Consider the following 225388-nt stretch of genomic DNA (forward strand, 5'->3'; position numbering starts at 1 on the left):
TGTGCCCCTTGAGCCCCGCCTGCACCAGCAGCCAGCCCAGCAGCGCCGCGGTGCGGCGCTCGTCCCCGGGACCGGCTTCGGGGCCCAGCAGGGCCCGGGCGAAGCCGTCCGCCTGGCTCGGGCGCACCGCGGGCACGGCCAGGAGCCGCCAGGGGTCCTCGGTCAGCTCCTGCGCCGCGTCGTCGCCCAAGGCCGCCGCGACCGGGGCCGCGAGGTCCTCCGGGGCACTGCCGCGGACCAGGACCGCCCGTACGGCGTCCACGGCCCGGGCGGACGCCTGCGGGGCCGCCGCGGGGGCGGCCGCGGGCACCGGCGTGCGCGGCGCCGGGGGAGCGGGGGCCGCCTTCCGCGGCGCCGCGGGGGCCTCGTCGAAGTACACGGCGGGCGCCTCGGCCCCGCTCTCCACGGCCCGTACGGCCGCCAGCAGGTCGGCGGCCCGGCCGCTGAGCTTCGCCCCGGCGTCGACGGGGGCCTCCCGTTCGGCCTTGCGGCGCGCGATGCGCTCCCGCTCGACCTTCTGCGCGGCCAGCTCGGCCTGCGCCTCGCTCAGCCCGGGAGCGGCGGCCGCGTCCGGCGCGGGTTCCGTGCCCGCCGCGTCCGCCGCGGGCTCCGCAGGGGCCTCGACGTCGGCGTCGGTGTCCGCGTCGCCGTCGGCGGAACCCTCGGCGTCGGTGTCCGCGGCGGCGGAACCCCCGCCGTCCGCGGCCTCCTCCGGTTCCGCGGCCGCCTCCCCGGAGGCTCCGCCGGGGTCCGGCGGGGCGGGCTCGGATGCCGTGGGACCCTCCGGGCCGACGGTGCCGTCGGCGGGCTCCTCGGGGGTTTCCGTGGCGGGGTCCGTGCTCACAGCGTGCTCCAGTCCTGGTCGGGATAGCGGTGCACGGGCGCCGAAACGTCGTCCAGCGCCCGGCAGATCTCCACCGGAAGACTAAGGGCCTCCACCGACAGCGCCGCCGCGAGCTGCTCCGCGGTCCGCGCGCCGACGATCGGCGCGACCACCCCGGGCCGGTCCCGGAGCCAGGCCAGCGCGACCTGGAGCGGTGTCACTCCGAGCCCCTGGGCGGCGGTGACGACCGCGTCCACGATCCGGCCCGCCGCGTCGTCCAGGTACGGCTCCACCAGCGCGGCCAGGGCCTCCGACGCGCCCCGGGAGTCCGCGGGGGTGCCGGCGCGGTACTTGGCCGTCAGGACGCCGCGCCCCAGCGGGGAGGAGGGCAGCAGGCCGATGCCGAGGTCGAGCGCGGCCGGCAGCACCTCCCGCTCCACGCCGCGCTGGAGCAGGGAGTACTCCATCTGGGCGGAGGCGAGCCGGGTCCGGGTGCCCGGGGCCGCGAGCTGCCAGGTCGCCGCCTTCGCGAGCTGCCAGCCGCAGAATCCCGCCACGCCCGCGTACCGGGCCCGGCCGCTGCTCACGGCCAGGTCCAGGGCCTGCAGGGTCTCCTCCAGCGGGGTCGCCGGGTCGAAGGCGTGGATCTGCCAGAGGTCCACGTAGTCGGTGCCGAGCCGGTCCAGGGAGGCGTCGAGGGCGGCCAGCAGGTGCCCGCGCGAGCCGTCGAACCGCCGGTCCGGATGCGGCACGCTGCCGGCCTTCGTGGCGATCACCAGGTCCCGGCGGGGGACGAGCCCCCCGACGAGCTGTCCGAGGAGGTACTCCGCCTCCCCGTCCCCGTACACGTCGGCGGTGTCGACGAGGGTGCCGCCCGCGTCCCAGAAGGTCTTCACCTGCTCGGCGGCGGCTTCCCCGCCGGTGTCGCGGCCCCAGGTCAGGGTGCCGAGGCCGATCCGGGAGACGCGCAGTCCGGTGCGGCCGAGATGCCTCTGCTCCATGAGCGCTGAGACTACTGGGGCACTGCCGCCGCGGAGCCGGGCGCGCTACAGTCCCCGCAGACCCACGTTACTCATGGGTACACCGGTACTGCGTAAGGGGACGACATGCGGCTCGGCATCAATCTCGGCTACTGGGGTGCGGGCATGGACGCCGACAACCTCGCCGTCGCCCAGGAGGCCGACCGGCTCGGCTACGACGTCTGCTGGGCCGCGGAGGCCTACGGCTCCGACGCCCCCACCGTGCTCGCCTGGGTCGCCGCCCAGACCGAGCGCATCGACGTCGGCTCGGCGATCCTCCAGATCCCGGCCCGCCAGCCGGCGATGACCGCCATGACGGCGGCCACCCTCGACTCCCTCACCGGGGGCCGCTTCCGCCTCGGCCTCGGCGTCTCCGGGCCGCAGGTCTCCGAGGGGTGGTACGGCGTCAAGTTCGACAAGCCCCTCGCCCGGACCCGGGAGTACGTGGAGATCGTCCGCAAGGCGATGACCCGCGAGCGCCTCTCCTACGAGGGCGAGCACTGGACCCTGCCGCTGCCCGGCGGCCCCGGCAAGCCGCTCAAGCTGACCGTGCACCCCGAGCGCGAGCACATCCCGCTCTACATCGCCGCCATCGGGCCGAAGAACCTGGAGCAGACCGGCGAGATCGCCGACGGCGCGCTGCTGATCTTCCCGGCCGCCGAGCACCTGGAGTCCACCGCGCTCACCCACATCCGGGCGGGCCGCGAGAAGGCCGGGCTCACCATGGACGGATTCGACGTCTGCCCGACCGTGCCGCTGGCCCTCGGCGACGACGTGCACGCCCTCGCCGACGTGTTCCGCCCGTACACCGCCCTGTACGTCGGCGGCATGGGCAGCCGGAAGCAGAACTTCTACAACCAGCTGGCCCAGCGCATGGGCTACGAGAAGGAAGCCGCGGAGATCCAGGACAAGTACCTGGCCGGCGACAAGACGGGCGCGGCCGCGGCCGTCCCGCACTCGCTGATCGACTCGACCGCCCTGCTCGGTCCGGTGGAGCGGATCGCGGACGGGATGCGGGCCTACGCGGAGGCCGGGGTCACCACCCTCACGCTCGCGCCGGCCGGCTTCACCCGCGAGGAGCGCCTGGCCGCCCTGCGCGCCGGTACCGAGGCCATGGAGCTCGCCGGACTGGCGTAGGGCCCGGGACGCGGCCCCGGGCGGGCGGGGGCGGCGTCCGGGAGGAGAGGTCTGCGGCCGTGGTGGGGGCTCGGGGGGTCTTCCCCGCCACGGCCGACACCGCCAACAACGCGCCGGGAGCCCGCGGGGTTACGCGTCGGGACCCGACGTCCCGGTTCGTTCATTCGGACGAGTAGTGCGACCTATCGGTTGCCCGCCCCGGGCAGCGGCGTTTGACTCGGTGCATGCTCTCTGCCCGCAGCCTGTTCCAGGAGATCGTCGACCACGACGACGCCTTCCAGCTGTTCTGCTCCATCGCCGCCAGCGGGGAGTCCCAGGGAGGCTGGGAGAACGCCCGCATCGCCGCGCTGGTGCCCGACGGCATGCGCGACCTCGTGCCCAAGATCACCCGGCACGGCGCCGACGAGGACAAGCACGGGCGGATCTTCAACGCCCTGCTCCGCAAGCGCGGACTTGCGCCGGTGCCCGTCCCGCCCGAGACCGACTACACGATGCTGCTGGAGCGGCGCGGCATCGGCCTGGCCCACGACAAGCTCCGCCGCGAGGAGCCGCTGACCGAGGAGGACGTCCTCGTCTACCTCGCGCACAGCCGCGTCACCGAGCAGCGCGCCGCCGACCAGATGGTCATGCTCGTGCGGTACTTCGGCGACGACCCCGAGGTCGGCCGGGCCATCCGCATGATCAGCGCCGACGAGGACAACCACCTCGCCTACTGCCACGAGGAACTGCTGCGCCTGGCCCGCGCGGGCCACGGCCGGACCATCCACCGGGTGCTCCGCGAGAGCGCGCTCGCCGAGATCGGCGTCTACCGGGACGTGAGCCTGGCGGTCATGGACCACATGGGACGGCTGCTGGGCTGGTCCGCGCCCAAGGGGGCCGCCCTCGCCGCCGGGATCCGCGGGGTGCACGCGTACGAGCGGTTCAGCGGCTGGCACCGCATGGTGCGGCTGCGCATGCCCGAGCGGCGCGACGCCCTGGGCGGCGCCCCGACCCCGGCGCCCGAGTTCGCGTAACGGCGCCCCGCGCCCGCCGCGCCCGTACCGCGGGACCGGCGGGTTACGGAGCGGCGGGCTACAGCCAGCCGCGGCGCTTGAACGTCCGGTGCAGGCCCAGGCACAGGACCGCCATCAGCACGAGCACCGCCGGATAGCCCCAGGTGTGCCGGAGCTCCGGCATGTGGTCGAAGTTCATCCCGTAGATCCCGGCCACCATCGTCGGAACCGCCGCCATCGCCGCCCAGGCCGAGATCTTGCGCATGTCGTCGTTCTGCCGGACGCCCATCTGGGCCAGGTGCGCCGCGAGCGCGTCCGACAGCAGCCGGTCCAGCCCCTCGATGTACTCGTTCGCCTTGGTCAGGTGGTCGGCCACGTCCCGGAAGAACGGCTGCGCGTGCTCGTGGACGAACGGCACGCCCCCGAAGGCGAGCCGGTCCATCGGCTGGAGCAGCGGGCTCGTCGCCCGGCGGAACTCCAGCACCTGCCGCTTGAACCCGTAGATCCGGGCGGCGGTGTTCTTGGTGTCCGAGGCGTTCGGGGCGAAGACCTCCGCCTCCAGCTCCTCCAGGTCCGCCTGGAGCTCGGCCGCCACCTCGATGTAGTGGTCCACCACGGCGTCGGACACCGCGTACAGCACCGCCGTCGGGCCGTGCCGCAGTACCTGCGGCTCCTGCTCCAGCCGGTGCCGCACGGCGGCCAGCGGGGCGCCCTCGCCGTGCCGGACGGTGACGACGAAGCAGTCGCCGATGAACACCATCAGCTCGTCCGCGGTGACGGTGTCGGAGGCCTCGTCGTACTGCACCGGCTTGAGGACCACGAACAGCGAGTCGTCGTAGACCTCCAGCTTCGGCCGCTGGTGGGCGGTCAGCGCGTCCTCCACCGCGAGCGGGTGCAGCCCGAACTCCTTGCGGACGTGGTCGAACTCCTTCTCCGACGGCTCGTGCATCCCGACCCAGAGGAAGGAGTCGCCGCTCGCCCGCGCCTCGTCGAGGGCGTCGGAGAAGTCCTGGGGAGCCTCGGACCGACGGCCGTTCCGGTACATCGCGCAGTCCACAATCACCCGGGCATTGTTCCCTGCCGGCGGCCCGCCCGCACACCGGCGGCACCGCTTACCCTTGCGCCATGGCCACGCTGATCCTCGTACGACACGGGCGGTCCACCGCCAACACCGCCGGACTGCTCGCCGGATGGACCCCGGGAGTGGCGCTCGACGAGCGCGGCGCCGAGCAGGCCGCCGCGCTGCCCGGGCGGCTGGAGGGGGTGCCGCTCGCCGCCGTCGTCACCAGCCCGCTGCAACGCTGCCGGGAGACGCTCGCCCCGCTGCTGGCCGCCCGGCCGGGGCTGGAGCCGCACACCGACGAGCGGATCGGCGAGTGCCACTACGGGGACTGGTCCGGCCGCAAGCTCTCCGAGCTGTCCGACGAACCGCTGATGAAGATCGTCCAGCAGCATCCCTCGGCCGCCTCCTTCCCCGGAGGGGAGTCCATGCGCGCCATGCAGGCCCGCGCGGTGGACGCCGTACGGGAGTGGAACGCGCGGATCGAGGAGGAGCACGGGAGCGACGCCGTCTTCCTGATGTGCTCGCACGGCGACATCATCAAGTCCCTCGTGGCCGACGCCCTGGGCATGCACCTGGACCTCTTCCAGCGCATCCACGTCGACCCCTGCTCGGTGACCGCGATCCGGTACACCCCGATCCGGCCGTACGTGTTCCGGCTCGGGGACACCGGGGACCTCGGCGCGCTCGTGCCGCGCCCGGCCTCCGACGAGGCCGAGGAGCCCGGGGCCGCGGACCGGCGCACCGCGCACGGCGACGACGCCGTCGTGGGGGGCGGTGCGGGCGCCGTGTGATCGAACGGCGCAGTAGGGTGGTCGGGCCCACACTGGGGCGCAGGACTGCCCCCGCCGCCGAGACTTGGAGACTGGACGTGCCCCGTCAGGTGTTCCTCTACGACCCCCCGGACCGCTTCGTGGCCGGCACGGTCGGCCTCCCGGGACGCCGTACGTTCTTCCTGCAGGCCTCCTCCGGCCCCCGCGTCACCAGCGTCTCCCTGGAGAAGACCCAGGTCGCGGCGCTGGCCGAGCGGATGGACGAGCTGCTGGACGAGGTCGTGCGGCGCACCGGGGGCAACGCCCCGGTCCCGGCCGTGGCCCCCGCCGAGGCCTCCGACACCGCGCCCCTGGACGTCCCCGTCGACGAGGAGTTCCGCGTCGGCACCATGGCCCTGGCCTGGGACGGCGAGGAGCAGCGGATGATCGTCGAGGCGCAGGCCCTGGTGGAGGTGGAGGCGGACTCCGACGAGGACCTCGCCGAGGCCGAGGAGCGGCTGCTCCAGGACGAGGAGAACGGCCCGCCCATGCTGCGGGTCCGCCTCAGCGGCGCCCAGGCCCGGGCCTTCGCCAAGCGGGCCCTGGACGTGGTCAACGCCGGGCGCCCGCCCTGCCCGCTGTGCAGCCTGCCGCTGGACCCGGAGGGGCACGTGTGCCCGCGCCAGAACGGCTACCGGCGCCAGGCGTGAGCACCACGGGGGAACACGAGGACCTGCTCGCCCTGGGCGAGCTGACCGTCGTCGGCCGCATCCGGGAGGCGTCCAACGCCGTCCTGCTGTGCACGGTCGCGTACGAGGGCGCCGCCGCCGACTGCGTGTACAAACCGGTCAAGGGGGAGCGGCCGCTCTGGGACTTCCCCGACGGGAACCTCGCCCGCCGCGAGGTCGCCGCCTACCTGGTCTCCGAGGCCACCGGATGGGGCCTCGTACCGGAGACCGTCCTGCGCGACGGGCCGTACGGCGAGGGCATGGTCCAGCGCTGGATCGAATCGCCCGATCCCGACCCCGACCCCGACCCCGACCCCGACCCGGACGCTGACCCGGACGCGAAGGGCGACGGTGACGGGATCGCGGACGGCGGCCCGGGCAGCGGGCTCCTTGCGCTCGTCGAGGGCGAGGAGGCGGCGGAGGGCTGGAAGCCCGTCGCCCTGGCCGAGGTCGGCGAGGGCCGCACCGCCCTGCTCGTGCACGCCGACGACCCGCGGCTGCGCCGCATGGCCGTCCTCGACGCCGTCATCAACAACGGCGACCGCAAGGGCGGCCACCTGCTGCCCACGTCCGACGGACGCCTCTACGGCATCGACCACGGCGTGACCTTCCACACCGAGGACAAGCTGCGCACCCTCCTGTGGGGGTGGGCGGGGGAGCCGCTGACGGACGAGGCCCGCGAGGTCCTCGGTTCGCTCCGCGCGCAACTGGCCGACGGGGCGCCGCTCGCCACCCGGCTGGCGGAACTGGTCACGGAGGCCGAGCTGGCCGCCGTACGGGACCGGGTGGAGCAGCTGCTGCGCACCGGCACCCACCCGAAACCGTCGGGGCAGTGGCCGGCGATCCCCTGGCCACCGGTCTGATCCGGCCAGTCTCGATACGCACAGAATCGGCCAGACCGCAAGAGAGTCGATCAAGACAACCGTGCTGGTCCGGTTCGTTTCGGGAACATCCGTCCGGTTACGCTCGTGCCATGCATGCCTGGCCCGCTTCTGAGGTCCCCGCCCTGCCTGGCAAGGGCCGCGACCTCCAGATCCACGACACCGCGACCCAGGGGACGATCACCCTCGCCCCCGGTCCCGTCGCCCGAATCTACGTCTGCGGCATCACGCCGTACGACGCGACCCACATCGGTCACGCGGCGACCTACAACGCGTTCGACCTCGTGCAGCGCGTGTGGCTCGACACCAAGAGGCAGGTCCACTACGTCCAGAACGTCACGGACGTGGACGACCCGCTCCTGGAGCGGGCCCAGCGCGACGGCCACGACTGGACCGAGCTGGCCGAGCGCGAGACCGCGCTCTTCCGCGAGGACATGACCGCCCTGCGCATGCTGCCGCCGCAGCACTACATCGGAGCCGTCGAGGCCATACCCGGCATCGTGCCGCTGGTCGAGCGGCTGCGCGACGCGGGCGCCGCCTACGACCTGGACGGCGACGTCTACTTCTCCGTGGAGTCCGACCCCCACTTCGGCGGGGTCTCGCACCTCGACGCCGAGGCGATGCGGCTGCTGTCCGCCGAGCGCGGCGGCGACCCGGAGCGGCCGGGGAAGAAGAACCCGCTCGACCCGATGCTGTGGATGGCCGCCCGCCCGGGCGAGCCCAGCTGGGACGGCGGCTCGCTGGGCCGCGGCCGTCCGGGCTGGCACATCGAGTGCGTCGCCATCGCCCTGGACCACCTGGGCATGGGCTTCGACATCCAGGGCGGCGGTTCCGACCTGGTGTTCCCGCACCACGAGATGGGCGCCTCGCACGCGCAGGTGCTGACGGGCGAGTTCCCGATGGCCAAGGCGTACGTCCACGCCGGCATGGTCGCCCTGCACGGCGAGAAGATGTCGAAGTCCCGGGGCAACCTGGTCTTCGTCTCCGCGCTGCGGCGGTCCGGCGTCGACCCGGCGGCGATCCGCCTCGCGCTCCTGTCGCACCACTACCGGGCCGACTGGGAGTGGACGGACGCGGTGCTCGCCGAGGCGGTGGCCCGCCTGGAGCGCTGGCGCGCGGCCGTGTCCCGGCCGGACGGGCTTGCCGCGGACGCCCTGGTGGAAGAGGTCCGTGCGGCCCTCTCCGCCGATCTGGACGCCCCGGCGGCGCTGGCCGCCGTAGACCGCTGGGTGGAGCTCCAGCTGGCCGCGGGCGGCGACGACGAGTCCGCCCCGGGCCTGGTCTCCCGTACCGTCGACGCCCTGCTCGGCGTGGCCCTGTAACCGTCCGGAGCCGTGTGCCCGGGGGCCCCGCCCTCGGGTGACGCGCCCTCGGGTGACGCGCCCTCGGGCGAGGCGACCCGACACGCCGGCGGGGGGGGGGGGCCCCGCCCCCGCGCCGCCGCGCGCCCCCCCGCCGGGCGGGGCGGTCGGGCCGGTGGGCGCGCCGGGGCCCGGCCCGGCCCGCCGGGGCGCGGCCCCCCCCGGGGGGGGGGCCCCCCCCCCCGCCGGGGGGGGCGGCCCCCCCCCCCGCCCCGGGCCCCCCCCCGCCGGCGTTCTGCGTCCTGCCGCACGGAGCCGCACGCGGCCCCGGCGCGCCCTCGGCTAGGGCTCCGGGGGCGGCTCCTCCTCCGGGGCTGCGGCGGGCGGCGGGGGCTCCTCCCCGGTCACCTCCGGCTTGCGCTTCGGCGCCCGGGGGAGCCCGCTGGACGGGTCCCGCAGGTACGTCGCGTCCCCCGGCTCCGCGGCCGCGGACGGGTCACGCCGCCTCAGGTAGCGCTCGAACTCCCGGGCGATGGCGTCACCGGACGCCTCGGGCAGGTCGGCGGTGTCCCGCGCCTCCTCCAGCGTCTGGACGTACTCCGCCACCTCGCTGTCCTCGGCCGCCAGTTGGTCCACGCCCAGCTGCCACGCCCGGGCGTCCTCCGGCAGTTCGCCCAGCGGGATCCGGATGTCGATCAGGTCCTCCAGCCGGTTCAGCAGGGCCAGTGTCGCCTTCGGGTTGGGCGGCTGCGACACGTAGTGCGGCACCGCCGCCCACAGCGACACCGCCGGGACCCCCGCGTGCGTGCACGCCTCCTGGAGGATGCCCACGATGCCCGTCGGGCCCTCGTACTTCGTCTCCTCCAGGTCCATCGTCCGGGCCAGGTCCGCGTCCGAGGTGACCCCGCTCACCGGCACCGGCCGCGTGTGCGGCGTGTCTCCGAGCAGCGCCCCCAGGATGACCACCATCTCCACGCCCAGTTCGTGGGCGAAGCCGAGGATCTCGTTGCAGAACGAGCGCCACCGCATGGACGGTTCGATGCCCCGTACGAGCACCAGGTCGCGCGGCTTCGCGCCGCCGATGCGGACCACCGACAGCCGTGTCGTCGGCCAGGTGATCTTCCGTACCCCGTTGTCCAGCCAGACCGTCGGCCGGTTGACCTGGAAGTCGTAGTAGTCCTCGGCGTCGAGCGCCGCGAACACCTCGCCCTTCCACTCCCGGTCCAGGTGTGCGACCGCGCCGGAGGCGGCGTCACCCGCGTCGTTCCAGCCCTCGAACGCGGCCACCATGACCGGGTCGATCAGCTCGGGCACGCCCTCAAGCTCGATCACCCAGGTCTCCTTCCGAAGTTCCCTTGCGTACGTGGGTCAGCCTAAGCCTTGAAGGGACATCGGCCACAGCCCACGACGGAGGGGCGGTTCCCCTCGGAACCGCCCCTCTTCCCCACCTGGACGAGAGCTATGCCTTGTGGCCCAGCATCGCCTCGACCCGGGCGCGCACGGAGGCGTCGTCCAGACCGCGGACCGTCACCGTCGTGCGCCGACGCAGCACGTCGTCGACCGTCTCCGCCCACTCGTTGTCGCGGGCGTAGGCGACCTGGGCCCAGATCTCCGGGCCGTCCGGGTGGATGCGCTCGGCCAGCGCCGGGTCCTCGTTGGCGATGCGCGCGATGTCGAACGCCAGCGAGCCGTAGTGGGAGGCCAGGTGGCGCGCGGTCAGCGGGTCCATCCGGGAGCCGGGCTCGCGGTCCACCAGCAGCCGGTGCGCGACCGCGTTGGGGTTGGCGACACCGGGCAGCGGGATCCGGCGCACCAGCGACTTCGCCGGCTCCATGTCCTCGGTCAGCGGGCTGCCCGGGAGCTTCGCCAGCTTGTCCATGACCACGCGGCCGATGTGGCGGTACGTGGTCCACTTGCCGCCGGCCACGGACAGCATGCCGCCGGCGCCCTCGGAGACGACCGTCTCGCGCTTGGCCTTCTCGACGCCGCCGGGGCCGCCGGGCAGCACCCGCAGGCCGGCGAAGGCGTACGTCATCAGCGAGCGGTCCAGGTCCGCGTCCTTCACGGAGAAGGCCGCCTCGTCCAGGATCTGCTGGATGTCGGACTCGGTGGCGCGCACGTCCGCCGGGTCGCCCTCGTAGACCTCGTCGGTGGTGCCGAGCAGCAGCTGGTCCTCCCAGGGGAGGGCGAACGTGATGCGGTACTTGTCGATCGGGGTGGCCATGGCGGCCTTCCACGGCGACTTGCGCTTCATGACGATGTGCGCGCCCTTGGAGAGGCGGATCGACGGCATCGAGTGCTTGTCTTCCATGCGCCGCAGGTGGTCCACCCACGGGCCGGTGGCGTTGAGCACGACCCGCGCGTCGACCCCGAACTCGGTGCCGTCCAGACGGTCCTTGAGCTCGGCGCCGGAGACCCGGCCGCGCGTGGTGCGCAGTCCGGTGACCTCGGCGTGGTTGAGGACGACGGCGCCCGACTCGACGGCCGCGCGGACCGTCATGACGGCGACCCGGGAGTCGTTCATCTGGTGGTCGTAGTAGACCGCGACGGCCTTGAGGTTGTCCGTCTTCAGGCCCGGGTTGTCGGCGACGGCGCGGGCGGGCGAGATGACCTTGCCGATGCCGTCGCCGAAGGCCGAGAGCGCGGAGTAGGCGAAGACGCCCGCACCCAGCTTGGCCGCGCCCACCGGACCGCCCTTGTACACGGGGAGGTAGAAGGTGAGCGGGTTGACCAGGTGCGGGGCCACGTCCTTCGCGAGGACCCGGCGCTCGTGGTGGTTCTCGGCCACCAGCTTGACCGCGCCGGTCTGGAGGTAGCGCAGGCCTCCGTGGACGAGCTTGGAGGAGGCGGAGGACGTGGCGCCGGCGAAGTCGCCGGCGTCCACCATGGCGACCCGCAGACCCGACTGCGCGGCGTGCCAGGCCACCGAGGTGCCCAGGATCCCACCGCCGATGACCAGCAGGTCGTACGTGGCCTTGGCCAACTGCTCACGGGTCTCGGCGCGGCTCGCGTTCGAGCCGGCGGTCGGGTGCGTGCCCAGGGTGGGAACGCTCTGCAGGGTGCTCATATCCGTTGACTCCTACTTACTCGTCGATTGCGCCGGCCGGACGGTCAGCTGGCGTCTTCGTCGTCGACCCAGCCCATGGACCGCTCGACGGCCTTGAGCCAGCTCTTGTACTCGCGGTCCCGCTGCTCGGCGGACATGCGCGGGGTCCACTCGGCCGCGCGGCGCCAGTTGGCGCGCAGGGCGTCGGTGTCGGGCCAGAAGCCGACGGCCAGGCCGGCGGCGTAGGCGGCGCCGAGGCAGGTGGTCTCGGCGACCATCGGGCGCACCACGGGGGCGTCCAGGAAGTCCGAGAGCGTCTGCATCAGCAGGTTGTTGGAGGTCATGCCGCCGTCGACCTTGAGGGCGGCGAGCTCGACGCCCGAGTCCTTGGTCATGGCGTCGGTGATCTCGCGGGTCTGCCAGGCGGTGGCCTCCAGGACGGCACGGGCGATGTGCGCCTTGGTGACGTACCGGGTGAGGCCGGTGATCACGCCGCGGGCGTCGGAGCGCCAGTACGGGGCGAACAGGCCGGAGAAGGCCGGCACGAAGTACGCGCCGCCGTTGTCCTCGACGGAGGAGGCCAGGGTCTCGATCTCGGCCGCGGACTTGATCAGGCCCATCTGGTCGCGCATCCACTGGACGAGCGAGCCGGTGACGGCGATGGAGCCCTCCAGCGCGTAGACCGGCTTCTCGTCGCCGATCTGGTAGCCGACCGTGGTCAGCAGGCCGCTGTAGGAGTTGATGATCTTGTCGCCGGTGTTCATCAGCATGAACGTGCCGGTGCCGTACGTGGACTTCGCCTCGCCCTCGGCGAAACAGGTCTGGCCGAACAGGGCGGCCTGCTGGTCACCGAGCGCCGAGGCGACGGGGACGCCCGCGAGGACGCCCTCCTTGACCTCGCCGTAGACCTCGGCGGAGGACCGGATCTCCGGGAGGACGTTGAGCGGGACGCCCATGGACTCGGCGATGCGCTCGTCCCAGGTCAGGTTGTGCAGGTTCATCAGCATGGTGCGCGAGGCGTTGGTGACGTCGGTGACGTGCACGCCGCCCTGGGCGCCGCCGGTCAGGTTCCAGATGACCCACGAGTCCATGGTGCCGAAGAGGATGTCGCCCGCCTCGGCGCGCTCGCGCAGGCCCTCGACGTTGTCGAGCAGCCAGCGGGCCTTCGGGCCGGCGAAGTAGCTCGCCAGCGGCAGGCCGGTCTCGCGGCGGAAGCGGTCCTGGCCGACGTTGCGGCCGAGCTCCTTGCACAGCGCGTCGGTGCGGGTGTCCTGCCAGACGAGCGCGTTGTGCACGGGCTCGCCGGTGTGGCGGTCCCACATGAGCGTGGTCTCGCGCTGGTTGGTGATGCCCACGGCCTTGACGTCGGCGGCGGTGAAGCCGGGGACGTCCTGTGCGGCCTTGGCGATGGCCCCGGCGACGACCTCCTGGACGTTGGTCCAGATCTCGGTGGCGTCGTGCTCGACCCAGCCCGGCTTCGGGAAGATCTGCTCGTGCTCCTTCTGGTCGACGGCGACGATGCGGCCGTCGCGGTCGAACACGATGCAGCGGGAGGAGGTGGTGCCCTGGTCGATCGCGGCGATGAAGGGGCCGGTGCTGCTGGTCATGTGGCTGCTCCTGGCAGGTCGTGAGTAGGCGGAATCAGGGTGCGGTGCGGATCTTGCGATCGCTGCCGATGCTGATCAGGCGAACGCGATGTTGTACAGACCACCGGCTATGACGGCACCGACGAGCGGGCCGACCACCGGGATCCAGGAGTATCCCCAGTCGGAGCCGCCCTTGTGGGGAAGCGGCAGCAGGGAGTGGACGATGCGCGGGCCGAGGTCGCGGACCGGGTTGATCGCGTAGCCGGTCGGACCGCCGAGCGAGAGGCCGATGCCGACGACCACGAAGGAGGTGATCAGGACGCCGATGACGCCGAGGCCCTTGCCGTCGTCCTGGAGGCCCTGGGTCAGGATGGCCAGGATCAGGACGGCGGTACCGATGATCTCGGTGGCGAGGTTCTGGACGGTGTTGCGGATCTCGGGGCCCGTGGAGAAGACGCCGAGCACCGGACCGGCCTGGTCGTGCGGGTGCGGGTCCTCGGGGCCGAGCTTCGCGTCGCGGATGTGCTCCGGGTCCGACAGGTGGGCGCGGAACTGGCCGTAGTACGTGATCCACATCAGGACCGCGCCGATCATCGCGCCGAGGAGCTGGCCGGCGAGGTAGACCGGAACGTCGCCCCAGACGCCGTCCTTGACGGCGATGCCGACGGTGACCGCCGGGTTGAGGTGCGCGCCGGAGAGCGGTGCGGACACGTATGCGCCGATCAGGACGGCGAAACCCCAGCCGAACGTGATGGCGAGCCAGCCCGCGTTGCGGGCCTTGGAGCTCTTGAGGGTGACGGCGGCGCAGACGCCGCCACCGAGCAGAGTGAGCAGGGCGGTACCGATGGTCTCGCCGATGAAGATGTCGGAGCTGGACACCCGCGACTCCTTTGTCATACGTCCAGGGGTGGGCGGACACCGGGTCCCACCGGTGGTTCCGCGCACTCGGTGAGTGCTGCACCGGCCCTTGGCCTTGCCCCACCCTAACGCGTATTGCCGTTAGGTGTTCGACAATGCCGACCGGTGAACGGCAGTTTTCCGCCCGGATGAAGATTGCGTCAAGGGTCGGCCAGGCCAAAGTGTCGGATCGTTACCGCTCGGTGGGATCAACCAAATCCGGCCATCGGATGGTCGGGATATGGCGAAAAGAGGGCATGGCGGAGCCAGGGTGTGGCCGAGAGCGACCCCGGAGGGGCTGGAGGGGCCCTAGAACCGGCCTGCGCCGAGATCGCGTGAAACCGCGCGCGCACAGTCCCGTACGGACGCGATGAGGGCCGCACGGGGCTCCCCGCCGTCCCCGCAGACCCGCTCCACGGCCCCCGCCACCGCCACCGCGCCCACCGGCATGCGGCGCCGGTTGTGGATGGGGGCCGCGACGGAGGCGATGCCGTCCCAGGTCTCCTCGACGTCCGCGGCCCACCCGCGGGCCCGGGTCAGGTCGAGGATCTCCTCGAAGCCCGCGCCGTCCGTGACGGTCCGGGGGGTGAACGCCTCGCGCTCCACCTCCACGGCCTGGGTGTGCGCGACCGGGTCGTACGCCGACAGCACCTTGCCCAGCGCGGTCGAGTGCAGCGGCTGCATGGCCCCGACCTCCAGCACCTGACGGCTGTCGTCGGGCCGGAACACGTGGTGCATGATCAGCACCCCGCTCTTGTGCAGCACGCCCACGTACACGCTCTCGCCGCTCGCGCGGGCCAGGTCGTCGGTCCAGACCAGGGCGCGGGCGCGCAGCTCGTGCACGTCGAGGTAGCTGTTGCCCAGGCGCAGCAGCTCCGCGCCCAGCTGGTAACGGCCGGAGGCCTCGTCCTGCTCCACGAAGCCCTCGGCCTGCAGGGTGCGCAGGATGCCGTGCGCCGTCCCCTTGGCGAGGCCGAGGGACGAGGCCACGTCCGAGAGTCCCAGCCGGCGCTCGCCGCCGGCCAGCAGCCGCAGCATCGCAGCGGCTCGTTCGAGCGACTGGATGTTCCGTGCCATCGCGCTGCCTCCTGCTGACGTTCCTGGTCGGTGCTGACTGTGGTGATGTGGTTCGACAATGCTGAACAGTATCGGTCGATGCCGACCTCGCGCAGGGGCGGCCGGTACATCGCGGCGCCGCACACCCGTGCGCGCGCCGTCCGCCCCCGCCACAGAATGCAGTCCGCCACGTGGGACAACCTCACCGGGGCCGGGAGGGCACGGTTACCCTGACCGCGTGCACCCTGGACGCAGAGGGGGTGCAAAGCCGACAGCCGTCGCATCCCAGGGAGCTCAGCCATGGCCTCGTTGCCGAACCCGCCCGCCGACACCCAGACCCGGGCCGACGCCCTTCGTGAGGCGCTCGCGACCCGTGTGGTCGTGGCCGACGGGGCGATGGGGACGATGCTGCAGGAGCAGGATCCCTCGCTGGAGGACTTCCAGCAGCTGGAGGGCTGCAACGAGGTGCTGAACGCGACGCGGCCGGACATCGTGCGCACGGTCCACGAGGCGTACTTCTCGGTGGGCGTGGACTGTGTGGAGACGAACACGTTCGGTGCGAACTTCGCGGCGCTGGCGGAGTACGACATTCCGGAGCGGAACTTCGAGCTGTCGCAGTCGGGTGCGCGGATCGCGCGGGAGGTCGCGGACGAGTTCACGGCCTCGACGGGGCAGCAGCGGTGGGTGCTGGGCTCGATGGGTCCGGGCACGAAGCTGCCGACGCTGGGCCACATCGGTTACGCGCAGATCCGCGATGCCTACCAGACCAACGCGGAGGGCCTGATCTCCGGCGGCGCGGACGCGCTGCTGGTGGAGACGACCCAGGACCTGCTGCAGACGAAGTCCTCGATCGTCGGCGCGCACCGGGCGATGGCGGCGCTGGGCGTGTCGGTGCCGCTGATCTGCTCGGTGACGGTGGAGACGACCGGCACGATGCTGCTGGGCTCGGAGATCGGCGCGGCGCTGACGGCGCTGGAGCCGCTGGGCATCGACATGATCGGCCTGAACTGCGCCACCGGCCCCGCCGAGATGAGCGAGCACCTGCGCTACCTGGCGCGCAACGCCCGCATCCCGATCTCCTGCATGCCCAACGCGGGCCTGCCGGTCCTGACCAAGGACGGCGCGCACTACCCGCTGTCGGCCTCCGAGCTGGCGGACGCGCAGGAGACGTTCGTGCGCGAGTACGGGCTGTCGCTGGTCGGCGGCTGCTGTGGCACCACGCCGGAACACCTGCGCCAGGTCGTCGAACGCGTCCGGGGCACGGAGATCACCGGGCGCAGCCCCCAGCCGGAGCCCGGCGCGGCGTCGCTCTACCAGACGGTGCCGTTCCGGCAGGACACGGCGTACATGGCGATCGGCGAGCGCACCAACGCCAACGGGTCGAAGAAGTTCCGCGACGCGATGCTGGAGGCCCGCTGGGACGACTGCGTGGAGATGGCCCGCGACCAGATCCGCGAAGGCGCCCACATGCTCGACCTCTGCGTCGACTACGTCGGCCGCGACGGCGTCGCCGACATGCAGGAGCTGGCCGGTCGGTTCGCCACGGCCTCGACCCTGCCGATCGTCCTGGACTCCACCGAGGTCCCCGTCCTCCAGGCCGGCCTGGAGAAGCTCGGCGGCCGCGCGGTGATCAACTCGGTGAACTACGAGGACGGCGACGGCCCGGAGTCCCGCTTCGCGAAGGTCACCCAGCTGGCGCAGGAGCACGGCGCCGCACTGATCGCGCTGACCATCGACGAGGAGGGCCAGGCCCGCACCGTCGAGCACAAAGTGGCGATCGCCCAGCGCCTCATCGGCGATCTGACGGGGAACTGGGGCATCCGCGAGTCGGACATCCTCATCGACACCCTGACCTTCACGATCTGCACCGGCCAGGAGGAGTCCCGCAAGGACGGCATCGCGACGATCGAGGCGATCCGGGAGCTGAAGCGTCGCCACCCGGACGTGCAGACGACGCTGGGTCTGTCGAACATCTCCTTCGGCCTGAACCCGGCCGCCCGCGTCCTGCTGAACTCGGTGTTCCTCGACGAGTGTGTCAAGGCCGGCCTGGACTCGGCGATCGTGCACGCCTCGAAGATCCTGCCGATCGCCCGGTTCGACGAGGAGCAGGTCACCACCGCCCTCGACCTGATCTACGACCGGCGGGCCGAGGGCTACGACCCGCTGCAGAAGCTGATGGCGCTCTTCGAGGGCGTCAACACCAAGTCCCTCAAGGCCGGCCGCGCCGAGGAACTCCTCGCCCTGCCCCTCGACGAGCGCCTCCAGCGCCGCATCATCGACGGCGAGAAGAACGGCCTGGACGCCGACCTCGCCGAGGCGCTGGAGACCCGCCCCGCGCTGGACATCGTCAACGACACCCTGCTGGAGGGCATGAAGGTCGTCGGCGAGCTCTTCGGCTCCGGCCAGATGCAGCTGCCGTTCGTCCTGCAGTCCGCCGAGGTGATGAAGACGGCGGTGGCCTACCTGGAACCGCACATGGAGAAGACCGACGCCGACGGCAAGGGCACCATCGTCCTGGCCACCGTCCGCGGCGACGTCCACGACATCGGCAAGAACCTCGTCGACATCATCCTGACCAACAACGGCTACAACGTCGTGAACATCGGCATCAAGCAGCCGGTCTCCGCGATCCTGGAAGCCGCGGCGGAGCACCGCGCCGACGTGATCGGCATGTCCGGCCTCCTCGTGAAGTCGACCGTGATCATGAAGGAGAACCTCCAGGAGCTCAACCAGCGCAAGCTGGCCGCGGACTACCCGGTCATCCTCGGCGGCGCCGCCCTGACCCGCGCCTACGTCGAGCAGGACCTCCACGAGATCTACGAGGGCGAAGTCCGCTACGCCCGCGACGCCTTCGAGGGCCTGCGCCTCATGGACGCCCTGATCGCCGTCAAGCGCGGCGTCCCCGGCGCGTCCCTGCCCGAGCTCAAGCAGCGCCGCGTCGCCAAGCGGGCCACCCCCGTCCTGGAGGTGGAGGAGCCGGAGGAGCCCGGCGGCCGCTCCGACGTGTCCGTCGACAACCCGATCCCCGCCCCGCCGTTCTGGGGCACCCGCGTCGTCAAGGGCATCCCGCTCAAGGACTACGCCTCCTGGCTCGACGAAGGCGCCCTCTTCAAGGGCCAGTGGGGCCTCAAGCAGGCCCGCGCCGGCGGTGCCACGTACGAGGAGCTCGTCGAGACCGAGGGCCGTCCGCGGCTGCGCGGCCTCCTGGACAAGCTGCACACCGAGAACCTCCTCGAAGCGGCCGTCGTCTACGGCTACTTCCCGTGCGTCTCCAAGGGCGAGGACCTGATCCTGCTCGACGAGCAGGGCAACGAGCGCACCCGCTTCACCTTCCCCCGCCAGCGCCGCGGCCGCCGCCTGTGCCTCGCGGACTTCTTCCGCCCCGAGGAATCCGGCGAGATCGACGTGGTGGGCCTCCAGGTCGTCACCGTCGGCTCCCGGATCGGCGAGGCCACCGCGAAGCTGTTCGAGGCCGACGCCTACCGCGAGTACCTGGAGCTGCACGGCCTGTCCGTCCAGCTCGCCGAGGCCATGGCCGAGTACTGGCACGCCCGGGTCCGCTCCGAGCTCGGGTTCGGCGGCGAGGACCCCTCCAAGGTCGAGGACATGTTCGACCTGAAGTACCGCGGCGCCCGCTTCTCGCTGGGCTACGGCGCCTGCCCCGACCTGGAGGACCGGGCGAAGATCGCCGAGCTCCTCCAGCCGGAGCGGATCGGGGTCCACCTCTCCGAGGAGTTCCAGCTCCATCCGGAGCAGTCCACCGACGCCATCGTGATCCACCACCCCGAAGCGAAGTATTTCAACGCACGCTGACGCGGGCCGACGTACACTTGTCGGTCCCATACAGGCCGGTCGCCTGTTCCCCCGGGGATGCCCCGCGGGAAGAGGTGACCGGCCTTCTCGTCCCTACTGAGAGGTGTGCGCATGACGAGTACGGTTCCCGCCCCCGTCGCCCGTACGGCCGACGGCTCGGCCCTCCAGGCGGTGCTCCTCGACATGGACGGCACGCTCGTCGACACCGAGGGCTTCTGGTGGGAGATCGAAGCCGAGATCTTCCGCGAGCTCGGACACCGGCTCGACGACGCCTGGCGGGACGTCGTCGTCGGCGGCCCCATGAGCCGCAGCGGCGCGTTCCTGATCGAGGCCACCGGCGCGGCCATCGAGCTCGCCGAGCTGAGCATCCTGCTCAACGAGCGCTTCGAGGCCCGCATCGCCGACCAGGTGCCGATCATGCCGGGCGCCGAGCGGCTGCTGGCCGAGCTGGCCCAGCACAACGTGCCCACCGCCCTCGTCTCCGCCTCCCACCGCCGGGTCATCGACCAGGTGCTGCTCACCCTCGGCCGCGACCGCTTCACGATGACCGTCGCCGGCGACGAGGTCGCGCGGACCAAGCCCCACCCGGACCCCTACCTGCACGCCGCGGCCGCTCTCGGCGCGCACCCTTCGCGCTGCGCCGTCATCGAGGACACCGCCACCGGGGTGGCCGCCGCGGAGGCCGCCGGCTGCCGGGTCGTCGCCATCCCCTCGGTCGGGATGATCGCCCCGGCCCCGGGGCGCACGGTCGTCCACTCGCTGGAGGACGTGAACCTGGCCTTCCTGCGCTCCCTGATCGTCCCGATGAACTGAACGCACACGGCACCGCACGCTCCGTACCGAATGGAACACCCGCAAGACCCAGGTCCGACGGAAGGATCTTCCGTCGAAGGCCCCGGAGGCTGAAATTCCACGCGCCCCGGGGCGGTCGCCCGGGTGACCTTGGTCACCCGCCCGACCCCCCGCAGAACTGCCCGAGGGCTCCTGCGCCTTCCCTTGTGTCCGGATTGATCAGCTCCTGACCGAATCTGCGCGGACTTCCACATGAACAGCCAGTCCGCTCCCATCACCGTGCGATTACGCCCCAAGTCCGGCCAGTTCAAGCCATCCCGCCCCAGCCCACTAGTGTCAGCGAGGGCACTGCGCCGCACCTCAGCCGTCCCGGACACACACCCCTGTGCCGGTACCGCGTGGACCGATCGTCATACCACCGGCCCGATCGTTCCGCCCTGAACGGGCGACGCCGCGAAGTGCCCTTTACGCCGCTTTGAGCAAGTGCCGGTTACAGGGAGTTCTTCCAGCATGAACCGCAAGACCATGGTGCTGACGGCCGCGGCCGGACTGCTCACGCCCACGCTCGCCGCCTGCGGCAGCGCCAGCGGCGGAGGAGCGGGATCCGGAGCGATCGTCGTCGGGACCACCGACCGGTTCGAGGCCGCCGAGTTCGCCCCCGCCCCGTTCGACCCGGCGTACGCCTACGACGCCGGCGCCTGGAACGTCCTGCGCCAGACCGTCCAGACGCTGATGCACACCCCGCGCGGCGGCGGCCAGCCCGTCCCCGAAGCCGCCTCCGACTGCCGCTTCACCGACACCGGCAACGAGAGCTACCGCTGCACCCTGCGCCCCGGCCTGAAGTTCGCCGGTGGAGACCCGCTCACCGCGAAGGACGTCAAGTTCTCCATCGAGCGCGTCCTCGCCATCAAGGACGAGAACGGCCCCTCCTCGCTGCTCTCCACCATCGACACCGTCGAGGCCAAGGGCGCCGACACCGTCGTCTTCCACCTGAAGACCCCGGACGCGACCTTCCCGTACAAGCTCTCCACCCCCGCCGCGGGCATCGTCAGCGCCAAGGACTACGACCCGAAGAAGCTCCGCGAGGGCTTCTCCGTGGACGGCTCCGGCCCCTACACGATGAAGCCCGAGGTCAAGGACAACCGGCTCGTCCGCGCCGTCTTCACCAAGAACCCGAACTACAAGGGCGACCTGAAGGTCCAGAACGACAAGGTCGAGCTCCGTACCTTCGCCGACTCCGCCGGCATGGGCAGGGCCCTCACCGACGGCTCCGTCCACGTCGTCTCCCGCACCCTGGCGCCCGCCCAGATCACCGAGCTCTCCAACAAGCCCCCCAAGGGCGTCCGGCTCGTCCCCCTGCCCGGCCTGGAGATCCGCTACCTCGGCTTCAACACCGAGGCGCCGGTCGTCAAGGAGAAGGCCGTACGCCAGGCCCTCGCCGCCGCCGTCGACCGCAACGCCGTCATCACCAAGGTCTACGGCAAGGCCGCCCAGCCGCTCTACTCGCTGGTCCCCACCACCGTGCCCGGCCACGTCAACTCCTTCTTCACCAAGTACGGCGAGACCAACACCGCCAAGGCCGCAGGCCTGCTGAAGGACGCCGGGATCAAGACCCCGGTGAAGCTGACGCTGAACTACACCACCGACCACTACGGTGACGGCACCGCGGCCGAGTTCGAGGCCCTCAAGGCCCAGCTGAACTCCACCCAGCTGTTCGACATCACCGTCCAGGGCAGCGACTGGGCCGACTTCCGGCCCGCGCAGAAGAAGGGCGACCACGCCGCCTACGGGCTCGGCTGGTTCCCCGACTACCCGGACGCCGACAACTTCCTCGCCCCGTTCCTGGAGCAGGACAACTTCCTGGGCACGCCGTACGCCAACGCCGCGGTGCGCACCAAGCTCATCCCCGAATCCCGCCGGGCGGTCGACCGCAGCGTCGCCCTCCCCGCGATCACGGAGATGCAGGACATCGTCGCCGAGGACGTGCCCGTCCTGCCCCTGTGGCAGGGCAAGCAGTACGTCGCCGCACGCGACGGGATCACCGGAGTGGAGTGGTCGGTCAACGCCATCTCCGACCTCCAGCTGTGGGAACTCGGCCGCGGTGTCAGCGGCTGACACCCGAAGGAAACCGGCAGCGGGTGTCGCAGGCCGGCGCAACGATTCGTCAAGACTGTGAAGGATTCGCGTGATGAGACGTAACCAGTGGTTGGCGGCCCCGCTCGGCGCAGCCACCGCCGCCGCGCTGCTCAGCGGTTGCGGTTCGACCGACGGCTCCAATGCCGGAAGCGGCAAGGGCGTCGTGATGGGCATATCCGACAAGGTGAAGTCCACCGACCCCGCGTCCGGCTACGACCCCGGCTCCTGGCTGCTCTTCAACAACGTCTTCCAGTCGCTGCTGAGCTTCCCCAAGGGCGGCACCACGCCGGAACCCGACGCCGCGCAGGCCTGCGCGTTCGAGGGCGGCGAGAGCAAGGTGTACAAGTGCACCCTGCGCGGCGGCCTGAAGTTCAGCAACGGCAACAGCCTCACCGCCAAGGACGTCAAGTACTCCTTCGAGCGCACGCTGAAGATCAACGACGACAACGGCCCCGCCGTGATGCTCGCGTCGATCGACGGCATCGACGCCCCCGACGACAAGACCGTCGTCTTCCGGCTGAAGACGTCCGACGCGACCTTCCCGAGCAAGATCGCATCGGGCGCGGGCGCCATCGTCGACCGCACCGAGTACCCCGCCGACAAGATCCGCACCGACGGCAAGGCCTTCGGCTCCGGGGTCTACAAGCTGGACTCGATCAACGACAAGAGCGCCAGCTTCTCCGTCAACGAGTCCTACAGCGGCAAGGCCAAGCCGAAGAACTCCGGCGTGACCATGAAGTTCTTCAACGAGGACCAGGCCGCCCTCCGCAAGGTCCTGGAGAGCGGCGACGTCGACTTCGCCTTCCGCGGCCTCGCCGCCAAGGACATCGCCGGCCTCGCCAACAAGACCGGCGACCAGAAGGTCGAGGTCGTCCAGGGCGCCGGCGCCGAGGTCGAGCACCTCGTCTTCAACATGAACGACCCGGTCGCCGGCAAGCTCCCCGTCCGCAAGGCCGTCGCCTACCTCATCGACCGCGAAGCGCTCGTCAAGGACGTCTACGACGGCACCGCGACCGCGCTCTACTCGATCGTCCCGGCCGGCATCGCCTCGCACAACACGGCCTTCTTCGACCGCTACGGCGGCAGCCCCCAGCCCGACAAGGCCAAGGCCGTCCTGCGCGCCGCGAACATCAAGGACAAGGTGAAGATCACCCTGTACTCGACGCCGTCGCGCTACGGACCCTCCACGGACGAGGAGTTCGCGCTCATCGCCAAGCAGCTCAACGACAGCGGACTCTTCGAGGCCGACGTCAAGTCCGTCGAGTACGAGCAGTACGAGAAGGACATCCAGGCCGGCAAGTACGGCGTCTACGTCAAGGGCTGGGTACCGGACTACCCCGACGCCGACAACTTCACGCAGCCGTTCTTCGGGCCGGACAACGTCCTGCAGAACAACTACGACAACAAGGAGATCACCGGGACCATCATCCCGTCGACCTCCGCGAAGTCCGACCGCGCCGCCGCGAGCACCGACTTCAACCGCCTCCAGGACATCGTCGCCGAGGAGATCCCCCTCCTGCCCCTGTGGCAGGGCAAGCAGTACGCGGTGACCCGCCCCAACGTCACCGGCCTGCAGTGGTCGCTCGACGCCTCCACCGTCTTCCGCTTCTGGGAGATCAGCAAGGGCTGAGCGGCACCGCCGCCACCCGCGCCGGCCGGCCCCACCGGGCCGGCCGGGAGCACCCGCGCAGAACGGGCCGGGCCCGGGACCCCCACAGGTCCCGGGCCCGTCCGGCAGCTCATGCGAAAAAGGGGTCGCCGGCCGCCTACTGGGCGCCGGGCCGCACCAGACCGCTCTCGTACGCGTAGACGGCGGCCTGCACCCGGTCGCGCAGGCCCAGCTTCGTCAGCACGTGACCCACGTGCGTCTTGACCGTCGTCTCGCTCACGAACAGGTCCGCCGCGATCTCCGCGTTCGACAGCCCGCGGGCCACGAGCTTCAACACCTCGACCTCGCGCTCGGTCAGCGTCCCCAGCGTGTCCGGCACGCTGTCCTCGCCCGACGGCAGGTGCCCCGCGTACTTGTCCAGCAGCCGCCGCGTGATGCTCGGCGCGAGCATCGCCTCGCCCGCCGCGACCACCCGGATCGCCTGCACCAGCTCGTTCGCCGGCGCGTCCTTCAACAGGAACCCGCTCGCCCCCGCCCGCAGCGCCTCCACCACGTACTCGTCCAGGTCGAACGTCGTCAGCACCAGCACCTTCGCCGGACCGTCCCGCCCCGGACCCGTGATCTGCCGCGTCGCCTCCACCCCGTCCATCCGCGGCATCCGGATGTCCATCAGCACCACGTCGGGCTGCAACGCCCGCACCTGGTCCAGCGCCTGGAGACCGTCCCCGGCCTCACCCACCACCGCCAGCCCCGGCTCGGCCTCCAGGATCATCCGGAAGCCGGTGCGCAGCAGTGGCTGGTCGTCGACCAGCAGGACGCGGATCGCCACGGGGTCTCCCTCGTATTCGTCGGACGGCTCGGCGGACGCCGCCCATTCTGCCCTGACCGCCCGATCAGCCCTCCGCCGGGCGTACCGCCGCCTGCACGGCCGGCTCCGCGACCCCGTCCACGGCCGGCTCCGCGACCACCTCCGCGGCCGGCTCCGCCCGCGCCGCCGGAACCTCCCCGCGACGGCCCGGCGACACCTCCAGCGGATACACCGGGGGAGTCCCCCCGAACTCCGGACACACCGCCTGATGATCACACCAGCCGCACAGCTTCGTCGGCCGCGGACGCCAGTCGCCCGTCTCCGTCGCCTCCCGGATCGCCTCCCACAGCGCGAGCAGCTTGCGCTCCACCCGCTCCAGATCCGCCACCACCGGGTCGTACGTCAGCACGTCCCCACTGCCCAGGTACACCAGCTGGAGCCGCCGCGGCACCACCCGCTTCAGCCGCCACACCACCAGCGCGTAGAACTTCATCTGGAACAGCGCGCCCTCGGAGTACTCCGGCCGCGGCGCCTTCCCCGTCTTGTAGTCGACGATCCGCACCTCGCCCGACGGCGCGACGTCCACCCGGTCGATGATCCCGCGCAGCCGCAGCCCCGAATCCAGCTCCGTCTCCACGAAGAACTCCCGCTCCACCGGCTCCAGCCGCGTCGGGTCCTCCAGCGTGAACCACCGCTCCACCAGCGCCTCGGCCTCCGTCAGCCACCGCGCCAGCCCCGCGCCCGCGTCGTCCCGCGGGAACAGCTCCGCCAGCTCCGGCTTCGCCTCCAGCAACCGGTCCCACTGCCCCGGGACCAACGCCTTCGCCCGCGGCACCGTCCGCTCCGTCGCCGGATGATCGAACAACCGCTCCAGCACCGCGTGCACCAGCGTCCCCCGGGTGGCCGCCGCACTGGGCTTCTCCGGAAGCCGGTCGATCACCCGGAACCGGTAGAGCAGCGGACACTGCATGAAATCGCCGGCCCGCGAAGGGGACAGCGACGTGGGCGCCACAGCGCGCCGCGCCGCGGCGGCATCGGCTGCGCCTGGCACGGCACCGGAGCTCGTCGTCATGGACAAAACCCTACGACCCGCGACCGACAGCACGCGCATACCATCGACTCCGGGGCCCCGCGCACTGCATGATCGGAGCACCACACCCCACCGAAACGCGACACCAGCCCCACCCGCACCACCGGAAACACGATCCCCCGGGCTACGTCCGAGGGAACCCCCAGAACGAAGGACAGCCGTGGCAGACACCGACGAAACCGGCGAGCGCGGAGGACGGCGCTCCGGACCGGGCGGCGGACTCCTCATGGGCCGCCCCTTCGGCGTACCCGTCTACGTCTCGCCCAGCTGGTTCCTCGTCGCCGCCCTCATCACCTGGGTCTTCGGCGACCAGCTCGACCGCATCCTCCCCGACCTCGGACCCGTCCGCTACCTCGTCTCCCTCTTCTTCGCCGTCGCCTTCTACGCCTCGGTCCTCGTCCACGAACTCGCCCACACCGTCGCCGCCCTGCGCTTCAAGCTCCCCGTGCGCCGCATCCGGCTCCAGTTCTTCGGCGGAGTCTCCGAGATCGAGAAGGAATCCGAGACCCCCGGCCGCGAATTCGTCCTCGCCTTCGTCGGCCCCCTCCTCTCCCTCCTCCTCACCGGAGCCTTCTACCTCGGCATGAAGGCCGTCGACCCCGCCACCGTCCCCGGCGTCCTCCTCGCCGGCCTCATGATCTCCAACCTCCTCGTCGCCGCCTTCAACCTCCTCCCCGGCCTCCCCCTCGACGGCGGCCGCATGCTCCGCGCCGTGATCTGGGGCATCACCGGCAAACCCATGGCCGGCACCGTCGCCGCCGCCTGGATCGGCCGCGCCCTCGCCGTCGCCGTCCTCCTCGGCCTCCCCCTCCTCACCCACACCGGCGCCCTCGGCACCCGCACCGAGCCCATCGGCGGCATGGACACCGTCATGGACGCACTGCTCGCCGCGATCCTCGCCGCCATCATCTGGACCGGAGCCGGCAACAGCCTCCGCATGGCCCGCCTGCGCGAACACCTCCCCGGCCTGCGCGCCCGCACCCTCACCCGCCGCGCCATCCCCGTCGAGAACGCCACCCCGCTCTCCGAAGCCCTCCGCCGGGCCAACGAAGCCGGCGCCCGCGCCCTCGTCGTCGTCGACGGACAGGGCGACCCCACCGCCATCGTCCGCGAGAGCGCCATCGCCTCCGTCCCCGAACACCGCCGCCCCTGGATCGCCGTCAGCACCCTCGCCCAGGACCTCACCGACGGCATGCGGGTCTCCGCCGACCTCAACGGCGAAGAACTCCTCGACCACCTCCGCGCCACCCCCGCCACCGAGTACCTCGTCCTCGAACCCGGCGGCGAGATCTACGGCGTCCTGTCCACCCTGGACGTCGAGAAGGCCTTCGTGAAGGCCATGGCGCGGCCCCAGTCCTGAAGCCAATACACTGGTCACATGTCCGAACCGACCGGTGCCGCCCGCCGACGCGGGCCCTTCGAGGTCGGGGACCAGGTTCAGCTCACCGACCCCAAGGGCCGCCACTACACGTTCACGCTCGAAGCCGGGAAGAATTTCCACACCCACAAGGGTTCCTTCCCGCACGACGAGCTGATCGGTGCTCCCGAGGGCAGTGTTGTCCGTACCACGGGCAACGTCGCGTACCTCGCGCTGCGTCCCCTGCTCCCCGACTATGTCCTGTCCATGCCCCGCGGTGCCGCCGTGGTCTACCCCAAGGACGCGGGCCAGATCCTGGCCTTCGCCGACATCTTCCCCGGCGCACGTGTCGTCGAGGCGGGCGTCGGATCCGGCTCCCTGAGCAGCTTCCTGCTGCGCGCCATCGGCGACCAGGGCATGCTCCACAGCTACGAGCGCCGCGCGGACTTCGCCGAGATCGCGACCGCCAACGTCGAGCGGTACTTCGGCGGGCCGCACCCCGCGTGGCAGCTGACCGTCGGCGACCTCCAGGACAACCTGTCCGACACGGACGTCGACCGCGTCATCCTCGACATGCTCGCCCCCTGGGAGTGCCTGGAGGCCGTCTCCAAGGCCCTGGTACCCGGCGGCATCCTGTGCTGCTACGTCGCCACCACCACCCAGCTCTCGCGCACCGTCGAGTCCATCCGCGAGTTCGGCTGCTACGCCGAGCCGCAGCCGTGGGAATCGATGATCCGCAACTGGCACGTGGAAGGCCTCGCGGTCCGCCCCGACCACCGCATGATCGGCCACACCGGCTTCCTCGTCACCGCCCGCCGCCTCGCCGACGGCGTCGAGCCGCCCATGCGCCGCCGCCGCCCCTCCAAGGGCGCGTACGGCGAGGACTACGACGGCCCCGGCAGCGACCGGTCCGCCTGACCCCTGCCGCGGCCCGGCCGCCGCGGACGACGACCGACCGGCCGCACCGCACGCCCAACACGAAGGCGCTGTGGCGCAGTTCCCCCGACGAACCGGGAACTGCGCCACAGCGCCTTTTCGTTGTCATGTACGTGGGGCCGTCCTGCCCGGACCCAGCCGTTCCGCCGCCGTGTGAGGTGTGGCACGATGCTGGCTCCCCGTCACCCGCCCCGTCACCCGTCACCCGTCGCACAGGAGACACCCCGCGTGCTGCACAGCCCCGCCGAGCCGGCGCCGACCTCGGAAACCCTCGCGCACAGCGGCACCAAGCCCGTCCACTGGCTCGCCACGGCCACCGCCGTCGCCGCCGTCATAGCCGCCGCGGGACTCGTCCAGCCCGCCGCCGGCGCATCCACCACCACCGCGACCGCACCCGCCGCGAACGGTCCGCAGGCCGCCGCCCCCGCCCTCACCGCGGACGCCCCCGACGCCGCGGCCGTCACCTACCCGCTCGACTGCAAGGGCGCCCCCCAGGCCGTCACCGCCACCGCCCGGGGCGACCTCGACGGCGACGGCCGCCAGGAGACCGTCGCGGCCGTCCGCTGCGACGCGGGCTCGGGCACCCCGCCCCACGCCCTCTACGTCCTCACCCGGGACCGCACCGAAGGCGCACCACCCCGGGTCGTGGCCACCCTCCTCGGCGCAGACCGGCGCCAGACGGTCACCGACCTCACCGTGAGCGACGGCGCCGTCACCGCGACCCTCCTCGGCTACTCCTCGCCGGAGGTCCCGCGCTACAGCCCGGACGTCAAGAAGCTCGCCAAGTGGCGCTGGACCGGCGGAAAATTCCGCCAGGAGCTGACGGACCCGTCCGCCAAGAGTGTTTGAACCGTCACTCGGCGTCGGGACCGAAGACTTCCACCCTGTCCGAAACGCGCCTTACGTGAATGCAGTCACCCGGACATTCCTTCGCCGAGTCCACCACGTCCTGGAGCAGCGTCAGCGGAACCGGAGTCGTCGCCCCCGCGTCCTGCAGGAGCTCGTCCTCCCCGCTCTTCACATACGCCAGACCGTCGATGTCCAGCTCGAACACCTCCGGCGCGTACTGCGCGCAGATGCCGTCCCCGGTGCAGAGGTCCTGATCGATCCAGACCTCAAGGGGCTCTCCGGCCTCACCGACGCCGCCCGTCGGAGCCTCCTGCTGCACGGTCATATCTCCTGCCGTTTCCTGCGCTGAGTGATCCACCCCGGTCACAACGCCGCGGCAAGTCGCGCGGGCTCTGACGGGTGTTGAACACTTCGACCTTACAACCGGGCGCATCCCGAGTTTGATGGGTGGGTATTTCCTTGGCGTGAGGGAGTACGCAAGGGTGAAGATCGGACACACCCCTACCGTCTTTGTGATCTAGGGGTTTCAATCACCACCAGCCCAGGTAGGGTCAGGAAGCGTCCAGCTCCCCTTGGAGGAGGTGAGGACCGTGGCAGCCCACGACGACGACATCAACCGCGGCATCCGGCCCGGGCGAGGGTCTGAGGACCCCGCCGGCCAGGTTGCCTTTCTCGAGCAGGAAATCGCCGTCCTGCGACGTAAGCTCGCCGACTCTCCGCGACACACGAGGATTCTCGAAGAGCGGATCGTCGAGCTACAGACAAATCTGGCCGGCGTCTCCGCTCAGAACGAACGACTCGCGAACACGCTCCGCGAGGCCCGCGACCAGATCGTGGCCCTCAAGGAGGAAGTCGACCGGCTCGCACAGCCGCCGGCCGGCTTCGGTGTCTTCCTGCAGGCCAACGAGGACGGCACCGTCGACATCTTCACCGGCGGCCGAAAGCTCCGCGTGAACGTCAGCCCCAGCGTCGAACCGGAAGAGCTCCGGCGCGGCCAGGAGGTCATGCTCAACGAGGCCCTCAACGTGGTCGAGGCCATGGCGTACGAGCGGGCCGGGGACATCGTCACCCTCAAGGAGATCCTCGAGGACGGCGAGCGCGCCCTGGTAGTCGGGCACACCGACGAGGAAAGGGTGGTGAGGCTCGCCGAGCCGCTCCTGGACATCACCATCCGCCCCGGCGACGCCCTCCTGCTCGAACCCCGCTCCGGCTACGTCTACGAGGTCGTCCCCAAGAGCGAGGTCGAGGAACTCGTCCTCGAAGAGGTCCCGGACATCGACTACGACAAGATCGGCGGCCTGGGCGACCAGATCGAGCTGATCCGCGACGCCGTCGAGCTCCCGTACCTCTACCCGGACCTGTTCAAGGAACACGAACTGCGGCCGCCCAAGGGCATCCTGCTCTACGGCCCGCCCGGCTGCGGCAAGACGCTCATCGCCAAGGCCGTCGCCAACTCCCTTGCCAAGAAGGTCGCCGAGGTCACCGGCCAGCCCGCCGGGAAGTCCTACTTCCTGAACATCAAGGGCCCCGAGCTCCTCAACAAGTACGTCGGCGAGACCGAGCGGCACATCCGCCTCGTCTTCCAGCGTGCACGGGAGAAGGCGAGCGAGGGCACCCCCGTCATCGTCTTCTTCGACGAGATGGAATCCCTCTTCCGCACCCGCGGATCCGGAGTCAGCTCGGACGTGGAGAACACCATCGTCCCCCAGCTGCTCGCCGAGATCGACGGCGTGGAGGGCCTGGAGAACGTCATCGTCATCGGCGCCTCCAACCGCGAGGACATGATCGACCCGGCCATCCTGCGCCCCGGCCGCCTCGACGTGAAGATCAAGATCGAGCGTCCGGACGCCCAGGCGGCCAAGGACATCTTCGCGAAGTACCTCAAGGCCTCGCTGCCCCTCCACCCGGACGACCTGTCCGAGCACCAGGGCTCGACCGCCGGCACCGTCCACAGCATGATCCAGACCGTCGTCGAGCAGATGTACGCCGAAACCGAGGAGAACCGCTTCCTCGAGGTCACGTACGCCAACGGCGACAAGGAAGTCCTCTACTTCAAGGACTTCAACTCGGGCGCGATGATCCAGAACATCGTCGACCGTGCGAAGAAGATGGCCATCAAGGACTTCCTCGAGCACAACCAGAAGGGCCTCCGCGTCGCCCACCTCCTCCAGGCTTGCGTGGACGAGTTCAAGGAGAACGAGGACCTGCCCAACACCACCAACCCGGACGACTGGGCCCGGATCTCCGGAAAGAAGGGCGAGCGGATCGTATTCATCCGCACGCTCGTCACCGGAAAGCAAGGAGCGGACACCGGACGCTCCATCGACACGGTGGCCAACACCGGTCAGTACCTCTGACGAAGCGGAGCGGCTGCGGATGCCCTCCCGGGCATCCGCAGCCGACTGCTTTACCGACTGCTTTTCAGCCGGTGACCACGCACATTCAATGACGGAAACGATCTCCCCACGAGCGCTCAGTGGTCATAGGCTCTTCCGTACCGCCGGACGCGCAGTGCGGGGACGGGCACCGCACAGACACACGCACCGGAGCACCAGCGGTACTTGAGCGCCGCCCCCGAAGGGGGGCGCCGCCGGGCAAGGAGGGCCGCATGACCGTACGGCGAGTAATGGGGATCGAGACGGAGTACGGGATCTCCGTCCCGGGGCACCCGAACGCCAATGCCATGCTCACCTCGTCCCAGATCGTCAACGCCTACGCGGCGGCGATGCACCGGGCGCGACGCGCCCGCTGGGACTTCGAGGAGGAGAATCCGCTGCGGGACGCCCGCGGCTTCGACCTCGCCCGCGAGGCCGCCGACAACAGCCAGCTGACCGACGAGGACATCGGCCTCGCCAACGTCATCCTCACCAACGGCGCACGGCTCTACGTCGACCACGCGCACCCCGAGTACAGCTCGCCCGAGATCACCAACCCGCTCGACGCCGTGCTCTGGGACAAGGCCGGCGAGCGGATCATGGCCGAGGCCGCCGTACGGGCGGCCCAGCTGCCCGGAGCGCAGCCCATCCACCTCTACAAGAACAACACCGACAACAAGGGCGCCTCCTACGGCACGCACGAGAACTACCTGATGAAGCGGGAGACCCCCTTCTCGGACATCGTGCGCCACCTGACCCCCTTCTTCGTCTCCCGCCAGGTCGTCACCGGCGCGGGACGCGTCGGCATCGGCCAGGACGGCCGCGAACACGGCTTCCAGATCAGCCAGCGCGCGGACTACTTCGAAGTCGAGGTGGGCCTGGAAACCACCCTCAAGCGCCCCATCATCAACACGCGCGACGAACCCCACTCGGACGCCGAGAAGTACCGCCGGCTCCACGTGATCATCGGCGACGCCAACCTGTCCGAGATCTCCACCTACCTCAAGCTCGGCACGACGGCCCTGGTCCTGTCCATGATCGAGGACGGGTTCATCAACGTCGACCTCGCCGTGGACCAGCCGGTGCGCACCCTGCACCAGGTCTCCCACGATCCGGACCTGGGGCACCTGATCACGCTGCGCAGCGGACGGACCCTCACCGCCGTGCAGCTCCAGATGGAGTACTTCGAGCTGGCCAGGAAGTACGTGGACGAGCGCTTCGGCTCCGACGCGGACGACCAGACCCGGGACGTGCTGGCCCGCTGGGAGGACGTACTGGGCCGGCTGGAGACCGACCCGATGAGCCTGTCGGGCGAGCTGGACTGGATCGCCAAGCGGGAGATCCTGGAGGGCTACCGGCGCCGGGACGGGCTGGAGTGGGACGCGGCCCGGCTGCACCTGGTGGACCTCCAGTACGCGGACGTACGACCGGAGAAGGGCCTGTACAACCGCCTGGTCGCCCGCGGCAAGATGCAGCGGCTCCTGGAGGAGCCGGCGGTCGACCGGGCGCAGAGCAAGCCCCCGGAGGACACCCGGGCGTACTTCCGCGGCCGCTGCCTGGAGCAGTACGCGGACGACGTGGCGGCGGCCTCCTGGGACTCGGTGATCTTCGACCTGCCGGGCCACGACTCGCTCCAGCGGGTCCCCACGCTGGAGCCGCTGCGGGGCACCAGGGCCCACGTGAAGGAGCTCCTGGACCGGTGCCGCACGGCGGAGGATCTGGTGCGGGTGCTTTCGGGCCGCTGAATGCGGCTGAAAGGCCCCGGGTCCGGGAATCATGAAGACAGCCGGACGTTATGCCGGGACCTTTTGAACAACTGCGGGGACGAATGTCGGACCCTCCTTGTAGGGTCCGACGTAAGGTCTGATCTTGAGGGAGCCCCGAATCCCGGGGTCCCTCGACGTGAGCGTGCGAACCGAGCGGGGTGAGGTAGACATGGCGACCAAGGACACCGGCGGCGGACAGCAGAAGGCGCAGCGCTCGACCGAGGAGGTCGAGGAGGCGGCGGTCGAGGAGACCACCGATCTCAAGGAGCGCCAGGAGAAGCTCTCCGACGACGTCGACTCCGTACTTGACGAGATTGACGATGTACTCGAAGAGAACGCCGAGGACTTCGTGCGCTCATTTGTGCAGAAAGGCGGCGAATAGGCGCAATGTCCGATTCGCCGAGCGGGAGGCAGTGCCGACGCTGTCTTGAGGTGCTTGAGCCTGACTCGTTCGCGATGGATCGGAATCGCCCCGACGGGCTCCAGACGCGGTGCCGCAGATGCCTCTCGGAGTACTGCGCAGAGCGCTACCGGGCTCGTCGGGCCGCTGAGGGCAAGATCGTCCGCGAGAAGTTTCAGGTGCCCGACGGGCACAAGCTGTGCCGGACGTGCGGAGAGGTCAAGCCGCACAGTGAATGGCACCGCCGGACGAGTGCACCTGATGGTCTTGCCACGCGGTGCAAGGAATGTCGGAAGCCCGTGGACCGGGCTGGGCATCTGAAGCGCAAGTACGGCATCACCGAGGCCGAACGTGACCTGATGATCGCCGCTCAGGGTGGGCTCTGCTGTCTCTGCCAACGGGCTCCTGCCGCACATGTGGATCACTGCCACAAGACGGGTAGGGTCCGTGGCGTACTTTGCTTCAACTGCAACGTGGGCCTCGGCCTATTGAAGGAAAGTCCCGACCGTATTCGTCGGGCAGCCGAATATCTGGAGGGAACGCGTGGAAGCCAACACTCGTAGTACTGGGCGTCTACCGGCTGCCTTCCTGACGCCGGGCTCGTCCTCCTTCATGGATTTCCTGGGCGCGCACTCGCCCGAGATGCTGCCCGGCAACCGCAGGCTGCCGGACGGTGTGATCGAGGCGCCGCACGGGACGACCATCGTGGCCGCCACCTTCCCCGGCGGGGTCGTGCTCGCCGGTGACCGGCGGGCGACCATGGGGCACATGATCGCCCAGCGGGACATCGAGAAGGTGTTCCCGGCGGACGAGTACTCCGCGGTCGGCATCGCCGGTACCGCCGGCCTGGCCGTGGAGATGGTCAAGCTGTTCCAGCTGGAGCTGGAGCACTTCGAGAAGGTGGAGGGGGCGACCCTTTCGCTGGAGGGCAAGGCGAACCGCCTGTCCACCATGATCCGGAGCAATCTGGGCATGGCGATGCAGGGGCTGGCCGTCGTGCCGCTCTTCGCGGGGTACGACGAGGCCAAGGAGAAGGGCCGGATCTTCTCCTACGACGTGACCGGCGGCCGCTCCGAGGAGCACGGCTACGCCGCGACCGGTTCGGGCTCGATCTTCGCCCGCGGTTCGATGAAGAAGCTCTACCGTCCCGACCTGACGGAGGAGCAGGCCACCACGCTGGTCGTCCAGGCGCTCTACGACGCCGCCGACGACGATTCGGCGACCGGCGGGCCGGACCTGTACCGCCACATCTACCCGATCGTCACCGTGATCACGGACGAGGGGTTCCGCAGGCTGACCGACGACCAGTCGCAGGAACTGGCCCGTACGGTCACCAACCGTCGGCTGGAGCAGCCCGACGGCCCGCGCGCCGCCCTGCTCTGACCATCCGCCGCCCCGTAGGAGCCCAGAAGAAAGGGACGGACAGCCGGTGTCGACTCCGTTCTATGTGTCACCCCAGCAGGCCATGGCGGACCGGGCGGAATACGCCCGCAAGGGCATCGCCCGCGGTCGCAGCCTCGTCGTGCTCCAGTACGCCGACGGCATCGTGTTCGTCGGCGAGAACCCCTCTCGCGCGCTGCACAAGTTCAGCGAGATCTACGACCGGATCGGCTTCGCGGCCGCCGGCAAGTACAACGAGTACGAGAACCTGCGGATCGGTGGTGTGCGCTACGCGGACCTGCGTGGATACACCTACGACCGCGACGACGTGACGGCCCGTGGGCTGGCGAACGTCTACGCCCAGACGCTCGGCACCATCTTCTCCTCGGCCGGCGAGAAGCCGTACGAGGTGGAGCTGGTGGTGGCCGAGGTCGGGGCGACCGCGGCGGGCGACCAGATCTACCGGCTGCCGCACGACGGGTCGATCGTGGACGAGCACGGCTCGGTCGCGGTCGGCGGGAACGCCGAGCAGATCAGCACCTTCCTGGACCAGAGGCACCAGGACGGGATGACCCTGGCCGAGGCGTTGAAGCTGGCGGTGCAGGCGCTGTCCAGCCAGGCGAACGGTGCCGACAAGGCGATTCCGGTGGAGCGGCTGGAGGTCGCGGTGCTGGACCGGACGCGGTCGCAGCAGCGCAAGTTCAAGCGGATCCGGGGCCGGCAGCTGGCGCGGCTGCTGGAGGCGGACGTTCCGGCGGCCGCGCAGGCGGATGCCGTGTCGAACGACGAGGCGCCGGAGGACGACGCCGAGTAGCAGTGGTCCGGGGAGCCCCGGTCCGCCCCGCGTGGGGTGGGCCGGGGCTTTCGCGCGTGCGGGGCCGGTGCGGGGTCAGCTGGTCGGGGCGGGGCCGGTGGAGCCGCGGACGACGAGGTGGACGGGGAGGTCGGGGGCGGTCCACGGGGTGCCGTCGAGGACGGCGAGGAGGGCGGCCATGCCGTGTTCGCCGACGCGTTCGGCGGGGAGGTGGACGGTGGTGAGCTCGGGTTCGACGGCGGTGGCCAGGGCGAGGTCGTCGAAGCCGGTGACGGAGAGGTCGTCGGGGACGCGCAGGCCGAGGCGGCGGGCGGCCTTGCAGGCGCCGGCGGCGAGGATGTCGTCGTCGCAGACGACGGCGGTGGGGCGTCCGCCCGGGGCCGTCAGGGCGCTCTCCACGGCCGTACGGGCGCCGTGCACGGTGAGGGGGGCCCGTGCGGTGCGCAGCTCGGCGGAGGGGCTCAGGAGGGCGCTGAGGGCTTCGGCGCGGATGTCGAAGGTCCAGGAGTCGACGGCGGAGGCGAGGTGGAGGATGCGCCGGTGGCCGAGGGCGAGGAGGTGTTCGGTGACCTGGCGCATGCCGTCGGCCATGGCGAGGTTGACGTGGGCGGCGGCTCCGGGGGCGGCGGGGTCGCTGTCGAGCATGACGAGGGGGAGGCCGGTGCCGCCGGCGCCGCCGAGGGCGGTGAGGGTGTCGGTGGCCATGGAGGAGGCGATGACGCCGTCAAGGGCGGCTCGGGCGGAGGCGAAGGGGTCGCGGGCGGGGCCGGTGCCGTCGGGGGAGGGGTAGAGGACGACGCCGAAGCCGTGTTCGGCGGCGACGCGGGCGGCGCCGGTGTAGACGCGGGCGAAGAACTCGTTGGTGAGGGCGGGGACGACGAGGAGGGCGGTGCGGGTGGAGCCGAGGCGGAGGTTGCGGGCGGCGAGGTTGGGGCGGTAGCCGAGGTGTGCGGCGGCTTCGCGGACGAGGCCGGCGGTGCGTTCGGAGACGCGGCCGCGCCATTTGTCGCCGAGGACCAGGGAGACGGTGGCCTGGGAGACCCCGGCGGCGGCGGCCACGTCGCGGCTGGTGGGTCTCGTCACAGGGGGTCTCCCGGAGTGCTGGTGGGGCGGGGGTGGGGGTGGGGTGGTGCGGTGCGCGGGGTGGACCGGCGGACTGCGGCCATGGTACGTATGACGCGTCAAGTTATACGTATTACCCCGGCTGGGGCCGGGCGGAGAGGGGCGGACATGGCCGCGGGATACGCGGAGCTGCTCAGGACCCGGCATGCCGCGAGGCTGCTGGTGGGCACGCTCGTGGGGCGGCTGCCGAACGCCGTCGCGCCGATCGCGATCGTGTTGTTCACGCGCGCCGAGGGGGGCTCCTACAGCCTGGCGGGCGCGCTGGCCGCGGCGTACGGCGTGGCGAACGCGGTGGGTCAGCCGTTGCTGGGGCGGGCCGTGGACCTCTTCGGGCAGCCGCGGGTCCAGCTGCCCGCGGCGGTGGTGTCGGCGCTGGGCATGGTGTGGCTGACGGTGGCCGGAACGGGGTCGGTGGCGGTGGCGTACGCCGCGGTGGTGGTGGCGGGACTGCTCACGCCGCCGCTGGAGGGCGGGCTGCGGGCGCTGTGGCCGGGGGTGCTGGGCGGCAAGGAGGAGCGGGTGCACGCCGCGTATGCGATGGACGCGGTGGCGCAGGAGATCATGTTCACCGTCGGCCCGCTGCTGGTGACGCTGTGCGTGGCGCTGTGGAGTCCGGGGGCGGCGCTGCTCGTGCTGAACGCGGTGGGCGTGCTGGGCGCGCTCTCGGTGGTGGTGAGCGAGCCGTCGCGCACGTGGCGTTCGGAGCCGCGGGAGGCGCACTGGCTGGGCGCGCTGCGCTCGCGGGGGCTGCTGGCGCTGCTGGGGGCGTTCTTCTTCGTGGGGACCGCGCTGGGCTCCATCACGGTGGCGGGCGTGGCGTACGCGGACGGCCACGGGGGTCAGGCCGTGTACGGGTGGATGATGGCGGCGCTGGGTCTGGGCGCGCTGGTCGGCGGGGTGTTCTACGGGTCGCGGCAGTGGCCGGGTGCGCCGGAGACGCGGCTGCGGCTGCTGATCGCGCTGCTGGCGGTCTGCTACCTGCCGCTGATGCTGACTCCGGGGCCGGTGGCGATGTCGGCGCTGGCGGCGCTGGCGGGGGTGTTCCTGGCGCCGGCGCTGGCGTGTGCGTTCATCGTGGTGGACCGGCACGCTCCGGTGGGCACGGTGACGGAGGCGTTCTCGTGGCTGGTGACGTTCTTCGGGGTGGGTGCGGCGATCGGTACGGGCGCCGCGGGGCCGGCCGTGGAGCTGGGTGGTACGGCGACGGGCTTCGGTGTGGCGGGCGTGGCGGGTGCGGCGGCACTGCTGGTGCTGACGGTCACTCAGCGGGCGCTGGCAACTCCGGGTCCGGGCCGGGCGGTGGCGGATGCGCCGGAGGGGTCGTCAGGGGCGCCGTCCGGGGCGGTCTCCGAGGTGTCCTCGGGGGGCTGAACGGCGGGCGGGCGGGGGGTCCGGCGGGGGTCTCATCGGAAAATGATCGAAACGGCGCTCTCGAACTCGGTTTCAGAACAGGGCCAGAGGCGTAATGTTCAGTCATGGACCGCCGCATTTTCGGGCTGGAGAACGAGTACGGCGTCACGTGCACGTTCAGGGGACAGCGCCGACTGTCTCCTGACGAAGTGGCGCGCTACCTCTTCCGCCGTGTTGTGTCATGGGGCCGCAGCAGCAATGTCTTCCTGCGGAACGGCGCCCGCCTGTACCTCGACGTGGGGTCGCATCCGGAATATGCAACACCGGAATGCGACAACCTGACCGAACTGGTCACCCACGACAAGGCCGGCGAGCGCATTCTCGAAGGACTGCTCGTCGATGCCGAGCGCCGCCTGCACGAGGAGGGAATCGCGGGCGACGTCTATCTCTTCAAGAACAACACCGACTCGGCGGGCAATTCGTACGGTTGCCACGAGAACTACCTGGTGGCCCGGCACGGGGAATTCTCCCGCCTGGCGGACATCCTCATTCCGTTCCTGGTCACGCGGCAGCTGATCTGCGGTGCGGGCAAGGTGCTGCAGACGCCGCGGGGTGCGGTGTACTGCGTGAGCCAGCGGGCCGAGCACATCTGGGAGGGCGTGAGCTCCGCGACGACCCGTTCCCGGCCGATCATCAACACCCGGGACGAGCCGCACGCGGACGCCGAGCGGTACCGCCGGCTGCACGTGATCGTCGGGGACTCGAACATGTCCGAGACGACCATGCTGCTCAAGGTCGGCGCGACCGACCTGGTGCTGCGCATGATCGAGGCGGGCACGGTGATGCGGGACCTGACCCTGGAGAACCCGATCCGGGCCATCCGCGAGGTCAGCCACGACATCACGGGCCAGCGCAAGGTGCGCCTGGCGAGCGGCCGGGAGGCCTCGGCGCTGGAGATCCAGCGCGAGTACTACGACAAGGCCGTGGACTTCGCCGAGCGCCGGGGCATCCGCACCGGTGTGGTGGACCAGGTGCTGGAGCTGTGGGGCCGGACCCTCGACGCGATCGACGCCGAGGACCTGGACCGGATCGGGACCGAGATCGACTGGGTCATGAAGTACCAGCTGATCGAGCGGTACCGGGCCAAGCACAACATGACCATGTCGAACCCGCGGGTGGCTCAGATAGACCTCGCCTACCACGACATCCACCGCCGGCGCGGGCTGTACTACCTGCTGGAGCGCAAGGGGCAGGCGGCGCGGATCTGCAACGACCTCAAGATCTTCGAGGGCAAGTCGGTGCCCCCGCAGACGACGAGGGCGCGGCTGCGCGGCGACTTCATCCGCCGGGCGCAGGAGCAGCGGCGGGACTTCACGGTCGACTGGGTGCACCTGAAGCTCAATGACCAGGCGCAGCGGACGGTGCTGTGCAAGGACCCGTTCCGGTCGGTGGACGACCGGGTGGAGAAGCTGATCGCCGGTATGTAGGACCGCGGTGTGACATCGCGCTGATCTTCCCCAGGGCCCCGTACGCGTCTCGTACGGGGCCCTGCGCACGGCTTAGAGTGGCGGCGACCGCCTTGTCGTCTGAGATCTGAGGAACACGTGCGCCGACTTGCCGGCCTGCTGGTCGTACCCCTTCTGCTGCTGTCGACAGCGGCGTGTGGTGATGACAGCGGCTCCGACTCCAGCCAGATGAAGAACGGGGTGCCCGCGATCACGAAGGGCGCCAAGTTCGGGGAGGAGCCCACCCTGTCGCAGGGCAAGGGCGAGCCGCCGAAGGAACTGAAGGTGGAGGTCATCAGCGAGGGCAAGGGCCCGGCGCTGAAGAAGGGCGACATCGCCCAGGTGAACTACCTCGGCCAGGTGTGGGACGGCAAGGAGCCGTTCGACGCCAGCTTCGGCAAGGGCAAGCCGTTCGACGTCACCATCGGTGCGGGCATGGTCATCAAGGGCTGGGACCAGGGCCTGGAGGGCCAGAAGGTCGGCAGCCGCGTCGAGCTCGTGATCCCGCCGGCGCTGGGCTACGGCGAGCAGGGTTCGGGCGACAAGATCAAGCCGAACGCGACGCTGGTCTTCGTCGTGGACATCGTCAAGGGCACGACCGTCCCGGTCTCGGCGACGGGCAAGGAAGTCGCCCAGGAGAACAAGGACCTGCCCAAGGTCGGTACGAACACGGACGGCAAGGAAGTCGCCGTGACCGTTCCGAAGGACGTGACACCGCCGGCGAAGCTGGTGTCGAACTACGTCCTGGAGGGTGACGGCGAGGCGGTGAAGGACTCCGGCAGCGTCGTCGTGAAGTTCCACGGCAAGACGTGGAAGGACGACAAGACCTTCGAAAGCACGTACGCCAACGACACCACGGTCACCTGGCCGATGGAGCAGCTGTCGGTCAAGGGTCTGAAGGAAGGCCTCATCGGCAAGAAGGTCGGCAGCCGCGTCCTGCTGGTCATCCCGCCGGACATGGCCTTCGGTGACAAGGAGCAGGGGACGATCCCGGCGAATTCGACGCTGGTCTTCAGCCTCGACATCCTCGCGGTGATGTAAGACTGTTCCGGTTGTCCTCCCGGCCACCGCCGGGCGGGGCCCCTGTCCGCAGCTATGAGGAGCAGTTCCGTGAGCATCGAGAAGCCCGAGATCGACTTCCCCGAGGGCGACGTCCCCACCGACCTCGTCATCGAGGACATCTGGGAGGGCGACGGCGCCGAGGCCAAGGCCGGATCCAGGGTCTCCGTCCACTACGTGGGCGTGGCCTTCTCCACCGGTGAGGAGTTCGACGCGTCCTGGGGCCGCGGCGCGCCGCTGCAGTTCCAGCTCGGTGTCGGCCAGGTCATCTCCGGATGGGACCAGGGCGTCCAGGGCATGAAGGTCGGCGGCCGCCGCAAGCTGACGATCCCGGCGCACCTCGCGTACGGCGACCGCGGCGCGGGCGGTGCCATCAAGCCGGGCGAGACGCTGATCTTCGTCTGCGACCTGATGGGCGCCTGATCCGCCCGCAGTGAAGCAGTGGGGCCCCCGCCGGTCGGCGGGGGCCCTCGCTTTTGTCCGGGCGCGCCGGGGCGGTACGGTCAACGGTCACGAGGGTGTGTCGAGAGGCGGGGGAACGGCGTCGATGGCGATTGCCAAGGCCGAGAGGCTGATGAATCTGGCGCTGTGCCTGCTGGGGACCCGTCGACCCCTCAGCAAGCGCGAGCTGCGCGGTTCCATCGAGGCCTACATGGAGGCCGGCAACGACGAGTCCTTCAACCGCATGTTCGAGCGGGACAAGGACGACCTCCGGGAACTCGGCCTGGTCATCGAGACCGTGGAGAACCTGGACGGCGACACCGGCTACCTGGCCCGCCGGGACAGCAACCGGCTACCGCCTGTCTGCCTGGACGCCGAGGAGGCCGCCGCCCTGGGTCTCGCCGCGAAGGTCTGGCAGCAGGCGCGCCTGGCGGGTGCCGCCAGCGGCGCCCTGCAGAAGCTGCGCGCCGGCGGGATGCCGGAGGCGGGGGACCCTTACGAGGGCCAGCACAGTGCCATCGAGCCGCGCATCCCGGTCCACGAGGCGGCCTTCGAGCCGCTGATGCTGGCCTGCCGGGACCGTCGGCCGGTGTCCTTCGACTACCGCAAGTCCAACGCGGCGCGGCCCGAGGCCCGGCAGGTCGAGCCCTGGGCGCTGGAGTGCTGGCGGGGGCACTGGTACCTGGCGGGCTACGACCGCGACCGCGGGGCGGAGCGGGTGTTCCGGCTCTCCCGGATCACCGGGAAGGTCCGTTCCCGGGCGGCGAAGTACACCGCCGAGGTGCCCGACGTGGTGACCGTGCGGGAGACCGTGGCGAGCTGGGCCGGGGAGGGGGCGGAGCGGTCCGCGCTGATCCGGCTGCGCGCCGGGGCGGGGTACCCGCTGCGGGCCAAGGCCACCGCCGTGCGCGAGGGCGCCGCGGGCTGGGACGAGCTGGAGATCCCGTACGGGCACGGCCTCGACGCCTGGCTGGTGGAGTTCGGGCCCGACGTGGTGGTCGTGGAGCCCGCCGATCTCCGGGCCGACGTGGTGGACCGGCTCCGCGCCGTGGCCAAGGGCTGACCGGCCCGCCGGGCCGGACCCGAGGGTCCGGCGCCGCACTCCGCGCAACCGCGCCATCCGCAAGCACGCCCTGAGGGGGAGACGTACCAGCATGGCTGCCAACGCCATCGACCAGACCCGCCGGATGCTGTCCCTGGTGACCTACCTGCGCGAGCGCCCCGGGGCGCACGTCGCCGACGTCGCGCGCGCCTTCGGGATCACCGAGGACGAGCTGATCTCGGACCTCGACGTGCTGCCCATGTGCGGGACCAGCTTCCGCGGCGGCGACCTGCTCGACATCGACACCGACGGGGAGCGCATCTGGTGGCGCAACCCCGACGCCTCGGGGGAGTCCACGGCCGAGCCGCTGCGCCTGGCGGCCGACGAGGCGACCGCGCTGCTGGTCGCCGCCCGCGCGGTGGCCACCCTGCCGGGCCTGCGCGAGAGCGACCGGGACGCCCTGCTGCGGGCCACCGCCAAGCTGGAGGCGGCCGCGGGGGAGGTCGCGGGGGCCAGTTCGCGGCTGTCGGTGACCTTCGAGTCCGAGGGCGGGGTCTTCGCCGACGTCGACCGGGCCATCGCGGAGCGCCGACGGGTGTGGCTGCGGTACTACTCGCCCGCGCGCGACGAGCTGACCGAGCGCAAGGTCGACCCGATCCGGCTCTTCGCGGTGGGGCACACGTACATGGAGGGCTGGTGCCACCTCTCGGAGGCCCGGCGCACCTTCCGCCTCGACCGGGTCGCGGAGATCCGGATCCTGGACGAGCGCGCCGACCCGCCCGCGATCGAGCCGCGCGACCTGTCCGAGGGGCTCGTGCAGCCGGCCGCCGAGGACCCGGAGGTCGTGGTCGAGGTCGGTCCCGGCGGCCGCTGGGTCGCCGAGTACTACCCGCACGACAGTGCCGAGGAGCTGCCCGACGGCGGCCTGCGGATCACCCTGCGCAGCCCGGATCCGGGGTCGCTGCGCCGGCTCGCGCTGCGGCTGGGCCGCGAGGGCCGGATCGTCGTTCCCGCAGAGCTGGCGGAGAGCGCGCGGAGCGCCGCTCGAGAAGCGCTCGCGGGGTACGGGGAACAGGTCTGAGGGGAGCGTCGGTCGATGTCGCGCACGTCCGGGCCCGTCGCCTTCAAGGCGGCCTGTCCCGATTGCCGGTCCCGGTTCGAGCTGGACGCGGGCGCCCTGCGCCTGGCGATCGGCGTCAGCCGGCGGACCACGTTCTACTCGTTCACCTGTCCCGAGTGCGGCGCCGCCGTCCGCAAACCGGCCGGTGAGCGCATCGTGGAGCTGCTGACCGGGGGCGGCGTGAGCACCCTGCGCAGCGTCTGACGCGCCCGGTGCCCTAGGCTCGTCCCCATGCTGTGGCCGATGATCGCAATTGCCCTGGGCTTCCTCGGGGTCGCCGTCCTCGCCGTCCTGGCGCTGCGGGTCCACCTGGAGGTGCGCAGGCTGTCCGGCCAGGTCGCGCGGGCGAGCCGGCGGATCTCCGACGCCTCGGGGGACCTGGAGCGGGCGGCGGCCGACCTGGCCCGCGCGGGACGCACCGTACGCCCGTAGAACCGGGACGAAACCGTGTGAACGGGGCGTGAAGAAGGGCGTCCGGGGTGAGCGCGACGTCGCCGGGGGATTGCCGGGCGTTAACCCCCTGGGGTTACGATCCTCGGTAGAGACAGTCCTAGGCGCCCGTCGGGTGTGCTGTGAACCTCGGAGAAAAGGAAGAACCTATGTTCGGCAACCTCAGGGGTTGGGAAATCTTCGTCATTCTCGGGGTCATCATCCTCCTGTTCGGTGCGAAGAAGCTCCCGGACATGGCCCGCTCCCTCGGCAAGTCGGCCCGCATCCTCAAGAGCGAGGCCAAGGCCATGAAGAAGGAGGGCGAGGCCGACGACGCGGCCGCCCCCGCCCCCACCGTCGCGGACGCCGCCCCGCAGCAGCCGGTCGTGCCCCGCACCATCCAGGCCGCGCCCGGTGACGTGACCAGCTCGCGGCCCGTCAGCGAGCCGAACCGCACCACCCAGGGCTGACCCAAGCCGCACACGCCAGCCAACTGCAACGAGCCAAGGGACGTGGGTTGCTCAAGTCTGCCCGCAAGCAGGGGAAAGCGGACAAGGACGCCGAAGGGCGGATGCCTCTTGTCGAGCACCTGCGTGAGCTGAGAAACCGTCTGCTGAAGTCGGTCCTGGCGATCCTCCTGATCACCATCGTGTCGGCCTTCTTCTACAAGGAACTCATCGACTTCATGCTGAAGCCGATGCTGGATTCCGTCGGCTGCACCGGCGGGGTGGTCTCGCAGCGCAACGGCCGCCCCTGCGCCGACATGACGGTGAACGGCCTCATCGCGCCGTTCTCGATCGCCCTGAAGGTCTCCCTCACCGCCGGTGTGGTGCTGTCCGCGCCGGTGTGGCTCTACCAGCTGTGGGCGTTCACCGCCCCCGGCCTGCACAGCCACGAGAAGAAGTACGCGATGAGCTTCGTCGCGGTCGGCGCGCCGCTGTTCGGCGCCGGCGCGGTGCTCGCGTACAAGGTCCTCCCGCAGACCGCGACGGTCCTGCTGGAATTCACCCCCGACAACGCGCGCAACCTGCTGCCGGTCGACGACTACCTCGACCTGGTCACGCGCATGGTCGTCGTCTTCGGCCTGGCCTTCGAGCTGCCGCTGCTGCTGATCCTGCTGAACATCACCGGAGTGCTCACCGCGAAGCGGCTGGCGAGCTGGTGGCGGGCCATGGTCCTCGGGATCACGGTGTTCGCCGCGTTCGCCACGCCCACCGGCGACCCGCTCACGATGCTGTCCCTCGCCGTCCCCATCGTGGCCCTCTACTTCCTCGCGCTCGGCATCTGCCTGGTCAACGACCGCCGCCGCCGGCGGAGCAACCCCGACGCGGAACTGAGCGATGACGAGGCCTCCCGGCTCGACCTCACCCCCGAGCCCGTCGGGCGGATCGAACCGGCCCCGGCCCCCGCGGCCCTGCCCGGCCAGGCCGACGGCGGACGCCAGCGGATCAACGGGTACGACGACGCGACCTGACAGGTACATTCCGGAGCGTGAGCTCTGAGATCACCCTCTTCGTCAATCCCACCGCCGGACGCGGCCGGGGCGCGCACGCCGCGCAGCCGGCCGCTTCCGCGTTGCGGGAGGCCGGCTTCCGCGTGCGGACCGTCCTGGGTGCCGACGGACCGGACGCGCTGGCCCGGCTGCGGGCCGCCGTCGCCGCCGGCACGGGCGCGGTGGTCGCGGTCGGCGGCGACGGCATGGTCTCCCTGGCGCTCCAGGCCCTGGCACGGACGCGGGTGCCGCTCGGCGTGGTCGCGGTGGGCACCGGAAACGACTTCGCGCGCTCGATGGGGCTGCCCGTACGGTCGCCCGCGCAGGCGGGCCGGCTCGCCGCCGAGGCCCTCAAGGAGGGCCGGATCCGCGAGATCGACCTGGGACTCGCCGCCGGCACCTGGTACGGGACGGCGCTGTGCTCCGGCTTCGACTCGCGGGTCAACGACCGGGGCAACCGGATGCGGCTTCCGGCGGGCCGCTTCACGTACGACCTGGCGATGGTCGCGGAACTGGCCCGCTTCCGGCCCTTCCCCTACCGGATCACCCTGGACGACGGCCCGGTCATCGAGACCGAGGCCACGCTGGTCGCCGTCGGCAACGGAACCTCCTACGGGGGCGGGATGCGGATCTGCGCGGACGCCGTACCCGACGACGGGCTCTTCGACGTGACGGTCGTCGGCGACTGCGGCCGGGCCACGCTGCTGAAGGTGTTCCCGCAGGTCTACCGGGGCACCCACCTCGCCCACCCGAAGGTGACCGTGCACCGCGCGGCCCAGGTGACCCTGGAGGCGGCGGGGATCACCGCGTACGCGGACGGCGAGCCGCTGGGGCCGCTGCCGGTGACCGCGCGGTGCGTGCCGGGGGCCCTGCGGCTCCTCGTGTAGCGGCCGCCGCGGGCCCTGCCGCGAGCCCCCTCGGGAACCCCGCCGGGAGCCCCCTCGGGAACCCCGTCGTGCTCCGCTTAAATGATCGCGACTGTTGTCAGGGGTGGCGGGTAGGCTCGATCCCAAGATGACCGAAGAACTCTCACCCGCCGACCGGTACGCCGCGTTCCGGCGCCGCGCCGCCGAAGAGGCCACCGCGCTGCACCCCTTCCGCGAGATGTACGCGTTCGAGCTGGACCCGTTCCAGATCGAGGCGTGCAAGGCCCTGGAGGCCGGCAAGGGCGTCCTGGTGGCCGCCCCGACCGGCTCGGGGAAGACGATCGTCGGCGAGTTCGCCGTGCACCTGGCCCTCCAGCAGGGCCGCAAGTGCTTCTACACGACGCCGATCAAGGCACTGTCGAACCAGAAGTTCGCCGACCTCGTCAAGCGCTACGGCGCCGACAAGGTGGGCCTGCTGACCGGCGACAACAGCGTCAACGCCGACGCGCCGGTGGTCGTGATGACCACCGAGGTCCTCCGCAACATGCTGTACGCGGGCTCACAGGCGCTGCGTGGCCTCGGCTACGTCGTGATGGACGAGGTGCACTACCTCTCCGACCGGTTCCGCGGGGCCGTCTGGGAAGAGGTGATCATCCACCTCCCCGAGTCGGTGACCCTGGTCTCCCTGTCGGCCACGGTGTCCAACGCCGAGGAGTTCGGCGACTGGCTGGACACCGTGCGCGGCGACACCGAGGTCATCGTCTCCGAGGAGCGGCCCGTACCGCTCTGGCAGCACGTCATGGCCGGGCGCCGCATCTTCGACCTGTTCGAGGAGGAGTCCGACCACGGCGGCCGCGGCTCCGCGCGCCGGGAGGTCAACCCCGACCTGCTGCGCATGGCGCGCGAGGAGAACAGCCGCTCGTACAGCCCCAAGGACCGGCGGCGCGGGAAGATGGTCCGCGAGGCCGACCGGGAGCGCGAGCGGCGCTCGCGCGGCCGGATCTGGACCCCGTCGCGGCCGGAGGTCATCGCCCGCCTCGACAACGACGGGCTGCTGCCCGCCATCAACTTCATCTTCAGCCGGGCCGGCTGCCAGGCCGCCGTCCAGCAGTGCCTGTACGCGGGCCTGCGGCTCAACGACGACTCCGCTCGCCTCAAGGTCCGCGAGATCGTCGAGGCGCGCACCTCCTCCATCCCCACCGAGGACCTGCACGTCCTGGGGTACTACGAGTGGCTGGAAGGCCTGGAGCGGGGCATCGCCTCGCACCACGCGGGCATGCTGCCCACCTTCAAGGAGGTCGTGGAGGAGCTGTTCGTCCGCGGCCTGGTCAAGGCCGTCTTCGCCACCGAGACCCTGGCGCTGGGCATCAACATGCCCGCGCGCACGGTGATCCTGGAGAAGCTGGTCAAGTGGAACGGCGAGCAGCACGCCGACATCACCCCCGGCGAGTACACGCAGCTGACCGGCCGGGCCGGCCGCCGCGGGATCGACGTCGAGGGCCACGCCGTCGTGCTCTGGCAGCGCGGCATGGACCCGGTGGGCCTCGCCGGACTCGCGGGCACCCGTACGTATCCGCTGCGCTCCAGCTTCAAGCCCTCGTACAACATGGCCGTGAACCTCGTCAGCCAGTTCGGGCGGCACCGCTCGCGCGAACTGCTGGAGACCTCCTTCGCGCAGTTCCAGGCCGACCGCTCGGTCGTCGGGATCTCCCGGCAGGTGCAGCGCAACGAGGAGGGCCTGGAGGGCTACCAGGAGGGCATGACCTGCCACCTGGGGGACTTCGAGGAGTACGCGCGGCTGCGCCGCGACCTCAAGGACCGCGAGACCGACCTGGCCAAGCAGGGCGCGGCCCAGCGGCGGGCGCAGGCGGCCAGTTCGCTGGAGAAGCTCAAGCCGGGCGACATCATCCACGTGCCGAGCGGCAAGTTCGCCGGGCTGGCGCTCGTCCTGGACCCGGGCGTGCCGGCCGGGCGGGTCAACGGGCACCGCGGACACGAGTACACCGAGGGGCCGCGGCCGCTGGTGCTCACCTCCGAGCGGCAGGTCAAGCGGCTCGCCGCGATCGACTTCCCGGTACCGGTGGAGCCCCTCGACCGGATGCGGATCCCCAAGACCTTCAACGCCCGTTCCCCGCAGTCCCGTCGGGACCTGGCCTCGCAACTGCGGACCAAGGCCGGCGACTTCAGGCCCGGGCGGGCGCCCCGCGGGCGGGCCGCGGCGGCCGACGACCGCGAGATCGCGCGGCTGCGCGCGGCGCTGCGGGCGCACCCCTGCCACGGGTGCGACGAGCGCGAGGACCACGCCCGCTGGGCGGAGCGCTACCACCGGCTCCAGCGCGACACCCGGCAGCTGGAGCAGCGCATCGAGGGCCGGACGAACACCATCGCCCGCACCTTCGACCGCATCCACGCGCTGCTCACCGATCTGGACTACCTGCGCGAGGACGAGGTCACCGCGCACGGCAAGCGGCTCGCCCGGCTGTACGGGGAGCTCGACCTGCTGGCGTCCGAATGCCTGCGCGAGAAGGTCTGGGAGGGCCTGAGCCCGGCCGAACTGGCCGCCTGCGTCTCCGCGCTGGTCTTCGAGGCCCGGCAGTCCGACGACGCGGTCGCGCCGAAGGTGCCCGGGGGCGCGGCGAAGGCGGCGCTGGGCGAGATGATCCGCATCTGGGGCCGGCTCGACGCGCTGGAGGAGGAGCACGGCATCAGCCAGACGGAGGGCGTGGGCCAGCGCGAGCCGGACCTCGGCTTCGCGTGGGCGGCCTACCAGTGGGCCTCCGACAAGAGCCTGGACGAGGTGCTGCGCGAGGCGGAGATGCCGGCCGGTGACTTCGTGCGCTGGTGCAAGCAGGTCATCGACGTGCTCGGCCAGGTGGCCGCGGCGGCGCCCTCGGCGTCCGGCGACAGCGGGAGCACGGTGGCGCGCAACGCCCGCAAGGCCGTGGAAGGCCTCCTGCGGGGTGTAGTGGCCTACAGCTCGGTCGGCTAGGCGCTTTTGGGGCTTCCTCCGAGAGGGGGACTGGCCCGATCTGATCTCTTGCCATGATCGAATCGGCGTGCGCTGTGCGACGATCGGCGCATGAGTGCGGGAGCAGACGAAGGTCCGAGACGGGTCGGTCGGCCGCGCGCCGACCGGCTGAGGCCGCAGAGCGGCCGGCCGCCGCGCGAGGAACTCCTCTGCGCGGCGGCCGAACTGTTCACGGCCCGGGGGTACGCGGCCACCACCACGCGGGCAGTCGCGGAACGGGCCGGGATGCGCCAGGCCACGATGTACCACTACTTCGCCGGCAAGGAGGACCTCCTCGCCGAACTCCTCGAATCCACGGTCGCGCCCTCGCTGGCCCTGGCCCGCCGCCTGCTCGCCGACACCGGCCGGCCCGCCGCGCGGCGGCTGTGGGAGCTGTGCCGCTCCGAGGTCCTGTTGCTCTGCGGGGGACCGTACAACCTCGGCGCGCTCTACCTGCTGCCCGAGGTGGGCGGGGTGCGGCTGGCCCGGTTCCACCGGATGCGCGGCGAACTGCGCGACGCATACCGGGAGTTGCTCGGCGGCACCTGCGCGGGGGCCGAGCTGGCCGGGGACCGGGCGGGGCTCGCGCTCCGCAACGACCTGGTCTTCGGCCTGATCGAGGGCGTCATGCTGATCCACCGGGCCGCTCCCGCGCGGCCGGTCGCCGTCTTCGCCGAGGCCACCGCCGACGCGGCGCTGCGGATCGCGGGCGTCGGGTCGGCGGCGCGGACGGCTTAGGCCGTCTCCTCCGGTCGCGGCTCGGCGGCTGCGGACTCCCAGGACGGGAGGTCCTCCCAGGCGCGCAGGGTGCGGGTGCTCTCGAAGCGGTGCGCGGTGCCCGTGACCGGGTCGGTGAACGCCAGTACCCGGGCCAGGAGTTGCAGGGGGCGCCGGTAGTCGTCCGGCGCGGGGTCGGTGACCCGCGGGTACACCGGATCCCCGAGGATCGGCAGGCCCAGGCGGTTCATGTGCACGCGCAGCTGGTGGGTCCGGCCGGTGTGCGGGGTCAGCCGGTAGCGGCCGAGGGCGCCCGAGGTCCCGGTCAGCTCGACGAGGGTTTCGGCGTTGGGCACGCCGTCCGGGACCTCGACCGCCGCGATGACCCCGCGGGTCTTCTCGATCCGGCTGCGGACGGTGCGAGGGAGCTCCACCGAGGGATCGTGGGGCGCGAGGGCCTCGTACTCCTTGTGCACCCGGCGGTTCTGGAAGAGGAGCTGGTACGCGCCGCGGTCGGCGGGCCGGACGCTGAACATCACCAGCCCCGCGGTCAGCCGGTCCAGCCGGTGGGCCGGGCTCAGTCCGGGCAGGTCCAGCTCCCGGCGGAGCCGGGCGAGGGCGCTCTGGGTGACGTGGCTGCCGCGCGGGGTGGTGGCCAGGAAGTGCGGCTTGTCCACGACGAGCAGGTGCGGGTCGCGGTGCAGGACGCGGATCGCGAAGGGCACCACCGGCTCGTCGGGGAGGTCGCGGTGGAACCACAGGTGGGCGCCCGGCTCGTAGGGGTCCCCGGCGCGGCACGCCCGGCCGTCGCGGTCGACGATGCCGCCGGTGGCCAGCAGCCGGACCACGGCCTCGGCGCCGGCGCCGGCCGCGTACCGGGCACGGAGGTACCCGCCGAGGTCGGGCCACGTCCCGTCCGGGTCGGGCGGCAGGCGCAGCCGGACCGGGTCGATGCCGGCGCGCTGCGGGAGGGGCGAGGGAGGTGCCTGGGGTCTGCGGGTCATCGGGGACAGGCTATGCGGCGCGGCTACCGCTCGGTGAAGGTGCCCAGGCCGGTGGAGTCGAGGTACTCGACGCGGACGGTGCCGTCGGCGAACGTCACGCCGGTGCGGCCCACCGCGTTCTCGCCGGCGGTCTCGAAGCTGAAGACGTTCCCGTCGTAGTGGGTCAGGGGGAAGCGCATCGGCTTCGGGCCGAGGGAGAGGGTGAGGGCGCCCTTGTCGTCGGCGGTGACGGTGAGCGGTCCGTAGTACGGGTTGTCGTACGTCCCGGTGTACGCGGCGCTGTCCTCGGCGGGCGCGGCGCCGGCCGGCGGGCGGGCGTAGTCGGTGGGGGAGCGGCCCGCGTCGTCCACCTGTGCGTAGAGCGCGGCGGCCAGCTCCAGCCAGTCGGTGGTGACCTTGCCGTGTTCGGCGAAGTCGAAGAAGTCCAGGGCGATGGCGTCGGCCTGACCGACGGGCGCGCCGTTGGTGAGGACGACGATGCCGAGCTGCTCCAGGGGGAGCATCGTCACGTTGGTGTTGGCACCGAGGGCGAAGGCCCCGGAGTGGCTCAGGCGCAGCCGGCCGGCGTCGTCGTACGAGACGTTCCAGCCGAGGCCGTAGAAACCGGTGCGGGCGGTGGGACCGGAGGGCGGCTGCGACACGATCTCGGGCACGTGGGTGTGGGCGAGGGTGTCCGCCGGGACGATGCGCTTGCCGTCGAGGGTGCCGCCGGCCAGCTGGAGGCGGAGCCAGCGGGACAGGTCGCGGGCGGTGGAGCTGACCCCGCCGGCGGGTGCCTGGGCGTCGGGGTCGCGGACGTAGCGGGGGCTCCAGGTGCCGTCGGCGTTCCGGACGTGGGTGACGGCGCGGTCGGGGTCGTTCGCGAAGGCGGAGAACTCCGTGCTGGTGCGCGTCATGCCGGCGGGCTTGAACAGGGTGTCCTGGCTGAGCTTCTGCCAGGACGTTCCCTCGGCGCGGGCGACGGCCTCGGCGGCGGCGGTGAGGCCGAAGTTGGTGTACGCGTAGCTCGCGCGGAACGGGGCGAGGGCTTCCAGGCGCAGGTGGTCGAGGATGTACGACCGGTCGTAGCCGAGGTCCTCCAGGAGGTCCCCGGCGTGGTCGGGGAGGCCGCTGCGGTGGGAGAACAGGTCGGCGGTGGTGACGTGGCCGGTGACCCACGGGTCCTTGAGGGAGAACCCGGGGAGCTCGGTGCGGCGGTCCCATCCGTCGGGGGCGGTGAGGGTGCCGGCCACGACGGTGGAGGAGACGGGCTTGGAGAGGGAGGCGATCTGGAAGACCGTGTCCGGGTCGACGGCGCCGGGCTCGCCGACGCGGCGGACGCCGTAGCCCTTGAGGTGGATCACCTTGTCCCGGTGGACGACGGCCACGGAGACCCCCGGCACGCCGGTGCGGCGCATCATGTCCTCGACGGTCCGGTCCAGGCGGGCGACCGCCTTGTCGACCTGGGCGTCGGTGATCTGCGGCTTCGGGGCCGGGGGCGGGCTGGGGGCGGCCGGCGCGGTGGCGGGCGGGGCCGTGGCGGCCGCCGGAGCGGCGGTCGCCGCCGTCGCGGTCAGGAGGATCGCGGCCCCGACCGAGCCGAGTGCGCGGAGCGTACGCATGCCGCCCATTGTCCCGCCGTACGGGTGAACGCGCCTGTCGGGCCGTTGACCCCGGTGGGCGGGTGGGCGGGCCGGCCCGCGCCGTGCCGGGCGGGAGCGTCAGCGACGCGGTGGTGCGGGGCTCCGCCCCGGACCCCGCGCCTCAAACGCCGGCGGGGCTGGAAGACGCCCCGGACCGGCTGGAGTGGCCGGCGGGGCTGGGATCGGCCCGGGGCCAGGGGGCGCCGCCGGGTCAGGCGGCTGCGGCGTGGTCCTGTTCGGCTTCCACCGCCGCGTTCCAGTCGCGCTTGATCGCGCGCCAGCCCTCGTCCGTCTCGCCCAGGCGCCAGTAGCCCGAGATCGACAGCCGCTCGCGCGGAACGCCCCGCTCCATGCGCAGGTGGCGACGCAGCTCCTTGACGAAGCCCGCCTCGCCGTGAACGAACGCGTGCACGTCCTGGGAGGGGAACTCCAGGGCGGTGACCGCCTCCACGAGCGCCTCGCCGATCGGGCGGTCGCCGCGGTGCAGCCAGACCGGGACGACCCCGTCCGGCGTGGCGACCTTCTGCTCGTCGTACGGGCCCTCGATCTCCACGTACGCGTGCACCCGCGCGCCCGCCGGCATCCGCTCCATCGCCGCGGCGATCGCGGGCAGGGCGCTCTCGTCGCCCACCAGCAGGTGCCAGCCGGCCGTCGGGTCCGGGGCGTAGGCGCCGCCCGGGCCGAGGAAGCGCACGAGCTCGCCCGGCTGTACGCGCGCCGCCCAGGGGCCGGCCAGGCCTTCGTCGCCGTGGACGACGAAGTCGAGGGTCAGCTCCCGGTGGGCCGGGTCCCAGGCCCGCACGGTGTACGCGCGCTGGCGCGGCCACTGGGCACGCGGGAAGTCGGCGCGGATCTGCTCCAGGTCCCACGGCGCGGGGTAGGTGACCCCCTGCGGCGGGAACAGGAGCTTGACGTAGTGGTCGGTGTACGTGCCCGCGCCGAATCCGGCCAGACCGTCACCGCCCAGCACGATCCGCACCATGTGCGGCGTCAGCCGCTCGGTGCGTACGACGACGGCGGTGCCGACTGCGCGGGCGCGTCCTTCTGCCACGGTGTCTCCCCTGACTCCCCTGAAACTTAGGATTACCTAAGTTAGCACCTCAGGTGCGCAGCGCGCCGCTCAGGCGCGACACGGCTCCACCGAGGCCCCACCGATGGGCGAGTGCGTCGACCAGTTCCGGGTGGGACGGAAGTGACGGGAGAGCCGGGTCGAACTGCGGAATCGGCACGTCCCCGGCGACCTGGACCACCTTGGGGGCCACGGCCAGGTACGGCCGCGATTCGTCCAGGCGCTTGCGCTGGGTCGGGGTCAGCTTCGACTTCGGGTCGTCGATCGCGGCGATGATCCCGTCCAGCGTGCCGTACGCGTCGAGCAGCTTCGCCGCCGTCTTCTCGCCGATGCCGGGGACGCCGGGCAGGCCGTCGCTGGGGTCCCCGCGCAGCAGCGCCAGATCCGCGTAGCCGGGGCCGTCGACGCCGTACTTCTCGCGCAGCCACGCCTCGTCGGTGATCTGGAGGGTGCCCACGCCCTTCAGGGGGTACAGCACGCGCCGCTGCCTGGCGTCGTCCACCAGCTGGTAGAGGTCCCGGTCGCCGGTGACGATGTCCACCGGGCCGGTCGCCCGGGCGGTCAGCGTGCCGATCACGTCGTCCGCCTCGTACCCGGCGACCCCCACGCGGGCGATGCCGAAGGCGTCCAGCGCCGCCTCGATGATCGGCACCTGCGGGGCGAGGGTGTCCGGGGTCTCCTCCTCGTCCGGACCCGTCTCGGTCTCCACCGCGACGCGGTGCGCCTTGTACGACGGGATCAGCTCCACCCGCCAGTGCGGCCGCCAGTCGGCGTCCATGCAGGCCACCAGGTCGTCCGGGCGGTGGTCCTGGACCAGGCGGCCGATGAAGTCGAGCAGTCCGCGCACGGCGTTGACCGGGGTGCCGTCGGGGGCCTTCACGGAGTCCGGCACACCGAAGTAGGCGCGGTAGTAGAGGGAGGCGGTGTCCAGGAGCATCAGGCGTCGTGTCGTCACGCTGACGATGATGCCGCACCCCGGGTGCCGGTCCGCCGGGCGCCGGCGCGGGCCGCCGGCCCGGCCGCGGCCGGGCCGCCCGAGCGGAACCCCGGCCGGGCTCCAGGGCGACGGCGTACGGTGGCGGCCCGCGGACGACCACGGAAGGTCACCGGGCGGGCACGGATGATCACCCGTGGCGGGGGACCAGTGCGCTCGTGCACGCGAAACCGGAGGCGGTTGCTGCGTAAGGTGCTTACAGCACACCGATGTGCGACGGACAAGGGGAGGGCAGCCCCGACATGAACGACAGGGACGGCACGGACGGCACGCCGGATGGCAAGGACGACAAGGGCAAGGACAAGGACGCCAGGGAGCCGCTCCGCGTGGGCGTGGCCGTGCGCAAGCGGCGCCGCGCGCTCCAGCTGACGCTGGCCGCCGTATCGGCGCGCAGCGGCCTGTCCGTCCCCTTCCTGAGCCAGATAGAGAACGAGCGGGCCCGCCCCAGCATGCGCTCCCTGGAACGGGTCGCCGACGCCCTGGAGACCACGGCCGTCGAACTGCTGGCCGCCTCCGACACGGCCCGCACCGTGGACCTCGTGCGGGCCGGTGACGACTCCGCCCTCACCCCGGTGCCCGGCGTACGGCCCCTCGTGCGCGGGCACCACCAGCTGCACGCCCTGGAGTTCACCGGAGACCAGGACGCGGGCCGGGAGTACCAGCACCGCAACGACGAACTGATGTACGTGGTCGCCGGCGCCTGCCAGGTGGAGGCCGAGGGCCGGGCGTACCGGCTGGAGAGCGGGGACGCGCTGTTCCTGTCCGGCGGGGTGCGGCACCGCTGGCGGGCCGTCACCGAGGACACCCGGATCCTGGTCGTCGCGGTCGGCGAGCACATCCACGCCACGTCCGAGCCGCCGTCCCCCGGGCGCTGAACGGCGTGCGGCGGGTCGTGTCGCTGGTGCCGTCGCTGACCGAGGCGGTCGCGGTGAGCGCGCCCGGCCTGCTGGCCGGGGTCACCGACTGGTGCACGCACCCCGGGGACCTCGGGGGCGCGGTGCGGATCGGCGGGACGAAGAACCCCGACGTGCGGCGGATCGCGGAGCTGCGCCCGGACCTGGTGATCGCCAACGAGGAGGAGAACCGGGCCCCCGACGTGGCGGCGCTGCGCGCGGCGGGGCTGGAGGTGCTGGTGACCGAGGTGCGGGACCTCCCGCAGGCGCTGCGGGAGCTGGACCGGTTGCTGGTGGGCGTGCTGGGGCTGAAGAGGCCGGGGTGGCTCGCGGACGCCGAGGCGGCCTGGGCCCGGGCGGAGCAGCCGGCAGCGTCCCGGACCGCGTTCGTGCCGGTCTGGCGGCGGCCGTGGATGGTGCTGGGCCGGGACACCTTCGCGGGGGACGTACTGGCCCGCCTGGGGGTGCGCAACGTCTACGCCGGGCACGCGGAGCGGTACCCGCGGATCCCCGCCGGGGAACTGGCGGCGAGCGGCTGCGACCTGGTCGTGCTGCCGGACGAGCCGTACCGCTTCACGGCCGCGGACGGACCGGAGGCCTTCCCGGAGCTGCCCGCCGCGCTGGTCTCCGGCCGCCACCTGACCTGGTACGGGCCCTCCCTCGCCGAAGCCCCGGCGGTACTGGCGCGGGCGCTGCGCGCGGCGGCGGGCTGAACGGGCCGGGCTGAACGGGCCGGGCTGAAGGGCCGGTCCCCTCAGTCGCCGGGCCGCTCTGCGCGGAGGAAGGCCGCGACGGCCGACACGAACCGGTCGGCGTCGTCCTGCCAGGGGTAGTGGCCCGCTCCCGGCTGGACGACGAGCGTGGCGCCCGGGAAGAGCTCCGCGAAGCCGGCCACGCTGCCGGGCGGGCTGTTCAGGTCGTACTCCCCGGCGAGCAGCAGGACGGGCGCCGCGAAGGCGGCGAGCGCGGCCCGGGTCGCGCCCGGGTCGAACGCGCCCTCGGCGGCGAAGCGGGCGACCGCCTCCGCGTTGCGCGGCTGCCCGGCCGCGTGCTGCCGCCGGGCCGCGGCGTCCCAGCGGCCGTGGAGGAACGGGGCGACGGCCTGCCCGTCCCCGCCGGCGCCCGCGATGAGGGCCTCCAGGGCGGCGAAGGCCGCCGGGAACCACGGCTCCTCGCTGCGCAGCAGCGCGAGTTCGCGCCGCTCCCGACCGGTGGCGGCCAGGCCGACGGACCGGGCGCCCGGGGTGACCAGGACGAGCCGGCCGACCCGCTCCGGGTGCCGGGCGGCGTGGAGCGCCGCGAGGTCGGTGCCGCCGGAGTGTGCCAGGAGGTCCGTCCGGGGGAGCCCGAGGTGGGCGCGCAGGGCCTCGACGTCGTCGACCATGCGGTCGCAGCGGTAGGAGGCGGGATCGTCGGGGACCGCGGACCGGCCGGTGCCGCGGAGGTCCGGGACGATCAGCCGGCGGTGTGCGGACAGGCCGCCGAGGTCGCCGAGGTACCGGGAGTCCGCGGGACCTCCCGGGAGGCAGAGGAGGGGATCGCCGGTGCCGGTCACGCGATAGGCGAGGCGGGTGCCGTCGGGCGCGGTGAAGGTGGGCATGCCGCGGATCCTGCCAGTTATAACCAGGTTGTACAACCAGGTTATAGCGGGGTGTCGGGGCCCGGGCTCCTCGGGTGTATAACCGAGCCATGACAGGCGATGAGGGCGCGGACGGGAACCCCGGCGGGCTGACCGAGGAACAGGCCGGGCGCATGCTCGCCGACATGAACGAGGTCATCCGCGCGGGTGAGGACATGCGCAGGCTGCGCGGCGAGATGATCCAGCTGTTCGTCGGCCGCGGCTGGACCCAGGAGAAGATCGCCCGGCTCACCGGGATGAGCCAGCCCGCCGTCTCCAAGCAGGTCGCGAAGTACCGGGAGGGCGATCCGCCGCCCCCGGCCGGGCTCCGGCTCGACCAGCGCGACGGCCCCTGGCTCGAAGGCCGCCTCTGGGGCCTCGCCGAGGAGATCTCCGAGTCCCTCGGCGGCGCCGCCCGCTGTACGCGCTTCGTCGACGCGGCCGCCCGGGGCCGGCAGCGCTTCACCCCCGGGAGCGTCGACGAGCTGAGGCGGCTCGTCGAGGAGGACCTGGACCGGCACCGGGACGGGCTGCCCGCGGGCTGCCGGGCCGCGTACGACCGGATCGCCCGCGGTCTCGACGTCCTCGCCGGAGCACCCCCGGCCGGACCGGCCCCGGAGGGGCCGCCCCCCGCCGGATCCCCCTCCGTGCGGCGCGCCCTCGCCCGCCGGATCCAGCGCGACCGGCTCACGGGCGCCGCGTAGGCCCGGGTTCAGCGGGCCGGCAGGCTGCGGGTGAACAGGCCGCGCAGGGTGTGGGCGGCCGCGAGCAGCCAGGCCGTCAGCAGGCAGGCGAAGAGGGCGGCGGCCAGCCAGGCGAAGGCGGTCAGGCCGGTGTGGCGGGCCAGACCGGCGGCGCCGGTGACGCAGGTGCCCACGGGGAACGTCAGGGCCCACCAGGTCATCGAGAATCCCATCCCGCGCCGGGCCGCGCGCACCAGCATGGCCGCGGCGAGGGCCAGCCACAGCAGCGCGAACCCCATCACGGGGACCCCGTACACGACCGCGAAGGAGCCGAGGCCCTCCGCGTACGGGGCGCCGATCGCACCGGGCGCCACGTCGGCGAGCTGGTTCACGGCGGTGGTGGACTGGCCGAGGGGGCCCAGGACGAGGAACAGGGTCGGGGTGAGCAGCAGGGGCAGCGGGCCGCTGAGGACCAGCCGGGCGAAGATCAGGGGGAGCATCAGCAGGGTGGCCAGCAGGCTGACGCCGAACAGGGCGTAGCAGGCCAGCAGCATCGCCTCGCGGGCCTGCCCGGCGGGCAGGTGGGGGACGAGCAGGGGCCCGAGCGCCGCGGAGACCATCGGGGCGACCAGGGGGAGCAGCCACACGGGGGTGGCCTGGGCGGCCTCGACCTTGTGGCGCACGACCATCAGGTACGGGACGACCACGGCCATCAGCAGTCCGATCGCGGTGCCGGCGCTGAACAGCACGGCGTCCACGGCGACGGCCGCGTCCAGGCCGATGAGGTCCTTGCCGACGAGGAGGGTGCCGCCGCCGACGGCCAGCAGGGCCATGGACAGACAGCCGTAGAACGGGGCGACGGCGGGGTCGAGGAGGTGCGCGCGGGCCTGGTCGCGGTGGTGGATCCAGTGCCCGGCCCGGGCCGTGAGCAGTACGGCGAGGGCGGTGGCGGACAGCGCCCAGGCGAGCTGGCAGGCCACGCGCTGGCCGGGGAGCTGGTACGGGAGCGTCGCGCCGGCGTTGGCGATGATCGCCGTGCCCATGACGGAGGCGTACCAGTTCGGCCCGAGGTTCCGCAGGGCCTTGTGGGCCCGGGGGGCGGTCGCCGCGGGGCGGGTGGTGCGGGGGAGCGCGAGGGTGGTGGCCATGACTCCAGGGTCCGGCGGGCGCGAACCGGCTGGCAGAGGGCATCTCCCTATGAGGCCATAAACTGATGTTATGGGTAATGAGGAGTGGGTTCCGCTGGCGCACCGGGTGCCGGATCTGGGCGCGCTGGAACTGCTGCTCGAGGTCGCGCGGGTCGGCAGTCTGAGCGGGGCGGCCCGGCGGCTGGGCATCACGCAGCCCGCGGCCAGCAGCCGCATCCGGGCGATGGAGACGCGGCTGGGGGTGGCCCTCGTCGACCGGTCGCCGCGCGGCTCGACGCTGACGGCGGAGGGCGCGCTGGTCACGGACTGGGCCCGGCGGGTCGTGGACGCGGCGGAGGCCTTCGACGCGGGAGCGCAGGCCCTGCGGGGCCGGCGGGACTCGCGGCTTCGGGTGGCGGCCAGCATGACCATCGCGGAGTACCTGCTGCCCGGGTGGCTGATCGCGCTGCGCGGCCAGCGGCCGGACACGGCGGTGTCCCTGCACGCCGGGAACTCGGCCGTGGTCGCCGAGCGGGTCCTCGCGCACGAGGCGGACCTCGGCTTCGTGGAGGGACTGACCGTGCCCGACGGACTGGACTCGGCGGTGATCGCGCAGGACCGCCTCGTGGTGGCGGTGGCGCCGGGCCACGCGTGGGCGCGGCGCTCGAAGGGCGTGACGGCGGCCGAACTGGCCTCGGCCCCGCTGATCCTGCGCGAGCGGGGGTCGGGGACGCGCCAGGTGCTGGACGCCGCCCTGGCCGGGAGCGGAGGGCTCGGGGAGCCGCTGCTGGAGCTGGCGTCGACCACGGCGGTGAAGGCGGCGGCGCTGAGCGGGGCCGGGCCGTGCGTGCTGTCGGAGCTGGCGGTGGGGGACGAGCTCGCGGCGCGCCGCCTGGTGGAGGTACCGGTGGCCGGGGCGCCGCTGGACCGGGCACTGCGGGCCGTGTGGCCCGCGGGCTCCCGCCCGGCGGGCCCGGCGCGGGACCTCCTGTCCCTCACCCGCCGCCCGGCGCCGTAGCGCCCCGTCCGGCGGCTACGGGCGTACGGAACGGGGGCGCCGGCCGGGACGGCCTCCCCGGACGCCGTCCGGCCCGCGTCCGGCGCTCCGGACCGCCGTGCGGCCCCGGCCCGCCGTGCGGCCCCGGCCCCGCGGGGGCGTCACGCCACCGGGACGCGGTCCGGTGTGCGCAGGGCGGCGCGGGCCGCCGCGGCCTCGACCAGGGCGCCCATCACACGGGTGTCCCGGTCGCGTTCGGGGTGCCACTGGACGCCCAGCACCCAGTGCTCCGTACCGGGGAACTCGATCGCCTCCACCGTGCCGTCCACCGCGTCGGCCGAGACGACCAGGCCCCGGCCCAGCCGGTCGACGGCCTGGTGGTGGTACGTCGGCACCTGGGCCTCCTCCGGGACCGCGGCCGCGTACCGGGTGCCCGGCACCGGGCGGACCGGGTGCCGGGACATCACCCCCGGGGCGGCGACGTGCCCGTCGATGTGCTGGACGAGCGTGCCGCCCAGCGCCACGTTCAGCGCCTGCATGCCCCGGCAGATGCCCAGCAGCGGCAGGCCCGCCGCCAGCGCCGCCTCCAGCAGGGCCAGCTCCCACCGGTCGCGGACGGTCGCGGGGGCGCCCGTACGGGGGTCGCGGGCGGCGCCGTAGTGGACCGGGTCCAGGTCCGGACCGCCCGCGACGACCAGGCCGTCCACCCGGTCCAGCACCTCCGCGGCCCTCCCGGGCTCGTCCGGCGGGAGCAGCACGGCCGCGCCGCCCGCCGCCTGGACGAGTTCGTAGTACCCGGAGGGGACCAGGGACGTCGGGAGGTCCCACACGCCGTAGCGGGTGGACTCCTCCACGTAGGTGCTGATGCCGATGAGCGGCCTGGGCACGTTCTCTACCTCCGGGACGGGAGTGGTGGCGTCGGTCAGGGGCCAGGATTTCAGTCGCGTGCGAGTTCCGCCTCCGCTTCGGCGAGGGCGGCGAACTCCTCCTCGGGCGCCGAGGCCACCAGGTGGTGCCGGCTGTAGAAGGCGAAGTAGGCGAGGGCGACGGCGTACACGGCGAGCGCGATGAACGCCGCGTCCTTGTCCACGAGGAAGGTGGCGACCAGGGCCGAAAGGGCCAGCGCGAAGGCCACCGAGGAGGTCGCGATCCCGCCCGGGGTGCGGTACGGGCGCTCCAGCCCGGGCTCCCGGCGCCGCAGCACGATGTGCGACAGGGCCATCAGGGCGTACGAGATGGTCGCGCCGAACACCGCGATGTTCAGCATGCGGGCGCCGTCGCCGGTGGCCGCGGCCAGGGCGAAGCCGATCACGCCGGGGATGACGAGACCCAGGTACGGGGCCTTGCGCCGCGAGGTGAGCGAGAGGAACCGCGGCAGGTAACCGGCCCGGGAGAGGGCGAAGAGCTGGCGCGAGCCCGCGTAGATCAGCGAGAAGAAGGAGGCCACCAGCCCGGCGAGGCCGGCGTAGTTGACGAAACGGCTGAGCGCGGTGGGGCCGCCGTCCCCCTCCAGGGCCACGACCAGCGGGTTGCCGGCCGTGCGGACCGCGTCGGCGCCCTGCGCGCCGGTCGCCGCGAAGAAGGTGATCAGCGCCAGCAGCGCGAGGATGCCCATGGAGATCGACAGCGCCTTCGGCATGGAGCGGACCGGGTCCTTGGCCTCCTCCGCCGCCAGCGGCACGCCCTCCACCCCGAGGAAGAACCACATGCCGAAGGGGAACGCGGCCCAGATGCCCAGGAGGCCCATCGGCAGCCAGGAGTTCGAGCCGAAGGCCTCCGCGTCGACGGGGATGTCGTTGAGGCCGGCCGCGTCGAACTCGGTGAAGGCGCCCACCGCGAAGATCAGCAGTGCGGCGACGGCGATGGCGGTGACGACGAGGCTGAAGCGCAGGGCCTCGCCGACCCCCCAGAGGTGGACGCCTATGAAGACCGCGAAGCAGGCGAGGTAGACCGGCCAGCCGGACGTGAGGCCGAAGAGGCCGAGGGATTCGACGTAGTCGCCGATGAAGATGACGATCGCGGCCGGGGCCAGGATGTACTCGATCAGGATGGCGGTGCCGGTGAGGAAGCCGCCCCAGGGGCCCAGCGCGCGCCGGGCGAAGCCGTAGCCGCCGCCCGCCGTGGGGAGGATGGTGGACAGCTCCGCGAGCGAGAAGACCAGACACGCGTACATCGCGCCCATCAGGACGGTGGCGATGGCGAGCCCGCCGAAGCCGCCCTTGTCCAGGCCGACGTTCCAGCCGGAGAAATCGCCGGACACGACGTACGCGACGCCGAGGCCGGTGAGCAGCAGCCAGCCGGCGCTGCCGCGGCGCAGGGTGCGGCGCTTGAGGTAGTCGTCGCCGCCCTCGGGGGAATCGGTGGGTGCGGGCACGGCTGTCAGCCGTGCCTCGATGTCGTCGGCCATCGTGCGCTCCTGCCTCGGGGCAATGGTTGTGGGGCGTACCTTTGCCGCAGTGGGGTGGAGTGCGCAAGACCTCTGCGTTAAACGGAAGTAACGAATGCCTCTCCGGAGCGCCTGCGGAGATCCGCCGGGAACGCGCCACCCGTGGGCGCGATCAGGCCAGGAACCCCCTCAGCAGCGCCGCGGTGCCGCAGCAGTGCTCGCGCATCGTCGCGCGGGCCCGGTCGGCGTCCCGCTCCAGCACCGACTCCACCAGTGCGGTGTGCTGCTGCTGCGAGTGCTCCAGGTTGCGCACCAGCAGCGGGATGCAGTCCAGCAGGTCGTTCACGGTCGCCCGGACCGCCGCGTACTGGGCCGTCAGGGTGGCGGAACCGGCCAGTTCGCACAGGGTCAGGTGGAACAGGGTGTCCTGGCGCCGGTAGTCGGCGAGCGGGGCGTCGTGGGTCGCGGCCAGCGCGGCCAGCAGCCGCTCGGTCCCCTCCTCGGTCAGGCCGTGCGCGGCGCACAGTCCGGCCGCTCCCACCTCCAGGACCTCGCGGAACCGCAGGGCGTCCTCGATGTCCACCCCCGCGACGCGCCGGCGCAGCTCCTCCTCGGTACCGCCCGCCGGGGTGTCGGGGCGGGGCAGGACGAACGTTCCGCCGTACCGTCCCCGGCGGGCCTCCACGAGTCCCTGATCCTGCAGCACCTTCAGCACCTCGCGCAGCGTGACCCGGCTGATCCCCATCCGCTCGGCCAGTTCGCGCTCGGGCGGCAGCCGTTCGCCGCCCGGCACCAGACCGAGCCGGACCACCTGGAGGATCTGCTCCAGCGCCTCCTCGAAACCGTTGCCCGCCCGCACCTGCCGCAGCACGGGATTCAGCCGGGCGACGGCCCCGCCCTCGCTCGCCGTGTCGGTCATCTCGGCCCCTCCCCTTCCCAAGCAATGGTTCTATTCAATACCTTAGGCCTTCTCGGCTCACCGAAGGAGAGATTCCCGTGGTAGACCGCACGCCGCCGCTGACGCCCGAAGAGCTCCGCTCGCTCGTTGCCAGCGGCGAGATCGACACCGTCGTCATGGCCTTCCCCGACATGCAGGGGCGCCTCCAGGGGAAGCGGTTCGCCGCACCGTTCTTCCTCGACGAGGTCCTCGAACACGGTACGGAGGGCTGCAACTACCTCCTCGCCGTCGACACCGAGATGAACACGGTCGACGGCTACGAGATGTCCTCCTGGGACCGGGGCTACGGCGACTTCGCCATGCACCCCGACCTCGCCACGCTGCGCCGCCTCCCCTGGAACCCCGGCAGTGCCTTCCTCGTCGCCGACCTCGCCTGGAGCGACGGGTCGCCCGTCGTCGCGGCCCCCCGGCAGATCCTGCGCCGCCAGCTGGAGCGCCTCGCCGAACACGGGTACACCGCGATGGTCGGCACCGAGCTGGAGTTCATGGTCTTCCAGGACACCTACGAACAGGCCTGGAACGCCAACTACCGGGAGCTGACCCCGGTCAACCAGTACAACATCGACTACTCCGTCCTCGGAACCGGCCGCGTCGAACCGCTGCTGCGGCGCATCCGCAACGAGATGCAGGCCGCGGGCCTGGTCGTGGAGTCGGCCAAGGGGGAGTGCAACCTCGGGCAGCACGAGATCGCCTTCCGCTACGACGAGGCGCTCACCACCTGCGACCAGCACGCCGTCTACAAGACCGGAGCGAAGGAGATCGCCGCCCAGGAAGGCGTCTCGCTCACCTTCATGGCCAAGTACGACGAGCGCGAGGGTAACTCCTGTCACATCCACCTCTCGCTGGGCGACTCCGACGGACGCAACGCCATGGCCGGGGACGGACCGGACGACCACGGCGGAATGTCACCGGTGATGCGCCACTTCCTGGCCGGTCAGCTGGCCGCGCTGCGCGACTTCTCCCTTCTCTACGCCCCCAACATCAATTCGTACAAGCGTTTCCGGCCGGGATCCTTCGCACCGACCGCCGTCGCCTGGGGCGTGGACAACCGCACGTGCGCCCTGCGCGTGGTCGGCCACGGCCGTTCCATGCGCTTCGAGAACCGCCTGCCCGGCGGGGACGTCAACCCGTACCTCGCGGTCGCGGGCCTGGTCGCGGCCGGCCTCTACGGCATCGAGCACCGGCTGGAACTGCCGGAGGCGTGCGCGGGCAACGCCTACACCGGCGACTACGCCCACGTCCCCACGACGCTGCGCGAAGCCGCCGAGCTCTGGGAGAACAGCGAGATCGCCAAGGCCGCGTTCGGCCCCGAGGTGGTCGCCCACTACCGGAACATGGCCCGGGTCGAACTCGACGCCTTCGACTCCGCCGTGACCGACTGGGAACTGCGCCGCTCCTTCGAGCGCCTGTAGCCGGCCGCCGCTCCGGCCCGCCCGGCCTGTCGCTGCGGCCCGCCCGCCCGTCACTGCGGCCCCGTCGCCCTTCCCTTCGACGCCACCGAACCGAAAGTCTGTGAGGCACCACGTGTCCGATGCGCTGGAAGTCCTGAATCCGGCCACCGAGGAAGTCGTCGCCACCGTCCCGGCCGCCACACGGGACGACGTCGACGCCGCCGTCACCCGGGCCGCCGCGGCCCAGCGCCGCTGGGCCGCGGTCGCCCCCGCCGACCGGGCCCGGCTGCTGCGCCGCTTCGCCGCGGTCGTCGACGGCCACATCGGGGAACTGGCCCTGCTGGAGGTCCGCGAGGCCGGCCACACCATCGGCAACGCCCGCTGGGAAGCCGGCAACGTGCGCGACCTCCTCGACTTCGCCGCCGGGGGAGTGGAGCGGCTCTCCGGCCGCCAGATCCCCGTCGCCGGAGGCATCGACGTCACCTTCCTCGAACCCCTGGGCGTCATCGGCGTGATCGCCCCCTGGAACTTCCCGATGCCGATCGCCGCCTGGGGCCTCGCCCCGGCCCTCGCCGCCGGCAACGCCGTCATCCTCAAGCCCGCCGAGACCACCCCGCTCACGGCCCTGCGCCTCGCCGGACTCGCCCTCGAAGCCGGGATCCCCGAGCACCTCTTCCAGGTGCTCCCCGGCCGCGGGGCGGTCGCGGGCGACGCGCTCGTCGAGCACCCGGGGGTGGCGAAGATCGTCTTCACCGGTTCCACGCGCGTCGGCAAGCAGATCATGGCCAAGTGCGCCGACCGGGTGAAGCGGGTGACCCTCGAACTCGGCGGCAAGAGCCCCAACATCGTCTTCGCCGACGCCGACCTCGAAGCGGCGGCCGCGGCCGCCCCGATGGCCTTCCTCGACAACACCGGCCAGGACTGCTGCGCCCGTACCCGCATCCTCGTCCAGCGCTCCGCCTACGACCGGTTCCTGGAACTGCTCGTCCCCGGCATCGAGAACGTGGTCGTCGGCGACCCGGCCGACGAGAAGACCCAGATGGGACCGCTCATCTCGCGGGCGCAGCTGGAGCGGGTCCGGTCCTACGTCACCGACGGCCTGACCACGGTCCGCGGCGCCGCACCCGAGGGCCCCGGTTTCTGGTATCCCCCGACCCTGGTCACGGACGTCGACCCCACGGCGCCCGTGGCCACCGAAGAGGTCTTCGGCCCGGTCGCCGTCGTCCTGCCCTTCGAGGACGAGGAGGACGCCGTACGCCTGGCCAACGCGACCGAGTACGGCCTCTCCGGATCCCTGTGGACCCGCGACATCGGCCGCGCGCTGCGCGTCTCGCGCGCCGTCGCCGCGGGCAACCTGTCCGTCAACTCCCACTCCAGCGTCCGCTACGCGACCCCCTTCGGCGGCTACAAGCAGTCCGGCCTCGGCCGCGAGCTCGGACCCGACGCCCTCACCGCTTTCACCGAGACCAAGAACGTCTTCATCAGCACGGAGGCCTGAACCCCATGACCGACCGCACCGAAGAGATCATCTGCCGCCGCCTCGTCGGCCGCACCGCCGTCATCACCGGGGCCGGCAGCGGCATCGGTCTGGCCGCGGCCCGCCGGCTCGCGTCCGAAGGCGCCAACGTCGTCTGCGCCGACGTCGACCCGGTCGCCGGCAAGGCCGCCGCCGAAGAGGTCGCCGGCCTCTTCGTCCAGGTGGACGTCACCGACAAGGAGCAGGTCGACGCCCTCTTCAAGACGGCCTTCGACACCTACGGCTCCGTCGACATCGCCTTCAACAACGCGGGCATCTCGCCCGCCGACGACGACTCGATCCTGCTCACCGAGCTCGACGCGTGGAAGCGGGTCCAGGACGTCAACCTCACGTCCGTCTACCTGTGCTGCAAGGCCGCCCTCCCCTACATGCAGGCCCAGCGCCGCGGATCCATCATCAACACCGCGTCCTTCGTGGCCCTCATGGGCGCCGCCACCTCGCAGATCTCCTACACCGCCTCCAAGGGCGGCGTCCTGGCCATGTCCCGCGAGCTCGGCGTGCAGTTCGCCCGCGAGGGCATCCGCGTCAACGCCCTGTGCCCGGGGCCCGTCAACACCCCGCTCCTGCGCGAGCTGTTCGCCAGCGACCCCGAGCGGGCCGCCCGCCGCCTCGTCCACATCCCCGTCGGCCGCTTCGCCGAGGCGGAGGAGATCGCCGCCGCCGTCGCCTTCCTCGCCAGCGACGACTCCTCCTTCGTCAACGCCGCCGACTTCGTCGTCGACGGCGGCATCTCCGGCGCGTACGTCACCCCTCTCTAGCCGGCCCGGTCGGCGGCCCGGCCGGGCCGGGCCGCCCCACCGGTCACCTGGACCGCACCTCCCGGCAGCCGGGCGTCACGACGACGCCCGGCTGCCGTGCTCCACCACCCGCGACGATCTTCGTAGGAAGAGGAACAGGAGTGTCCCCCCAGTGACCCGACCCCGCCCCCGACCCCGCCCCCGACCCCGCAGCACCCGGCGGCTCCGAGCCGTCGCCGCGGCCGTGCTGGCCGCCGGCACCCTCGTCGCCGCGGCCCCCGCCGCCCCGGCGCACCGCCCCGGCACCCCCTGCGCCACCCCGCAGCTCAAGGCCGGCTGGTACGGCGACAACCAGGCCCGGCTCCAGCGGCTCATCGACACGTACGGACGCTGCGCCCCGCACCGGCCCGGCCGGCCCAAGCCCGTCGCCGTCTTCGACTGGGACAACACCGTCGTCAAGAACGACGTCGGTGACGCCACCATGTTCTGGCTGCTGCGCAACGGGAAGATACGCCAGCCCGACCGCGGCGACTGGTCCACCACCAGCCGCTTCCTGACCCCCGCCGCCGCCGGCGCCCTGGCCGGCGCCTGCGGCGGCCTCGCCCGCCCCGGCGCCCCGCTGCCCACCGGCGCCGGCACCCCCGCGGCCGACCGCTGCGCCGACGAGGTCAACGCCGTCTACGGCACCGCCGTGACCCGGGCCGGCGCCGCCGCCTTCGCCGGCTGGGACCGGCGCACCACCGAGCCCGGCTACGCCTGGCTCGCGCAGCTGACGCAGGGCTGGACCGCCCGCGAGGTACGGGCGTTCGCCGCGGCCGCCCGTACGGAGAACCTTGCCGCGCCGGTCGGCGCCGTCCAGCGCGTCGGCAGCGGAACCGCCACCGGCTGGGTCCGCTACTACGACCAGCAGAAGGACCTGGTCGCGGGCCTGCAGAAGGCCGGCTTCGACGTCTGGATCAGCTCGGCCTCGCCCCAGCCGGTCGTCGAGGTCTGGGCGCGGGGCGTCGGGATCGACGCCGGGCACGTCATCGGCATCCGCAACACCACCGCGCGCGACGGGAGGCTCACCGCCCACCTGAAGGGCTGCGGTTCGGTCCGGGACGGCGCCGACACGATGATCACGTACATCGACGGCAAGCGCTGCTGGATCAACCAGGAGGTCTTCGGAGTCCGCGGCGCGGCCGCCGAGCGGGTCCAGCCGCCCGCCCGCCGCCAGGTGTTCGCCGCCGGGGACTCCGACACGGACATCTCGTTCCTGCGCGACGCGACCGCCCTGCGGCTGGTGGTGAACCGCAACAAGAACGAGCTCATGTGCCGCGCGTACGACGACGGCGACGGCAAGTGGATCGTGAACCCGATGTTCATCGAGCCGAAGAAGCAGAAGACCGCCCCTTACCCGTGCGCCACCACCGGCTACGTCGACCACGACGGCACCCCGGGCCCGGTCCGCCGGGACGACGCCACCGTCATTCCGGACCAGACCGACTCCGTGTACGCGCAGGGGACCGCCTAGCGCAGGGGACCGCGCGGCCGGTTCCGGAAGAACGGGACTGAACGGGACTGAACGGGACTACAGGAAGGTGCGGCCCTCGCCCCGGTAGGTCGGGGCGGTGGCCGTCACCCGGTCGCCCTCGATCAGGTGCAGCGTGTCGAAGCGCTCGCACAGCTCCCCGGCCTTGGCGTGCCGGAACCACACCCGGTCGCCGATCAGCAGGTCGTCGGCCGGGCTGCCGAGCAGCGGGGTCTGCACCTCGCCCGCGCCCTCCTGCGGGTCGTAGCGCAGCCCCTGCGGCAGGTACGGGACGGGCAGCCGGTCCGCGCCCGCCGCGCCGGAGGCCGGGTAGCCGCCGCCGAGCACCGTGACCACGCCGACGCCGGGCCGCCGGACCACGGGCTGGGCGAACAGCGCCGCCGGACGCCCGCGGAACGAGGTGTAGTTGTCGAACAGGCGCGGTACGTACAGCCCGGACCCGGCCGCGATCTCCGTCACCGCGTCCTCGGCGGCGGTCTGCTGCACGCTGCCGGTCCCGCCGCCGTTGACGAACTCCAGGTCAGGGACCACCGCGCGGACGGCCCGTACGGTCGCCGCGCGCCGGGCGGCGAGCTCCCTGCGGGCCGCGCTCTGCATCAGCCGGACGGCCCGGGAGCGCAGCGGGCGCCCGGCCAGCGCGTCGCCGACCCCGGCGACGTGGCCCTCGTACCCCATCAGCCCCACCACCCGGAAGCCCGGACGGGCCGCGACCGTACGGGCCAGCGCGGCCAGCTGCTCCGGCTCGCGCAGCGGCGAACGCCGGGCCCCGACCCGGACCCGGCCGCCGAACAGGTGCAGGGCCGTGTCCAGTTCCAGGCAGACCCGGATCTCCTCGGCGCCGCCGTCACGGGACCGGTCGATCAGCTCCAGCTGGGCCGGATCGTCGACCATGACCGTGATCGCCGCGGCGAGCTTCGGATCCCCGGCCAGCTCGGCGAAAGCGGCCCGGTCGGCGGACGGGTAGGCCAGCAGCACGTCCTCGAAACCGGAGCGGGCCAGCCACACCGACTCGGCGAGGGTGTACGACATGATCCCGGCGAACCCGGGCCGGGCCAGAACCCGTTCGAGGAGGGCCCGGCACCGGACCGACTTGCTGGCCACCCGGACCGGCTTCCCGCCGGCCCGGCGGACGAGGTCGTCGGCATTGGCGTCGAACGCGTCGAGGTCCACGACGGCCAGCGGCGCGTCGAGGTGCGCGGTCGCCCGGTCGTACCGGGCCCGGTCGGCGGCGGGGGAGTTCATGGGCGGCAGCTTGCCAGACCGCACTACCGGTGGGTAGGGGTCGAGGGGGCCGGTACCCGCTCCGTCCCCGCCCCGCCCCGGCGCGGGGCGCCGTGGCCCGCTCCCGGCCCCGTCCCCGCCCGGACCGCCGGACACCCGGGGCCCGCGTACCGCCGGGAGGAGCCGTAGAGTACGGGCAGGCAGCCGTACGGAACGGGGGGCGGAGCCGCCGGATGACCACGACGACACCGCGGACCGAGCTGCCGGGCGAGCCCGAGCCGCTCCCGGCGCCGCTCCCCGCAGCCCGCCCGCGCCGCCACCCCGGACGCGTCCTCGCCGCCGTATTGTGCGGCCTGCTCGGCACCGGCCTCGCCGGCGGCGCCGGAGCCGCCGCCTGGGCCGAACACCGCGCCGCCCACCGGCCCCTGCCCCCCGACGCCGCCTACCGCGCGGCCGGGTCGCTGTGGCACACCGCCCCCGTGGACGGCCTCTTCCCCACCGTCCTGGCCGGCCCCGACGCCGGTCCCGGCGGCGCCGACCGGACCTGGACCCGGATCGCCGTCGCCCCCGACGCCGACTGCGCGGGCGCCCTCTCCGCCGAGTGGCGCGACCGGCTGGCCGCCACCGGCTGCACCCGCGTGCTGCGCGCCACCTACACCGACGCCACCCGCTCCTCCCTGGTCGCGGTCGGCATGGTCTTCACCCCCGCCGACGCCGCCGCCATGGCCGCGGCCGCCACGCTCCTCACCGCGCCGCCCGCGTACGGGTTCACCGACGCCCAGCGCGCCGCCTGGAGCGTCGCCGCGCTCCCCGAGGCCCCCGTCGTCGTCTACACCGTCTCCGCCTTCGGCGACGGCCGCGCCGTGGACGCGCCCCGCCCCGCGGAGGAGGCGGTGCGCAAGGACGCCACCGGAGCCGTCGCCCAGGCGGGCCTCGGCCACGACGCCGAGGCCGTCGCGGACCGGATCGAAGCCGCCGTGCGGGCGCTCGCCGCCCCGCCCGCCGCCCCGGAGCCCGCCCGATGACCCGCCGCCGGCGCCCGGCCCGCGCCCTCGCGCCCGGCGCCGCCGCCCTGACCGCCGCGGCGCTCCTCGCCTCCGCGGCGGTCGCGCCCCCCGCCGCCGCCGACACCATCCGGGACCGCCAGTGGGGCCTGCTGGCCCTGCGCGCCGAGGAGGCCTGGGGGACCACCCGGGGCGACGGCGTCACCGTGGCCGTCCTGGACACCGGGGTCGACGACGCCCACCCCGACCTCGCCGGCCAGGTCCTCGCCGGCACCGACCTCATCGGCATGGGCGCCGGCCGCGGCGACCGCGCCTGGGCCCGCCACGGCACCGCCATGGCCGGCATCATCGCCGGGCACGGGCACGGCCCCAGCCGCGGCCAGGGCGTCCTCGGCATCGCCCCGCAGGCGAAGATCCTGCCGGTGCGGGTGATCCTGGAGGAGGGCGACCCGGGACGCGCCAAGGCCCGCGAGAGCAAGGGCGGCGCCCTGGCCGAGGGCATCCGCTGGGCCGCCGACCACGGGGCGGACGTGATCAACCTGTCGCTCGGCGACGACAGCGACTCCGCGCACCACGAGGCGGGGGAGGACGAGGCCGTCCAGTACGCCCTCGCCAAGGGCGTCGTCGTCGTCGCCTCCGCGGGCAACGGCGGCGAGAGCGGCGACCGCGTCTCCTACCCGGCCGCCTACCCGGGCGTGATCGCGGTGACCGCCGTCGACCGCCGGGGCCGCAAGGCCGCCTTCTCCACGCGGAACTGGTACGCCACCGTCAGCGCCCCCGGCGTGGACGTGGTCATCGCCGACCCCGACCGGTCGTACTACGAGGGCTGGGGCACCAGCGCGGCGGCCGCCTTCGTCTCCGGCTCGGTGGCCCTGGTCCGGGCCGCCCACCCGGACCTCTCCCCGGCCCAGGTCAAGAAACTGCTGGAGGACACCGCCTCGGACTCCCCGGCCGGCGGCCGCGACGACGCCCGGGGCCACGGCACGGTCGACCCCGCCGCCGCGCTCCAGGTGGCCGAGGCAATGCTGCCGGAGGCGCCGGTGCCCGCACCCGCCCCGGCCGAGCGCCCCTACTTCGGCTCCGGGCCCGAACCGGCCCGCCCGCCCGAGCGCGAGGCCCGGTTCGGCGCCCCGCAGGCCGCGCTCGCCGGGGCCGCGCTGCTCGCCCTGGCCGCCGTACTGGCCCGGCGCCCGCGGCGGGCCGCCCGGGGCCGGGGCCGGGATCCGTACGCGGCACAGTAGGGTCGGGTCACTGTGGCGAACATGGCGAACAAGAACATTCCCGACCCCGGCTTCTCCGACGACGACGGCTCCGCCGATCCCCGGCTGACCGCGGCCCTGGCCGCCTGGGCCGAGGACCGGGCCAAGGAGCCCGAGGTGCTGGCCGCCCTCGGCGGCGCCCGCCTGCTGGTCCCCGTCGTCGCCGTCCTCGGCGAGGTGGAGACCGACCCGGAGACGGGCCTGAAGCGCGAGAAGACCAGCGACATGGCCGTCCCCACCCTGCGGGCCGGGGACCGCCGCGCGCTGCCCGCCTTCACCTCGACCGCCTCCCTGGCGCTCTGGGACCCGGCCGCCCGGCCCGTGGCCGTGCCGCTGCACCAGGCCCTCGCCGCCGCCGCGCACGAGAAGGCCGACACCCTGGTCCTGGACCTGGCCGGCCCGGTCGCCTACCAGCTGACCGGCCCCGCGCTGCTCGCGCTCGCCGAGGGCCGCACCGACGCGGACCCGCTGGCCGACCCCGCCGTACGGGAGGCCGTACGGGCCGCCGTGGCGGCGGAACCCGACGTGCTGCGCGCGTACCTGGGCCCGGCCGCGGCGGGAGCCGACGGCACCCTCGCCGTCGTCCTGGCCGGCGGGAGCGCGCAGGCGACCGCGGCCGCCCGGCGGCTCGCCGAGGCCCTCGCGGCGGACGGGACGCTGCGGGCCCGGCTGGTCCGGGGACTGGACCTGGCCCTGCTGCCCGAGGACGCCCCGGCGCCGTCCGGCGCACCGCTGTTCACCCGCTGACGGCTGCCGTCCGCCCGCACGCGGCGCACGACCCCCCGACGGTACGAAGACGGCCGGCGCGCCCCCGCGGGGTCGCGCCGGCCGTCGCCGTACGGAGGGGTGCGGGGCTCAGCCGAAGACCGGGCCGGTGAACTTCTCGCCCGGCCCCTGGCCCGGCTCGTCCGGGACGATGGAGGCCTCGCGGAAGGCGAGCTGGAGAGACTTCAGACCGTCCCGCAGCGGGGCGGCGTGGAAGGAGCTGATCTCGGTGGCGCTCGCCGTGACCAGGCCGGCCAGGGCCGTGATCAGCTTGCGGGCCTCGTCGAGGTCCTTGTGCTCGGAGTCCGGCTTGTCCAGGCCCAGATTGACCGCCGCGGCGCTCAGCAGGTGTACGGCCACCGTGGTGATCACCTCGACCGCGGGGACGTCCGCGATGTCGCGGGTCATGGCGTCGTAGTCGGGGGAGGCGTCGGCAGCGGGGTCGGTGGAGGGGGTCGCGTCAGTCATGTGGCCCACGATATGCCGTGCGGCGGGCTTGCCACGCGGGTGCTAGTATGTACTTCGACCGGCCGGACACTGCTGTGCCCGGCCCACAAGTGGAGGCTCCGTTCTCCCACCTGACCGCCCCCCGGGGTGGCGGGTCATCCGGTCAGGCGGTATCCATCGTTCCGTACGGACGATGGAAAGCCGCCCGATTTTGCGCCCCGCGGTTCGCACGCGGCGGTGCTCCGGTTGTTTTGGAGCCCCTGCCTGTGCCCGGCGGGGCTTTTTTCATTCTCCCGCCGCGGTAGGTCTGACGGAAATACACGTCAGCGGCTGTCTGCCAGGCAGTCGTGTGGTGCTACCGAGGAGGATCCATCAGCACCGAGCCCCGCATCAACGACCGGATTCGCGTTCCCGAGGTACGGCTTGTCGGTCCGAGCGGCGAGCAGGTCGGCATCGTGCCGCTTGCGAAGGCGCTTGAGCTCGCGCAGGAGTACGACCTCGACCTGGTCGAGGTCGCGGCGTCCGCACGCCCGCCGGTCTGCAAGCTCATGGACTACGGCAAGTTCAAGTACGAGTCGGCCATGAAGGCCCGTGAGGCGCGCAAGAACCAGGCGCACACGGTCATCAAGGAAATGAAGCTCCGGCCGAAGATCGACCCGCACGACTATGACACCAAGAAGGGTCACGTCGTCCGGTTCCTCAAGCAGGGCGACAAGGTCAAGATCACGATCATGTTCCGTGGTCGCGAGCAGTCCAGGCCGGAACTCGGCTACCGACTGCTGCAGCGTCTCGCCACGGACGTCGAAGACCTCGGGTTCATCGAGTCGAACCCGAAGCAGGACGGTCGAAACATGATCATGGTCCTCGGTCCGCACAAGAAGAAGACCGAGGCCATGGCCGAGGCCCGCGAGGCGCAGGCCGCCCGCAAGGCCGAGCGCCAGGGCGTCGCCTACACCGAAGACGGCGTTTCCTACACCGACGACGAGGCTCCTTCCGAGGACGCCGAGCCCGAGGCGCAGGAGACCGAGGCCGCCGAGGTCACCGAGGCTGCCACCGACGAGGCAGGTGCCGGCGAGGCGCCCGCCCACGAGGCGAACGCCCAGGCCTGATTCCGGGGCAGCCCGTCTCGGATCACCAACACGACATGACGCTCCCGGAGCCGGTCCCCAGCGGACCGGTGGGAGCGCCACCGACGAGGAGATAACGGCGCTATGCCGAAGAACAAGACGCACAGCGGTTCCAAGAAGCGCTTCAAGATCACCGGCTCCGGCAAGGTGCTCCGTGAGCGCGCCGGCAAGCGCCACCTGCTCGAGCACAAGTCGTCCCGTGTCACCCGCCGCCTGACCGGCACCGCGGAGATGGCCCCCGGCGACGCCGCGAAGATCAAGAAGCTTCTCGGCAAGTGACGCTCTCCGCTCCCCTTCCGGGAGCGGGACGTCAAGACCGGGACCCCATCGAATTCGGGTCGTGTGAAGACAACCACGGCCCCGCTACAAGGAGTTAAAAAGTGGCACGCGTCAAGCGGGCAGTAAACGCCCACAAGAAGCGCCGGGCGATCCTCGAGGCGGCCTCCGGCTACCGCGGTCAGCGTTCGCGCCTGTACCGCAAGGCCAAGGAGCAGGTCACCCACTCGCTGGTCTACAACTTCAACGACCGCAAGAAGCGCAAGGGCGACTTCCGTCAGCTGTGGATCCAGCGCATCAACGCCGCTGCCCGCCAGAACGGCATGACGTACAACCGCCTCATCCAGGGTCTGAAGGCCGCCAACATCGAGGTGGACCGCAAGATCCTCGCGGAGCTGGCCGTCAACGACGCCAACGCGTTCGCCGCGCTCGTCGAGGTCGCGCAGAAGGCGCTTCCGGCCGACGTGAACGCCCCCAAGGCCGCCGCCTAAGGGCCAGCCGGCCCGGCAGTCACGGGGCCGGCCCCCACGGACCCGCAGGCATTCGCCTGCGGGTCCGTGTGCTTTCCCCTCCGCACCAGGACCCGAGAGAGAACCGCAGACACCATGGGCACCCCCGCCGAGCTGATCTCCCCCCGATCCCCGCGGGTGGCCGCCGCCAGGCGACTGGCGCGGCGCAACTTCCGCACCAAGGAGCGCCGGTTCATCGCCGAGGGGCCGCAGGCCGTCCGCGAGGCTGTCGAGCACCGCGGGGCCACCGGTGGGACCACCCTGATCGAGCTCTTCGCGACCGTCGAGGCCGCCGAGCGCTACGCGGACATCATCGACGCCGCACTGGCCGCCGGTGCCCGGGTGCACTACGCGGGCGACGAGGTCCTCGCCGAGGTCTCCCAGACCGTCACGCCGCAGGGCCTCGTCGGGGTCTGCCACTTCCTGGACTCCCCCTTCGAGGAGATCCTGGCGGCCCGGCCCAAGCTCGTCGCGGTCCTCGCGCACGTCCGCGACCCCGGCAACGCCGGTACCGTCCTGCGCTGCGCGGACGCCGCCGGCGCGGACGCGGTGGTGCTGACCGACGCCTCGGTCGACCTGTACAACCCCAAGTCCGTACGCGCCTCCGTCGGTTCCCTCTTCCACCTGCCGGTGGCCGTCGGCGTCCCGGTCGAGCAGGCCGTCGCAGGGCTCCGGGCGGCCGGCGTACGGATCCTCGCGGCCGACGGGGCCGGCGAGGACGACCTCGACGCCGAGCTCGACGCGGGCACCATGGGCACCCCCTCGGCCTGGGTCTTCGGCAACGAGGCCTGGGGCCTGCCGGAGGAGACCCGGGCGCTGGCGGACGCCGTGGTGCGGGTCCCGATCCACGGCAGGGCGGAGAGCCTGAACCTCGCGACGGCCGCCGCCGTGTGCCTCTACGCCTCCGCGCGTGCACAGCGGGCGCCCGGAGGGTGCCGCTCCGTGACCCCCAGCTAGTAATGTGGCGGCCCGGGGGGCCCACTGCGCTACTCGGAGATGTGGGGTACGGGGACATGACCGTCGGTACGAACAGCTCGCCGCAGGCCGGCAGGGCCTCCGGCCCCGCCGCCGAGCGTCTCCCGGACGTCCGTGCCGCGCTGGCCGGAGTCCCGCCCCAGTCGGGCCCCGCCCGTCCCGCCCCCGGAGCCGAGTCCGGGGCCCCCGGCCCGGGGATCCCCGTCGGTCCGGGGCCCGGCGACGCCGCCGGCGAGCGGCTGGGCGGCGGCATCGACCCCGACGACCTGCCCGACGGGCTCGTCGTCGCCGACGCCTCCGGGCGGGTCATCTGCTTCAACCTGGCCGCGGCCCGGATGACCGCCACCGACCCCGCGCGGGCCCTCGGCACCCGCATCGACAGCGCCCTGCCGCTGGAGGACCTCGAAGGCCGCCGCTGGTGGGCGCTGACCGACCCGTACGGAGGCCTGGCCACCCGGCGCGGCCAGCCCGAGCGCAACCTGCTGCTGCCCGGCGGCCGCGAGGTGCTCGTCTCCGCCCGCTACGTGCGCACGCACCCCACCGGCCCGCTGCGCCGCCTCGTCGTCACCCTGCGCGGCACCGAGGCCCGCCGCCGCACCGAGCGCAGCCACGCGGAGCTGATCGCCACCGTCGCGCACGAACTGCGCTCCCCGCTGACCTCCGTCAAGGGCTTCACGGCGACCCTCCTCGCCAAGTGGGAGCGGTTCACCGACGACCAGAAGCGGCTGATGCTGGAGACCGTCGACGCCGACGCCAACCGCGTCACGCGGCTCATCGCCGAACTCCTCGACATCTCCCGCATCGACTCCGGCCGCCTGGAGGTGCGCCGCCAGCCGGTCGACATCGGCACCGCCGTGGCCCGCCACGTCCAGGCGCTGACCGCGAACGGGCAGGCGCCCGAGCGGTTCCTCGTCAGCGTCTGCCGTCCGCTCCCCGATCTGTGGGCCGACCCGGACAAGATCGACCAGATCCTCGGCAACCTCCTGGAAAATGCGGTGCGGCACGGTGAGGGAACGGTCACCATCGACGTAGCGCCGCACGAGAAGGGAACAGCCGTCACCGTGACCGACGAGGGCCCCGGGATCCCGGAGGAGTCGATGGGCCGCGTCTTCACCCGCTTCTGGCGGGGGAGCAAGCGCGGTGGCACCGGCCTGGGCCTGTACATCGTCAAGGGCATCGTGGAGGCCCACGGCGGCACCATCACGGTCGGCCGCGGGCCCGGCGGCGGAGCCGAGTTCCGATTTATTCTGCCCGTGAGCGCCCCGGCCTACCTCACGCAGTAGCACTGCGGAGCGTCTCGCCAGGCGGCCCACGGGCTCCTTCACCCCCGGCGACCTTTAGACTCGACCTTTGGCACCTTTGTGTCCTTGTGTCGATCAGGTCGATCAAGTCGTCGGGGACCACCAGCCAGCCATCGGAAGTACGGGAAGAGATGTCGGCACCGAACAAGTCGTACGACCCTGTCGAGGTCGAGGCACTGAAACCGGAAGAGATCGAGCGCATGCGGGACGAGGCGCTCGCCGCCTTCGCTTCCGCCGGCGACCTCGACGCGCTGCGTGAGGCGAAGACCGCGCACATGGGCGACCGCTCGCCCCTGGCGCTCGCCAACCGCGAGATCGGCGCCCTGCCACCCCAGGCCAAGGCCGAGGCGGGCAAGCGCGTGGGCCAGGCCCGCGGCGCCGTGAACAAGGCCTTCGGGTCCCGCACGGTCGAGCTGGAGGCGGAGCGCGACGAGCGGGTGCTCGTCGAGGAGGCGGTGGACGTCACGCTGCCCTACGACCGCGTGCCCTCCGGCGCCCGGCACCCCCTGACCACGCTGATGGACCGCATCGCGGACATCTTCACGGCCATGGGGTACGAGGTCGCGGAAGGACCCGAGGTCGAGGCGGAGTGGTTCAACTTCGACGCCCTCAACTTCACGCCCGACCACCCCGCGCGCCAGATGCAGGACACCTTCTTCGTCCAGGGGCCCGAGGGCACCGGGGGCGACGAGTCCGGCGTCGTGCTGCGCACCCACACCTCCCCGGTGCAGGCGCGCTCGCTGCTGGAGCGCAAGCCCCCCGTCTACATCGTGTGTCCGGGGCGGGTGTACCGCACCGACGAGCTCGACGCGACGCACACCCCGGTCTTCCACCAGGTCGAGCTGCTCGCCGTGGACGAGGGCCTGACCATGGCCGACCTCAAGGGCACCATGGACCACATGGTCCAGGAGCTGTTCGGCGAGGGCACGACCACGCGCCTGCGCCCGCACTTCTTCCCCTTCACCGAGCCGTCCGCCGAGATGGACATGCAGTGCTACGTGTGCCGCGGCGCGTCGGTGGGCAACCCCGACCGCCCGTGCCGCACCTGCTCCAGCGAGGGCTGGATCGAGCTCGGCGGCTGCGGCATGGTCAACCCCAAGGTGCTCACCGCCTGCGGCGTGGACCCGGAGAAGTACAGCGGGTTCGCCTTCGGGTTCGGCATCGAGCGGATGCTGATGTTCCGTCACAACGTAGAAGACATGCGAGACATGGTCGAGGGTGACGTTCGCTTCACCCGGCCGTTCGGGAGTGAGATCTGATGCGCGTCCCGCTTTCCTGGCTGCGGGAGTACGTCGACCTCCCCGCGGGTGAGACCGGCCGCGACGTGGCCGCCAAGCTGGTCGACGCCGGCCTCGAGGTCGAGACCGTCGAGCAGCTCGGCGGTGGGCTGAAGGGCCCGCTCGTCGTCGGCCGCGTGCTGACCATCGAGGAGCTCGAGGGCTTCCGCAAGCCGATCCGCTTCTGCACGGTCGACGTCGGCACCGCCAACGGCACCGGCGAGCCGCAGGAGATCGTCTGCGGCGCCCGGAACTTCGCCGTCGGCGACAAGGTCGTCGTGGTCCTGCCGGGCGCGGTGCTGCCCGGGGACTTCGCGATCGCCTCGCGCAAGACCTACGGCCGCACCTCGCACGGCATGATCTGCTCCGGCGACGAGCTGGGCATGGGTGACGACGGCACGCACGGCATCATCGTGCTGCCGCCCGAGTACGAGGTCGGCACCGACGCGATCGAGCTCCTGGAGCTCGTCGACGAGGTCCTCGACATCGACATCACCCCGGACCGCGGCTACTGCATGTCCCTGCGCGGCATCGCCCGCGAGGCGGCGACCGCGTACGGACTGCCGCTGCGCGACCCGGCGCTGCTCGACGTCCCCGCGCCGAACGCGTACGGCTACCCGGTCAAGGTCGACGACCCGGCCGGCTGCGACCGCTTCACCGCCCGTACGGTCACCGGCCTCGACCCCGAGGCGCGCTCCCCGATCTGGCTGACCCGCCGCCTGCAGAAGGCGGGCATGCGCCCGATCTCGCTCGCCGTCGACATCACCAACTACGTGATGCTGGAGCTCGGCCAGCCGCTGCACGCCTACGACCGCTCGCGGATCGACGGCGCGATCGGCGTCCGCCGCGCGGAGCAGGGCGAGAAGTTCACCACCCTCGACGGGGTCAAGCGCACGCTCGACGCCGAGGACCTGGTGATCACGGACGACCGCGGGCCGATCGGCCTCGCCGGCGTCATGGGCGGCGCCGACACCGAGATCGCCGACTCCACCACCGACCCCGCGACCGGACAGGTCACCGGGACGACGGACGTCGTCATCGAGGCCGCGCACTTCGACTCCGTGTCGATCTCGCGCACCGCCCGCCGGCTGAAGCTCTCCTCGGAGGCCTCCAAGCGCTTCGAGCGGGGCGTCGACCCGCAGGCCGCCGCCGCGGCCGCGCAGCGGACCGTCGACCTGCTCGTGCTGCTCGCGGGCGGTACCGCCGAGGCCGGCGTCACCGAGTTCCTCGCCCCGGGCGCCCCGCGCTCCATCGCGATGAGCGCGGACCACCCGGACCGGGTCGCGGGCATGGACTACGGCCGCGAGACCGTCGTGCGCCGCCTCCAGGAGGTCGGCTGCGACGTCTACGGCCAGGACGAGCTCGTCGTCACCGTCCCGTCGTGGCGGCCCGACCTCGCCGAGCCCAACGACCTCGCCGAAGAGGTCATCCGGCTGGAGGGCTACGGGAACCTCCCGTCCACCCTTCCGCAGGTGCCCTCCGGGCGCGGCCTCACGGCCCGCCAGCAGCTGCACCGCCGGGTCGGCCGCGCGCTGGCCGGCGCCGGCTACGTGGAGGCGCTGAACTACCCGTTCGTGGGGGAGCAGGTCTTCGACCAGCTCCAGCTGTCCGCGGACGACCCCGCCCGCCGGGTCGTCAAGCTGGTCAACCCGATCTCCGACGAGGAGCCGGCGCTGCGCACCACGCTGCTGCCGGGTCTGCTCGGCGCGCTGCGCCGCAACGACAGCCGGGGCAGCCACGACCTCGCGCTCTTCGAGACCGGTTCGGTCTTCCTGGCCGCCGAGCGGGCGGGTGTCGCCGTACGGCTGCCCGTCGACCGGCGTCCCACGGACGAGGAGATCGCGACCCTGGACGCGGCCCTGCCCGCGCAGCCGCGGCACGCCGCGGTCGTGCTGGCCGGTGCGCGCGAGCAGGCCGGCTGGTGGGGCAGGGGCCGCCCGGCCGACTGGGCGGACGCGGTCCAGGCCGCCCGCGCGCTGGCCGTCGAGGCCGGCGCCGAACTGGTGGTCCGCCAGGGCCAGTACGGTCCCTGGCACCCGGGCCGCTGCGCCGAGCTGGTCGTCACCGTCGACGGCGTCGAGCAGGTGATCGGCCACGCCGGCGAGCTGCACCCGCGCGTGGTGAAGGCGCTCGGCCTGCCCGCCCGCACCAGTGCGATGGAACTGGACCTGGACCGCCTCGGGGCGGCCGGCGCCGATTCCCTGCACGCGCCCCGGATCTCCACCTTCCCGGTGGCGACCCAGGACGTCGCGCTGATCGTCGACGCGTCCGTCCCGGCCACGGCCGTGGAGGACGCGCTGCGCCGGGGAGCCGGCGAACTGCTGGAGTCCCTGCGGCTGTTCGACGTGTTCACCGGTGAGCAGGTCGGCGGGGGCAAGAAGTCCCTGGCGTACGCGCTGCGCTTCCGCGCGGCCGACCGCACGCTGACGGCGGAGGAGTCCACGGCCGCGCGCGACGCGGCGGTGGCACTGGCCGGCGAGCTGACCGGGGCGGTGCTCCGGGGCGCGTAGCCGCCCACCCGCACGGCATGACGAGGGGCGCGTCCGGATCCACCGGGCGCGCCCCTCGCGCGTGACCGGGCCGGCGGCAGGAGCCGGGGGCGTGAGCGCCGCGGCGCACCGGAAGGGCGGCCCGCCGACGAACCGCCCTGCCGGTGCCCCGCGACGGCCGGCCCGGACGGCCCGGGCGGGAGCCGAACCGCGCGCCGGGGCCGGTGGATGGACCCGGTGCGCGGCCGGGCGGCGCGCCGGGGGCCCGCGACCAACCGGGCGCCGGGGGGGCCGGAACCCGGCCCCCCCCCGCCCCGGGGTGTGTGGCCCCAACAACGGCCGGGGGGGCCCCCCCCGCGCGCGCGCCCGCCGGGGGGGGGGGCGCGCCCCCCGGGGGGGGGGGGGGGGGGGCCCCCGCGGCCCCCCCCCCGGCCGGCTCGCCGGGGCCCGGCGACCAACCGGGCGCCGGCGGAGCCGGAACGCGCCGCCCGCCTGCCATGGAGTGTCGGGCAGACAGCAGGGCGGGCGGCGCGGTGACGGGTCGTCGCACTGTACGAGGGGGAGCCGACGACCCGGGCTACCTCTTGGCGAGGCCCTTAAGTGAAGCGCGCGCGGGGGCTCCCGCGGCAGGGTGCGCATCGCATTTATGCGCGTACACGGTTCACACCCCGTGTGAAGCGCGCACCCACTAGCCTGTGACCGAAGAGCCCTTGGAGCGGCCCATGCAGCCCAATGTCCTGCTCGACGCCCTCCTGGCCGAGGCGGGCATGTCCCACGCCGGACTCGCCGCGTACGTGAACCAGGCGGGCAGTACCCGCGGACTGGCCCTGCGCTACGAACACACCGCCGTCGCCCGGTGGTTGAAGGGCCAGCGCCCGCGCGGCCAGGTCCCCGACCTGATCTGCGAGGTGCTCGGCGGCCGGCTGCGCCGCCCCGTCGGGCTGGACGACATCGGGCTGGGCCTCCCGGACCGGCCCGCGTCCGCCCACGGCTCCCCGCTGAGCGGGTTCGTCGACCGGGCCGCGGCGCTGTGGCGTTCGGACGGGCAGGGCAGGTCGCGGGCGCTCGCCGCCGGTGCCGTCACCGGGACGCCCGCCGTCATCCCGGTCTGGGAGTGGGAGAACCCGCCCGAGGACGCCGATGTGTCCCGCGAGGGCCCGCACCGGATCGGGCCCGAGCACATCGAGGTCCTCAAGGCGGCCCGCGCGCACTACGAGCTCATGTACCGCCGGGCCGGCGGGGTGGCGACCCGGGACCGCGTCGTCCGCTTCCTCGGCACCGAGACCGCGCCCATGCTGCGCGGGAGCTACTCCGACGAGGTCGGCCGCCGCCTGCACCGCGCCACCGGCTCCCTCGTGGCGGTGGCCGGCATCTGCGCGTACGACTCGGACGCCCACGGCCTGGCCCAGCGCTACTTCCACCAGGCCCTGCGCCTGGCCAAGGCCAGCGGGGACCGGGGGCTCGGGGCGTACGTCGTCGCGCTGATCGTCAACCAGTCCCTGCACCTGCGGGAATACCGCCAGGCCGTCGCCTTCGCGGAGGCGGCGCTGCGCTCCGCGGGCCGCCACACCACCCCGGCGCTCGCCGCCGACCTGTACGCCATGCAGGCCAAGGCCTACGCCCAACTCGGAGACGACCGCGCCGCGTTGGAGTGCATCCGGCTGGCCGAGTCGGCCGCCGACCGGATCCGGCCGGGCACCGAGCCGGACGAGACCGGCTACGTGCAGCCCGGACTGGTCAACGTCCAGGTCGCCGAGGCGCTGCTCAGCCTGGGCGACCTCGCGGGCGCGCACGAGCAGGCGACGGCCGCCGTGGGAACCCCGGCCCACGACCGCGGCCGGGTGCACCGGCTCGCGATGCTGTGCGAGATCCAGCTGCGGCAGGGGGAGGCGGACCGGGCCGTGGCGGCCGCGGCCGAGATGGCCGAGCGCGCCAAGGGGATGGAGTCGCTGCGTCTGCGCGACCGCTTGCGCATCGTCCGCGAACAGCTGCTGAGCAGCGGATGTTCGGGTGCGCAGGACACCGCCCTGCTCATCGACGGGGCGCTGCGCGTCCCCCTCTGAGAGCCGGTTCTGCTGCCATGTTGCCACCAACCCGATCGGAAGGTGGCAAGACCGTGCAGTGGATGAACCTGAACGAGCAGACCGTGTACAGGAACCGCTGGTTCGACGTGAACCTCGCGGACGTGGAGCTCCCCGACGGCCGGCACCTGGACCACTTCGTGATCCGGCTGCGCCCGGTGGCCGTGGCCACGGCCGTCAACGCGGCCGACGAGGTGCTGCTGCTCTGGCGGCACCGCTTCATCACCGACAGCTGGGGCTGGGAGCTGCCCGCGGGCGTCGTCGAGGACGGCGAGTCCGTGGAGGCCGCGGCCGCGCGGGAGATGGAGGAGGAGTCGGGCTGGCGGCCCGGCCCGCTCCGCCACCTGATGACCGTGGAGCCGTCCAACGGGCTGACGGACGCCCGCCACCACCTCTACTGGGCGGACGGGGCCACCTACACCGGCCATCCCGAGGACGACTTCGAGTCCTCGCGCCGGGAGTGGGTCCCGCTGAAGCTCGTACCGGAGATGATCGCGCGCGGGGAGGTCCCGGCCGCGAACATGGCGGCCGGGCTGCTCCTGCTGCACCACCTGCGGCTCGGCTAGGGCGTCCCGTACGGATCGTGCCCCGGACCGGTGCCGGCCCGGTCCGGGGAGGGGCGCCGCCCCGCGAGCGGCACCGCCCGGGAGGGGAGCCGCCCGGGAGGGGGCCTACGCGTACGGGTAGAAGCCCGAGCCCGTCTTGCGGCCGAGGCGGCCCGCGTCGACCATCCGCTGGAGCAGCGGGGGAGCGGCGTACAGGGGCTCCTTGAACTCCGAGTACATCGAGTCCGCCACCGAGGCCACCGTGTCCAGACCGATCAGGTCCGCCAGCTTCAGCGGGCCCATCGGGTGGGCGCAGCCCAGCTCCATGCCGTTGTCGATGTCCTCGCGGCTCGCGATGCCCGACTCGAACATCCGGATGGCGGACAGCAGGTACGGGATGAGCAGCGCGTTGACCACGAAGCCCGAGCGGTCCTGGGCGCGGATCGCGTGCTTGCCCAGCACGTCCCGCACCAGGGCCTCGGCGCGCTTGACCGTCTCCTCGCCCGTGGTCAGCGCCGGGATCAGCTCGACGAGCTGCTGCACCGGGGCCGGGTTGAAGAAGTGGATGCCGATGACCTGGTCGGGCCGCGAGGTGGCGACGGCGAGCTTGACCAGCGGGATCGAGGAGGTGTTCGAGGCCAGGATCGCGTCCGGGCGGGTGACCACCTGGTCGAGCACCTGGAAGATCTCCGTCTTGACCTGCTCGTTCTCGACGACGGCCTCGATCACGAGGTCGCGGTCGGCGAACTCGCCGAGGTCGGTGGTGAAGGTGAGGCGGGCCAGGGTGGCGTCCCGCTCCTCCTCGCTGATCTTGCCGCGTTCGGCGGCCTTGATCAGGGAGTTGTGCAGCCGGGTGCGCCCGATCTCCAGGGCCTCGCCGGTGGTCTCGGCGACCATCACCTCAAGGCCGCTGCGGGCGCACACCTCAGCGATGCCCGCGCCCATCTGGCCGCAGCCCACTACGCCGACGCGAGCGATGTCGGTCGGGAGGGTAGAGAGGTCCGTCACATCGTGCCTTTCGCTGCTCATCCATCGCGGGTCCCCCGTGTTCGGCAGTGGTAACTGCATTCCGGCGCCCGCCACGCCCCCCGACGTTACCCCCGACCTTGACCCCGGTGGCGGGCCGGGGCGGGCATGCTGGGCGCAGGCAGAGGGATGTCACGCAAAGGAACGGAGTCGTCACATGGCGTACATCGGACGGCGGGGCCTGCTGGCGGGAGCGGCGGGGGCGCTGGCGGGGGCCGCGACCGGCGCCGCGGCGGGCCCGGCGGCAGCGGCAGCGGTGACGGGCGCGGGGGCGGGCGGCGCGACGGGAGCGGGCGCGGCGGGGACCGCGGTGCGGGCGGCCCGGTCCCGGCCGGGCGGCCGGGCGGACGCCCCCGAGTTCCGCGCGATGTGGATCGCGTCCGTACAGAACGTGGACTGGCCCTCCGCGTCCGGGCTGTCCGCGGCGGAGCAGCGCGAGGAACTGCTGTACCTCCTCGACACCGCCGTCGAGCGGCGCCTGAACGCGGTCGTCCTCCAGGTCCGCCCGGCGGCCGACGCGCTGTGGCCCTCCCGGCTGGAGCCCTGGTCGCAGTGGCTGACCGGCGAGCAGGGGGGCGACCCCGGCTGGGACCCGCTCGGCACCGCCGTCGCCGAGGCGCACGCCCGCGGGCTGGAGCTGCACGCCTGGTTCAACCCGTACCGGGTGGCCAACCACACCGACCCGGGCCGGCTCGTGCCCTCCCACCCGGCCCGGCGCAACCCCGGCTGGACGGTCCCGTACGGCGGGAAGCTCTACTACAACCCGGGCCTGCCGGAGGTCCGGCGCTTCGTCCAGGACGCGATGCTCGACGCCGTCGCCCGCTACCCCGTCGACGGGGTGCACTGGGACGACTACTTCTACCCGTACCCGGTGGACGGCCTGTCCTTCGACGACGACGAGGCTTACGCGCGCTACGGCTCCTCGTTCGACTCCCGCGCGGACTGGCGCCGCCACAACACCGACACGCTGGTCCGCGAGATGTCCGGGCGGCTGCGGACGCTCCGGCCCGCGGCGCGCTTCGGCATCAGCCCGTTCGCGATCTGGCGCAACGCCGACCGGGACCCGCTCGGTTCGCCGACGCAGGCGGGCCTCGGCACGTACGACGACCTGTACGCGGACACCCGCAAGTGGGTCACCGAGGGCTGGATCGACTACGTGGCCCCGCAGGTCTACTGGCACATCGGCCACCCGACCGCCGACTACGCCGACGTCGTCCCGTGGTGGGCGCGGACGGTCGCGGGCACGGGAGTGGACCTCTACATCGGGGAGGCGCTCTACCGGAGCGACGCGAACAGCCCCACCGCCGCCTGGCGCGATCCGGCGGAGCCGTCCCGGCACGTGCGCTTCGCGCGGCAGTACCCGGAGGTCCGCGGGCACCTCTGGTTCTCGGCGACGCAGGTGGCCGCGGACCCCAACGGGGCGATGGCCCGGGTCGTCGCCGACCACTACGGCTCGGTGGTCCGCCCGCGCTGAACCGGTGCCGGGCGGTCGGATGCCCGGCGGGCCGGCGCAGGGCGGTCCGCCGGGCGGGGTGGCGTCCGGGGCGTCAGAGTCCGTCCGCCTCGGGGTGGGGGTGGCGGACCACGCAGTCCGGCCCGGGGGCCATGAGCGCCTCGTGTCCGTCCTGGAAGCGCACCCGGTAGGGGGGAGTCCCGTTGTCCCCCAGGACCTGGGTGATCTCGCCGACCTTGTCGTTCTGACCTACGATCCTGCCGTGCTGCACCAGCTGGTCGCCCTCGGTCGCGTGCATGTCCGACCTCCTCGGTGGCGGTCCGATCCGGTGTAAGCAGTTTAGGTCGTCCTGTTGCGGTTTGACCCGCTCGTCACCTGGTCCGCTGGGTGACCGCGATGCAGACGAGCACCGCGCAGGCGGCCGCGGGCGCGGCGGGCGAGAGGTGCTCGCCCAGCAGCGCCACCGACCACACCAGCGTCAGCAGCGGCTGGGCGAGCTGGAGCTGACTGGCCCGCGGCGCGCCGATCTCGGCCATGCCGCGGTACCAGACGTACAGCCCGAGGAAGGTGGAGCCGGCCGCCGCCCAGACCAGCCCGGCCAGGCCGTGCCCGGTGAGCTGCACCGGCTCGTACGCGAGCCCCAGCGCGGAGCCGGCCAGGCTGAGCGGCAGGCACAGCACCAGCGCCCAGCCGACCACCTGCCAGCCGGGCAGCTCCCGGGCCAGGCGCCCGCCCTCGGTGTACCCGGCGGCGCACACCAGCAGCGCGCCGAACAGGTAGCCGTCGCCGGCCGAGAGCGAGCCGCCGCTCTGCGCCACGGTGAAGGCGAGGACGACCGCGGCCCCGGCCACGGCGGCCACCCAGAACCGGCGCGGAGGGCGGGCCCCGGTGCGCAGCGCCGAGAAGGCGGCCGTGGTCAGCGGCAGCAGGCCGACGACCACGGCCGCGTGCGAGGTGGTCGACGTCTGCAGCGCGAGGGTGGTGAGCAGCGGGAAGCCCACGACCACTCCGGCGGCGACGACCGCCAGCCCGCCCCAGTGCCTCCGGGCGGGCGGCGCGACCCGCAGGGCCAGCAGGAAGCCGCCGGCGAGGACCGCGGCGAGGACGCTGCGCAGCGAGACGAGGGACCAGGGCCCGAAGCTCTCCAGTCCCCAGGCGGTGGCGGGGAAGGTCAGCGAGAAGGCGACGACGCCCAGGGAGGCCAGGAGGGTGCCCCGGCGGCTCATGGACCCGTCGACCGCTATCGGGGGCGGGAGGATAGCGCTATTCTGTGCTGTCATGTACGAGCGTAGCAGTGTGGTGGAACTGGCCGAGTCCCTGCGGGAAGAGCTCGACCGCTACTCGATCGGTGGAAAGCTCCCGTCGAGCCGGTCCCTCGTCGAGCGCTACCGGGTCAGCCCCGTGACGGTCTCCCGGGCCCTCGCCCAGCTCTCCGCAGAGGGGCTGGTCGTCACCCGCCCGGGCGCCGGCGTCTTCCGCGCCCGGCCGCGCGCGCAGGCCGCCGCGCCCGGGGACACCTCCTGGCAGGAGGTCGCCCTCAGCGCGGAGGGGGCCGGCGAGGTCGTCCCGCGGTCCGTGGACGCCGCCGGGGTGCTGGCCTCGCTCGCCACGCCGCCGCCGGGGGTCATCGAGCTCAGCGGCGGCTACCTCCACTCCTCGCTCCAGCCCGAGCGGGCCATGGCGGCGGCCCTGGCCCGGGCCGGCCGGCGGCCCGGCGCCTGGGGGCGGCCGCCCGTCGAGGGGCTGCCGGAGCTGCGGGACTGGTTCGCCCGGGAGATCGGCGGGGCGGTCGGCGCCGCGGACGTCCTGGTCACCGCGGGCGGGCAGAACGCGCTGGCGACCGCGCTGCGGGCGCTCGCCCCGCCGGGGGCGCCGATCCTGGTGGAGTCGCCGACCTACCCGGGACTGCTGGCCATCGCCCGCGCCTCGGGATGCCGGCCCGTCCCCGTACCGGTGGACGCCGAGGGGGTCCGGCCCGACCTGCTCGCCGCGGCCTTCGAGGCCACCGGGGCGCGGGTGTTCGTGTGCCAGCCGCTGTTCCAGAACCCGACCGGCGCGGTGCTGGCCCCGGCGCGGCGGGCCGAGGTGCTGCGGATCGCGCGGGCCGCCGGGGCCTTCGTGGTCGAGGACGACTACGCCCGGGCGCTGGCCCACGAGGACGCCGGCCCGCTGCCCGCCACCCTCGCCGCCGAGGACGCGGACGGGGTGGTGGTCCACGTGCGGTCGCTGACCAAGGCCACCTCGCCCAGCCTGCGGGTGGGCGCCCTGGCGGCCCGCGGCCCGGTCCTGGACCGGCTGCGCGCCATCCAGGTCGTGGACAGCTTCTTCGTGCCCCGTCCCCTCCAGGAGGCGGCCCTGGAGCTGGTCGGCGCACCCGCCTGGCCGCGCCACCTGCGGACGGTCGCCGCCGAGCTGCGCCACCGCCGGGACGTGCTCACCGGGGCCCTGCGGCGCGAGCTGCCCGGCCTGGAGGTGCCCCATCCGCCCTCCGGGGGCTTCCAGCTGTGGGTGCGGCCCGCCGTCGGCGGCGACGACACCGCCGTGACCGCTGCGGCGCTGCGGGCCGGGGTCGCGGTCACGCCCGGGCGCCCGTACTTCTGCGCGGAGCCGCCCGCGCCCTACGTGCGGATGAGCTTCGCGGCCGTCGCGGGTCCCGCCGATCTGGTGGAGGCGGCCGTACGGCTGCGGGCCGCCCTCACGGAACCCGCCGCCCCGGACGCTTGACCCGGGGGGCGCGGCGCCCCACCATCACCGCATGCATGTTCGGGTTTCGCTCGTCGCCGCAGCCCGTGGTTGCCCGCTGCTCGCCGAGCGCTTCGACGACGACCGTCCGCTGGACGTCGCCGGCCGGCTCGCGGTGGAGTCCGCCGCCCGGGGTCTGGTGCCGCTGGGCGCCGCCGACCTGCGCTACTGCTCCCCGACACCGCGCTGCCGGGCCACGGGCGAGGCCCTCGGGTACGCGCCCCTCGCCCAGCCGGCGCTGCGCGCGTGCGACATGGGCCGCTGGCGGGGGCTGACCCTGGCCGAGGCGGCCGCCCACGAACCCGACGCCGTCGACGCGTGGCTCACCGACCCCGAGGCCGCCCCGCACGGCGGCGAGTCGCTGCGCGCCTTCATCTCCCGCGTCGGCGGCTGGCTGGACACCCGGCCCGCCGACGACGGGAGCGCGATCGTGGCGGTGACGGAGCCCGCGGTGGTGCGGGCGGCCCTGGTCTTCGTACTGAAGGCGCCCCCGCTGACCTACTGGAACGTCGACGTGAGCCCCCTGTCCACGCTCACCCTCACGGGCGGCCCGGGCCGCTGGTACCTCTCGCTGCCCACCGCCTCCTGACCCGCCCGGCGCCTCCTGACCCGCCCGGCGGCCGCTGTCCGCCTCAGGGCGCGTGCAGGCGCACGGCGAGGGCGGCGATGTCGTCGTCGAGGCGACCCCTGCTGTAGCGCAGGAGGTCGCGGTGGAGCGCCGCGAGCAGTTCGCGGGGCGGCGTCGGGGGCTGGCGGCCCATCCAGGCCGCCAGCGGGAAGAACTCTCCGTCGCGGGCGCGGGCCTCGGCGATCCCGTCGGTGTAGAGGAGCAGCAGGTCGCCGGGGGTGAAGGGGAAGGTGTCGACGGTGTACCGCTCGCCGATCAGCTCCGCGAGGCTCAGCAGCGGCGAGGGGGTGACCGATTCGAGGACGCGGACCTTCCCGCGGTGCACGAGCAGGGGCGGGGGGTGTCCGCAGTTGAGGACGTCGATCCGCCCGCCCCCGTGCGGGATCTCGACGAGGAGGGCGGTGGCGAAGCGCTCCATCGGCCCCTCGGGTGGGAAGGCGGCGTTGTACCGCATGCTGCTGGCGTCGAGCCTGCGGGCGATGTCGACCATGTCGCCCTCGTCGTAGGCCGCCTCCCGGAAGGCGTTGACGATGGCCGCGGCCGCCCCCACCGCCGGAAGGCCCTTGCCCCGCACGTCGCCGATGAGCAGTCTGACCCCGAACGGCGTGTCGACCACCTCGTAGAAGTCCCCGCCGATGCGGGCCTCCGCCGCGGCCGCCAGGTACAGCGACTCGATCGCGATGCGGCCGAAGCGGCGCGGCATGGGGCTCAGCACCACCTGCTGCGCCGCGTCGGCGACGAGCCGCACTTGAAAGAGGGTGCGCTCCCGCTGGAGCCGGACGTGGCTGCCGTAGGCGGCGGCCACGGTCACCGCGATGATGCCGGCGGCGGTCCACCACGTCCCCAGGTCGGGGAAGACGAGGCCGAGGCCGATCATCAGGAGGAGGCAGACGGTTCCGAGCAGGACGGTGGGGAGCACCGGCCACATGGCCGCCGCGAGGGCAGGCGCCGCGGGCAGGAGGCGGCTGAAGGCCATTTCCGGAGGCGTGGCGTAGGCCAGGCTGGCGATGACGACGGTCAGGATCACCGGCGACAGCCGCACAAGTCTTCCCGGGCCGGGGCGTCTGCGGAGCCGCGGCCGTCCAGACTCGATCACATGTCCCACGATATCCGCGCAATGCGGCCACGGCGCTCTGACGGAGGCCGGGCCCGCCCCGCCGGACCGGGAACGCCCACGCGCCCCGGTGCGACCACCTCACCGACGGGCAGGTCACGCCGCAGGGGCCCTACGGCCCATTCGAACGCTCGGCGCCGGGACCGACGGGCTCGGCCTTCGGGAGTCCGTTGCCGCCCAGGCCCCACGCATCGAGCCCGCCGTAGATGTGGGCCCTGAGGCAGTGGGGGGCGCCGAAGCCCGAGGCTTCGCCGCGGTAGATTGCGATCAGGGAGTCCTTGCCCCGCCACCAGGTGTCAGCGAGTCCCTGGACCTCAGGTACCGGCTCGAATCCGTCGAGATTCAGCTCCTCAACGGCGTCCCCCTTGATCTTCGTGACGATCTCGGCCCAGTAGCCCGCGTGGTCGGCCAGCGCCAGGGCTTCCACCCACCCCTCCGTGCTGGCGTGCAGCGGTGTCCAGCGGTCGGCGTCGATCCCGAATTCGCCTCCCGGCCCGATCATGAACCCGTGGGCCATCGAGACGCGACAGCAGCCGGCCGAGAACCGCCATCCGTCCACGGCCGAGCCTTCGGGCGCATCGGCTTCCAGCACCCGCGGACCGCCCTCGTATGCGGGGGCAGGGGGCAGGGCGATGCCGCCCCAGCGCGCCTGGAAGGCCACGGCCCGGTCGATCTCCGCGGGTGGTATCCCGTGTGTGAGCCATACCTCCCGACAAGGCGTGAGGTCGCGGCGGGGAACACGCAGCCCGTGCCCCTCGACGAAGTGGCGAGCTCGCCGGCTCAGACCTTCAGGCGCCTGAGGAACCAGTGACACTCGGGCGTCCGCCGTCACCGCTCCTGCCTCTCGCACGGAGTGGCTGGCACGGCCGGGCGCGGTGGTGCGGACGGCTGCGGAGCGCGGGGCCACCGGACGGGGTGGCCTCCGGGGTCGTCGGTGAGCCAGGAACCGTCGCCCAGGGGTACCAGCTCGTAGGGGTTGCTCACCTCCACGGTGAATTCGCCGCGGGGCGTGCCCGTGCGTACGTCGACCAGGTGGTAGCGGAACCACTCGTCCTCGTCCTCGCTCTCACCGCCCAGGATCACGATGGCCGTGTCCTCGGTGAGGTAGCCGCCGCTCCATTCCACGAAGGTCTCCTCCGGGTCGTACCCGAAGGCTTCGACGGGGAGGGTGAAGAGCACGTCCCCGTGGGGGTGGCCGTGGAAGGCGACGTCCGCCTGCCCGTGGTCCACGGTCATGAACTGCCGCCCGGACGGCGCCAGGCCGATCAGGCAGCGGTCCGTCCACGGGTACGTCACGAACTCGGGCTCGCCGTCCGCCCCGCCCGTACCCCGGAGCATGACGGAGCCGTCCTGGCCCTCACCGACGTCGAGGTAGATGCTGCCGTCCACGGGATGCACGTGGTGGAAGGCCGCGTGTCCGACCGTCTCCAGCTCCCGGCGGGCGAGAACCGCACCGCTGTCGGCGTCGTGCACGACCCACTGGTCCCCGTCTCCGCGTTCCGCCATCGCGTCCGGCCGGTAGACCCACACCGTCCGGCCGTCCAGAGACAGCACACAGCCGGGCCGGTGGCCATGGCGTACGACAGAGTGCGGCTCGAAGTCCGACGCCCACACGAGGGCGCCGGCACGCGTGAGGCAGACGACTCCATTCAGCGTCGTGTACACGACCCGCTCCAGATCCTGCCGGACCACCGACGCCACGACCTCGTCGCCCTCGCGCGGCCGGAACACCGCCGCGGGCTCCAGCGCCCCGTAGACGCCGGCGTCCACGACGTAGGCGTGGATCCGCCCGTCGCGCTGACGCGTGAAGACCTTCGGCTGCGGCTCAGGAAGCATCCGAGGAGGCTAACGTCCAGGTCGCACGGCTCAAGATCCGGGGCGGGTGGTGTCTTTGCATAAAACTGCGGTGATACGTATAGTCATGCCATCGACGAGGAGGGTCCGATGGCAGTACGTGTAGCGGTGGCCGGTGCGAGCGGGTACGCGGGCGGGGAACTCCTGCGCCTGCTGCTCTCGCACCCCGAGGTGGAGATCGGAGCGCTGACCGGGCACTCCAACGCCGGACAGCTGCTCGGGTCCCTGCAACCGCACCTGGGCCCGCTCGCCGGGCGCACCCTGGAGGCGACGACCCCCGAGGTCCTCGGGGGACATGATGTCGTGTTCCTCGCGCTTCCGCACGGCCAGTCCGCCGCCGTCGCCGCCGAGCTCGGCGACGACGTGCTCGTCGTCGACATGGGCGCCGACCACCGGCTCAAGGACGCCGCCGACTGGGACGCCTTCTACGGCGCCCCGCACGCTGGCACCTGGCCCTACGGCCTCCCCGAGCTGCCCGGCGCCCGCGCCGCCCTGGCGGGGGCCAAGCGGGTCGCCGTCCCCGGATGCTTCCCCACCGCGGTCTCGCTCGCGCTCTTCCCCGCGTACGCCGAGCAGCTCGCCGAGCCCGAGGCCGTGATCGTCGCCGCCACCGGCACCTCCGGCGCCGGCAAGGCCCTCAAGCCCCACCTGCTCGGCTCCGAGGTCATGGGCTCCGTCAGCCCGTACGGCGTCGGCGGCGGACACCGCCACACGCCCGAGATGGTGCAGAACCTCTCCCCGGTGGCCGGACAGCGCGTCTCCGTGTCCTTCACCCCGACGCTCGTCCCCATGGCGCGCGGCATCCTCGCCACCTGCTCCGCCAAGGCGCTCCCCGGCACCACCGCCGAGCAGCTCCGCGCGGCCTACGAGAAGGCGTACGCCGACGAGCCCTTCGTCCGGCTGCTCCCCGAGGGACAGTGGCCCGCCACCCAGTCCGTCACCGGCTCCAACGCCGTCCAGGTCCAGGTCGCCTACGACGCGTCCGTCGGGCGGATCATCGCCGTCAGCGCGATCGACAACCTGACCAAGGGCACCGCCGGCGGCGCGGTGCAGAGCATGAACATCGCCCTCGGGCTCCCCGAACAGCTCGGCCTTTCCACGATCGGAGTAGCACCGTGAGCGTCACGGCAGCACAGGGATTCACGGCGGCGGGCATCGCCGCCGGGATCAAGGCGAACGGCAACCCGGACCTGGCCCTCGTGGTCAACAACGGGCCGCGTCTGGCCGCCGCGGGCGTGTTCACCTCCAACCGCGTCAAGGCCGCGCCCGTGCACTGGTCCGAGCAGGTCCTGCGCGGCGCCACCGTCAGCGCGGTCGTCCTGAACTCCGGCGGCGCCAACGCCTGCACCGGCCCCAAGGGCTTCCAGGACACCCACGCCACCGCCGAGAAGGTCGCGGACGTCCTCAACGCGCTCGGCACGGGCGCCGAGTTCAACGCGGGCGAGATCGCCGTCGCGTCCACCGGCCTGATCGGCATCCTGCTCCCCATGGACAAGCTGCTGCCCGGCATCGAGATCGCGGCCGCCGCGCTCGACGCCGACGGCGGCGAGGCCGCCGCCGTCGCCATCAAGACCACCGACACCGTGCACAAGACCGCCGCCGTCTCCCGGGACGGCTGGACGGTCGGCGGCATGGCCAAGGGCGCGGGCATGCTCGCCCCGGGCCTCGCCACCATGCTCGTCGTCCTCACCACCGACGCCGACGTGGACAGCGCCGCCCTCGACACGGCGCTGCGCTCCGCCACCCGCACCACCTTCGACCGGGTCGACTCCGACGGCTGCATGTCCACCAACGACACCGTCCTGCTGCTGGCCTCCGGCGCGTCCGGCCGGGTGCCGGAGCAGGAGGCGTTCGCCGAGGCCGTACGGGCCGTGTGCGACGACCTCGCCCGCCAGCTGATCGGCGACGCCGAGGGCGCCAGCAAGGACATCCGCATCGAGGTCGTCGGCGCGCTCAGCGAGGACGACGCCGTCGAGGTCGGCCGGTCCATCGCCCGGAACAACCTCCTCAAGTGCGCCATCCACGGCGAGGACCCCAACTGGGGCCGGGTGCTCTCCGCGATCGGCACCACCGCGGCCGCCTTCGACCCGGACCGGCTGAACGTCGCCATCAACGGCGTCTGGGTCTGCAAGAACGGCTCGGTCGGCGAGGACCGCGACCTGGTGAGCATGAAGGACCGCGAGGTGCGCATCACCGCGGACCTGGCGTCCGGCAGCGAGTCCGCCGTGATCTGGGCCAACGACCTGACCGCCGAGTACGTCCACGAGAACAGCGCGTACAGCTCATGAGCGACGACAAGGCCGGGCAGCCCGGCAGCGGCAGCAGCGCCCACCCGGGCACGGCGCGCAAGCACACCGCGCTGCCCAAGGCGGAGATCCTCATCGAGGCCCTGCCCTGGCTCACCCGCCACAACGGCAAGGTCGTCGTCATCAAGTTCGGCGGCAACGCCATGATCGACGACGACCTGAAGGCGGCCTTCGCCCAGGACGTGGTCTTCCTGCGGCAGGCCGGCCTCAAGCCGGTCGTGGTGCACGGCGGCGGTCCCCAGATCAACGCCCAGCTCGACAAGCAGGGCCTGATCAGCGAGTTCAAGGCGGGCCTGCGCGTCACCACCCCGGAGGCCATGGACGTCGTACGCATGGTCCTGGCGGGTCACGTCCAGCGCGATCTGGTCGGGCTCCTGAACCAGCACGGACCGCTCGCCGTCGGCCTGACCGGCGAGGACGCCCACACCATCACCGCCACCAAGCACAGCCCGGAGATCGACGGAGAGCTCGTCGACATCGGGCGGGTCGGCGAGATCACGTCCATCAACACCGGTGCCATCGAGGCCCTGCTGTCGGACGGCCGCATCCCGGTCGTCTCGTCCATCGCGCGCAGCGCCGACGACCACCACGTCTACAACGTGAACGCCGACACGGCCGCCGCGGCCCTCGCCGCCGCCCTCGGCGCCGAGACGCTCATGGTCCTCACCGACGTCGAGGGCCTCTACGCGGACTGGCCGAACAGCGACGAGGTGATCAGCCGGCTCACCGTCAGCGAGCTGGACAAGCTGCTGCCCGAGCTGTCCAGCGGCATGGTGCCCAAGATGGAGGGCTGCCTGCACGCCGTCCGCAACGGCGTGACCACCGCCCGCGTGATCGACGGGCGGGTCCAGCACTCGATCCTGCTGGAGATCTTCACGGACGAGGGAATCGGCACGATGGTCGTGCCGGACGAGCCGCAAGGGGGAGCGAAGTGACCGCGCACACCACCAACCAGGAGTTGGGCGACCGCTGGCGGGGCGCCCTGACCGACAACTACGGGACGCCCGCCCTGGCCCTCGTACGCGGCGACGGCGCCCAGGTCTGGGACGCGGACGGCCGGCAGTACACCGACTTCGTCGGCGGCATCGCGGTCAACGCGCTGGGCCACGCCCACCCCGCGATCGTCGAGGCCGTCACCGGACAGATCTCCACCCTCGGCCACGTCTCCAACCTCTACGTCTCCGAGCCCGTCGTGGCGCTCGGCGAACGGCTGCTCCAGCTCTTCGGCCGCCCCGGCCGGGTCTTCTTCTGCAACTCCGGCGCCGAGGCCGTCGAAGCCGCCTTCAAGATCGGCCGGCTGACCGGGCGCAGCCACATGGTCGCCACCGACGGCGGGTTCCACGGCCGCACCATGGGCGCCCTCGCCCTCACCGGCCAGCCGAAGAAGCAGGAGCCGTTCCTGCCGCTGCCCGGCGACGTCACGCACGTCCCGTACGGAGACGTCGAGGCCCTGCGGGCCGCGGTCACCGAGGAGACCGCGATCGTGGTCATCGAGCCGATCCAGGGCGAGAACGGCGTCGTGGTCCCCCCGGCCGGATACCTGACGGCCGCCCGCGAGATCACCCGCGCCACCGGCACCCTGCTCGTCCTGGACGAGGTCCAGACCGGCATCGGCCGCTGCGGCCAGTGGTTCGAGCACCAGGCCCACGAGGGCGTGGAGCCCGACCTGGTCACCCTCGCCAAGGGTCTGGGCGGCGGCCTGCCGATCGGCGCCGTGGCCGCCTTCGGCCCCGCCGCCGAGCTGCTCCGGCCGGGCCAGCACGGCACCACCTTCGGCGGGAACCCCGTCGCGTGCGCCGCCGGCCTCGCCGTCATCGACACGATCGCCGCCGAAGGGCTCCTCGACCGGGTCAAGGAGCGCGGCGAGCAGCTGCGCTCCGGCATCGAGGGAACCGGCCACCCGCTGGTCTCCCACGTCCGCGGCGCCGGGCTGCTGCTGGGTATCGTGCTGACCGAGCCCCTCGCGCCCCAGGTGCAGCAGGCGGCTCAGGACGCCGGCTTCCTGGTCAACGCGCCCGCTCCGGACGTCGTACGGCTGATGCCCCCGTACGTACTCACCGAGGCCGAGCTGGACGCGTTCCTCCGGGCCCTGCCCGGCATCCTCGACACAGCCCACGGGGACGGATCCGGAGAATGAGACGACGATGACCCAGGCGCAGGAGAACGACCACGTCGGGCAGGCCGTCCCGCAGACCCGCACCGCACGGCACCGGCGGATCGTGGACATCCTCAACCGGCAGCCCGTCCGCTCCCAGAGCCAGCTGGCCAAGCTGCTCGCGGACGACGGGCTGAGCGTGACCCAGGCGACGCTCTCGCGCGACCTCGACGAACTCGGGGCGGTGAAGATCCGCAACACCAACGGCGAGCTGATCTACGCGGTTCCCAGCGAGGGCGGCTTCCGCACCCCGCAGGCCCCCCTCGGGGAGTCGGCGAAGGAGGAGCGGATGCGGCGGCTCTCCGGGGAGCTGCTGATCTCGGCCGAGGCCTCCGCCAACCTGGTGGTCCTGCGCACCCCGCCCGGGGCCGCGCAGTTCCTCGCGTCGGCGATCGACCAGGCCGAACTGCGGGAGATCCTCGGCACCATCGCCGGCGACGACACGCTGATGCTGATCAGCCGGGACCCGCTGGGCGGCCAGGCCCTCGCCGACCACCTGCTGCGCCTGGCGCAGAAGGAAGGCTGACCCCTCAGGGCCTCCACCCCTGCCCGCGCGGCTGTCGGACCCGCGGCCCGTGGCTTGCGGGTCCGCCGGCGCGTCGCCCGCCGGTCAGTAGCGGGTCACGGCGAGGGCCCCCGACCCGGTGCCGATCGCGATGTGCGGGCTCCGGCGGGGGTCCGCCCAGCGCAGCAGCGCCCGCATGGCCCGGTCCGGCACGGACACGCAACCGGCCGTCGCGCCCCTGCCGTTGACGTGCAGGAAGATGCCGGCGCCCCGGCCGCGGACCGGCCGGTCGTAGTTGAAGGCGACGACCAGCGCGTGCGCGTACTGGGTGCCGTAGTCCGCCAGGTGCTCCGCCTCGCCCGGCGCGCAGTCGGCGGGCAGCGGCTGCGTCCAGCGGTTGTAGCTGCCGGAGGCGTTGTCCTGGCACCACCACGCGTCGTCCGTCACCCGGCGGTAGCGGTACCGCGTGCCGGCGGGGGCGCTGCGGATCCCGAAGGCGTACGGGAGCGCGTACAGCCCCGTCGGCGTCGTGTTCGTGCCCTGGACGCGGCTCGCGCCGTCGGTGAGCCCGTTCGCCCCGAAGCGGGCCTCGGCGCTCCCGGCCTCGAACCAGCGGCCCGCCCGCCGGTCCCACCAGGTGACCCGCCCGGTCGTCGACCCGGGTGCGGGGGCGACCGCGGTGATCAGCTGGCTGCCCCCTCCGGTGTCGGCGAGCCGGGCGGGCAGCGGCGAAGGGCCCTGGGGGAGCAGGGCGGTGACGATCAGTGAGCCGGTGACGAGAGCGGTACGCAGCACACGTCAGACGGTACGGGGCGGAAGGGGCAGCGGCAGCGCAGGCAGGCCGTCGACGCTGGTCGCGATGAAATCCTTCTTCTCGCAGTACGCGGCGAACTCGTCGTCCGTCTTGCGGCCGAAGTACTCCGCGTGCAGGGTGCGCTCGCCCTGGTACTCCATGAAGGGGACCGCGTACCCGCACACGTCGGTGATCCGGCGGGCCCGTACGACGATGACGGCCCGGGCGGCCGGCCCGTCGGCGTCGCCGAACAGGGCGACCAGTCCGGCCCAGCGGGGGTCGTCGCGGAAGACCGCCTCGCCCTCGCCGTGGATCCGCACGATGTTCGGCGGCCCGCTGAACGCGCACCACATCAGCGTGATCCGGCCGTTCTCGCGGACGTGGGCGATGGTCTCGGCGCCGCTGCCGCCGAAGTCCAGGTAGGCGAGGGTCTGGTCGTCGATGACGACGAGGGTTCCCGAGCGGCCCTTGGGGGAGAGGTTGACGTGTCCGTCACCCGCGAGCGGGGCGGTGGCGGTGAAGAAGACGGGCTGCTCCTCGATGAACCTGCGGAGCCGGTCGTCTATGCGTGCGTGGAGTTTTCCCATGGAGATCATTATCCGTTCGTCGGGGAGGTGCGGAGGGGGAGTCCGAGCTGCCGCCGTATGCGGTGCATGACGTATTCGCTGAACAGGCCCGTGCAGCGGTCCAGCAGGGCGCCCACCTCCGGGTCCCCGGTCGGCAGGGCGGGGGGACGGTGGGGGGACCACAGGCTCTGGACGTACTGCCCGGCGATCCGGCGCAGGTCCGCGTCGCCGTCCGCCAGCAGGTCCACCGACACGCGCAGCGCGGCCGTTCCGCCCCGCGCGCGCAGCAGCCGGTACGCGGCGCGGCGGGTGTGCGGCGGGCGGCCCGGCACGACGCGCTCCAGCAGCGGGCCGGGGTGCAGCCGGTCCGCCGAGGCCCGCAGGCTCAGCGAGGCCTCGCGGGCCACGGCGGGCGCGGGGTCGTCCAGCAGCGGCTCCAGCAGGACCGTGTCGTGGGAGTCGAGCAGTCGCAGCCCGGCGACGGCGCCGGCCCGCACCGCGCCGGCGGGGTGCGCCAGCAGCGTCCGCAGCAGCGGGGCGTCCTCGCGGCCGCCGCACTCGGCGAAGCCGAGCACCGCGGTGGCCGTGACGGGCCCCGGGCCCGTGACGCGCGCGCGGGTCAGCGCGTACGGGTCACCGCCGTCCTGGCGCACCACCCAGCGGGCGCAGGCCCGGACCAGCCCGGAGCGGTCCCCGAGGTACGGCCCGGCCTCGGCGCCCCGCCCGGCCCGCCGCAGCAGGGTGACCCCGGCGGAGCGGACCAGCGGGCCGTGCCCGCCGAGCAGGGTGTCGACGGCCTCGGCGTCCGGTCCGCCGGGGGAGGCCGCGGCCAGGGCCAGGGCCGCGTCGGTCCACGTCCGGCCCGTGGCCGGATCGTGCTCCGCGGCGGCCCGGCGCGCCAGTTCCCGTACGTCGTGCGTCCCGGCCCCGACGGCGATCCGGGCGGCGAGCCGCCGGGTGGGCAGGTCGGGGCTGTCGTCCAGCCCGGCCAGGGCGGGGCCGCCGGCTCCGGTGCGCAGGGCCTCCTCGAACAGCTCCCGGGCCCAGACGCCCTGCTCGCGGCGGCCGAGCAGCAGCACGAGCGGGGTCAGCCGGAGCAGTGCCGCCAGCGGGTCGGCGGCCAGCAGCTCCGCCAGGACGCGCCGGGCCTCCCGCCGTACGGGGGGAGCCCAGTCGGCGCACCGGATCGCGACGAGCTCCGGCGTGGGGTGCGGGGACCCCAGGGCCCGCTGCCGGATCCGTCCGTCGGGGTGGCAGAGCGCGGCCTCGGGGCGGTCGGCGCCGGCGTACCGGGATGCGGCGTACGAGCGGATCTCCTCGTCGAAGGCGGTCCACGCCTCCGGCCCCGCGCCAGGCAGCACCGGTCGGGCTCCGCCGGCCGCGCCGCTCAGGACGGCCTGCGCCGCCGCCCGGCCCCGCTCGGTCTCCTGCCGCCGCTCGGCGCCCATGTGCCCTCCCCGGGGTGTGTCAGGTACCGATCCTAGGGAGCGGGTGGGGGCGGCGCCTCCGATATTCGGGCTGGTCACGGGGGTACAGCCGGGCTCGATTGACGAAACATACGGACTAATGCATAGTTATGCCTGTCGTTGGATGTGCCGTACGCAGGGGCCCCGGCCCCGGCCCCGGCCCTTCCCCGGAGACCGTCGCGCATCGCGACCCCGCCCGAGTCGTTGGGCAGTACGGGCAGGACCGGCGGCACCGGCGACACCAGCAGGACCGGCAGTACGCCGACGGCCTCCCCGCACCCTCCGCGGCGGGGAGGCCGTCGCACACCCACCCCCTTGAGGAGCAGTAGCTGTGAGCAGCAACAACGGTGACGTCCGGCTCTGGGGCGGCCGCTTCGCCGACGGCCCCGCCGAGGCCCTCGCGAAGCTGTCCGCGTCGGTCCACTTCGACTGGCGCCTCGCCCCGTACGACATCGCCGGCTCCCGGGCCCACGCGCGCGTGCTGCACAAGGCGGGCCTGCTCACGGCCGAAGAGCTCGACCGCATGACCGACGGCCTGAACCGGCTCGAAGCCGACGTGGCGAACGGCTCCTTCACCGGCACCATCGCGGACGAGGACGTGCACACCGCCCTGGAGCGGGGGCTGCTGGAGCGGCTCGGCGCCGACCTCGGGGGCAAGCTGCGGGCGGGCCGGTCCCGCAACGACCAGGTGGCCACCCTCTTCCGGATGTACCTGCGCGACCACGCGCGGATCGTCGGCGGTCTGATCGCGGACCTCCAGGACGCCTTGGTCGGCCTGGCCGAGAGCCACGCGGACGTGGCCATGCCCGGCCGGACCCACCTCCAGCACGCGCAGCCGGTGCTGTTCGCCCATCACGTGCTGGCCCACGTGCAGGCCCTGTCCCGGGACGCCGAGCGGCTGCGCCAGTGGGACACCCGGACCGCGGTCTCCCCGTACGGCTCGGGCGCCCTCGCGGGCTCCTCCCTGGGTCTGGACCCGGAGGCGGTCGCCGCCGACCTGGGCTTCGAGCGCGGATCGGTCGGCAACTCGATCGACGGCACGGCCTCGCGCGACTTCGTCGCCGAGTTCGCCTTCATCACCGCGATGATCGGGATCAACCTGTCCCGCATCGCGGAGGAGATCATCATCTGGAACACGAAGGAGTTCTCCTTCGTGACCCTGCACGACGCCTTCTCGACCGGGTCGTCGATCATGCCGCAGAAGAAGAACCCGGACATCGCGGAGCTGGCGCGCGGCAAGTCGGGGCGTCTCATCGGCAACCTGACCGGCCTGCTCGCCACGCTGAAGGCGCTCCCGCTCGCGTACAACCGGGACCTCCAGGAGGACAAGGAGCCGGTCTTCGACTCCTGCGACACCCTGGAGGTCCTGCTGCCGGCCTTCACCGGCATGATGGCCACCCTCACGGTCAACCGGGAACGCATGGAGGAGCTGGCTCCGGCCGGCTTCTCGCTCGCCACCGACATCGCGGAGTGGCTGGTCAAGCAGGGCGTGCCGTTCCGGGTGGCGCACGAGGTGGCCGGCGAGTGCGTCAAGGTCTGCGAGGGCGAGGGCATCGAGCTCGACCAGCTCACCGACGACCAGTTCGCGAAGATCTCGGAGCACCTGACCCCGGAGGTCCGGACCGTGCTCAACGTCAAGGGCGCCCTGGCCTCGCGCAGCGGCCGCGGCGGCACCGCCCCGTCGGCGGTCGCGGTCCAGCTGACCGAGCTGAAGGCCGACCTGGTCATCCAGCACGCCTGGGCGATCCACAAGCAGTAGCCGCGGTCCCCGGAGGGGCGGCCGGAGCATCCGCTCCGGCCGCCCCTCCGGCGTGTGCCGGGACCGGGGCCGGCGCCCCTCACCGTGCCCAGTCCGCCAGCGCGTCGAAGTCGGCCCGGACCAGCCCGACCTGCTCGTCGATGCGCAGGAGCAGCGCCCGGGCGGGGTGGTGCATGGCGACGTACTCGCGGTCCGCGTCCCGGATGTCGTCGTCGATCCAGGCGAAGGGGCGCGTCCCCGCGTACGGGAGGACGTACTGGGTCTTCCAGAAGGTCCCGCGCGGTGCGCGCCCGTGCATCACCGGCCAGTCGACGAAGGGCAGCCGGGGCAGCCCCAGGTGCGGGCCTATCCAGTCGTTGGCCTCGTCCTTCCAGGTCGTCGCCCACACGAGGTCGTACGTCCGCGCCAGCGCGAGCAGCTCCGCGCCGTGCCCGTGGTTCAGCCAGACCCGCAGCGGCTTCGCGCTCTCGGCCTCGCGCCAGCCCGTCGGGCGCATCCGGTGGGTGGTGTAGCCCTCGGGGCGGCGCTGTGCCTTCGCGGCGTACGGGTTCAGCGGCCCGTCCACGTCGATCAGCAGCAGCGGCCTGGGGGCGTTCGGCGGATTCATCTCGGCAGCATTCCTTCCGGGCGGCCCGGGGGCAGCCCATTTTCCGGTCGAATGAGACAGTGGCGTCTCATTCGGGTTATGGTTGTCTCATGGCCATGGATCGTGACCAGGTGCTCCGCGACGCGGCGGCCCTGCTCTCCCGCAAATCGACCGCGACGATGGACGAGGTCGCGCGCGCCGCCGGAATCGGGCGCGCCACCCTCCACCGGCACTTCGCGGGGCGCGACGCCCTCGTACGGGCGCTCGAAGAGCTCGGCATCCGGGAGTTCGAGGTGGCGTTCGACAACGCCCGCCTCGACGAGGACACGGCGGTCGACGCCCTGCGGCGGCTCGTCGCCGAGGCGGAGCCCAACGCGGAGCTGCTGGCCTTCCTCGTCACCGAGAACCAGCTGTTCGAGGGGGACGGGATCCACGAGGGATGGGCCCGCCTGGACGCGCGCGTCGGCGCGCTCTTCCGGCGCGGCCAGCAGGAGGGCGACATCCGGATCGACCTGAGCGCCGCCTGGCTCACCGAGGCCCTCTACGGGCTCATCGGCACCTGCGCCTGGGCCGTGATGGACGGCCGGGTGGCCGCCAAGGACTTTCAGTACATGATCATCGAGTTGCTGCTCGGTGGGGCACGACGGAGCGTGGAGTGATGAGCCGAACCGAAGAGCTGAGCAGGAACAAGGGGGCGGAGGGGAGGAGCCCCGGGCGCTGGCTGGCGCTCTGCGTGCTGGTCCTGGCCGTCCTGCTGGTCGCGGTGGACGCCACCGTGCTCGGGCTCGCGACCCCGGCCCTCAGCGAGGACCTCCAGCCGTCCGGCACCCAGCTGCTGTGGATCGGCGACATCTACTCCTTCGTCATCGCCGGTCTGCTCGTGTCCATGGGCTCCCTCGGCGACCGCATCGGCCGCAAGAAGCTGCTCCTCGTCGGCGCCACGGCCTTCGGCGCCGTCTCCGTCCTGAACGCGTACGCCACCAGCCCCGAGATGATGATCGTCGCCCGGGCCCTGCTCGGCGTCGCCGGCGCCACCCTGATGCCGTCCACCCTCGCGCTGATCCGCAACATCTTCCAGGACCCCCGGGAGCGCAGCCTCGCGATCGGCGTCTGGGGCGCCGCCGCCTCGGCGGGCGCGGCCGTCGGACCGGTCGTCGGCGGGGCCCTGCTCCAGCACTTCTGGTGGGGCTCGGTCTTCCTCATCAACCTGCCCGTGATGATCGTCCTGGTCGTCGTCGGCGTCAAGCTGCTGCCCGAGTCCAAGAACCCGGTCGCGGGCCCCTGGGACCTGGTCAGCGTCGCCCTCTCCCTCGTCGGCGTCATCGGCGTCGTCTACGCCATCAAGGAAGTCGCCACCCACGGCATGACCTGGGGCGTCTGGGCGGCCGTCGTCATCGGCGGCGCGTGCCTGTACGCGTTCGTCCGGCGCCAGTTCAGCCTGCCGTCCCCGCTGCTCGACATGCGGCTCTTCAAGCACCGCGGGTTCTCCGGCGCCGTGCTCGCCGACCTGCTGACCGTTTTCGGCCTTTCCGGACTGGTCTTCTTCCTCTCCCAGTTCCTCCAGCTCGTCCAGGGACGCGACCCGCTGGAGGCGGGTCTGGCGGAGCTGCCCGCCGCCGTCGGCGCCGTGGTCACCGGCCTGCTCGCCGGCCGCTACGCCCGCCGGTACTCGGTGCGCTCCATCGTCGTCGGCGGCCTCACGGCCATCGGCCTGGCCCTGGGCGTCCTCACCGTCATCCACAAGGACACCGGCTACCCGCTGCTCGGCGCCGCCCTGCTGGCCGTCGGTCTCGGCGCCGGCTTCTCGTTCACCGTCACCGCCGACGTCATCCTCTCCAGCGTCCCCAAGGAACAGGCGGGCTCCGCCTCCGCCGTCTCCGAGACCGCGTACGAGCTCGGCGCCGCGCTCGGCATCGCCCTGCTCGGCTCCGTCGTCACCGGCGTCTACCAGAGCTTCACGGCCCCCGCCTCGGTCCCCGGACCCGTCGCGGACGCCGCCCACGAATCCCTCGGCGGAGCCGTCGAGGCCGCCAGACAGCTGGACCCGCGGACCGCCGAGCAGATGGTGGGCGCGGCCCAGGAGGCCTTCGTGGACGGCCTGCGGCTCGCCTCGGGGGTCGGCGCGGCCGTCCTGCTGGCCACCGCCGCGGCCGCCTGGTTCCTCCTCAAGGGCCAGGAGCTCCAGGACGGAATCGAGCACTGACCAGGTGTGATCCGGCCAAAAGGCGCCGCACTGAACACAGTTGACAGTTCGTGGACCACGGGACACCATCCCCAGCGATGGAGATCAACGACCTGACCCCGGCCGAACGCCGCCTGTGGGACGCCTTCCCGCGCGGCGAGGGCGTCGACTTCCGGACCGGCCCGGACGAGGACGCCGCCGACGGCGGCGGCTGGGGTCCGGAGCGCACCGTGCGCGCCGGGGTGATCACGGCCCTGCTGCTCAACGGCCCCCGCACCCCCGGCCTGGTCGCCGGACTCAACGTCCGCGGCGCCCGGATCACGGGCAAGCTGGACCTGAAGTACGCCGTGGTGGAGCACGCGATCCGGCTGCGCGGCTGCTGGTTCGAACGCAAACCCCTCGTGTACGGGGCCCAGCTGCGGGCCCTGGTGCTCAGCGACTCGGCGCTGCCCGGACTGACCGCCACCTCCGTCAGCATCGACGTCGTCCTGCGGATGCCCTGCTGCACGATCACCGGGCCCGTCCGGCTGTCCGGCGCCCGGATCGCCGGCGGCTTCTTCCTCCAGCGCGCGGTCATCGGCCGCCCGGGCGACGAGCACGAGGCCGCGGAACCGATCCTCCAGTTCAACCACGCCGACATCGGCACCGACGTCATCGCGATGGACCTCACCGTCCACGGCCAGACCCGCATCAACGGCGCCACCGTCGGCGGCCAGATCAACCTCGACGGCGCCCGGCTGCTCGCCCCCGGCGGCACCGCCCTGCACGCCGAGACCCTGACCGTCGGCACGGACCTGCGCGCCATGCGGATGGAGGCCCGCGGCCGCGTCAACCTGACCGGCGCCCGCATACCGGGCCAGCTCAACTTCGCCTACGCCCGCTTCCTCAACCCCGGAGGCGTCGCCCTGCGCGCCTCCAGCTGCCTGGTCGGCGAGGTGTGGCTGCGGTCCTGCGAGACCATCCAGGGCGGCCTGAACCTGCGGCGCTCCCAGTTCGACCGGCTGCACATGCCCCCCGAGACCTGGCCGCAGGAGATCCGCATCGACGGACTCACCTACCGGACCCTGGCCCCGCACCTCCCCGCCGAGGAACGCCTGCCCGCACTGGAACGCGAGGAGACGGGCTACCTCCCGTACGCCTACGAACAGCTCGCCGCGGCCTACCGCACCGCCGGCGACGAGGCAGCGGCCCGGACCGTCCAGCTCGCCAAGCTGCGCCGGCACCGCCGCACCCTGCCCCGGCACGCCCGCGCCTGGGGCCTGCTCCAGGACGTCACCGTGGGCTACGGGTTCCGGCCGATGCGCGCGGCGGGCTGGCTGCTGGCGCTCTTGGCCACCGGGGTCGTCGCGTACTGGACCGGTCCGCCGCGGCCCCTCAAGGCGGGGGAGGCGCCGGACTTCAACCCGGTGTTCTACACGCTCGACCTGATGCTGCCGATCGTCGGCTTCGGACAGGAGTCCGCGTACGCGCCGAGCGGTTTGCACCAGTGGCTGTCGTACCTGCTGATCATGACCGGCTGGATCCTCGCCACCACGACGGCGGCGGGCGTCAGCCGGTCCCTCCAGCGGCAGTAGGCGCGGCCCTACGCGGCCTTCGCCTTGGTGGCGTACATGTCCACGTACTCCTGGCCCGAGAGGCGCATGACCTCGGCCATCACCGAGTCGGTGACGGCGCGCAGCACGTACCGGTCGCGGTCCATGCCCTCGTAGCGGGAGAACTCCATCGGCTCGCCGAAGCGGACCGTGACCCGTCCCGGCCGCGGCATGCCGGCACCGCCGGGCTGGAGCTTGTCGGTGCCGATCATGGCGAACGGGACCACGGGGGCGCCGGTCATCAGGGTCAGCCGGGCGATGCCCGTGCGGCCGCGGTACAGGCGGCCGTCGGGGGAGCGGGTGCCCTCGGGGTAGATGCCGAAGACCTTGCCCTCTTCGAGGATCCGGCGGCCGGTCATCAGGGCCGCGACCCCGCCGTTGGCCCCGTCGCGGTCGACGGGGATCATCCCGGAGCCGGTGAAGAACCACGCCATGAGGCGGCCCTTGACCCCCTTGCCCGTCACGTACTCGTCCTTGCCGATGAAGTGGACCGTGCGGTCGCACACCAGCGGCAGGATCATCGAGTCGATGAAGGTGAGGTGGTTGCCCGCCAGAATCACCGGCCCGGTCCCGGGAATGTTCTCGATGCCCTCCACACGGGTGCGGAACATCATGCGCATGACCGGTCCGACAGTGGCTTTGATGAGCGCGGTACGGAACAACGTGGGCCCTCCGGCATCGAAAAGCGGGTTCGCACACGCCACCACACGGCGGTAGTGCAGGTGAGGACGATACTCGCGGGTCGGCTCTGATCGCACATCGGGTTCACGAGTCGGATACGCAGTGTTGACGCGCGTTTCCGCCATGTTCCCCCCGCACACGTCCGCCGGCCACCACCCCCTGCCTACCATCGGCACGCCGATCGGGGGCCGCGTGACACCAGAGATCCCGGGACCCGCGGCCCTTTTCCGACGGGGAGTGGCACGCATGACGCAGCGTGGGGCAGCACGGCGCACGGTCCTGGGAGCGGCCGTCCTGGCGGCGGGCGCGGCCGCGGCGGGCATCCCGGCGGGAACCGCGGCGGCGGCCGGAGCGGACCGCGGCGACGGCGGGTACCGGGACCTCCCCGTCCCGACGGTGATCGGCCACCGGGGCGCCAGCGGGTACCGACCCGAGCACACCATCGGCTCCTACCAGCTCGCCCTCGACCTCGGCGCCGACGTCATCGAGCAGGACCTCGTGCCGACCCGCGACGGCCACCTCGTGTGCCGCCACGAGAACGAGATCGGCGGCACCACCGACGTCGCCGACCACCCCGGCTTCGCCTCTCGGCGCACCACCAAGTCCGTCGACGGGGTCTCCGTCACCGGCTGGTTCACCGAGGACTTCACCCTCGCCGAGCTGAAGACGCTGCGGGCCAAGGAGCGCATCCCCGCCGTCCGCCAGCGCAACACGCTCTACGACGGCCGCTGGGCCGTGCCCACCTTCGACGAGGTGCTGCGCTGGGCCGACCGCGAGGGCAGGCGCCGCGGCAAGCGCGTCTGGCTGCACGCCGAGACCAAGCACCCCAGTTACTTCCGGAGCCTCGGCCTCGGCCTGGAGGAGCCCCTCGCGAAACTGCTGCGCCGCCACGGCCGCGACGGCCGCGACGCCGCGCTGTTCCTCCAGTCCTTCGAACCGTCCAGCATCCAGCGGCTCTCCCGGCTGGTCTCCGCCCCGCGGGTGGTGCTGCTCTCCGCCGCGAACACCCGCCCCTGGGACTTCGAGCTGGCGAAGGACCCCCGTACGGTCGCCGACCTGGTCACGCCCGCCGGGCTGAAGTGGATCGCCGGCTTCGCCCAGGGCATCGGCCCGACCATGGACCTGATCCTCCCGCGCGACGCGGCCGGACGGCTCGGGGCCCCCACCACCCTGGTGCGGGACGCCCACGCCCGCGGACTGCTCCTGCACCCCTACACCGCGCGCAACGAGAACAGCTTCCTGCCGGCCGAATACCGCAAGGGCACCGACCCGGCCGCCTACGGCGACGCCTTCGGCGCGTTCCGCACGTACTTCGAGCAGGGCATCGACGGCATCTTCACCGACAACCCGGACACCGGACTGCTCGCCGCCGAGGACTTCCGCCCGGGCCGCCGGCCCGTCAACCGCTGACCGGGACTCCTCGAACGGGTGGCCCGGGCCCGGCGCGGAAACCGCCGGGCCCGGGCCGCTCGTCCCGCCCGGCATGGACCTGCTGAAGAAGGCCGACCTCTTCGAGAACCTCGGACCGCTGCTCTCCGCCGAAGCGGCCGCGGAGGCCCCGGGCACCGGAGTCGACCCGGCCGACCTGGAACAAGCCGTCTGGGTCAGGCTGTTGGAGAGCGGCCGCCGCGCCCCCGACCCCACCGACCCGGCCGAGCCCGCGCGCTGGCTGCGCCGGGCGGTGCGCGCCGAGGCCCGCCTCGCCCGCCGCCGCGTGCGCCGGGAGGTTCCGTACGACCCGAACGACCGCCGCCGCCCCGTCGCCGAGGGCAGGCGCCGCCGCGCCGGGGACGGCGGCCCGCCGTCCGGCCCGGGGACCGGCGCGGCCGCGGGCAGGGGAGCGGAGCCGGAGGACGCGCTCCTGCACGGCGAGACGAACCGGGCCCTGCGGTCGGCGGTGGCCCGGCTGCCCGGACGCTGTCCGGAACTCATGCAGGCACTTCTCTCGCCCCGAGACCTCACTTACCGTGAAATCGCAGGAGAGTTGGGTATCTCACAAGGAAGTTTGGGGCCCGTCCGTTCCCGTTGCCTGGGATGTCTGCGCAGAATGCTGGCTGCAGAGGTTGCGGCTCCTGGCCTGCGGGGAAAGGAGCGGTAGACCGACGGGCTACCAGGTGAGCGGGAGGCATGCGCACATGGGCATGAGCGTGACCATTTCGGCGGCGGCTGCCGAGGACGCTGAGCAGATCTTCAAACTGCAGTACCTGGCCTTCCAGCGCGAGGCCGAGCTGTACGGCAACTACCTCATCCAGCCGCTCACCCAGTCCCTCGACTCCCTCAAGGGGGAGCTCGCCGCGGACACGGTCCTGGTGGCGCGGCTCGGCGACGAGGTCGTCGGCTCCGTCCGCGGCAGCGTCGACGAGGACGGCACCGGCAAGATCACCAAGCTGTGCGTCCACCCCCGGCTCCAGGGTCACGGCCTCGGTGCGCGCCTGCTGCGCGCCGTCGAGGAAGCCCTCGCCGGCGGCGGTGGCACCGTCCGCTTCCGCCTGCACACCGGACACCGGAGCGAGTCCAACCTGCGTCTCTACCGCAAGGCGGGCTACACCCAGGTCGGCGGCCGCACGGCGTCCGACGGGGTCCGGCTGGTGATACTGGAGAAGGAAGCCAAGGCCGCCACCGACTTCGCGGTCAGCGCCTAGTCAGGCTCCCGGACCCGGACCCTGACCCGGACCCGGACACGGGTTCCGGAGCGGCGTCAGCGCCTGCGCAGCCAGAGCATCCCGGTGATCGGCAGGATCACCGGGATGAACAGGTAGCCCATTCCGAACTGCGACCACACCGTCGTGTCGGGGAACGCCTCGGGCCGGACCAGGGTCCAGGTCCCCACGGTCAGTACGCCGGCCAGCTCGGCCGCGCAGCAGAGCAGCGCGGCTCGGCGGGCCCGCTCCCCGCCGCGCACGAGCGAATACGTGATGAACGCGTACGCCAGCGCGGCCACCGCGGACAGCGCGTACGCCAGCGGCGCCCGGTCGAACTCGGTGGAGATCTGGTAGGCGGACCGGGAGACGGCGCCGACCACCATCACCCCGTACAGCCAGACCAGCAGCAGCCCGGGCCCGGAGACCAGCCGCTTGCGGCCGGCCGGCGTGTGGGTGGTCGTGTCAGGCACCGGTGGTTCCCCAGATGTCGTAGAGCCGTACTTCGAGGACGGCGAGGACCAGCGCGCCCGCGGCCACCGTCACCGAGCCCCATTTCGTGCGCTCGGTCAGCGAGAGCATCCCGGCGGCCGGGACCGTCGCGAAGGCGCCCAGCAGGTAGGCCACGAAGATCACCGTGCCCTCGTCGGGCTCGCCGCCGCCGGCCAGCTTCACCAGCCCGACCACCAGCTGGGCCAGGACCAGCGCGGTCACCACGGCCATGCCGATGAAGTGCCAGTCCTTGGTCGGCTGGTCCCGCCAGGCGGCGTGGCCGCACCAGGCGGCGAGGGCGAGTGCGGCCACGCCGATGGCGACCGTCAGGGCGTCGAGCATGCAGCGAGGGTATTACGGGCCGAAAGACCCGATGCGCGCACCCCTCGGCCCGCGCTTTGCTGGACGGTATGAACCTCCACGCCGACGCCCTCCTGTTCGACAACGACGGCACGCTCGTCTCCTCCATGGAATCCGTGCACCGCTGCTGGACGCGGTGGGCCCGGGAGCACGGGATCACCGAGGAGGAGTTCGCCCGCGTCGAGCTGCACGGCCGGCCTGCCGCCGAGATCATCGCCGAGCTGCTGCCCCCCGCGGCCCGCGCCGGGGCCCTCGCCCGGATCGAGGCCCTGGAGGTCGAGGACGTGGCCGGCGGCGTCGTCCTGCTCCCCGGCACGAAGGACCTGCTGTCCACGCTCCCCCCGGACCGCTGGGCCGTGGTCACCTCAGCCACCCGCCCGCTCGCCGGCGCCCGGCTGCGCGAGGCGGGCATCGACTCCCCGGTGATCGTGTCCGCCGACGACGTCACCCGCGGGAAGCCCGACCCGGAGCCCTTCCTGCTGGCGGCCCGGCGCCTGGGCGTGGATCCGGCCCGGTGCGTGGTCTTCGAGGACGCCCCCGCCGGCCTCGCGGCCGGGAGGGCGGCCGGCATGCGGACGGTGGCCTTGACCACAACGCACCCCGCGGCGGAGCTCGACGCGGACGTGGTCGTGCGGGACCTGTCGGCCGTGTCCGTGCAGGTCAGTGCCACCGGTCTGACGATCGGGACGGACGGCTGAAGCTGACCGCTGTTGTCCGGTATGTGGTCGAAAGACGTCCGCATACCGGACGACATTGATCGGTCACGGGAGAGGTCTGCTTTACTTGGGCCCATGACCACGACGAGCAGCCGCACCCTTGCGACCGAGGCGACGATGACGCCCGGTGCTCGTTGTATGTGTCGAATGTGCGCCTTCTGAGGGCCCCACACCGAACCTCGCGCCCCGAAGCGAGACGGCGGAGCCGCTCCGCCACCGCTTCCCGCAGCGCGGATCGTTCCTGCCCCACGCACGGGTCGACATGATCGTTTTCTGACGGTTCGACCCGTATCGCGTCCCCAGATGTTTGCCCCGTGCCCGGCACCCGCTGCGCCGTGCACTCGACAGCGACGGAAATCCTGTGATCACCACATCGGGCCTCACGAAGGTCTACCAGTCCCGTGGCCGCGAGGTCACCGCCCTGGACGGCGTCGACCTCCACGTCCGTGAGGGCGAGGTCTACGGAGTCATCGGCCAGAGCGGCGCCGGCAAGTCCTCCCTGATCCGCTGCGTGAACCTGCTGGAGCGCCCCACCACCGGCACCGTGAGCGTCGACGGGGTCGACCTGACCGCCCTCGCCGGCCGCGGCCGCCGCGCCTCCAAGGAGCTGCGCGAGGCCCGCAGCCGGATCGGCATGGTCTTCCAGCACTTCAACCTGCTGTCCTCGCGCACCGTCCAGGGCAACATCGAGCTGCCCCTGGAGATCCTCGGCGTCTCCGGCCGCGAGCGCTCCCGCAAGGCCCTCGAACTCCTCGCCCTGGTCGGCCTCGCCGACAAGGCCAAGGCCTACCCCGGCCAGCTCTCCGGCGGCCAGAAGCAGCGCGTCGGCATCGCCCGCGCCCTGGCCGGCGACCCCAAGGTGCTGCTCTCGGACGAGGCCACCAGCGCCCTGGACCCCGAGACCACCCGCTCGATCCTCCAGCTGCTGCGCGACCTCAACCAGCAGCTCGGCCTGACCGTCCTGCTCATCACGCACGAGATGGACGTGGTCAAGTCCGTCTGCGACTCGGCCGCCCTCATGAAGAACGGCCGCGTCATCGAGTCCGGCACCGTCTCCGAACTGCTCGCCACCCCCGGCTCCGAGCTCGCCGGCGAGCTCTTCCCGGTCACCGGCGCCGCGACCGGCCCCGACCGCACGGTCGTCGACGTCACCTTCCACGGCGAGGCCGCCGCGCAGCCGGTGATCTCCCAGCTGTCGCGCACGTACAACATCGACATCTCGATCCTCGGCGCCGCGATGGACACCGTCGCCGGCCGGCAGATCGGCCGCATGCGCATCGAGCTGCCCGGCCGCTACGAGGACAACGTCGTGCCGGTGGGCTTCCTGCGCGAGCAGGGCCTCCAGGTCGACGTGGTCGACGCCGAACCGGACGCCGACATCGACGCCGAACTCGACTCCGAGATCGCCGCACTGGTCAAGGATGGTGCCAAGTGACCTGGTCCGAGATGCAGCCCCTGCTCACCCAGGGCACGTACGACACCCTCTACATGGTCCTGTGGTCCACCCTGGTGACCGTCCTCGGCGGACTGCCCATCGGCATCCTCCTGGTCCTGACCGACAAGGGCGGGCTGCTGCAGAACCAGCCGCTCAACAAGGTCCTCGGCGTCATCGTGAACATCGGCCGTTCGCTGCCGTTCATCATCCTGCTGATCTTCCTCATCCCGGTCACCACGGCCGTCGTCGGCACCTTCATCGGCCCCACCGCCATGATCGTCCCGCTCGCCATCGGCGCCATCCCCTTCTTCGCCCGGCTCGTCGAGACGTCCGTCCGCGAGGTGGACCACGGCCTGATCGAGGCCGTCGAGTCCATGGGCGGCTCCGTCCCCACCCTGGTCGGCAAGGTCCTGCTCCCGCAGGCCCTGCCCTCCCTGGTCGCCGGCGTCACCACGACCGTCATCACGCTGGTCGGCTACTCCGCCATGGCGGGCGCGGTCGGCGGCGAAGGACTGGGCTCCAAGGCCATCACGTACGGCTTCCAGCGCTTCGAGACCGGCTTCATGGTCGCCACCGTCGTCGTCCTGATCGCCCTCGTCACCGTGATCCAGCTGATCGGCGACGGCGCGGTCCGCCTCCTGGCCCGCCGCGGCCGGACCACCTGAGACCACCGGCCCCCCCCCGGCCGGCCCCCCCAGACTTCCCCACCCCCCCCAGAAAGCCCGCACTTGTCGTGCTCGGGCCGCCACCAGCAAGTCTTCGGAACTTGTTCAGCAAGAAAGGCACTCTTCGTGCGTAAGAACGTCAAGCTCACCGCCCTCGCCGCCGCAGCCTCCGCGCTCGCCCTCGGCCTCACCGCCTGCGGCAGCTCCTCGGACCCGTCCTCCACGAAGGCCGAGGGCGGCAAGACCGACGAGAGCAAGCCGCTCGTCATCGCCGCCTCCCCGAGCCCGCACGCCGACATCCTGAACTTCGTGAAGGACAAGCTCGCGGCGAAGGAAGGCCTGAAGCTCGAGGTCAAGGAGTTCACGGACTACGTCCTGCCGAACACCGCCACCGAGCAGGGCCAGGTCGACGGCAACTACTTCCAGCACAAGCCGTACCTCGACGACTTCAACAAGAAGAACGGCACGCACATCGTGCCCGTCGTGAACGTGCACCTGGAGCCGCTGGGCCTGTACTCCAAGAAGGCCAAGGCCGTCACGGACATCAAGCCCGGCCAGACCATCGCGGTCCCCAACGACACCACCAACGAGGGCCGCGCGCTCCAGCTCCTCGCGGCCAACAACCTGATCACCCTCAAGGAGGGCGTCGGCACCAGCGCCAAGCTGTCCGACATCACCGACAAGAAGGGCCTGGAGTTCAAGGAGCTGGAGGCCGCCACGGTCCCGCGCGCCCTGAACGACGTGGACGCCGCCGTGATCAACGGCAACTACGCCCTCGAGGCCGACCTGTCGCCCGCCAAGGACGCGCTGATCCTGGAGAAGGCCGAGGGCAACCCCTACGCCAACTTCCTCGCGGTCAAGGAGGGCAACCAGGACGACCCCCGGATCCAGAAGCTCGCCAAGCTCCTGAACTCCGACGAGGTCAAGAAGTTCATCGAGGAGAAGTACCAGGGCTCGGTCACCCCGGCCTTCGGCACCCCGCAGGCCTGACCCTCCCGGCCCCGCGCGCCCGGTGGCGCGCGGGGCCGAGCCGTGCCCGCTTCCGGGCAACCCGGCCCTGCACTTCCCCCGGGCGATGCTGCATGCTGTGGCCTACGACCTGTTCGACGGTCCGTCACCAAACGGGCCGGTACGGGGTCGTACCGCACCACGGTCGCACCACGGTCCCAGGCTTGGAGCTGCGCATGACTACCACCTTCCCGGACGTCACCATCAGCACGGACCGGCTGGTGCTGCGCTCCTTCGAGGAAGAGGACGTCACCGCGCTCGCCGAGATGATGAACGACGAGCAGATCACCGCCTGGACCTCCGCGCCCCACCCCTACACCCTCGCCGACGCGCACGCCTGGGCCACCCGCCAGTCCCACGCCGAACGCACCGAGGGCCGCGGCATCGTCCTCGCCGTCACCGAGTTCCTCACCCACCGCCTCGTCGGCATCGTCCACCTCCAGAACACCAACTGGCGCACCCGCGCCACCGAGGTCGGCTACCTCACCGCGCCCTGGGCCCGCGGCGAGGGCTACGCCAGCGAGTCCGTGCTCGCCGTCGCGCAGTGGCTGTTCCGCGACCGGGGCTTCGAACGCCTCGAACTGCGCACCGCGGCCGACAACACCGCCTCCCAGCAGGTCGCCCAGAAGATCGGCTGCATCAGCGAGGGCGTCCTGCGCAACGCGTGGATAGTGCGCACCCAGACCGCCGAGGGCACCTGGACCGACACCCGCACGGACCTCATCGTGTGGAGCCTCGTCCCCGAGGACCTCGACGACGCGGACGGGTACGAGGGCTACGACGGGTACGACGCCTACGCCGGCACCACCGCCTTCGGGCAGCGGGCCGACGCGAACGGCCACGCCGTCGGCGCCGACTGGCACTGACCCGACCGCGCCCACCCGATGACCGGGTAGTCTCACCGTGCCCGCTCCCCCCTGACGAAGCTTCCCCTGCCCCCACACCAGGAGACTGACGACGATGGCCGACCGGGTCACGGTGATCGGCTGGGACGGCTCGCCCCTGACCGCGGCCGCCCGGTCCGCGCTCTCCGCCGCCACGCTCGTGGCCGGCGCCCCGCACCACCTCGACCTCCCCGAGGTCCCGCCCACCGCCGAGCGCGTCCGCCTCGGCAGCCTCGGCCTCGCCGCCCGCCGCATCGCCGGCCACCGCGGCACCGCCGTCGTGTTCGCCGACGGGGACCCCGGCTTCTTCGGCGTCGTACGCACCCTGCGCGCCCCGGAGCACGGCCTGGAGGTCGAGGTGGTCCCGGCGGTATCCGCCGTCGCCGCCGCCTTCGCCCGCGCCGGCATGCCCTGGGACGACGCCCAGGTCGTCGTCGCCCACCCCCGGACCCTGCGCCGCGCCGTCAACGTCTGCCGCGCCCACGGCAAGGTCGCCGTCCTGACCTCGCCCGGCGCCGGACCCGCCGAACTCGCCCTGCTCCTCGGCGGGATCCACCGCACCTTCGTGGTCTGCGAGGAACTGGGCACCGACCGGGAACAGGTCAGCGTCCTGACCTCCGACAAGGCCGCGGACCACACCTGGCGCGACCCCAACGTCGTCATCGTCATCGGCGGCGCCGGACAGGCCGCGGCCGGCGACTCCGGCTGGCTGTTCGGCCAGAGCGCCGCCCAGTACGCCGCCCAGAGCGCCGACCGCGGCTGGGCCCGCCCCCGCGCCGACACCCGCGAGGGCGAGACCGCGCAGCTGCGCGCGGCCCAGCTCGCCCGGCTCGGCCCGCGCCCCGGCGACCTCGTCTGGGACATCGGCACCGGTTCCGGCGCGGTCGCCCTGGACGCCGCCGCCCTCGGCGCCGCCGTCATCGCGGTGGACGCCGACCCCGAGGCCTGCGCCCGGGTGGCCGCGGCCGCGCGGGAGCGGGGCGTACAGCTCCAGGTCGTCACCGGGCGCGCGCCGTACGTACTGGAGGACCTGCCCGAGCCCGACGTCGTCCGCGTCGGCGGCGGGGGCGCCGACGTCGTCCGCGCGGTCGCCGACCGCCGCCCCGAACGGATCGTCGGCCACGCCTCCACCCGCGACGAGGCGGAGGCCATCGGCCGGGCGCTCACCGAACACGGGTACGCCGTCGAGTGCGCCCTGCTCCAGTCGGTGGGCCTGGACCCCCACACCTGGGCCGAACAGGAGCGTTCCGTGGTCTTCCTGCTGTCGGCGCAGCGCCCTGTGACCCGCTGAGACGGGCCCCGGGGTAGGCTGGCCGATCGTCGTACCGCCCAGGACGATTCGGGCACCGCGACACCGCCGGAACGCGCGACGTGGCGCAGTCCACAACGGACCGCGGCGGTAATGGCCGCCACGGTGGCGAACGGGCGCGACAATGCTTAGTGGTTGTCACCGGGGCGTGCGTGAGCGGACGCCCCGGACGGCGAACCCGCACGGCAAGTCGGCCCGTCGGCCTCGTGGGCGACCGGGCGATCGAAGACGCAACACCGATGGGCGAGGGGTACGCATGACTGACACCGGCCAGGTCCCGGGCGAGGGTCTCCCGGACAACGCGGGCATGGTGGATCAGCCAGGCATCCCCGCTCCGGTCCAGATCCCGGCGCCGCTTCCCCCCGGCTACGCCTTCCAGGACCTCGTGGACGACCCGGCCGGGCCGGAGGACGAGGAACTGCTGCTCATGCCGAGCGGACAGGGCGCCTGGAGCGACCCGCAGGTCGTCCCGCCCGCCCCCGTCTTCCCCGCCCCGACCCCGTACGCGGACGCGCCCTACGGCACCGAGCCCGGCTACCCGGGCGCTCCGGCGGCGTACGCCGAGCCCGCCGGGTACGCCGACTTCCCGCAGCCGGTCTTCCCTGACCAGCCGGCGTTCCCCGACTCCTCCGGATTCCCGGAGCAGCCCGGGTTCCCGGACGCCTCCTACCGCGCCGGCGCCCACGAGGCGGGCGGCCGCGACTCCGGGGCGCTGGACCTCGGCGGGCTCGTCGGCCAGGCCCCGGCGGAGCCCCTCGCGCAGGCGGCCCCCGCGGCTCCGCCGCGCCGCCCGCTGCACATGGGCCCGCCCGTGCCCGAGGCCACCGGCGGCGTCGTACGCTCCCTCGCGGACCGCGGTCCCGCGGCGGCGCCGGCGCCCGCCCAGGCGCCCGTCGCCCCGGCCGTCTCCGTGCTGACCACCCCGTCGGTGCCGGCCCCCGGCCGCCCGTCCAGGCCGCCGGCCGCGGGTCCCGAGTACCTGGACGTCCCGCGCGCGGAGGCCGCCCCGCAGCTGGGCGAGATCCCGCCGCAGGCCGGTGCCGCGTGGGCGCCGGAGCCCGCCGCCGTACCGGAGCCCGTCGCGGAACCGGAGCCCGTCGAACCGGAGTCCGCCGCCGCGCCGGAGCCCGCCGCCGCGCCGGAGTCCGCCGCCGCGCCGGAGCCCGCCGCGGAACCGGAGCCCGAGCCCGTCCCCGCGCCCGAGGCGCCGCCGGCGGACACGGCCGTCGCGGACCCCGCCGCACCCGAGCCGGCCGCCGAGGTCCTCGCGGCCGCCGAGCCGCGGCCCGAGCCCGTCGCCGTGCCGGACGCGGAGCCGCTCCTGGCGGTCGCCCCGGAGCAGCCGCTCCCGTCCGGTGCCCCCGCGCCCGAGGAGGCCCCGGCCGAGCCGGTGGCCGTCGCGCCCGCCGCCGAAGCCCCCGAGGCGCAGCCGCTGCCCGCTCCCGCAGAAACGGTGGTTCAGGCCCCCGAGGCGCCCGCGGCCCCGGAGGCCGCCGAGGCCCCCGCAGAGCCCGCCCCCGCCGAGCCGGCCCCCGCCGACACCGCGCCGGCCGAGCCCGAGCCGCTCGCGGCCGTCGCCGAGCCGGCCCCCGCGGAGCCGGTCGCGTTCGAGCAGTTCCCCGCCGAACCCGCCGCCGCGCCGCAAGCCGCTCCGGAAGCCGCCGCCGAGGCCCTCGTCGTACCCGAGGCCGTCGTCGTACCGGACCCCGCCGCGGAACCGGAGTCCCCGGCCGCCGCCGAGGCCGCGCCGCAGCCCGCCGCCGAGCCCGAGGCGGTCGCCGAGCCCGCTCCGGAGCAGGCCGCCGAGCCCGCGCCGCAGCCCGGGGCAGCCGCCGAGCCCGCGGCGGTCCTGCCCGGCCCGGAGGCCGCCCCCGAGTCGCTCCCGACCGAGCCCGCCGCCGTTCACCCCGTCCGCGAGCAGGCCGGCGAAGCCGCCCCCGGCTACGCCGACGCCGAGCGCGAGGCCGTCCTGCGCGTGATGCGCGAGCGCCGCGACATCCGCAAGGGCTTCCGTACCGACCCCATCCCGCACGAGGTGCTGCTCCGCGTCCTGGAGGCGGCCCACACCGCGCCCAGCGTCGGCCACTCCCAGCCCTGGGACTTCGTCGTCATCCGCTCCGCCGAGACCCGCCGGACGATGCACGAGCTCGCCGAACGCCAGCGCGAGGCCTACGCGAAGTCGCTGCCCAAGGGCCGGGCCAAGCAGTTCAAGGAACTGAAGATCGAGGCCATCCTCGACACCCCCGTGAACATCGTGGTCACCGCCGACCCGACCCGCGGCGGCCGCCACACCCTCGGCCGGCACACCCAGCCGCAGATGGCCCCGTACTCCTCCGCCCTCGCGGTGGAGAACCTCTGGCTCGCCGCCCGCGCCGAAGGCCTCGGCGTCGGCTGGGTCAGCTTCTTCGACGAGCGCGAGATGGTCCGCGAGCTCGGCCTCCCGGACCACCTGGAGGTCGTCGCGTACCTCTGCGTCGGCTACGTCGACGAGTTCCCGGAGGAGCCCGAGCTGGCGCAGGCCGGCTGGTCCCAGCGCCGCCCGCTGTCCTGGGTCGTGCACGAGGAGACGTACGGCCGCCGCGCCCTGCCCGGCGAGGAGCCGCACGATCTGCTCTCCGAGACGGTCGCCAGCATCCGCCCCCTCGACGCCAAGGCGCTCGGCGAGGCCTGGGAGCGGCAGAAGCGCATGACCAAGCCCGCCGGGGCCCTGGGCATGCTCGAAATCATCTCCGCCCAGCTCTCCGGCCTCTCGCGGGTCTGCCCGCCGCCGATCCCGGAGCCCGCCGCCGTCGCGATCTTCGCCGGCGACCACGGGGTCCACGCCCAGGGCGTCACCCCCTGGCCGCAGGAGGTCACCACCCAGATGGTGGCCAACTTCCTCGGCGGCGGCGCGGTGTGCAACGCCTTCGCCAACCAGGTCGGCGCCGAGGTCTGCGTGATCGACGTGGGCGTCGCGGGCGACCTCCCGGCCACTCCCGGCCTCCTGCCCCGCAAGGTCCGCGCCGGCACGGCGGACCTCTCCACCGGCCCGGCGATGACCCGCGAGGAGGCCGTCGCCGCCATCGAGGTGGGCATCGAGACGGCCCGCGACCTGGTCGCGGCGGGCAACAAGGCCCTGCTGACCGGCGAGATGGGCATCGCGAACACCACGGTGTCGGCGGCGCTGATCTCGGTCTTCACCGGGGTGGACCCGCTGGAGGTCACCGGCCGCGGCACGGGCATCAACGACGAGACCCACGCCCGCAAGGTCGAGGTCGTACGCCGCGCCCTGGAGCTCCACCAGCCCGACCCGGCGGACCCGATCGGCGTCCTGGCGGCCATCGGCGGCCTGGAGCACGCGGCGATCGTCGGACTCCTCCTCGGCGGAGCCTCACTGCGCACGCCGGTCATCCTGGACGGCGTCAGCGCCGGAGCGGCCGCCCTGGTGGCCCGCGCCATCGCCCCCGAGTCCCTGTCGGCCTGCATCGCCGGCCACCGCAGCGCGGAACCGGGCCACGTGGCGGCCCTGAACACGCTCGGCCTGCGCCCGCTGATCGACCTCGACCTCCGCCTCGGCGAGGGCACCGGCGCCCTGCTGTCGCTCCCGCTGGTCCAGAGCGCGGCGCGCGCGATGCACGAGGTCGCCACGTTCGACTCGGCAGGAGTAACGGAGAAGTAGCCGGCCCTCCCGCTGCCCGGGGCAGGCCCCGGGGGCCCGTCGGTGCCCTGCGGGAACACTCCGCTCCCGCCCCGACGCGGAGCCCGCACAGGGCAGCCCGAGCCGCATCCGGCGGCCCCGGGACAGTGCCTCGGGCCCAAGGCTCGCCTGGCGGGGACACTCCGGGGTGTCCCCGCAGGCCGAGCGAACCCGACGCCGACCGGCGAACCGGTCCGGCTCAGGGTTCGCGAGCCGAGGAGACACCCCGGAGGGTCCCCGCCACCCCACCCCCGCCCCGGCACTGCCGCCTGCTGCTGCCCCTGCCGAGCCCCGCTCCCGCTCCGCCCCCGCCCCGGCAGGCGCCCGGCCGCCCCCGCCGGGCAGGCGCCCGGCCGCCCCCGCCCGGCCCGCCCGCCCGGCGGGTCGTATCGTGGACCCGAACATCCGAAACCGCACGTCAACCCAGCCGCTCCAGCGCAGCAGCGGCCCAGCCGATCCACCGCCGCACCAGGAGCCGCAACCGCCATGGCCGACACCCCCGCCTACCCCGTAGGTCTCCGCCTGGCCGGCCGCCGCGTCGTCGTCATCGGCGGCGGCCAGGTCGCCCAGCGCCGCCTCCCCGCGCTCATCGCGGCGGGCGCCGACGTCCTGCTGATCTCGCCGTCCGCGACCCCGTCCGTGGACGCCATGGCCGAGACCGGCGAGATCCGCTGGGAGCGCCGCCGCTACCAGGACGGCGACCTCGCCGGAGCCTGGTACGCCCTCATCGCGACGCAGAACCGCGAGGACAACGAGCGCGCCTCCGCCGAGGCCGAGCGCGAGCGGGTCTGGTGCGTGCGCGCCGACGACGCCTCCGCCGCCACCGCGTGGACCCCCGCCACCGGCCGCACCGACGGCGTCACCGTCGCCGTGCTCACCGGCAACGACCCCCGCCGTTCCGCCGCGCTGCGCGACGCGATCGTCGAGGGCCTGCGCGAGGGAACGCTCGGCGCCCGCGGGCACCGGCACCAGTCCGCCCCCGGCGTCTCCCTCGTCGGAGGCGGCCCGGGCGACCCCGACCTGATCACCGTGCGCGGCCGCCGCCTCCTCGCCGAGGCCGACGTCGTCATCGCCGACCGGCTCGGCCCCCGCGACCTGCTCGACGAACTGCCCCCGCACGTCGAGGTCATCGACGCCGCGAAGATCCCGTACGGCCGGTTCATGGCGCAGGAGGCCATCAACAACGCCCTGATCGAGCACGCCAAGGCGGGCAAGGCCGTGGTCCGGCTCAAGGGCGGGGACCCGTACGTCTTCGGCCGCGGCATGGAAGAGCTGCAGGCCCTCGCCGAGGCCGGCATCTCCTGCACCGTCGTCCCCGGCATCTCCAGCTCCATCTCCGTGCCCGGCGCCGCCGGGATCCCGGTCACCCACCGGGGCGTCGCCCACGAGTTCACCGTGGTCAGCGGCCACGTCGGCCCCGACGACCCGCGCTCGCTGGTGGACTGGGCCTCCCTCGCCAAGCTCACCGGAACCCTGGTGATCCTCATGGGCGTCGACAAGATCGGCCTGATCGCCGAGGCCCTCGTCCGCAACGGCCGCTCCGCCGACACCCCGGTCGCGGTCGTCCAGGAGGGCACGACCGCCACCCAGCGCCGCGTCGACGCCACCCTGGGCACCGTCGGGGAGACGGTGCGCGCCGAGGGCGTCCGCCCGCCCGCGGTCATCGTCATCGGCGAGGTCGTCCGCGTCGGAAGCACCGGGACCGCAGGAAGCACCGGGACCGCGGGATCCCCCGGGACCGCGGGATCCCCCGGGACCCCCGGAACCACGCCCGCCCCCACCACCGGCGCCTGACAGGCCGTTGGCACCGCACCCAGGACAAGGCAGTATCACCCTGTGGCTGATCTCATCACCGTCGAGGACCCCGACGACCCGCGCCTGCGCGACTACACGGGCCTGACCGACGTCGAACTCCGGCGCAGGCGCGAGCCCGCCGAGGGACTCTTCATCGCCGAGGGCGAGAAGGTCATCAGACGCGCCAAGGACGCCGGCTACGAGATGCGCTCCATGCTCCTCTCGGCCAAGTGGGTCGACGTCATGCGGGACGTCATCGACGAACTCCCGGCACCGGTCTACGCCGTCAGCCCCGAGCTCGCCGAGCGCGTCACCGGGTACCACGTGCACCGCGGCGCCCTGGCCTCCATGCAGCGCAAGCCGCTGCCCACGGCCGCGGAACTGCTCACCACCGCTCGCCGCGTGGTCGTCATGGAAGCCGTCAACGACCACACCAACATCGGGGCCATCTTCCGCAGCGCCGCCGCCCTCGGCATGGACGCGGTCCTGCTGTCGCCCGACTGCGCCGACCCGCTCTACCGCCGCTCCGTGAAGGTCTCCATGGGCGCGGTGTTCTCCGTCCCGTACGCCCGCCTGGAGGCCTGGCCCAAGAGCCTGGACTCGGTCCGCGAGGCGGGCTTCAAGCTGCTGGCCCTCACCCCGCACCAGAAGGCCTCGCCCATCGACGTGGCCGCCCCGCAGTCGCTGGACCGGGTCGCGCTGATGCTGGGCGCCGAGGGCGACGGCCTGTCCACGCAGGCCCTCGTCGCGGCCGACGAATGGGTGCGCATCCCCATGGCGCACGGCGTGGACTCGCTGAACGTCGGCGCGGCCGCCGCCGTCGCCTTCTACGCGGTGGCCCAGGGCCGCAAGGACGCCTGAGGGCCGTCCGGGGCGGCCGCCCCGGACGGCGCGCTACAGCTTCTGCGCCAGCGCGATGCCCAGCGCCACGATCAGCGTCACCACCACGAACACGATCAGCCGCTGCCGCATCAGCCTCGGGTCGGGCCGCGACGGCCGCCGTCCCGCCCCCGTCGTCCGCGGGGCCGGACGGCCGCCCGTACGCCCCGCCGTCGGCCGGGAGGCCGGACCGCCCGGGTTGCGCGAGGACGAGGGCCGCGACTGCGGCCCGCCCTGGGCCCGGGGCGTGGTGGAGCCGCCCGTACGGCGCTCGGTACGGCGCTCCGTGCGCTGCTCCGCGTACGGTGTTTCGAGCCGCCCGGTGGGCTGCTCGGCGCGGCCGCGCTGCGCCGGGGGCCGGCCGTCGGGCAGCCCCTGCGCCTCGCGGGCGGCGATCTCCTTGAGCCGCATCGACAGCTGCAGCGTGCTCGGCCGCTCCTCGGGGTCCTTGGCCAGGCAGGCCTGTACGAGGGGCGCGAGCGCGTCCGGGACGCCCACCAGGTGCGGCTCCTCGTGCACCACGCGGTACAGCATGACCTCGGAACTGCCGTGTCCGAAGGGCGAGTCGGCGGTCGCGGCGTAGGCGAGGGTGGCGCCCAGCGCGAACACGTCCGTCGCGGGGGTGACGGCGGCGCCCCGCACCTGCTCGGGCGCGAGGAACCCGGGGGAGCCGACGGCGGTGCCCACGTGGGTGAGGGTGCTCGCCCCGGTGGCCCAGGCGATCCCGAAGTCGATGATCCGCGGGCCCTTGGGGGAGAGGAGGATGTTCGACGGCTTGAGGTCCCGGTGGACGACCCCGGCCTCGTGCACGGCGACCAGCCCCTCGGAGAGCGCGGCGCCGATGGCCGCGATCTGCACGGCGGTGAGGGGGCCCTCCTCGGCGACCTTGTCGTGGAGGGAGGGCCCGGGGACGTACTGCGTGGCGAACCAGGGCCGCTCGGCCTCCAGGTCCGCGGCGACCAGGCGCGCGGTACAGCCGCCCCGGATGCGCCGGGCCGCGGAGACCTCGCGGGCGAACCGCGAGCGGAACTCCTGGTCCTCCGCCAGGTCCGGCCGGATGACCTTGAGGGCGACGCGTTGACCGCGCCGGTCCGATCCCAGGTAGACCACGCCCATGCCGCCGGCACCCAGCCGCCGGTGCAGTCTGAACGAGCCGACGACACGCGGGTCCTCGCGCCGGAGCCGCATCATCGCCATGTCCACCCCGCTGACCGGTCGTCCTGTTGACGTGGCACAGCTTACGGACCATCCGGCATGCGCGCTCAGAGGCCGCGCCCTCGCCGCAGGATTCGATCGTCAGTGCGCCACAGCACACTTGAGGGTCTTTCAGTGCTGCGGCGGGGTCGCGGGGCGGCGCCGGAGCAGGGGCCCAAACCGCCCTCGGAGCAAGGGGATTGGGGTGCCCGCGGGCGGTTCGACCCGGTTCGGTGCGCGTGCGGGCCGCCCGCATCCGAGTGGATCTTCCCGGGAGCGGGCGGAGGGACACGCGTGAACAGGGAGTGACGGAAGTGAGAGAAGTCACTACCCTCCGGTCATCCCCTCCGGGAAGACCCCGACGCGGGGTGACGCGTCTCCACCCACAGGAGTACACGGGGTAGTCCCCGTCATCCTCCTGGAGGCCCGCCAATGGGTACGAGGGCATGAGGCCAGGGCCCTTCCGCCCGCCTAGTGTTGAGACAAGCGGCGGGCGGAGTACTCGTCCCCCGAGGTCACGAGCCCGCCGCTGCCAAACGACAGGGAGAGGACCATGGCGGACATCGCACGGCAGGGACGCAAGGCATTCGCGTTCAACGGCCATGAGTCCGGTACGCGCCACCCGCTGGTGGCCGCGGCCATGGTCCTTCCCCTGGCCGCCCTCCTGCTGTTCCTCTTCGGGGGCTTCGAGCAGGTGGCGGCACAGGCGTCGTCCGTGGGTGTGATGCTGGGGCGCTGAGCGGCGCCCCGGGTCCGGGAGAGCGGCCCGGACCGGGACATCATCCGGTCGAACCCCGTGGGGACGGGGGAGCGACGACGGACGGCAGGTGAAGGGTGCTGCCCGTACGGCTGGGGAGCCGGACGGGCAGCACCCTTTCTCATGCCCCGCGTTCGCACGCCCCGCCCCGCCCGGCCCGGCCCCGCCCCGCCCCGCCGCACCGCCCCGCACCGCCCCGCACCGCCCCGCACCGCGCGCGCCTCCGCGCCCCACCGCCGTGCCCCGCCCTCCTGCCTCCGCGACGGCCGCCGCCGTATCCTCCCGTCGGAGGAAGGGGGACCCGATGCTCCGAACCGTCCACACCCGCCCGCCCGCCCGCCGCCGCGTTCCGCCGTGCGCGCCCACCACCTGCGCGACGGCCGGGGCATGAGCGCCGCCGCGCTGCCCGACGGCCTCGCGGCCTGGGCCCGAGGCGGCGGCCCCCCGCGGCCGTACGACGTCCTGGCCGACCGGGACGACGGAACCGTCGTGCGCTGCGGGGACACCGTGGCCAAGGCGCACGCGACCGACAGCGACCCGGACGCCCTCGCGCTCCGCGTGCGCCTCGCCGGCGCCGCGGCGCTGACCGGGGTGCTGCTGCCCCCGCTGCGGACCGGGTTCGTGCACGGACGGCCCGCCTCGCAGTGGCCGTACGGCGCGCCCGTGGACCCGGAGCGGCCCGGGGACGCCCCCTGGGAGGACGCCGGCCGCCTCCTGGCCGCCCTGCACCGGACCCCCCTCGCGGCCCTTCCCGGCCCGGTCCCCGCGATGCGCGGCCCGGCCAAACTCGCCCGCGCCCTGCACCGCCTGCCCGGTGCGCACCCGTCGCAGGCGCCGCCGGGCCCCGCGGCGGACGCCGCCGCCGTACGGGCCGCCGCCCGGACCCTGCCCGCCTGGGCCCGGGGCGAGGCCCCGCCGCCTCCGGGCGGGGTGCTGTGCCACGGGGACCTGCACCTCGGGCAACTGGTCCGGTACCCCGCCCCGGAGGGGCCCTGGCTGCTGATCGACGTGGACGACCTCGGCCTCGGCGACCCCGCCTGGGACCTCGCCCGCCCCGCCGCCTGGTACGCCGCCGGGATCCTCGCCCCCGAACCCTGGCTGCGCTTCCTCGGCGCCTACCGGTCCGCCGGGGGCCCGGCCGCCGGCCCGCCCGGCTCCGACCCGTGGCCGCAACTCGACGCCGCCGCCCGCGCGCTGACCGTACAGACGGCGGCCCGGGCCCTGGCCAAGGCGGCACGGGGTCGTCGCGGACCGGACGAGGTGGAGCGGCTGATGGTGGACGCCTGTGGCCGAATGGCTTCCCTCCCGGCCGACTTGGAGTCCGCGGACCCGTCGTAGGGTGAGCCTCCCGTCACCGGGCATGCATCCGGTGGCGGCTGTCCGACGGCGAGGAGTTGATCCGGTCATGCAGTGTCCGAAGTGTCACGCGTTGATGCACACCTACAACCGCAACGGTCTCCAGATAGAGCAGTGCAGCGGCTGCCGCGGCATCTTCCTCGACTACGGCGAGCTGGAGGCGCTGACCCGCCTGGAGTCCCAGTACACGGCCCAGGCTCCGTACGGCCAGGCCCCGCCGCCCCCGCCGCCCGCCCCCTACCCGGGCCAGCACGCCGCTCCGGCCCCCGCCTGGGGCGCGCCGCAGCACGGGGGTCACGGCCACCACGGTCACCACGGTCACCACAAGGGCGGCTTCGGCCGGATGCTCTTCTCCTCCTGACGGGGGAGCCCGAGCACGCGAAAGCCCCGGCCGTCGAGACGGCCGGGGCTTCCGGGCGGTGCGCGATACTGGGATTGAACCAGTGACCTCTTCCGTGTCAGGGAAGCGCTCTCCCGCTGAGCTAATCGCGCGGGCTCCACGGCATCGAAGCCGCAGTTCACACATGTGGTGCAGATGGTGCATGGTACTGCGTGCGCGATACTGGGATTGAACCAGTGACCTCTTCCGTGTCAGGGAAGCGCTCTCCCGCTGAGCTAATCGCGCGGGGGCCCTCGCGGACCAGTGGACGATACTGGGATTGAACCAGTGACCTCTTCCGTGTCAGGGAAGCGCTCTCCCGCTGAGCTAATCGTCCTTGGAGGTGGAGACGGGATTTGAACCCGTGTAGACGGCTTTGCAGGCCGTTGCCTCGCCTCTCGGCCACTCCACCATGGAGCCGCAGGGGTTCTCGGGAAGATCCCCCACTTCGAGCGGACGACGAGACTCGAACTCGCGACATCCACCTTGGCAAGGTGGTGCTCTACCAACTGAGCTACGTCCGCAGGTCACCGTGTTCGCTCCGGGGTGTTACCCCTTCGCTCCCTGGCGACGAGTTGAACTCTAGCGGATTCCCGGGCCAGCTCAAAAACGCGTTTCCGCAGCGTGCTGCCGCTCGATCACGGCCGGTCACCCCGCGCTCACCTCACCGGCGCCCGCGCGTCACCGGTCATAGACTCGCAGCCGTGCACGACCTGCCTCCCCTCGCCCGCTTCGGCGGCCTGCTCGCGACCGACCTCCGCGACGTCACCGGTGATCCCTCGGCCCTGGACTCGACCGGGTTCTGGGCGGTCGCCGCCGACTTCGAGGGGCGGCTGGTCTGCGCGCGCTTCGGAGACGTGCGCCCCGACCCCGTCCCCGCACCGGTCCCCGGCGCCTGGCGCGGACCCGACGCCGACGCGTGGTCCTCCTCGCTCGACCGGGCCGCCTACGTGTCCGGCGTGCGCCGGATCCGCGAGCACATCGCCGCGGGCGAGGTCTACCAGGCCAACCTGTGCCGGGTGATGTCCGCGCCGCTGCCCGACCCGGCCGCGGCCGATGTGGACGCCCTCACCGCGCTGCTCGCCCGCGGCAATCCCGCGCCCTTTGCAGGAACGATTCGGCTACCGGCCCGCGGCGTCGAGATCGCCACCGCGTCCCCGGAGCTCTTCCTGCGCCGCACCGGCCGCCGCGTCGAGTCCGGGCCCATCAAGGGCACCGGCCGCACCGCCGCCGACCTGCTGCCCAAGGACCACGCCGAGAACGTGATGATCGTGGACCTGGTCCGCAACGACCTCGGCCGCGTCTGCGCCACCGGATCCGTCACCGTCCCCGAACTGTGCGCCGTCGAGGAGCACCCCGGCCTGGTGCACCTCGTCTCCACCGTCGCCGGCGAGCTCGCCGACGGGGCCGGCTGGCCGGAGCTGCTCGCGGCCACCTTCCCGCCCGGCTCCGTCACCGGCGCCCCCAAGTCCTCCGCCCTGCGGATCATCGAGGCCCTGGAGACCGCCCCCCGCGGCCCCTACTGCGGCGGAATCGGCTGGGTCGACGCCGACCAGGGCACCGCCGAGCTGGCCGTCGGCATCCGCACCTTCTGGATCGACCGCGAGGTGCCCGGCGGCCCCCGCCTGCGCTTCGGCACCGGCGCCGGGATCACGTGGGGCTCCGACCCGGACCGGGAGTGGGCCGAGACCGAGCTGAAGGCCGCCCGCCTGCTGCGGGTAGCGTCGGGCACCCATGAGGAGACCGGTACCCATGGGACGAACGGCATGAGCGGAGGAACCGTACGGTGAAGATCTGGCTCGACGGAGCGCTGCGGGACGCGGACGACGCGCGGGTGTCCGTGTTCGACCACGGTCTGACCGTGGGGGACGGCGTCTTCGAGACGCTCAAGGTGCGCCGCGGCGAGCCCTTCGCGCTCACCCGGCACCTGGAGCGGCTGACCCGCTCGGCCCGCGGACTCGGCCTGCCCGACCCCGACCTCGACGAAGTGCGCCGGGCCTGCGCCGCCGTCGTCGGGGCCAACCCGATGCCCCTCGGGCGGCTGCGCGTCACCTACACCGGCGGCGTGTCCCCGCTCGGCTCCGACCGCGGCGACGCCGCGCCCACCCTGATCGCGGCCATGGCCGAGTCCGGCCGCCGCCCGGACACCACCGCGGTCGTCACCGTGCCCTGGGTCCGCAACGAGCGGTCCGGCGTCACCGGCCTGAAGACCACCTCGTACGCGGAGAACGTCGTCGCGCTCGCCGCCGCCCACCGGGCCGAAGCCTCCGAGGCGCTCCTCGCCAACACCGTCGGCCGGCTCTGCGAGGGCACCGGCTCCAACGTGTTCGTCGTCCTCGACGGCGAGCTGCACACCCCGCCCGTCGCCTCCGGCTGCCTGGCCGGGATCACCCGGGCGCTCGTCGTCGCGTGGGCCGGCGCCAAGGAGACCGACCTGCCGTTCGACGTGCTGGACCGGGCCGAGGAAGTCTTCCTGACCTCCTCGCTGCGCGACGTCCAGGCCGTGGTGCGCATCGACGGCCGCACGGTCGGATCCGCCCCGGGCCCGGTCACCGCCGAGGCCATGCGGACCTTCGCGGCCCGCTCCGCCGCCGACCCCGACCCGGCCTGACCGGAGCGCGGGGGCCCGGCCCTGTCTTCGCGGCCGCCGGGCGGGTAGAACTCGGGGGATGACCACCACCCTGCGGCCGACCGCGCCGCTCCAGCAGAACAGCGACGGCACCCGCTCGCGGACCTACGAGGTCCGGGTGAACAGCCGCCGCGTCGGCAGCCTCGACCTGGCCACCCGGTCCGCCGCCCAGCCCGGGGTGGGGGTGATCCGGAACCTGTGGATCGACGAACCGGACCGGCGCCGCGGGCGCGGCACGGTCGCCGCGCTCGCCGCCGAGGAGGTGCTGCGCGCCTGGCGCTGCGACAGCATCGCCGTGTCGGTCCCGGTCGGAGCGGAGCGCGCCCGGCGGCTGGTGGACGCGCTCGGCTATCGGGAGACAGGCCGGGTCATGGTCAAGGACCTGCCCGCCGAGCCGCCCGAGCTGCCTGCGGGGGGCCGGGGACGCCCCATGGCCCCGGCCGAGTTCGACGACTGGCTGGAACGGGCCGTGGGGGAGTACGCGCACCACCTCACCACCCCGGGCACCACCCCCGAGCAGGGCCTGGCCGCGTCCCGCGCGGAGCACGCCCGGATGCTGCCGGCCGGCCGGGAGACGCCCGGTGCGGACTTCCTCCTGCTGGAGGCGCCGGAGGGCGGCGTCCTCGGCACCCTGTGGGTCGGGGTCCTGGAGGTCGCCGGGTTCGGCGCGATCCCGTACGTGTGGGACGTGGACGTCGCGGCCGAGCACCGGCGCAAGGGCCACGGGCGGGCCCTGATGCTGCTGGCCGAGCGCACCGCCCTCGCGGCGGGCGCCCGGAACCTGGGCCTGCACGTCGTCGAGGGCAACACCCCGGCCCGCCGGCTCTACGAGTCGCTCGGCTACCGGGACACGGCCGTGAACGCCATCAAGGCGCTGGTGTAGGCAGGCCCGGGGCGCGGCCTCAGGTCCTGCGCACGGCCGCGCGCACGGGCGCGACGGTTCAGGCCGTCGCGGCCAGGAGGCGGTCGGCGATCTCCTCGATGCGGGCGCGCAGGCCGTCCTGGCTCTTGCCGCCGTCGAGGCGCTCGCCGCCGATCACGTACGTCGGAGTTCCGGTGACGCCGATCGCCTTGCCCTCGGCCTGGTCGGCGTCGACGATCAGGATGTGCCGCCCGTCGATCAGTGCGGTGTCGAACTCCTCGACGTCCAGGCCGAGTTCACGCGCGACCTCCAGCAGTACCGGCTCGCCCTCCCGGCCCAGCGCGGCGGTGCGTGCCAGCACGGCCTCGGCGTACGGCCAGCCCTGCCCCTGCTCCACGGCCTCCTCGGCGGCCTGGGCCGCGGCGAAGGAGTGCTTGTGCTTGTCCAGGGGGAAGTGGCGCAGCCGGATGTCCAGCCGGTCGCCGTAGCGGGCCCGCAGGGCGCGTACGTCGCCCAGGGCGGCGTGGCAGTCCGGGCACTGCAGTTCGCACCAGACGTCGAGGATCACGGAATCGGTCATGGGAACAGTCTCCCAGCCCCCGCACGGCCCTCCGACCGGCACCTGGGGAGGAGGCGCGACCCGGAGATGTCCCGGAGATCGCGCCGGGCGGGTCCGACGACCTGGCCCGTACGGGGCCGGCCGGTGCACGATGGACGGGTACGGATCGCCCGTCACCGAGAGCCGGAGGGCCGCATGCTTGCCGAGACCATCTGTTCCGCGGCGTCGGTGGCAGGGCTGGGCATCGCGGCGCTCACGGCCTACCGCCGCCGCTTCCTGGCGGCCACCCGGATCGCCGCGTACGCGCTGGTCCCGATCGGACTGGTGATGACGGGCGTCGTGGCCTGGGCGACCGAGGTGGTGTTCAAGCCGACGGTGTGGGCCGGTTTCGGGGTGCTCGGCCTCGCCTGGCTGCTCTTCGTCACCACGCGCGTCGTGGAGCGCCGCAGCCTGGGCAAGGCGGCGAAGACTCCCCGGCCGGTCAAGGGCGCCCCCGCCCGGGAGGCCGTCGCCCCGGCCGCCTCCGAGCCGTCGCTCGGCGCCGCCTCCGCGGGCGGCGTCCGGCCGGCCGCACGGAAGCAGCCGGAGGCCGCCGCGGGGGACGACTTCTCCGACATCGAGGCCATCCTCAAGAAGCACGGCATCTGACCCGGAGGGGCGGGCATCGGCCCGGGTCCACGAGATCGGGCGAACTACCGCCCGGATGTTGGCGTGTTGAGGGGTGGACGGTCACGGGCTGCGCCATCATCGCCCGGACATGCTCGACACACCGCACACTGAGCCGTCGGTTCCCGCACCGCTTCCCGCGCCCGTCGCGGAGGAGCCGCGGGGCTGCCTCTTCGCGCTCTCCCAGCCGCCCTTGATGATCTTCCTAGGCGTGATCGGAACCCTGCTGCTGCTTGCCGCCGTGCACGACCTGTTCGTGCTGTGACCCCGCGTCCCGTGCTCCCGCGTGCTCAGGGACTCCCGGCCCGGGGGCTCCCGTCTCCGGTGCTCCGTGCTCCGACACCTCGGCGTCGGCCTCCTTGCGCCGGGCCCGGTACGCGGCCACGTGCAGCCGGTTTCCGCAGGTCCGGCTGTCGCAGTAGCGGCGCGAGCGGTTCCTGGAGAGGTCCACGAAGGCGCGCCGGCAGTCCGGGGCCTCGCAGCGGCGCAGCCGTTCCTGCTCGCCGGAGACCACGATGAAGGCCAGGGCCATCCCGCCGTCGGCGGCGAGGTGGTCGCCCAGCGAGGCGCCCGGCGCGAAGTAGTGGACGTGCCAGTCGTAGCCGTCGTGGTCGGTCAGCTGCGGCGTGGTGCCGGCGGTCGCCACGAGCTCGTTGATCAGCGATGCCGCGCCGCGGGGGTTCGGTGCGGCGAAGACCTGGGCGAACTTGCCGCGCACGGTCCGGACGCCGGCCAGGTCGCGGGCGCTGAGCTCGCCCACGTCGCTGATCGCGTGGTCCCGGACGAAACCGCGCAGCGCGCCGATCTCCGCGAGCCCGTCGGGCTGGTCGGCCTCGGCCGTGGTGTTCACCAGGGCGACGACGACGTCGAGCGCGCGACGGGTGTCGTGGGGGATCTGCACGGGTCTCCCTCATGGGCCGGAGCCTGCGACGACGGGCCGCCGCCGCTGGTGGCCGACTCTAGCGGGTCCCCTCGCGGGGCCGTCCCCACGCGCACCGGCGCCGTCCCCGTGGTTGGCTTCCGCGGGAACAGCGCCGGCACTCGCCTATGTGGTTGTCCGGCCCACACCGTCGCCCCGAGTCGGACGGTGCCGGGCGGTCGTAGGCCTGGCTCAGCTTTCGGCCAGGATGTGGGAGAGCTCCTTGTCGAGGTCGAAGTGCCGGTGTTCGGTTCCTGGCGGAACCGCGGCGTCCGTCCGCTTGAGGAACGACTCGAGTGCTCGGGCGGGTGCTTCGAGCAGTGCTTCTCCCTCCGGTGAGCTCAGGGCGATGCAGACGACGCCCTGACCGTGGCTGCGGGACGGCCAGACGCGGACGTCGCCGGTACCGGTGGGCCGGTGGAGGCCCTCCGCGAGGAGGTCACGGGCGAATACCCATTCGACCGTCTCCTCGGCGCCGGTGTGGAAGGTGGCGTGCACGGCGTAGGGGTCGGCCGTGTCATACCGCAGGCCCGCGGGAACAGGCAGTGAGGACTCGCTCGACACAACGAGGCGCAGGTGCAGCTCGCAGCTGACCGTGGTGTTCATAAGCGCCAGGGCCTTTCGCTCAGTGTGCGCTCGGGGATTCGCACGTCGGCGAAATCGACATGCCACCTACGGTGCCGTTGTAAACCCCTCTGACCGTTTTGCGGACCTCTGGGTCCCTCGTACGGCGGATCCAAACCCACATTCACGTGTGCATCCGGCTCGGGTAGATTCGACGCCATGAATACGGGGAGTGACCGCGAGACCGACGAGTCCGCAGCAAGTGCCGCAGCAGCAGGATCCGCGCCGGACGCGCCGACCGAGCCGGACGCGCCGACCACGCCGGCCGGGGAGGCCGCGGCCGAGGCCGAGGAGACGCCGCACGTCTCCAAGGCGCCCGCCTTCATCAAGGCCCGGCGCAGCCTGCACCTGAGCTGGCAGGTCGGCGTCTTCGTCGTCGGCCTCGCCGTCATCGGCGCGGGCATCGCCATGCTCGTGCTGCCCGGCCCCGGCTGGGTGGCGATCTTCGCGGGGCTGGCGATCTGGGCCACCGAGTTCGCCTGGGCCCACCTCGTCCTGCGCTGGACCAAGCGCAAGGTCACCGAGGCCGCCCAGAAGGCGCTCGACCCCAAGGTGCGCCGCCGCAACATCATCCTGACCAGCGCGGGCCTCGTCATCGCGGGCGCGCTCATCGGCTTCTACCTGTGGAAGTACGGGCTGGTACTGCCCTGGGACATCAAGGACCAGTGATGGTCGGGGAGCACCGCTGACATGCGGTAATGTTTGCGGTGCGTCCGGGCGATTAGCTCAGTGGGAGAGCACTTCGTTCACACCGAAGGGGTCACTGGTTCGAACCCAGTATCGCCCACCCGGACCAGAGGCCCGGAGACTTCACCGTCTCCGGGCCTCTGGCGTTCCCCCGGTCCTGCGTGCCTCCCGGGGCCGCGCGGCCCCCCGTCGCCGGGTCGCCCGCCGCCGCGTCAGCGCAGGCGTCCCAGTGCGTCGCGCAGCCGGCGGGCGTCCGCCAGCCGCCGTTCGTACGTGGCCCCCACCGCCAGCAGCAGCAGACCCGCGAGCGCCGGCGGGAGCCAGCGCGGCAGGACGCCCGCGACCTGCGCCACGTACGGCGCCAGCTCGTGCAGGGCCACCGCCGCCAGGACGGTTCCGCCGAGCAGCAGCGGGGCCTGCAGTCCCCGCCGGGCGCCCGTCAGGGTCAGGGCCAGGGCGGCCAGGCCGAGCAGGAGCGGGCGCTGCCAGTCCGCGTCCGCCCAGGCCGCGAGCAGGCTCGGCAGGAGCGTCGCCGCCAGGCCCGGGCCGTACGCCGTCCAGGAGGAGGCCTCCGGGTCCCTGCGGCGCCGCAGGAACCCCACCGCGAGCGCCGGCAGCGTCACCGGCAGGGTGTACGCCTCCGGGGCCGTGACCCCCGCCGAGGCCAGCCGGACCCAGGTCGCCGCCGCGCACAGCGCGACCGCCGCCCAGCCCAGGGCGCGCCGCTCCGGCCGCACCGCCGCGCCCGCGCACACCACCCCGGCCAGCGCCAGGACCAGCGCCAGCGTCGTCGGCCGTGCGGCCGACAACGCCACCGCGAGCAGTCCGGCCGCACCCGCCGCCGCCTCCGCGGGGACCCGTACCGGGCCCAGGCGCGGCCCGAGCGCGGCCACCGCCGCGGGGACCGCGAGCACCGGCAGTCCCCACCAGGCCACCGCCAGGTCGGTGACCGCGGCCACGGCCACCACCAGCCCCGCGGCGTACCCGACCGCGCTCGCGGCCGCAGCCGAGCGCGCCCAGCGCGGAGCCCGCCCGTACGCCGCTCCCGCGGCGCAGCCCGCGCCCAGCAGGCCCCAGACCGCGAAGGTGGCCGCGCGGCCGTCCAGCGCCCCCAGGGACACGTTCACGGCCCCGCCCAGCGCGCACGCTCCCGCCGCGATCGCGGTGCCCCGGGCCGGCGCGCGCAGGGCCAGGCATCCGGCGGCCCCCGTCACCGCCAGCTGCGCCGCGAGCACCCCCGCCGCGGGAAGGCCCAGCAGCACCGGCGCCGCGAACAGCCCCGACCAGGCCGCGACCACCGCCGCCACCGCCGGCTCCGGCCGCGCGAGCACGCGGGACAGCCACCAGGCCGCCCCGGCCGCCGCCAGCAGGACCACCGGGGCCGAGGCCCCCGGCGCGTACGGGCTCCAGCCGGGCGTCGTGCCCGACCACACCTCGTCCAGCACCGCGAGCGGCGCGCCCAGCGCCGACACGGCCGCCGCCCAGGCCCACAGCGCCCCGAGGGCCGTCACCCCGGCCCCGGCCCAGCCCGCGCCGCGCCGGACCGCCGCCGGCAGCCCGCCGACGCGCAGGCAGGCCACCAGCGCCAGCGCCGCCGGCAGGTGCGCCGCGACCGCCCAGCCCGTGTCCAGGGCCGGCCGCGCCACCCCGCCGACCGCGACCGCCCAGGCGACCCCGCCCGCCGCCGCGACCGCCGCCGCCCGCGGCTCCCGCCAGGCCACCGCCGCCCCGAGGGCCGCTCCCGCCAGCAGCAGCGCCGCCGGGGCCACCGCCCCGCCGGGCGAGACCGCCGACCAGGACGCGGCCGTGCCCAGCAGCAGCGCCCCCGCGCCGAGGACCGCGCCCAGGGCTCCGGCCAGGACCGCCGCCGACGCCGCCGGCGCGCCCGCCGCCGACCGGGACCGCAGGGCCGCGGCCGCGTCCAGCGCCGCCGTCACCAGCAGCGCCCAGCCGAGCCGCACCGGCCCCCCGTCCGAGGCCAGCGCGGCCAGCGGGAGCGGCAGCTGGGCCGCCAGGACCGCCGCCGGGAGCGGGAGGCGCAGCCCGGGCAGACCCCCGCGCGCCAGGACCCGGCCGTACCCGGCCCAGAGCGCCGCCAGCGCCGCGGCGGCCCCCGCCGCGTACGCGGCGGCGTCGAGGTCCGGCAGGGCCACCGCGTACAGCGCGTACGCGTCCAGCACCGTCAGCAGCAGGCCCGGTGCGGCCACCGACTCCGCCGTCGAGCGCAGCCCCCGGCGCAGCAGGAGGACGGGCGCGGCCAGGGCCGCCGCCGTCACCACGGCCAGCACCGCCGACCGCCCGGCGATGCCCAGGGACCCCCAGCTGACGAGCGTGAAGGCCAGCGCGGCCACCGCCAGCAGCACCGCGCCCAGGGTCAGCAGCACGGTCTGCGCGCTCGGCGCCGGGGCGGCCTTCGCCGCCGCCGGGCCCGAAGTGCCCGCCGGAGCCCTGCCGGGAGCCGGCCCCCAGCCGGGCGCACCGGCGGGCGGAGCCGCGTACAGCAGGCGCAGCAGCCAGTCCCTGCGGCCCAGCAAGTAGAGGCGCCGGGCGTCGAGTCGGACCAGCTCGCGGTCGATGAGCACCAGCTCTTCGGCCGGCGGCAGTGACGTGTTCATGATTCGCAGTGTGGTGCCGGTCACCCGCCGGCGCATGGGCGGGGGTACTCAGATGCGCCTGAGTACCGCCCCGGTACCGGGAAAACCGGGACAACGGGGGGCGCAGCGGGCCAGACTGCGCCCATGGACCTGAACAACTGGGACCGCTGGAGCCGTTACCGCTTCCGCAGCGTGTGGGACCTCGACGCGGCGCCCGCCCGCGTCTACGCCGTGCTGGAGCAGCCCGGCGAGTACCCGGCCTGGTGGCCGCAGATACGCCGGGTCCAGCCCGTCGACGACCGCACCGGCACCGCGCTGGTCCGCTCCGTCCTGCCCTACGCGCTGCACGTCACGGCCACCGAGCTGCTCCGCGATCCCGGCCGGGGCGTCCTGGAGGTGGCGCTGCGCGGCGACATCGAGGGCTGGGCGCGCTGGACCGTACGGGCGCGGGGCGCGGCCGGCGGCGGCCGCAGCCGCGCGCTGTACGAGCAGGAGGTCCAGGTGCGCCGGCCGCTGATGCGGCGGCTCGCGCTGCCGGGACGGCCCGTGTTCCAGCTCAACCACGCGCTGATGATGCGGGCCGGGCAGCGCGGTCTGGCGGCCCGGCTGGCGGCGTTGCCGGAAGCGGTTTGAACGAGCCCCGGGCCTTCTGTATTGTTCAGTGCGTTCCCGGGCGATTAGCTCAGCGGGAGAGCACTTCGTTCACACCGAAGGGGTCACTGGTTCGATCCCAGTATCGCCCACCATGCAGGACCTGGCTTCGACAGCGGGGCTGAACCCAGGCCCCCCGGCAGGACCTTGATGGAGCAAGCCGCAGGTCCCTCCCCCGTGGGGAGGGACCTTTCGGCGTTCCCGGACCGGTGCGCGTCGCTACGCCGCCGTCGACAGGTCCGGCCGCAGCGGCCAGTGCGGATCGACCGACTCGGGCGTGCCCTGCCGTGCGAACCAGGCCTGGAGGCCGCGCGCCTGCGCCGCGTGCCACACCTGCTGGAGCGTGTGCAGCTCCGCCGGGCTCAGCCGTTCCAGCCGCCCCGCGAACCGGCGGCCCACCGCCCGCACGAGCTCCAGGGAGGCCATCGCGTCCGCCGCCGCGTCGTGCGCGCCCTCCAGCTCTATCCCGTAGTGCGCGCACAGGTCGGTCAGGGTCCGGCGGCCCTTGCGGTACCGGTCCAGGTGCTTGTCCAGGACCCGCGGATCCAGCACCGTCAGCGGCCGGTTGTCCAGGTACCGCGACAGCGAGGACGCCCGGTGCCGGCGCAACTCCCGGTCCAGCAGCGTCAGATCGAACGGCGCGTTCATCACCACCACCGGCCGGCCCGCCACCTGCTGCTCCCCGAGCGCGCGGGCTATCTCCTCCACCACCGGCGCGGGCCAGCGCCCGTGCCGCTGCAGGTGCTCGTCGGTGAGCCCGTGCACCTCCGTGGCGCCCGCGGGAACCGGGACGCCGGGGTTGACCAGCCAGCGGGTGGAGCGGACCCGGCCCCCCGCACACTCCTGCACGACGAGCGCGGCGGACACGATCCGGTCCTGCTCGACGTCCACTCCGGTCGTCTCGGTGTCGAATGAGGCCAGCGGGCCCTCGTACCAGCGTGTCATGGCGAACTCCTCGTCCCCGGTCGGCAGATGGGGCGCCCCCGGGCGCCTCCGCCTCCGAGCGCGCCACCCTTGCCCGCTTCGGTGATACCCGGGCCGTTTGCCCCGTACGCCGTTTGCGGGGACCCGGCTGCGGAGACAACAACCAAGGGGGGCCGTGCGCATGACCGGTCGTCACCCCACCCACCACCCATCGCGGAGCCGGAAGGCATGGGGACCGGCCATGACGCTCGCACAGCCCGAACAGGGCGGGGTGCTGGCGGGGCAGATCGATGCGCGGACCGGCACGCCGGGCGAGCCGCGGACCGGACCGCTGCGCGGCACGCTCGCCACCACCGCCTGCATGGAGACCCTCCAGGTGGGATACCTGCACGCCGTCGCCGCGGCGGCCGGATGCTCGCTCTCGCAGCCCTTCCCGGACAACGGCATCGACTGGCACGTCAGCCACGGCGCCCCCGAGCACGTCGTCGACGACGAGGTCACCGTCAAGGTGCAGTTGAAGGCGACCTACCAGATACCGCCCCGACCGGCCGGGCCCACCTTCTCCTTCACCCTCGACAACGAGCACCTGGTGAAGCTGGCCCGCACCCCGGTCGCCGTCCACAAGATCCTCGTCGTGATGCTCGTCCCGCGGGAGCGCGACCAGTGGCTCGCCGCCGGGCACGACCGGCTCGACCTGAGGCACTGCTGCTACTGGACCAATCTCGCCGGGCACCCCGTGACCGGCCGGCGCCGGACCACCGTGCGGATCCCGACCACGCGGATCTTCGACGACCGGGCGCTGTGCGAGATCATGACCCGGGTCGGGTCGGGAGGGACACCTTGATGCACCGGCACTCGCCGAACCTCGAACCGCTGCCGTCCACGCCGTACGGGGACCTCGCGCACCCCGCCGCTCCCGACCCCGCGAAGGTCGACCCCGTCGTCCTCGGCGCCCTGCTGCGCCGCCACGGCTGGCTGCGCCGGGGCGGGGCGGCGGGGCGCTACGGGCGCTGGACCCCGCCCGCGGGCGGCCCCGGGGCCAGCCTCCTCGTCCCGGAGAGCCGGGCCTTCCCCGACTGCGGCGACCTGCTGGAGGAGGCGCTGACCGCGCTCTCGCGCAGCGCGGTGCCGTCCGCGCGGGAGGTGCTCTACGGGCTGAGCGTGCCGAGCGACGAGGTCCGCTGGGACCGGGAGATCCCGCCCGGCCCGTACGGGTTCCCGTCCGAGGCCGCGTGGACGGCGCAGGAGCAGCTCCGCTCGGCCGCCCGCCGGCTCCTGCTCGCCGGGGCGCTGGCGGACCGGGCGAGGGCCGGCTACTACGGCGCCCGGCACCGCGCGAAGGCCGAACGGGCCCTGGACGGGGTCCTGGTGGGCCCGGCACCGGGCGCACGGCGGCTCACCGCGTACGTCCCCGTGGACGGCGGGCGGGGCCTGGTGACCCGGCTCCACCACGCCCTGCACGCGACCCGCGAGGCCGTGGACTACCGGCGGGCCACCGGCGGCATGGAGGCCTTCGACGCGGCCGTGGCGGCCGGGGTCAGCCGGGAGCTCGCCGACGCGCTGATCGCGCTGGTCCGCGGCACCGAGGGGGCCCGGATCGCGCTCGCCTGGGCGCCGGCGGCCGGGGTGCCGGCCGGGTGCGCGGCGCGGCCGGAACCGGTGGAGTTCTCGCCCGGCGACCTCCCCGTCCTGCGCGAGGCCGCCGACCGCTACACCCGGGACGAACCGGCCGTCCGGGTCAGCGTCACCGGCTCCGTGGTGCGGATGCGGCGCTCGGCCCCCGGGGGCGGGGGCACCGTACGGCTGCGGGTCCTCGCCGGGGCGGACGTCCCGTACGTACGGGTGGCGCTCGACGAGGAGGCGTACGGGGTGGCGGTCCACGCCCACCTGGCGGGGCTGCCGGTCAGGGTCGGCGGACGGCTCCAGCAGCGGGGCGGCTTCCGGCGGCTGACGGACGCGGCGGAGCTCGTGCCGGTGCCGCTGGACGAGGTCGAACGGGACCGGCTGATGAAGTCGCTGGACGCGGCGTTCGACGCGTCGGACGTGTTGCCCGGGGACGCGTAGGCCGTGCGGCCGCCGTGGCCGGCCGGGGCCCGGGCGCGGCCCCGCGTAGCCTGGGCCGTCCCGCCCGCGACCCCGAGGATCCCGCATGCCGAGCCCGCTCATCCGCCCGCTGGACCTGGCCGACGACGCCACGGCGGGGGCCGTGCACCGGATCGGCCGGGCGGCGTACGCGGTGGAGGCCGGGCTGATCGGGTTCGACGGCATCCCCGCCCTGCACGAGAGCCTCGACGAGATGCAGGCGCGTCCGCTGCGGTGGATCGGCGCGGTGTCCGGCGAGGGCGCGCTCGCCGGCTTCCTGGCCTGGGAGGAGGAGCCGGACGGCGTCGTCGGCGTCGACCGGCTCTGCGTGGACCCGGCGTGGTTCCGCCGGGGCGTCGCCTCCCTGCTGCTGCGCCACGTCCTGGCGGAGCTGTTCCCGGACCGCCGCGTCGAGGTGACCACGGGGGCCGAGAACACCCCCGCGGTGACCCTGTACGAGCGCCTCGGCTTCCTCCGCGGCCCGGACTTCTCGCCCGCCCCGGGGCTGCGCATGGCGTCGTTCGGCCGGCCGCCGGCGCCCGGCCGGGGCTGAGCCGCCCGGCCGGGGGCTCGTACGGGGCCGGGCCGCGGGCGGCTGCGGACGGGCCCCGCCGATAACCGTTTAGGGGCGCCGCCCCTCCGCTCGGTACGATTCAGGCGCGCAGTGTCCGCTCGCGCACCCCCTGAGTCAGGAGAGACCGGTGTCAGACGTCCGTGTGATCATCCAACGCGATTCCGAGCGGGACGAGCGCGTGGTGGCCACGGGCACTACGGCGGCGGAGCTCTTCGCCGGCGAGCGCACCATCGTCGCCGCCCGCATCGCCGGTGAGCTGAAGGACCTCGCGTACGAGGTGAAGGACGGCGAGACCGTCGAGCCGGTGGAGATCTCCTCCGAGGACGGCCTGAACATCCTGCGCCACTCGGCGGCCCACGTCATGGCCCAGGCCGTGCAGGAGATCTTCCCCGAGGCCAAGCTGGGCATCGGCCCGCCGGTCCGGGACGGCTTCTACTACGACTTCGACGTCGCCAAGCCCTTCACCCCCGAGGACCTCAAGGTCATCGAGAAGAAGATGCAGGAGATCCAGAAGCGCGGGCAGCGGTTCTCCCGCCGCGTGGTCACCGACGAGGCGGCCCGCGAGGAGCTCGCCGACGAGCCGTACAAGCTGGAGCTCATCGGCATCAAGGGCTCCGCGTCGACCGACGACGGCGCGAACGTCGAGGTGGGCGCCGGCGAGCTGACCATCTACGACAACCTCGACCCGAAGACCGGCGACCTGTGCTGGAAGGACCTCTGCCGGGGTCCCCACCTGCCCACCACCCGCAACATCCCGGCCTTCAAGCTCATGCGCAACGCCGCCGCCTACTGGCGCGGCAGCGAGAAGAACCCGATGCTCCAGCGCATCTACGGCACCGCGTGGCCGTCGAAGGAGGAGCTGAAGGCCCACCTCGACTTCCTCGCCGAGGCCGAGAAGCGCGACCACCGCAAGCTCGGCAGCGAGCTCGACCTCTTCTCCGTCCCGGACGAGATCGGCTCCGGCCTCGCCGTCTTCCACCCGCGCGGCGGCATCATCCGCCGGACCATGGAGGACTACTCGCGCCGCCGGCACGAGGAGGAGGGCTACGAGTTCGTCTACACCCCGCACGCCACCAAGGGCGCCCTCTTCGAGAAGAGCGGCCACCTGGACTGGTACGCGGAGGGCATGTACCCCCCCATGCAGCTCGACGCTGGTACCGACTACTACCTCAAGCCCATGAACTGCCCGATGCACAACCTGATCTTCGACGCGCGCGGCCGCTCCTACCGCGAACTGCCGCTGCGCCTCTTCGAGTTCGGCACCGTGTACCGGTACGAGAAGTCGGGCGTCGTGCACGGCCTGACCCGCGCCCGGGGCTTCACCCAGGACGACGCGCACATCTACTGCACCCGCGAGCAGATGGGGGAGGAGCTCGACCGCACGCTCACCTTCGTGCTGAACCTGCTCCGCGACTACGGCCTGACCGACTTCTACCTGGAGCTGTCCACCAAGGACCCGGAGAAGTTCGTCGGCTCGGACGAGGCCTGGGAGGAGGCCACCGCGGTCCTCCAGTCGGTCGCCGAGAAGCAGGGCCTGCCCCTGGTCCCGGATCCGGGCGGCGCCGCGTTCTACGGCCCGAAGATCTCCGTCCAGTGCCGTGACGCCATCGGCCGCACCTGGCAGATGTCGACCGTCCAGCTCGACTTCAACCTGCCGGAGCGCTTCAACCTGGAGTACACCGCGCCGGACGGCTCCCGCCAGCGCCCGGTCATGATCCACCGTGCGCTGTTCGGCTCGATCGAGCGGTTCTTCGCCGTACTGCTGGAGCACTACGCGGGCGCCATGCCGCCGTGGCTGGCCCCGGTCCAGGCGGTCGGCATCCCGATCGGCGACGGGCACGTGGAGTACCTGCAGGAGTTCGCCGCCGAGGCGAAGAAGCAGGGCCTGCGGGTCGAGGTGGACGCCTCCTCCGACCGCATGCAGAAGAAGATCCGCAACCACCAGAAGCTCAAGGTCCCCTTCATGGTCATCGTCGGTGACGAGGACATGGCCGCGGGCACCGTCTCCTTCCGCTATCGCGACGGTTCGCAGGAGAACGGCATCGCCAAGGACGAGGCCCTGGCCAAGCTGGCCAAGGTCGTCGCGGACCGCGTCCAGGTCTGATCGGGCGGAGCGCGCACGTGGGGCCCCCGGGGAAGCGATCGCTTTCCCGGGGGCCTTCCTCGTCCGCTCGGGCAAGGTCATATGCTGCATCCCATGACGATTGAGCCGGAGCAGCAGATCGGTGTGGGCACGCAGGACGCGTTCCAGCGTCTGTGGACGCCCCACCGGATGGCCTACATCCAGGGGGAGAACAAGCCGACCGGCCCGGAGGCCGGGGACGGCTGTCCCTTCTGCGGGATTCCGGAGATGTCGGACCAGGACGGCCTGATCGTGGCGCGGGGCCGGCACGTCTACGCGGTGCTGAACCTCTACCCGTACAACGGCGGCCACCTGATGGTCGTCCCGTACCGGCACGTCGCCGACTACACCGAGCTCGACGGTCCGGAGACGGCGGAGCTGGCCGACCTCACGAAGCGGGCGATGGTCGCGCTGCGCAAGGCGTCAGGGGCGCACGGCTTCAACATCGGCATGAACCAGGGCGCGGCCGCGGGGGCGGGCATCGCCGCCCACCTGCACCAGCACATCGTGCCCCGCTGGGGCGGCGACACCAACTTCATGCCGGTGGTGGGCCACACCAAGGTGCTGCCCCAACTCCTCGCGGACACCCGCCAGATGCTGTCCGACGCCTGGCCCGTCGACTAGGCCGTCTCTGGCGTCTCGGCGCCGGACCGGCCCGCGCCGCCGGCCCCGCCGGTGTTCCGGGCCCGGCGCTCGCGCCAGGTGTGCAGCACGGCCTCCACGTCGAACTCCGTCAGGTTCAGCGCAGGTCCCGGCGGCGGCATCCGCAGGGCCGCGCCGATCTTTTCGTTCACCTCGGCGAGGGTGCTGCGCACCTCGCGTTCGGAGCGGGCCGCCAGGGCCTTCTCCAGGGCGTCCTCGGCCTCCTTGCGGAGCGCGAGGGCCGGGGGCAGCACGGCGAACCCCTCGCGGTGCAGCTTCCCCTTGATCCACCACAGCTCGTCGTACGGGGCGTCGAGCGAGGCGAGCGGCTTCCCGTAGCCCGGGAGGTCCTCGAAGTCGCCGCGGGCGGCGGCCTCCCGGATCTGCCGGTCCACGAACGTCTCGAAGTCGACGCCGGGCGGTTTGCGCTCGGTCACGGGTCGCTCCTCCGGTGCGTACGGATGCCCTGGACTGCGCCTTCAGCCTAACCGGGAGCCCGTCGCCCCGGCCGGGCCGGTCGGCGCGGCCGGGCCGGTCGGCGCGGCCGGGGGAGGAACGGCTAGCCGTCGTACGCGTCCGCCTTGCGCGGCGACGGTTCCTGGATCATGCCGCTCATGATCGAGGAGCGGGTGGTGAAGCGCTCGGTGTCGACGCCGTTCTCCTCCAGGACCTTGAAGGTCGCGGCGTGCACGGACCGCAGGACCGGGGCCACGGTGCGCAGGGCGTCGTCCGCCATGAACCGGTGGCGCCACATCGAGCCGGCCCACACGTGGCGGACGCCGAACGGTTCGGGCAGGACCAGCTTGCCGCCGAGGTAGTCCAGGATCGGCGGGTACCACGTGAGCGGGGCGCGCACGGCGAGGCGCACCACCTCGGAGGCGTCGACCAGCGGGAGCGTGCGCTCGGTGGTCTCCCAGAACCGGATGCTCTTGGGCACCTCCACCGTCGGGGCCTTGGACTTGGTGGTGAACAGGCCGTTCACGGGGCCCAGGGCGTGCGCGGTCACGTCCACGCGGAGCGTCTTGTACAGCACGGTGACGGTCACCAGCATGGTGATGACGAGCTGGCCGTCCCAGAGCGGGTACTGGATGCCCAGGTAGTGCCGGTTGCCCGCGTTGAACTGCTGCTCGTTGCAGATCCGGGTGATCTCGTGCGGCTTGATCAGGAAGGTGTCGACGTTCTCGCCGGTGGGGCGGGCCACCTCGCCGGCGCCCTCGCCGACCGGGGTCACGATCCAGTGCTGGATGGCGGCGGCCGGGAACCCGCCGGTGTGCAGGGGGCCGCGCTCCAGCTTGCGGAGCTGGGCGTCGATCGCGCGCACGACGTCCCAGCTGCGGAACGGGTGGATCTCGGCGACGTCCTCCTTGGGCGCGAGCTCCTCGGCCATCTGCCAGTTGCCCCAGCGGACCCCCATGCCCAGGATGCCCTTGGAGCCCGCGTAGAAGACCGAATTGCTGCGGTCCTCGGCGGTCAGCTTGGCCAACTGGTGGCGGAGGTCCTCGCGGGCCTTCTCGTCCGGGTTGCCCGGTACCGCCTCGGGGATCTTGGCCGCGACGCCGCCGCCGCCGAGCAGCCCGTCCCAGCGCGAGCGCAGGTCGGCGGCGGTCGCCTCGCAGATCCGGCGGGCGAGCAGCCAGCCCAGGGCCGGGGCGATGATCATGGCGCGCAGGTACAGGCCGAGGAACCCGGTGAACGGCAGCTTGAACATCAGCACGGCCACCAGGACGGCCACCCCTACCAGCAGCAGGGTGCCGATCCACGAGGAGCGCTTGCCGTCGCCGGACGCCAGCGACCGGCGGAGCTGGAAGAGACCCAGCCACAGCAGCAGGCCGGGCAGGAACAGCACCCCGCAGACCAGCATGATCAGGCGGAGCTTGCGGTCGCGCTCCTTGCGGATCCGGGACGCGGCCAGGCAGTGCTCGACGACGGTCTGCGGATCGGCGCCGAACGACTGGATCAGCGGCTTGCGGCCGGGGCCCAGGGTGCGCGCCTCGACCGCCCGGCAGAAGGCCTCGCCGAGGCTGGGCTCGAAGAGGGAGACCTTCGGGGGCTTGACCGTGGACGCGTGGTGCTCGCTGTTGGCGCCGAGTATGAGGTCGAGTCTGGTGTCCTTCGCGCCGTCCCGGTACGCCGCGGAGGCCAGCGCGTTGGTCGCCGCCGTCTGCCCGCCGCCCCCCTGGAGAGGGATCTGCGCTCCGGGCCTGAAGTCGAATCCGTCGTCCGCCACCGCTGCCCCCATCGCTGTGCGTCGTGCCTTTTGGTGCGCCGACGAGCTTATCTGCGGATCTCGCCCCGTGGTCATGGGACAGGGAAATGCCGCCCTCCGCAAGCGGGTTGGCCGGGGCGGCCCTTCCGTGGCCGGAGACGGACTAGGTCAACTGGCGGCTCGTATCGGTCTGTTCGCGCACCTTTTCCGCGATGTGGGACGGCACCGGCTCGTGGCGCACGTAGGACCGGGCGAAGCCGCCGGTGCCGTGCGAGACGGAGCGCAGGTCGACGGCGTAGCGGCCGATCTCGATCTCCGGGACCTCGGCGCGCACGCGCGTGCGCCCCGGGCCGGCCTGCTCGGTGCCGACGACGCGGCCGCGGCGGCCCGCGAGGTCGCTCATGACCGGGCCGACGTACTCGTCCGGGACGAGGACGGAGAGCTCGGCGACCGGTTCGAGGAGGTCGATGCGGGCCCCGGAGGCCGCCTCGCGCAGTGCGAGCGCGCCGGCGGTCTGGAAGGCGGCGTCGGAGGAGTCCACCGAGTGGGCCTTCCCGTCGAGGAGGGTGATGCGCACGTCGACCAGCGGATGGCCGGCGACGACCCCCCGGGCGGCCTGGGCGCGTACGCCCTTCTCCACGGACGGGATGAACTGCCGGGGCACGGCCCCGCCGACGACCCGGTCGACGAACTCGACGCCGCTGCCCGTCGGGAGCGGCTCGACCTCGATCTCGCAGATCGCGAACTGGCCGTGCCCGCCGGACTGCTTCACGTGCCGGCCGCGCCCCGCGGCCTTCGCGCCGAAGGTCTCGCGCAGGCTGACCTTGTGCGGGACCGGGTCGACCTGGACGCCGTACCGGGTGCGCAGCCGCTCCAGGGTGACTTCCTGGTGGGCCTCGCCGAGGCACCACAGGACGAGCTGGCGGGTGTGGGGATTCTGCTCCAGCCGCAGGGTCGGGTCCTCGGCGACCAGGCGCGCCAGGCCCTGGGAGAGCTTGTCCTCGTCGGCCTTGCCGTGGGCCTCGACGGCGAGGGGGAGCAGCGGGTCGGGCATGGACCAGGGCTCCATGAGGAGCGGGCGCTCCTTGGCGGACAGGGTGTCGCCGGTCTCGGCGCGGGTCAGCTTGGCCACGCAGGCGAGGTCGCCGGCGATGCACCGGTCCAGGCCCCGCTGCTGCTTGCCGAAGGGGGAGGTCAGGGTGCCGATCCGCTCCTGGAGGTCGTGGTCCTCGTGGCCGCGGTCGGCGAGTCCGTGGCCGGATACGTGGACGGTCGCCTCGGGGCGCAGGGTGCCGGAGAAGACGCGGACGAGGGACACCCGGCCGACGTACGGGTCGGAGGACGTCTTGACGACCTCGGCGACGAGGGGGCCGTCGGGATCGCAGGTGACGTCCGGGCGGGCGGCCCCGTCGGGCGCGGTAACGGTCAGGGCGGCGCGCTCCAGCGGCGTGGGGAAGCCGCCGGTCACGAGTTCGAGGAGCTCCACGGTGCCCAGGCCCTGGCGGGCGCCGTCGGCGGCGGGGGCGGCCATCAGGACGGGGTGGAAGGTGCCGCGCGCGACGGCGCGCTCCAGGTCGCCGACGAGGGTCCCGAGGTCGATGTCCTCGCCGCCGAGGTAGCGGTCCATGAGGCCCTCGTCCTCGCTCTCGGCGATGATCCCCTCGATCAGGCGGGAGCGGGCCGCGTCGATGAGGGCCTGCTCGGCGGGGTCCGGGGCGCGCTCGGCGCGCTCACCGGAGGCGTAGTCGTACGCGCGCTGCGACAGCAGGCCGAGGAGGCCGGTCACCGGGGCGTGCCCGTCGGGTCCGGCGGGGCCGTACAGCGGCAGGTAGAGCGGGATGACGGCGTCGGGATCGTCGGCGCCGAAGGCGTCGCCGCAGACGGACGCCATCCGGTCGTAGTCGGCGCGGGCCGCCTCCAGGTGCGTGACGACGATGGCGCGGGGCATCCCGACGGCCGCGCACTCGTCCCAGACCGCGCGGGTTGCCCCGGACAGGCCCTCGGCGCCGTCCGCGGCCGAGACGACGAAGAGGGCCGCGTCCGCGGCGCGCAGACCGGCCCTGAGCTCTCCGACGAAGTCGGCGTATCCCGGAGTGTCCAGAATGTTGATCTTGATTCCGTCCCAGGCGACGGGGACGAGGGACAGCTGCACCGAACGCCGGCGCCGGTGCTCGATCTCGTCGTAGTCGGAGACGGTGGCGCCGTCCTCGACCCGGCCGGCCCGGTTGACGGCTCCGGCGGTCAGGGCCAGGGCCTCGACGAGGGTGGTCTTCCCCGACCCGCTGTGGCCGACCAGCACGACGTTCCGTACGGACGAGGGGCGGTCGGCCGTCAGTGCCCTGCCGGCGGCTCCGGATTGGTGTGATGTGGCTCCCATGGTGCTCGTGCCTCCCGATGGTGACGGTGAGGAGGGAAACGGGGTCCTTCGAGCTTTGCACCGGTGTCACACCGCGTCCATACGTCGTACCGGGGACGTACCGGTGGCCCACCCGGAGGCGGCGGAGGGATGAAGTACGGCCCCCGCGGCCCGAACCGGTGGGTGCGCGGCGTCCGGGGGGCGGCGTGCTGGCTACGATGGGCCAGCCGGTGGCCGTGGTGGCCGTGCGGCCCAGCGACCCTCCGGGAAGGCCATGCTGAACAAGTACGCGCGTGCATTCTTCACGCGTGTTCTCACGCCATTCGCCGCATTTCTGCTCCGGCGGGGGGTGAGTCCGGACGCGGTCACCCTGATCGGCACGGCCGGAGTGGCGGCGGGAGCGCTGGTCTTCTTCCCCCGGGGCGAGTTCTTCTGGGGCACGATCACCATCACCCTCTTCGTCTTCTCCGACCTGGTGGACGGGAACATGGCCCGCCAGGCCGGCGTCTCCAGCCGCTGGGGCGCCTTCCTCGACTCCACCCTCGACCGGGTCGCGGACGCGGCGATCTTCGGCGGGCTCGCGCTCTGGTACGCGGGCTCCGGGAACGACAACGCGCTCTGCGCCGTCGCGATCTTCTGCCTCGCCAGCGGCCAGGTGGTCTCCTACACCAAGGCCCGCGGCGAGTCGATCGGGCTTCCGGTCGCCGTCAACGGCCTCATCGAGCGCGCCGAGCGGCTGGTCATCTCGCTGGTCGCCGCCGGCCTCTCCGGCCTGCAGATCTTCGGCGCCCCCTCGTGGATCGGGGTCCTGCTCCCGATCGCGCTGTGGATCGTCGCCGCCGGCTCCCTCGTCACCCTGATCCAGCGGGTGGTCACCGTACGCCGCGAGGCCGCAGAGGCCGACGCCGCCGCAGCCGCGGCCGAAGGGGGCACCGCCTGATGGGCAGCGCACGGGACAAGCTGGTCGACGGGCTGTACGGGCTCGGCTGGGCCGGCGTCAAGAAGCTGCCCGAGCCCGCCGCGGTCGCCCTCGGCCGCCGCATCGCGGACTACGCGTGGAAGCGCCGCGGCAAGAGCGTGCTGCGCCTGGAGTCCAACCTGGCCCGGGTCGTGCCGGACGCCGGTCCGGAGCGGCTGCGCGAGCTGTCCAAGGCCGGCATGCGCTCCTACATGCGGTACTGGATGGAATCGTTCCGGCTGCCCACCATGGACCCGCAGCGGTTCGGCACGGACGTCCAGATGAAGGACGACCACATCCTGCGCGAGGCCCTCGCCTCCGGCCGCGGGGTCGTCGTCGCGCTGCCGCACCTGGCCAACTGGGACCTCGCCGGGGCCTGGGCCACCGGCCACATCGGGGTGCCGTTCACCACGGTCGCCGAACGCCTCAAGCCCGAGTCCCTCTACGACCGCTTCGTGGCGTACCGGGAGAGCCTGGGCATGGAGGTGCTGCCCCACACCGGCGGCGCGGCCTTCGGCACCCTCGCCCGCCGGCTCCGCTCCGGCGGCATGGTCTGCCTCGTCGCCGACCGCGACCTGTCCGCGTCCGGCGTCGAGGTGGACTTCTTCGGCGCCACGGCGCGCATGCCGGCCGGCCCGGCGCTGCTCGCCCAGCAGACGGGCGCGGTGCTGCTCCCCGCCACCCTGTACTACGGGGACGCGCCCCAGATGTACGGTCGCATCCACCCCGAGGTGGAAGTGCCGAAGACGGGCACCCGGACCGAGAAGGCCGCCGTCATGACGCAGGCGCTCGCGGACGCCTTCGCGGGGGGCATCGCGGAACACCCGCAGGACTGGCACATGCTGCAGCGGCTGTGGCTCGACGACCTGGAGGAGCGCCCGTAGTGAAGATCGGCATCGTGTGTCCGTACTCGTGGGACGTGCCGGGCGGCGTCCAGTTCCACATCCGCGACCTGGCGGAGCACCTGATCCGCCTCGGCCACGAGGTGTCGGTGCTCGCCCCGGCCGACGACGAGACCCCGTTGCCGCCGTACGTGGTCTCGGCGGGACGGGCGGTCCCGGTGCCGTACAACGGGTCGGTGGCCCGGCTGAACTTCGGCTTCCTCTCGGCGGCCCGCGTGCGCCGCTGGCTGCACGACGGGGTCTTCGACGTCATCCACATCCACGAGCCCGCCTCGCCCTCGCTGGGGCTGCTGTCCTGCTGGGCGGCGCAGGGCCCCATCGTGGCCACCTTCCACACCTCCAACCCCCGCTCGCGGGCGATGATCGCCGCGTACCCGATCCTGCAGCCCGCGCTGGAGAAGATCAGCGCCCGGATCGCGGTGAGCGAATACGCGCGGCGCACCCTCGTGGAGCACCTGGGCGGCGACGCCGTGGTGATCCCGAACGGGGTCGACGTGGACTTCTTCGCCAAGGCCGAGCCCAAGGCGGAGTGGGGCGGGCAGACGCTCGGCTTCATCGGCCGCATCGACGAGCCCCGCAAGGGCCTGCCGGTGCTGATGGCGGCCTTCCCGAAGATCGCGGAGGCCTGCCCGGACGTACGGCTGCTGGTCGCCGGCCGCGGCGACGAGGAGGAGGCGGTCGCCTCCCTGCCCGCGGACCTGCGGGCGAGGGTGGAGTTCCTCGGCATGGTCTCGGACGAGGACAAGGCGCGGCTGCTGCGCAGCGTGGACGTGTACGTCGCCCCCAACACCGGCGGCGAGAGCTTCGGCATCATCCTCGTCGAGGCCCTGTCGGCGGGCGCCGCGGTACTGGCCTCGGACCTCGACGCCTTCGCGCAGGTCCTGGACCAGGGCGGGGCGGGAGACCTCTTCGCCAACGAGAACGCCGACGCCCTCGCGGCGGGCGCGATCGCCCTCCTGCGGGACCCGGCCCGGCGCGCCGAGCTCAGCGAACGCGGCTCGGCGCACGTCCGCCGCTTCGACTGGTCCACGGTCGGCGCCGACATCCTGGCCGTCTACGAGACGGTGACCGACGGCGCGGCGGCGGTGGCCGAGGACGAACGCGTCCCCCTCCGCACCCGGCTCGGCCTCTCCCGGGACGCCTGACCGCATCGGGGGGCCCGGCGGACCCCGCCGGGTCCGCCGGTGCGCGGCCCCGCCCACCGGGGCTGACCGGGGCCGGGGCGGGGGCCGGTAGAGTCGCCGCCCGTGATCGAAACCCTTGTCTGGATTGCCCTGGCGCTCGGTGTCATCGGGGTCTACCTCAGCTGGACCGCCGGCCGGCTGGACCGGCTGCACTCGCGCATGGACGCCGCGCGGGCCGCCCTCGACGCCCAGCTCGTGCGGCGCGCCTCCGTGGTGCTGGAGGTGGCCACCTCCGGCGTCCTCGACCCCGCCTCCTCCCTCGTGCTCTACGAGTCCGCCCACGCCGCCCGGCAGGCCGAGGAGGAGCACCGGGAGGTCGCCGAGAGCGAGCTCAGCCAGGCGCTGCGGGCCGTCTTCGCCGACGTCGACCAGGTGGACGTGCTCAAGGCGGCCCCGGGCGGGGCCGAAGCCACCGAGGACCTCGCGGCGGCCGTGCGCCGGGTTCCCATGGCCCGGCGGTTCCACAACGACGCCGTACGCGCCGCCCGCGCCCTGCGCAGGCACCGCAAGGTCCGCTGGTTCCGGCTGGCCGGACACGCGCCCTTCCCGCTCGCCTTCGAGATGGACGACGAGCCCCCGGCCTACCTCGCGGAGCGGCCCGTCTAGGCCGTGTCTTTCGGATCATGGCGGGCCCGGGCTGCCCGGCACCGTGCCTCGCGGCGTTCTCGTCGGTCGCCGACACACCACGTCGGCTCCCTCCTCGGCCTTGCGACGCACGGCACCGGACACCCCGGGCTGATCCGCCCTGATCCGAAAGACACGGCCTAAGCGGTCCCGGCCCGGGCGGCAGCGCCTGCGGTCCGGCCGCGGGGGACCGGTCCAGGGCCGCAGCGGACAAGTCGGGGAGCCACCGGCTACACATTGGCCCTTGCTGTGGACTGGTCGGTGGGGTTTTCTCAGCCGAGTAGTAGTCGCGTCTTCCCTTTCGAGTGAGGTCAACCCGTGAGCACGCTTCCCACCTCCCCCCAGTCCGCCGAGTCGGCGATCGGCACCTCCCGCGTCAAGCGCGGCATGGCCGAGCAGCTCAAGGGCGGCGTGATCATGGACGTGGTCAACGCCGAGCAGGCGAAGATCGCCGAGGACGCCGGCGCCGTGGCCGTCATGGCCCTGGAGCGGGTCCCGGCCGACATCCGCAAGGACGGCGGGGTCGCCCGCATGTCCGACCCCAACATGATCGAAGAGATCATCGAGGCCGTCTCGATCCCCGTCATGGCCAAGTCCCGCATCGGCCACTTCGTCGAGGCCCAGGTGCTCCAGTCCCTCGGCGTCGACTACATCGACGAGTCCGAGGTCCTGACCCCGGCCGACGAGGTCAACCACTCCGACAAGTGGGCGTACACCACCCCCTTCGTCTGTGGCGCCACCAACCTGGGCGAGGCCCTGCGCCGCATCGCCGAGGGCGCGGCCATGATCCGCTCCAAGGGCGAGGCCGGCACCGGCAACGTGGTCGAGGCCGTCCGCCACCTGCGCCAGATCAAGAACGAGATCGCCCGCCTGCGCGGCTACGACAACAACGAGCTCTTCGCCGCGGCCAAGGAGCTGCGCGCCCCGTACGAGCTCGTCAAGGAAGTCGCCGAGCTCGGCAAGCTCCCGGTCGTGCTGTTCTCCGCCGGTGGCGTCGCCACCCCCGCCGACGCCGCGCTGATGCGCCAGCTCGGCGCCGAGGGCGTCTTCGTCGGCTCCGGCATCTTCAAGTCGGGCGACCCGGCCAAGCGCGCCGCCGCCATCGTGAAGGCCACCACCTTCTTCGACGACCCGAAGATCATCGCGGACGCCTCCCGGAACCTGGGCGAGGCCATGGTCGGCATCAACTGCGACACCCTCCCCGAGTCCGAGCGCTACGCCAACCGGGGCTGGTAACGAGCATGAGCAGCACCCCCGTCATTGGTGTCCTGGCTCTTCAGGGCGATGTACGGGAGCACCTGATCGCCCTGGCCGCGGCGGACGCCGTGGCCAGGCCGGTCCGGCGTCCCGAGGAACTCGCCGACGTCGACGCCCTGGTGATCCCCGGCGGCGAGTCCACGACGATGTCGAAGCTCGCCGTACTGTTCGGCATGCTGGAGCCGCTGCGCGAGCGCGTGCGGGCCGGGATGCCGGTCTACGGCACCTGCGCCGGCATGATCATGCTGGCGGACAAGCTCCTGGACGGCCGCGAGGACCAGGAGACGCTGGGCGGCATCGACATGATCGTCCGCCGCAACGCCTTCGGACGCCAGAACGAGTCCTTCGAGGCGCAGATCGACTTCGCGGGCATAGCCGGCGACCCGGTCGAGGGTGTCTTCATCCGCGCCCCGTGGGTAGAGTCGGTCGGCGCCTCGGTCGAGGTGCTCGCCACGTACGACGGCCACACCGTCGCGGTGCGGCAGGGGAACGTGCTCGCCACGTCCTTCCACCCGGAACTGACCGGCGACGACCGTGTTCACGCGTACTTCGTCGACATGGTGCGCGCGGGGCTGTAACGGCGTCCCGGTAGGATCTGGGGCGAACACTGTTGGTGACGCGAAGGAGACAGGCAGATGTCCGGCCACTCTAAATGGGCTACGACGAAGCACAAGAAGGCCGTGGTTGACGCCAAGCGCGGCAAGCTCTTCGCGAAGCTGATCAAGAACATCGAGGTCGCGGCGCGTATGGGCGGCGCCGACATCGACGGCAACCCGACCCTCTTCGACGCCATCCAGAAGGCCAAGAAGAGCTCGGTCCCGAACAAGAACATCGACTCCGCGGTCAAGCGCGGCGGCGGCCTGGAGGCCGGCGGCGCCGACTACGAGACGATCATGTACGAGGGCTACGGCCCGAACGGCGTCGCGGTGCTCATCGAGTGCCTCACCGACAACCGCAACCGCGCCGCGTCCGACGTCCGGGTCGCCATGACCCGCAACGGCGGTTCGATGGCCGACCCGGGTTCGGTCTCGTACCTGTTCAACCGCAAGGGCGTCGTCCTGCTACCCAAGGGCGAGCTGTCCGAGGACGACGTGCTGGAGACGGTGCTGGAGGCGGGCGCCGAAGAGGTCAACGACCTCGGCGAGAGCTTCGAGATCATCAGCGAGGCCACCGACATGGTCGCGGTCCGCACGGCGCTCCAGCAGGCCGGCATCGACTACGACTCGGCCGACTCCAACTTCCTGCCGACCATGCAGGTCGAGCTGGACGAAGAGGGCGCGCGCAAGATCTTCAAGCTCATCGACGCGCTGGAGGACAGCGACGACGTGCAGAACGTCTTCGCCAACTTCGACGTCTCCGACGAGGTCATGGAGAAGGTCGACGCGTAACGCGTCCGCCGACACCGTTCGAACGGCGGGCCGACCGGGACACACCCCGGCGGCCCGCCGTCGTGTTGTGCGCGATGTCAGTGGCGCCGGATAGCCTGCACGCACACGGACGGGCGATCGAACGGACAGGGGGCAGGGTGCGCGTACTCGGTGTGGACCCGGGGCTGACGCGGTGCGGCGTCGGCGTCGTCGAGGGTGTCGCCGGCCGTCCCCTGACGATGCTCGCGGTGGGGGTCGTACGGACGCCGGCCGATGCCGAGCTCGGCGCCCGGCTCGTCGCCGTCGAGCAGGGCATCGAGGAGTGGCTCGACGCGCACCGGCCCGAAGTCGTCGCCGTGGAGCGGGTGTTCAGCCAGCACAACGTGAGCACCGTGATGGGTACCGCCCAGGCGAGCGCCGTCGCCATGCTGTGCGCGGCCCGCCGCGGCATCCCGGTCGCCCTGCACACCCCGAGCGAGGTCAAGGCCGCCGTCACCGGCAGCGGCCGGGCCGACAAGGCCCAGGTCGGCGCCATGGTCACCCGGCTGCTGCGGCTCGCCGAGCCGCCGAAGCCCGCCGACGCCGCCGACGCCCTCGCCCTCGCCATCTGCCACATCTGGCGGGCCCCCGCCCAGAACCGCCTCCAGCAGGCGGTCGCCCTGCACGCCTCGAAAGGCCGTACCCGATGATCGCCTTCGTCAGCGGCCCGGTCGCCGCGCTCGCCCCCACCCTGGCCGTGATCGAGGTCGGGGGAGTGGGCATGGCCGTGCACTGCACGCCGCACACGATCGCCGGCCTGCGCACGGGCGAGCCGGCCCGGCTGGCCACCTCCCTGGTCGTGCGGGAGGACTCGCTCACCCTGTACGGCTTCGCCGACGACGACGAGCGGCAGGTCTTCGAGGTGCTGCAGACCGCGAGCGGGGTCGGACCGAGGCTCGCGCAGGCGATGCTCGGCGTGCACCGGCCGGACGCGCTGCGGACGGCCGTCTCGACGGGCGACGAGAAGGCGCTGACCGCGGTGCCGGGCATCGGCAAGAAGGGGGCCCAGAAGCTGCTGCTGGACCTCAAGGACAAGCTGGGCGCCCCCCTGGGCACCAGCGGCCTCGTCGGCGCCCAGCGGGCGGCGGCGGCCGGTCCCGCGCCCTGGACGGAGCAGCTCGCCGCGGCCCTCATCGGGCTGGGGTACGCCGCGCGCGACGCGGACGAGGCCGTCGCCGCGGTCACCCCGCAGGCCGAGGAGGCCATCGCGGCCGGCGGCCAGGCTCCGGTCCCGCAGCTCCTGCGGGCGGCCCTGCAGTCCCTGAACCGCGCCCGCTAGCCGCCGTCCCGCAGCCGTCCGCGTACGGACTCCGCAGGCGCGTTCCCCCGCCGGAACGCAGGGGCGGCCACCGCAGCAACCGCAGCAACCGAGAAGGCAGACTGACACCGTGAACTGGGACGACGACACCACCGCCGAGGACGAGGCACGGATCGTCGAGGCCGCCGCGGACGGCGAGGACACCGCCGTGGAGGCGGCCCTGCGGCCCAAGGACCTCGGTGAGTTCGTCGGCCAGGAGAAGGTCCGCCAGCAGCTCGACCTGGTCCTCAAGGCGGCCCGCCAGCGCGGGGCCACCGCCGACCACGTCCTGCTGTCCGGCGCGCCCGGCCTCGGCAAGACGACCCTCTCGATGATCATCGCCGCCGAGATGGGGGCCCCGATCCGCATCACCTCGGGCCCCGCGATCCAGCACGCGGGCGATCTCGCCGCGATCCTCTCCTCCCTCCAGGAGGGCGAGGTGCTCTTCCTCGACGAGATCCACCGCATGTCGCGGCCCGCCGAGGAGATGCTCTACATGGCCATGGAGGACTTCCGCGTCGACGTGATCGTCGGCAAGGGCCCCGGCGCCACCGCGATCCCCCTGGAGCTGCCGCCCTTCACCCTCGTGGGTGCCACCACCCGGGCCGGCCTGCTGCCGCCGCCGCTGCGCGACCGCTTCGGATTCACCGGGCACATGGAGTTCTACGCCCCCGAGGAGCTGGAGCGCGTCATCCACCGCTCCGCCGGCCTCCTCGACGTGGAGATCGACACCGCCGGCGCCGCCGAGATCGCCGGCCGCTCCCGCGGCACCCCGCGCATCGCCAACCGCCTGCTGCGCCGGGTCCGCGACTACGCCCAGGTCCGGGCGGACGGGGTGATCAACCGCGAGGTGGCCGGCACCGCCCTCAAGGTCTACGAGGTGGACGAGCGCGGGCTGGACCGCCTCGACCGGGGCGTGCTGGAGGCCCTGCTCAAGCTCTTCGGCGGCGGCCCCGTCGGCCTGTCGACCCTGGCCGTCGCCGTGGGCGAGGAGCGGGAGACCGTCGAGGAGGTCGCGGAGCCCTTCCTGGTCCGCGAGGGGCTGCTGGCGCGCACGCCCCGGGGACGCGTCGCGACGCCCGCCGCCTGGGCCCACCTGGGACTCGTGCCCCCGCAGCACGGCGGGAGCGGATCAAGCGGACAACAGGGCTTGTTCGGGGCCTGACGGCGCGGACGTTCGCCCCCTCAGGAACTGCGATGCCATGCTGGGCGTTGTTCCATCGGTGCGGACTCGCCTAGACTCCGCCGATGCCGACCCTTCGGGTCGGCATGCCCACCCCCCGTAAAAAGGCCGCCGTCCGCGTGCGGTCGTGCGAAGGATCTCCGTCCCGTGAATCTCGTGACCTTCCTCCCGTTCATCGTGCTCATCGGGGCCATGATCCTGATGACCCGCTCCGCCAAGAAGAAGCAGCAGGCGGCCGCGCAGATGCGCAACGAAATGACGCCCGGCACCGGTGTCCGCACCATCGGCGGCATGTACGCCACGGTGAAGGAGGTCGGCGACGACACCGTCACCCTCGAGGTCGCCCCGGGCGTCCACGCCATCTACGCGAAGAACTCCATCGGTGCGGTGCTCGAGGACGAGGAGTACAACCGCATCGTCCACGGCGTCGTCGCCGACGCCGAGGGCGACACGCCGGTCGTCCCCGACGACGCGTCCTCGCTCACCGGGACGCCGAAGGCGGACCTCACGAAGGACGAGGACGAGGCTCCCAAGCTCGACCTGGGCAAGAAGGAGGGCTCGGTCGACGAGCCCGGCGACGAGCCCAAGGACGGCAAGACCGACGGCGAGGCCGGCGCGAAGTAGCGCGCGGCCCGGGACCGCGGGGCGCCTGACCGGCGGCCTTCGCGGTCCCGGTCAGTGACCCACTTCTGCGGGGGGCAGGGGTCCCCACCACACATTTCGTGGCCGTCCGCGCGCTGACCCGGCGCGGGGCGGTTGGACAGGGAGAAACGACAAGGTGGCAGCACCGAAGAAGGGCCGGCGGCCCACGGGGGCTCAGGGGAGGCCGGGGCGTGCCCTGGCGATCATCCTGATCGCGATGGTGGCGCTCACCGCGGGGATGTTCGTCTCGAACCAGACGACTCCCCGGCTCGGCATCGACCTCGCCGGCGGCACGAGCATCACGCTCAAGGCCAAGAGCGAGCCCGGCAAGCCGGACGCGATCAACGAGACCAACATGAACACGGCGGTCGGCATCATCGAGCGCCGCGTCAACGGTCTCGGCGTCTCCGAGGCCGAGGTCCAGACCCAGGGCCGCGACCACATCATCGTCAACATCCCCAAGGGGATGAACGAGAAGCAGGCGCGCGAGCAGGTCGGTACCACCGCCCAGCTCTACTTCCGCCCGGTCATCGCCTTCGCGGACGGCGCCCCCGCCGCTCCCGAGGGCAGCCCGAGCCCGAGCCCCTCCGCCAGCGGCTCCGGCGCTCCCAAGGCCGAGGACGGCAACAAGTCCTCTCCGTCGGCCACCCCGTCGTCCAGCGCCACTTCCCAGGGCCGCGCGCTCAGTGAGGCCCTCAAGGCCCCGAACGCCCCCACTCCCTCGCCCTCGGCGAGCGAGTCGAAGAAGGCAGACGACAGCAAGGCCCCGTCGCCGTCCGCGTCGGCCCCGCCGACCGGTGACGAGGCGGCCGCGGCCGACCTCCAGGCCCGGTTCGCCACCCTCGACTGCACCGACGAGGCGCAGCGCGCCGCCGTCGGCAAGGGCGTCAAGCCCACCGAGCCGACGCTCGCCTGTGGCCAGCGCGGCGAGGCCTGGGGCAAGTGGGTGCTCGGTCCTGCCGCGGTGGAGGGCAAGGACATCAAGAGCGCCAAGGGCGTCATCGACCCGCAGTCGGGTCAGTGGATCGTCACGATGGACTTCAACGACAAGGGCAGCGACGCCTTCGCGAAGGTCACCGGCGAGCTCTCCGCCAAGCAGCCGCCGCAGAACCAGTTCGCGATCGTGCTCGACGGCGACGTCGTCTCCGACCCGTCCGTCTCCTCCGCGATCATGGGCGGCAACGCGCAGATCTCCGGCGGTTTCACCCAGCAGTCCGCGCAGGACCTGGGCAACATGCTCTCGTACGGCGCCCTGCCGCTCTCCTTCAGCGAGGACAGCGTCACCACCGTCACCGCCGCCCTCGGCGGCGAGCAGCTGCGCGCCGGCCTGATCGCCGGTGCGATCGGCATGCTCCTCGTGGTGCTCTACCTGCTGGTGTACTACCGAGGCCTCGCGTTCATCGCGATCATCAGCCTCCTGGTGTCCGCGGTGCTCACCTACACGATCATGTCGCTGCTCGGCAAGGGCATCGGGTTCGCGCTGAACCTGCCCGCGGTCTGCGGAGCGATCGTGGCCATCGGCATCACGGCGGACTCGTTCATCGTCTACTTCGAACGCATCCGCGACGAGATCCGCGAGGGCCGCACCCTGCGTCCGGCCGTCGAGCGCGCCTGGCCGCGCGCCCGGCGCACGATCCTGGTCTCCGACTTCGTGTCGTTCCTCGCCGCCGCGGTGCTCTTCATCGTCACGGTGGGCAAGGTCCAGGGCTTCGCGTTCACACTGGGTCTGACGACCCTGCTCGACGTGGTCGTGGTGTTCCTCTTCACCAAGCCCGTCATGACGCTGCTGGCGCGTACGAAGTTCTTCTCCAGCGGCCACCCGTGGTCCGGGCTGGACCCGAAGCGGCTCGGCGCCAAGCCCCCGCTGCGCCGGTCCCGCCGCACCGGCCCCGCCCCCGCCCCCGTCGACGCAAAGGAGGCGTGAGAGATGTCGAAGCTGGGAGATCTCGGCGCCAGGCTGTACCGCGGTGAGGTCGGCTACGACTTCGTCGGCAAGCGCTTTCTCTGGTACGGCGTTTCCATCCTGATCACCATCACGGCCATCGTGGCCGTGGCCGTTCAGGGCCTCAACATGGGGATCGAGTTCAAGGGCGGTGCCGTCTTCACCACCCCGAAGACCTCCGTCTCGGTCGCGAAGGCCACGGAGGACGCGGAAGAGGCCTCCGGCCACGACGCGATCGTCCAGGAGCTCGGCACCGGCGGCCTGCGCATCCAGATCTCGGGTGTCGACACCGCCGCCGCGACCGACGTGAAGAAGCAGCTGGCCTCCGACCTCAAGGTCACCGAGGCCGACATCAACGCCGACCTGGTCGGCCCCAGCTGGGGCTCCCAGATCGCGAACAAGGCGTGGACCGGCCTCGGCATCTTCATGGTCCTCGTGGTGATCTACCTCGCCATCGCCTTCGAGTGGCGGATGGCGGTCGCCGCACTGATCGCCCTGATCCACGACCTCACGATCACCGTCGGCGTGTACGCGCTGGTCGGCTTCGAGGTCACCCCGGGCACGGTCATCGGTCTGCTGACGATCCTCGGTTACTCCCTCTACGACACCGTCGTCGTCTTCGACGGTCTCAAGGAGGGGTCGAAGGACATCACCAAGCAGACCCGCTTCACGTACAGCGAGGTCGCCAACCGCAGCATCAACGGCACCCTGGTCCGCTCGATCAACACCACGGTCGTGGCGCTGCTCCCGGTCGCCGCACTGCTCTTCATCGGCGGCGGCTTCCTGGGCGCCGGCATGCTGAACGACATCTCGCTGTCGCTGTTCGTCGGCCTCGCCGCCGGTGCGTACTCCTCGATCTTCATCGCGACCCCGCTGGTCGTCGACCTGAAGGAGCGCGAGCCGGCCATGAAGGCGCTGAAGAAGCGCGTGCTCGCGAAGCGGGCGGGCGCGGCGGCCAAGGGCGAGTCCGCGGACGACGGCTACGGCACCGACGCCGGTGACGCGCCCGAGGCCGTGGCGCCGGGCCGGCCGGGGCGTCGCCGATGACCCCGCCGCTGACCGACGACGTGCGCGGGCTGCTGCTCAGCCGCATCAAGGACGTACCGGACTACCCGAAGCCCGGGGTGATGTTCAAGGACATCACCCCGCTGCTGGCGGACCCGAAGGCGTTCGCCGCGCTGACCGACTCGCTCGTGGAGCTGGCCGGGCGGTACGGCGCGACGAAGATCGTCGGGCTGGAGGCGCGCGGGTTCATCCTGGCGGCTCCGGTCGCGGTGCAGGCCGGGATCGGCTTCGTGCCGGTGCGCAAGGCGGGCAAGCTGCCGGGCGCGACGCTCGCGCAGTCGTACGAGCTGGAGTACGGCACCGCGGAGATCGAGGTCCACGCGGAGGACCTGTCGGCCGGTGACCGGGTCATGGTCATCGACGACGTCCTGGCGACCGGCGGCACCGCCGGCGCCTCGCTGGAGCTCATCCGGCGGGCCGGGGCGGACGTCGCCGGGGTCGCGGTCCTGATGGAGCTGTCGTTCCTGCCGGGCCGGGCCCGGCTGGCCGGCGCCCTGGACGGGGCTCCGCTGGACGCCCTGATCGTGGTCTGACGCTTCCGCAGCCGAGCGGCGGGGGCCCCGGTGACCCCCCCGGGGCCCCCCCCGAGCGGGTGGGCGGCGGGGGCCCCCCCGGGGGCCGGACCCCCCCCCCCGCGCCCCCCGGCGGGGGGGGGGCCGGGGGGGCCGCCCCCGTGGAGGGGGCCCCGTGGGCCCCCCTTTGGGGGTTCTCCCGCTACCGCCGCCGGGGGGGGCCCCCCCGCCCCCCCGGGGCCCCCCGCCGCTTTCGCGTACGGCGCCGGTGCCCCGTACGGTGCCGGATCCCGCCCCGGCGGCCCGAGGCGCGGGCTCGGCGAACGGGGTACGGGAACCCTCGCTACCATGGGATGTCCGGACCTGACCGGGGCACCGGATCCTCCCCCAGACTCCGTCCGGGGGGACCCCCGTGAGGAGCGCTCTTGCCAGACGAGGTCCAGCCCATCTCCGCCGCGCAGCCCGACCCGCAGGCCGAGGCGCCCGCGCCGCCCGCCGCCGCGCCCCCGCCGGCGGCCCCGGAGACGGCCCCGGAGACGGCGGCCAAGCCCGCTCCGGCCGTGAAGCCCGCGCCCGCCGCGGCGGCCAAGCCCGCGCCGGGGAAGTCGGCCGGGTCCTCCAACCGGGTGCGGGCCCGGCTCGCCCGCCTCGGCGTGCAGCGCTCCAACCCGTACAACCCGGTGCTGGAACCCCTCCTGCGCATCGTCCGCAGCAACGACCCGAAGATCGAGACGTCGACGCTGCGCCAGCTCGAACAGGCCTACCAGGTCGCCGAGCGCTGGCACCGCGGCCAGAAGCGCAAGAGCGGCGACCCGTACATCACGCACCCGCTGGCCGTGACGACCATCCTCGCCGAGCTCGGCATGGACCCCGCCACCCTCATGGCCGGCCTGCTCCACGACACCGTCGAGGACACCGAGTACGGCCTGGAGGACCTGCGCCGCGACTTCGGCGACGCCGTGGCCCTCCTCGTCGACGGCGTCACCAAGCTCGACCGGGTCAAGTTCGGCGAGGCCGCCCAGGCGGAGACCGTCCGCAAGATGGTCGTCGCGATGGCCAAGGACCCGCGCGTCCTGGTCATCAAGCTCGCCGACCGCCTGCACAACATGCGCACCATGCGGTACCTCAAGCGGGAGAAGCAGGAGAAGAAGGCCCGCGAGACCCTTGAGATCTACGCCCCGCTGGCGCACCGGCTGGGCATGAACACCATCAAGTGGGAGCTGGAGGACCTCGCCTTCGCGATCCTCTACCCCAAGATGTACGACGAGATCGTCCGGCTGGTCGCCGAGCGCGCGCCCAAGCGGGACGAGTACCTCGCGGTCGTCACGGACGAGGTGCAGACCGACCTGCGGGCGGCCCGGATCAAGGCCACCGTCACCGGCAGACCCAAGCACTACTACAGCGTCTACCAGAAGATGATCGTCCGGGGCCGCGACTTCGCGGAGATCTACGACCTGGTCGGCATCCGCGTCCTTGTGGACACCGTCCGGGACTGCTACGCCGCCCTCGGCACCGTGCACGCGCGATGGAACCCGGTCCCCGGCCGGTTCAAGGACTACATCGCGATGCCCAAGTTCAACATGTACCAGTCGCTCCACACGACGGTCATCGGACCCAGCGGCAAGCCGGTCGAGCTGCAGATCCGCACCTTCGACATGCACCGCCGGGCCGAGTACGGCATCGCGGCGCACTGGAAGTACAAGCAGCAGACCGTCGCCGGCACCTCCAAGGTGCGCACCGACGTCCCCCAGGCCGCCAAGGGCAGCGCCGGGCAGGACACCGTCAACGACATGGCCTGGTTGCGCCAGCTGCTGGACTGGCAGAAGGAGACCGAGGACCCGGGCGAGTTCCTCGACTCGCTGCGCTTCGACCTCTCCCGCAACGAGGTCTTCGTCTTCACGCCCAAGGGCGACGTCATAGCGCTGCCGGCCGGCGCCACTCCCGTGGACTTCGCGTACGCGGTCCACACGGAGGTCGGCCACCGCACCATAGGGGCCAGGGTCAACGGCCGCCTGGTGCCGCTGGAGTCCACGCTCGACAACGGCGACCTGGTCGAGGTCTTCACCTCCAAGGCCGAGGGGGCCGGACCCTCGCGGGACTGGCTGGGCTTCGTCAAGTCCCCGCGCGCCCGCAACAAGATCCGCGCCTGGTTCTCCAAGGAGCGCCGCGACGAGGCCATCGAGCAGGGCAAGGACGCCATCGCGCGGGCCATGCGCAAGCAGAACCTGCCGATCCAGCGGATCCTGACCGGCGACTCGCTGGTCACCCTCGCGCACGAGATGCGCTACCCCGACATCTCCTCCCTGTACGCGGCGATCGGCGAGGGCCACGTGGCCGCGCAGGGCGTCGTGCAGAAGCTCGTACAGGCCCTCGGCGGCGAGGAGGCGGCCAACGAGGACATCGAGGAGAGCATTCCGCCCGCCCGCGGCCGCAGCAACCGGCGCAAGAACGCCGACCCGGGCGTCGTCGTCAAGGGCGTCGACGACGTGTGGGTCAAGCTGGCCCGCTGCTGCACCCCGGTGCCGGGCGACCCGATCGTCGGCTTCGTCACGCGCGGCAGCGGCGTATCGGTGCACCGCGCGGACTGCGTCAACGTGGACTCGCTGTCCCAGGAGCCCGAACGGATGCTGGAGGTCGAGTGGGCGCCCACCCAGTCCTCGGTCTTCCTCGTGGCCATCCAGGTCGAGGCGCTGGACCGGTCCCGCCTGCTGTCGGACGTCACCCGCGTCCTGTCCGACCAGCACGTCAACATCCTCTCGGCGGCCGTGCAGACCTCCCGCGACCGGGTGGCCACCTCGCGGTTCACCTTCGAGATGGGCGACCCCAAGCACCTCGGACACGTCCTCAAGGCCGTCCGGGGCGTGGAGGGCGTCTACGACGTCTACCGCGTGACGTCCGCGCGCAGGCCGTAGCGGCCGGCTCGCGACACGACGGTGGGCGCCACCCCCTCGGGGATGGCGCCCACCGTCGTGTACGGGGTGTCCGGGGCCCGTCAGCCGCCGAACTCCTCCAGGCCCTTGAGCGCCTGGTCCAGCAGGGCCTGGCGGCCCTCCAGCTCACGGCTCAGCTTGTCGGCCTTCGCGTTGTTGCCCGCGGCGCGCGCCGCGTCGACCTGGCCGCGGAGCTTGTCGACGGCCGCCTGGAGCTGGCCCGTCAGCCCGGCCGCACGCGCCCGCGCCTCCGGGTTCGTACGGCGCCACTCGCCCTCCTCGGCCTCCTGGATGGCCCGCTCGACCGTGTGCATCCGGCCCTCGACCTTGGGCCGGGCGTCGCGCGGCACGTGGCCGATGGCCTCCCAGCGCTCGTTCAGCGAGCGGAACGCGGCACGGGCCGCCTTCAGGTCGGTGACCGGGACGAGCTTCTCGGCCTCGTCGGCCAGCTCCTCCTTCAGCTTCAGGTTCTCGGTCTGCTCCGCGTCGCGCTCGGCGAAGACCTCGCTGCGCGCCGCGAAGAAGACGTCCTGCGCGCCGCGGAAGCGGTTCCACAGGTCGTCCTCGGACTCCCGCTGCGCGCGGCCCGCGGCCTTCCAGTCCGCCATCAGCTCGCGGTAGCGGGCCGCCGTCGGACCCCAGTCGGCCGACTTCGACAGCGCCTCGGCCTCCGCGACCAGCTTCTCCTTCACCTTGCGGGCGTCCTCGCGCTGCGCGTCGAGCGAGGCGAAGTGCGCCTTGCGGCGCTTGGAGAAGGCGGACCGGGCGTGCGAGAAGCGGTGCCACAGCTCGTCGTCGGACTTGCGGTCCAGGCGCGGCAGACCCTTCCAGATGTCCACCAGGGCGCGCAGCCGCTCGCCGGCGCTGCGCCACTGGTCGCTCTGCGCCAGCTCCTCGGCCTCGACGACCAGCGCGTCCTTGGCCGCACGGGCCTCGTCCGTCTGCTTCGCCTTCTGGACCTTGCGCTCCTCGCGCCGCGACTCCACGGTCGCGACCAGCTTGTCGAGCCGGACGCGCAGGGCGTCGAGGTCGCCCACGGCGTGGTGCTCGTCCACCTGCGTGCGCAGGTGGTCGATGGCCGTCTGCGCGTCCTTGGCGGACAGATCAGTGGTCCGCACCCGCTTTTCGAGGAGGCCGATCTCGACCACCAGGCCCTCGTACTTGCGCTCGAAATAGGCCAGGGCCTCCTCAGGGGTGCCCGCCTGCCACGAGCCGACGACCTTCTCGCCATCGGCAGTACGCACGTACACGGTGCCCGTCTCGTCGACTCGGCCCCACGGGTCGCTGCTCACAGCGCCTCCTCCACCTGATGCCTGCGAGGGGTTCGCCCCCTGGGCATCGTCCACAGTTTCCTGGGGCGGGCAGCGCCCGCCCTGCACAACGCCAACATAGGCGACCGCCGGGCCGGCTGTCCGCATCCCGCACGACGGAATCTCGGCGTGCGGGGGAGGGAACGGCCGGTCCGGGGGTCGCCGTGCCCCGTCAGTTCTGGGTGACGGTGCCCTTCTCGATCTTCACCTCGGTCTTCGGTGCCCCGTCCTGGCCGCCGTCGGCCGTACCGGCCTTGGCGACCTCCTCCAGGACCTTCAGGCCGGCCGCGTCGATCTTGCCGAAGGGCGTGTACGACGGGGCCAGCGGGCTGTCCTTGTAGACGAGGAAGAACTGGCTGCCGCCCGAGCCGGGCTGACCGGTGTTGGCCATCGCCACCGTGCCCGCCGGGTAGACGACCTGCCCCTGCTCGTTCGCCTTGCCGAGGGAGTCCAGGTTCTCGTCCGCGATGGTGTAGCCGGGGCCGCCCATGCCGGTGCCCTGCGGGTCGCCGCACTGGAGCACGAAGATCCCGCCCGTCGTCAGCCGGTGGCACTTCGTGTTGTCGAAGTACCCGGCGTCGGCGAGCGACTTGAACGAGTTCACCGTCTGCGGGGTCTTCGCCGCGTCCATCGCGAACGTGACGTCACCGGCGCTGGTCTTCAGGGCGAAGGTGTACTTCGCCTTCGCGTCGATCGCCATCGCGGGCGACGGGGACTGCTGGGGCGTCGGCGAGGAGGACGGGGTCGCGGCCGGGTCGGCCGCCTGGTCCTTCTTGTCCGAGTCGAAGACCCCGCCCACGACGAGGCCGACGAGGGTGGCGACCACCACGGCCACCGCCGCGCCGATCACGGCCGCGCGTCGGCGGGACTTCTGCCGGGCCTCGGCCCTGCGCTGCTGCTGGCGCTCGTACTTCTCTTTGGCGAGCTGGCGCCGCCGCTGATCGCTCGTGACCACCGGGTCGTCTCCTTGTGCGTCTCTGGTACCGCTGTCCGGGCTGGGATAGGCCGTACCGTATATGGGTTCGCTGTGTAATGAGCGGCGCCGGTAGGCTCTGAGCAGCAGCATTCCGATCTGCAGCCTCCCGCCGGACGACGATTGAGGACGAACGTGCTGATTGCCGGGTTCCCGGCCGGGGCCTGGGGGACCAACTGTTACGTGGTCGCCCCCGCCGCCGGCGAGGAGTGCGTCATCATCGACCCGGGCCACCAGGCCACCCAGGGCGTCGAGGAGATGCTGAAGAAGCACCGGCTCAAGCCCGTGGCGGTCGTCCTGACCCACGGCCACATCGATCATGTGGCCTCGGTCGTTCCGGTGTGCGGAGCACACGACGTACCGGCCTGGATCCACCCCGAGGACCGCTACATGATGAGCGACCCGGAGAAGGCCCTCGGCCGCTCGATCGGCATGCCGCTCATGGGCGAGCTGACCGTCGGCGAGCCGGACGACGTCCGCGAGCTGACCGACGGCGCGGGCCTGAAGCTGGCCGGAATGGACTTCTCCGTCGCCCACGCCCCGGGCCATACCAGGGGGTCGGTGACGTTCCGGATGCCCGAGCTGGCCGACATCCCGCCGGTCTTCTTCTCGGGCGACCTGCTCTTCGCCGGCTCCATCGGCCGCACCGACCTGCCCGGCGGCTCCCACGCCGAGATGCTCGAATCGCTGGGCCGCGTGTGCCTGCCGCTCGACGACTCGACCGTGGTGCTGTCCGGCCACGGCCCCCAGACCACCATCGGCCGCGAGCGCGCGACCAACCCGTACCTGCGGGAGGTCGCCGCCGGCCTGGCAGCGGACCCGAAAGCCGCTCCACGACGAGGAATGTGACGAGAGTTTCCGTGAGCACTTTTCAGGCCCCCAAGGGCACGTACGACCTGCTGCCGCCCCGGTCCGCGACCTTCCTCGCGGTCCGCGAGGCGATCGCCGCGCCGCTGAGGAACTCGGGCTACGGGTACGTCGAGACCCCCGGCTTCGAGAACGTCGAGCTGTTCTCCCGCGGAGTCGGCGAGTCCACCGACATCGTGAGCAAGGAGATGTACACCCTCACCACGAAGGGCGGCGACCAGCTCGCCCTGCGCCCCGAAGGCACCGCCTCCGTGCTGCGCGCCGCGCTCCAGGGCAACCTGCACAAGGCCGGCCTGCTGCCCGTCAAGCTCTGGTACTCGGGCTCGTACTACCGCTACGAGCGGGCGCAGAAGGGCCGTTACCGCCACTTCTCGCAGGTCGGCGCCGAGGCGATCGGTGCCGAGGACCCGGCGCTCGACGCCGAGCTGATCATCCTGGCCGACCAGGCCTACCGCGCGCTGGGCCTGCGCAACTTCCGGATCCTGCTCAACTCGCTGGGCGACAAGGAGTGCCGTCCCGTCTACCGGGAGGCCCTGCAGGCGTTCCTCGGCGGGCTGGACCTGGACGAGGACACCGTCCGCCGGGCCGAGATCAACCCGCTGCGCGTCCTCGACGACAAGCGGGAGTCCGTACAGGCGCAGCTGGTCGGCGCGCCGATGCTGCGCGACTACCTGTGCGACGCGTGCAAGGCGTACCACGAGGAGGTGCGGGCGCTCGTGACGGCGGCCGGCGTCGTCTTCGAGGACGACGAGAAGCTGGTGCGCGGGCTGGACTACTACACCCGGACCACCTTCGAGTTCGTCCACGACGGCCTGGGCTCGCAGTCCGCGGTGGGCGGCGGCGGCCGCTACGACGGGCTGTCCGAGATGATCGGCGGACCGGCCCTGCCGTCCGTGGGCTGGGCGCTGGGCGTGGACCGCACCGTGCTGGCGCTGGAGGCGGAGGGCGTGTCCCTGGACATCCCCGCCGCGACCTCGGTCTTCGCGGTGGCCCTGGGCGAGGAGGCCCGCCGGGTCCTGTTCGGCAAGGTCACCGAGCTCCGCAGGGCGGGCGTCGCCGCGGACTTCTCCTTCGGGGGCAAGGGCCTCAAGGGTGCGATGAAGGACGCGAACCGGTCGGGGGCGCGGTTCGCCGTCGTCGCCGGCGAGCGGGACCTGGCCGAAGGCCTCGTCCAGCTCAAGGACATGGAGTCCGGCGAGCAGGGAACCGTGCCGCTGGCCGACCTCGTCGACACCGTCCGGGCCCGCCTGGCCTGACGGCCACCGCCGCCGACGGGGCGGGGACGGGGCGCCGCCGCGGCGTGCGCCCCGTCCCCGCCCCGGTCCGTTTCCCCGGGGCGGCGCGGTCGGGTGACGGCGCCGCCCCTGATCCGACCGACACGACCTAGAGCAGCCCGTGGCGCATGGCCGTCGTCACCGCCGCCGTGCGGTCGGTGACCTCCAGCTTGCCGAACACCCGCAGCAGGTGCGTCTTGACCGTGGATTCCGCCACGAACAGCCGGCGGCCGATCTCCGCGTTCGTCGCCCCCTCCGCGACCAGGCGAAGCACCGCCACCTCGCGCTCCGACAGCCGCGGCCGCTCCGAACGGGTGCGCAGCCGGTCGACCAGGCGGCCCGCCACCGAGGGGGCCAGGACGGTCTCGCCGCGCACGGCCGCCCGGACCGCCTCCGCCAGTTCCGCCCGGGCCATGTCCTTCAGCAGGTAGCCCGCCGCGCCCGCCTCCACCGCGCGCAGGATGTCCCGGTCGTTCTCGTACGTCGTCAGGACCACCACCCGCACCGGCAGTCCCGCCGCGGTGATCCGGGCGATGGACTCGACGCCGTCGCCGCCCGGCATCCGCAGGTCCATCAGGATCAGGTCGAGCTCCGGGACCAGGTCCGCGGCCAGCGCCTCGGCCTGCGGGCCGTTGGCCGCCTCCGCGACGACCTCCAGGTCCGGCTCGGCGCTGAGCATGCCGCGCAGGCCCTCGCGCACCACGGGGTGGTCGTCGGCCAGCAGGATGCGGATCATGTCGTACGGCTCCTCAGCGGATCGGGAGGGTGACGGTGACGGTGGTGCCCCCGGGCACCGCGCTGGCGACCGAGGCCGTGCCGCCGGCCTCCGCGGCGCGGGCGGACAGGCCCCGCAGGCCGTAGCCGGGGGAGGGGACGGCCGGGTCGAAACCGCGCCCGGCGTCGCGGACCGTCACCGTCAGGGCGGACGGACCGTAGGCCAGCGACACGGTCGCCGCGGCGCCCGCCCCGGCATGCTTCGCGGCGTTCGCCAGGGACTCCTGGCAGGTGCGCAGCGCCACGACCTCCAGGCCCGGGGGCAGCGGTCGCACCGCCCCGGTCACGGAGACGGCCGCCGGCGGGTCGTGCCGGGCGGCGAGGCGGCGTACCGCCTCGGGCAGCGAGCCCGCGTCGAGATCGGCGGGACCGCCGCCGGAGACCAGGGCGCGGGCCTCGGCCAGGTTCTGCCGGGCCGTCGCCTCCATCAGCTCCAGGTGGCGGCGGGCCTGCGCGGGGTCGGCGGCGAGCTCCGACTGCACCGCCTGGGCCAGCATCAGCAGGCTGGTGAAGCCCTGGGCGAGGGTGTCGTGGATCTCGCGGGACATCCGCTCCCGCTCGGCGAGCGCGCCGCGCTCGGCGGACAGCCGGGCCACCTCCTCGCGGCTGGACTCCAGTTCGGCTATCAGCCCGGCCCGGCCCGTGCTCTGCTCGATTATCCGGATGATCCAGGCGCCGAAGAACGAGGAGAAGGTGAAGGTCGCGACGGCGGACACGGAGTTGAGGAAGAGCACGTACCCCTCGGGCCGCCACAGCAGCCCCCACCCCGCGACCGGCACCAGGGTCAGCGCCGCCATCGACAGCACCGCCCGGCGCAGCCGCACCAGCATGAAGAAGTGCGGGGCGAGCGCGAAGGTGATCAGCCGGGTCTCGCCGACCAGGCACGCGGCCGGCAGGAACAGCAGCAGCGCCACGTTCAGGTAGCGGGCCGCCGCGGCCGGCCGCGCCCCCGGGTCCGCCAGGAGCAGCGGCCGGCCGGCCCACAGGTACCAGGGGACCAGCAGGGCCAGCAGGCCGAGGGCGGGGATCCGGTAGTGCAGCGAGGGGAAGTCGGCGCCCACGACGAAGACCGCGGTCGCCAGCCACACCACGCCGAAGTACGCGTCCCACGGCAGGAACGCCCGGTCCCACACGTGGGGCTCGCGCGCTCCCGCCGTCCGCGTGAAGCCGCTCAGCCGTCGCGACGGTTCTTCCACTTGAAGGTCAGCAGGCACAGGACCAATCCTCCGACGACCCAGGCCCCGAGAACCAGGGCCGTCTTGCCGTACTCCCAGCTGCCGGCCTGTTCCAGGACGGCGGCCGATTCGGGCAGGAACACCCCGCGCAGACCCTGGCACATCCACTTCAGCGGGAACAGCGCCCCGACGGTCAGGAGCCAGTCGGGGATCTGGTTGACCGGGATGAAGACCCCGGAGACGAACTGCAGGATCAGGAACGGCAGGACCACGACGGAGCTGGCGCTCCTGCCGGACTTGGGCAGGCTGCTGATGGCGATGCCCAGCAGGGCGCACCCGGCCAGGCCCAGGGCGAAGATCCAGCCGAAGGTCAGCCACTTGGAGAGGGAGGACGGCAGTTCGAGACCGAACAGGGTGGAGCCGACCAGCAGCAGGATCGCGGTCTCGGCGAGCCCGGTGGCCAGCACCATCCAGACCTTGCCCAGGAAGTACGCCGCCGGGGGCATCGGGGTCCCGCGCAGCCGGCGCAGCACCTTCTCGTCCCGCTCGACGGCGATGGAGATGCCGAGCGACTGGAAGCTGGTGGACATGATGCCGGCGGCGACCATGCCCGCCGCGTAGAGCTGGGAGGCGGTGATCCCCGTGCCCTCCAGGCTGCCGCTGAAGATCGAGGCGAACAGCGCGAGGAAGACGATCGGGAAGGCGAAGGTGAAGATCACCGCGTCGCGCTGGCGGACGAACTGCCGGATCTCCAGAGCTCCGCGGCTCAGCCCCAGCGCCCACGCGCCGGGCAGGGCCGCGGCCGTGCGCGCGACCGGGTCCGCGGTTCCGGCGACGTCGGTGTCGGGGGTCGTGTTCCGGCTCATCGGGCTTCCTCCGGCTGAGGGGCCGGCTCGGTGCCGGGCCCGGCGAGCTGTCCGGTGAGGCGCAGGTACACGTCCTCCAGGGTGGGGCGGGTGATCCTCAGCCCCGGGATCTCGCCGTCGAAGCGGGCCGTCAGCTCCGCGACCGTACGGGTGGGGGTCTGCGTCCGCAGGCTGCGCCCGGAACCGTCGGCCTCCGTCCACGCGACGGTGGCGCCGGTGCCGAACCGGGCCCGCAGCTCCGCCGGCTCGCCCTCGGCGACGACCTTGCCGCGCGCGATCACGGCGAGGCGGTCGGCGAGCGCCTCGGCCTCCTCCAGGTAGTGGGTGGTGAGCACGATGGTGGTGCCCGCCCCCGCCAGCAGCCGGATCAGGTCCCAGAACTGCCGCCGGGCCGCCGGGTCGAAGCCGGTGGTCGGCTCGTCCAGCAACAGCAGCTCCGGGTCGCCTATGACGCCCAGCGCCACGTCGAGCCGGCGCCGCTGACCGCCGGAGAGCCCCTTCACCCGGTGCTCCCGCTTCTGCTCCAGGCCGACGAGGGCGATCACCTCCGCCGGGTCGCGGGGCGCCGGGTAGTAGCGGGCGAAGTGCTCGACCGTCTCCCGCACCGTCAGCTCGGCGGGCGCCGACTCGTCCTGCCAGACGATGCCGACCCGCGAGCGCCAGGCCCGGTCGGCCCCGGCCGGGTCCGCGCCGAGCACGGACACCTCGCCGCCGTCCCGCTCCCGGTGGCCCTGGAGGATCTCCACCGTCGTGCTCTTGCCCGCCCCGTTGGGCCCGAGGAGGCCGAAGACCTCACCCGGGCGGATCGTCAGGTCCAGTCCGTCGACCGCGGTGACCTCGCCGTACTGCTTGCGAAGCCCCCGTACTTCCACCGCGTTCCGTGTCATGTCCCGAATGCTCCGCCGGAACCGCGGCCACCGGTCCCCCCGTGCGTACCGTCCTTATGTCCGTCGAACGGTGGACACACAGCCCCGTACGGCACAATGACCGGTGCTTGGTGACCTTGCAGATGCGGAGCGGGCGGTATGACGACACGACGTACGGACGCGGACACCGCCCCGGTGACGACGATCGGGGGCAGCCGGGCCCTGGCCCTGCTGCTGGTGATCACCGGGGCCGCGGGGCTGCTGGCCGCCTGGGTGATCACGATCGACAAGTTCAAGCTGCTGGAGGACCCGAACTTCACCCCGGGCTGCAGCCTGAACCCGGTCGTCTCCTGCGGCAACATCATGAAGAGCGACCAGGCGGCCGTCTTCGGCTTCCCGAACCCCATGCTCGGCCTGGTGGCCTACGGGATCGTCGTCTGCGTCGGCATGAGCCTGCTGGCGGGAGCCCGGTTCAACCGCTGGTACTGGCTCACGCTCAACGCGGGCACCCTCTTCGGCGTCGTCTTCTGCGCCTGGCTGACCTACCAGTCCCTGTACAACATCAACTCGCTGTGCCTCTGGTGCTCCCTGGCCTGGGTCGCCACGATCATCATGTTCTGGTACGTCACCTCGCACAACGTCCGCGAGGGGCTGCTGCCCGCGCCGGGCTGGCTGAGGGGCTTCTTCGCCGAGTTCACCTGGGTGCTGCCCGTCCTGCACATCGGGATCATCGGCATGCTGATCCTCACGCGCTGGTGGGACTTCTGGACCTCCTGAGCCGGGCGGCGCTGTCAGCGGGCTCGCATAGGCTTCCGGTGTGGAACCAGATCTCTTCACCGCCGCAGCCGAGGAACGCCAGGAAAAGGACCCGTCGAGCTCTCCGCTCGCCGTCCGGATGCGCCCGCGCACCCTGGACGAGGTGGTCGGCCAGCAGCACCTGCTGAAGCCCGGCTCCCCGCTGCGGCGCCTGGTCGGCGACGGCGCGGGCGGCCCCGCCGGCGCCTCGTCGGTGATCCTCTGGGGTCCGCCCGGCATCGGCAAGACCACCCTCGCGTACGTGGTGAGCCAGGCGACGCAGAAGCGGTTCGTGGAGCTGTCGGCCATCACCGCCGGCGTCAAGGAGGTCCGTGCGGTCATCGAGGGCGCCCGGCGCGCGGCCGGCGGCTACGGCAAGGAGACCGTCCTCTTCCTCGACGAGATCCACCGCTTCAGCAAGGCGCAGCAGGACTCGCTGCTCCCGGCCGTGGAGAACCGCTGGGTGACGCTGATCGCGGCCACCACGGAGAACCCGTACTTCTCGATCATCTCCCCCCTGCTGTCGCGCTCGCTGCTGCTGACGCTGGAACCGCTGACGGACGAGGACCTGAGCGCCCTGATGCGGCGGGCGCTGACCGAGGAGCGGGGCCTCGGCGGAGCGGTGACCCTGCCCGCCGACGCGGAGGCCCACCTGCTGCGGATCGCGGGCGGCGACGCCCGGCGGGCGCTGACGGCGCTGGAGGCGGGGGCCGGGTCGGCCATCGCCAAGGGCGAGGAGGAGATCACCCTCGAAACCGTCGAGGAGGCCGTCGACCGGGCGGCCGTGCGCTACGACCGCGACGGCGACCAGCACTACGACGTGGCGAGCGCCCTCATCAAGTCGATCCGCGGCTCCGACGTGGACGCGGCGCTGCACTACCTGGCCCGGATGATCGACGCGGGGGAGGACCCCCGGTTCATCGCCCGGCGCCTGATGATCTCCGCGAGCGAGGACATCGGGCTGGCGGACCCGACGGCCCTGCCGCTCGCCGTGGCCGCGGCCCAGGCGGTGGCCATGATCGGCTTCCCCGAGGCCGCCCTGACCCTCTCCCACGCGACCATCGCCCTGGCCCTGGCCCCCAAGTCGAACACCGCGACCACCGCGATCGGCGCGGCGCTCGCCGACGTACGGGCGGGCCTGGCCGGTTCGGTCCCGACGCACCTGCGGGACGGGCACTACAAGGGCGCGGCCAAGCTGGGGCACGCGCAGGGGTACGTCTACCCGCACGACGTGCCGGGCGCCATCGCCGCCCAGCAGTACGCACCGGACGAGATCCACGGCAAGCGGTACTACGAGCCGACCCGCTACGGGGCCGAGGCGCGCTACGCCGACGTGGTGGAGAAGGTGCGGGAGCGGCTGCGCGGCGGCTCCTGACGCGGTCGCCCCCGGTGCGGCCCGGCGGGCGGCGGCCTAGGCTCCGGCCATGGGACGTCGTGCTCCGCTCACCGCCGCGACGACGGCGCTGCTGCTGGCCGCGACCGGATGCCACCACGGCGACGCCGAGGGGGACCGGGCCGGCGCCGCGGCCCTGGTCCGGCGCGTGCCGCTGGCCGGTCCGGGCTTCCCGCCGGACGCCGCGACCGCCAGGACCCTGCTGGCCGGGCTCACGGTCGAGTGGGGGAAGAACTGGCAGACGTACAAGCGGGAGAACTTCGGCCGCACCTGGTCGGACGAGACCGACGCCGTCGGCGGGCGCAACGGCTGCGACACCCGCGACGACGTACTGCGCCGGGACCTCCAGGAGCTCCGCGAGGGGGACCGCAACCCCTGCGTCGTCCTGTCCGGCGTCCTGCTCGACCCGTACACCGGCAAGCGGCTCCCCTATACCTACCGGCGGGCCTCGCAGATCCAGACCGACCACGTCGTCGCGCTCGGCGCCGCCTGGCGGGGCGGCGCGTACGCCTGGACCCCGCAGCGCCGGCTGGAGTACGCCAACGACCTCGACGTCCTGCTCGCCGTGGACAAGCAGACCAACTACGACAAGGGCAGCAAGACCGCCGACAAGTGGAAGCCGCCGCTCACCACGTACTGGTGCACGTACGCGCGCCGCTACACCGGCATCAAGGCCAAGTACCGGCTCTCCGTCACCGCTCCCGAGAAGCTCGCGCTCCAGGAGATGCTGGCCACCTGCCGCTGAGGGCCGGAACGGCTCAGGCCTTGTCTAGTGGGAGGCCGCCGAGAAGAGGGTGTGCATCGCCCGGCGCAGGCCGCAGATGTCCGTCACGGGGTCCGGGAAGTCGAAGCGGGCGTCGAAGGAGCCGGCCGCGCCGCCGGTGAAGCGCACGCGCAGGCCGAGCCGGTCCAGGGCCAGCGGGACGGCGGTCATGCCGTCCGCCTCGCGCGCGCCCAGCAGTCCGCACAGCTCGCCGAGCCGGTCGCCGTGGGCCGAGTGGAGGTGCTGGAGCAGCTCGCTCTCGTGCGCCACCATCGGGTCCGGCTCCGCCTCGGCCAGGTCCTCCGGCTCCACGTGCTCGGCGCCCCACAGGTCGTCCACCGAGATCTCGCCGATCTCCAGGCGCAGCAGCATCCACGCCGGACGCCCGGTGTACGGGGCGTCCAGGGACTCCGACATCCCCAGCAGCTCGCCCACCGGGTGGCGCTCGGCGAGCAGCGCCGCACACGCCGCGCGCTCGTCCCCGCGCACCGCGGTCAGCCACCCGGCCAGCCACGCACGGCCTCGGATACGATGGGGCACGGACACCGGCGCCACATCCGTGATCTCGATCACGGCGGTGAGGTCGTCGTCCTGGGCGTGAGCGGCTGCCCTGGCAGCCGCGGATTCCCCGGAAACAAGGAGAATCACGTCCCCGTCCGGGGTGACGGTCCGAGCGGCCGGCATTCCCGTCCCGAACTCCGTCGGCTCGTGACTGTCGTGAGCACCCGGCAGAGTGAGGGATACTGAGGCGTTGGACTCTACGAGGGTTCGTACGCGTTCGGCTCCGGTGAGCTGCCGAACGCCTTCCCTGGGACGCGGCTGACCTTGCTTATCGTCGTCGAAAGCAGATTCCGTTTCGTTGGAATCTGAACTTCGACGCGCACTGGGCAGGGGGATCCCATGTGGTCGAGACATTACGTCCTCCTCGCTAAGGTAAGCCTCACCTAACTTACATGGAGGTAGGTTCCACGTGAACCAGAAGCGACCCAAGGTCAAGAAGTCGCGTGCCCTCGGCATTGCGCTGACCCCGAAGGCCGTCAAGTACTTCGAGGCCCGCCCCTACCCGCCGGGCGAGCACGGCCGTGGCCGCAAGCAGAACTCGGACTACAAGGTTCGTCTGCTGGAGAAGCAGCGTCTGCGCGCTCAGTACGACATCTCTGAGCGTCAGATGGCCCGCGCGTACGACCGCGCGAAGAAGGCCGAAGGCAAGACGGGCGAGGCGCTGGTCGTCGAGCTCGAGCGTCGCCTCGACGCCCTGGTCCTGCGTTCGGGCATCGCCCGCACCATCTACCAGGCCCGCCAGATGGTCGTTCACGGCCACATCGAGGTCAACGGCGACAAGGTCGACAAGCCGTCGTTCCGCGTCCGTCCGGACGACGTCATCACGGTGCGCGAGCGCAGCCGCGAGAAGGTTCCGTTCCAGGTTGCCCGTGAGGGTGGCTACGCAGGCGAGGGCGAGACCCCGCGCTACCTGCAGGTCAACCTGAAGGCCCTGGCCTTCCGCCTGGACCGCGACCCGAACCGCAAGGAAATCCCGGTCATCTGCGACGAGCAGCTGGTCGTCGAGTACTACGCCCGCTGATGCAGGCGTAGCCCTCACAGGCTGGTCGAAGCCCGCCGTCCCCTCCGGGGGGCGGCGGGTTTTCCCGTACCCGGCCCCGCCCCTCCCCGCCTCCCCGTCGCGGCCCGCTACGGCTGGTCCGCCGCCGCCCGGCGCGACACCCGGGACCCCCGCGCGCCGCCGCGCCAGGCCGGGCGCGGCGCGGGGACCGTACCGCCCGGCTCCCCGGGGCCGCGCAGCGCGCGCACCACCAGCGCCTCCCGGCTCAGCACCCGCCCCTCGGCCGCGTACGCCGCGAAGCGCTCGGCGCCCAGCAGTTCGCCGGCCCGCTCCCGGCACATCAGCCGCGGCGCGTTGAAGTACCCCGAGCCGAACAGCTGGAGCCCCACCCCTCCCCACATCGGCTCCGCCGCGCCCTGGAGCACGGCGGCCTCCACCGGATCGCCCTCCGCGACCGTCACCAGGGCCAGCAGCTCCAGCGCCAGCACCAGCCCCACCAGGTCGTGGAACGCGTGGTTGATCGCCACGCACTCCGCCAGCAGCCGCCGCGCCTCGGCCGTGCCCCCCGCGTCCAGGGCCGCGTAGGCGAGGACGTACAGGGCGTACGCCTTCGTCCAGCGCTCCCCGCGCTCCTCGCAGATCTCCCGCACCTCGCCGCACAGCGTCGCCGCGCCCGCCAGGTCCCCCTGGAAGGCCAGCGCCATCGCCAGCTCCACCTGGCACATCAGTACGTTGCTGTTCAGCTCCCCGGCCGCCCGGTACCGTTCCAGCGCACCGCCCAGCAGCTCCCCGGCCCGCGTCATGTCGTCCGAGACCAGTGCCAGGCAGCCCAGCCGGTGCACCGCGTAGGCGGCCGCCACCGCGTTGTCCGTCCGGGCCGCCGCGTCCCGGCACTCGTACAGGGCGCTCATCGAGGCCACCGCGTCCCCCTGCAGGGCCGCCACGTAGCCGAGCACCCACAGCGCCTTCAGCCGCGAGGCCTCGTACTCCACCGGCCGCTCGGCCGCCTCCAGGGACCGGTCGAGCCAGTGCCGGCCCTCGGTGAGCCGGCCGCAGCCCGCCCAGTAGAACCACAGGGTGCCCGCCAGGTACTGGCCCAGGTGCGCCTCGTCCGGCTCGTCCAGGCAGCACTCCAGCGCGAGCCGCAGGTTCGGCAGCTCCGCCTCCACCAGCGCGGCCACCGCCTCCTGGCGCGGGCTGAACCAGTCCAGCTCGCACCAGGTGGCCAGCCCCATGTACCAGTCCCGGTGCCGCCGCCGCAGCCGCCCGGCGTCGCCGAGCGACTCCAGCCAGCCCGCGCCGTACGCCCGTACGGTCTCCAGCATCCGGTAGCGCACACCGGCCGGGGTCTCCTCCCGCACCAGCAGGGACTGGGCCAGGAGCTGTCCGACCAGGTCCAGCACGTCGTCCGCGTGCAGGTCCGGCCCCGCACACACGTACTCGGCGGCGTCGAGGTCGAACTGCCCGGCGAACACCGACAGCCGCGCCCACATCAGCCGCTCCGCGGCGGTGCACAGCTCGTGGCTCCAGCCGATGGCCGTGCGCAGCGCCCGGTGCCGGGGGAGTCCTCCGCGGGCCCCGCCCGTCAGCAGCGCGAAACGGTCCTCCAGCCGCGCCAGCACCTGCTCCGGCGACAGGGTCCGCAGCCGGCCCGCCGCCAGTTCCAGGGCGAGCGGGATCCCGTCGAGGCGGGCGCACAGCTCGACCAGCGCGGCCCGGTTCGCCCCGGTCACCGCGAAGGCCGGATCGGCCGCCCGGAGCCGCTCGGCCAGCAGCGCGAGGGCCTCCTCGGGGGCCGGCGGGGCCAGCGGGAAGGCCCGCTCCCCGTCCAGGTCCAGCGGCCGGCGGCCCGCCGCCAGCACCCGCAGGCCGGGACAGGCGCGCAGCAGCTCCCGTACCAGGGCGGCGGTCTCGTCCACCAGCTGCTCGAAGCCGTCCAGGACCAGCAGCAGCCGGCGCCCGGCCAGATGCGCGGCCAGCACGGCCCGCGGCGGCCGGGTGGTGTGGTCGGTCAGCCCGAGGGCCTCGGCGACGGCGACCTCCAGCAGTGCCGGGTCGCGCACGGAGGCCAGCTCGGCCAGCCACACGCCGTCGCAGTGGCGTTCCTGCCCCGCGTCCGCCGCGGAGCGGGCCGCCGCGAGCACCAGCCGGGACTTGCCCACCCCGCCCACGCCGGTCACCGTGACGAGCCGCGAGGACTCCAGGAGACGGCCCAGCCCGGCGAGTTCGCCACCCCGCCCGACGAATCGGCCCAGCTCCGAGGGAAGATTGCCCCGGGCGGTGTTTCGTAGGGGTCTGTGTCGCATGGGACACGGAGGGTACTGCTCACGGAGCTCTGCGTACAAGGCGCTCGCGCCGCCGCCGGTATTCCGGTATGGGCGGGGATCTCCGGCGCGATAGGGTCGTAAGGCCATTGGCGGATCCAGTGGCCGGCAGTCCGAGTACAGACAGAGAGCGGTGTGACGTGTCCGGTGGAGAGGTGGCCGGAATCCTCGTGGCCGTCTTCTGGGCCATCCTGGTGTCCTTCCTCGCCGTCGTGCTGGTGAGACTGGCCCAGGTGCTCAAGGCGACCGGCAAGCTGGTGGCCGAGGTGACCGAGCAGGCGGTACCGCTGCTGGCCGACGCCTCCACGACGGTCCGCTCCGCGCGCACCCAGCTCGACCGGGTCGACGCGATCGCGAGCGACGTCCAGGAGGTCACCTCCAACGCCTCCGCCCTGTCCTCCACGGTGGCTTCCGCCTTCGGCGGGCCGCTGGTCAAGGTCGCGGCCTTCGGCTACGGGGTGCGCAAGGCACTGGGCAAGACCGACCCGGCACCGGCCGGGGCGCCGCGCAAGACATCCCGGCGTACCGTGATCGTCGGCCGTACGGTGCCGTCGGCCCGGCGCCGGAAGCAGAAGGGCTGAGACTCCGATGTTCCGCCGAGCCTTCTGGTTCACCGCCGGCGCAGCCGCCGGCGTGTGGGCCACCACCAAGGTCAACCGCCGCCTCAAGAAGCTGACGCCGGAGAGCCTCGCCGCCCAGGCCGCGGACAAGGCCGTGGAAGCGGGGCACCGCCTCAAGGACTTCGCCCTCGACGTCAAGGCGGGAATGACGCAGCGCGAGGACGAGCTGAACGACGCACTGGGGCTCCACCAGGATCCCGACCGGCCCGACAACGTCACCGCCCTGCCCGGGCCGCGGCGGCTGCGGGCCATCGAGCCCGACCAGCACGACAAGACCACCGAACGACCGAAGTTTTCGTACAACCGGAATGAGGACCACTGATGGAGTCGGCTGAAATCCGCCGCCGCTGGCTGAGCTTCTTCGAGGAGCGCGGTCACGCCGTTGTCCCTTCGGCGTCGCTCATCGCGGACGACCCGACTCTGCTGCTGGTGCCCGCGGGCATGGTCCCGTTCAAGCCGTACTTCCTCGGCGAGGTCAAGCCGCCCGCGCCCCGGCTCACCAGCGTGCAGAAGTGCGTGCGCACGCCGGACATCGAAGAGGTCGGCAAGACCACCCGCCACGGCACGTTCTTCCAGATGTGCGGCAACTTCTCCTTCGGGGACTACTTCAAGGAAGGCGCCATCCAGTACGCCTGGGAGCTGCTCACCAGCTCCGTGGCGGACGGCGGCTACGGCCTGGAGCCCGAGAAGCTCTGGATCACCGTCTACCTCGACGACGACGAGGCCGAGCAGATCTGGCGCGAGAAGATCGGCGTCCCCGCCGAGCGCATCCAGCGCCTGGGCAAGAAGGACAACTTCTGGTCCATGGGCGTCCCCGGCCCCTGCGGTCCGTGCTCGGAGATCAACTACGACCGCGGCCCCGAGTTCGGCGTCGAGGGCGGCCCGGCCGTCAACGACGAGCGCTACGTGGAGATCTGGAACCTGGTCTTCATGCAGTACGAGCGCGGCGCCGGCGACGGGAAGGACGACTTCCCGATCCTCGGCGACCTGCCGTCGCAGAACATCGACACCGGTCTCGGCCTCGAACGCCTCGCGATGATCCTGCAGGGCGTGCAGAACATGTACGAGACCGACACCCTGCGCGTGGTCATGGACAAGGCCACCGAGCTGACCGGCGTGCGCTACGGCGCCGCCCAGGGTACGGACGTCTCGCTGCGCGTGGTCGCCGACCACATCCGCACCTCGGCCATGCTCATCGGCGACGGCGTGACCCCCGGCAACGAGGGCCGCGGCTACGTGCTGCGCCGCATCATGCGCCGCGCCATCCGCAACATGCGCCTCATGGGTGCCACCGGGCCGGTCGTCCAGGAGCTCATCGGCGTCGTGGTCGACACCATGGGCCTCCAGTACCCGGAGCTCGTCACCGACCGCAAGCGCATCGAGACCGTCGCTCTCGCCGAGGAGGCCGCGTTCCTCAAGGCCGTCAAGGGCGGCACGAACATCCTCGACACCGCCATCACCGAGACCAAGGCCACCGGCGGCACGGTCCTCGCGGGCGACAAGGCGTTCCTGCTCCACGACACCTGGGGCTTCCCGATCGACCTGACCCTGGAGATGGCCGCCGAACAGGGCCTCTCCGTGGACGAGGACGGCTTCCGCCGCCTCATGCAGCAGCAGCGCGACCAGGCCAAGGCCGACGCCAAGGCCAAGAAGACCGGCCACGCGGACATGTCCGCCTACCGGCAGATCGCCGACGGCTCCGGCGCCACCGAGTTCACCGGCTACGCCACCACCCAGGGCGAGTCCACCATCGTCGGCCTGCTGGTCAACGGCGTCTCCTCGCCCGCGGCCTCCGAGGGCGACGACGTCGAGGTCGTCCTCGACCGCACCCCCTTCTACGCCGAGGGCGGCGGCCAGCTCGCCGACCAGGGCCGCATCAAGCTCGACTCCGGCGCCGTCATCGTCGTCCGCGACGTGCAGCAGCCGGTTCCCGGCGTCTCCGTGCACAAGGGTTCCGTCCAGGTGGGCGAGGTGACGGTGGGCGCCTCCGCGTACGCCGCCATCGACATCCACCGCCGCCGGGCCATCGCCCGGGCCCACTCGGCCACCCACCTGACGCACCAGGCGCTGCGCGACGCGCTCGGCCCGACGGCCGCCCAGGCCGGATCCGAGAACTCGCCGGGCCGCTTCCGCTTCGACTTCGGCTCCCCGAACGCCGTCCCCGGCTCGGTGCTGACCGACGTCGAGCAGAAGATCAACGACGTGCTCTCCCGCGAGCTCGACGTGACCGCCGAGATCATGAGCATCGACGAGGCGAAGAAGCAGGGCGCCATCGCCGAGTTCGGCGAGAAGTACGGCGAGCGCGTGCGCGTCGTGACCATCGGCGACTTCTCCAAGGAGCTGTGCGGCGGCACCCACGTCGGCAACACCGCCCAGCTGGGCCTGGTGAAGCTGCTCGGCGAGTCCTCCATCGGCTCCGGCGTGCGCCGCGTCGAGGCCCTGGTCGGCGTGGACGCGTACAACTTCCTCGCCAAGGAGCACACGGTCGTCGCCCAGCTCCAGGAGCTGGTCAAGGGGCGTCCGGAGGAGCTGCCGGAGAAGATCGCCTCCATGCTCGGCAAGCTGAAGGACGCCGAGAAGGAGATCGAGAAGTTCCGCGCGGAGAAGGTCCTCCAGGCCGCCGCCGGCCTCGCCGCCGGTGCCCAGGACGTACGCGGCGTCGCCGTGGTCACCGGCCGGGTGCCGGACGGCACCGGCGCCGACGACCTGCGCAAGCTGGTCCTCGACGTCCGCGGCCGCATCCAGGGCGACCGCCCGGTCGTCGTGGCCCTGTTCACCGTGGCGAACGACCGCCCGCTGACCGTCATCGCCACCAACGAGGCCGCCCGCGAGCGCGGTCTCAAGGCCGGTGACCTGGTTCGCGCCGCCGCCAAGACCCTCGGCGGCGGAGGCGGCGGCAAGCCGGACGTCGCCCAGGGCGGCGGCCAGGACCCGGCCGCCGTCGGCGACGCCATCGCCGCCGTCGAGCGCATCGTGGGCGAGACCGCCTGATGACGCTGCGCCGTGGCCGCCGGCTCGCCGTCGATGTCGGGGACGCCCGGATCGGGGTCGCCTCGTGCGACCCCGACGGGGTGCTCGCCACACCGGTGGAGACCGTGCCGGGCCGGGACATCCCCTTCGCCCACCGGCGGCTGCGGCAGCTCGTCGCGGAGTACGAACCCCTCGAAGTCGTGGTCGGCCTGCCCCGCTCGCTCAGCGGGCGGGAGGGGCCGGCCGCGGCCAAGGTGCGCGCCTTCGCGAACGAACTGGCCAGGGGCATCAAGCCGGTGACGGTGCGTCTGGTCGACGAGCGGATGACCACGGTCACCGCCGCCCAGGGCCTGCGGGCCTCGGGGAGGAACGCGAAGAAGGGCCGTTCGGTCATCGATCAGGCGGCCGCCGTGGTGATCCTGCAGAACGCGCTGGAGACCGAACGGGTATCAGGTAATCCGCCTGGCGAGTGCGTCGAAGTGGTTGTCTGATCGCGATACGGTAACGTTCCGCGCGATGAGACGGCATTCGAACAAGCCGTCGCCTACCACCAAAGAGGCGGAACCGGGTGTCGCGGAGTACCGAATCCGCGGCCTTCGTCTCGCGGCTCTAGGGGACCGATGACTGAGTATGGACGGGGCCGCGGCTCCGAACCGTGGCACCCCGAGGACCCCCTGTACGGGGACCAGGGGTGGACCGCGCACCAGACCCAGCAGGGCCAGGCGCCCTACGGCGGTGCCCCGCAGCAGCCGTACCCACAGGAGCCGCAGTACCAGGAGCAGCAGCAGGGTCAGCAGCAGTACGGGCAGCAGCAGTACCAGGACCCGGACTACCGCGACCCGCAGTACCCGCAGCAGTACGCGGAGCAGCAGTACCAGGACCCGCAGTACCAGCAGCACCCCGGGCAGCAGCAGTACGCCGCCGAACCCCCGTTCGGCGATGCGCAGCAGTACGCGCAGGCACAGCAGCAGCAGCCCCAGCACCAGCAAGCCCAGCAGCACCAGCAGATGTACGCCGCTCAGCAGGCGTACCCCCAGGCCCAGCCCCAGCAGCCGTCGGTGTACGACTCCCAGGGCTGGGACACCGGCCAGGGCCAGTACGTCGCCGCCGCCGCGCAGACGGACGCCTACGCCGGGACGGACCCGTACGCCCAGCAGACCGCCGCCGGCTACCCCGGCGAGACCCCGGACCTGTACACGAGGCCCGACGCCTTCCCGCCGCCGCAGCCCCCGGGCCGCCGGCACCTGGAGCCCGAGCCGGTCGAGGAGCTGCCCGAGGACGACGCGCCGGCCGGTGAGACCGACGGCTTCCTGGCCGGGGGCGGCGACGACGGGGACGACCCCGGCGACGGGCGCAGGGGCGGCCGGTCCAAGGGCGGCAAGCCCAAGCGGCGCAGCGGCGCGGCCTGCCTGATCGCCGCCGTGGTGATCATCGGCGTGGTCGGCGGCGGCGGTTACTACGGCTACACGTACATCAAGGACCGCTTCGGCTCCGCCGCGGACTTCGCGGGCGAGGGCTCCGGCGAGACCGTCGAGGTGACGATCCCCCAGGGCGCCGGGCTCGGCCAGATGGGCCGCATCCTGAAGGCGGCCGGCGTGGTCGCCAGCGCCCAGGCCTTCGTGGACGCGGCCACCGCCAATCCGAACGGCAGCAAGATCCAGCCCGGCGTCTACCCCCTGAAGAAGGGGATGTCGGCGGCGTCGGCGGTCGAGTTCATGACGGACCCGTCCAAGCTGAACGTCCTGACCGTCGCCGAGGGCTGGCGCAACGCCAAGGTCTACGAGGCGATCGACAAGAAGCTGAAGAAGCCCGAGGGCACCACCCGCGACATCGCCCAGCGCGAGGTCAAGAACCTCGGCCTGCCCGCCTGGGCCAACAACAACCCGAAGATCATGGACCCGCTGGAAGGGTTTCTCTACCCGGCGCGCTACGACCTCAGCCAGGACAGCACGCCCGAGTCCCTGCTCCGGCAGATGGTCAAGAACGCGACGGACAAGTACACCGAGCTGGGCATCGAGGGCAAGGCCAAGGACCTCGGTCTGGAGAACCCGCTCCAGGTGGTCACGGTCGCGAGCCTCGTCAACGCCGAGGGCAAGAACCACGACGACTTCCGGAAGATGGCGGAGGTGGTCTACAACCGCCTCAAGAAGACGAACGACGTCACCAACCAGAAGCTCGAGTTCGACTCGACGTACAACTACATCAAGGGCACGAGCGAGATCAACTTCTCGCTCAAGGAGGCCAGGGCCTTCGACCACCCCTACAACACGCACTTCGTCAAGGGACTGCCGCCGGCCCCGATCGGCAACCCCGGCGCCGACGCGATCAACGCCACGCTCAACCCCGACCAGGGCGGCTGGATGTTCTTCGTGTCGGTCGACGGCGACAAGACGACCTTCACCAAGACCTACGAGGAGCACCAGAGGCTGGCCGCGGAGTTCCTCGAGCGGCAGAAGCAGAAGAACGGCGGGTAGCAGGACATGTCACGGATACGGGCAGCGGTGCTCGGTTCACCCATCGAGCACTCCCTCTCACCGGTGCTGCACCGTGCCGCCTACCGGGAGCTCGGTCTCGACGACCGGACCTACGACCGCTTCGAGGTCGACGAGGCCGCGCTCCCCGGATTCGTGGCGGCGATGGGCCCCGAGTGGGCGGGGCTGTCGCTGACGATGCCGCTGAAGCGGGCGGTCATCCCGCTCCTCGACGGCATCAGCGACACCGCCGCCTCGGTCGAGGCGGTCAACACGGTCGTCCTCACCGAGGACGGCCGGCGCCTCGGCGACAACACCGACATCCCCGGCATCGTCGCCGCGCTCCACGAGCGCGGCATCGACGAGGTGCCGTCCGCCGCCGTCCTCGGCGCGGGCGCCACCGCCTCCTCCGCCCTCGCCGCCCTCGGGCGGATCTGCACCGGCGAGGTCACGGCGTACGTCCGCTCGCGGGCCCGCGCCGACGAGATGCGGCAGTGGGGCGAGCGCCTCGGCGTCCCCGTCCGCACGGCCGACTGGGCGGACGCGGCCCGGGCGCTGGCCGAGCCGCTGGTGATCGCCACCACCCCGGCCGGCGCCACCGACGCGCTGGCCGCCGCCGTACCGGACGCCCCGGGCACCCTCTTCGACGTGCTGTACGACCCCTGGCCGACCGCGCTCGCCGCGGCCTGGACCGGGCGCGGCGGCACCCTCCTCGGCGGCCTGGACCTCCTGGTCCACCAGGCGGTCCTCCAGGTCGAGCAGATGACGGGGAAGGTCCCGGCGCCGCTGGCGGCCATGCGGGCCGCGGGCGAGGCCGCGCTCTCGGCCCGCCACTGACCCCGCCCCGCGGTGCCCGGTGAGCCCGCGCCCCGGCCGGTCTTCGTCCGTCCCCCGGTGCGCGGCCGTCCGACAGCTGGACCGGAGGGCCGGGCACCGGCCGGGACATGGGAGGATCGGGTACGGCGGGTCCGGGCCGCGCACCCGTTCGCGCCGTCGCTGTACCAGGCGCGAGCATGAGGAGCATCGTTGAGCAGGTTGCGTTGGCTGACCGCCGGGGAGTCGCACGGACCGGCGCTGGTAGCGACGCTGGAGGGCCTTCCCGCCGGCGTCCCCGTCACCACGGAGCTGGTGGCCGACCACCTGGCCCGGCGCCGGCTCGGCTACGGCCGCGGCGCCCGGATGAAGTTCGAGCAGGACGAGATCACCTTCCTCGGCGGTGTCCGCCACGGACTGTCGCAGGGTTCGCCGATCGCGGTCATGATCGGCAACACCGAGTGGCCGAAGTGGGAGACGGTGATGTCGGCCGATCCGGTCGACCCCTCGCTGCTCAAGGAGACCGGCCGCAACGCGCCGCTGACCCGCCCCCGTCCCGGTCACGCCGACCTGGCCGGCATGCAGAAGTACGGCTTCTCCGAGGCCCGCCCGATCCTGGAGCGCGCCAGCGCCCGTGAGACGGCCGCCCGCGTCGCCCTCGGCGCCGTCGCCCGGTCCTTCGTCAAGGAGGTCGCCGGCATCGAGATCGTCTCGCACGTGGTGGAACTGGCCGCGGCCAAGGCCCCGTACGGCGTCTACCCGACCCCCGCCGACGTGGACAGGCTCGACGCCGACCCGGTGCGCTGCCTCGACGCCGACGCGAGCAAGGCGATGGTGGCCGAGATCGACCAGGCCCACAAGGACGGCGACACCCTCGGCGGCGTCGTCGAGGTCCTCGCGTACGGGGTCCCCGTCGGCCTCGGCTCGCACGTGCACTGGGACCGGCGCCTCGACGCCCGCCTCGCCGCCGCCCTGATGGGCATCCAGGCCATCAAGGGCGTCGAGGTCGGCGACGGCTTCGACCTGGCCCGCGTGCCCGGCTCGCAGGCACACGACGAGATCGTCTCCACGGCGGACGGCCTCAAGCGCACCACGGGCCGCTCCGGCGGCACCGAGGGCGGTCTGACCACCGGCGAGCTGCTGCGCGTACGGGCCGCGATGAAGCCCATCGCGACCGTGCCGCGCGCGCTGGCCACCGTGGACGTGGCGACCGGCGAGGCGACGGTGGCCCACCACCAGCGCTCCGACGTGTGTGCCGTCCCGGCCGCGGGCATCGTCGCCGAGGCCATGGTCGCGCTCGTCCTCGCCGACGCCGTCGTCGAGAAGTTCGGCGGGGACTCGGTCCCCGAGACCCGGCGCAACGTGCGGTCGTACCTCGACAACCTGCAGATCCGGTGACCGGGGCACCACTGGTCGTCCTCGTCGGCCCCATGGGCTCCGGCAAGTCCACGGTCGGCGCGCTGCTCGCCGACCGGCTCGGCGTCCCCTACCGGGACACCGACGCCGACATCGTCGCCGCCCAGGGCCGGGAGATCTCCGACCTCTTCGTCGACGAGGGCGAGCCGTACTTCCGCGCCCTGGAACGGCAGGCCGTCGCGGCCGCCGTCGCCGAGCACACCGGCGTCCTCGCCCTCGGCGGCGGCGCCGTCCTCGACGAGGGAACCCGCGGGCTGCTGACCGGCCTGCCCGTCGCCTACCTGTCGATGGACGTCGAGGAGGCCGTACGGCGCGTGGGGCTCGGCGCCGCGCGCCCGCTGCTCGCGGTCAACCCGCGCCGCCAGTGGCGCGAGCTGATGGACGCCCGGCGCCCGCTGTACACCGAAGTCGCGCGCGTCGTGGTGGCCACCGACGACCGCACCCCCGAAGAGGTCGCCCAGGCGGTCCTCGACGCTCTGGAGTTGAAGGACGTATGACAGACCAGGTGACGCGCATCCAGGTCGGCGCCAGCGCCGGACACGCCGCGTACGACGTGCTCGTCGGGCGGCAGCTGCTCGGTGAGCTGGGCTCCCTGATCGGTACGAAGGCCCAGCGGGTCGCCGTGATCCACCCCGAGGCGCTGGCCTCGACCGGTGAGGCACTGCGCGACGACCTGGCCGACCAGGGCTTCGAGGCGGTCGCCATCCAGGTGCCGAACGCCGAGGAGGCCAAGACCATCGAGGTCGCGGCGTACTGCTGGAAGGCGCTGGGGCAGTCCGGCTTCACCCGCACCGACGTGATCGTCGGCGTCGGCGGCGGCGCCACCACCGACCTCGCGGGCTTCGTCGCGGCCTCCTGGCTGCGCGGGGTGCGCTGGATCGCCGTGCCGACCACCGTCCTGGCGATGGTCGACGCGGCCGTCGGCGGCAAGACCGGCATCAACACCGCCGAGGGCAAGAACCTCGTGGGGGCCTTCCACCCGCCGGCCGGAGTGCTCTGCGACCTGGCGGCCCTGGACTCGCTGCCGGTCAACGACTACGTCAGCGGCCTCGCCGAGATCATCAAGGCCGGGTTCATCTCCGACCCGGTGATCCTCGACCTGATCGAGGGCGACCCGGAGGCGGCCCGGACGCCCGCCGGCCCGCACACGGCCGAGCTCATCGTCCGCTCCATCCAGGTCAAGGCCGACGTGGTCTCCAGCGACCTCAAGGAGTCCGGACTCCGCGAGATCCTCAACTACGGCCACACCCTCGCGCACGCCATCGAGAAGAACGAGCGCTACAAGTGGCGGCACGGCGCCGCCGTCTCCGTCGGCATGGTCTTCGCCGCGGAGCTGGGCCGCCTCGCGGGCCGGCTCGACGACGCGACCGCCGACCGGCACAAGGCCGTCCTCGCAGCCGTCGGGCTGCCGCTGACCTACCGCGGGGACCAGTGGCCCAAGCTGCTGGAGACCATGAAGCTCGACAAGAAGTCCCGCGGCGACCTGCTGCGGTTCATCGTCCTCGACGGGCTGGCCAAGCCGACCGTCCTGGAAGGCCCCGACCCGGCCGTGCTCGTGGCCGCGTACGGAGAGGTCGCCGCGTGAGCCGCCGCGTCCTCGTGCTGAACGGCCCCAACCTGGGCCGGCTCGGCTCGCGCGAGCCCGACGTGTACGGTGCCACCTCGTACGCCGGGCTCGTCGAGAGCTGCCGCACGCTGGGGGAGGAGCTCGGCTTCGAGGTCGAGGTCCGCGAGACCAACGACGAGGGGCAGCTCGTGCGCTGGCTGCACGAGGCGGCCGACGGCAAGATCCCCGTCGTGATCAACCCGGGGGCCTTCACGCACTACTCGTACGCCATGCGGGACGCGGCCGCCCAGCGCACCGCCCCGCTCATCGAGGTGCACATCTCGAACCCGTACGCCCGCGAGGAGTTCCGGCACACCTCGGTCATCGCCTCGGTGGCGACCGGGACCGTGGCGGGCTTCGGCATCGGGTCCTACCGCCTCGCGCTGCGCGCGCTGGCGGACGAGATCACGGCCTGATACCCGCTGCTCCGGCCCGGCCCGGCGGTCCTGGTGGACCGCCGGGCCTCCGGGGTCATATAACGTTCTCGCATCAGTCGCCGGAACGAGACGGAGTGGCAGCGGATGCAGCAAGGAGTGGGCGGCGGGGGCGCGGGCTGGGGACAGCCGGGACCGCGTCCGGCGGCGCCGCCGCAGCCGCCGATACCGCCGGCCCAGGGCTGGCCGGGCAACGCCCCGCACCCGCCGGCGGCGCCCGCCTACCCGGGTTCGGCGACGGGGGCGGTGCCCCCGGTACCGGAGCCCACCGGCCACATCCCGCTGCCGCCCGCCGGCCCGGGCACGGGAGGGGCCACCCTCGCGGTCCTGCTGATCGGCCCCGCCGGCGCGGGCAAGACCACCGTGGCCCGGCACTGGGCCGGCACCCGCCCGGTGCCGACCGCCCACGTCAGCCTGGACGACGTCCGGGAATGGGTCTGCTCGGGCTTCGCCGACCCGCAGGCGGGTTGGAACGAGCACTCCGAGGCCCAGTACCGTCTCGCCCGCCGCACGTGCGGCTTCGCCGCCCGCAACTACCTGGCCAACGGCATCTCCTGCATCCTCGACGACGCCGTGTTCCCGGACCGGCCGGTCGTCGGTCTGGGCGGCTGGAAGCGGCACGTGGGCCCCGCCCTGCTGCCCGTGGTGCTGCTGCCCGGCCTGGAGATCGTCCTGGAGCGCAACGCGGCCCGCTCCGGAAACCGCAGGCTCTCCGACGAGGAGGTCGCGCGGATCCACGGCCGGATGGCCGGCTGGTACGGCTCCGGACTGCCGATCATCGACAACTCCCACCTCGACGTGGAGGGGACGGCCCGGGCCCTCGACGAGACCCTGGCCCGGGCCATCGCGGCTCCCCCCTCCTGGTGACGGGCGCGCGCGACGCCGCCGCCGCGGCGCTGCCGCGGTGCTCGCCGGCGGCGCCGTACGGCCCCGGCCGGACGCGCTCGCCGGGCCGGATGGGCGGGGCGCTCGTACGCTCGAAGACATGTCAGACGTGTACGCCGCCCGCCGGGAACTGCTCCGCGACCGCTGCGCCGCCGCGGGGAACGCAGCCGCGCTGATCACACGGCCGGCGAACGTCCGCTACCTCTCCGGGGCCTCCCCGCAGGGCGCCGTGCTCCTGGTCGGGCCCTCCGAGGACGTGCTGTTCAGCGCCGGGGTCCCGACCGGGGAGGCCGACGAGGGGCGCCTCGACGACCGGCTGGCGGTCTCCGTGCTGTCCGGACCCGCCGGGGACCCGGCCGTCGCGGCCGCGGACCTGGCCGCCTCCGTACGCGCCGACTCCCTGGCGGTGGAGGAGCACCACCTCACGGTGGCCCGGCACCGGGCCCTGCGCTCCGTGGCGCCCCGGCTGCGGCTGGCGGACCTGGGACTGGCGGTGGAGCAGCAGCGCCTCGTCAAGGACGAGGAGGAGATCGCCTGCCTGCGGATCGCCGCCGAGATCGCCGACCAGGCCCTCGGCGAACTCCTGGAGTCGATCCTCGTCGGGCGCACCGAACGGCACCTCGCCCTGGAGCTGGAGCGCCGCCTCGTCGACCACGGGGCGGACGGCCCGGCCTTCCCGACCTCCGTCGGCACCGGCCCGCACTCCGGCCGCTCCCGGCACCGGCCCTCCGACCGGCGGGTGGAGGAGGGCGACTTCCTCACCGTCAGCCTCGGCGCGAGCTACCGCGGCTACCGGTGCGAGATCGGCCGCACCTTCGTGATCGGCACCACCCCCGCGAGCTGGCAGATCGAGCTGTACGACCTGGTCTTCGCCGCCCAGCGGGCCGGTCGCGAGGCCCTGCTGCCGGGGGCCGCGTACCGCGACGTGGACCACGCGGCGCGCTCCGTACTGGACTCCGCGGGCCACGGCGAGGCCCTGGCCCCGTGGACCGGGCACGGCGTCGGTCTCGAAATCGACGAGGACCCGCAGCTTGCACCTACGGCAATGGGTAAACTGGACGCTTGCGTGCCGGTCACCGTCGAACCGGGGGTTCACCTCCCGGGCCGGGGAGGTGTCCGGATCGATGACACGCTCGTCGTGCGCCCCGAGGCGGACGGCGGTCCCGAGCTACTCACCATTACGACCAAGGAGCTGCTCGCGCTCTAGTCCGCTCCGCCGGACTGTGCGCGCACCCGTGGTCTTCCAGTGCAGGAGATTCCGCAACCGTGGCTTCCACGAACGACCTCAAGAACGGCATGGTGCTGAAGCTCGACGGGGGCCAGCTCTGGTCCGTCGTCGAGTTCCAGCACGTCAAGCCCGGCAAGGGCCCGGCCTTCGTGCGCACCAAGCTGAAGAGCGTGATGTCCGGCAAGGTCGTCGACAAGACGTTCAACGCCGGCACGAAGGTCGAGACGGCCACCATCGACCGCCGTGACATGCAGTTCTCGTACATGGACGGCGAATACTTCGTCTTCATGGACATGTCCACCTTCGACCAGCTGATGGTCGACAGGAAGGCCGTCGGCGACGCCGCCAACTTCCTGATCGAGGGCTTCACCGCCTCCGTCGCCCAGCACGAGGGCGAGGTGCTCTACGTCGAGCTCCCGGCCGCGGTCGAGCTCAAGATCGAGCACACCGACCCGGGCGTCCAGGGCGACCGCTCCACCGGCGGCACCAAGCCCGCCACGCTGGAGACCGGCTACGAGATCCAGGTCCCGCTGTTCGTCACCACCGGCGAGACCGTCAAGGTCGACACCCGCACCAGCGACTACCTCGGCCGGAAGAGCAACTAACCCGTGGCTGCTCGGAGCAATGCGCGCAAGCGCGCCTTCCAGATCCTGTTCGAGGCCGACCAGCGCGGGGTTCCCGTGCGCGAGGTCCTCGCGGACTGGATCCGCCACTCGAGGTCGGACGACCGGCAGCCGCCGGTCGGCGACTTCACGATGGACCTCGTCGAGGGGTACGCCGACAAGGTGGACCGCATCGACGACCTCATCGTCACCTACGCGGTGGACTGGGAGCTCGACCGCATGCCGGTCGTCGACCGGAACATCCTGCGGCTCGGCGCGTACGAGCTGATCTGGGTGGACGACACCCCGGACGCCGTGGCCATCGACGAGGCGGTCCAGCTGGCGAAGGAGTTCTCGACGGACGAGTCCCCCTCGTTCGTGAACGGGCTGCTGGCCCGCTTCAAGGACCTGAAGCCGAACCTGCGCCGCAGCGAGAGCTGACCGCACGGCACCGCCCAGGCAGGGCACCGGCGCCCCGCGCCGTACGGAAGGGGGCCCCCCCCCCCCCGGGGGGGGGCCCCGCCGGGGCCCCGGGGGGGGGGCCCCCCCCGCCCCCGCCCCCCGCCCCCCCCCCCCCCCCCCCCGCCCCGGCCCCCCCCCCCCCGCGCCGCGCCCCCCCCCCCCCCCCCCCACGCCCGGGTGTCGGGCCCGCACGGGCACGCGCCCCGGCCCAAAAGAAAACCGGTGGGTCCCAGGGGCCTCTCGCGAGGTCCCGGAACCCACCGGTAAACGTTTCTGCTGGGCCTGGGCCCGAGGGACTACACGTCCTCGTGCGCCACCGCGCGACGCGCGTCCGCGTCCAGGACGCCCCAGCTGATCAGCTGCTCGGTCAGGACCGAGGGCGACTGGTCGTAGATGACGGCGAGGGTGCGCAGGTCGTCCTGGCGGATCGACAGCACCTTGCCGTTGTAGTCGCCGCGCTGGCTCTGGATGGTGGCCGCGTACCGCTGGAGGGGGCCGGCCTTCTCGGCGGGCACGCCCGCCAGGCGCTCCAGGTCCAGCCGGAGCTTCGGCGGCGGCTCGGCCGCTCCGCCGGGAGTCGTGCCCGGCAGCAGCTCCTGCACCGGAACCCCGTAGAAGTCCGCCAGCTCGGCGAGGCGCTGGACGGTCACGGCGCGGTCCCCGCGCTCGTAGGAACCGACCACCACGGCCTTCCAACGGCCCTGCGACTTCTCCTCGACACCGTGGAGGGAAAGGCCCTGCTGGGTGCGGATGGCGCGGAGCTTGGCCCCGAGCTGTTTGGCGTATTCGCTGGACATAACGCTCCCGGACGCTGTGACGCTGTGACGACATGGACAACGTGCGGCTCCGCCGCGCGGCTGGTAACTCACTGTGAGGTTACGCAGCGTTACTTGGATGCGTCAAGCCGAATGCTCCCCATCAGCCCCTCGCGAGGCACCCCGCACGCCCCCTCGGAGCCCTCCCGCCCCGGGCCGGTGCCGGGGCGCCCACCTGCCCCTGGTACCGTGTGGGACGTACATCAGACGTCCTTTAAGGTCCGTCCCGTGAGGCGGAGAAGGAGGTCCTTCCATGGACGCTCAGAACGCCGCTCAGCCCGCAGGTCCGACGACCGAGCAGGATCGCTCGATGCGCCCCGTGCTCGACACGCAGGACATCGCCCGGGTCCTGACCCGCATCGCCCACGAGATCGTCGAACGCGCCAAGGGCGCCGACGACGTGGTGCTCCTCGGCATCCCCACCCGCGGTGTCCACCTCGCCCGCCGGCTGGCCGCCAAGCTCGAAGAGATCACCGGTACGAAGATCCCGGTCGGCTCCCTCGACATCACCATGTACCGCGACGACCTCCGGTTGAAGCCGGCCCGCGCCATCGGCCGCACCGAGATCCCCGGTGACGACCTCGACGGCCGCCTCGTCGTCCTCGTCGACGACGTGCTCTTCTCCGGCCGCACCATCCGCGCCGCCCTCGACGCGCTCGGCGACCTCGGCCGCCCCCGCGCCGTGCAGCTCGCCGTCCTCGTCGACCGCGGCCACCGCGAGCTCCCGATCCGCGCCGACTACGTCGGGAAGAACCTCCCGACGTCGCTGCGCGAGACCGTCAAGGTCCAGCTCCAGGAGGAGGACGGCCGCGACGCCGTGCTGCTCGGCCAGCGGACCCCCCAGGCGGCCGGGCAGCAGTAGCCCGCACCGGTCCGGGCCCCCTCGCGGGTCCGCGCCGCAGCCTGCCCTGCCGCACGTCAGCCACGCCCCTCAGCCTGCCTGCCCTCCCGACCTACGGAGCCATCCAGATGAAGCGCCACCTCATCTCGGCCGCCGATCTCACGCGCGACGACGCCGTCCTGATCCTCGACACCGCCGAGGAGATGGCCCGTGTCGCGGACCGGCCGATCAAGAAGCTGCCCACCCTGCGCGGCCTCACCGTCGTCAACCTGTTCTTCGAGGACTCGACCCGCACCCGGATCTCCTTCGAGGCGGCCGCCAAGCGGCTCTCCGCGGACGTCATCAACTTCTCCGCGAAGGGTTCCTCGGTTTCCAAGGGCGAATCCCTGAAGGACACCGCCCTGACCCTGGAGGCCATGGGCGCCGACGCGGTCGTCATCCGCCACCACGCCTCCGGCGCCCCCTACCGGCTCGCGACCTCCGGCTGGATCGACTCCGCCGTGGTCAACGCCGGCGACGGCACCCACGAGCACCCCACCCAGGCCCTGCTGGACGCCTTCACCATGCGCCGCCGCCTGGTCGGCCGCGACGCCGGCCTCGGCAAGGACCTCGACGGCCGCCGGATCACCATCGTGGGCGACGTCCTGCACAGCCGGGTGGCCCGCTCCAACGTCCAGCTGCTCCACACGCTCGGCGCCGAGGTCACCGTCGTGGCCCCGCCGACGCTGGTCCCGATCGGCATCGGCAGCTGGCCCTGCGAGGTCTCGTACGACCTCGACGAGGTGCTGCCGAAGTCCGATGCGGTGATGATGCTGCGTGTGCAGCGCGAACGCATGAACGCCGCCTTCTTCCCGACCGAGCGCGAGTACTCCCGCCGGTACGGGCTCGACGGCGACCGCATGGCGAAGATGCCCGGGCACGCCATCGTGATGCACCCCGGCCCGATGAACCGCGGCATGGAGATCACCGCCGAGGTGGCCGACTCCGACCGCTGCACGGCCGTCGAGCAGGTCGCCAACGGCGTGTCCACCCGGATGGCCGTCCTGTACCTGCTGCTCGGAGGATCCGAGCCCGCCGTTGCCACGGGCAACGCCCCCGCCCCCGCCCCCGCCGCCGCCCGTACCGAGGAGAGCAAGTAAAGATGAGCAAGATCCTGATCCGTGGCGCGAAGGTACTCGGTGGCGAGGCGCAGGACGTCCTGATCGACGGCGAGACCATCGCCGAGGTCGGCACCGGCCTGTCCGCCGAAGGCGCGACCGTCATCGAGGCCGAGGGCAAGGTCCTCCTCCCCGGCCTGGTCGACCTGCACACCCACCTGCGCGAGCCGGGCCGCGAGGACAGCGAGACCGTGCTGACCGGCACCCGCGCCGCGGCCTCCGGCGGCTTCACCGCCGTGTTCGCCATGGCGAACACCTTCCCGGTCGCCGACACCGCCGGCGTCGTCGAGCAGGTCTGGCGCCTCGGCAAGGAGTCCGGCTACTGCGACGTGCAGCCGATCGGCGCCGTCACCGTCGGCCTGGAGGGCAAGCAGCTCTCCGAGCTCGGCGCCATGCACGACTCCGCCGCCCGCGTCACCGTCTTCTCCGACGACGGCAAGTGCGTCGACGACGCCGTGATCATGCGCCGCGCCCTGGAGTACGTGAAGGCCTTCGGCGGCGTCGTCGCCCAGCACGCCCAGGAGCCCCGCCTCACCGAGGGCGCCCAGATGAACGAGGGCGTCGTCTCCGGCGAGCTGGGCCTCGGCGGCTGGCCGGCCGTGGCCGAGGAGTCGATCATCGCCCGCGACGTCCTGCTCGCCGAGCACGTCGGCTCCCGCGTCCACATCTGCCACCTCTCCACCGCCGGCTCCGTCGAGATCGTCCGCTGGGCCAAGTCCCGCGGCATCGACGTCACCGCCGAGGTCACCCCGCACCACCTGCTCCTCACGGAGGAGCTCGTGCGCTCGTACAACGCGGTCTACAAGGTCAACCCGCCGCTGCGCACCGAGGCCGACGTGCTCGCCCTGCGCGAGGCGCTCGCCGACGGCACGATCGACATCGTCGCCACCGACCACGCCCCGCACCCGCACGAGGACAAGGACTGCGAGTGGGCCGCCGCCGCCATGGGCATGGTCGGCCTGGAGACCGCGCTCTCCGTCGTCCAGCAGACGATGGTGGAGACCGGTCTGCTCGACTGGGCGGGCGTCGCGGACCGCATGTCCTTCGCCCCGGCGCGCATCGGCGGCCTGGAGAACCACGGCCGTCCCGTCTCGGCAGGTGAACCCGCGAACCTGACCTTGGTGGAGACCTCGTACCGTGGTGTCGTGGACCCCGCACAATTCGCCTCCCGCAGCCGCAACACGCCCTACGAGGGCCGTGAGCTGCCGGGTCGCGTGACACACACCTTCCTGCGGGGCCGGGCAACGGTCGTGGACGGGACGCTGGCGTGACACCTGCAGTAATCCAACTGGCCGCCGAGGCCGAACGACGGTCGGCGGAGGTGACGGACTGGGGCGCGCGCATCGCGTGGGTCGTCGGCCTGCTCGTCTTCATCGCGTTCGTGTACTGGCTGATGCGGCAGGGCTGGAAATGGCGCGGAGCCCTGCAGAACGATCTGCCGGAGCTGCCCGCCGCACCCGACGGCCTCCCCGAACACCGGCTGGCGCTGACCGGCCGGTACCACGGGTCGACGACCGCCGGGCAGTGGCTGGACCGGATCGTCGCCCACGGCCTGGGCGTCCGCAGCAGGGTCGAGCTCACGCTCACCGACGCGGGCCTCGACGTGGTCCGACCGGGTGCCACCGACTTCTTCGTACCGGCCGCGCAGCTGCGCGGCGCCCGCCTCGACAAGGGAATCGCGGGCAAGGTACTCACCGAGGGCGGTCTGCTCGTCGTCACATGGGCGCATGGCGACAAGCTGATCGACTCCGGATTCCGCTCCGACCGCGCGGCCGAACACGCCGCCTGGGTCGAAGCGATCAGCACGCTGACACCACAGAACTCATCCATCACGACGGAAGGCGCCGAACGATGACGACCTCCACCAGGGGAGCAGCCAAAGCTCCCGCCGTACTCGTCCTGGAGGACGGCCGGATCTTCCGCGGCCGCGCCTACGGCGCCGTGGGGGAGACCTTCGGCGAGGCCGTCTTCTCCACCGGCATGACCGGCTACCAGGAGACCCTCACCGACCCGTCGTACCACCGGCAGGTCGTCGTCATGACCGCCCCCCACGTGGGCAACACCGGCGTCAACGACGAGGACCCCGAGTCGTCCCGCATCTGGGTCGCCGGGTACGTCGTGCGCGACCCCGCCCGCGTCCCGTCCAACTGGCGCTCCCGGCGCTCGCTGGACGAGGAGCTGGTCAGGCAAGGTGTGGTCGGGATCTCTGGCATCGACACCCGCGCGCTGACCCGCCACCTGCGCGAGCGCGGCGCCATGCGCGTCGGCATCTTCTCCGGCGCGAACTGGGAGGGCGTCCGCGACGAGGCCCTGCTCGCCCGCGTCAAGGAAGCCCCGCAGATGAAGGGCGCGAACCTCTCCGCCGAGGTCGCCACCAAGGAGACGTACGTCGTCCCCGCCATCGGCCCCGACGGCGAGGCCCTCCCGCTCGGCACCGCGAAGTTCACCGTCGCCGCCGTCGACCTCGGCATCAAGGGCATGACCCCGCACCGGATGGCCGAGCGCGGCATCGAGGTCCACGTGCTCCCCGCCACCGCGACCGTCGACGACGTGTACGCGGTCGGCCCGGACGGCGTGTTCTTCTCCAACGGCCCGGGCGACCCGGCCACCGCCGACGGGCCCGTCGCCCTCATGCAGGCCGTGCTGGAGCGCAGGACCCCGCTCTTCGGCATCTGCTTCGGCAACCAGATCCTGGGCCGCGCGCTCGGCTTCGGCACCTACAAGCTGAAGTACGGCCACCGCGGCATCAACCAGCCGGTGCAGGACCGCACCACCGGCAAGGTCGAGATCACCGCGCACAACCACGGCTTCGCCGTCGACGCGCCCCTCGACAAGGTCTCGGACACCGCCTACGGGCGCGCCGAGGTCTCCCACGTCTGCCTGAACGACCAGGTCGTCGAAGGCCTCCAGCTGCTCGACCAGCCGGCCTTCTCCGTCCAGTACCACCCCGAAGCAGCCGCCGGCCCGCACGACGCCGCGTACCTCTTCGACCGCTTCACGTCTTTGATGGAAACCGCCCAGATGGAGGCCGAGCGTGCCTAAGCGCACCGATATCCAGTCCGTCCTGGTCATCGGCTCCGGCCCGATCGTCATCGGCCAGGCCGCCGAGTTCGACTACTCCGGCACCCAGGCCTGCCGCATCCTCAAGGCCGAGGGCCTGCGGGTCATCCTGGTCAACTCCAACCCCGCGACGATCATGACCGACCCGGAGATCGCCGACGCCACGTACGTCGAGCCGATCACCCCGGAGTTCGTCGAGAAGATCATCGCGAAGGAGCGCCCCGACGCGCTGCTCCCGACCCTCGGCGGCCAGACCGCGCTCAACACCGCCATCTCCATGCACGAGCAGGGGGTGCTCGAGAAGTACGGCGTCGAGCTCATCGGCGCCAACGTCGAGGCCATCAACAAGGGCGAGGACCGCGAGCTCTTCAAGGGCGTCGTCGAGGCCGTCAAGGCCAAGATCGGTTACGGCGAGTCCGCCCGCTCGGTCATCTGCCACACCATGGACGACGTCATCGCGGGCGTCGACACCCTCGGCGGCTACCCCGTCGTCGTCCGCCCCTCCTTCACCATGGGCGGCGCCGGCTCCGGCTTCGCCCACGACGAGGAGGAGCTGCGCCGCATCGCCGGCCAGGGCCTCACGCTCTCCCCGACCACCGAGGTGCTCCTGGAGGAGTCCATCCTCGGCTGGAAGGAGTACGAGCTGGAGCTGATGCGCGACACCAAGGACAACGTCGTCGTCGTCTGCTCCATCGAGAACTTCGACCCGATGGGCGTCCACACCGGCGACTCGATCACCGTCGCGCCGTCGATGACGCTGACCGACCGCGAGTACCAGCGGCTGCGCGACATCGGCATCGCGATCATCCGCGAGGTCGGCGTCGACACCGGCGGCTGCAACATCCAGTTCGCGATCGACCCGGTCGACGGCCGCGTCATCGTGATCGAGATGAACCCGCGCGTCTCCCGCTCCTCGGCGCTCGCGTCGAAGGCCACCGGCTTCCCGATCGCCAAGATCGCGGCCAAGCTGGCCATCGGCTACACGCTGGACGAGGTCCCCAACGACATCACCGAGAAGACGCCGGCCTCCTTCGAGCCGTCCCTCGACTACGTCGTCGTCAAGGCCCCGCGCTTCGCCTTCGAGAAGTTCCCGCTCGCCGACGCCACCCTCACCACGACCATGAAGTCGGTGGGCGAGGCCATGGCCATCGGCCGCAACTTCACCGAGGCCCTCCAGAAGGCCCTGCGCTCCCTGGAGAAGAAGGGCTCGCAGTTCACCTTCGTCGGCCCGACCGGCGACAAGGACGAGCTGCTCGCCACCGCCGTCCGCCCGACCGACGGCCGCATCAACACCGTCATGCAGGCCATCCGCGCCGGCGCCACCCAGGAGGAGGTCTTCGAGTTCACGAAGATCGACCCCTGGTTCGTCGACCAGCTCTTCCTCATCAAGGAGATCGCGGACGAGCTCGCGGCGGCCGAGAAGCTCCACCCCGAGCTGCTCGCCGAGGCCAAGCGCCACGGCTTCTCCGACGCCCAGATCGCCGAGATCCGCGGCCTGCGCGAGGACGTCGTGCGCGAGGTCCGCCACGCGCTGGGCGTCCGCCCGGTCTACAAGACGGTCGACACCTGCGCCGCCGAGTTCGCCGCGAAGACCCCGTACTTCTACTCCTCGTACGACGAGGAGTCCGAGGTCGCCCCCCGCACCAAGCCCGCGGTGATCATCCTGGGCTCCGGCCCGAACCGCATCGGCCAGGGCATCGAGTTCGACTACTCGTGCGTCCACGCCTCCTTCGCGCTGCACGACGCCGGGTACGAGACCGTCATGGTCAACTGCAACCCGGAGACCGTCTCCACGGACTACGACACCTCCGACCGCCTGTACTTCGAGCCGCTCACGCTCGAGGACGTGCTGGAGATCGTCCACGCCGAGTCCCTGGCCGGCCCCATCGCGGGCGTCATCGTCCAGCTCGGCGGCCAGACCCCCCTCGGCCTCGCCCAGGCCCTCAAGGACAACGGCGTCCCCGTCGTCGGCACCTCCCCGGAGGCCATCCACGCCGCCGAGGACCGCGGCGCCTTCGGCCGGGTCCTCGACGAGGCCGGACTGCCCGCCCCCAAGCACGGCACCGCCACCACCTTCACGGGTGCGAAGGCCATCGCCGACGAGATCGGCTACCCGGTCCTGGTCCGCCCCTCGTACGTGCTCGGCGGCCGCGGCATGGAGATCGTCTACGACGAGGCCCGGCTGGAGTCCTACATCGCGGAGTCCACCGAGATCTCCCCGACCCGCCCCGTGCTGGTCGACCGCTTCCTCGACGACGCGATCGAGATCGACGTCGACGCCCTGTACGACGGCCACGAGCTCTACCTCGGCGGCGTCATGGAGCACATCGAGGAAGCCGGCATCCACTCCGGCGACTCGGCCTGCGCCCTGCCCCCGATCACCCTCGGCGGCTACGACATCAAGCGCCTGCGCGCCTCCACCGAGGCCATCGCCAAGGGCGTCGGCGTGCGCGGCCTGATCAACATCCAGTTCGCGATGGCGGGTGACATCCTCTACGTCCTGGAGGCCAACCCCCGCGCGTCCCGCACCGTCCCCTTCACCTCGAAGGCGACCGCGGTCCCGCTCGCGAAGGCCGCCGCGCGGATCTCGCTCGGCACCACCATCGCCGAACTGCGCGCCGAGGGCATGCTGCCCAAGACCGGCGACGGCGGCACCCTGCCGCTCGACGCGCCGATCTCCGTCAAGGAGGCCGTCATGCCGTGGTCGCGCTTCCGCGACATCCACGGCCGCGGCGTCGACACCGTCCTCGGCCCGGAGATGCGCTCCACCGGCGAGGTCATGGGCATCGACTCCGTCTTCGGCACGGCGTACGCGAAGTCGCAGGCCGGCGCCTACGGCCCGCTGCCGACCAAGGGCCGCGCGTTCATCTCCGTCGCCAACCGCGACAAGCGCACGATGATCTTCCCGGCCCGCGAGCTCGTCGCCCACGGCTTCGAGCTGATGGCCACCTCGGGCACCGCCGAGGTGCTGCGCCGCAACGGCATCAACGCCACCGTGGTGCGCAAGCTCAGCGAGGGCGAGGGCCCCGACGGCGAGAAGACCATCGTCCAGCTGATCCACGACGGCCAGGTCGACCTGATCGTCAACACCCCGTACGGCACCGGTGGCCGCCTCGACGGGTACGAGATCCGCACGGCGGCCGTGGCGCGCAGCGTCCCGTGCCTGACCACGGTCCAGGCACTCGCCGCGGCCGTCCAGGGCATCGACGCGCTCAACCGCGGCGACGTGGGCGTCCGTTCGCTCCAGGAGCACGCGGAGCACCTGACCGCGGCCCGCGACTAGCAGCCCGAACAGGGGAGGGGGACACCGGATTCGCGCATGCGACGGGTGTCCCCCTCTTCATGAGCGCAGAGGGATCTTCGAAGCGATGTACAAACTCTTCTTCAACCTGGTCTTCAAGCGGATGGACCCCGAGCAGGCCCACCACGCGGCCTTCCGCTGGATCCGCCTCGCCGCCCGCACCCCGGTCCTGCGGACCTTCGTCGCGGCCTGGCTCGCCCCCCGCCACGAGGCGCTGCGGACCGAGGCCCTGGGCCTGCGGATGCACGGCCCCTTCGGACTCGCGGCCGGCTTCGACAAGAACGCCGTGGCCGTCGACGGCATGGCCATGCTCGGCTTCGACCACGTCGAGATCGGCACGGTCACGGCCGAGGCGCAGCCCGGCAACCCCAAGAAGCGGCTCTTCCGGCTCGTCCCGGACCGCGCGCTGATCAACCGGATGGGCTTCAACAACGAGGGTTCGGCAGCCGTCGCGGAACGCCTCGCCGCCCGCGAGGCCGTCTTCAGGACGGTCGTCGGCGTCAACATCGGCAAGACGAAGACCGTGCCCGAGGAGGAGGCCGCCCTGGACTACGTGGCCTCCACCGAGCGCCTCGCCCGCCACGCCGACTACCTCGTCGTCAACGTCTCCTCGCCCAACACCCCGGGCCTGCGCAACCTCCAGGCCACCGAGTCGCTGCGCCCGCTGCTGACGGCCGTGCGCGAGGCCGCGGACCGGACCGTCACCGACCGCCGCGTCCCGCTCCTGGTCAAGATCGCCCCCGACCTCGCCGACGAGGACGTGGACGCGGTCGCGGACCTGGCCCTGGAGCTCGGCCTCGACGGCATCATCGCCACCAACACCACCATCGCCCGCGAGGGCCTGGGCCTGAAGTCGGCGCCGGCGCTGGTCAAGGAGACCGGCGGCCTGTCCGGCGCCCCGGTCAAGGCGCGCTCGCTGGAGGTCCTGCGCCGCCTGTACGCCCGCGTGGGCGACCGACTCGTCCTCGTCGGCGTCGGCGGCATCGAGAACGCCGAGGACGCCTGGCAGCGGATCCTGGCCGGAGCCACCCTCGTCCAGGGCTACAGCGCCTTCATCTACGAGGGCCCCTGCTACGCCCGCGCCATCCACCGGGGCCTGGCCGCCCGCCTGGCCGACAGCCCGTACGCGACGCTCGCCGACGCGGTGGGCGCCGAGACCCGAAAGGCCACGCCGTGAGCCCTGTGACCCCCTTCGGCGCCCGCCTGCGCGCGGCGATGGACGCCCGCGGCCCGCTGTGCGTCGGCATCGACCCGCACGCGGCCCTGCTGGACTCCTGGGGCCTGACCGACGACATCGCCGGCCTGGAGACGTTCTCCCGGACCGTCGTGGAGGCGCTGGCCGAGTCGGTGGCGGTCTTCAAGCCGCAGGCGGCCTTCTTCGAACGGTTCGGCTCGCGCGGCGTCGCGGTGCTGGAGCGCACCGTGGCGGACGCCCGCGCGGCGGGCACGCTGGTCGTGATGGACGCCAAGCGCGGCGACATCGGCTCGACCATGGCGGCGTACGCCTCGGCCTTCCTGGACCCGGCCTCGCCGCTGTTCTCGGACGCGCTGACGGTCTCCCCGTACCTGGGCTACGGCTCGCTGAAGCCGGCCGTCGACCTGGCCCGGGAGTCGGGCGCGGGGCTGTTCGTCCTCGCGCTCACCTCGAACCCGGAGGGCGCGGAGGTCCAGCGGGCCGTACGGGAGGACGGCCGGACCATCGGGGCGACGATGCTGGCGCACCTGGCGGCGGAGAACGCGGACGCCGATCCGATGGGCTCCTTCGGAGCGGTCGTCGGCGCCACCCTGGGGGACCTGTCCTCCTTCGACCTGGACATCAACGGGCCGCTGCTGGCCCCCGGCATCGGCGCGCAGGGCGCGACCGCGGCCGACCTGCCGGCCGTCTTCGGAAGCGCCGTGCGCAACGTCGTCCCGAACGTGTCGCGGGGCGTCCTGCGGCACGGCCCGGACGTGGCGGCCCTCCGCGCCTCCGCGCAGGGCTTCGCCGAGGAGATCCGCGCGGCCGTCTCCGCGTAGCCGCGCCGCCGCGGGGGCGGCCGGACCGTCCCGAAGCCCCCGCGACGCGCACGCGGACCGGGCCGAAACGGCCCTTCCGGCCGCCTGACCCGCCCGTACGGTGCCCCGATGTGACGCGGATCACCGCCCCGCGGTCCGGCGGGCTCCGCCCACGGCCGGGCGCGCGCCGCCGCCGGCCGCGGCGCGCCGGGTTTTCCGCCCCGCGCGCTGCGCCGGCCCGGCTGCGGGAGGGCCCCGCTGGTCAGGGATCCGCAAGGGCCGCCCCGCCCGCGGGCACGACCGCGGGTCCTGCGCGCCGCGCACCGAAACGGAGCGTTCGAGGCCGCCGGGGGAGGCGCCCGTCGAACGGTCTGACGAAATTCGAGCGTCTTCCGCCGGACAAAACCGGGGTGATTCGTCCATAATGTACGGTTCAGTGGAGGCTGACCAGGACTTTTCGTCCGTTCTCGCTGACGAGAGCGGTCACGGCCGCTAGTCTCCGAGCAGAGTGAACGAGCAGCGAACGAGTTCCACCGCTGTTCGGGAACTTGCCTGGTGTGGTGCCTTCGGGCTGCCCACCACCGGTCCGTATCCGACAGTTCGACATCCGAGGTGACGTAGGCGTGGCTCTTCCGCCCCTTACCCCTGAACAGCGCGCAGCCGCGCTCGAAAAGGCCGCCGCGGCTCGCCGGGAGCGGGCCGAGGTGAAGAATCGACTCAAGCACTCCGGCGCCTCGCTCCAAGAGGTCATCAAGACGGGCCAGGAGAACGACGTCATCGGCAAGATGAAGGTCTCCGCCCTGCTGGAGTCGCTGCCTGGCGTGGGCAAGGTCCGCGCCAAGCAGATCATGGAGCGTCTCGGCATCTCCGAATCCCGGCGTGTCCGAGGTCTCGGTTCCAACCAGATCGCTTCTCTGGAGCGTGAGTTCGGCACCCCTGCCGGCTGACGCACGGCCCGGAGCCGCCCCGGCGTTCTCAGGCAGTCCCGAGAAGCTGGATAATCGCTCTATGGCAGCAGAGGTTCGTCCGCGGCTGACCGTGCTCTCCGGCCCTTCGGGGGTCGGCAAGAGCACGGTCGTCGCGCATATGCGCAAGGTCCACCCCGAGGTCTGGCTCTCGGTGTCGGCCACCACCCGCAAGCCGCGGCCCGGTGAGCGACACGGAATCCACTACTTCTTCGTCAACGACGACGAGTTCGACAAGCTGATCGCCAACGGCGAGCTGCTGGAGTGGGCCGAATTCGCGGGCAACCGCTACGGCACACCGCGCGGCGCGGTGCTGGAACGCCTGGACAACGGCGAGCCGGTACTGCTGGAGATCGACCTCCAGGGCGCACGGCTCGTCCGCGAGTCGATGTCCGACGCCCAGCTGGTCTTCCTGGCCCCGCCGAGCTGGGACGAGCTGGTCCGCCGGCTCACCGGCCGGGGCACCGAATCCGCCGAGGTCATCGAGCGCAGGCTCGACAGCGCCAAGATCGAACTGGCTGCCGAGTCCGAGTTCGACACCACCCTGGTCAACACCTCGGTCGAGGACGTGGCCCGCGAGCTGCTAGCCTTGATGGAAGTTGTTTGATCGTTGATCGATTTTTTCGAATCGATCGATGTTTGATCTTTCACCCATCTTCGGAAGGTAGAGCGTGTCCTCTTCCATCACTGCGCCCGAGGGCATCATCAACCCGCCGATCGACGAGCTGCTCGAGGCCACGGACTCGAAGTACAGCCTCGTGATCTACGCGGCCAAGCGCGCGCGTCAGATCAACGCGTACTACTCGCAGCTCGGTGAGGGCCTGCTCGAGTACGTCGGCCCGCTGGTGGACACCCACGTCCACGAGAAGCCGCTTTCGATCGCGCTGCGCGAGATCAACGCGGGTCTGCTGACCTCCGAGGCCATCGAGGCCCCGGCTCAGTAAGGCACCGAGAATTCCTTTTCACCACAGGCCCGGCAGACCATCTGCCGGGCCTGTGGTGTGTCATGGGTGGGTACGGCGATCAGTGACCGGAGCCCCGGACGGGCCCGGGCGCCGGACGAGTCGAAGGGGAGTACGTGGTGGGTAAGCCGAAGGTCGTGCTGGGAGTCAGCGGCGGCATCGCCGCCTACAAGGCGTGCGAGCTGCTGCGCAGGCTGACCGAGTCCGGGCACGAGGTGCGGGTGGTGCCCACGGCGGCCTCCCTGAACTTCGTCGGCGAGGCCACCTGGGCCGCCCTCTCCGGGAACCCGGCCTCCACGGAGGTCTGGGAGACCGTCCACGAGGTCCCGCACGTGCGCATCGGCCAGGCCGCCGACCTCGTCGTCGTCGCCCCGGCCACCGCCGACATGCTCGCGAAGGCGGCCCACGGCCTGGCCGACGACCTGCTCACGAACACGCTCCTGACCGCCCGCTGTCCGGTGGTCTTCGCACCCGCGATGCACACCGAGATGTGGGAGCACCCCGCCACCCGGGAGAACGTGGCCACCCTGCGCCGGCGCGGAGCCGTCGTGATCGAACCCGCCGTGGGGCGGCTCACCGGCAAGGACACAGGCAAGGGGCGGCTGCCCGACCCCGAGGAGATCTTCGAGGTGTGCCGGGGCGTCCTGGCCCGCGGCACCGACGGACCCGACCTCGCCGGGCGGCACGTGGTGGTCAGCGCCGGCGGCACCCGGGAACCGCTGGACCCGGTCCGCTTCCTCGGCAACCGCTCCTCCGGCAAGCAGGGCTACGCGCTCGCCCGCACCGCCGTCGCCCGCGGCGCCCGGGTCACCCTGGTGTCCGCCAACGCCGCGCTGGCCGACCCCGCCGGGGTGGACGTCGTACGCGTGGGGACGGCCCTCCAGCTGCGGGAGGCCGTGCTCAAGGCCGCCGCGGACGCGGACGCCGTGGTGATGGCCGCCGCCGTCGCCGACTTCCGGCCCGCCGCGTACGCGAGCGGAAAGATCAAGAAGCGGGACGGGCAGGAGCCCGAGCCCGTCGCCCTCGTCCGCAACCCCGACGTGCTCGCCGAGATCTCGGCCGACCGGGCGCGCGTCGGCCAAGTCGTCGTCGGATTCGCCGCGGAGACGGACGACGTCCTGGCCAACGGCCGGGCCAAGCTGCTGCGCAAGGGATGCGACCTCCTCGTCGTCAACGAAGTCGGCGCGTCCAAGACCTTCGGATCGGAGGAGAACGAGGCCGTCATCCTGGCCTCCGACGGCTCCGAGGTAGAGGTGCCCCATGGTCCGAAGGAGGCCCTCGCCGCGGTGATCTGGGACCAGGTGGCCCCACGGCTCGCCCCCCAACGCGCCTGATCCGATGTCTTCTCCTCGCCACCTCCGTGCGTCAGAATGGCGTGCCGCAGGTCACACCGCTCCCATAAGGCGAGACGGGTGGTCCGGCGTACGGTGGCGACCGATAAACTGCACGCGGAACGTGATCGGGCGCAGCCTCCGATGTGGTTCCGCCAAATGATCAGCCAGCAGCCGCTGCAACCCCCAGGGAGCGATGTGTCCCGCCGCCTGTTTACCTCGGAGTCCGTGACCGAGGGCCACCCCGACAAGATCGCTGACCAGATCAGCGACACGATCCTCGACGCACTGCTCAGCGAGGACCCGACCTCGCGCGTGGCCGTGGAGACCCTCATCACCACCGGTCTCGTGCACATCGCGGGAGAGGTGACGACGAAGGCCTACGCCCCGATCGCGCAGCTCGTCCGCGAGAAGATCCTCGAGATCGGCTACGACTCGTCGAAGAAGGGCTTCGACGGCGCCTCCTGCGGCGTGTCGGTGTCCATCGGCGCGCAGTCCCCGGACATCGCGCAGGGCGTCGACACCGCCTACGAGACGCGCGTCGAGGGCGACGAGGACGAGCTCGACAAGCAGGGCGCCGGCGACCAGGGCCTGATGTTCGGCTACGCCTGCGACGAGACCCCCGAGCTCATGCCGCTCCCGATCCACCTCGCGCACCGGCTCGCCCGCCGCCTGTCCGAGGTCCGCAAGAACGGGACCATCCCGTACCTGCGCCCCGACGGCAAGACCCAGGTCACCATCGAGTACGACGGGGACAAGGCCGTGCGCCTGGACACCGTCGTCGTGTCCTCGCAGCACGCGTCGGACATCGACCTGGACTCGCTGCTCGCGCCCGACATCCGCGAGTTCGTCGTCGAGCACGTCCTGAACCAGCTGGTCGAGGACGGCATCAAGCTCGACACCGAGGGTTACCGCCTGCTGGTGAACCCGACCGGCCGCTTCGAGATCGGCGGCCCGATGGGCGACGCCGGCCTCACCGGCCGCAAGATCATCATCGACACCTACGGCGGCATGGCCCGCCACGGCGGCGGTGCCTTCTCCGGCAAGGACCCGTCCAAGGTCGACCGCTCCGCCGCCTACGCGATGCGCTGGGTCGCGAAGAACGTCGTCGCCGCCGGTCTGGCCTCGCGCTGCGAGGTCCAGGTCGCGTACGCGATCGGCAAGGCCGAGCCCGTGGGCCTCTTCGTCGAGACCTTCGGCACCGCCAAGGTGGACGTCCAGAAGATCGAGGACGCGATCGGCGAGGTCTTCGACCTGCGTCCGGCCGCGATCATCCGCGACCTGGACCTGCTGCGGCCGATCTACGCCCAGACCGCCGCCTACGGCCACTTCGGCCGTGAGCTGCCGGACTTCACCTGGGAGCGCACCGACCGCGTGGACGCGCTGCGCGCGGCCGCGGGTCTGTAGGACCGCCCGCCGAACGGCCCCGGACCGTCAGGTCCGGGGCCGTTCGCGTGTCCGCGCCGCCGCCGGGCCGGATCGTGTCCGTGCCGTCCCGGGCCTCCGTCGCCGTCCGCTGTCACAGGTGTTTGGTAAGAATGCGGGTGTGAGCAGCGCGAACGATTCCCCGCCGGAGCAGCTCGCGCTGATCCGGGAGATGGTCGCCGAGGCGAAGGCCAAGGCGCCCAAGGCGAAGCCCCGCACCTGGCGCGGGGCCGCCCTCGCGGAGGAGCTGCCCGTCGCCCGCGTCCTCGTGAACAAGGGCGTCCTCCACCTCGACCAGCTCTGGGACTACGCCGTCCCGGCCGAGCTCTCCGAGGCCGCGCAGCCCGGCGTCCGCGTCCGGGTGCGGTTCGGGGCCGGCTCGCACCACGTGCGCGGCGGCCGCCGCGAGGGCGGCGGGCTCATCGACGGGTTCGTCGTCGAACGCCGCGCCGAGTCCGACTACGACGGGGCGCTGGCCGCCCTGGCCCACGTGGTCTCGCCCGAGGTCGTCCTCGGCCCCACGATGCTGGCCCTGGCCCGCGCCGTCGCCGACCGGTACGCGGGCAGCCTCGCCGACGTGCTCCAGCTGGCCCTGCCCCCGCGCAACGCCCGCGCCGAGGGCAAGCCCTCGCCCGAGCCGCTGCCCCCGCCCGTCGTGCCCGACCCCGGGGGCTGGGAGCGGTACGGCGCCGGGACCGCCTTCCTGCGGGCCCTGGCCACCGGCGGCACCCCGCGCGCCGTGTGGACCGCCCTGCCGGGACCCGGCTGGGCCGACGAGCTGGCCCGCGCCGTGGCCGCCACCCTGGCCTCCGGCCGCGGGGCCCTCGCCGTCGTCCCCGACGGCCGGACCGCCGCCCGGGTCGACGCCGCGCTCACCGCGCTCCTCGGCGAGGGGCGGCACGCCCTGCTCACCGCCGAGTCGGGGCCCGAGAAGCGCTACCGCCAGTGGCTCGCGGTCAGCCGCGGCTCGGTGCGGGCCGTCGTCGGGACGCGGGCCGCGATGTTCGCACCCGTACGGGACCTCGGACTCGTCGCCGTCTGGGACGACGGGGACTCCAGCCACAGCGACGACCGCGCCCCCTTCCCGCACGTCCGGGAGGTGCTGGAGCTGCGCTCGGTCACCGACGGCTGCGCCTTCCTGGCCGGGAGCACCAGCTGCACCGTCGAGGCCGCCCAGCTCGTCGAGTCGGGATGGGCGCGGCCGCTCGTCGCGACCCGCGAGACGGTGCGGGCGTCCGCCCCCCGGATCCGCACGGTGGGCGACGAACTGCTGGGCCGCGACGAGGCGGCCCGCACCGCGCGGCTGCCGAGCCTGGCGTGGGAGACCGTACGGGAGGGGCTGAAGACCGGGCCCGTCCTGGTCCAGGTGCCGCGGCGGGGCTACGTGCCCCGGCTGGCGTGCGAGCGGTGCCGCACCCCGGCCCGCTGCACGGTCTGCGCGGGTCCGCTGGAGGCTCCCGACGCACGGGACCTGCAGTGCGGGTGGTGCGGGCGGGGCGAACCGTCCTGGCACTGCGAGGAGTGCGGGTCGTTCCGGCTGCGGGCCCAGGTCGTGGGGGCCCGGCGGACCGCCGAGGAACTGGGGCGGGCCTTCCCGGCCGTGCCCGTACGGACCTCCGGGCGCGACCACGTCCTGGACGAGGTGCCGGACGCGCCCGCACTGGTGGTCTGCACCCCCGGGGCCGAGCCGGTCGCGGCGGGCGCCGGCTACGCGGCGGCGCTTCTCCTGGACGGCTGGGCGATGCTCGGCCGGCCCGACCTGCGGGCCGGGGAGGACGCGCTGCGGCGGTGGATCGCGGCCGCGTCGCTGGTGCGGGCCCAGGGGCAGGTGGTGGTGGTCGCCGAGCCGACGCTGCGTCCGGTCCAGGCCCTCGTGCGGTGGGACCCGGTGGGCCACGCGGTACGGGAGCTGGCCGAGCGGGCCCAGCTGGGCTTCCCGCCGGTGTCCCGGATGGCGGCGGTGGCGGGGCGCGGGGAGGTGGTGGAGGCCTTCCTGGCCGGCGCCGGACTGCCGCCCGACGCCGAGATCCTGGGCCCGGTACCGCTTCCCGGACGGCGCGGGGCGCCCTCCGCCGGGGAACGGGCGCTGGTCCGGGTCCCGCCGGGCAGCGGAGCCGCCCTGGCCGCGGCCCTGAAGGCGGCGCAGGCCGCGCGGATGGCGCGGGGGGTACCGCCGGCGGAGGCGGTCCGGGTCCGGATCGACCCGCCGGACATCGGCTGACGGCGCCCCGGCGGGGCCCGCCCGGGCCGGGCAGCCGAACGCCCCCGGCGGGCCGACCGTACGGGTCGGTCGCCGGGGGCGGTGCTGCTGCGGCGGGGCGGGAGCGGCCGGGCCGTCGGGGGTCGGCGACCCGGCGGCGGGCGCTCCCGGTCAGCCGTTGCGCGGGCCGGGGAAGGCCGCCGGGCGGGGGGCGCCGACCACGGCCTGGGACTCCTCGCGCACGGGCTGCGGGGGCACCGAGCGGGCCGCCGGGACGGTCGGCAGCGGGCCCAGGGTGCGGGTGGTGGTGGTCGTCGCCTCGGCCAGCGGCTCCGCGGCCTCGGCGGTCTGCGCCCGCCGGGCACCGTACCGGCGGTGCACGGCCTGCTTGGTGACACCGAGCGCCGAGCCGACCGCGTCCCACGAGAAGCCGAGCGAGCGGTCGAAGTCCACCGCGGCGGTGACCAGCGTCTCGACGCTGTCCCGGAGCTCCTGCGCCAGGCGGACGGTGGGCGCGGGCGCCCGGCCGTAGACGACGAAGCCCGTGGAGGGACCGGAGCGGCGCGGGCGGTACACATTGCCGAGCTGGGCGGTGAGCGTGCGCAGGGCATCCACCTGCCGGCGAACCCGCTCGATGTCCCGCACCAGGAGGTGCAGGCTGGCCCGGGCTTGGGCGTCGTGGGTGGCGTGGTCGGCCATGAAGAAGCCTCTCGAACCGGTGCTGAAGGGCGGATCGGGCCGCAGACACCGTTCACGACGCGGCCCGTTTTGGTCAATCTCTCTTGACCAACGCGTCACACGGCGCCCAGGTCACGCTGTGGGGGCGTGTCGGCATATGCGAGAGGCGCGCGCGTGTGCGTACGCCCCCTCACGGCCACCGGTGGGGCCGCGGGGGAGCGGGCCCATAGACTGGTGTGCTGCTGACAGCCGAGATAGCGAGGTAGGACCCCAGTGAAGCTCGTCTTCGCAGGCACCCCCGAGGTCGCCGTGCCCGCCCTGGACGCCCTCATCGCCTCCGGGCGGCACGAGGTCGCCGCCGTCGTCACCCGGCCCGACGCACCGGCCGGCCGCGGCCGCCGCCTCGTCGCGAGCCCGGTCGCCGAACGCGCCGAGGAGGCGGGCATCGAGGTCCTCAAGCCCGCCCGTCCGCGCGACCCCGACTTCCAGGCCCGGCTGCGCGAGATCGCCCCCGACTGCTGCCCGGTCGTCGCCTACGGTGCGCTGCTCCCCAAGAGCGCCCTCGACATCCCCCGGCACGGCTGGGTCAACCTGCACTTCTCGCTGCTGCCGGCCTGGCGCGGAGCCGCACCCGTCCAGCACTCGATCATGGCCGGCGACGAGGTCACCGGTGCCTCCACCTTCCAGATCGAGGAGGGGCTGGACTCCGGCCCCGTCTACGGGATCCTGACCGAGGAGATCCGTCCCACCGACACCAGCGGCGACCTGCTGACCCGGCTGGCGTTCGCCGGGTCCGGTCTGCTGTCCGCCACCATGGACGGGATCGAGGACGGCACCCTGCGCGCCGTCGCGCAGCCCCTGGACGGGCTCTCGCTCGCGCCCAAGATCACCGTGGAGGACGCCCGCGTCGACTGGAAGGCCCCGGCGATGCGCGCCGACCGCGTCGTGCGCGGCTGCACGCCGGCTCCGGGCGCCTGGACCGTCTTCCGCGGGGAGCGGCTCAAGCTGATCTCGGTGGGCCTGGTGCCCGACCGCACCGACCTGGAGCCCGGCGTCCTGGCCCCGGCCAAGAACAACGTCCACGTCGGCACCGGATCGCACGCCGTGGAGCTGCTGTGGGTGCAGCCGCAGGGCAAGAAGCCCATGCGCGGCGCCGACTGGGCCCGCGGCGTGCGGATCGCCCCCGGGGAGCGGCTCGGCGGCGGCGACGTAGGCTGATCGGTGGACGCGCGGCCACGGGCCCGCCCCGCACCCCGCGCGTCCCGTGCGCGTCCGCACCACCCCCGCCGTACCCGTAGCACTCGTACATCCGGAGCACCTTTCACGTGAGCGAACAGCCCCGCCGTCGTCCCGCCGCCGCAGGCACGGGGGACAAGCCGGCCAAGTCGGCCAAGCCGCACCGCCGGCCCAAGAAGGACCCCGTCCGGATGCTGGCCTTCCAGGTGCTCCGGGCGGTGGGCGAGCGCGACGCGTACGCCAACCTCGTGCTGCCGCCGCTGCTGCGCAAGGCCCGGCAGGACGAGAGCTTCCAGGCCCGGGACGCGGCGCTGGCCACCGAGCTGGTCTACGGGACGCTCCGCCGGCAGGGCACGTACGACGCCGTCATCAAGGCCTGCATCGACCGGCCGCTGCGCGAGGTGGACCCGCCGGTCCTCGACGTGCTCTCGCTCGGCGCGCACCAGTTGCTGGGCACCCGCATCCCCACGCACGCCGCGGTCTCGGCGAGCGTGGAGCTGGCCCGGGCGGTGCTCGGCGACGGGCGCGCCAAGTTCGTGAACGCGGTGCTGCGCAAGATCGCCGCGCACGACATGGACGGCTGGCTGGAGCGGGTCGCCCCGCCGTACGAGGACGACGCCGAGGAGCACCTCGCGGTCTACCACTCGCACCCGCGCTGGGTCGTCAGCGCCCTGTGGGACTCCCTGGGCGGCGGCCGCGCCGGGATCGAGGACCTGCTGGAGGCCGACAACGAGCGGCCCGAGGTGACGCTCGTCGCCCGCCCCGGCCGGTCGACCCCGCAGGAGCTGCTGGAGGCGGTGGGCGAGGATTCGGCGCTGCCGGGCCGCTGGTCGCCGTACGCCGTCCGGATGGCCGAGGGCGGTGAGCCGGGCGCGCTGGAGGCGGTGCGCGAGGGCCGCGCCGGGGTCCAGGACGAGGGCAGCCAGCTCGTGGCGATGGCCCTCGCGGCGGCGCCGGTCGAGGGCCGCGACGAGCGCTGGCTGGACGGCTGCGCGGGCCCCGGCGGCAAGGCGGCCCTGCTCGCGGCGCTGGCCGCGCAGCGCGGAGCCTTCCTGCTGGCCTCCGAGAAGCAGCCGCACCGGGCGCGCCTGGTGGAGAACGTGCTGGCCGGCAACCCCGGCCCGTACCAGGTCATCGCCGCGGACGGCACCCGGCCGCCGTGGCGTCCGGGCACCTTCGACCGCGTGCTGATGGACGTGCCGTGCACGGGCCTGGGCGCGCTGCGGCGCCGTCCGGAGGCGCGCTGGCGGCGCCGCCCGGAGGACCTGGAGGGCTTCGCCCCGCTGCAGCGCGGGCTGCTGCGGGAGGCCCTGTCGGCGGTCCGGGTGGGCGGGATCGTGGGCTACGCGACGTGCTCCCCGCACCTGGCGGAGACCCGGGTGGTGGTGGACGACGTCCTGAAGGGCCGGGGCGCGGGCAACGAGCCGGTGGCGGCCGAGCTGATCGACGCCCGTCCGTACATGTCGGGCGTACCGGCCCTCGGCGACGGGCCGGACGTCCAGCTGTGGCCGCACCTGCACGGGACCGACGCGATGTACCTGGCGCTGCTGCGCCGCACGGCGTAGCCGGCGGGGGCGGGGGCGCACCGATCGGGGCGTGAAATCCGGTCAAATGATCCGCATGATCATTTGACCGGTGCCGCGGCCGTCCCGACTTCCGGGGTCGTGGCCGGAACGGGCCGGTGGCATGGCACGCTTGGGGCATGGCCGCTCAGATCAACCCCAGCATCCTGTCCGCCGACTTCGCCCGCCTCGCCGAAGAGGCCCGGGCGGTCGAGGGAGCCGACTGGCTGCACGTCGACGTCATGGACAACCACTTCGTGCCGAACCTGACGCTCGGGGTGCCGATCGTCGAGTCGCTCAGCCGGGCCACGGACACCCCGCTGGACCTCCACCTGATGATCGAGGACCCGGACCGCTGGGCCCCGCAGTACGTCGAGGCGGGGGCCGGATCGGTCACCTTCCACGCGGAGGCCGCGGCCGCCCCCGTGCGGCTGGCGCGCGAGATCCGGGCGAAGGGGGCGCGGGCGTCCATGGCGCTCAAGCCGGCGACGCCGATCGAGCCGTACGAGGACCTCCTCCCCGAGCTCGACATGCTGCTGATCATGACGGTCGAGCCGGGCTTCGGCGGCCAGTCCTTCCTCGACATCATGCTGCCCAAGATCCGCCGGACCCGGGAGCTGATCGCCAAGCACGGTCTGGAGCTGTGGCTCCAGGTCGACGGCGGGGTCTCGGCCTCGACCATCGAGCGCTGCGCCGAGGCCGGAGCCGACGTGTTCGTGGCGGGCAGCGCGGTCTACGGGGCGGCGGATCCGGCCGCCGCGGTGCGTACGCTGCGCGAGCAGGCGGGTGCGGCGATCGCCGCGGCGCCGTGGGCTTGCGACCACTGAGTCGAGCGTTGGTGGACGGCTCGGTGAACGGCAGCCGTCCAGGCTGATCAACGGCCGCCGGATCTGACAGGATGAACGGCGAGTCGAGAGTGTGAACACGAGAGTGTGAACAGCAGTGAGGAGAACGCGGTGTCTGCAATGTCGGCGGGACGGTCAGCCCTGCGGATGGGACCCGCGGAGCTGGTGCAGGCGGCGGCCATGGCGCGCCGTTTCTACCTGGAGGGCAAGTCCAAGATCCAGATCGCCGAGGAGTTCGGCGTGAGCCGCTTCAAGGTGGCCCGGGTCCTGGAGACCGCCCTCGAACGGGACCTCGTGCGCATCGAGATCCGGGTGCCGGCGGAACTGGACGCGGAGCGCTCCGACGCGCTGCGCTCCCGGTACGGGCTGCGGCACGCGGTGGTCGTGGAGTCGCCGGCCGACGCGACCGAGGACGCCCCCGACCCGGAGAACCTGGGGGCGGTCGCCGCCGACCTGCTGGGCGAGCTGGTCAACGAGGGCGACGTACTGGGCCTGGCGTGGGGCCGGTCGACCATCCACATGGCGGCGTCCCTGCACCGGCTGCCCCCCTGCACCGTCGTACAGCTGACGGGCGTGTACGACGCCGGTACCGCCGAGCGCGGCTCGGTGGAGGCGGTGCGCCGGGCCGCCCAGGTCTCGGGCGGCGACGCCCACCCGATCTACGCACCGATGCTGCTGCCCGACCCGGCGACCGCGGCGGCGCTGCGGAGCCAGACCGGGATCGCGCGCGCCTTCGAGTACTTCGACAAGGTGACCGTCGCGGCCGTCTCCATCGGCTCGTGGGAGCCGGGGATCTCGACCGTGCACGACATGCTCAGCGACGAGGAGCGGGCCCACTACGCCTCGCTGGGCGTCGCGGCGGAGATGTCCGCCCACCTCTTCGACGCGGAGGGCCGGCGCGTCGGACGCGACCTCGGCGAGCGGTGCATCACCGTCGAGGCCGACCGGCTGCGCCGGATCCCCGAGGTCGTTGCGATCGCGGGCGGGCTGCGGAAGGCGTCCGCCATCGGCGCCGTCCTGCGGTCGGGCCTGGTGACCAGCCTGGTCACGGACACGGCGGTCGCGGACTACCTGCTGACCGAGTCGGAGCCGGGGCTGCGGCCTGCGCTGGAACGCGCCGACCCGGACGACTAAGGGCTGTCCCGTAATCCCCGGCGGGCGCGCGGCGACAGCTACGGCACCTCGCCGCGTTGTCGGAACGTCCGGATACGTCCAGTATCCGGACGCTCCTCCGCCTTGCGATGTACCGCATCTGACGCCGCGCGCTGATCCACCGGGGATTACGGGGCAGCCCTTGGCGAAAGCGGCCCTTCCGGCCCCTTCCGCTGCCCCGTCGCGGCCTCCCCGGGGCGGATGGTGCCGGAATTGAGATCCGAACGGCGGACCGCGCGGCGGCCTGCTGGGCGCATACTGGTTCCAATGACAAAGTCCGCAGTACCTCGCCGCCATTTGCCGTCCAGCCCGTTCAAGGCCCCCGTGGAACCGCCGCTCCGGCAGTTCAGCGTCGGCGACCGGGTCACTCACGACGAGCACGGCCTCGGCCGTGTCGTCGGAATCGAGGAGGGGATCGCCGTTCTCGTCGACTTCGGGTCGGTCCAGAAACGAATCCTGAGTCCGTACACCAAGATGGCCGCGCTCTGAGGCCACGGGGCGATTCGCGAGCGAATCGGATATTTGGCACGATCGGTGCATGATCTTCAGGAACGTGCCCCGATCGTTGCTGCGTCTCCTGGGGGCCGTGTTCCTCTGCGCCGCGCTGGTCGGTGCGGTGGGCTGCGGCGGGTCGAAACCCGCGCCTACCGCCTCCGGCACCAGCGCGAGTCCCGGAACGAGTTCCGGTGCGAGGACCGCCCCCGGTGACGTGCCCGGCGGCGCGTCGAGTGCCGCCGCCCCCGGATGGGCGAAGGGGATGGCGACGGTGCGCGTCGGCGCCCTGCCCCGGCAGGCCCGTGACGTCCTCGTGCTCATCGACGAGGGCGGGCCGTACCCCTACCGGCAGGACGGGACCGTTTTCGGGAACTTCGAGAAGGTCCTTCCCCGGCAGAAGCGCGGCTACTACCACGAGTTCACCGTGAGGACGCCGGGGGAGCGGGACCGCGGGGCCCGGCGGATCGTGACGGGCGAGGGCGGGGAGTTCTTCTACACGGACGACCACTACGAGACCTTCAAGGCGGTCATCCGATGACCCTGGACCCGCAACCCCTCGCCCCCGCGCTCGCCGCCGCCGAGGAGGCGGGCTGGACGACCGTACGGCTCGACCTGGACGGCGTACGGACCAAGGCCGCACTGATGCGCCGGGCCGGGGCCGCACTGGACGTGCCGGACTGGTTCGGGGGGAACTGGGACGCGCTGGCGGACGCGCTGCGGGACCTGTCGTGGCTGCCGGAGGCTGCGGGGCGCCTGGTGGCGGTGACCTCCTGGCGGTCGTTCGCCGCGGCGCGGCCGGCCGACTGGGAGACCCTGCGGGAGGTCCTGGAGGAGGCGGTCGACTTCTGGCGGGAGCGGCCGGAGACGGAGGGAGCGCCGCCGCTGACGGTGCTGCTGGCCGAGGCGGCCGCGCCGCGGGCGCGGGGACGGCGCCAGGACGGCTGAGCGCCGCGTCCCCGTCCGGCGGGGCGGGTGGGCGCCCGGGCGGATCAGATCCGTCCGCGTCCCCGTGTGCTCGTCGGGATCCGGCCGGCGGTCACGATTCCGGCTCCGACGGTGCGGAGTCCGCACCGCCGGCCATGTCCGGACCCTGGGCGCGGACCCGGTGGACCGCGTCCAGGGAGCCGCGCAGGTCCGCCAGCCAGGCGTCGGTGTTGCTCCCGACGAGGCGTACGCACCAGGCCAGGGCGTCGGCGCGGCTGCGGGCCACGCCGCCGGCGACGAGGGTGTCCAGGACCTGGCGCTCGGACTGCCGCAGGCGGCTCATCACGGGGACCGCGAGGTGGGTGAAGAGCGTGGTCTCCCCGCCCGACCGCACGCCCCAGGAGACCTTGCGGCGGTAGAGCTCCTCGGCTTCGCGGGCCACCTCCACGCGCCGGTCGCGGGTGCGTTCGCGGAACTCCCCGACGGACTCGCCCGCCGGGACGGTGCCGACGACGGTGATCTCCTCGCGGTCGGCCGTGACGGAGACGAGGGACGCGAAGACGTCCGCGGGCAGACGCTCGGCGAACCATGCGCGCAGCTGCTCGACCTGCTCGGTTGTAATCATGTAATCAACGTTGCATCCGATGCCGCCTTGATCACAAGGGGGGCGGTGCGGGTGGGAACGGGGCGGACGGCGAACCGGGACGCGCGTCCGGAACGCGCGTTCGGGATTCCCGGGCTCCGCGATGGCCGAATCCGGGCCCGGCCCGGCGGAACCCGCTGCCGGGCGCCGAAATCTGGGTAGCGTGTGCGGGGGCGCCGGTGGGCGGCGATCGGCCGCCCGGCGCACGGGTTGCGGCGCCCCGCGCCGCGGGGCCGACGACGGTTCCTCTCGGTCACGCAGCCATCGGATCCAGCTGGTCGCGGGGGAGGCCCGGATGGCTCGCGCAGTCCTGCCGGAGGATTCCACGAAGGAAGTCTCCGAGCTGATCGACGCCCTGATCCCTTCGCTCTTCGAGTCGTTACCCCGGCGGGACCAGCGGAACTGGGCCCGCGTCTACCTGAACGGACTCGTGCGGGCCACGGGGAAGAAGACGATCCGCACGATCGCCGGAACCGGGGTCGGCCCCGTGGAGCAGAGCCTCCAGCAGTTCATCAGCAAGTCCCCGTGGGAGTGGACACCGGTACGGCGCTCCCTCGCCCGGTACCTCGAACAGACCGCCCGGCGCCCCCTGGCCTGGGTGCTCCGGCCCCTGGTCATCGAGAAGGCCGGCGACCGCTCCGTGGGCGTCGGCCGCCAGTTCGTCCCGCAGCTCGGCCGCACCGCCAACTGCCAGCAGGCGAGCGGCGTCTGGCTCGCCTCCAGCGACGCCGGCTTCCCGGTCGAGTGGACCCTCACCCTTCCCGGGCCCTGGACCGGCGAACCCGTGCTCCGGCGGCGGGCCGGCATCCCCGAGACCGCGCGCTCCCTCAGCCCGGCCGAGGACGCCGTGCTCGCCGTGCAGCGGATGGCCGCCACCTGGCAACTCCAGCGCAGGCCCGTGGTGATGGAGGTGGCCAACGCGGACCTGGCGCGGAGCGTCGAGTCGTTCGCCCTCCAGGACATCCCCTTCGTCCTCAAGGTCGACGGCTCCCTGCCCGTCTCCTTCGGCGGCGCCGGGCGGCACAAGCCCGGACCGCACACCGCGTCCGCCCGGGAGCTCGCCGATTCGCTGCGCTCCCAGCGCCGCGCCGTCGAATGGGCCCCGCCCGGTGGCGCCGCGGACGCGCTGACCCTGCTGGCCGCGGCCCCGGTCCTCGCCGCCCCCTGCGGGGACCGGCCCGCGCCCGCGCCGACCGGCCCGCTGCTGCTGGTCGGGGCCTGGACCGAAGCCGCCGCGCCGCCGTCCGAGTTCTGGATCACCAACATCGGCGACCGGCCCCTCGCGCAGGTGTTCCTGCTGGCCAAGCTCGCCGACCGGGTCTCCCTCGACTTCACGGAGACCTGCGAGTCCGTGGGCATCCGCGACTTCGAGGGGCGCTCCTTCCGCGGCTGGCACCACCACGCCACGCTGGCGAGCGTGGCCCACGCGGCGACGCTCCTGGCCGGCCGCGGCCGCCCGTCCGACGGCCGCAGCGGCCCCGCCCGCGCGGGGGCGGCGGCCGGCGCACCGCGGCCCCTCGTCCCGGGGCCCCTGATTCCGGGGCGGTCCCGTGCCGGCGGGACCAAGGTCCCGTAGGAACCGACCAGGCGGCCCGGAATGTCCTGGACGATCGGCCCGGGCGGCGCGCACGCCAGGACGTGGGAGGATGAAGTACGTGCGTTTCCTCGGCTGCCCTGTCAGCCATCTAGAAGGATCCTTCGATCGACTGGGATGTTCAGCACGTGCGTTTCCTCAATGACCTGAAGCCGCCGTACGACCTGACGTACGACGATGTGTTCATGGTGCCGAGCCGCTCCGCGGTCGGTTCCCGCCAGGGCGTCGACCTGTCCGCGCCCGACGGCACCGGCACCACCATTCCGCTGGTCGTGGCGAACATGACCGCCATCGCGGGACGCCGGATGGCCGAGACCGTCGCGCGCCGCGGCGGCATCGTCGTCATCCCGCAGGACATTCCGATCGAAGTCGTCACCGACGTCATCTCCTGGGTGAAGACCCGCCACCTCGTGCTCGACACCCCGATCACGCTGGCGCCGACCCAGACCGTCGCGGACGCGCTGTCCCTGCTGCCCAAGCGGGCCCACGGCGCCGGCGTCGTCGTGGACGGCGAGGGCCGCCCGCTCGGCGTCGTCACCGACCACGACCTGACGGGCGTCGACCGCTTCACCCAGCTCTCCGAGGTCATGTCGAAGGAGCTGCTGCTCATCGACGCCGACATCGACCCCCGCGAGGCCTTCAACAAGCTCGACGCCGGCCACCGCAAGCTGGCCCCGGCCGTCGACGAGGACGGCAGGCTCGTCGGCATCCTGACCCGCAAGGGCGCCCTGCGGGCGACGCTCTACACCCCCGCCACCGACGCGAACGGCAAGCTGCGCATCGCGGCCGCCGTCGGCATCAACGGCGACTTCGCGGCCAAGGCCAAGCAGCTCCTCGACGCGGGCGTCGACACGATCGTCATCGACACGGCCCACGGGCACCAGGAGTCGATGATCACCGCGATCAAGGCCGTCCGCGCCCTGGACCCGCAGGTCCCGATCGTCGCCGGCAACATCGTCGCCGCCGAGGGCGTCAAGGACCTCATCGAGGCCGGCGCCGACATCATCAAGGTCGGTGTGGGCCCCGGCGCCATGTGCACCACCCGCATGATGACCGGCGTGGGCCGCCCGCAGTTCTCCGCGGTGCTGGAGTGCGCCGCCGAGGCCAAGAAGTACGGCAAGCACGTATGGGCCGACGGCGGCGTCCGCCACCCCCGCGACGTGGCGATGGCGCTGGCCGCCGGCGCCTCCAACGTCATGATCGGCTCCTGGTTCGCCGGGACCTACGAGTCCCCGGGCGACCTCCAGCAGTCCGCCGACGGGCGCTTCTACAAGGAGTCCTTCGGCATGGCCTCGGCCCGCGCGGTCCGCAACCGCACCTCCGAGGAGTCCGCCTACGACCGTGCCCGCAAGGCGCTGTTCGAGGAGGGCATCTCCACCTCGCGCATGTTCCTCGACCCGTCCCGCCCGGGCGTCGAGGACCTGATCGACTCGATCATCGCGGGCGTCCGCTCCTCCTGCACCTACGCCGGTGCCGGCTCCCTCGCGGAGTTCGAGGAGAAGGCCGTGATCGGCATCCAGTCCGCCGCCGGCTACGCCGAGGGCAAGCCGCTGCACGCCAGCTGGAGCTAGTCCCCGCGGTGCTTCCCCGTGGCCCCGGACGTCCTTCCAGGACGGCCGGGGCCACGGGCGTTCCCGGGCCCGGGTGCGCGCCGCGGCCGCCGTGCGCGTCAGGTCCCGGCGCGGCCGCTGTCCGGCGGTGAACTGTGCACGCCCGCCCGGTACTTCGGAATCCGTACCGTCACCTTCATGCCCGCGCCGACCCCGGTCTCGACCACCAGCCCGTACGCGTCCCCGTACACCTGCCGGAGCCGCTCGTCGACGTTGGGCAGGCCGACCCCCGAGGACGAGCCGCCCCGCTCCCCGGCCAGGATCCGGCGCAGCAGGTCCGGTTCCATCCCCACCCCGTTGTCCTCCACCGTGATCACCGCCTCCGGGCCCGCGTCCCGCGCCGCGATGGTGATCCGGCACTCCGCGGTGGAGTCCTCCAGCCCGTGCTTGACGGCGTTCTCCACCAGCGGCTGGAGGCAGAGGAACGGCAGGGCCACCGGCAGCACCTCGGGCGCCACCCGCAGGGTCACCTTCAGCCGGTCCCCGAACCGGGCGCCGGCCAGCGCCAGGTACTGCTCGATGGAGCGCAACTCGTCGGCCAGCGCGGTGAACTCCCCGTGCCGGCGGAAGGAGTAGCGGGTGAAGTCCGCGAACTCCAGCAGCAGGTCCCGGGCCCGCTCCGGATCGGTCCTCACGAACGAGGCGATCGCCGCGAGGGAGTTGAAGACGAAGTGCGGGGAGATCTGCGCCCGCAGCGCCTTGATCTCCGCCTCCATCAGCCGCGTCCGCGACCGGTCCAGCTCGGAGAGCTCCAGCTGTACGGAGACCCACCGCGCGACCTCGGTCGCCGCCCGCACCAGCACCGCCGACTCCCGCGACCCGTACGCCACCAGCGCACCCAGCATCCCGTCCTCACCGGTGAGGGGGGCCACCACCGCCCACTTCAGCGGGCAGTCGGGCCGCTCGCACCCGGTGCGCACGCTCTGGCTGCGCCCCGAGTCCAGCGTCTGCGCGACCCGGTCCATCGCCCCCCGCCCGTGGTGGTCGGCGCCCGGTCCGTCCCAGGCCAGCACCGACTCCCGGTCGGTCAGGCACAGGGCCTCCGTGCCCAGCAGCGACCGCAGCCGCCGCGCCGCCTTGCGGGCCGCGTCCTCGGTCAGCCCGGCGCGCAGCGGCGGAGCCGCCAGCGAGGCCGTGTGCAGGGTGTGGAAGGTGGCCCGCTCCACCGGCGTCCCCAGGTCCACCGCCGCCCGGCCGTCGTGCCGGGCGTGCAGCCGCCCCGCCGCCCAGCCCGCCGCCAGCAGCAGGGCCGCCGCCGCCACCGCGAGGAGGACGGTCACCGCCCCGGTCACCGGGCGCCCCCCACCCGGTCGCCGGCCACGCCCTCCGGCAGGTGCAGCCGGGCCAGGGTGGCCGCCGTACCGGCCGGGACGCGCGCACGGGTGCCCAGCGACACCAGGACCATCGTCAGGAACCCCAGCGGCACCGACCAGACCGCCGGCCACGCCAGCAGCGTGTGCGCCCACCCCGCCGGAGCCAGCCCCGCCCGGGTCGCCAGCACCGCGCTCAGCGCCGCCCCGCCCCCGGTGACCAGCCCGGCCACCGCACCCGGCGGGGTCAGCCCGCGCCACCAGATCCCCAGCACCAGCAGCGGGCAGAACGACGAGGCCGACACGGCGAACGCCAGCCCCACCGCGTCCGCCACCGGCACGTCCCGGGCCGCCACGCTCCCGGCCAGCGGCACCAGGACCGCGACGAGCACCGCCCAGCGGAAGCTGCGCACCCCGCGCGACGGCAGCACGTCCTGGTGCAGCACCCCGGCCACCGCCATGGTCAGCCCCGAGGCCGTCGACAGGAACGCGGCGAAGGCGCCCCCGGCCAGCAGCGCCCCCAGCAGCTCCCCGAGCAGTCCGCCCAGCATCCGCTCCGGCAGGACCAGCACGGCCGCGTCCGCGTCGCCGGTCAGGGCCAGTTCGGGGGCGTAGATCCGGCCCAGCGCCCCGTACACCGGCGGCAGCAGGTAGAAGACGCCGACCAGCCCGAGCACGACCAGCGTGGTGCGGCGCGCGGCCCGCCCGTTGGGGCTGGTGTAGAAGCGCACCGCCACGTGCGGCAGCCCCATCGTGCCGAGGAAGGTGGCGAGGATCAGCCCGTACGTCGCGTACAGCCGGTACCCGCGCTCGTCGCCCGACAGCGGCTCCGACCAGCTGGACACGCCGAGCCCGGCCTCCGTCCGGGTCCCCGGGACGGGGGTGCCGGGGGTGAACTCCAGCCGCGCGTGCGCCCGTACGGAGTGCTCCCCGGCGGCGAGGACCAGCGGGACCGCCTCGTACGCCCGGCCGTCCACCTGGCCGGTGACCGTCACGGCGAGGGGCGCCTCCACCGCGAGCCGTACGTCCTCGGCGACGGTGACGGCGGTGTGCCGGCCGAACACGGCCGGGGCGTCGAAGGAGGCGCGCGGGGCGCCGTCCCCGGCCCAGGCGGCCACCAGGAAGAACGCCGGGACCAGCAGCGCGGTGAGCTTGAGCCAGTACTGGAAGGCCTGCACGAAGGTGATGCTGCGCATCCCGCCGGCGGCCACGGCGGCGCCGACCACGACGGCGACGACCACCCCGCCCACCCAGTGCGGTGCCCCGGTGAGGATCTCCAGGGTCAGCCCGGCGCCCTGGAGCTGCGGCAGCAGGTACAGCCAGCCGACGCCGACCACGAACAGCACCGCGATCCGGCGCACGGCCTGCGACTCCAGCCGGGCCTCCGCGAAGTCCGGCAGCGTGTACGCGCCCGAGCGGCGCAGCGGGGCCGCGACCAGCACGAGGAGCACCAGGTAGCCGGCCGTGTAGCCCACCGGGTACCAGAGCATCTCGGGGCCCTGGAGCAGCACCAGCCCGGCCACCCCGAGGAAGGAGGCGGCGGAGAGGTACTCCCCGCTGATGGCGGCCGCGTTCAGCCGGGGGCCCACGGTGCGCGAGGCGACGTAGAAGTCGGAGGTGGTCCGGGATATCCGCAGGCCCAGCGCGCCGACCAGGACCGTGACGAGGACGACGACGGCGACCGCGGTCAGCGCGTACGTCTGGTTCACCGGTCGGTCCTTCGGCTGGAGGAGGGTGACCGGAGTCTATGCACGGCCCCGGAGGGGGCAACAGGCGTGAACCGGCCCGCACCCGGGCCCGGGAGCTCGTCGGCGGCGCGGTCCGCGCCCCGGTCAGCGGGCCGGGTCGCGGTGCTCGGCACAGTCGCGCAGGGCGATCTCCAGCTCGACGTACGACTCCTCCGCGCGCCGGAAGGCCAGCGTCAGGGCGGCTTCCGCGCGGGGCGGGACCTGGTCCCGGACCCCCTCGCCGGCCTCGTACAGGAGGTCCGCCCAGCGGGCGGCGGCGCTGCGCAGGCGGGCCAGCAGCACCGCGGCCTCGGCGGGACCGGCCGGCCGGGTGCGGGGCAGCCCGGCCAGGGCGTCGAGCAGCGCGTGGATCTCGGACATCTCGCTCCTCCCGCCCCGGAAGATCCACGATACGCGGGGGCGTCAACGGCGCCCGGCGCGTCATCCCCGCCGTGCGGCCGACGGTCGCGCCGCGTCGCCGTACGCCCGCGCTCGTGCGACGAGCGGCGTCCGGGGGCGCCGGGCGGTCGGCACCGGGGTCGGCATGGGTGGTCGGCACCGAGGTCGGTCCGGGCGGTCGGTCCGCCGGTTCGGGGCGGCCCTGCCCGTGCCCCGGTCCCGGCGGCCGGACTCAGCCCGTCGCGTGGCGCATCAGCAGGTCCCGCAGCTCCCGCGCGTGCCGGCGGCTGACCTGCAGCTCCGCCGCCCCGACCCGCACGCTGGTGGTGCCCGCGTCCAGCCGGAGCTCGTCGATCCGGCCCAGCGCCACCAGGTGGCGGCGGTGGATCCGGACGAACCCGCGGGCCGCCCAGCGCTCCTCCAGCGTCGACAGGGGGATGCGGACCAGGTGGCTGCCGTCGTCGGTGTGCAGCCGGGCGTAGTCGCCCTGGGCCTCCACGTACGCGATGTCGGCGATGGCCACGAACCGGACGACCCCGCCGAGTTCCACGGCGATCTGGTCCGGGGCGCGCTCGGCGGCGGGCAGCCCGCCGGCGGGCCGGCGCGGACCCGGTACGGACGCGGGCGGCGCCGGGGCCGGTCCGGCGGGCGCGGCGGGCATGCTTCCCGTACCGGGCGGGACCTCCCCGGTGCGGCCCAGCTGCGCGCACGCGCGGCGGACGGCCTCGGCCAGGCGCTCGGGGCGCACGGGCTTCAGCACGTAGTCCACGGCCTTGAGGTCGAAGGCCTGTACGGCGAAGCCCTCGTGGGCCGTGACGAACACGATCAGCGGCGGCCGCGCGAACCCGGCCAGCAGGCGGGCGATGTCCAGGCCCGTCAGCCCGGCCATGTGGATGTCGAGGAAGACCACGTCGATGCCGTCGTCCCCGTCCGGCCCGCCCTCCAGGGCCCGGGTGATCAGGCGCAGGGCCCCGGTGGCGTCCGAGGCGCCCTCCGCGCGGTGGACCCGGGGGTCGGAGCGCAGCAGGAAGAGGAGTTCCTCCAGGAGCGGCTTCTCGTCGTCGACGGCCAGTACGCGCAGCATGCGGCCGAGTGTAGGCACGGCCGCGCCGGGGCGGAACGGTGCGCGGCCCCCGCCCGGGGGGAGGGGGGCGGGGGCCGCGCGGTCCGGTCGGTGGGGGGAGGGAGCCGTGGGGGGAGGCGGGCGGGGGAGGAGGCCCGCGGCTACTTGACGGTGATCAGCTTGCCCTCGGGGGACACGGCGTACCAGGTGCCGCCGACGCCCTGGCCGTTGGTGTCACCGGCCTTCTTGTCGCCGGAGAAGGTGTAGACGGGCCAGCAGTCGATGCTCTGCTGCTTCTTGCCGTCCGGACGGTCCAGGACCCGG

At 73.0% G+C, this 225388-nt stretch carries 207 protein-coding genes, 7 tRNA genes and 2 pseudogenes (2 of these 216 cut by a window edge); 150 read left to right on the top strand and 66 right to left on the bottom strand.

Features of this window, described 5'->3' with window-relative positions:
* Both ACZ6S8_RS12935 and ACZ6S8_RS12940 read right to left on the bottom strand, forming a co-directional pair.
* Positions 1 to 844 carry the beginning of a helix-hairpin-helix domain-containing protein gene (locus ACZ6S8_RS12935; protein ID WP_469455070.1) on the bottom strand. Its footprint begins 1394 nt before the window's first position, so the window shows 844 of its 2238 coding nt (coding positions 1-844); it begins with the start codon at positions 842 to 844; the stop codon falls past the left edge of the window.
* On the bottom strand, positions 841 to 1824 hold the full coding sequence (locus ACZ6S8_RS12940) for an aldo/keto reductase (RefSeq protein WP_469455073.1): 984 nt from the start codon (positions 1822 to 1824) through the stop codon (positions 841 to 843). Before ACZ6S8_RS12940 ends, ACZ6S8_RS12935 begins: the two co-directional genes overlap by 4 nt.
* A gap of 105 nt (positions 1825 to 1929) precedes the next feature.
* On the opposite strand from ACZ6S8_RS12940, the gene ACZ6S8_RS12945 reads away from it, so the two are divergent.
* Complete coding sequence (locus tag ACZ6S8_RS12945; protein ID WP_267722614.1) at positions 1930 to 2979, top strand: LLM class F420-dependent oxidoreductase; 1050 nt, start codon at positions 1930 to 1932, stop codon at positions 2977 to 2979.
* 224 nt (positions 2980 to 3203) lie between these two features.
* The gene (locus ACZ6S8_RS12950) at positions 3204 to 3992 is read left to right on the top strand and encodes a ferritin-like domain-containing protein (RefSeq protein WP_469455074.1); all 789 of its coding nucleotides are present in this window, start codon (positions 3204 to 3206) and stop codon (positions 3990 to 3992) included.
* A gap of 58 nt (positions 3993 to 4050) precedes the next feature.
* Here the strand turns inward: ACZ6S8_RS12950 and corA are convergent, their stop codons facing one another.
* Positions 4051 to 5034: a magnesium/cobalt transporter CorA gene (gene corA / locus ACZ6S8_RS12955; protein ID WP_469455075.1), complete on the bottom strand. Its 984-nt coding sequence runs from the start codon at positions 5032 to 5034 to the stop codon at positions 4051 to 4053.
* Between the two features lie 62 nt (positions 5035 to 5096).
* Here corA and ACZ6S8_RS12960 point away from each other — a divergent pair, with 62 nt between their 5' ends.
* The 4 genes from ACZ6S8_RS12960 (at position 5097) to mshC (ending at position 8714) form a co-directional block, all read left to right on the top strand.
* Entirely contained in the window at positions 5097 to 5825 is a 729-nt protein-coding gene (locus ACZ6S8_RS12960) for a histidine phosphatase family protein (RefSeq protein ID WP_469455077.1), read from the top strand.
* Between the two features lie 77 nt (positions 5826 to 5902).
* The gene (locus ACZ6S8_RS12965) at positions 5903 to 6493 is read left to right on the top strand and encodes a DUF3090 domain-containing protein (RefSeq protein ID WP_267722618.1); all 591 of its coding nucleotides are present in this window, start codon (positions 5903 to 5905) and stop codon (positions 6491 to 6493) included.
* Positions 6457 to 7374 (top strand): SCO1664 family protein, encoded by a 918-nt coding sequence (locus ACZ6S8_RS12970; RefSeq protein WP_469455079.1) that lies wholly within the window; start codon positions 6457 to 6459, stop codon positions 7372 to 7374. The genes ACZ6S8_RS12965 and ACZ6S8_RS12970 overlap by 37 nt, the downstream gene beginning before the upstream one ends.
* A gap of 110 nt (positions 7375 to 7484) precedes the next feature.
* Positions 7485 to 8714, top strand: coding sequence for a cysteine--1-D-myo-inosityl 2-amino-2-deoxy-alpha-D-glucopyranoside ligase (gene mshC, locus ACZ6S8_RS12975; RefSeq protein ID WP_469455081.1), 1230 nt, complete (start codon positions 7485 to 7487; stop codon positions 8712 to 8714).
* Between the two features lie 321 nt (positions 8715 to 9035).
* Here mshC and ACZ6S8_RS12980 read toward each other — a convergent pair whose 3' ends face one another.
* The 5 genes from ACZ6S8_RS12980 to ACZ6S8_RS13000 all read right to left on the bottom strand — a co-directional run bounded on the left by ACZ6S8_RS12980 (position 9036) and on the right by ACZ6S8_RS13000 (position 15299).
* On the bottom strand, positions 9036 to 10025 hold the full coding sequence (locus ACZ6S8_RS12980; protein WP_469455082.1) for a PAC2 family protein: 990 nt from the start codon (positions 10023 to 10025) through the stop codon (positions 9036 to 9038).
* 127 nt (positions 10026 to 10152) lie between these two features.
* Positions 10153 to 11760 (bottom strand): glycerol-3-phosphate dehydrogenase/oxidase, encoded by a 1608-nt coding sequence (locus ACZ6S8_RS12985; RefSeq protein WP_469455083.1) that lies wholly within the window; start codon positions 11758 to 11760, stop codon positions 10153 to 10155.
* Positions 11761 to 11804: 44 nt separating this feature from the next.
* Positions 11805 to 13346, bottom strand: coding sequence for a glycerol kinase GlpK (gene glpK, locus ACZ6S8_RS12990; protein ID WP_469455085.1), 1542 nt, complete (start codon positions 13344 to 13346; stop codon positions 11805 to 11807).
* A 75-nt stretch (positions 13347 to 13421) separates the two neighbouring features.
* Positions 13422 to 14204: an MIP/aquaporin family protein gene (locus tag ACZ6S8_RS12995; protein WP_469455087.1), complete on the bottom strand. Its 783-nt coding sequence runs from the start codon at positions 14202 to 14204 to the stop codon at positions 13422 to 13424.
* A gap of 327 nt (positions 14205 to 14531) precedes the next feature.
* Positions 14532 to 15299, bottom strand: a complete 768-nt coding sequence (locus tag ACZ6S8_RS13000; protein WP_469455088.1) for an IclR family transcriptional regulator — start codon at positions 15297 to 15299, stop codon at positions 14532 to 14534.
* 279 nt (positions 15300 to 15578) lie between these two features.
* Here ACZ6S8_RS13000 and metH point away from each other — a divergent pair, with 279 nt between their 5' ends.
* The 4 genes from metH (at position 15579) to ACZ6S8_RS13020 (ending at position 23649) form a co-directional block, all read left to right on the top strand.
* Positions 15579 to 19091, top strand: a complete 3513-nt coding sequence (gene metH, locus ACZ6S8_RS13005; protein ID WP_469455089.1) for a methionine synthase — start codon at positions 15579 to 15581, stop codon at positions 19089 to 19091.
* Positions 19092 to 19202: 111 nt separating this feature from the next.
* The gene (locus tag ACZ6S8_RS13010; RefSeq protein WP_469455091.1) at positions 19203 to 19904 is read left to right on the top strand and encodes an HAD family hydrolase; all 702 of its coding nucleotides are present in this window, start codon (positions 19203 to 19205) and stop codon (positions 19902 to 19904) included.
* Between the two features lie 489 nt (positions 19905 to 20393).
* Positions 20394 to 21998 carry an ABC transporter substrate-binding protein gene (locus ACZ6S8_RS13015; protein ID WP_469455092.1) on the top strand — a complete coding sequence of 535 codons (1605 nt, stop codon included), beginning with the start codon at positions 20394 to 20396 and terminating at the stop codon, positions 21996 to 21998.
* 73 nt (positions 21999 to 22071) lie between these two features.
* Positions 22072 to 23649 carry an ABC transporter substrate-binding protein gene (locus ACZ6S8_RS13020; protein WP_469455094.1) on the top strand — a complete coding sequence of 526 codons (1578 nt, stop codon included), beginning with the start codon at positions 22072 to 22074 and terminating at the stop codon, positions 23647 to 23649.
* Positions 23650 to 23785: 136 nt separating this feature from the next.
* On the opposite strand, the gene ACZ6S8_RS13025 is transcribed toward ACZ6S8_RS13020, so the two are convergent.
* Both ACZ6S8_RS13025 and ACZ6S8_RS13030 read right to left on the bottom strand, forming a co-directional pair.
* The gene (locus tag ACZ6S8_RS13025; RefSeq protein ID WP_469455095.1) at positions 23786 to 24457 is read right to left on the bottom strand and encodes a response regulator; all 672 of its coding nucleotides are present in this window, start codon (positions 24455 to 24457) and stop codon (positions 23786 to 23788) included.
* A gap of 64 nt (positions 24458 to 24521) precedes the next feature.
* Positions 24522 to 25406 carry a RecB family exonuclease gene (locus ACZ6S8_RS13030; protein WP_469455097.1) on the bottom strand — a complete coding sequence of 295 codons (885 nt, stop codon included), beginning with the start codon at positions 25404 to 25406 and terminating at the stop codon, positions 24522 to 24524.
* Between the two features lie 280 nt (positions 25407 to 25686).
* Between ACZ6S8_RS13030 and ACZ6S8_RS13035 the strand changes: the two genes are divergently transcribed.
* The 3 genes from ACZ6S8_RS13035 to ACZ6S8_RS13045 all read left to right on the top strand — a co-directional run bounded on the left by ACZ6S8_RS13035 (position 25687) and on the right by ACZ6S8_RS13045 (position 28668).
* Positions 25687 to 26886 (top strand): site-2 protease family protein, encoded by a 1200-nt coding sequence (locus tag ACZ6S8_RS13035; RefSeq protein ID WP_469455099.1) that lies wholly within the window; start codon positions 25687 to 25689, stop codon positions 26884 to 26886.
* Positions 26887 to 26904: 18 nt separating this feature from the next.
* Complete coding sequence (locus ACZ6S8_RS13040; RefSeq protein WP_030233594.1) at positions 26905 to 27801, top strand: tRNA (adenine-N1)-methyltransferase; 897 nt, start codon at positions 26905 to 26907, stop codon at positions 27799 to 27801.
* 246 nt (positions 27802 to 28047) lie between these two features.
* Positions 28048 to 28668, top strand: coding sequence for a hypothetical protein (locus ACZ6S8_RS13045; protein ID WP_469455100.1), 621 nt, complete (start codon positions 28048 to 28050; stop codon positions 28666 to 28668).
* A gap of 4 nt (positions 28669 to 28672) precedes the next feature.
* On the opposite strand, the gene ACZ6S8_RS13050 is transcribed toward ACZ6S8_RS13045, so the two are convergent.
* Positions 28673 to 28993 (bottom strand): ferredoxin, encoded by a 321-nt coding sequence (locus ACZ6S8_RS13050; RefSeq protein WP_351276132.1) that lies wholly within the window; start codon positions 28991 to 28993, stop codon positions 28673 to 28675.
* Between the two features lie 265 nt (positions 28994 to 29258).
* Here ACZ6S8_RS13050 and arc point away from each other — a divergent pair, with 265 nt between their 5' ends.
* The 6 genes from arc (at position 29259) to prcA (ending at position 35403) form a co-directional block, all read left to right on the top strand.
* Positions 29259 to 31025 carry a proteasome ATPase gene (gene arc / locus ACZ6S8_RS13055; protein ID WP_383927481.1) on the top strand — a complete coding sequence of 589 codons (1767 nt, stop codon included), beginning with the start codon at positions 29259 to 29261 and terminating at the stop codon, positions 31023 to 31025.
* 251 nt (positions 31026 to 31276) lie between these two features.
* Positions 31277 to 32788, top strand: a complete 1512-nt coding sequence (gene dop / locus ACZ6S8_RS13060) for a depupylase/deamidase Dop (RefSeq protein ID WP_469455102.1) — start codon at positions 31277 to 31279, stop codon at positions 32786 to 32788.
* Between the two features lie 190 nt (positions 32789 to 32978).
* Positions 32979 to 33191 (top strand): ubiquitin-like protein Pup, encoded by a 213-nt coding sequence (locus ACZ6S8_RS13065; protein WP_351276126.1) that lies wholly within the window; start codon positions 32979 to 32981, stop codon positions 33189 to 33191.
* Between the two features lie 377 nt (positions 33192 to 33568).
* Positions 33569 to 33772 carry an endonuclease VII domain-containing protein gene (locus ACZ6S8_RS13070; protein WP_469455464.1) on the top strand — a complete coding sequence of 68 codons (204 nt, stop codon included), beginning with the start codon at positions 33569 to 33571 and terminating at the stop codon, positions 33770 to 33772.
* The gene (gene prcB, locus ACZ6S8_RS13075) at positions 33753 to 34592 is read left to right on the top strand and encodes a proteasome subunit beta (protein ID WP_469455105.1); all 840 of its coding nucleotides are present in this window, start codon (positions 33753 to 33755) and stop codon (positions 34590 to 34592) included. The genes ACZ6S8_RS13070 and prcB overlap by 20 nt, the downstream gene beginning before the upstream one ends.
* A 46-nt stretch (positions 34593 to 34638) precedes the next feature.
* Positions 34639 to 35403, top strand: coding sequence for a proteasome subunit alpha (gene prcA, locus ACZ6S8_RS13080; RefSeq protein WP_469455106.1), 765 nt, complete (start codon positions 34639 to 34641; stop codon positions 35401 to 35403).
* A 75-nt stretch (positions 35404 to 35478) separates the two neighbouring features.
* Here prcA and ACZ6S8_RS13085 read toward each other — a convergent pair whose 3' ends face one another.
* Positions 35479 to 36486 (bottom strand): LacI family DNA-binding transcriptional regulator, encoded by a 1008-nt coding sequence (locus tag ACZ6S8_RS13085; RefSeq protein ID WP_469455108.1) that lies wholly within the window; start codon positions 36484 to 36486, stop codon positions 35479 to 35481.
* A gap of 147 nt (positions 36487 to 36633) precedes the next feature.
* On the opposite strand from ACZ6S8_RS13085, the gene ACZ6S8_RS13090 reads away from it, so the two are divergent.
* The 13 genes from ACZ6S8_RS13090 to ACZ6S8_RS13150 all read left to right on the top strand — a co-directional run bounded on the left by ACZ6S8_RS13090 (position 36634) and on the right by ACZ6S8_RS13150 (position 49574).
* Positions 36634 to 37896 (top strand): MFS transporter, encoded by a 1263-nt coding sequence (locus tag ACZ6S8_RS13090; RefSeq protein WP_469455110.1) that lies wholly within the window; start codon positions 36634 to 36636, stop codon positions 37894 to 37896.
* 104 nt (positions 37897 to 38000) lie between these two features.
* A complete protein-coding gene (gene pafA, locus ACZ6S8_RS13095) occupies positions 38001 to 39362 on the top strand; it encodes a Pup--protein ligase (protein WP_030768414.1) in 1362 nt (453 codons plus the stop codon).
* Positions 39363 to 39479: 117 nt separating this feature from the next.
* On the top strand, positions 39480 to 40421 hold the full coding sequence (locus ACZ6S8_RS13100; protein WP_469455111.1) for an FKBP-type peptidyl-prolyl cis-trans isomerase: 942 nt from the start codon (positions 39480 to 39482) through the stop codon (positions 40419 to 40421).
* Between the two features lie 69 nt (positions 40422 to 40490).
* Complete coding sequence (locus ACZ6S8_RS13105) at positions 40491 to 40862, top strand: FKBP-type peptidyl-prolyl cis-trans isomerase (RefSeq protein ID WP_469455113.1); 372 nt, start codon at positions 40491 to 40493, stop codon at positions 40860 to 40862.
* Between the two features lie 124 nt (positions 40863 to 40986).
* Positions 40987 to 41943 carry a helix-turn-helix transcriptional regulator gene (locus ACZ6S8_RS13110; protein WP_469455114.1) on the top strand — a complete coding sequence of 319 codons (957 nt, stop codon included), beginning with the start codon at positions 40987 to 40989 and terminating at the stop codon, positions 41941 to 41943.
* Positions 41944 to 42034: 91 nt separating this feature from the next.
* Positions 42035 to 43003 (top strand): helix-turn-helix transcriptional regulator, encoded by a 969-nt coding sequence (locus ACZ6S8_RS13115; protein ID WP_469455115.1) that lies wholly within the window; start codon positions 42035 to 42037, stop codon positions 43001 to 43003.
* A gap of 15 nt (positions 43004 to 43018) precedes the next feature.
* Positions 43019 to 43246 (top strand): CpXC domain-containing protein, encoded by a 228-nt coding sequence (locus ACZ6S8_RS13120; RefSeq protein ID WP_383927519.1) that lies wholly within the window; start codon positions 43019 to 43021, stop codon positions 43244 to 43246.
* Positions 43247 to 43273: 27 nt separating this feature from the next.
* Entirely contained in the window at positions 43274 to 43474 is a 201-nt protein-coding gene (locus ACZ6S8_RS13125; protein ID WP_469455116.1) for a hypothetical protein, read from the top strand.
* 167 nt (positions 43475 to 43641) lie between these two features.
* Positions 43642 to 43941: a Sec-independent protein translocase subunit TatA gene (gene tatA, locus ACZ6S8_RS13130; protein WP_469455117.1), complete on the top strand. Its 300-nt coding sequence runs from the start codon at positions 43642 to 43644 to the stop codon at positions 43939 to 43941.
* A 47-nt stretch (positions 43942 to 43988) separates the two neighbouring features.
* Positions 43989 to 44945 (top strand): twin-arginine translocase subunit TatC, encoded by a 957-nt coding sequence (gene tatC / locus ACZ6S8_RS13135; RefSeq protein WP_469455119.1) that lies wholly within the window; start codon positions 43989 to 43991, stop codon positions 44943 to 44945.
* Positions 44946 to 44962: 17 nt separating this feature from the next.
* A complete protein-coding gene (locus ACZ6S8_RS13140) occupies positions 44963 to 45850 on the top strand; it encodes a diacylglycerol kinase (RefSeq protein WP_469455121.1) in 888 nt (295 codons plus the stop codon).
* Positions 45851 to 45977: 127 nt separating this feature from the next.
* On the top strand, positions 45978 to 48818 hold the full coding sequence (locus ACZ6S8_RS13145; RefSeq protein WP_469455122.1) for a DEAD/DEAH box helicase: 2841 nt from the start codon (positions 45978 to 45980) through the stop codon (positions 48816 to 48818).
* A 90-nt stretch (positions 48819 to 48908) separates the two neighbouring features.
* Entirely contained in the window at positions 48909 to 49574 is a 666-nt protein-coding gene (locus tag ACZ6S8_RS13150) for a TetR/AcrR family transcriptional regulator (RefSeq protein WP_469455124.1), read from the top strand.
* On the opposite strand, the gene ACZ6S8_RS13155 is transcribed toward ACZ6S8_RS13150, so the two are convergent.
* The 4 genes from ACZ6S8_RS13155 to ACZ6S8_RS13170 form a co-directional block, all read right to left on the bottom strand.
* Complete coding sequence (locus ACZ6S8_RS13155; protein WP_469455126.1) at positions 49571 to 50557, bottom strand: pseudouridine synthase; 987 nt, start codon at positions 50555 to 50557, stop codon at positions 49571 to 49573. The two genes, ACZ6S8_RS13150 and ACZ6S8_RS13155, sit on opposite strands and share 4 nt — an antisense overlap.
* A 23-nt stretch (positions 50558 to 50580) precedes the next feature.
* Positions 50581 to 52158 carry a serine hydrolase gene (locus ACZ6S8_RS13160; protein WP_469455129.1) on the bottom strand — a complete coding sequence of 526 codons (1578 nt, stop codon included), beginning with the start codon at positions 52156 to 52158 and terminating at the stop codon, positions 50581 to 50583.
* Between the two features lie 232 nt (positions 52159 to 52390).
* On the bottom strand, positions 52391 to 53230 hold the full coding sequence (locus tag ACZ6S8_RS13165) for a siderophore-interacting protein (protein WP_469455131.1): 840 nt from the start codon (positions 53228 to 53230) through the stop codon (positions 52391 to 52393).
* A gap of 49 nt (positions 53231 to 53279) precedes the next feature.
* On the bottom strand, positions 53280 to 54185 hold the full coding sequence (locus ACZ6S8_RS13170) for a 5'-3' exonuclease (RefSeq protein ID WP_469455466.1): 906 nt from the start codon (positions 54183 to 54185) through the stop codon (positions 53280 to 53282).
* A gap of 299 nt (positions 54186 to 54484) precedes the next feature.
* Here ACZ6S8_RS13170 and ACZ6S8_RS13175 point away from each other — a divergent pair, with 299 nt between their 5' ends.
* Both ACZ6S8_RS13175 and ACZ6S8_RS13180 read left to right on the top strand, forming a co-directional pair.
* On the top strand, positions 54485 to 55117 hold the full coding sequence (locus ACZ6S8_RS13175) for a helix-turn-helix domain-containing protein (protein WP_384029408.1): 633 nt from the start codon (positions 54485 to 54487) through the stop codon (positions 55115 to 55117).
* 17 nt (positions 55118 to 55134) lie between these two features.
* Positions 55135 to 55848 carry a helical backbone metal receptor gene (locus ACZ6S8_RS13180; protein ID WP_469455134.1) on the top strand — a complete coding sequence of 238 codons (714 nt, stop codon included), beginning with the start codon at positions 55135 to 55137 and terminating at the stop codon, positions 55846 to 55848.
* Positions 55849 to 55889: 41 nt separating this feature from the next.
* On the opposite strand, the gene ACZ6S8_RS13185 is transcribed toward ACZ6S8_RS13180, so the two are convergent.
* The gene (locus ACZ6S8_RS13185; RefSeq protein ID WP_469455136.1) at positions 55890 to 56735 is read right to left on the bottom strand and encodes an alpha/beta fold hydrolase; all 846 of its coding nucleotides are present in this window, start codon (positions 56733 to 56735) and stop codon (positions 55890 to 55892) included.
* A gap of 89 nt (positions 56736 to 56824) precedes the next feature.
* Here ACZ6S8_RS13185 and ACZ6S8_RS13190 point away from each other — a divergent pair, with 89 nt between their 5' ends.
* On the top strand, positions 56825 to 57457 hold the full coding sequence (locus ACZ6S8_RS13190; protein ID WP_469455138.1) for a sigma-70 family RNA polymerase sigma factor: 633 nt from the start codon (positions 56825 to 56827) through the stop codon (positions 57455 to 57457).
* 8 nt (positions 57458 to 57465) lie between these two features.
* Here the strand turns inward: ACZ6S8_RS13190 and ACZ6S8_RS13195 are convergent, their stop codons facing one another.
* Complete coding sequence (locus ACZ6S8_RS13195) at positions 57466 to 58584, bottom strand: TDT family transporter (protein WP_469455139.1); 1119 nt, start codon at positions 58582 to 58584, stop codon at positions 57466 to 57468.
* A gap of 70 nt (positions 58585 to 58654) precedes the next feature.
* On the opposite strand from ACZ6S8_RS13195, the gene ACZ6S8_RS13200 reads away from it, so the two are divergent.
* Positions 58655 to 59581 (top strand): LysR family transcriptional regulator, encoded by a 927-nt coding sequence (locus ACZ6S8_RS13200; protein ID WP_469455141.1) that lies wholly within the window; start codon positions 58655 to 58657, stop codon positions 59579 to 59581.
* A gap of 140 nt (positions 59582 to 59721) precedes the next feature.
* On the opposite strand, the gene ACZ6S8_RS13205 is transcribed toward ACZ6S8_RS13200, so the two are convergent.
* The 3 genes from ACZ6S8_RS13205 to ACZ6S8_RS13215 all read right to left on the bottom strand — a co-directional run bounded on the left by ACZ6S8_RS13205 (position 59722) and on the right by ACZ6S8_RS13215 (position 62865).
* Positions 59722 to 60447 carry a gamma-glutamyl-gamma-aminobutyrate hydrolase family protein gene (locus ACZ6S8_RS13205; RefSeq protein WP_469455143.1) on the bottom strand — a complete coding sequence of 242 codons (726 nt, stop codon included), beginning with the start codon at positions 60445 to 60447 and terminating at the stop codon, positions 59722 to 59724.
* 50 nt (positions 60448 to 60497) lie between these two features.
* Positions 60498 to 61967 (bottom strand): ethanolamine permease, encoded by a 1470-nt coding sequence (eat, locus tag ACZ6S8_RS13210; RefSeq protein ID WP_469455145.1) that lies wholly within the window; start codon positions 61965 to 61967, stop codon positions 60498 to 60500.
* Positions 61968 to 62118: 151 nt separating this feature from the next.
* Positions 62119 to 62865 carry a FadR/GntR family transcriptional regulator gene (locus ACZ6S8_RS13215; RefSeq protein ID WP_351276080.1) on the bottom strand — a complete coding sequence of 249 codons (747 nt, stop codon included), beginning with the start codon at positions 62863 to 62865 and terminating at the stop codon, positions 62119 to 62121.
* A 77-nt stretch (positions 62866 to 62942) separates the two neighbouring features.
* Between ACZ6S8_RS13215 and ACZ6S8_RS13220 the strand changes: the two genes are divergently transcribed.
* The 4 genes from ACZ6S8_RS13220 (at position 62943) to ACZ6S8_RS13235 (ending at position 68082) form a co-directional block, all read left to right on the top strand.
* Positions 62943 to 64316, top strand: coding sequence for a glutamine synthetase family protein (locus ACZ6S8_RS13220; protein WP_469455148.1), 1374 nt, complete (start codon positions 62943 to 62945; stop codon positions 64314 to 64316).
* 112 nt (positions 64317 to 64428) lie between these two features.
* Positions 64429 to 65793, top strand: coding sequence for an aldehyde dehydrogenase family protein (locus tag ACZ6S8_RS13225; RefSeq protein WP_469455150.1), 1365 nt, complete (start codon positions 64429 to 64431; stop codon positions 65791 to 65793).
* A 5-nt stretch (positions 65794 to 65798) separates the two neighbouring features.
* Positions 65799 to 66590, top strand: coding sequence for a 3-oxoacyl-ACP reductase (locus ACZ6S8_RS13230; RefSeq protein WP_386533053.1), 792 nt, complete (start codon positions 65799 to 65801; stop codon positions 66588 to 66590).
* Positions 66591 to 66741: 151 nt separating this feature from the next.
* Complete coding sequence (locus ACZ6S8_RS13235; protein ID WP_469455153.1) at positions 66742 to 68082, top strand: haloacid dehalogenase-like hydrolase; 1341 nt, start codon at positions 66742 to 66744, stop codon at positions 68080 to 68082.
* 57 nt (positions 68083 to 68139) lie between these two features.
* On the opposite strand, the gene ACZ6S8_RS13240 is transcribed toward ACZ6S8_RS13235, so the two are convergent.
* On the bottom strand, positions 68140 to 69342 hold the full coding sequence (locus ACZ6S8_RS13240; RefSeq protein ID WP_469455154.1) for an amino acid deaminase/aldolase: 1203 nt from the start codon (positions 69340 to 69342) through the stop codon (positions 68140 to 68142).
* Positions 69343 to 69554: 212 nt separating this feature from the next.
* Between ACZ6S8_RS13240 and ACZ6S8_RS13245 the strand changes: the two genes are divergently transcribed.
* The 3 genes from ACZ6S8_RS13245 to ACZ6S8_RS13255 are packed head-to-tail and all read left to right on the top strand — an operon-like array spanning position 69555 to position 72331.
* Positions 69555 to 70346 (top strand): hypothetical protein, encoded by a 792-nt coding sequence (locus ACZ6S8_RS13245; protein WP_469455156.1) that lies wholly within the window; start codon positions 69555 to 69557, stop codon positions 70344 to 70346.
* Positions 70343 to 71566 carry a type VII secretion-associated serine protease mycosin gene (mycP, locus tag ACZ6S8_RS13250; RefSeq protein WP_469455158.1) on the top strand — a complete coding sequence of 408 codons (1224 nt, stop codon included), beginning with the start codon at positions 70343 to 70345 and terminating at the stop codon, positions 71564 to 71566. Before ACZ6S8_RS13245 ends, mycP begins: the two co-directional genes overlap by 4 nt.
* A 21-nt stretch (positions 71567 to 71587) precedes the next feature.
* Positions 71588 to 72331, top strand: a complete 744-nt coding sequence (locus ACZ6S8_RS13255; protein ID WP_469455160.1) for an SseB family protein — start codon at positions 71588 to 71590, stop codon at positions 72329 to 72331.
* Between the two features lie 108 nt (positions 72332 to 72439).
* On the opposite strand, the gene ACZ6S8_RS13260 is transcribed toward ACZ6S8_RS13255, so the two are convergent.
* On the bottom strand, positions 72440 to 72817 hold the full coding sequence (locus ACZ6S8_RS13260; RefSeq protein WP_383925828.1) for a DUF1844 domain-containing protein: 378 nt from the start codon (positions 72815 to 72817) through the stop codon (positions 72440 to 72442).
* 326 nt (positions 72818 to 73143) lie between these two features.
* Here ACZ6S8_RS13260 and infC point away from each other — a divergent pair, with 326 nt between their 5' ends.
* The 9 genes from infC to ACZ6S8_RS13305 all read left to right on the top strand — a co-directional run bounded on the left by infC (position 73144) and on the right by ACZ6S8_RS13305 (position 83397).
* On the top strand, positions 73144 to 73905 hold the full coding sequence (infC, locus tag ACZ6S8_RS13265) for a translation initiation factor IF-3 (RefSeq protein ID WP_469455163.1): 762 nt from the start codon (positions 73144 to 73146) through the stop codon (positions 73903 to 73905).
* A 102-nt stretch (positions 73906 to 74007) separates the two neighbouring features.
* Positions 74008 to 74202 carry a 50S ribosomal protein L35 gene (gene rpmI, locus ACZ6S8_RS13270; protein ID WP_030387121.1) on the top strand — a complete coding sequence of 65 codons (195 nt, stop codon included), beginning with the start codon at positions 74008 to 74010 and terminating at the stop codon, positions 74200 to 74202.
* A 101-nt stretch (positions 74203 to 74303) separates the two neighbouring features.
* Positions 74304 to 74690 (top strand): 50S ribosomal protein L20, encoded by a 387-nt coding sequence (gene rplT / locus ACZ6S8_RS13275; RefSeq protein WP_007263143.1) that lies wholly within the window; start codon positions 74304 to 74306, stop codon positions 74688 to 74690.
* Positions 74691 to 74804: 114 nt separating this feature from the next.
* Positions 74805 to 75665 carry a TrmH family RNA methyltransferase gene (locus ACZ6S8_RS13280; protein ID WP_469455165.1) on the top strand — a complete coding sequence of 287 codons (861 nt, stop codon included), beginning with the start codon at positions 74805 to 74807 and terminating at the stop codon, positions 75663 to 75665.
* A gap of 56 nt (positions 75666 to 75721) precedes the next feature.
* Positions 75722 to 76966 carry a sensor histidine kinase gene (locus tag ACZ6S8_RS13285; RefSeq protein ID WP_469455167.1) on the top strand — a complete coding sequence of 415 codons (1245 nt, stop codon included), beginning with the start codon at positions 75722 to 75724 and terminating at the stop codon, positions 76964 to 76966.
* Positions 76967 to 77115: 149 nt separating this feature from the next.
* On the top strand, positions 77116 to 78243 hold the full coding sequence (gene pheS, locus ACZ6S8_RS13290) for a phenylalanine--tRNA ligase subunit alpha (protein WP_469455169.1): 1128 nt from the start codon (positions 77116 to 77118) through the stop codon (positions 78241 to 78243).
* The gene (gene pheT / locus ACZ6S8_RS13295; protein WP_469455171.1) at positions 78243 to 80771 is read left to right on the top strand and encodes a phenylalanine--tRNA ligase subunit beta; all 2529 of its coding nucleotides are present in this window, start codon (positions 78243 to 78245) and stop codon (positions 80769 to 80771) included. The genes pheS and pheT overlap by 1 nt, the downstream gene beginning before the upstream one ends.
* A 701-nt stretch (positions 80772 to 81472) precedes the next feature.
* Positions 81473 to 82813: a transcriptional regulator gene (locus ACZ6S8_RS13300; protein ID WP_469455173.1), complete on the top strand. Its 1341-nt coding sequence runs from the start codon at positions 81473 to 81475 to the stop codon at positions 82811 to 82813.
* 53 nt (positions 82814 to 82866) lie between these two features.
* Positions 82867 to 83397, top strand: coding sequence for an NUDIX domain-containing protein (locus tag ACZ6S8_RS13305; protein ID WP_383925847.1), 531 nt, complete (start codon positions 82867 to 82869; stop codon positions 83395 to 83397).
* 105 nt (positions 83398 to 83502) lie between these two features.
* Here ACZ6S8_RS13305 and ACZ6S8_RS13310 read toward each other — a convergent pair whose 3' ends face one another.
* On the bottom strand, positions 83503 to 84405 hold the full coding sequence (locus ACZ6S8_RS13310; protein WP_469455175.1) for a 3-hydroxybutyryl-CoA dehydrogenase: 903 nt from the start codon (positions 84403 to 84405) through the stop codon (positions 83503 to 83505).
* Positions 84406 to 84559: 154 nt separating this feature from the next.
* Here ACZ6S8_RS13310 and ACZ6S8_RS13315 point away from each other — a divergent pair, with 154 nt between their 5' ends.
* Positions 84560 to 85876, top strand: coding sequence for a glycoside hydrolase family 10-like protein (locus ACZ6S8_RS13315; protein WP_469455177.1), 1317 nt, complete (start codon positions 84560 to 84562; stop codon positions 85874 to 85876).
* Between the two features lie 73 nt (positions 85877 to 85949).
* On the opposite strand, the gene ACZ6S8_RS13320 is transcribed toward ACZ6S8_RS13315, so the two are convergent.
* Positions 85950 to 86153 carry a DUF1918 domain-containing protein gene (locus ACZ6S8_RS13320; RefSeq protein ID WP_267722715.1) on the bottom strand — a complete coding sequence of 68 codons (204 nt, stop codon included), beginning with the start codon at positions 86151 to 86153 and terminating at the stop codon, positions 85950 to 85952.
* A gap of 73 nt (positions 86154 to 86226) precedes the next feature.
* Positions 86227 to 87135, bottom strand: a complete 909-nt coding sequence (locus ACZ6S8_RS13325) for a DMT family transporter (protein WP_469455180.1) — start codon at positions 87133 to 87135, stop codon at positions 86227 to 86229.
* Here ACZ6S8_RS13325 and ACZ6S8_RS13330 point away from each other — a divergent pair.
* Together ACZ6S8_RS13330 and ACZ6S8_RS13335 are read left to right on the top strand one after the other, a co-directional pair.
* Positions 87134 to 88579 (top strand): aminotransferase-like domain-containing protein, encoded by a 1446-nt coding sequence (locus ACZ6S8_RS13330; protein ID WP_469455181.1) that lies wholly within the window; start codon positions 87134 to 87136, stop codon positions 88577 to 88579. The two genes, ACZ6S8_RS13325 and ACZ6S8_RS13330, sit on opposite strands and share 2 nt — an antisense overlap.
* A 31-nt stretch (positions 88580 to 88610) precedes the next feature.
* A complete protein-coding gene (locus tag ACZ6S8_RS13335; RefSeq protein ID WP_469455183.1) occupies positions 88611 to 89186 on the top strand; it encodes a histidine phosphatase family protein in 576 nt (191 codons plus the stop codon).
* 43 nt (positions 89187 to 89229) lie between these two features.
* On the opposite strand, the gene ACZ6S8_RS13340 is transcribed toward ACZ6S8_RS13335, so the two are convergent.
* The 3 genes from ACZ6S8_RS13340 to ACZ6S8_RS13350 form a co-directional block, all read right to left on the bottom strand.
* Positions 89230 to 90321 (bottom strand): PP2C family protein-serine/threonine phosphatase, encoded by a 1092-nt coding sequence (locus ACZ6S8_RS13340; RefSeq protein WP_469455185.1) that lies wholly within the window; start codon positions 90319 to 90321, stop codon positions 89230 to 89232.
* 130 nt (positions 90322 to 90451) lie between these two features.
* The gene (locus ACZ6S8_RS13345) at positions 90452 to 91171 is read right to left on the bottom strand and encodes a hypothetical protein (protein WP_469455187.1); all 720 of its coding nucleotides are present in this window, start codon (positions 91169 to 91171) and stop codon (positions 90452 to 90454) included.
* Positions 91168 to 92175 (bottom strand): hypothetical protein, encoded by a 1008-nt coding sequence (locus ACZ6S8_RS13350; RefSeq protein WP_469455189.1) that lies wholly within the window; start codon positions 92173 to 92175, stop codon positions 91168 to 91170. The genes ACZ6S8_RS13345 and ACZ6S8_RS13350 overlap by 4 nt, the downstream gene beginning before the upstream one ends.
* A 108-nt stretch (positions 92176 to 92283) precedes the next feature.
* Here ACZ6S8_RS13350 and argC point away from each other — a divergent pair, with 108 nt between their 5' ends.
* Genes argC through ACZ6S8_RS13375 form a run of 5 tightly spaced genes read left to right on the top strand, consistent with a single transcriptional unit; the run spans position 92284 to position 97180 of the window.
* The gene (gene argC / locus ACZ6S8_RS13355; protein ID WP_469455191.1) at positions 92284 to 93312 is read left to right on the top strand and encodes an N-acetyl-gamma-glutamyl-phosphate reductase; all 1029 of its coding nucleotides are present in this window, start codon (positions 92284 to 92286) and stop codon (positions 93310 to 93312) included.
* Positions 93309 to 94481 (top strand): bifunctional glutamate N-acetyltransferase/amino-acid acetyltransferase ArgJ, encoded by a 1173-nt coding sequence (gene argJ / locus ACZ6S8_RS13360; RefSeq protein WP_469455193.1) that lies wholly within the window; start codon positions 93309 to 93311, stop codon positions 94479 to 94481. The genes argC and argJ overlap by 4 nt, the downstream gene beginning before the upstream one ends.
* The gene (argB, locus tag ACZ6S8_RS13365; protein ID WP_469455195.1) at positions 94478 to 95434 is read left to right on the top strand and encodes an acetylglutamate kinase; all 957 of its coding nucleotides are present in this window, start codon (positions 94478 to 94480) and stop codon (positions 95432 to 95434) included. Before argJ ends, argB begins: the two co-directional genes overlap by 4 nt.
* Positions 95431 to 96636: an acetylornithine transaminase gene (locus tag ACZ6S8_RS13370; RefSeq protein WP_469455197.1), complete on the top strand. Its 1206-nt coding sequence runs from the start codon at positions 95431 to 95433 to the stop codon at positions 96634 to 96636. Before argB ends, ACZ6S8_RS13370 begins: the two co-directional genes overlap by 4 nt.
* Positions 96637 to 96643: 7 nt before the next feature.
* Positions 96644 to 97180 (top strand): arginine repressor, encoded by a 537-nt coding sequence (locus tag ACZ6S8_RS13375; RefSeq protein ID WP_383925879.1) that lies wholly within the window; start codon positions 96644 to 96646, stop codon positions 97178 to 97180.
* Positions 97181 to 97264: 84 nt separating this feature from the next.
* On the opposite strand, the gene ACZ6S8_RS13380 is transcribed toward ACZ6S8_RS13375, so the two are convergent.
* From ACZ6S8_RS13380 to ACZ6S8_RS13390, 3 genes are read right to left on the bottom strand one after another with little or no spacing between them, the layout of a single operon-like run.
* Complete coding sequence (locus tag ACZ6S8_RS13380; RefSeq protein WP_469455468.1) at positions 97265 to 97951, bottom strand: L,D-transpeptidase family protein; 687 nt, start codon at positions 97949 to 97951, stop codon at positions 97265 to 97267.
* Between the two features lie 6 nt (positions 97952 to 97957).
* A complete protein-coding gene (locus tag ACZ6S8_RS13385; RefSeq protein WP_469455200.1) occupies positions 97958 to 98539 on the bottom strand; it encodes a pyridoxamine 5'-phosphate oxidase family protein in 582 nt (193 codons plus the stop codon).
* An 8-nt stretch (positions 98540 to 98547) separates the two neighbouring features.
* Positions 98548 to 99966, bottom strand: a complete 1419-nt coding sequence (locus ACZ6S8_RS13390; RefSeq protein ID WP_469455202.1) for a hypothetical protein — start codon at positions 99964 to 99966, stop codon at positions 98548 to 98550.
* Positions 99967 to 100315: 349 nt separating this feature from the next.
* Here ACZ6S8_RS13390 and argH point away from each other — a divergent pair, with 349 nt between their 5' ends.
* Positions 100316 to 101743 (top strand): argininosuccinate lyase, encoded by a 1428-nt coding sequence (argH, locus tag ACZ6S8_RS13395; RefSeq protein WP_469455204.1) that lies wholly within the window; start codon positions 100316 to 100318, stop codon positions 101741 to 101743.
* Between the two features lie 79 nt (positions 101744 to 101822).
* Here the strand turns inward: argH and ACZ6S8_RS13400 are convergent, their stop codons facing one another.
* Positions 101823 to 102350: an HAD domain-containing protein gene (locus ACZ6S8_RS13400; RefSeq protein ID WP_469455206.1), complete on the bottom strand. Its 528-nt coding sequence runs from the start codon at positions 102348 to 102350 to the stop codon at positions 101823 to 101825.
* An 89-nt stretch (positions 102351 to 102439) separates the two neighbouring features.
* Between ACZ6S8_RS13400 and ACZ6S8_RS13405 the strand changes: the two genes are divergently transcribed.
* From ACZ6S8_RS13405 to ACZ6S8_RS13415, 3 genes are all read left to right on the top strand, one after another.
* Positions 102440 to 102988, top strand: coding sequence for a TetR/AcrR family transcriptional regulator (locus ACZ6S8_RS13405; RefSeq protein ID WP_469455208.1), 549 nt, complete (start codon positions 102440 to 102442; stop codon positions 102986 to 102988).
* Complete coding sequence (locus ACZ6S8_RS13410; protein ID WP_469455210.1) at positions 102988 to 104532, top strand: MFS transporter; 1545 nt, start codon at positions 102988 to 102990, stop codon at positions 104530 to 104532. The genes ACZ6S8_RS13405 and ACZ6S8_RS13410 overlap by 1 nt, the downstream gene beginning before the upstream one ends.
* 77 nt (positions 104533 to 104609) lie before the next feature.
* Positions 104610 to 106085 carry a membrane-associated oxidoreductase gene (locus ACZ6S8_RS13415; RefSeq protein WP_469455212.1) on the top strand — a complete coding sequence of 492 codons (1476 nt, stop codon included), beginning with the start codon at positions 104610 to 104612 and terminating at the stop codon, positions 106083 to 106085.
* An 8-nt stretch (positions 106086 to 106093) separates the two neighbouring features.
* Here the strand turns inward: ACZ6S8_RS13415 and ACZ6S8_RS13420 are convergent, their stop codons facing one another.
* On the bottom strand, positions 106094 to 106723 hold the full coding sequence (locus ACZ6S8_RS13420; protein ID WP_267722737.1) for a lysophospholipid acyltransferase family protein: 630 nt from the start codon (positions 106721 to 106723) through the stop codon (positions 106094 to 106096).
* Positions 106724 to 107030: 307 nt separating this feature from the next.
* Between ACZ6S8_RS13420 and ACZ6S8_RS13425 the strand changes: the two genes are divergently transcribed.
* The 3 genes from ACZ6S8_RS13425 (at position 107031) to ACZ6S8_RS13435 (ending at position 109426) form a co-directional block, all read left to right on the top strand.
* Positions 107031 to 108194: a glycerophosphodiester phosphodiesterase gene (locus ACZ6S8_RS13425; RefSeq protein WP_469455215.1), complete on the top strand. Its 1164-nt coding sequence runs from the start codon at positions 107031 to 107033 to the stop codon at positions 108192 to 108194.
* 73 nt (positions 108195 to 108267) lie between these two features.
* Positions 108268 to 108882 (top strand): sigma-70 RNA polymerase sigma factor region 4 domain-containing protein, encoded by a 615-nt coding sequence (locus tag ACZ6S8_RS13430; protein ID WP_469455217.1) that lies wholly within the window; start codon positions 108268 to 108270, stop codon positions 108880 to 108882.
* Positions 108883 to 108919: 37 nt separating this feature from the next.
* Entirely contained in the window at positions 108920 to 109426 is a 507-nt protein-coding gene (locus ACZ6S8_RS13435; protein WP_469455218.1) for a GNAT family N-acetyltransferase, read from the top strand.
* 56 nt (positions 109427 to 109482) lie between these two features.
* Here ACZ6S8_RS13435 and ACZ6S8_RS13440 read toward each other — a convergent pair whose 3' ends face one another.
* Complete coding sequence (locus ACZ6S8_RS13440; protein WP_469455220.1) at positions 109483 to 109896, bottom strand: hypothetical protein; 414 nt, start codon at positions 109894 to 109896, stop codon at positions 109483 to 109485.
* On the bottom strand, positions 109889 to 110257 hold the full coding sequence (locus ACZ6S8_RS13445; RefSeq protein ID WP_267722743.1) for a hypothetical protein: 369 nt from the start codon (positions 110255 to 110257) through the stop codon (positions 109889 to 109891). The genes ACZ6S8_RS13440 and ACZ6S8_RS13445 overlap by 8 nt, the downstream gene beginning before the upstream one ends.
* Positions 110258 to 110325: 68 nt before the next feature.
* On the opposite strand from ACZ6S8_RS13445, the gene ACZ6S8_RS13450 reads away from it, so the two are divergent.
* From ACZ6S8_RS13450 to ACZ6S8_RS13490, 9 genes are all read left to right on the top strand, one after another.
* On the top strand, positions 110326 to 110973 hold the full coding sequence (locus ACZ6S8_RS13450) for an HAD-IA family hydrolase (RefSeq protein WP_469455222.1): 648 nt from the start codon (positions 110326 to 110328) through the stop codon (positions 110971 to 110973).
* A 379-nt stretch (positions 110974 to 111352) separates the two neighbouring features.
* On the top strand, positions 111353 to 112426 hold the full coding sequence (locus ACZ6S8_RS13455; RefSeq protein ID WP_469455224.1) for a methionine ABC transporter ATP-binding protein: 1074 nt from the start codon (positions 111353 to 111355) through the stop codon (positions 112424 to 112426).
* The gene (locus ACZ6S8_RS13460; RefSeq protein WP_469455226.1) at positions 112423 to 113091 is read left to right on the top strand and encodes a methionine ABC transporter permease; all 669 of its coding nucleotides are present in this window, start codon (positions 112423 to 112425) and stop codon (positions 113089 to 113091) included. Before ACZ6S8_RS13455 ends, ACZ6S8_RS13460 begins: the two co-directional genes overlap by 4 nt.
* Before the next feature lie 126 nt (positions 113092 to 113217).
* Complete coding sequence (locus tag ACZ6S8_RS13465) at positions 113218 to 114081, top strand: MetQ/NlpA family ABC transporter substrate-binding protein (RefSeq protein WP_469455228.1); 864 nt, start codon at positions 113218 to 113220, stop codon at positions 114079 to 114081.
* A 194-nt stretch (positions 114082 to 114275) separates the two neighbouring features.
* Positions 114276 to 114965, top strand: coding sequence for a GNAT family N-acetyltransferase (locus ACZ6S8_RS13470; RefSeq protein WP_469455232.1), 690 nt, complete (start codon positions 114276 to 114278; stop codon positions 114963 to 114965).
* Positions 114966 to 115059: 94 nt separating this feature from the next.
* Positions 115060 to 116274 (top strand): precorrin-6y C5,15-methyltransferase (decarboxylating) subunit CbiE, encoded by a 1215-nt coding sequence (gene cbiE / locus ACZ6S8_RS13475; RefSeq protein WP_469455234.1) that lies wholly within the window; start codon positions 115060 to 115062, stop codon positions 116272 to 116274.
* Between the two features lie 274 nt (positions 116275 to 116548).
* Positions 116549 to 119950 (top strand): nicotinate-nucleotide--dimethylbenzimidazole phosphoribosyltransferase, encoded by a 3402-nt coding sequence (cobT, locus tag ACZ6S8_RS13480; protein WP_469455236.1) that lies wholly within the window; start codon positions 116549 to 116551, stop codon positions 119948 to 119950.
* 504 nt (positions 119951 to 120454) lie between these two features.
* Positions 120455 to 121762, top strand: a complete 1308-nt coding sequence (gene cobA / locus ACZ6S8_RS13485) for a uroporphyrinogen-III C-methyltransferase (protein ID WP_469455238.1) — start codon at positions 120455 to 120457, stop codon at positions 121760 to 121762.
* A 42-nt stretch (positions 121763 to 121804) separates the two neighbouring features.
* Positions 121805 to 122623, top strand: a complete 819-nt coding sequence (locus tag ACZ6S8_RS13490) for a TrmH family RNA methyltransferase (protein ID WP_267722769.1) — start codon at positions 121805 to 121807, stop codon at positions 122621 to 122623.
* Positions 122624 to 122656: 33 nt separating this feature from the next.
* On the opposite strand, the gene ACZ6S8_RS13495 is transcribed toward ACZ6S8_RS13490, so the two are convergent.
* A complete protein-coding gene (locus tag ACZ6S8_RS13495) occupies positions 122657 to 123838 on the bottom strand; it encodes a serine/threonine-protein kinase (protein ID WP_469455241.1) in 1182 nt (393 codons plus the stop codon).
* 550 nt (positions 123839 to 124388) lie between these two features.
* Here ACZ6S8_RS13495 and ACZ6S8_RS13500 point away from each other — a divergent pair.
* The 3 genes from ACZ6S8_RS13500 (at position 124389) to ACZ6S8_RS13510 (ending at position 126309) form a co-directional block, all read left to right on the top strand.
* Entirely contained in the window at positions 124389 to 124574 is a 186-nt protein-coding gene (locus ACZ6S8_RS13500) for a hypothetical protein (RefSeq protein ID WP_125597167.1), read from the top strand.
* Between the two features lie 405 nt (positions 124575 to 124979).
* Positions 124980 to 125930 (top strand): phosphotransferase family protein, encoded by a 951-nt coding sequence (locus ACZ6S8_RS13505; protein WP_469455471.1) that lies wholly within the window; start codon positions 124980 to 124982, stop codon positions 125928 to 125930.
* A 67-nt stretch (positions 125931 to 125997) separates the two neighbouring features.
* Complete coding sequence (locus ACZ6S8_RS13510) at positions 125998 to 126309, top strand: TFIIB-type zinc ribbon-containing protein (RefSeq protein WP_469455243.1); 312 nt, start codon at positions 125998 to 126000, stop codon at positions 126307 to 126309.
* 59 nt (positions 126310 to 126368) lie between these two features.
* Here ACZ6S8_RS13510 and ACZ6S8_RS13515 read toward each other — a convergent pair.
* The 5 genes from ACZ6S8_RS13515 to ACZ6S8_RS13535 all read right to left on the bottom strand — a co-directional run bounded on the left by ACZ6S8_RS13515 (position 126369) and on the right by ACZ6S8_RS13535 (position 126851).
* Positions 126369 to 126440, bottom strand: a tRNA-Val gene (locus ACZ6S8_RS13515).
* A 61-nt stretch (positions 126441 to 126501) separates the two neighbouring features.
* Positions 126502 to 126573, bottom strand: a tRNA-Val gene (locus ACZ6S8_RS13520).
* 19 nt (positions 126574 to 126592) lie between these two features.
* Positions 126593 to 126664, bottom strand: a tRNA-Val gene (locus tag ACZ6S8_RS13525).
* A gap of 1 nt (position 126665) precedes the next feature.
* Positions 126666 to 126739 (bottom strand) — tRNA-Cys (locus ACZ6S8_RS13530).
* Positions 126740 to 126778: 39 nt separating this feature from the next.
* Positions 126779 to 126851: transfer RNA gene (locus ACZ6S8_RS13535), tRNA-Gly, on the bottom strand.
* A 180-nt stretch (positions 126852 to 127031) separates the two neighbouring features.
* Between ACZ6S8_RS13535 and ACZ6S8_RS13540 the strand changes: the two genes are divergently transcribed.
* From ACZ6S8_RS13540 to ACZ6S8_RS13550, 3 genes are read left to right on the top strand one after another with little or no spacing between them, the layout of a single operon-like run.
* Positions 127032 to 128117, top strand: coding sequence for a chorismate-binding protein (locus ACZ6S8_RS13540; RefSeq protein ID WP_469455245.1), 1086 nt, complete (start codon positions 127032 to 127034; stop codon positions 128115 to 128117).
* Entirely contained in the window at positions 128114 to 128938 is an 825-nt protein-coding gene (locus ACZ6S8_RS13545; protein WP_469455247.1) for an aminotransferase class IV, read from the top strand. The genes ACZ6S8_RS13540 and ACZ6S8_RS13545 overlap by 4 nt, the downstream gene beginning before the upstream one ends.
* A gap of 58 nt (positions 128939 to 128996) precedes the next feature.
* Positions 128997 to 129839: a GNAT family N-acetyltransferase gene (locus ACZ6S8_RS13550; RefSeq protein ID WP_469455249.1), complete on the top strand. Its 843-nt coding sequence runs from the start codon at positions 128997 to 128999 to the stop codon at positions 129837 to 129839.
* A 58-nt stretch (positions 129840 to 129897) separates the two neighbouring features.
* On the opposite strand, the gene ACZ6S8_RS13555 is transcribed toward ACZ6S8_RS13550, so the two are convergent.
* The gene (locus tag ACZ6S8_RS13555; protein WP_469455251.1) at positions 129898 to 130398 is read right to left on the bottom strand and encodes a DsbA family protein; all 501 of its coding nucleotides are present in this window, start codon (positions 130396 to 130398) and stop codon (positions 129898 to 129900) included.
* Positions 130399 to 130572: 174 nt separating this feature from the next.
* Here ACZ6S8_RS13555 and ACZ6S8_RS13560 point away from each other — a divergent pair, with 174 nt between their 5' ends.
* A complete protein-coding gene (locus ACZ6S8_RS13560) occupies positions 130573 to 131025 on the top strand; it encodes a hypothetical protein (protein ID WP_469455253.1) in 453 nt (150 codons plus the stop codon).
* Between the two features lie 364 nt (positions 131026 to 131389).
* Here ACZ6S8_RS13560 and ACZ6S8_RS13565 read toward each other — a convergent pair.
* Both ACZ6S8_RS13565 and ACZ6S8_RS13570 read right to left on the bottom strand, forming a co-directional pair.
* A pseudogene (locus ACZ6S8_RS13565) lies at positions 131390 to 131944 on the bottom strand (CGNR zinc finger domain-containing protein); the annotation flags it as partial.
* A 210-nt stretch (positions 131945 to 132154) separates the two neighbouring features.
* Positions 132155 to 132568, bottom strand: coding sequence for an SsgA family sporulation/cell division regulator (locus ACZ6S8_RS13570; RefSeq protein WP_030011909.1), 414 nt, complete (start codon positions 132566 to 132568; stop codon positions 132155 to 132157).
* A 177-nt stretch (positions 132569 to 132745) separates the two neighbouring features.
* Between ACZ6S8_RS13570 and ACZ6S8_RS13575 the strand changes: the two genes are divergently transcribed.
* Together ACZ6S8_RS13575 and ACZ6S8_RS13580 are read left to right on the top strand one after the other, a co-directional pair.
* Entirely contained in the window at positions 132746 to 133255 is a 510-nt protein-coding gene (locus ACZ6S8_RS13575; RefSeq protein ID WP_469455255.1) for a TIGR02611 family protein, read from the top strand.
* A gap of 46 nt (positions 133256 to 133301) precedes the next feature.
* Positions 133302 to 133373 (top strand) — tRNA-Val (locus ACZ6S8_RS13580).
* Positions 133374 to 133485: 112 nt separating this feature from the next.
* Here the strand turns inward: ACZ6S8_RS13580 and ACZ6S8_RS13585 are convergent.
* A complete protein-coding gene (locus ACZ6S8_RS13585) occupies positions 133486 to 135888 on the bottom strand; it encodes an SCO7613 C-terminal domain-containing membrane protein (protein ID WP_469455257.1) in 2403 nt (800 codons plus the stop codon).
* 123 nt (positions 135889 to 136011) lie between these two features.
* On the opposite strand from ACZ6S8_RS13585, the gene ACZ6S8_RS13590 reads away from it, so the two are divergent.
* Both ACZ6S8_RS13590 and ACZ6S8_RS13595 read left to right on the top strand, forming a co-directional pair.
* Positions 136012 to 136500, top strand: a complete 489-nt coding sequence (locus ACZ6S8_RS13590) for an SRPBCC family protein (protein ID WP_469455259.1) — start codon at positions 136012 to 136014, stop codon at positions 136498 to 136500.
* Between the two features lie 38 nt (positions 136501 to 136538).
* Positions 136539 to 136613 (top strand) — tRNA-Val (locus tag ACZ6S8_RS13595).
* A 124-nt stretch (positions 136614 to 136737) separates the two neighbouring features.
* Here ACZ6S8_RS13595 and ACZ6S8_RS13600 read toward each other — a convergent pair.
* The gene (locus ACZ6S8_RS13600; RefSeq protein ID WP_383923370.1) at positions 136738 to 137463 is read right to left on the bottom strand and encodes a 3'-5' exonuclease; all 726 of its coding nucleotides are present in this window, start codon (positions 137461 to 137463) and stop codon (positions 136738 to 136740) included.
* A gap of 220 nt (positions 137464 to 137683) precedes the next feature.
* Between ACZ6S8_RS13600 and ACZ6S8_RS13605 the strand changes: the two genes are divergently transcribed.
* The 5 genes from ACZ6S8_RS13605 (at position 137684) to ACZ6S8_RS13625 (ending at position 142844) form a co-directional block, all read left to right on the top strand.
* A complete protein-coding gene (locus ACZ6S8_RS13605) occupies positions 137684 to 138286 on the top strand; it encodes a DUF4365 domain-containing protein (RefSeq protein WP_469455261.1) in 603 nt (200 codons plus the stop codon).
* Positions 138286 to 139506 (top strand): hypothetical protein, encoded by a 1221-nt coding sequence (locus ACZ6S8_RS13610; protein ID WP_469455263.1) that lies wholly within the window; start codon positions 138286 to 138288, stop codon positions 139504 to 139506. The genes ACZ6S8_RS13605 and ACZ6S8_RS13610 overlap by 1 nt, the downstream gene beginning before the upstream one ends.
* Before the next feature lie 85 nt (positions 139507 to 139591).
* Positions 139592 to 140077 (top strand): GNAT family N-acetyltransferase, encoded by a 486-nt coding sequence (locus ACZ6S8_RS13615; RefSeq protein ID WP_469455265.1) that lies wholly within the window; start codon positions 139592 to 139594, stop codon positions 140075 to 140077.
* Positions 140078 to 140225: 148 nt separating this feature from the next.
* Positions 140226 to 142202: a threonine--tRNA ligase gene (thrS, locus tag ACZ6S8_RS13620; RefSeq protein WP_469455266.1), complete on the top strand. Its 1977-nt coding sequence runs from the start codon at positions 140226 to 140228 to the stop codon at positions 142200 to 142202.
* Positions 142203 to 142283: 81 nt separating this feature from the next.
* Positions 142284 to 142844: an HIT family protein gene (locus ACZ6S8_RS13625; RefSeq protein ID WP_469455268.1), complete on the top strand. Its 561-nt coding sequence runs from the start codon at positions 142284 to 142286 to the stop codon at positions 142842 to 142844.
* On the opposite strand, the gene ACZ6S8_RS13630 is transcribed toward ACZ6S8_RS13625, so the two are convergent.
* The 3 genes from ACZ6S8_RS13630 to ACZ6S8_RS13640 all read right to left on the bottom strand — a co-directional run bounded on the left by ACZ6S8_RS13630 (position 142841) and on the right by ACZ6S8_RS13640 (position 147445).
* Positions 142841 to 143299 (bottom strand): DnaJ family domain-containing protein, encoded by a 459-nt coding sequence (locus ACZ6S8_RS13630; RefSeq protein ID WP_469455270.1) that lies wholly within the window; start codon positions 143297 to 143299, stop codon positions 142841 to 142843. The two genes, ACZ6S8_RS13625 and ACZ6S8_RS13630, sit on opposite strands and share 4 nt — an antisense overlap.
* Before the next feature lie 122 nt (positions 143300 to 143421).
* Positions 143422 to 145089: a hypothetical protein gene (locus ACZ6S8_RS13635; RefSeq protein WP_469455272.1), complete on the bottom strand. Its 1668-nt coding sequence runs from the start codon at positions 145087 to 145089 to the stop codon at positions 143422 to 143424.
* A 142-nt stretch (positions 145090 to 145231) separates the two neighbouring features.
* Entirely contained in the window at positions 145232 to 147445 is a 2214-nt protein-coding gene (locus ACZ6S8_RS13640; RefSeq protein WP_469455274.1) for an elongation factor G-like protein EF-G2, read from the bottom strand.
* Between the two features lie 253 nt (positions 147446 to 147698).
* Between ACZ6S8_RS13640 and pgsA the strand changes: the two genes are divergently transcribed.
* The 15 genes from pgsA (at position 147699) to ACZ6S8_RS13715 (ending at position 163308) form a co-directional block, all read left to right on the top strand.
* Positions 147699 to 148364, top strand: coding sequence for a phosphatidylinositol phosphate synthase (gene pgsA, locus ACZ6S8_RS13645; RefSeq protein WP_469455276.1), 666 nt, complete (start codon positions 147699 to 147701; stop codon positions 148362 to 148364).
* A complete protein-coding gene (locus ACZ6S8_RS13650; protein ID WP_469455278.1) occupies positions 148364 to 149266 on the top strand; it encodes a phosphatidylinositol mannoside acyltransferase in 903 nt (300 codons plus the stop codon). Before pgsA ends, ACZ6S8_RS13650 begins: the two co-directional genes overlap by 1 nt.
* The gene (locus tag ACZ6S8_RS13655) at positions 149266 to 150429 is read left to right on the top strand and encodes a glycosyltransferase family 4 protein (protein ID WP_469455280.1); all 1164 of its coding nucleotides are present in this window, start codon (positions 149266 to 149268) and stop codon (positions 150427 to 150429) included. Before ACZ6S8_RS13650 ends, ACZ6S8_RS13655 begins: the two co-directional genes overlap by 1 nt.
* Before the next feature lie 102 nt (positions 150430 to 150531).
* Positions 150532 to 151074 (top strand): LemA family protein, encoded by a 543-nt coding sequence (locus ACZ6S8_RS13660; protein WP_469455281.1) that lies wholly within the window; start codon positions 150532 to 150534, stop codon positions 151072 to 151074.
* A gap of 336 nt (positions 151075 to 151410) precedes the next feature.
* The gene (pdxS, locus tag ACZ6S8_RS13665; RefSeq protein ID WP_267722827.1) at positions 151411 to 152328 is read left to right on the top strand and encodes a pyridoxal 5'-phosphate synthase lyase subunit PdxS; all 918 of its coding nucleotides are present in this window, start codon (positions 151411 to 151413) and stop codon (positions 152326 to 152328) included.
* 5 nt (positions 152329 to 152333) lie between these two features.
* Positions 152334 to 152927, top strand: a complete 594-nt coding sequence (gene pdxT / locus ACZ6S8_RS13670; RefSeq protein WP_053676653.1) for a pyridoxal 5'-phosphate synthase glutaminase subunit PdxT — start codon at positions 152334 to 152336, stop codon at positions 152925 to 152927.
* A gap of 57 nt (positions 152928 to 152984) precedes the next feature.
* Entirely contained in the window at positions 152985 to 153737 is a 753-nt protein-coding gene (locus ACZ6S8_RS13675) for a YebC/PmpR family DNA-binding transcriptional regulator (RefSeq protein WP_328297664.1), read from the top strand.
* Positions 153738 to 153874: 137 nt separating this feature from the next.
* Positions 153875 to 154405 (top strand): crossover junction endodeoxyribonuclease RuvC, encoded by a 531-nt coding sequence (ruvC, locus tag ACZ6S8_RS13680; RefSeq protein WP_469455284.1) that lies wholly within the window; start codon positions 153875 to 153877, stop codon positions 154403 to 154405.
* Positions 154402 to 155034 carry a Holliday junction branch migration protein RuvA gene (ruvA, locus tag ACZ6S8_RS13685; protein ID WP_469455286.1) on the top strand — a complete coding sequence of 211 codons (633 nt, stop codon included), beginning with the start codon at positions 154402 to 154404 and terminating at the stop codon, positions 155032 to 155034. The genes ruvC and ruvA overlap by 4 nt, the downstream gene beginning before the upstream one ends.
* A gap of 109 nt (positions 155035 to 155143) precedes the next feature.
* Positions 155144 to 156217, top strand: a complete 1074-nt coding sequence (gene ruvB, locus ACZ6S8_RS13690) for a Holliday junction branch migration DNA helicase RuvB (protein WP_267722834.1) — start codon at positions 155144 to 155146, stop codon at positions 156215 to 156217.
* Positions 156218 to 156382: 165 nt separating this feature from the next.
* Positions 156383 to 156859, top strand: a complete 477-nt coding sequence (gene yajC, locus ACZ6S8_RS13695; RefSeq protein WP_469455289.1) for a preprotein translocase subunit YajC — start codon at positions 156383 to 156385, stop codon at positions 156857 to 156859.
* Positions 156860 to 157013: 154 nt separating this feature from the next.
* The gene (gene secD, locus ACZ6S8_RS13700; protein ID WP_469455291.1) at positions 157014 to 158801 is read left to right on the top strand and encodes a protein translocase subunit SecD; all 1788 of its coding nucleotides are present in this window, start codon (positions 157014 to 157016) and stop codon (positions 158799 to 158801) included.
* Between the two features lie 3 nt (positions 158802 to 158804).
* A complete protein-coding gene (gene secF / locus ACZ6S8_RS13705) occupies positions 158805 to 159866 on the top strand; it encodes a protein translocase subunit SecF (protein WP_469455293.1) in 1062 nt (353 codons plus the stop codon).
* Positions 159863 to 160417, top strand: coding sequence for an adenine phosphoribosyltransferase (locus tag ACZ6S8_RS13710; RefSeq protein WP_469455294.1), 555 nt, complete (start codon positions 159863 to 159865; stop codon positions 160415 to 160417). Before secF ends, ACZ6S8_RS13710 begins: the two co-directional genes overlap by 4 nt.
* 404 nt (positions 160418 to 160821) lie before the next feature.
* Positions 160822 to 163308, top strand: a complete 2487-nt coding sequence (locus tag ACZ6S8_RS13715; RefSeq protein WP_469455296.1) for a RelA/SpoT family protein — start codon at positions 160822 to 160824, stop codon at positions 163306 to 163308.
* An 80-nt stretch (positions 163309 to 163388) separates the two neighbouring features.
* Here ACZ6S8_RS13715 and ACZ6S8_RS13720 read toward each other — a convergent pair whose 3' ends face one another.
* Complete coding sequence (locus tag ACZ6S8_RS13720; RefSeq protein WP_469455298.1) at positions 163389 to 164618, bottom strand: DUF349 domain-containing protein; 1230 nt, start codon at positions 164616 to 164618, stop codon at positions 163389 to 163391.
* Between the two features lie 190 nt (positions 164619 to 164808).
* The gene (locus ACZ6S8_RS13725) at positions 164809 to 165591 is read right to left on the bottom strand and encodes a peptidylprolyl isomerase (RefSeq protein ID WP_469455300.1); all 783 of its coding nucleotides are present in this window, start codon (positions 165589 to 165591) and stop codon (positions 164809 to 164811) included.
* Between the two features lie 153 nt (positions 165592 to 165744).
* Between ACZ6S8_RS13725 and ACZ6S8_RS13730 the strand changes: the two genes are divergently transcribed.
* Together ACZ6S8_RS13730 and hisS are read left to right on the top strand one after the other, a co-directional pair.
* Positions 165745 to 166458: an MBL fold metallo-hydrolase gene (locus tag ACZ6S8_RS13730; RefSeq protein WP_469455303.1), complete on the top strand. Its 714-nt coding sequence runs from the start codon at positions 165745 to 165747 to the stop codon at positions 166456 to 166458.
* A gap of 11 nt (positions 166459 to 166469) precedes the next feature.
* On the top strand, positions 166470 to 167732 hold the full coding sequence (gene hisS, locus ACZ6S8_RS13735) for a histidine--tRNA ligase (protein WP_469455304.1): 1263 nt from the start codon (positions 166470 to 166472) through the stop codon (positions 167730 to 167732).
* A gap of 127 nt (positions 167733 to 167859) precedes the next feature.
* On the opposite strand, the gene ACZ6S8_RS13740 is transcribed toward hisS, so the two are convergent.
* The 4 genes and pseudogenes from ACZ6S8_RS13740 to ACZ6S8_RS13755 all read right to left on the bottom strand — a co-directional run.
* On the bottom strand, positions 167860 to 168486 hold the full coding sequence (locus ACZ6S8_RS13740) for a response regulator (RefSeq protein ID WP_469455306.1): 627 nt from the start codon (positions 168484 to 168486) through the stop codon (positions 167860 to 167862).
* Positions 168487 to 168499: 13 nt separating this feature from the next.
* Positions 168500 to 169738, bottom strand: a complete 1239-nt coding sequence (locus ACZ6S8_RS13745) for a sensor histidine kinase (protein WP_469455308.1) — start codon at positions 169736 to 169738, stop codon at positions 168500 to 168502.
* Positions 169696 to 170565 carry an ABC transporter permease gene (locus ACZ6S8_RS13750; RefSeq protein WP_469455310.1) on the bottom strand — a complete coding sequence of 290 codons (870 nt, stop codon included), beginning with the start codon at positions 170563 to 170565 and terminating at the stop codon, positions 169696 to 169698. The genes ACZ6S8_RS13745 and ACZ6S8_RS13750 overlap by 43 nt, the downstream gene beginning before the upstream one ends.
* Positions 170562 to 171395, bottom strand: a pseudogene (locus ACZ6S8_RS13755) (ABC transporter ATP-binding protein); the annotation flags it as partial. The gene ACZ6S8_RS13750 and the pseudogene ACZ6S8_RS13755, both read right to left, overlap by 4 nt.
* Positions 171396 to 171590: 195 nt before the next feature.
* Here ACZ6S8_RS13755 and ACZ6S8_RS13760 point away from each other — a divergent pair.
* From ACZ6S8_RS13760 to ACZ6S8_RS13770, 3 genes are read left to right on the top strand one after another with little or no spacing between them, the layout of a single operon-like run.
* The gene (locus tag ACZ6S8_RS13760) at positions 171591 to 172208 is read left to right on the top strand and encodes a vitamin K epoxide reductase family protein (protein WP_469455312.1); all 618 of its coding nucleotides are present in this window, start codon (positions 171591 to 171593) and stop codon (positions 172206 to 172208) included.
* Positions 172209 to 172248: 40 nt separating this feature from the next.
* A complete protein-coding gene (locus tag ACZ6S8_RS13765; RefSeq protein WP_469455314.1) occupies positions 172249 to 173601 on the top strand; it encodes a replication-associated recombination protein A in 1353 nt (450 codons plus the stop codon).
* A 49-nt stretch (positions 173602 to 173650) separates the two neighbouring features.
* Positions 173651 to 174364 carry an HNH endonuclease family protein gene (locus ACZ6S8_RS13770; RefSeq protein WP_469455316.1) on the top strand — a complete coding sequence of 238 codons (714 nt, stop codon included), beginning with the start codon at positions 173651 to 173653 and terminating at the stop codon, positions 174362 to 174364.
* Positions 174365 to 174388: 24 nt separating this feature from the next.
* Here ACZ6S8_RS13770 and ACZ6S8_RS13775 read toward each other — a convergent pair whose 3' ends face one another.
* Positions 174389 to 175297, bottom strand: a complete 909-nt coding sequence (locus tag ACZ6S8_RS13775; protein WP_469455318.1) for a DUF2470 domain-containing protein — start codon at positions 175295 to 175297, stop codon at positions 174389 to 174391.
* Between the two features lie 55 nt (positions 175298 to 175352).
* On the opposite strand from ACZ6S8_RS13775, the gene rpsD reads away from it, so the two are divergent.
* Positions 175353 to 175964, top strand: coding sequence for a 30S ribosomal protein S4 (gene rpsD / locus ACZ6S8_RS13780; RefSeq protein WP_008740451.1), 612 nt, complete (start codon positions 175353 to 175355; stop codon positions 175962 to 175964).
* A 107-nt stretch (positions 175965 to 176071) separates the two neighbouring features.
* On the opposite strand, the gene ACZ6S8_RS13785 is transcribed toward rpsD, so the two are convergent.
* The gene (locus ACZ6S8_RS13785) at positions 176072 to 178249 is read right to left on the bottom strand and encodes an ATP-binding protein (protein ID WP_469455320.1); all 2178 of its coding nucleotides are present in this window, start codon (positions 178247 to 178249) and stop codon (positions 176072 to 176074) included.
* A 158-nt stretch (positions 178250 to 178407) separates the two neighbouring features.
* On the opposite strand from ACZ6S8_RS13785, the gene ACZ6S8_RS13790 reads away from it, so the two are divergent.
* From ACZ6S8_RS13790 to nusB, 14 genes are all read left to right on the top strand, one after another.
* A complete protein-coding gene (locus ACZ6S8_RS13790; RefSeq protein ID WP_383923293.1) occupies positions 178408 to 178848 on the top strand; it encodes a DUF948 domain-containing protein in 441 nt (146 codons plus the stop codon).
* Positions 178849 to 178855: 7 nt separating this feature from the next.
* Positions 178856 to 179209 carry a DUF6167 family protein gene (locus ACZ6S8_RS13795; protein ID WP_469455322.1) on the top strand — a complete coding sequence of 118 codons (354 nt, stop codon included), beginning with the start codon at positions 178856 to 178858 and terminating at the stop codon, positions 179207 to 179209.
* Positions 179209 to 181878: an alanine--tRNA ligase gene (gene alaS, locus ACZ6S8_RS13800; protein WP_469455324.1), complete on the top strand. Its 2670-nt coding sequence runs from the start codon at positions 179209 to 179211 to the stop codon at positions 181876 to 181878. Before ACZ6S8_RS13795 ends, alaS begins: the two co-directional genes overlap by 1 nt.
* Positions 181878 to 182348, top strand: a complete 471-nt coding sequence (gene ruvX, locus ACZ6S8_RS13805) for a Holliday junction resolvase RuvX (protein ID WP_469455326.1) — start codon at positions 181878 to 181880, stop codon at positions 182346 to 182348. Before alaS ends, ruvX begins: the two co-directional genes overlap by 1 nt.
* A 129-nt stretch (positions 182349 to 182477) precedes the next feature.
* On the top strand, positions 182478 to 184331 hold the full coding sequence (gene mltG / locus ACZ6S8_RS13810) for an endolytic transglycosylase MltG (RefSeq protein ID WP_469455328.1): 1854 nt from the start codon (positions 182478 to 182480) through the stop codon (positions 184329 to 184331).
* Positions 184332 to 184337: 6 nt separating this feature from the next.
* A complete protein-coding gene (locus tag ACZ6S8_RS13815) occupies positions 184338 to 185165 on the top strand; it encodes a shikimate dehydrogenase (RefSeq protein ID WP_469455330.1) in 828 nt (275 codons plus the stop codon).
* 189 nt (positions 185166 to 185354) lie between these two features.
* Positions 185355 to 186539 (top strand): chorismate synthase, encoded by a 1185-nt coding sequence (aroC, locus tag ACZ6S8_RS13820; RefSeq protein ID WP_469455332.1) that lies wholly within the window; start codon positions 185355 to 185357, stop codon positions 186537 to 186539.
* The gene (locus ACZ6S8_RS13825; protein ID WP_469455334.1) at positions 186536 to 187054 is read left to right on the top strand and encodes a shikimate kinase; all 519 of its coding nucleotides are present in this window, start codon (positions 186536 to 186538) and stop codon (positions 187052 to 187054) included. Before aroC ends, ACZ6S8_RS13825 begins: the two co-directional genes overlap by 4 nt.
* Entirely contained in the window at positions 187051 to 188142 is a 1092-nt protein-coding gene (gene aroB / locus ACZ6S8_RS13830) for a 3-dehydroquinate synthase (RefSeq protein ID WP_469455336.1), read from the top strand. The genes ACZ6S8_RS13825 and aroB overlap by 4 nt, the downstream gene beginning before the upstream one ends.
* Positions 188139 to 188579: a type II 3-dehydroquinate dehydratase gene (gene aroQ, locus ACZ6S8_RS13835; protein WP_469455338.1), complete on the top strand. Its 441-nt coding sequence runs from the start codon at positions 188139 to 188141 to the stop codon at positions 188577 to 188579. The genes aroB and aroQ overlap by 4 nt, the downstream gene beginning before the upstream one ends.
* Before the next feature lie 105 nt (positions 188580 to 188684).
* The gene (locus tag ACZ6S8_RS13840) at positions 188685 to 189464 is read left to right on the top strand and encodes an AAA family ATPase (protein WP_469455340.1); all 780 of its coding nucleotides are present in this window, start codon (positions 188685 to 188687) and stop codon (positions 189462 to 189464) included.
* Between the two features lie 118 nt (positions 189465 to 189582).
* Positions 189583 to 190689 (top strand): aminopeptidase P family protein, encoded by a 1107-nt coding sequence (locus tag ACZ6S8_RS13845; RefSeq protein WP_469455341.1) that lies wholly within the window; start codon positions 189583 to 189585, stop codon positions 190687 to 190689.
* A gap of 59 nt (positions 190690 to 190748) precedes the next feature.
* Positions 190749 to 191315: an elongation factor P gene (gene efp / locus ACZ6S8_RS13850; protein WP_469455343.1), complete on the top strand. Its 567-nt coding sequence runs from the start codon at positions 190749 to 190751 to the stop codon at positions 191313 to 191315.
* Between the two features lie 3 nt (positions 191316 to 191318).
* Complete coding sequence (gene nusB / locus ACZ6S8_RS13855) at positions 191319 to 191753, top strand: transcription antitermination factor NusB (RefSeq protein WP_383923255.1); 435 nt, start codon at positions 191319 to 191321, stop codon at positions 191751 to 191753.
* Positions 191754 to 192070: 317 nt separating this feature from the next.
* Here the strand turns inward: nusB and bldD are convergent, their stop codons facing one another.
* On the bottom strand, positions 192071 to 192571 hold the full coding sequence (gene bldD, locus ACZ6S8_RS13860) for a transcriptional regulator BldD (RefSeq protein ID WP_030026184.1): 501 nt from the start codon (positions 192569 to 192571) through the stop codon (positions 192071 to 192073).
* Between the two features lie 271 nt (positions 192572 to 192842).
* On the opposite strand from bldD, the gene pyrR reads away from it, so the two are divergent.
* The 14 genes from pyrR (at position 192843) to ACZ6S8_RS13930 (ending at position 209847) form a co-directional block, all read left to right on the top strand.
* Complete coding sequence (pyrR, locus tag ACZ6S8_RS13865) at positions 192843 to 193451, top strand: bifunctional pyr operon transcriptional regulator/uracil phosphoribosyltransferase PyrR (RefSeq protein WP_469455346.1); 609 nt, start codon at positions 192843 to 192845, stop codon at positions 193449 to 193451.
* A gap of 107 nt (positions 193452 to 193558) precedes the next feature.
* Positions 193559 to 194569 (top strand): aspartate carbamoyltransferase catalytic subunit, encoded by a 1011-nt coding sequence (locus ACZ6S8_RS13870; protein WP_469455348.1) that lies wholly within the window; start codon positions 193559 to 193561, stop codon positions 194567 to 194569.
* A gap of 2 nt (positions 194570 to 194571) precedes the next feature.
* Positions 194572 to 195858 carry a dihydroorotase gene (locus ACZ6S8_RS13875; RefSeq protein WP_267722876.1) on the top strand — a complete coding sequence of 429 codons (1287 nt, stop codon included), beginning with the start codon at positions 194572 to 194574 and terminating at the stop codon, positions 195856 to 195858.
* On the top strand, positions 195855 to 196442 hold the full coding sequence (locus ACZ6S8_RS13880) for a PH-like domain-containing protein (protein ID WP_386531013.1): 588 nt from the start codon (positions 195855 to 195857) through the stop codon (positions 196440 to 196442). The genes ACZ6S8_RS13875 and ACZ6S8_RS13880 overlap by 4 nt, the downstream gene beginning before the upstream one ends.
* A complete protein-coding gene (gene carA, locus ACZ6S8_RS13885; RefSeq protein WP_469455350.1) occupies positions 196439 to 197629 on the top strand; it encodes a glutamine-hydrolyzing carbamoyl-phosphate synthase small subunit in 1191 nt (396 codons plus the stop codon). The genes ACZ6S8_RS13880 and carA overlap by 4 nt, the downstream gene beginning before the upstream one ends.
* Complete coding sequence (gene carB / locus ACZ6S8_RS13890; protein ID WP_469455352.1) at positions 197622 to 200930, top strand: carbamoyl-phosphate synthase large subunit; 3309 nt, start codon at positions 197622 to 197624, stop codon at positions 200928 to 200930. The genes carA and carB overlap by 8 nt, the downstream gene beginning before the upstream one ends.
* A gap of 85 nt (positions 200931 to 201015) precedes the next feature.
* A complete protein-coding gene (locus ACZ6S8_RS13895; RefSeq protein ID WP_469455354.1) occupies positions 201016 to 202125 on the top strand; it encodes a quinone-dependent dihydroorotate dehydrogenase in 1110 nt (369 codons plus the stop codon).
* Positions 202122 to 202964, top strand: coding sequence for an orotidine-5'-phosphate decarboxylase (gene pyrF, locus ACZ6S8_RS13900; protein WP_469455356.1), 843 nt, complete (start codon positions 202122 to 202124; stop codon positions 202962 to 202964). Before ACZ6S8_RS13895 ends, pyrF begins: the two co-directional genes overlap by 4 nt.
* A gap of 602 nt (positions 202965 to 203566) precedes the next feature.
* On the top strand, positions 203567 to 203890 hold the full coding sequence (locus tag ACZ6S8_RS13905; RefSeq protein ID WP_008740406.1) for an integration host factor: 324 nt from the start codon (positions 203567 to 203569) through the stop codon (positions 203888 to 203890).
* 61 nt (positions 203891 to 203951) lie between these two features.
* The gene (gene gmk, locus ACZ6S8_RS13910) at positions 203952 to 204515 is read left to right on the top strand and encodes a guanylate kinase (RefSeq protein WP_469455358.1); all 564 of its coding nucleotides are present in this window, start codon (positions 203952 to 203954) and stop codon (positions 204513 to 204515) included.
* Between the two features lie 64 nt (positions 204516 to 204579).
* Complete coding sequence (gene rpoZ, locus ACZ6S8_RS13915; protein ID WP_004948662.1) at positions 204580 to 204852, top strand: DNA-directed RNA polymerase subunit omega; 273 nt, start codon at positions 204580 to 204582, stop codon at positions 204850 to 204852.
* Between the two features lie 137 nt (positions 204853 to 204989).
* A complete protein-coding gene (coaBC, locus tag ACZ6S8_RS13920; protein ID WP_469455360.1) occupies positions 204990 to 206204 on the top strand; it encodes a bifunctional phosphopantothenoylcysteine decarboxylase/phosphopantothenate--cysteine ligase CoaBC in 1215 nt (404 codons plus the stop codon).
* A 195-nt stretch (positions 206205 to 206399) separates the two neighbouring features.
* Positions 206400 to 207608 carry a methionine adenosyltransferase gene (metK, locus tag ACZ6S8_RS13925; protein ID WP_267722889.1) on the top strand — a complete coding sequence of 403 codons (1209 nt, stop codon included), beginning with the start codon at positions 206400 to 206402 and terminating at the stop codon, positions 207606 to 207608.
* A 139-nt stretch (positions 207609 to 207747) separates the two neighbouring features.
* Entirely contained in the window at positions 207748 to 209847 is a 2100-nt protein-coding gene (locus ACZ6S8_RS13930) for a primosomal protein N' (RefSeq protein WP_469455362.1), read from the top strand.
* A 150-nt stretch (positions 209848 to 209997) separates the two neighbouring features.
* Here the strand turns inward: ACZ6S8_RS13930 and ACZ6S8_RS13935 are convergent, their stop codons facing one another.
* A complete protein-coding gene (locus tag ACZ6S8_RS13935; protein WP_469455364.1) occupies positions 209998 to 210525 on the bottom strand; it encodes a hypothetical protein in 528 nt (175 codons plus the stop codon).
* A gap of 252 nt (positions 210526 to 210777) precedes the next feature.
* On the opposite strand from ACZ6S8_RS13935, the gene fmt reads away from it, so the two are divergent.
* From fmt to ACZ6S8_RS13970, 7 genes are all read left to right on the top strand, one after another.
* Positions 210778 to 211722, top strand: a complete 945-nt coding sequence (gene fmt, locus ACZ6S8_RS13940) for a methionyl-tRNA formyltransferase (RefSeq protein WP_469455366.1) — start codon at positions 210778 to 210780, stop codon at positions 211720 to 211722.
* Between the two features lie 107 nt (positions 211723 to 211829).
* The gene (locus tag ACZ6S8_RS13945; RefSeq protein ID WP_469455368.1) at positions 211830 to 213305 is read left to right on the top strand and encodes an RsmB/NOP family class I SAM-dependent RNA methyltransferase; all 1476 of its coding nucleotides are present in this window, start codon (positions 211830 to 211832) and stop codon (positions 213303 to 213305) included.
* 137 nt (positions 213306 to 213442) lie between these two features.
* Positions 213443 to 214129, top strand: coding sequence for a ribulose-phosphate 3-epimerase (gene rpe, locus ACZ6S8_RS13950; protein ID WP_469455370.1), 687 nt, complete (start codon positions 213443 to 213445; stop codon positions 214127 to 214129).
* 138 nt (positions 214130 to 214267) lie between these two features.
* On the top strand, positions 214268 to 215281 hold the full coding sequence (locus ACZ6S8_RS13955) for a sugar-binding transcriptional regulator (RefSeq protein WP_383923828.1): 1014 nt from the start codon (positions 214268 to 214270) through the stop codon (positions 215279 to 215281).
* Positions 215282 to 215566: 285 nt separating this feature from the next.
* Positions 215567 to 215788: a CarD family transcriptional regulator gene (locus ACZ6S8_RS13960; RefSeq protein ID WP_031145007.1), complete on the top strand. Its 222-nt coding sequence runs from the start codon at positions 215567 to 215569 to the stop codon at positions 215786 to 215788.
* Positions 215789 to 215837: 49 nt separating this feature from the next.
* Positions 215838 to 216332: a guanyl-specific ribonuclease gene (locus ACZ6S8_RS13965; RefSeq protein ID WP_469455372.1), complete on the top strand. Its 495-nt coding sequence runs from the start codon at positions 215838 to 215840 to the stop codon at positions 216330 to 216332.
* Positions 216329 to 216739 carry a barstar family protein gene (locus tag ACZ6S8_RS13970; protein WP_469455374.1) on the top strand — a complete coding sequence of 137 codons (411 nt, stop codon included), beginning with the start codon at positions 216329 to 216331 and terminating at the stop codon, positions 216737 to 216739. The genes ACZ6S8_RS13965 and ACZ6S8_RS13970 overlap by 4 nt, the downstream gene beginning before the upstream one ends.
* 91 nt (positions 216740 to 216830) lie before the next feature.
* Here the strand turns inward: ACZ6S8_RS13970 and ACZ6S8_RS13975 are convergent, their stop codons facing one another.
* On the bottom strand, positions 216831 to 217343 hold the full coding sequence (locus ACZ6S8_RS13975) for a hypothetical protein (RefSeq protein ID WP_469455376.1): 513 nt from the start codon (positions 217341 to 217343) through the stop codon (positions 216831 to 216833).
* Positions 217344 to 217656: 313 nt separating this feature from the next.
* On the opposite strand from ACZ6S8_RS13975, the gene ACZ6S8_RS13980 reads away from it, so the two are divergent.
* Entirely contained in the window at positions 217657 to 218937 is a 1281-nt protein-coding gene (locus tag ACZ6S8_RS13980) for an IS701 family transposase (RefSeq protein WP_469455378.1), read from the top strand.
* A gap of 146 nt (positions 218938 to 219083) precedes the next feature.
* A complete protein-coding gene (locus ACZ6S8_RS13985; RefSeq protein ID WP_469455380.1) occupies positions 219084 to 220526 on the top strand; it encodes a GuaB1 family IMP dehydrogenase-related protein in 1443 nt (480 codons plus the stop codon).
* Between the two features lie 98 nt (positions 220527 to 220624).
* On the opposite strand, the gene ACZ6S8_RS13990 is transcribed toward ACZ6S8_RS13985, so the two are convergent.
* The 5 genes from ACZ6S8_RS13990 to ACZ6S8_RS14010 form a co-directional block, all read right to left on the bottom strand.
* Complete coding sequence (locus ACZ6S8_RS13990; protein WP_469455381.1) at positions 220625 to 221857, bottom strand: histidine kinase; 1233 nt, start codon at positions 221855 to 221857, stop codon at positions 220625 to 220627.
* Entirely contained in the window at positions 221854 to 223584 is a 1731-nt protein-coding gene (locus tag ACZ6S8_RS13995; RefSeq protein ID WP_469455383.1) for a sodium/solute symporter, read from the bottom strand. Before ACZ6S8_RS13995 ends, ACZ6S8_RS13990 begins: the two co-directional genes overlap by 4 nt.
* Before the next feature lie 123 nt (positions 223585 to 223707).
* Complete coding sequence (locus ACZ6S8_RS14000) at positions 223708 to 223983, bottom strand: hypothetical protein (protein ID WP_469455385.1); 276 nt, start codon at positions 223981 to 223983, stop codon at positions 223708 to 223710.
* 250 nt (positions 223984 to 224233) lie between these two features.
* Entirely contained in the window at positions 224234 to 225085 is an 852-nt protein-coding gene (locus tag ACZ6S8_RS14005; RefSeq protein ID WP_469455386.1) for a LytR/AlgR family response regulator transcription factor, read from the bottom strand.
* 140 nt (positions 225086 to 225225) lie between these two features.
* Positions 225226 to 225388, bottom strand: the 3' portion of a protein-coding gene (locus tag ACZ6S8_RS14010) for an SCO0930 family lipoprotein (protein ID WP_469455388.1). 809 nt of this gene lie beyond the right edge of the window; only the last 163 of its 972 coding nucleotides appear in the window; its start codon lies off the right edge, out of view; the stop codon is at positions 225226 to 225228.

Source organism: Streptomyces sp. NPDC048461 (assembly GCF_055587105.1).

Excerpts from the sequence above, each read along its gene's own strand:
- ACZ6S8_RS12940 (WP_469455073.1), bottom strand. The coding sequence starts at position 1,824 with ATGGAGCAGAGGCATCTCGGCCGCACCGGACTGCGCGTCTCCCGGATC.
- ACZ6S8_RS12945 (WP_267722614.1), top strand. The coding sequence starts at position 1,930 with ATGCGGCTCGGCATCAATCTCGGCTACTGGGGTGCGGGCATGGACGCC.
- ACZ6S8_RS12950 (WP_469455074.1), top strand. The coding sequence starts at position 3,204 with ATGCTCTCTGCCCGCAGCCTGTTCCAGGAGATCGTCGACCACGACGAC.
- ACZ6S8_RS12960 (WP_469455077.1), top strand. The coding sequence starts at position 5,097 with ATGGCCACGCTGATCCTCGTACGACACGGGCGGTCCACCGCCAACACC.
- mshC (WP_469455081.1), top strand. The coding sequence starts at position 7,485 with ATGCATGCCTGGCCCGCTTCTGAGGTCCCCGCCCTGCCTGGCAAGGGC.
- ACZ6S8_RS12985 (WP_469455083.1), bottom strand. The coding sequence starts at position 11,760 with ATGAGCACCCTGCAGAGCGTTCCCACCCTGGGCACGCACCCGACCGCC.
- glpK (WP_469455085.1), bottom strand. The coding sequence starts at position 13,346 with ATGACCAGCAGCACCGGCCCCTTCATCGCCGCGATCGACCAGGGCACC.
- ACZ6S8_RS13000 (WP_469455088.1), bottom strand. The coding sequence starts at position 15,299 with ATGGCACGGAACATCCAGTCGCTCGAACGAGCCGCTGCGATGCTGCGG.
- metH (WP_469455089.1), top strand. The coding sequence starts at position 15,579 with ATGGCCTCGTTGCCGAACCCGCCCGCCGACACCCAGACCCGGGCCGAC.
- ACZ6S8_RS13010 (WP_469455091.1), top strand. The coding sequence starts at position 19,203 with ATGACGAGTACGGTTCCCGCCCCCGTCGCCCGTACGGCCGACGGCTCG.
- ACZ6S8_RS13015 (WP_469455092.1), top strand. The coding sequence starts at position 20,394 with ATGAACCGCAAGACCATGGTGCTGACGGCCGCGGCCGGACTGCTCACG.
- ACZ6S8_RS13020 (WP_469455094.1), top strand. The coding sequence starts at position 22,072 with ATGAGACGTAACCAGTGGTTGGCGGCCCCGCTCGGCGCAGCCACCGCC.
- ACZ6S8_RS13030 (WP_469455097.1), bottom strand. The coding sequence starts at position 25,406 with ATGCAGTGTCCGCTGCTCTACCGGTTCCGGGTGATCGACCGGCTTCCG.
- ACZ6S8_RS13040 (WP_030233594.1), top strand. The coding sequence starts at position 26,905 with ATGTCCGAACCGACCGGTGCCGCCCGCCGACGCGGGCCCTTCGAGGTC.
- ACZ6S8_RS13050 (WP_351276132.1), bottom strand. The coding sequence starts at position 28,993 with ATGACCGTGCAGCAGGAGGCTCCGACGGGCGGCGTCGGTGAGGCCGGA.
- dop (WP_469455102.1), top strand. The coding sequence starts at position 31,277 with ATGACCGTACGGCGAGTAATGGGGATCGAGACGGAGTACGGGATCTCC.
- ACZ6S8_RS13065 (WP_351276126.1), top strand. The coding sequence starts at position 32,979 with ATGGCGACCAAGGACACCGGCGGCGGACAGCAGAAGGCGCAGCGCTCG.
- ACZ6S8_RS13070 (WP_469455464.1), top strand. The coding sequence starts at position 33,569 with ATGATCGCCGCTCAGGGTGGGCTCTGCTGTCTCTGCCAACGGGCTCCT.
- ACZ6S8_RS13090 (WP_469455110.1), top strand. The coding sequence starts at position 36,634 with ATGGCCGCGGGATACGCGGAGCTGCTCAGGACCCGGCATGCCGCGAGG.
- pafA (WP_030768414.1), top strand. The coding sequence starts at position 38,001 with ATGGACCGCCGCATTTTCGGGCTGGAGAACGAGTACGGCGTCACGTGC.
- ACZ6S8_RS13110 (WP_469455114.1), top strand. The coding sequence starts at position 40,987 with ATGGCGATTGCCAAGGCCGAGAGGCTGATGAATCTGGCGCTGTGCCTG.
- ACZ6S8_RS13115 (WP_469455115.1), top strand. The coding sequence starts at position 42,035 with ATGGCTGCCAACGCCATCGACCAGACCCGCCGGATGCTGTCCCTGGTG.
- ACZ6S8_RS13120 (WP_383927519.1), top strand. The coding sequence starts at position 43,019 with ATGTCGCGCACGTCCGGGCCCGTCGCCTTCAAGGCGGCCTGTCCCGAT.
- ACZ6S8_RS13125 (WP_469455116.1), top strand. The coding sequence starts at position 43,274 with ATGCTGTGGCCGATGATCGCAATTGCCCTGGGCTTCCTCGGGGTCGCC.
- tatA (WP_469455117.1), top strand. The coding sequence starts at position 43,642 with ATGTTCGGCAACCTCAGGGGTTGGGAAATCTTCGTCATTCTCGGGGTC.
- ACZ6S8_RS13145 (WP_469455122.1), top strand. The coding sequence starts at position 45,978 with ATGACCGAAGAACTCTCACCCGCCGACCGGTACGCCGCGTTCCGGCGC.
- ACZ6S8_RS13150 (WP_469455124.1), top strand. The coding sequence starts at position 48,909 with ATGAGTGCGGGAGCAGACGAAGGTCCGAGACGGGTCGGTCGGCCGCGC.
- ACZ6S8_RS13155 (WP_469455126.1), bottom strand. The coding sequence starts at position 50,557 with ATGACCCGCAGACCCCAGGCACCTCCCTCGCCCCTCCCGCAGCGCGCC.
- ACZ6S8_RS13160 (WP_469455129.1), bottom strand. The coding sequence starts at position 52,158 with ATGCGTACGCTCCGCGCACTCGGCTCGGTCGGGGCCGCGATCCTCCTG.
- ACZ6S8_RS13170 (WP_469455466.1), bottom strand. The coding sequence starts at position 54,185 with ATGCTCCTGGACACCGCCTCCCTCTACTACCGCGCCTACTTCGGTGTG.
- ACZ6S8_RS13175 (WP_384029408.1), top strand. The coding sequence starts at position 54,485 with ATGAACGACAGGGACGGCACGGACGGCACGCCGGATGGCAAGGACGAC.
- ACZ6S8_RS13185 (WP_469455136.1), bottom strand. The coding sequence starts at position 56,735 with ATGCCCACCTTCACCGCGCCCGACGGCACCCGCCTCGCCTATCGCGTG.
- ACZ6S8_RS13190 (WP_469455138.1), top strand. The coding sequence starts at position 56,825 with ATGACAGGCGATGAGGGCGCGGACGGGAACCCCGGCGGGCTGACCGAG.
- ACZ6S8_RS13195 (WP_469455139.1), bottom strand. The coding sequence starts at position 58,584 with ATGGCCACCACCCTCGCGCTCCCCCGCACCACCCGCCCCGCGGCGACC.
- ACZ6S8_RS13200 (WP_469455141.1), top strand. The coding sequence starts at position 58,655 with ATGGGTAATGAGGAGTGGGTTCCGCTGGCGCACCGGGTGCCGGATCTG.
- eat (WP_469455145.1), bottom strand. The coding sequence starts at position 61,967 with ATGGCCGACGACATCGAGGCACGGCTGACAGCCGTGCCCGCACCCACC.
- ACZ6S8_RS13215 (WP_351276080.1), bottom strand. The coding sequence starts at position 62,865 with ATGACCGACACGGCGAGCGAGGGCGGGGCCGTCGCCCGGCTGAATCCC.
- ACZ6S8_RS13230 (WP_386533053.1), top strand. The coding sequence starts at position 65,799 with ATGACCGACCGCACCGAAGAGATCATCTGCCGCCGCCTCGTCGGCCGC.
- ACZ6S8_RS13240 (WP_469455154.1), bottom strand. The coding sequence starts at position 69,342 with ATGAACTCCCCCGCCGCCGACCGGGCCCGGTACGACCGGGCGACCGCG.
- ACZ6S8_RS13245 (WP_469455156.1), top strand. The coding sequence starts at position 69,555 with ATGACCACGACGACACCGCGGACCGAGCTGCCGGGCGAGCCCGAGCCG.
- mycP (WP_469455158.1), top strand. The coding sequence starts at position 70,343 with ATGACCCGCCGCCGGCGCCCGGCCCGCGCCCTCGCGCCCGGCGCCGCC.
- ACZ6S8_RS13255 (WP_469455160.1), top strand. The coding sequence starts at position 71,588 with ATGGCGAACAAGAACATTCCCGACCCCGGCTTCTCCGACGACGACGGC.
- ACZ6S8_RS13260 (WP_383925828.1), bottom strand. The coding sequence starts at position 72,817 with ATGACTGACGCGACCCCCTCCACCGACCCCGCTGCCGACGCCTCCCCC.
- rpmI (WP_030387121.1), top strand. The coding sequence starts at position 74,008 with ATGCCGAAGAACAAGACGCACAGCGGTTCCAAGAAGCGCTTCAAGATC.
- ACZ6S8_RS13280 (WP_469455165.1), top strand. The coding sequence starts at position 74,805 with ATGGGCACCCCCGCCGAGCTGATCTCCCCCCGATCCCCGCGGGTGGCC.
- ACZ6S8_RS13285 (WP_469455167.1), top strand. The coding sequence starts at position 75,722 with ATGACCGTCGGTACGAACAGCTCGCCGCAGGCCGGCAGGGCCTCCGGC.
- pheS (WP_469455169.1), top strand. The coding sequence starts at position 77,116 with ATGTCGGCACCGAACAAGTCGTACGACCCTGTCGAGGTCGAGGCACTG.
- pheT (WP_469455171.1), top strand. The coding sequence starts at position 78,243 with ATGCGCGTCCCGCTTTCCTGGCTGCGGGAGTACGTCGACCTCCCCGCG.
- ACZ6S8_RS13300 (WP_469455173.1), top strand. The coding sequence starts at position 81,473 with ATGCAGCCCAATGTCCTGCTCGACGCCCTCCTGGCCGAGGCGGGCATG.
- ACZ6S8_RS13310 (WP_469455175.1), bottom strand. The coding sequence starts at position 84,405 with ATGAGCAGCGAAAGGCACGATGTGACGGACCTCTCTACCCTCCCGACC.
- ACZ6S8_RS13315 (WP_469455177.1), top strand. The coding sequence starts at position 84,560 with ATGGCGTACATCGGACGGCGGGGCCTGCTGGCGGGAGCGGCGGGGGCG.
- ACZ6S8_RS13320 (WP_267722715.1), bottom strand. The coding sequence starts at position 86,153 with ATGCACGCGACCGAGGGCGACCAGCTGGTGCAGCACGGCAGGATCGTA.
- ACZ6S8_RS13330 (WP_469455181.1), top strand. The coding sequence starts at position 87,134 with ATGTACGAGCGTAGCAGTGTGGTGGAACTGGCCGAGTCCCTGCGGGAA.
- ACZ6S8_RS13325 (WP_469455180.1), bottom strand. The coding sequence starts at position 87,135 with ATGACAGCACAGAATAGCGCTATCCTCCCGCCCCCGATAGCGGTCGAC.
- ACZ6S8_RS13335 (WP_469455183.1), top strand. The coding sequence starts at position 88,611 with ATGCATGTTCGGGTTTCGCTCGTCGCCGCAGCCCGTGGTTGCCCGCTG.
- ACZ6S8_RS13350 (WP_469455189.1), bottom strand. The coding sequence starts at position 92,175 with ATGCTTCCTGAGCCGCAGCCGAAGGTCTTCACGCGTCAGCGCGACGGG.
- argC (WP_469455191.1), top strand. The coding sequence starts at position 92,284 with ATGGCAGTACGTGTAGCGGTGGCCGGTGCGAGCGGGTACGCGGGCGGG.
- argB (WP_469455195.1), top strand. The coding sequence starts at position 94,478 with ATGAGCGACGACAAGGCCGGGCAGCCCGGCAGCGGCAGCAGCGCCCAC.
- ACZ6S8_RS13375 (WP_383925879.1), top strand. The coding sequence starts at position 96,644 with ATGACCCAGGCGCAGGAGAACGACCACGTCGGGCAGGCCGTCCCGCAG.
- ACZ6S8_RS13385 (WP_469455200.1), bottom strand. The coding sequence starts at position 98,539 with ATGGGAAAACTCCACGCACGCATAGACGACCGGCTCCGCAGGTTCATC.
- ACZ6S8_RS13390 (WP_469455202.1), bottom strand. The coding sequence starts at position 99,966 with ATGGGCGCCGAGCGGCGGCAGGAGACCGAGCGGGGCCGGGCGGCGGCG.
- ACZ6S8_RS13400 (WP_469455206.1), bottom strand. The coding sequence starts at position 102,350 with ATGAATCCGCCGAACGCCCCCAGGCCGCTGCTGCTGATCGACGTGGAC.
- ACZ6S8_RS13405 (WP_469455208.1), top strand. The coding sequence starts at position 102,440 with ATGGCCATGGATCGTGACCAGGTGCTCCGCGACGCGGCGGCCCTGCTC.
- ACZ6S8_RS13410 (WP_469455210.1), top strand. The coding sequence starts at position 102,988 with ATGAGCCGAACCGAAGAGCTGAGCAGGAACAAGGGGGCGGAGGGGAGG.
- ACZ6S8_RS13415 (WP_469455212.1), top strand. The coding sequence starts at position 104,610 with ATGGAGATCAACGACCTGACCCCGGCCGAACGCCGCCTGTGGGACGCC.
- ACZ6S8_RS13420 (WP_267722737.1), bottom strand. The coding sequence starts at position 106,723 with ATGCGCATGATGTTCCGCACCCGTGTGGAGGGCATCGAGAACATTCCC.
- ACZ6S8_RS13425 (WP_469455215.1), top strand. The coding sequence starts at position 107,031 with ATGACGCAGCGTGGGGCAGCACGGCGCACGGTCCTGGGAGCGGCCGTC.
- ACZ6S8_RS13430 (WP_469455217.1), top strand. The coding sequence starts at position 108,268 with ATGGACCTGCTGAAGAAGGCCGACCTCTTCGAGAACCTCGGACCGCTG.
- ACZ6S8_RS13435 (WP_469455218.1), top strand. The coding sequence starts at position 108,920 with ATGGGCATGAGCGTGACCATTTCGGCGGCGGCTGCCGAGGACGCTGAG.
- ACZ6S8_RS13445 (WP_267722743.1), bottom strand. The coding sequence starts at position 110,257 with ATGCTCGACGCCCTGACGGTCGCCATCGGCGTGGCCGCACTCGCCCTC.
- ACZ6S8_RS13450 (WP_469455222.1), top strand. The coding sequence starts at position 110,326 with ATGAACCTCCACGCCGACGCCCTCCTGTTCGACAACGACGGCACGCTC.
- ACZ6S8_RS13470 (WP_469455232.1), top strand. The coding sequence starts at position 114,276 with ATGACTACCACCTTCCCGGACGTCACCATCAGCACGGACCGGCTGGTG.
- cbiE (WP_469455234.1), top strand. The coding sequence starts at position 115,060 with ATGGCCGACCGGGTCACGGTGATCGGCTGGGACGGCTCGCCCCTGACC.
- cobT (WP_469455236.1), top strand. The coding sequence starts at position 116,549 with ATGACTGACACCGGCCAGGTCCCGGGCGAGGGTCTCCCGGACAACGCG.
- cobA (WP_469455238.1), top strand. The coding sequence starts at position 120,455 with ATGGCCGACACCCCCGCCTACCCCGTAGGTCTCCGCCTGGCCGGCCGC.
- ACZ6S8_RS13495 (WP_469455241.1), bottom strand. The coding sequence starts at position 123,838 with ATGGCGATGATGCGGCTCCGGCGCGAGGACCCGCGTGTCGTCGGCTCG.
- ACZ6S8_RS13500 (WP_125597167.1), top strand. The coding sequence starts at position 124,389 with ATGGCGGACATCGCACGGCAGGGACGCAAGGCATTCGCGTTCAACGGC.
- ACZ6S8_RS13505 (WP_469455471.1), top strand. The coding sequence starts at position 124,980 with ATGAGCGCCGCCGCGCTGCCCGACGGCCTCGCGGCCTGGGCCCGAGGC.
- ACZ6S8_RS13510 (WP_469455243.1), top strand. The coding sequence starts at position 125,998 with ATGCAGTGTCCGAAGTGTCACGCGTTGATGCACACCTACAACCGCAAC.
- ACZ6S8_RS13550 (WP_469455249.1), top strand. The coding sequence starts at position 128,997 with ATGACCACCACCCTGCGGCCGACCGCGCCGCTCCAGCAGAACAGCGAC.
- ACZ6S8_RS13555 (WP_469455251.1), bottom strand. The coding sequence starts at position 130,398 with ATGACCGATTCCGTGATCCTCGACGTCTGGTGCGAACTGCAGTGCCCG.
- ACZ6S8_RS13560 (WP_469455253.1), top strand. The coding sequence starts at position 130,573 with ATGCTTGCCGAGACCATCTGTTCCGCGGCGTCGGTGGCAGGGCTGGGC.
- ACZ6S8_RS13570 (WP_030011909.1), bottom strand. The coding sequence starts at position 132,568 with ATGAACACCACGGTCAGCTGCGAGCTGCACCTGCGCCTCGTTGTGTCG.
- ACZ6S8_RS13575 (WP_469455255.1), top strand. The coding sequence starts at position 132,746 with ATGAATACGGGGAGTGACCGCGAGACCGACGAGTCCGCAGCAAGTGCC.
- ACZ6S8_RS13585 (WP_469455257.1), bottom strand. The coding sequence starts at position 135,888 with ATGAACACGTCACTGCCGCCGGCCGAAGAGCTGGTGCTCATCGACCGC.
- ACZ6S8_RS13590 (WP_469455259.1), top strand. The coding sequence starts at position 136,012 with ATGGACCTGAACAACTGGGACCGCTGGAGCCGTTACCGCTTCCGCAGC.
- ACZ6S8_RS13600 (WP_383923370.1), bottom strand. The coding sequence starts at position 137,463 with ATGACACGCTGGTACGAGGGCCCGCTGGCCTCATTCGACACCGAGACG.
- ACZ6S8_RS13605 (WP_469455261.1), top strand. The coding sequence starts at position 137,684 with ATGACGCTCGCACAGCCCGAACAGGGCGGGGTGCTGGCGGGGCAGATC.
- ACZ6S8_RS13610 (WP_469455263.1), top strand. The coding sequence starts at position 138,286 with ATGCACCGGCACTCGCCGAACCTCGAACCGCTGCCGTCCACGCCGTAC.
- ACZ6S8_RS13615 (WP_469455265.1), top strand. The coding sequence starts at position 139,592 with ATGCCGAGCCCGCTCATCCGCCCGCTGGACCTGGCCGACGACGCCACG.
- ACZ6S8_RS13625 (WP_469455268.1), top strand. The coding sequence starts at position 142,284 with ATGCTGCATCCCATGACGATTGAGCCGGAGCAGCAGATCGGTGTGGGC.
- ACZ6S8_RS13640 (WP_469455274.1), bottom strand. The coding sequence starts at position 147,445 with ATGGGAGCCACATCACACCAATCCGGAGCCGCCGGCAGGGCACTGACG.
- pgsA (WP_469455276.1), top strand. The coding sequence starts at position 147,699 with ATGCTGAACAAGTACGCGCGTGCATTCTTCACGCGTGTTCTCACGCCA.
- ACZ6S8_RS13650 (WP_469455278.1), top strand. The coding sequence starts at position 148,364 with ATGGGCAGCGCACGGGACAAGCTGGTCGACGGGCTGTACGGGCTCGGC.
- pdxT (WP_053676653.1), top strand. The coding sequence starts at position 152,334 with ATGAGCAGCACCCCCGTCATTGGTGTCCTGGCTCTTCAGGGCGATGTA.
- ACZ6S8_RS13675 (WP_328297664.1), top strand. The coding sequence starts at position 152,985 with ATGTCCGGCCACTCTAAATGGGCTACGACGAAGCACAAGAAGGCCGTG.
- ruvA (WP_469455286.1), top strand. The coding sequence starts at position 154,402 with ATGATCGCCTTCGTCAGCGGCCCGGTCGCCGCGCTCGCCCCCACCCTG.
- secF (WP_469455293.1), top strand. The coding sequence starts at position 158,805 with ATGTCGAAGCTGGGAGATCTCGGCGCCAGGCTGTACCGCGGTGAGGTC.
- ACZ6S8_RS13710 (WP_469455294.1), top strand. The coding sequence starts at position 159,863 with ATGACCCCGCCGCTGACCGACGACGTGCGCGGGCTGCTGCTCAGCCGC.
- ACZ6S8_RS13740 (WP_469455306.1), bottom strand. The coding sequence starts at position 168,486 with ATGATCCGCATCCTGCTGGCCGACGACCACCCCGTGGTGCGCGAGGGC.
- ACZ6S8_RS13750 (WP_469455310.1), bottom strand. The coding sequence starts at position 170,565 with ATGAGCCGGAACACGACCCCCGACACCGACGTCGCCGGAACCGCGGAC.
- ACZ6S8_RS13760 (WP_469455312.1), top strand. The coding sequence starts at position 171,591 with ATGACGACACGACGTACGGACGCGGACACCGCCCCGGTGACGACGATC.
- ACZ6S8_RS13770 (WP_469455316.1), top strand. The coding sequence starts at position 173,651 with ATGGGACGTCGTGCTCCGCTCACCGCCGCGACGACGGCGCTGCTGCTG.
- ACZ6S8_RS13775 (WP_469455318.1), bottom strand. The coding sequence starts at position 175,297 with ATGTCTCGACCACATGGGATCCCCCTGCCCAGTGCGCGTCGAAGTTCA.
- ACZ6S8_RS13785 (WP_469455320.1), bottom strand. The coding sequence starts at position 178,249 with ATGCGACACAGACCCCTACGAAACACCGCCCGGGGCAATCTTCCCTCG.
- ACZ6S8_RS13795 (WP_469455322.1), top strand. The coding sequence starts at position 178,856 with ATGTTCCGCCGAGCCTTCTGGTTCACCGCCGGCGCAGCCGCCGGCGTG.
- alaS (WP_469455324.1), top strand. The coding sequence starts at position 179,209 with ATGGAGTCGGCTGAAATCCGCCGCCGCTGGCTGAGCTTCTTCGAGGAG.
- ruvX (WP_469455326.1), top strand. The coding sequence starts at position 181,878 with ATGACGCTGCGCCGTGGCCGCCGGCTCGCCGTCGATGTCGGGGACGCC.
- mltG (WP_469455328.1), top strand. The coding sequence starts at position 182,478 with ATGACTGAGTATGGACGGGGCCGCGGCTCCGAACCGTGGCACCCCGAG.
- ACZ6S8_RS13815 (WP_469455330.1), top strand. The coding sequence starts at position 184,338 with ATGTCACGGATACGGGCAGCGGTGCTCGGTTCACCCATCGAGCACTCC.
- aroB (WP_469455336.1), top strand. The coding sequence starts at position 187,051 with ATGACAGACCAGGTGACGCGCATCCAGGTCGGCGCCAGCGCCGGACAC.
- ACZ6S8_RS13840 (WP_469455340.1), top strand. The coding sequence starts at position 188,685 with ATGCAGCAAGGAGTGGGCGGCGGGGGCGCGGGCTGGGGACAGCCGGGA.
- ACZ6S8_RS13845 (WP_469455341.1), top strand. The coding sequence starts at position 189,583 with ATGTCAGACGTGTACGCCGCCCGCCGGGAACTGCTCCGCGACCGCTGC.
- bldD (WP_030026184.1), bottom strand. The coding sequence starts at position 192,571 with ATGTCCAGCGAATACGCCAAACAGCTCGGGGCCAAGCTCCGCGCCATC.
- pyrR (WP_469455346.1), top strand. The coding sequence starts at position 192,843 with ATGGACGCTCAGAACGCCGCTCAGCCCGCAGGTCCGACGACCGAGCAG.
- ACZ6S8_RS13870 (WP_469455348.1), top strand. The coding sequence starts at position 193,559 with ATGAAGCGCCACCTCATCTCGGCCGCCGATCTCACGCGCGACGACGCC.
- ACZ6S8_RS13875 (WP_267722876.1), top strand. The coding sequence starts at position 194,572 with ATGAGCAAGATCCTGATCCGTGGCGCGAAGGTACTCGGTGGCGAGGCG.
- carA (WP_469455350.1), top strand. The coding sequence starts at position 196,439 with ATGACGACCTCCACCAGGGGAGCAGCCAAAGCTCCCGCCGTACTCGTC.
- ACZ6S8_RS13895 (WP_469455354.1), top strand. The coding sequence starts at position 201,016 with ATGTACAAACTCTTCTTCAACCTGGTCTTCAAGCGGATGGACCCCGAG.
- gmk (WP_469455358.1), top strand. The coding sequence starts at position 203,952 with ATGGCAGCAGAGGTTCGTCCGCGGCTGACCGTGCTCTCCGGCCCTTCG.
- ACZ6S8_RS13935 (WP_469455364.1), bottom strand. The coding sequence starts at position 210,525 with ATGGCCGACCACGCCACCCACGACGCCCAAGCCCGGGCCAGCCTGCAC.
- rpe (WP_469455370.1), top strand. The coding sequence starts at position 213,443 with ATGGCCGCTCAGATCAACCCCAGCATCCTGTCCGCCGACTTCGCCCGC.
- ACZ6S8_RS13955 (WP_383923828.1), top strand. The coding sequence starts at position 214,268 with ATGTCGGCGGGACGGTCAGCCCTGCGGATGGGACCCGCGGAGCTGGTG.
- ACZ6S8_RS13960 (WP_031145007.1), top strand. The coding sequence starts at position 215,567 with ATGACAAAGTCCGCAGTACCTCGCCGCCATTTGCCGTCCAGCCCGTTC.
- ACZ6S8_RS13965 (WP_469455372.1), top strand. The coding sequence starts at position 215,838 with ATGATCTTCAGGAACGTGCCCCGATCGTTGCTGCGTCTCCTGGGGGCC.
- ACZ6S8_RS13970 (WP_469455374.1), top strand. The coding sequence starts at position 216,329 with ATGACCCTGGACCCGCAACCCCTCGCCCCCGCGCTCGCCGCCGCCGAG.
- ACZ6S8_RS13975 (WP_469455376.1), bottom strand. The coding sequence starts at position 217,343 with ATGATTACAACCGAGCAGGTCGAGCAGCTGCGCGCATGGTTCGCCGAG.
- ACZ6S8_RS13980 (WP_469455378.1), top strand. The coding sequence starts at position 217,657 with ATGGCTCGCGCAGTCCTGCCGGAGGATTCCACGAAGGAAGTCTCCGAG.
- ACZ6S8_RS14000 (WP_469455385.1), bottom strand. The coding sequence starts at position 223,983 with ATGTCCGAGATCCACGCGCTGCTCGACGCCCTGGCCGGGCTGCCCCGC.
- ACZ6S8_RS14005 (WP_469455386.1), bottom strand. The coding sequence starts at position 225,085 with ATGCTGCGCGTACTGGCCGTCGACGACGAGAAGCCGCTCCTGGAGGAA.